At 62.0% G+C, this 228,298-nt stretch carries 208 protein-coding genes, 1 tRNA gene and 3 pseudogenes (2 of these 212 cut by a window edge); 103 read left to right on the forward strand and 109 right to left on the reverse strand.

What is annotated here, in order from left to right; genetic code table 11:
• The 8 genes and pseudogenes from HNE_RS10725 to HNE_RS10760 all read right to left on the reverse strand — a co-directional run.
• Nucleotides 1-512, reverse strand: the start of a protein-coding gene (locus HNE_RS10725) for a cobyric acid synthase (protein WP_011647164.1). It extends 976 nt beyond the left edge of the window; only the first 512 of its 1,488 coding nucleotides appear in the window; its start codon is at nt 510-512; its stop codon lies off the left edge, out of view.
• Nucleotides 513-609: 97 nt separating this feature from the next.
• Nucleotides 610-1,008 (reverse strand): DUF1636 family protein, encoded by a 399-nt coding sequence (locus tag HNE_RS10730; protein WP_011647165.1) that lies wholly within the window; start codon nt 1,006-1,008, stop codon nt 610-612.
• Nucleotides 1,009-1,246: 238 nt separating this feature from the next.
• The gene (locus tag HNE_RS10735; protein ID WP_011647167.1) at nt 1,247-1,429 is read right to left on the reverse strand and encodes a hypothetical protein; all 183 of its coding nucleotides are present in this window, start codon (nt 1,427-1,429) and stop codon (nt 1,247-1,249) included.
• Nucleotides 1,426-2,562: a PepSY-associated TM helix domain-containing protein gene (locus tag HNE_RS10740; protein ID WP_011647168.1), complete on the reverse strand. Its 1,137-nt coding sequence runs from the start codon at nt 2,560-2,562 to the stop codon at nt 1,426-1,428. Before HNE_RS10740 ends, HNE_RS10735 begins: the two co-directional genes overlap by 4 nt.
• An 11-nt stretch (nt 2,563-2,573) precedes the next feature.
• A complete protein-coding gene (locus HNE_RS10745; RefSeq protein ID WP_011647169.1) occupies nt 2,574-4,754 on the reverse strand; it encodes a TonB-dependent receptor in 2,181 nt (726 codons plus the stop codon).
• 553 nt (nt 4,755-5,307) lie between these two features.
• Nucleotides 5,308-6,012, reverse strand: a pseudogene (locus HNE_RS19155) (IS6 family transposase).
• A 160-nt stretch (nt 6,013-6,172) separates the two neighbouring features.
• Nucleotides 6,173-7,672 (reverse strand): CoA-acylating methylmalonate-semialdehyde dehydrogenase, encoded by a 1,500-nt coding sequence (locus tag HNE_RS10755; RefSeq protein WP_011647170.1) that lies wholly within the window; start codon nt 7,670-7,672, stop codon nt 6,173-6,175.
• A 54-nt stretch (nt 7,673-7,726) separates the two neighbouring features.
• Nucleotides 7,727-9,349, reverse strand: coding sequence for a solute:sodium symporter family transporter (locus HNE_RS10760; RefSeq protein ID WP_035592197.1), 1,623 nt, complete (start codon nt 9,347-9,349; stop codon nt 7,727-7,729).
• 162 nt (nt 9,350-9,511) lie between these two features.
• Between HNE_RS10760 and HNE_RS10765 the strand changes: the two genes are divergently transcribed.
• A complete protein-coding gene (locus HNE_RS10765) occupies nt 9,512-11,029 on the forward strand; it encodes a sulfatase family protein (RefSeq protein WP_011647172.1) in 1,518 nt (505 codons plus the stop codon).
• 83 nt (nt 11,030-11,112) lie between these two features.
• Here the strand turns inward: HNE_RS10765 and HNE_RS10770 are convergent, their stop codons facing one another.
• Nucleotides 11,113-12,630, reverse strand: a complete 1,518-nt coding sequence (locus tag HNE_RS10770) for an alpha/beta hydrolase domain-containing protein (protein WP_156950315.1) — start codon at nt 12,628-12,630, stop codon at nt 11,113-11,115.
• Between the two features lie 89 nt (nt 12,631-12,719).
• Nucleotides 12,720-14,996 (reverse strand): TonB-dependent receptor, encoded by a 2,277-nt coding sequence (locus tag HNE_RS10775; RefSeq protein ID WP_011647174.1) that lies wholly within the window; start codon nt 14,994-14,996, stop codon nt 12,720-12,722.
• 203 nt (nt 14,997-15,199) lie between these two features.
• On the opposite strand from HNE_RS10775, the gene HNE_RS10780 reads away from it, so the two are divergent.
• The 9 genes from HNE_RS10780 to HNE_RS10820 all read left to right on the forward strand — a co-directional run bounded on the left by HNE_RS10780 (nt 15,200) and on the right by HNE_RS10820 (nt 28,134).
• Nucleotides 15,200-16,030 carry a MurR/RpiR family transcriptional regulator gene (locus tag HNE_RS10780; protein ID WP_011647175.1) on the forward strand — a complete coding sequence of 277 codons (831 nt, stop codon included), beginning with the start codon at nt 15,200-15,202 and terminating at the stop codon, nt 16,028-16,030.
• Nucleotides 16,031-16,172: 142 nt separating this feature from the next.
• On the forward strand, nt 16,173-18,086 hold the full coding sequence (iolC, locus tag HNE_RS10785; protein ID WP_011647176.1) for a bifunctional 5-dehydro-2-deoxygluconokinase/5-dehydro-2-deoxyphosphogluconate aldolase: 1,914 nt from the start codon (nt 16,173-16,175) through the stop codon (nt 18,084-18,086).
• Between the two features lie 18 nt (nt 18,087-18,104).
• On the forward strand, nt 18,105-19,949 hold the full coding sequence (gene iolD, locus HNE_RS10790) for a 3D-(3,5/4)-trihydroxycyclohexane-1,2-dione acylhydrolase (decyclizing) (RefSeq protein WP_011647177.1): 1,845 nt from the start codon (nt 18,105-18,107) through the stop codon (nt 19,947-19,949).
• 12 nt (nt 19,950-19,961) lie between these two features.
• Complete coding sequence (iolE, locus tag HNE_RS10795) at nt 19,962-20,870, forward strand: myo-inosose-2 dehydratase (protein ID WP_011647178.1); 909 nt, start codon at nt 19,962-19,964, stop codon at nt 20,868-20,870.
• Entirely contained in the window at nt 20,863-21,663 is an 801-nt protein-coding gene (gene iolB / locus HNE_RS10800) for a 5-deoxy-glucuronate isomerase (protein ID WP_011647179.1), read from the forward strand. The genes iolE and iolB overlap by 8 nt, the downstream gene beginning before the upstream one ends.
• 67 nt (nt 21,664-21,730) lie before the next feature.
• On the forward strand, nt 21,731-22,855 hold the full coding sequence (locus HNE_RS10805; protein WP_011647180.1) for a Gfo/Idh/MocA family protein: 1,125 nt from the start codon (nt 21,731-21,733) through the stop codon (nt 22,853-22,855).
• Nucleotides 22,856-24,371: 1,516 nt separating this feature from the next.
• Nucleotides 24,372-26,039 carry an efflux transporter outer membrane subunit gene (locus HNE_RS10810; RefSeq protein ID WP_035592194.1) on the forward strand — a complete coding sequence of 556 codons (1,668 nt, stop codon included), beginning with the start codon at nt 24,372-24,374 and terminating at the stop codon, nt 26,037-26,039.
• Nucleotides 26,040-26,098: 59 nt separating this feature from the next.
• Nucleotides 26,099-26,782 carry a heavy metal response regulator transcription factor gene (locus HNE_RS10815; RefSeq protein ID WP_011647182.1) on the forward strand — a complete coding sequence of 228 codons (684 nt, stop codon included), beginning with the start codon at nt 26,099-26,101 and terminating at the stop codon, nt 26,780-26,782.
• On the forward strand, nt 26,779-28,134 hold the full coding sequence (locus HNE_RS10820) for a heavy metal sensor histidine kinase (protein ID WP_011647183.1): 1,356 nt from the start codon (nt 26,779-26,781) through the stop codon (nt 28,132-28,134). The genes HNE_RS10815 and HNE_RS10820 overlap by 4 nt, the downstream gene beginning before the upstream one ends.
• A 102-nt stretch (nt 28,135-28,236) precedes the next feature.
• Here the strand turns inward: HNE_RS10820 and HNE_RS10825 are convergent, their stop codons facing one another.
• The 3 genes from HNE_RS10825 to HNE_RS10835 form a co-directional block, all read right to left on the reverse strand.
• The gene (locus HNE_RS10825; protein WP_011647184.1) at nt 28,237-31,413 is read right to left on the reverse strand and encodes an efflux RND transporter permease subunit; all 3,177 of its coding nucleotides are present in this window, start codon (nt 31,411-31,413) and stop codon (nt 28,237-28,239) included.
• Nucleotides 31,414-31,466: 53 nt separating this feature from the next.
• Nucleotides 31,467-32,516 (reverse strand): efflux RND transporter periplasmic adaptor subunit, encoded by a 1,050-nt coding sequence (locus HNE_RS10830; RefSeq protein WP_041298922.1) that lies wholly within the window; start codon nt 32,514-32,516, stop codon nt 31,467-31,469.
• A gap of 248 nt (nt 32,517-32,764) precedes the next feature.
• A complete protein-coding gene (locus HNE_RS10835; RefSeq protein ID WP_011647186.1) occupies nt 32,765-33,679 on the reverse strand; it encodes an SDR family oxidoreductase in 915 nt (304 codons plus the stop codon).
• A 248-nt stretch (nt 33,680-33,927) separates the two neighbouring features.
• Here HNE_RS10835 and HNE_RS10840 point away from each other — a divergent pair, with 248 nt between their 5' ends.
• Nucleotides 33,928-34,368, forward strand: coding sequence for a MarR family winged helix-turn-helix transcriptional regulator (locus tag HNE_RS10840; protein WP_198022919.1), 441 nt, complete (start codon nt 33,928-33,930; stop codon nt 34,366-34,368).
• A complete protein-coding gene (locus tag HNE_RS10845) occupies nt 34,365-35,180 on the forward strand; it encodes an NAD-dependent epimerase/dehydratase family protein (protein ID WP_011647188.1) in 816 nt (271 codons plus the stop codon). The genes HNE_RS10840 and HNE_RS10845 overlap by 4 nt, the downstream gene beginning before the upstream one ends.
• A gap of 20 nt (nt 35,181-35,200) precedes the next feature.
• On the opposite strand, the gene HNE_RS10850 is transcribed toward HNE_RS10845, so the two are convergent.
• The 5 genes from HNE_RS10850 to HNE_RS10870 all read right to left on the reverse strand — a co-directional run bounded on the left by HNE_RS10850 (nt 35,201) and on the right by HNE_RS10870 (nt 39,208).
• Nucleotides 35,201-35,692, reverse strand: a complete 492-nt coding sequence (locus HNE_RS10850) for a DoxX family protein (RefSeq protein ID WP_049755113.1) — start codon at nt 35,690-35,692, stop codon at nt 35,201-35,203.
• A gap of 87 nt (nt 35,693-35,779) precedes the next feature.
• Nucleotides 35,780-36,874, reverse strand: a complete 1,095-nt coding sequence (locus tag HNE_RS10855) for an SDR family NAD(P)-dependent oxidoreductase (RefSeq protein WP_011647190.1) — start codon at nt 36,872-36,874, stop codon at nt 35,780-35,782.
• 100 nt (nt 36,875-36,974) lie between these two features.
• Nucleotides 36,975-37,667 carry a YkgJ family cysteine cluster protein gene (locus HNE_RS10860; protein ID WP_049755114.1) on the reverse strand — a complete coding sequence of 231 codons (693 nt, stop codon included), beginning with the start codon at nt 37,665-37,667 and terminating at the stop codon, nt 36,975-36,977.
• 6 nt (nt 37,668-37,673) lie between these two features.
• Nucleotides 37,674-38,147: a DUF2147 domain-containing protein gene (locus HNE_RS10865; RefSeq protein WP_011647192.1), complete on the reverse strand. Its 474-nt coding sequence runs from the start codon at nt 38,145-38,147 to the stop codon at nt 37,674-37,676.
• 137 nt (nt 38,148-38,284) lie between these two features.
• Complete coding sequence (locus tag HNE_RS10870) at nt 38,285-39,208, reverse strand: AraC family transcriptional regulator (protein ID WP_011647193.1); 924 nt, start codon at nt 39,206-39,208, stop codon at nt 38,285-38,287.
• Between the two features lie 609 nt (nt 39,209-39,817).
• On the opposite strand from HNE_RS10870, the gene HNE_RS10875 reads away from it, so the two are divergent.
• The 3 genes from HNE_RS10875 to HNE_RS10885 are packed head-to-tail and all read left to right on the forward strand — an operon-like array spanning nt 39,818 to nt 43,165.
• On the forward strand, nt 39,818-40,276 hold the full coding sequence (locus HNE_RS10875; RefSeq protein WP_011647194.1) for a (2Fe-2S)-binding protein: 459 nt from the start codon (nt 39,818-39,820) through the stop codon (nt 40,274-40,276).
• A gap of 13 nt (nt 40,277-40,289) precedes the next feature.
• Nucleotides 40,290-40,976: a hypothetical protein gene (locus tag HNE_RS10880; RefSeq protein ID WP_035592192.1), complete on the forward strand. Its 687-nt coding sequence runs from the start codon at nt 40,290-40,292 to the stop codon at nt 40,974-40,976.
• A gap of 59 nt (nt 40,977-41,035) precedes the next feature.
• Nucleotides 41,036-43,165, forward strand: a complete 2,130-nt coding sequence (locus HNE_RS10885; RefSeq protein WP_011647196.1) for a xanthine dehydrogenase family protein molybdopterin-binding subunit — start codon at nt 41,036-41,038, stop codon at nt 43,163-43,165.
• A 45-nt stretch (nt 43,166-43,210) separates the two neighbouring features.
• On the opposite strand, the gene HNE_RS10890 is transcribed toward HNE_RS10885, so the two are convergent.
• From HNE_RS10890 to HNE_RS10900, 3 genes are all read right to left on the reverse strand, one after another.
• Nucleotides 43,211-43,594, reverse strand: coding sequence for a hypothetical protein (locus HNE_RS10890; protein WP_049755115.1), 384 nt, complete (start codon nt 43,592-43,594; stop codon nt 43,211-43,213).
• Between the two features lie 308 nt (nt 43,595-43,902).
• Nucleotides 43,903-44,943 carry an aldo/keto reductase gene (locus tag HNE_RS10895; RefSeq protein WP_011647198.1) on the reverse strand — a complete coding sequence of 347 codons (1,041 nt, stop codon included), beginning with the start codon at nt 44,941-44,943 and terminating at the stop codon, nt 43,903-43,905.
• A 57-nt stretch (nt 44,944-45,000) separates the two neighbouring features.
• The gene (locus tag HNE_RS10900; RefSeq protein ID WP_011647199.1) at nt 45,001-45,825 is read right to left on the reverse strand and encodes an SDR family oxidoreductase; all 825 of its coding nucleotides are present in this window, start codon (nt 45,823-45,825) and stop codon (nt 45,001-45,003) included.
• Between the two features lie 345 nt (nt 45,826-46,170).
• Here HNE_RS10900 and HNE_RS10905 point away from each other — a divergent pair, with 345 nt between their 5' ends.
• Nucleotides 46,171-46,938 (forward strand): GntR family transcriptional regulator, encoded by a 768-nt coding sequence (locus tag HNE_RS10905; RefSeq protein ID WP_011647200.1) that lies wholly within the window; start codon nt 46,171-46,173, stop codon nt 46,936-46,938.
• Nucleotides 46,939-46,965: 27 nt separating this feature from the next.
• On the opposite strand, the gene HNE_RS10910 is transcribed toward HNE_RS10905, so the two are convergent.
• The 3 genes from HNE_RS10910 to HNE_RS10920 all read right to left on the reverse strand — a co-directional run bounded on the left by HNE_RS10910 (nt 46,966) and on the right by HNE_RS10920 (nt 50,929).
• Nucleotides 46,966-48,261, reverse strand: coding sequence for a cytochrome P450 (locus HNE_RS10910; protein ID WP_011647201.1), 1,296 nt, complete (start codon nt 48,259-48,261; stop codon nt 46,966-46,968).
• Between the two features lie 30 nt (nt 48,262-48,291).
• The gene (locus tag HNE_RS10915; RefSeq protein ID WP_011647202.1) at nt 48,292-49,971 is read right to left on the reverse strand and encodes an FAD-dependent oxidoreductase; all 1,680 of its coding nucleotides are present in this window, start codon (nt 49,969-49,971) and stop codon (nt 48,292-48,294) included.
• Between the two features lie 259 nt (nt 49,972-50,230).
• Nucleotides 50,231-50,929, reverse strand: a complete 699-nt coding sequence (locus HNE_RS10920) for a TetR/AcrR family transcriptional regulator (RefSeq protein WP_011647203.1) — start codon at nt 50,927-50,929, stop codon at nt 50,231-50,233.
• A gap of 231 nt (nt 50,930-51,160) precedes the next feature.
• Here HNE_RS10920 and HNE_RS10925 point away from each other — a divergent pair, with 231 nt between their 5' ends.
• The 3 genes from HNE_RS10925 to HNE_RS10935 all read left to right on the forward strand — a co-directional run bounded on the left by HNE_RS10925 (nt 51,161) and on the right by HNE_RS10935 (nt 56,363).
• On the forward strand, nt 51,161-53,497 hold the full coding sequence (locus HNE_RS10925; RefSeq protein ID WP_011647204.1) for a TonB-dependent receptor: 2,337 nt from the start codon (nt 51,161-51,163) through the stop codon (nt 53,495-53,497).
• 68 nt (nt 53,498-53,565) lie between these two features.
• Entirely contained in the window at nt 53,566-55,206 is a 1,641-nt protein-coding gene (locus HNE_RS10930) for an arylsulfatase (protein WP_049755116.1), read from the forward strand.
• 65 nt (nt 55,207-55,271) lie between these two features.
• Nucleotides 55,272-56,363, forward strand: a complete 1,092-nt coding sequence (locus tag HNE_RS10935; RefSeq protein WP_011647206.1) for an oxidoreductase family protein — start codon at nt 55,272-55,274, stop codon at nt 56,361-56,363.
• 50 nt (nt 56,364-56,413) lie between these two features.
• Here HNE_RS10935 and HNE_RS10940 read toward each other — a convergent pair whose 3' ends face one another.
• From HNE_RS10940 to HNE_RS10950, 3 genes are all read right to left on the reverse strand, one after another.
• On the reverse strand, nt 56,414-57,988 hold the full coding sequence (locus HNE_RS10940; protein WP_011647207.1) for an acetolactate synthase large subunit: 1,575 nt from the start codon (nt 57,986-57,988) through the stop codon (nt 56,414-56,416).
• 86 nt (nt 57,989-58,074) lie between these two features.
• Nucleotides 58,075-58,503 (reverse strand): nuclear transport factor 2 family protein, encoded by a 429-nt coding sequence (locus HNE_RS10945; RefSeq protein ID WP_011647208.1) that lies wholly within the window; start codon nt 58,501-58,503, stop codon nt 58,075-58,077.
• Between the two features lie 24 nt (nt 58,504-58,527).
• A complete protein-coding gene (locus tag HNE_RS10950) occupies nt 58,528-59,859 on the reverse strand; it encodes an MFS transporter (protein ID WP_011647209.1) in 1,332 nt (443 codons plus the stop codon).
• 271 nt (nt 59,860-60,130) lie between these two features.
• Between HNE_RS10950 and HNE_RS10955 the strand changes: the two genes are divergently transcribed.
• Nucleotides 60,131-61,069 (forward strand): LysR family transcriptional regulator, encoded by a 939-nt coding sequence (locus HNE_RS10955; RefSeq protein ID WP_011647210.1) that lies wholly within the window; start codon nt 60,131-60,133, stop codon nt 61,067-61,069.
• A 70-nt stretch (nt 61,070-61,139) separates the two neighbouring features.
• Here the strand turns inward: HNE_RS10955 and HNE_RS10960 are convergent, their stop codons facing one another.
• Both HNE_RS10960 and HNE_RS18040 read right to left on the reverse strand, forming a co-directional pair.
• On the reverse strand, nt 61,140-61,985 hold the full coding sequence (locus HNE_RS10960) for a fumarylacetoacetate hydrolase family protein (RefSeq protein WP_011647211.1): 846 nt from the start codon (nt 61,983-61,985) through the stop codon (nt 61,140-61,142).
• Nucleotides 61,986-62,049: 64 nt separating this feature from the next.
• Entirely contained in the window at nt 62,050-62,697 is a 648-nt protein-coding gene (locus tag HNE_RS18040) for a VOC family protein (protein WP_011647212.1), read from the reverse strand.
• Between the two features lie 364 nt (nt 62,698-63,061).
• Between HNE_RS18040 and HNE_RS10970 the strand changes: the two genes are divergently transcribed.
• Nucleotides 63,062-64,525, forward strand: coding sequence for an aldehyde dehydrogenase family protein (locus HNE_RS10970; RefSeq protein ID WP_011647213.1), 1,464 nt, complete (start codon nt 63,062-63,064; stop codon nt 64,523-64,525).
• Nucleotides 64,526-64,555: 30 nt separating this feature from the next.
• Complete coding sequence (locus HNE_RS10975; RefSeq protein WP_148205867.1) at nt 64,556-65,419, forward strand: class II aldolase/adducin family protein; 864 nt, start codon at nt 64,556-64,558, stop codon at nt 65,417-65,419.
• Nucleotides 65,420-65,434: 15 nt separating this feature from the next.
• Here HNE_RS10975 and HNE_RS10980 read toward each other — a convergent pair whose 3' ends face one another.
• Together HNE_RS10980 and HNE_RS10985 are read right to left on the reverse strand one after the other, a co-directional pair.
• Nucleotides 65,435-66,367, reverse strand: coding sequence for an SDR family oxidoreductase (locus tag HNE_RS10980; protein ID WP_011647215.1), 933 nt, complete (start codon nt 66,365-66,367; stop codon nt 65,435-65,437).
• Between the two features lie 217 nt (nt 66,368-66,584).
• Nucleotides 66,585-67,478 (reverse strand): AraC family transcriptional regulator, encoded by an 894-nt coding sequence (locus tag HNE_RS10985; protein WP_011647216.1) that lies wholly within the window; start codon nt 67,476-67,478, stop codon nt 66,585-66,587.
• A gap of 163 nt (nt 67,479-67,641) precedes the next feature.
• On the opposite strand from HNE_RS10985, the gene HNE_RS10990 reads away from it, so the two are divergent.
• Nucleotides 67,642-68,958 (forward strand): MFS transporter, encoded by a 1,317-nt coding sequence (locus tag HNE_RS10990; RefSeq protein WP_011647217.1) that lies wholly within the window; start codon nt 67,642-67,644, stop codon nt 68,956-68,958.
• Nucleotides 68,959-69,214: 256 nt separating this feature from the next.
• The gene (locus HNE_RS10995; protein ID WP_233351903.1) at nt 69,215-69,961 is read left to right on the forward strand and encodes a MipA/OmpV family protein; all 747 of its coding nucleotides are present in this window, start codon (nt 69,215-69,217) and stop codon (nt 69,959-69,961) included.
• 420 nt (nt 69,962-70,381) lie between these two features.
• On the opposite strand, the gene HNE_RS11005 is transcribed toward HNE_RS10995, so the two are convergent.
• Nucleotides 70,382-71,353 carry an aldo/keto reductase gene (locus HNE_RS11005; RefSeq protein ID WP_011647219.1) on the reverse strand — a complete coding sequence of 324 codons (972 nt, stop codon included), beginning with the start codon at nt 71,351-71,353 and terminating at the stop codon, nt 70,382-70,384.
• Between the two features lie 135 nt (nt 71,354-71,488).
• Between HNE_RS11005 and HNE_RS11010 the strand changes: the two genes are divergently transcribed.
• Nucleotides 71,489-72,370: an AraC family transcriptional regulator gene (locus HNE_RS11010; RefSeq protein ID WP_011647220.1), complete on the forward strand. Its 882-nt coding sequence runs from the start codon at nt 71,489-71,491 to the stop codon at nt 72,368-72,370.
• Nucleotides 72,371-72,521: 151 nt separating this feature from the next.
• On the opposite strand, the gene HNE_RS11015 is transcribed toward HNE_RS11010, so the two are convergent.
• Together HNE_RS11015 and HNE_RS11020 are read right to left on the reverse strand one after the other, a co-directional pair.
• The gene (locus tag HNE_RS11015) at nt 72,522-73,001 is read right to left on the reverse strand and encodes a hypothetical protein (protein WP_035592739.1); all 480 of its coding nucleotides are present in this window, start codon (nt 72,999-73,001) and stop codon (nt 72,522-72,524) included.
• Nucleotides 73,002-73,025: 24 nt separating this feature from the next.
• Nucleotides 73,026-73,919: an SDR family oxidoreductase gene (locus HNE_RS11020; RefSeq protein WP_011647222.1), complete on the reverse strand. Its 894-nt coding sequence runs from the start codon at nt 73,917-73,919 to the stop codon at nt 73,026-73,028.
• Between the two features lie 103 nt (nt 73,920-74,022).
• Between HNE_RS11020 and HNE_RS11025 the strand changes: the two genes are divergently transcribed.
• Complete coding sequence (locus HNE_RS11025; protein ID WP_011647223.1) at nt 74,023-74,832, forward strand: helix-turn-helix transcriptional regulator; 810 nt, start codon at nt 74,023-74,025, stop codon at nt 74,830-74,832.
• Between the two features lie 680 nt (nt 74,833-75,512).
• Here HNE_RS11025 and cobA read toward each other — a convergent pair.
• The 4 genes from cobA to HNE_RS11045 all read right to left on the reverse strand — a co-directional run bounded on the left by cobA (nt 75,513) and on the right by HNE_RS11045 (nt 79,423).
• On the reverse strand, nt 75,513-76,292 hold the full coding sequence (gene cobA, locus HNE_RS11030) for a uroporphyrinogen-III C-methyltransferase (protein ID WP_011647224.1): 780 nt from the start codon (nt 76,290-76,292) through the stop codon (nt 75,513-75,515).
• Nucleotides 76,289-77,500, reverse strand: a complete 1,212-nt coding sequence (locus HNE_RS11035; RefSeq protein ID WP_011647225.1) for an alginate export family protein — start codon at nt 77,498-77,500, stop codon at nt 76,289-76,291. The genes cobA and HNE_RS11035 overlap by 4 nt, the downstream gene beginning before the upstream one ends.
• A 202-nt stretch (nt 77,501-77,702) precedes the next feature.
• Nucleotides 77,703-78,845, reverse strand: coding sequence for an ABC transporter substrate-binding protein (locus HNE_RS11040; RefSeq protein ID WP_011647226.1), 1,143 nt, complete (start codon nt 78,843-78,845; stop codon nt 77,703-77,705).
• Nucleotides 78,842-79,423, reverse strand: a complete 582-nt coding sequence (locus tag HNE_RS11045; protein ID WP_035592741.1) for an ANTAR domain-containing response regulator — start codon at nt 79,421-79,423, stop codon at nt 78,842-78,844. Before HNE_RS11045 ends, HNE_RS11040 begins: the two co-directional genes overlap by 4 nt.
• Before the next feature lie 396 nt (nt 79,424-79,819).
• On the opposite strand from HNE_RS11045, the gene nirB reads away from it, so the two are divergent.
• The 4 genes from nirB to HNE_RS11065 are packed head-to-tail and all read left to right on the forward strand — an operon-like array spanning nt 79,820 to nt 85,222.
• Complete coding sequence (gene nirB, locus HNE_RS11050; RefSeq protein ID WP_011647228.1) at nt 79,820-82,291, forward strand: nitrite reductase large subunit NirB; 2,472 nt, start codon at nt 79,820-79,822, stop codon at nt 82,289-82,291.
• Nucleotides 82,288-82,635, forward strand: a complete 348-nt coding sequence (nirD, locus tag HNE_RS11055) for a nitrite reductase small subunit NirD (protein WP_011647229.1) — start codon at nt 82,288-82,290, stop codon at nt 82,633-82,635. The genes nirB and nirD overlap by 4 nt, the downstream gene beginning before the upstream one ends.
• 14 nt (nt 82,636-82,649) lie before the next feature.
• On the forward strand, nt 82,650-83,492 hold the full coding sequence (locus HNE_RS11060; protein WP_011647230.1) for a formate/nitrite transporter family protein: 843 nt from the start codon (nt 82,650-82,652) through the stop codon (nt 83,490-83,492).
• A gap of 5 nt (nt 83,493-83,497) precedes the next feature.
• The gene (locus HNE_RS11065) at nt 83,498-85,222 is read left to right on the forward strand and encodes a bifunctional protein-serine/threonine kinase/phosphatase (RefSeq protein WP_011647231.1); all 1,725 of its coding nucleotides are present in this window, start codon (nt 83,498-83,500) and stop codon (nt 85,220-85,222) included.
• Here HNE_RS11065 and HNE_RS19160 read toward each other — a convergent pair.
• Nucleotides 85,193-85,432 (reverse strand): DUF6538 domain-containing protein, encoded by a 240-nt coding sequence (locus HNE_RS19160; RefSeq protein WP_049755117.1) that lies wholly within the window; start codon nt 85,430-85,432, stop codon nt 85,193-85,195. The genes HNE_RS11065 and HNE_RS19160 overlap by 30 nt on opposite strands.
• Here HNE_RS19160 and HNE_RS18835 point away from each other — a divergent pair.
• On the forward strand, nt 85,331-85,609 hold the full coding sequence (locus HNE_RS18835) for a hypothetical protein (RefSeq protein WP_193334330.1): 279 nt from the start codon (nt 85,331-85,333) through the stop codon (nt 85,607-85,609). The genes HNE_RS19160 and HNE_RS18835 overlap by 102 nt on opposite strands.
• Here HNE_RS18835 and HNE_RS11075 read toward each other — a convergent pair.
• From HNE_RS11075 to HNE_RS11085, 3 genes are all read right to left on the reverse strand, one after another.
• Nucleotides 85,570-85,659: transfer RNA gene (locus HNE_RS11075), tRNA-Ser, on the reverse strand. The genes HNE_RS18835 and HNE_RS11075 overlap by 40 nt on opposite strands.
• A 153-nt stretch (nt 85,660-85,812) precedes the next feature.
• Nucleotides 85,813-86,508 carry a hypothetical protein gene (locus HNE_RS11080; RefSeq protein ID WP_011647233.1) on the reverse strand — a complete coding sequence of 232 codons (696 nt, stop codon included), beginning with the start codon at nt 86,506-86,508 and terminating at the stop codon, nt 85,813-85,815.
• Between the two features lie 80 nt (nt 86,509-86,588).
• Nucleotides 86,589-88,010, reverse strand: coding sequence for a GumC family protein (locus tag HNE_RS11085; RefSeq protein ID WP_011647234.1), 1,422 nt, complete (start codon nt 88,008-88,010; stop codon nt 86,589-86,591).
• A 182-nt stretch (nt 88,011-88,192) separates the two neighbouring features.
• Here HNE_RS11085 and HNE_RS11090 point away from each other — a divergent pair, with 182 nt between their 5' ends.
• Entirely contained in the window at nt 88,193-89,140 is a 948-nt protein-coding gene (locus HNE_RS11090; RefSeq protein ID WP_011647235.1) for an isopenicillin N synthase family dioxygenase, read from the forward strand.
• A gap of 89 nt (nt 89,141-89,229) precedes the next feature.
• Nucleotides 89,230-90,366 (forward strand): DegT/DnrJ/EryC1/StrS family aminotransferase, encoded by a 1,137-nt coding sequence (locus tag HNE_RS11095; RefSeq protein WP_011647236.1) that lies wholly within the window; start codon nt 89,230-89,232, stop codon nt 90,364-90,366.
• A gap of 82 nt (nt 90,367-90,448) precedes the next feature.
• Here HNE_RS11095 and HNE_RS11100 read toward each other — a convergent pair whose 3' ends face one another.
• The 4 genes from HNE_RS11100 to thiS all read right to left on the reverse strand — a co-directional run bounded on the left by HNE_RS11100 (nt 90,449) and on the right by thiS (nt 93,879).
• Nucleotides 90,449-91,990, reverse strand: a complete 1,542-nt coding sequence (locus tag HNE_RS11100) for a leucyl aminopeptidase (protein ID WP_011647237.1) — start codon at nt 91,988-91,990, stop codon at nt 90,449-90,451.
• 115 nt (nt 91,991-92,105) lie between these two features.
• Nucleotides 92,106-92,738, reverse strand: a complete 633-nt coding sequence (locus tag HNE_RS11105; protein WP_011647238.1) for an HAD hydrolase-like protein — start codon at nt 92,736-92,738, stop codon at nt 92,106-92,108.
• Nucleotides 92,739-92,744: 6 nt separating this feature from the next.
• A complete protein-coding gene (locus HNE_RS11110; protein WP_011647239.1) occupies nt 92,745-93,542 on the reverse strand; it encodes a thiazole synthase in 798 nt (265 codons plus the stop codon).
• Nucleotides 93,543-93,666: 124 nt separating this feature from the next.
• Nucleotides 93,667-93,879 (reverse strand): sulfur carrier protein ThiS, encoded by a 213-nt coding sequence (gene thiS, locus HNE_RS11115; protein ID WP_011647240.1) that lies wholly within the window; start codon nt 93,877-93,879, stop codon nt 93,667-93,669.
• 63 nt (nt 93,880-93,942) lie between these two features.
• Here thiS and aroQ point away from each other — a divergent pair, with 63 nt between their 5' ends.
• The 4 genes and pseudogenes from aroQ to aat form a co-directional block, all read left to right on the forward strand.
• Nucleotides 93,943-94,386, forward strand: coding sequence for a type II 3-dehydroquinate dehydratase (gene aroQ / locus HNE_RS11120; protein WP_011647241.1), 444 nt, complete (start codon nt 93,943-93,945; stop codon nt 94,384-94,386).
• A 2-nt stretch (nt 94,387-94,388) separates the two neighbouring features.
• A complete protein-coding gene (gene accB / locus HNE_RS11125) occupies nt 94,389-94,859 on the forward strand; it encodes an acetyl-CoA carboxylase biotin carboxyl carrier protein (RefSeq protein ID WP_011647242.1) in 471 nt (156 codons plus the stop codon).
• A 1-nt stretch (nt 94,860) separates the two neighbouring features.
• The gene (gene accC / locus HNE_RS11130) at nt 94,861-96,234 is read left to right on the forward strand and encodes an acetyl-CoA carboxylase biotin carboxylase subunit (RefSeq protein ID WP_011647243.1); all 1,374 of its coding nucleotides are present in this window, start codon (nt 94,861-94,863) and stop codon (nt 96,232-96,234) included.
• Between the two features lie 57 nt (nt 96,235-96,291).
• Nucleotides 96,292-96,933 (forward strand): annotated as a pseudogene (gene aat, locus HNE_RS18395) (leucyl/phenylalanyl-tRNA--protein transferase); the annotation flags it as partial.
• Here aat and HNE_RS18400 read toward each other — a convergent pair.
• From HNE_RS18400 to HNE_RS11150, 3 genes are read right to left on the reverse strand one after another with little or no spacing between them, the layout of a single operon-like run.
• Nucleotides 96,912-97,466, reverse strand: a complete 555-nt coding sequence (locus HNE_RS18400) for a DUF2155 domain-containing protein (protein WP_011647245.1) — start codon at nt 97,464-97,466, stop codon at nt 96,912-96,914. The pseudogene aat and the gene HNE_RS18400 sit on opposite strands and share 22 nt — an antisense overlap.
• A complete protein-coding gene (gene mlaD, locus HNE_RS11145) occupies nt 97,463-98,020 on the reverse strand; it encodes an outer membrane lipid asymmetry maintenance protein MlaD (protein ID WP_011647246.1) in 558 nt (185 codons plus the stop codon). The genes HNE_RS18400 and mlaD overlap by 4 nt, the downstream gene beginning before the upstream one ends.
• On the reverse strand, nt 98,013-98,405 hold the full coding sequence (locus HNE_RS11150; RefSeq protein WP_011647247.1) for an NADH:ubiquinone oxidoreductase subunit NDUFA12: 393 nt from the start codon (nt 98,403-98,405) through the stop codon (nt 98,013-98,015). The genes mlaD and HNE_RS11150 overlap by 8 nt, the downstream gene beginning before the upstream one ends.
• A 220-nt stretch (nt 98,406-98,625) precedes the next feature.
• Here HNE_RS11150 and HNE_RS18050 point away from each other — a divergent pair, with 220 nt between their 5' ends.
• A complete protein-coding gene (locus HNE_RS18050; protein WP_011647248.1) occupies nt 98,626-100,878 on the forward strand; it encodes a ribonucleoside reductase-like protein in 2,253 nt (750 codons plus the stop codon).
• Between the two features lie 177 nt (nt 100,879-101,055).
• Complete coding sequence (locus HNE_RS11160; protein ID WP_049755118.1) at nt 101,056-101,778, forward strand: pentapeptide repeat-containing protein; 723 nt, start codon at nt 101,056-101,058, stop codon at nt 101,776-101,778.
• Between the two features lie 77 nt (nt 101,779-101,855).
• Here HNE_RS11160 and aspS read toward each other — a convergent pair whose 3' ends face one another.
• Nucleotides 101,856-103,685, reverse strand: a complete 1,830-nt coding sequence (aspS, locus tag HNE_RS11165; protein ID WP_011647250.1) for an aspartate--tRNA ligase — start codon at nt 103,683-103,685, stop codon at nt 101,856-101,858.
• 98 nt (nt 103,686-103,783) lie between these two features.
• On the opposite strand from aspS, the gene rnd reads away from it, so the two are divergent.
• The gene (rnd, locus tag HNE_RS11170) at nt 103,784-104,950 is read left to right on the forward strand and encodes a ribonuclease D (RefSeq protein WP_011647251.1); all 1,167 of its coding nucleotides are present in this window, start codon (nt 103,784-103,786) and stop codon (nt 104,948-104,950) included.
• A 7-nt stretch (nt 104,951-104,957) separates the two neighbouring features.
• On the opposite strand, the gene HNE_RS11175 is transcribed toward rnd, so the two are convergent.
• From HNE_RS11175 to HNE_RS11190, 4 genes are read right to left on the reverse strand one after another with little or no spacing between them, the layout of a single operon-like run.
• A complete protein-coding gene (locus tag HNE_RS11175; protein ID WP_011647252.1) occupies nt 104,958-106,445 on the reverse strand; it encodes a Ppx/GppA family phosphatase in 1,488 nt (495 codons plus the stop codon).
• Nucleotides 106,442-108,619 (reverse strand): RNA degradosome polyphosphate kinase, encoded by a 2,178-nt coding sequence (locus HNE_RS11180; protein ID WP_011647253.1) that lies wholly within the window; start codon nt 108,617-108,619, stop codon nt 106,442-106,444. The genes HNE_RS11175 and HNE_RS11180 overlap by 4 nt, the downstream gene beginning before the upstream one ends.
• A 28-nt stretch (nt 108,620-108,647) precedes the next feature.
• Nucleotides 108,648-109,379: a hypothetical protein gene (locus HNE_RS11185; protein ID WP_011647254.1), complete on the reverse strand. Its 732-nt coding sequence runs from the start codon at nt 109,377-109,379 to the stop codon at nt 108,648-108,650.
• Nucleotides 109,376-110,395 (reverse strand): hypothetical protein, encoded by a 1,020-nt coding sequence (locus HNE_RS11190; RefSeq protein ID WP_011647255.1) that lies wholly within the window; start codon nt 110,393-110,395, stop codon nt 109,376-109,378. Before HNE_RS11190 ends, HNE_RS11185 begins: the two co-directional genes overlap by 4 nt.
• Before the next feature lie 146 nt (nt 110,396-110,541).
• Here HNE_RS11190 and purM point away from each other — a divergent pair, with 146 nt between their 5' ends.
• The 4 genes from purM (at nt 110,542) to HNE_RS11210 (ending at nt 113,601) form a co-directional block, all read left to right on the forward strand.
• A complete protein-coding gene (purM, locus tag HNE_RS11195; RefSeq protein WP_011647256.1) occupies nt 110,542-111,570 on the forward strand; it encodes a phosphoribosylformylglycinamidine cyclo-ligase in 1,029 nt (342 codons plus the stop codon).
• The gene (purN, locus tag HNE_RS11200) at nt 111,567-112,151 is read left to right on the forward strand and encodes a phosphoribosylglycinamide formyltransferase (RefSeq protein WP_011647257.1); all 585 of its coding nucleotides are present in this window, start codon (nt 111,567-111,569) and stop codon (nt 112,149-112,151) included. Before purM ends, purN begins: the two co-directional genes overlap by 4 nt.
• Nucleotides 112,152-112,258: 107 nt before the next feature.
• Nucleotides 112,259-112,573, forward strand: coding sequence for a GNAT family N-acetyltransferase (locus tag HNE_RS11205; protein ID WP_011647258.1), 315 nt, complete (start codon nt 112,259-112,261; stop codon nt 112,571-112,573).
• Nucleotides 112,570-113,601, forward strand: coding sequence for an NADP-dependent oxidoreductase (locus tag HNE_RS11210; protein ID WP_011647259.1), 1,032 nt, complete (start codon nt 112,570-112,572; stop codon nt 113,599-113,601). Before HNE_RS11205 ends, HNE_RS11210 begins: the two co-directional genes overlap by 4 nt.
• Nucleotides 113,602-113,607: 6 nt before the next feature.
• Here the strand turns inward: HNE_RS11210 and HNE_RS11215 are convergent, their stop codons facing one another.
• The 3 genes from HNE_RS11215 to ndk form a co-directional block, all read right to left on the reverse strand.
• Complete coding sequence (locus HNE_RS11215) at nt 113,608-114,033, reverse strand: phage holin family protein (RefSeq protein ID WP_011647260.1); 426 nt, start codon at nt 114,031-114,033, stop codon at nt 113,608-113,610.
• Nucleotides 114,033-114,380, reverse strand: coding sequence for a hypothetical protein (locus HNE_RS18055; RefSeq protein ID WP_011647261.1), 348 nt, complete (start codon nt 114,378-114,380; stop codon nt 114,033-114,035). The genes HNE_RS11215 and HNE_RS18055 overlap by 1 nt, the downstream gene beginning before the upstream one ends.
• 265 nt (nt 114,381-114,645) lie before the next feature.
• Nucleotides 114,646-115,068, reverse strand: a complete 423-nt coding sequence (ndk, locus tag HNE_RS11225; RefSeq protein WP_011647262.1) for a nucleoside-diphosphate kinase — start codon at nt 115,066-115,068, stop codon at nt 114,646-114,648.
• A gap of 151 nt (nt 115,069-115,219) precedes the next feature.
• Here ndk and HNE_RS11230 point away from each other — a divergent pair, with 151 nt between their 5' ends.
• Together HNE_RS11230 and HNE_RS11235 are read left to right on the forward strand one after the other, a co-directional pair.
• Nucleotides 115,220-115,555 carry a zinc ribbon domain-containing protein YjdM gene (locus HNE_RS11230; protein ID WP_011647263.1) on the forward strand — a complete coding sequence of 112 codons (336 nt, stop codon included), beginning with the start codon at nt 115,220-115,222 and terminating at the stop codon, nt 115,553-115,555.
• A gap of 319 nt (nt 115,556-115,874) precedes the next feature.
• A complete protein-coding gene (locus HNE_RS11235; RefSeq protein ID WP_011647264.1) occupies nt 115,875-116,327 on the forward strand; it encodes a GNAT family N-acetyltransferase in 453 nt (150 codons plus the stop codon).
• Between the two features lie 71 nt (nt 116,328-116,398).
• On the opposite strand, the gene HNE_RS11240 is transcribed toward HNE_RS11235, so the two are convergent.
• Together HNE_RS11240 and HNE_RS11245 are read right to left on the reverse strand one after the other, a co-directional pair.
• Nucleotides 116,399-116,869 (reverse strand): DNA polymerase III subunit chi, encoded by a 471-nt coding sequence (locus HNE_RS11240; protein WP_011647265.1) that lies wholly within the window; start codon nt 116,867-116,869, stop codon nt 116,399-116,401.
• A gap of 101 nt (nt 116,870-116,970) precedes the next feature.
• Nucleotides 116,971-118,443 (reverse strand): annotated as a pseudogene (locus HNE_RS11245) (leucyl aminopeptidase); the annotation flags it as partial.
• A gap of 115 nt (nt 118,444-118,558) precedes the next feature.
• Between HNE_RS11245 and HNE_RS11250 the strand changes: the two are divergent.
• From HNE_RS11250 to rpmG, 8 genes are all read left to right on the forward strand, one after another.
• Nucleotides 118,559-119,701 (forward strand): LptF/LptG family permease, encoded by a 1,143-nt coding sequence (locus HNE_RS11250; protein WP_011647267.1) that lies wholly within the window; start codon nt 118,559-118,561, stop codon nt 119,699-119,701.
• Nucleotides 119,701-120,822 carry an LPS export ABC transporter permease LptG gene (gene lptG / locus HNE_RS11255; RefSeq protein ID WP_011647268.1) on the forward strand — a complete coding sequence of 374 codons (1,122 nt, stop codon included), beginning with the start codon at nt 119,701-119,703 and terminating at the stop codon, nt 120,820-120,822. The genes HNE_RS11250 and lptG overlap by 1 nt, the downstream gene beginning before the upstream one ends.
• A 70-nt stretch (nt 120,823-120,892) precedes the next feature.
• Nucleotides 120,893-123,472, forward strand: coding sequence for a type I DNA topoisomerase (gene topA / locus HNE_RS11260; RefSeq protein ID WP_011647269.1), 2,580 nt, complete (start codon nt 120,893-120,895; stop codon nt 123,470-123,472).
• Between the two features lie 65 nt (nt 123,473-123,537).
• Nucleotides 123,538-123,876, forward strand: a complete 339-nt coding sequence (locus tag HNE_RS11265; protein WP_011647270.1) for a hypothetical protein — start codon at nt 123,538-123,540, stop codon at nt 123,874-123,876.
• Nucleotides 123,877-123,941: 65 nt separating this feature from the next.
• Entirely contained in the window at nt 123,942-124,301 is a 360-nt protein-coding gene (locus tag HNE_RS11270) for a hypothetical protein (protein ID WP_011647272.1), read from the forward strand.
• Between the two features lie 59 nt (nt 124,302-124,360).
• Nucleotides 124,361-126,655 carry a ribonuclease R gene (gene rnr, locus HNE_RS11275; protein WP_011647273.1) on the forward strand — a complete coding sequence of 765 codons (2,295 nt, stop codon included), beginning with the start codon at nt 124,361-124,363 and terminating at the stop codon, nt 126,653-126,655.
• 95 nt (nt 126,656-126,750) lie between these two features.
• Nucleotides 126,751-127,476, forward strand: coding sequence for an NUDIX hydrolase (locus HNE_RS11280; RefSeq protein ID WP_035592467.1), 726 nt, complete (start codon nt 126,751-126,753; stop codon nt 127,474-127,476).
• A gap of 156 nt (nt 127,477-127,632) precedes the next feature.
• A complete protein-coding gene (gene rpmG, locus HNE_RS11285) occupies nt 127,633-127,800 on the forward strand; it encodes a 50S ribosomal protein L33 (RefSeq protein ID WP_011647275.1) in 168 nt (55 codons plus the stop codon).
• Between the two features lie 63 nt (nt 127,801-127,863).
• Here rpmG and HNE_RS11290 read toward each other — a convergent pair whose 3' ends face one another.
• From HNE_RS11290 to HNE_RS11300, 3 genes are all read right to left on the reverse strand, one after another.
• The gene (locus tag HNE_RS11290; RefSeq protein WP_011647276.1) at nt 127,864-129,090 is read right to left on the reverse strand and encodes an MFS transporter; all 1,227 of its coding nucleotides are present in this window, start codon (nt 129,088-129,090) and stop codon (nt 127,864-127,866) included.
• Between the two features lie 61 nt (nt 129,091-129,151).
• A complete protein-coding gene (locus tag HNE_RS11295; protein WP_011647277.1) occupies nt 129,152-130,519 on the reverse strand; it encodes a PleD family two-component system response regulator in 1,368 nt (455 codons plus the stop codon).
• The gene (locus HNE_RS11300; RefSeq protein ID WP_035592468.1) at nt 130,516-130,908 is read right to left on the reverse strand and encodes a response regulator; all 393 of its coding nucleotides are present in this window, start codon (nt 130,906-130,908) and stop codon (nt 130,516-130,518) included. The genes HNE_RS11295 and HNE_RS11300 overlap by 4 nt, the downstream gene beginning before the upstream one ends.
• A 138-nt stretch (nt 130,909-131,046) precedes the next feature.
• On the opposite strand from HNE_RS11300, the gene HNE_RS11305 reads away from it, so the two are divergent.
• From HNE_RS11305 to HNE_RS11325, 5 genes are read left to right on the forward strand one after another with little or no spacing between them, the layout of a single operon-like run.
• Nucleotides 131,047-132,321, forward strand: a complete 1,275-nt coding sequence (locus HNE_RS11305; RefSeq protein WP_011647279.1) for a DNA polymerase IV — start codon at nt 131,047-131,049, stop codon at nt 132,319-132,321.
• 55 nt (nt 132,322-132,376) lie between these two features.
• A complete protein-coding gene (locus tag HNE_RS11310) occupies nt 132,377-132,838 on the forward strand; it encodes a RidA family protein (protein WP_011647280.1) in 462 nt (153 codons plus the stop codon).
• An 8-nt stretch (nt 132,839-132,846) separates the two neighbouring features.
• Nucleotides 132,847-133,581, forward strand: coding sequence for a glycerophosphodiester phosphodiesterase family protein (locus tag HNE_RS11315; RefSeq protein WP_011647281.1), 735 nt, complete (start codon nt 132,847-132,849; stop codon nt 133,579-133,581).
• An 11-nt stretch (nt 133,582-133,592) separates the two neighbouring features.
• Complete coding sequence (locus HNE_RS11320) at nt 133,593-134,753, forward strand: GNAT family N-acetyltransferase (protein WP_011647282.1); 1,161 nt, start codon at nt 133,593-133,595, stop codon at nt 134,751-134,753.
• Nucleotides 134,754-134,761: 8 nt separating this feature from the next.
• Nucleotides 134,762-135,196: an HIT family protein gene (locus tag HNE_RS11325; protein ID WP_011647283.1), complete on the forward strand. Its 435-nt coding sequence runs from the start codon at nt 134,762-134,764 to the stop codon at nt 135,194-135,196.
• A gap of 57 nt (nt 135,197-135,253) precedes the next feature.
• Here the strand turns inward: HNE_RS11325 and gatB are convergent, their stop codons facing one another.
• From gatB to gatA, 3 genes are all read right to left on the reverse strand, one after another.
• Nucleotides 135,254-136,762: an Asp-tRNA(Asn)/Glu-tRNA(Gln) amidotransferase subunit GatB gene (gene gatB, locus HNE_RS11330; RefSeq protein ID WP_011647284.1), complete on the reverse strand. Its 1,509-nt coding sequence runs from the start codon at nt 136,760-136,762 to the stop codon at nt 135,254-135,256.
• 92 nt (nt 136,763-136,854) lie between these two features.
• On the reverse strand, nt 136,855-137,343 hold the full coding sequence (locus tag HNE_RS11335) for a hypothetical protein (RefSeq protein ID WP_035592470.1): 489 nt from the start codon (nt 137,341-137,343) through the stop codon (nt 136,855-136,857).
• Between the two features lie 10 nt (nt 137,344-137,353).
• Complete coding sequence (gene gatA, locus HNE_RS11340) at nt 137,354-138,826, reverse strand: Asp-tRNA(Asn)/Glu-tRNA(Gln) amidotransferase subunit GatA (RefSeq protein ID WP_011647286.1); 1,473 nt, start codon at nt 138,824-138,826, stop codon at nt 137,354-137,356.
• Nucleotides 138,827-138,962: 136 nt separating this feature from the next.
• Between gatA and HNE_RS11345 the strand changes: the two genes are divergently transcribed.
• Genes HNE_RS11345 through HNE_RS11355 form a run of 3 tightly spaced genes read left to right on the forward strand, consistent with a single transcriptional unit; the run spans nt 138,963 to nt 141,023 of the window.
• A complete protein-coding gene (locus HNE_RS11345; protein ID WP_035592471.1) occupies nt 138,963-139,397 on the forward strand; it encodes a DUF6491 family protein in 435 nt (144 codons plus the stop codon).
• A gap of 54 nt (nt 139,398-139,451) precedes the next feature.
• Entirely contained in the window at nt 139,452-139,835 is a 384-nt protein-coding gene (locus tag HNE_RS11350; protein ID WP_011647288.1) for an SET domain-containing protein, read from the forward strand.
• A gap of 48 nt (nt 139,836-139,883) precedes the next feature.
• Nucleotides 139,884-141,023 carry a zinc-binding dehydrogenase gene (locus HNE_RS11355; protein WP_011647289.1) on the forward strand — a complete coding sequence of 380 codons (1,140 nt, stop codon included), beginning with the start codon at nt 139,884-139,886 and terminating at the stop codon, nt 141,021-141,023.
• Nucleotides 141,024-141,196: 173 nt separating this feature from the next.
• On the opposite strand, the gene HNE_RS19165 is transcribed toward HNE_RS11355, so the two are convergent.
• Entirely contained in the window at nt 141,197-141,325 is a 129-nt protein-coding gene (locus HNE_RS19165) for a hypothetical protein (protein WP_011647291.1), read from the reverse strand.
• Between the two features lie 116 nt (nt 141,326-141,441).
• A complete protein-coding gene (gene gatC, locus HNE_RS11360; protein ID WP_011647292.1) occupies nt 141,442-141,729 on the reverse strand; it encodes an Asp-tRNA(Asn)/Glu-tRNA(Gln) amidotransferase subunit GatC in 288 nt (95 codons plus the stop codon).
• A 75-nt stretch (nt 141,730-141,804) separates the two neighbouring features.
• Between gatC and ruvX the strand changes: the two genes are divergently transcribed.
• The 9 genes from ruvX (at nt 141,805) to HNE_RS11405 (ending at nt 151,454) form a co-directional block, all read left to right on the forward strand.
• A complete protein-coding gene (gene ruvX / locus HNE_RS11365; protein WP_011647293.1) occupies nt 141,805-142,260 on the forward strand; it encodes a Holliday junction resolvase RuvX in 456 nt (151 codons plus the stop codon).
• The gene (locus HNE_RS11370) at nt 142,257-143,183 is read left to right on the forward strand and encodes an AEC family transporter (RefSeq protein WP_011647294.1); all 927 of its coding nucleotides are present in this window, start codon (nt 142,257-142,259) and stop codon (nt 143,181-143,183) included. Before ruvX ends, HNE_RS11370 begins: the two co-directional genes overlap by 4 nt.
• Nucleotides 143,184-143,238: 55 nt before the next feature.
• Nucleotides 143,239-144,186, forward strand: a complete 948-nt coding sequence (locus HNE_RS11375; RefSeq protein ID WP_011647295.1) for an aspartate carbamoyltransferase catalytic subunit — start codon at nt 143,239-143,241, stop codon at nt 144,184-144,186.
• Nucleotides 144,183-145,463 (forward strand): dihydroorotase, encoded by a 1,281-nt coding sequence (locus HNE_RS11380; protein ID WP_011647296.1) that lies wholly within the window; start codon nt 144,183-144,185, stop codon nt 145,461-145,463. The genes HNE_RS11375 and HNE_RS11380 overlap by 4 nt, the downstream gene beginning before the upstream one ends.
• A gap of 3 nt (nt 145,464-145,466) precedes the next feature.
• Nucleotides 145,467-146,942 carry an MATE family efflux transporter gene (locus HNE_RS11385; protein WP_011647297.1) on the forward strand — a complete coding sequence of 492 codons (1,476 nt, stop codon included), beginning with the start codon at nt 145,467-145,469 and terminating at the stop codon, nt 146,940-146,942.
• Nucleotides 146,943-147,022: 80 nt separating this feature from the next.
• The gene (locus HNE_RS11390) at nt 147,023-147,424 is read left to right on the forward strand and encodes a ketosteroid isomerase-related protein (RefSeq protein ID WP_011647298.1); all 402 of its coding nucleotides are present in this window, start codon (nt 147,023-147,025) and stop codon (nt 147,422-147,424) included.
• Entirely contained in the window at nt 147,421-148,002 is a 582-nt protein-coding gene (locus HNE_RS11395; RefSeq protein WP_148205995.1) for a GNAT family N-acetyltransferase, read from the forward strand. Before HNE_RS11390 ends, HNE_RS11395 begins: the two co-directional genes overlap by 4 nt.
• Before the next feature lie 59 nt (nt 148,003-148,061).
• Nucleotides 148,062-149,726 (forward strand): M28 family metallopeptidase, encoded by a 1,665-nt coding sequence (locus tag HNE_RS11400; RefSeq protein ID WP_011647300.1) that lies wholly within the window; start codon nt 148,062-148,064, stop codon nt 149,724-149,726.
• 180 nt (nt 149,727-149,906) lie between these two features.
• On the forward strand, nt 149,907-151,454 hold the full coding sequence (locus HNE_RS11405) for an acyl-CoA synthetase (RefSeq protein WP_011647301.1): 1,548 nt from the start codon (nt 149,907-149,909) through the stop codon (nt 151,452-151,454).
• Between the two features lie 148 nt (nt 151,455-151,602).
• Here HNE_RS11405 and glpX read toward each other — a convergent pair whose 3' ends face one another.
• The 5 genes from glpX to HNE_RS11430 form a co-directional block, all read right to left on the reverse strand.
• Nucleotides 151,603-152,556, reverse strand: a complete 954-nt coding sequence (glpX, locus tag HNE_RS11410) for a class II fructose-bisphosphatase (protein WP_011647302.1) — start codon at nt 152,554-152,556, stop codon at nt 151,603-151,605.
• A gap of 52 nt (nt 152,557-152,608) precedes the next feature.
• On the reverse strand, nt 152,609-153,892 hold the full coding sequence (locus HNE_RS11415) for a homoserine dehydrogenase (protein ID WP_011647303.1): 1,284 nt from the start codon (nt 153,890-153,892) through the stop codon (nt 152,609-152,611).
• Nucleotides 153,893-154,051: 159 nt separating this feature from the next.
• Nucleotides 154,052-154,279: a hypothetical protein gene (locus HNE_RS11420; RefSeq protein WP_148205869.1), complete on the reverse strand. Its 228-nt coding sequence runs from the start codon at nt 154,277-154,279 to the stop codon at nt 154,052-154,054.
• 127 nt (nt 154,280-154,406) lie between these two features.
• Complete coding sequence (locus HNE_RS11425) at nt 154,407-155,621, reverse strand: LL-diaminopimelate aminotransferase (protein ID WP_011647304.1); 1,215 nt, start codon at nt 155,619-155,621, stop codon at nt 154,407-154,409.
• Nucleotides 155,622-155,628: 7 nt separating this feature from the next.
• Nucleotides 155,629-156,048 carry a hypothetical protein gene (locus HNE_RS11430; protein WP_011647305.1) on the reverse strand — a complete coding sequence of 140 codons (420 nt, stop codon included), beginning with the start codon at nt 156,046-156,048 and terminating at the stop codon, nt 155,629-155,631.
• Between the two features lie 70 nt (nt 156,049-156,118).
• Between HNE_RS11430 and HNE_RS11435 the strand changes: the two genes are divergently transcribed.
• Nucleotides 156,119-157,951, forward strand: a complete 1,833-nt coding sequence (locus tag HNE_RS11435) for a PHA/PHB synthase family protein (protein WP_011647306.1) — start codon at nt 156,119-156,121, stop codon at nt 157,949-157,951.
• Nucleotides 157,952-157,979: 28 nt separating this feature from the next.
• On the opposite strand, the gene argC is transcribed toward HNE_RS11435, so the two are convergent.
• The 3 genes from argC to rplM form a co-directional block, all read right to left on the reverse strand.
• Nucleotides 157,980-158,915 (reverse strand): N-acetyl-gamma-glutamyl-phosphate reductase, encoded by a 936-nt coding sequence (gene argC / locus HNE_RS11440; protein ID WP_011647307.1) that lies wholly within the window; start codon nt 158,913-158,915, stop codon nt 157,980-157,982.
• Nucleotides 158,916-159,000: 85 nt separating this feature from the next.
• Nucleotides 159,001-159,483 carry a 30S ribosomal protein S9 gene (gene rpsI / locus HNE_RS11445; protein WP_011647308.1) on the reverse strand — a complete coding sequence of 161 codons (483 nt, stop codon included), beginning with the start codon at nt 159,481-159,483 and terminating at the stop codon, nt 159,001-159,003.
• A gap of 7 nt (nt 159,484-159,490) precedes the next feature.
• Nucleotides 159,491-159,955, reverse strand: a complete 465-nt coding sequence (gene rplM, locus HNE_RS11450) for a 50S ribosomal protein L13 (protein ID WP_011647309.1) — start codon at nt 159,953-159,955, stop codon at nt 159,491-159,493.
• Between the two features lie 238 nt (nt 159,956-160,193).
• On the opposite strand from rplM, the gene HNE_RS11455 reads away from it, so the two are divergent.
• A complete protein-coding gene (locus HNE_RS11455) occupies nt 160,194-160,958 on the forward strand; it encodes a hypothetical protein (RefSeq protein ID WP_148205870.1) in 765 nt (254 codons plus the stop codon).
• Here HNE_RS11455 and HNE_RS11460 read toward each other — a convergent pair.
• Nucleotides 160,942-161,997, reverse strand: coding sequence for a COX15/CtaA family protein (locus HNE_RS11460; RefSeq protein ID WP_011647311.1), 1,056 nt, complete (start codon nt 161,995-161,997; stop codon nt 160,942-160,944). The two genes, HNE_RS11455 and HNE_RS11460, sit on opposite strands and share 17 nt — an antisense overlap.
• A 92-nt stretch (nt 161,998-162,089) precedes the next feature.
• On the opposite strand from HNE_RS11460, the gene HNE_RS11465 reads away from it, so the two are divergent.
• Nucleotides 162,090-162,302 carry a DUF2842 domain-containing protein gene (locus HNE_RS11465; RefSeq protein WP_035592475.1) on the forward strand — a complete coding sequence of 71 codons (213 nt, stop codon included), beginning with the start codon at nt 162,090-162,092 and terminating at the stop codon, nt 162,300-162,302.
• Nucleotides 162,303-162,312: 10 nt separating this feature from the next.
• Here HNE_RS11465 and HNE_RS11470 read toward each other — a convergent pair whose 3' ends face one another.
• Together HNE_RS11470 and HNE_RS11475 are read right to left on the reverse strand one after the other, a co-directional pair.
• Complete coding sequence (locus HNE_RS11470; RefSeq protein WP_035592477.1) at nt 162,313-162,600, reverse strand: YciI family protein; 288 nt, start codon at nt 162,598-162,600, stop codon at nt 162,313-162,315.
• Nucleotides 162,601-162,619: 19 nt separating this feature from the next.
• Nucleotides 162,620-163,207 (reverse strand): TetR/AcrR family transcriptional regulator, encoded by a 588-nt coding sequence (locus HNE_RS11475; protein WP_011647313.1) that lies wholly within the window; start codon nt 163,205-163,207, stop codon nt 162,620-162,622.
• A gap of 210 nt (nt 163,208-163,417) precedes the next feature.
• On the opposite strand from HNE_RS11475, the gene HNE_RS11480 reads away from it, so the two are divergent.
• On the forward strand, nt 163,418-164,671 hold the full coding sequence (locus HNE_RS11480) for an acetyl-CoA hydrolase/transferase family protein (RefSeq protein WP_011647314.1): 1,254 nt from the start codon (nt 163,418-163,420) through the stop codon (nt 164,669-164,671).
• Nucleotides 164,672-164,729: 58 nt separating this feature from the next.
• On the opposite strand, the gene HNE_RS11485 is transcribed toward HNE_RS11480, so the two are convergent.
• The 3 genes from HNE_RS11485 to HNE_RS11495 all read right to left on the reverse strand — a co-directional run bounded on the left by HNE_RS11485 (nt 164,730) and on the right by HNE_RS11495 (nt 167,575).
• Entirely contained in the window at nt 164,730-165,668 is a 939-nt protein-coding gene (locus HNE_RS11485) for an IS110-like element ISHne5 family transposase (protein ID WP_011647315.1), read from the reverse strand.
• 323 nt (nt 165,669-165,991) lie between these two features.
• Entirely contained in the window at nt 165,992-167,161 is a 1,170-nt protein-coding gene (locus tag HNE_RS11490; protein ID WP_011647316.1) for a CaiB/BaiF CoA transferase family protein, read from the reverse strand.
• Nucleotides 167,162-167,173: 12 nt separating this feature from the next.
• Entirely contained in the window at nt 167,174-167,575 is a 402-nt protein-coding gene (locus tag HNE_RS11495) for a PaaI family thioesterase (RefSeq protein ID WP_011647317.1), read from the reverse strand.
• A gap of 170 nt (nt 167,576-167,745) precedes the next feature.
• On the opposite strand from HNE_RS11495, the gene HNE_RS11500 reads away from it, so the two are divergent.
• The gene (locus HNE_RS11500; RefSeq protein ID WP_035592710.1) at nt 167,746-169,200 is read left to right on the forward strand and encodes an NAD-dependent succinate-semialdehyde dehydrogenase; all 1,455 of its coding nucleotides are present in this window, start codon (nt 167,746-167,748) and stop codon (nt 169,198-169,200) included.
• A gap of 9 nt (nt 169,201-169,209) precedes the next feature.
• Here the strand turns inward: HNE_RS11500 and HNE_RS11505 are convergent, their stop codons facing one another.
• From HNE_RS11505 to HNE_RS11520, 4 genes are all read right to left on the reverse strand, one after another.
• On the reverse strand, nt 169,210-169,965 hold the full coding sequence (locus HNE_RS11505) for an AraC family transcriptional regulator (protein ID WP_035592687.1): 756 nt from the start codon (nt 169,963-169,965) through the stop codon (nt 169,210-169,212).
• Nucleotides 169,966-170,171: 206 nt separating this feature from the next.
• Nucleotides 170,172-170,897, reverse strand: a complete 726-nt coding sequence (locus HNE_RS11510) for a hypothetical protein (RefSeq protein WP_011647320.1) — start codon at nt 170,895-170,897, stop codon at nt 170,172-170,174.
• Nucleotides 170,898-170,953: 56 nt separating this feature from the next.
• Complete coding sequence (locus tag HNE_RS11515; RefSeq protein WP_083759079.1) at nt 170,954-174,244, reverse strand: amidohydrolase family protein; 3,291 nt, start codon at nt 174,242-174,244, stop codon at nt 170,954-170,956.
• A gap of 23 nt (nt 174,245-174,267) precedes the next feature.
• Nucleotides 174,268-176,442, reverse strand: a complete 2,175-nt coding sequence (locus tag HNE_RS11520; protein ID WP_011647322.1) for a TonB-dependent siderophore receptor — start codon at nt 176,440-176,442, stop codon at nt 174,268-174,270.
• Nucleotides 176,443-176,685: 243 nt separating this feature from the next.
• On the opposite strand from HNE_RS11520, the gene HNE_RS11525 reads away from it, so the two are divergent.
• The 5 genes from HNE_RS11525 to HNE_RS11545 are packed head-to-tail and all read left to right on the forward strand — an operon-like array spanning nt 176,686 to nt 182,526.
• Nucleotides 176,686-177,885: a PepSY-associated TM helix domain-containing protein gene (locus tag HNE_RS11525; RefSeq protein ID WP_011647323.1), complete on the forward strand. Its 1,200-nt coding sequence runs from the start codon at nt 176,686-176,688 to the stop codon at nt 177,883-177,885.
• Nucleotides 177,886-177,944: 59 nt separating this feature from the next.
• Complete coding sequence (locus HNE_RS11530; RefSeq protein ID WP_011647324.1) at nt 177,945-178,904, forward strand: alpha/beta hydrolase; 960 nt, start codon at nt 177,945-177,947, stop codon at nt 178,902-178,904.
• A complete protein-coding gene (locus tag HNE_RS11535; RefSeq protein ID WP_011647325.1) occupies nt 178,901-179,473 on the forward strand; it encodes an FMN-binding negative transcriptional regulator in 573 nt (190 codons plus the stop codon). Before HNE_RS11530 ends, HNE_RS11535 begins: the two co-directional genes overlap by 4 nt.
• 21 nt (nt 179,474-179,494) lie before the next feature.
• Nucleotides 179,495-181,105 carry an L-glutamate gamma-semialdehyde dehydrogenase gene (gene pruA, locus HNE_RS11540; RefSeq protein ID WP_011647326.1) on the forward strand — a complete coding sequence of 537 codons (1,611 nt, stop codon included), beginning with the start codon at nt 179,495-179,497 and terminating at the stop codon, nt 181,103-181,105.
• Entirely contained in the window at nt 181,105-182,526 is a 1,422-nt protein-coding gene (locus tag HNE_RS11545) for an alanine/glycine:cation symporter family protein (RefSeq protein WP_011647327.1), read from the forward strand. The genes pruA and HNE_RS11545 overlap by 1 nt, the downstream gene beginning before the upstream one ends.
• A gap of 184 nt (nt 182,527-182,710) precedes the next feature.
• Here HNE_RS11545 and HNE_RS11550 read toward each other — a convergent pair whose 3' ends face one another.
• From HNE_RS11550 to HNE_RS11565, 4 genes are all read right to left on the reverse strand, one after another.
• Entirely contained in the window at nt 182,711-184,123 is a 1,413-nt protein-coding gene (locus HNE_RS11550) for an aldehyde dehydrogenase family protein (protein WP_011647328.1), read from the reverse strand.
• A gap of 190 nt (nt 184,124-184,313) precedes the next feature.
• A complete protein-coding gene (locus HNE_RS11555) occupies nt 184,314-184,634 on the reverse strand; it encodes a hypothetical protein (protein WP_148205871.1) in 321 nt (106 codons plus the stop codon).
• A 19-nt stretch (nt 184,635-184,653) separates the two neighbouring features.
• A complete protein-coding gene (locus HNE_RS11560) occupies nt 184,654-185,457 on the reverse strand; it encodes a metallophosphoesterase family protein (protein WP_011647329.1) in 804 nt (267 codons plus the stop codon).
• Nucleotides 185,454-186,299, reverse strand: a complete 846-nt coding sequence (locus tag HNE_RS11565) for a diacylglycerol/lipid kinase family protein (protein WP_011647330.1) — start codon at nt 186,297-186,299, stop codon at nt 185,454-185,456. Before HNE_RS11565 ends, HNE_RS11560 begins: the two co-directional genes overlap by 4 nt.
• Before the next feature lie 162 nt (nt 186,300-186,461).
• On the opposite strand from HNE_RS11565, the gene HNE_RS18405 reads away from it, so the two are divergent.
• Nucleotides 186,462-186,602, forward strand: a complete 141-nt coding sequence (locus tag HNE_RS18405) for an entericidin A/B family lipoprotein (RefSeq protein WP_407637689.1) — start codon at nt 186,462-186,464, stop codon at nt 186,600-186,602.
• A gap of 83 nt (nt 186,603-186,685) precedes the next feature.
• Here the strand turns inward: HNE_RS18405 and HNE_RS11570 are convergent, their stop codons facing one another.
• The 3 genes from HNE_RS11570 to HNE_RS11580 form a co-directional block, all read right to left on the reverse strand.
• Nucleotides 186,686-188,290 (reverse strand): sensor histidine kinase, encoded by a 1,605-nt coding sequence (locus tag HNE_RS11570; RefSeq protein ID WP_011647332.1) that lies wholly within the window; start codon nt 188,288-188,290, stop codon nt 186,686-186,688.
• Nucleotides 188,291-188,358: 68 nt separating this feature from the next.
• Complete coding sequence (locus HNE_RS11575) at nt 188,359-188,964, reverse strand: sigma-70 family RNA polymerase sigma factor (protein WP_011647333.1); 606 nt, start codon at nt 188,962-188,964, stop codon at nt 188,359-188,361.
• A complete protein-coding gene (locus tag HNE_RS11580; protein ID WP_011647335.1) occupies nt 188,961-189,170 on the reverse strand; it encodes a NepR family anti-sigma factor in 210 nt (69 codons plus the stop codon). Before HNE_RS11580 ends, HNE_RS11575 begins: the two co-directional genes overlap by 4 nt.
• Nucleotides 189,171-189,363: 193 nt before the next feature.
• Between HNE_RS11580 and HNE_RS11585 the strand changes: the two genes are divergently transcribed.
• The 6 genes from HNE_RS11585 to HNE_RS11610 all read left to right on the forward strand — a co-directional run bounded on the left by HNE_RS11585 (nt 189,364) and on the right by HNE_RS11610 (nt 193,548).
• The gene (locus HNE_RS11585) at nt 189,364-190,152 is read left to right on the forward strand and encodes a response regulator (protein WP_011647337.1); all 789 of its coding nucleotides are present in this window, start codon (nt 189,364-189,366) and stop codon (nt 190,150-190,152) included.
• A 66-nt stretch (nt 190,153-190,218) separates the two neighbouring features.
• Entirely contained in the window at nt 190,219-190,575 is a 357-nt protein-coding gene (locus HNE_RS18060; protein WP_011647338.1) for a DUF883 family protein, read from the forward strand.
• 14 nt (nt 190,576-190,589) lie between these two features.
• Nucleotides 190,590-191,012: a hypothetical protein gene (locus tag HNE_RS11595; protein WP_148205872.1), complete on the forward strand. Its 423-nt coding sequence runs from the start codon at nt 190,590-190,592 to the stop codon at nt 191,010-191,012.
• 25 nt (nt 191,013-191,037) lie between these two features.
• A complete protein-coding gene (locus tag HNE_RS11600) occupies nt 191,038-192,885 on the forward strand; it encodes an SLC13 family permease (protein WP_011647340.1) in 1,848 nt (615 codons plus the stop codon).
• Between the two features lie 97 nt (nt 192,886-192,982).
• Nucleotides 192,983-193,156 carry a DUF1328 domain-containing protein gene (locus tag HNE_RS18410; RefSeq protein WP_035592700.1) on the forward strand — a complete coding sequence of 58 codons (174 nt, stop codon included), beginning with the start codon at nt 192,983-192,985 and terminating at the stop codon, nt 193,154-193,156.
• A 197-nt stretch (nt 193,157-193,353) separates the two neighbouring features.
• Nucleotides 193,354-193,548, forward strand: coding sequence for a CsbD family protein (locus HNE_RS11610; protein ID WP_035592701.1), 195 nt, complete (start codon nt 193,354-193,356; stop codon nt 193,546-193,548).
• Between the two features lie 132 nt (nt 193,549-193,680).
• Here the strand turns inward: HNE_RS11610 and HNE_RS11615 are convergent, their stop codons facing one another.
• The 3 genes from HNE_RS11615 to HNE_RS11625 all read right to left on the reverse strand — a co-directional run bounded on the left by HNE_RS11615 (nt 193,681) and on the right by HNE_RS11625 (nt 196,229).
• A complete protein-coding gene (locus HNE_RS11615) occupies nt 193,681-194,715 on the reverse strand; it encodes a PAS domain-containing protein (RefSeq protein ID WP_035592702.1) in 1,035 nt (344 codons plus the stop codon).
• A gap of 427 nt (nt 194,716-195,142) precedes the next feature.
• Entirely contained in the window at nt 195,143-195,529 is a 387-nt protein-coding gene (gene rnk / locus HNE_RS11620) for a nucleoside diphosphate kinase regulator (RefSeq protein WP_011647344.1), read from the reverse strand.
• A 217-nt stretch (nt 195,530-195,746) separates the two neighbouring features.
• Nucleotides 195,747-196,229, reverse strand: a complete 483-nt coding sequence (locus HNE_RS11625) for a winged helix-turn-helix transcriptional regulator (protein WP_011647345.1) — start codon at nt 196,227-196,229, stop codon at nt 195,747-195,749.
• 68 nt (nt 196,230-196,297) lie between these two features.
• Between HNE_RS11625 and HNE_RS11630 the strand changes: the two genes are divergently transcribed.
• The 6 genes from HNE_RS11630 to HNE_RS11655 all read left to right on the forward strand — a co-directional run bounded on the left by HNE_RS11630 (nt 196,298) and on the right by HNE_RS11655 (nt 203,668).
• Nucleotides 196,298-197,056, forward strand: coding sequence for an SDR family NAD(P)-dependent oxidoreductase (locus HNE_RS11630; RefSeq protein ID WP_011647346.1), 759 nt, complete (start codon nt 196,298-196,300; stop codon nt 197,054-197,056).
• Complete coding sequence (locus HNE_RS11635) at nt 197,056-197,652, forward strand: 2-hydroxychromene-2-carboxylate isomerase (RefSeq protein ID WP_011647347.1); 597 nt, start codon at nt 197,056-197,058, stop codon at nt 197,650-197,652. The genes HNE_RS11630 and HNE_RS11635 overlap by 1 nt, the downstream gene beginning before the upstream one ends.
• Nucleotides 197,653-197,845: 193 nt before the next feature.
• Nucleotides 197,846-200,233 carry a TonB-dependent receptor gene (locus tag HNE_RS11640; protein ID WP_011647348.1) on the forward strand — a complete coding sequence of 796 codons (2,388 nt, stop codon included), beginning with the start codon at nt 197,846-197,848 and terminating at the stop codon, nt 200,231-200,233.
• A gap of 46 nt (nt 200,234-200,279) precedes the next feature.
• Nucleotides 200,280-201,224: a sulfite exporter TauE/SafE family protein gene (locus HNE_RS11645; RefSeq protein ID WP_011647349.1), complete on the forward strand. Its 945-nt coding sequence runs from the start codon at nt 200,280-200,282 to the stop codon at nt 201,222-201,224.
• Nucleotides 201,214-202,380: a pyridoxal phosphate-dependent aminotransferase gene (locus HNE_RS11650; protein ID WP_049755120.1), complete on the forward strand. Its 1,167-nt coding sequence runs from the start codon at nt 201,214-201,216 to the stop codon at nt 202,378-202,380. Before HNE_RS11645 ends, HNE_RS11650 begins: the two co-directional genes overlap by 11 nt.
• 178 nt (nt 202,381-202,558) lie before the next feature.
• Entirely contained in the window at nt 202,559-203,668 is a 1,110-nt protein-coding gene (locus HNE_RS11655; RefSeq protein WP_011647351.1) for a GGDEF domain-containing protein, read from the forward strand.
• Between the two features lie 24 nt (nt 203,669-203,692).
• On the opposite strand, the gene HNE_RS11660 is transcribed toward HNE_RS11655, so the two are convergent.
• On the reverse strand, nt 203,693-204,052 hold the full coding sequence (locus HNE_RS11660) for a PepSY domain-containing protein (RefSeq protein ID WP_035592705.1): 360 nt from the start codon (nt 204,050-204,052) through the stop codon (nt 203,693-203,695).
• Nucleotides 204,053-204,209: 157 nt separating this feature from the next.
• Here HNE_RS11660 and HNE_RS11665 point away from each other — a divergent pair, with 157 nt between their 5' ends.
• Genes HNE_RS11665 through HNE_RS11675 form a run of 3 tightly spaced genes read left to right on the forward strand, consistent with a single transcriptional unit; the run spans nt 204,210 to nt 206,538 of the window.
• A complete protein-coding gene (locus HNE_RS11665) occupies nt 204,210-204,557 on the forward strand; it encodes a PepSY domain-containing protein (protein WP_011647353.1) in 348 nt (115 codons plus the stop codon).
• A complete protein-coding gene (locus tag HNE_RS11670) occupies nt 204,557-205,219 on the forward strand; it encodes a response regulator transcription factor (protein WP_011647354.1) in 663 nt (220 codons plus the stop codon). The genes HNE_RS11665 and HNE_RS11670 overlap by 1 nt, the downstream gene beginning before the upstream one ends.
• Nucleotides 205,216-206,538 carry a sensor histidine kinase gene (locus HNE_RS11675; RefSeq protein ID WP_011647355.1) on the forward strand — a complete coding sequence of 441 codons (1,323 nt, stop codon included), beginning with the start codon at nt 205,216-205,218 and terminating at the stop codon, nt 206,536-206,538. The genes HNE_RS11670 and HNE_RS11675 overlap by 4 nt, the downstream gene beginning before the upstream one ends.
• On the opposite strand, the gene HNE_RS11680 is transcribed toward HNE_RS11675, so the two are convergent.
• Genes HNE_RS11680 through HNE_RS11710 form a run of 7 tightly spaced genes read right to left on the reverse strand, consistent with a single transcriptional unit; the run spans nt 206,516 to nt 211,543 of the window.
• Nucleotides 206,516-207,109 (reverse strand): hypothetical protein, encoded by a 594-nt coding sequence (locus tag HNE_RS11680; RefSeq protein WP_011647356.1) that lies wholly within the window; start codon nt 207,107-207,109, stop codon nt 206,516-206,518. The genes HNE_RS11675 and HNE_RS11680 overlap by 23 nt on opposite strands.
• On the reverse strand, nt 207,106-207,606 hold the full coding sequence (gene folK / locus HNE_RS11685; RefSeq protein WP_011647357.1) for a 2-amino-4-hydroxy-6-hydroxymethyldihydropteridine diphosphokinase: 501 nt from the start codon (nt 207,604-207,606) through the stop codon (nt 207,106-207,108). The genes HNE_RS11680 and folK overlap by 4 nt, the downstream gene beginning before the upstream one ends.
• On the reverse strand, nt 207,599-207,964 hold the full coding sequence (gene folB, locus HNE_RS11690; RefSeq protein WP_011647358.1) for a dihydroneopterin aldolase: 366 nt from the start codon (nt 207,962-207,964) through the stop codon (nt 207,599-207,601). The genes folK and folB overlap by 8 nt, the downstream gene beginning before the upstream one ends.
• Nucleotides 207,954-208,787: a dihydropteroate synthase gene (folP, locus tag HNE_RS11695; RefSeq protein WP_011647359.1), complete on the reverse strand. Its 834-nt coding sequence runs from the start codon at nt 208,785-208,787 to the stop codon at nt 207,954-207,956. The genes folB and folP overlap by 11 nt, the downstream gene beginning before the upstream one ends.
• Nucleotides 208,780-209,607 carry an aminotransferase class IV gene (locus HNE_RS11700; protein WP_011647360.1) on the reverse strand — a complete coding sequence of 276 codons (828 nt, stop codon included), beginning with the start codon at nt 209,605-209,607 and terminating at the stop codon, nt 208,780-208,782. Before HNE_RS11700 ends, folP begins: the two co-directional genes overlap by 8 nt.
• Complete coding sequence (locus HNE_RS11705; RefSeq protein ID WP_011647361.1) at nt 209,604-210,188, reverse strand: anthranilate synthase component II; 585 nt, start codon at nt 210,186-210,188, stop codon at nt 209,604-209,606. Before HNE_RS11705 ends, HNE_RS11700 begins: the two co-directional genes overlap by 4 nt.
• Nucleotides 210,185-211,543 carry an anthranilate synthase component I family protein gene (locus tag HNE_RS11710; protein ID WP_011647362.1) on the reverse strand — a complete coding sequence of 453 codons (1,359 nt, stop codon included), beginning with the start codon at nt 211,541-211,543 and terminating at the stop codon, nt 210,185-210,187. Before HNE_RS11710 ends, HNE_RS11705 begins: the two co-directional genes overlap by 4 nt.
• 154 nt (nt 211,544-211,697) lie before the next feature.
• On the opposite strand from HNE_RS11710, the gene HNE_RS11715 reads away from it, so the two are divergent.
• From HNE_RS11715 to HNE_RS11725, 3 genes are all read left to right on the forward strand, one after another.
• Nucleotides 211,698-212,039, forward strand: coding sequence for a hypothetical protein (locus HNE_RS11715; protein ID WP_011647363.1), 342 nt, complete (start codon nt 211,698-211,700; stop codon nt 212,037-212,039).
• Between the two features lie 113 nt (nt 212,040-212,152).
• On the forward strand, nt 212,153-213,424 hold the full coding sequence (locus HNE_RS11720; protein WP_083759132.1) for an efflux RND transporter periplasmic adaptor subunit: 1,272 nt from the start codon (nt 212,153-212,155) through the stop codon (nt 213,422-213,424).
• 12 nt (nt 213,425-213,436) lie between these two features.
• Nucleotides 213,437-216,517, forward strand: coding sequence for an efflux RND transporter permease subunit (locus tag HNE_RS11725; protein ID WP_011647366.1), 3,081 nt, complete (start codon nt 213,437-213,439; stop codon nt 216,515-216,517).
• On the opposite strand, the gene HNE_RS11730 is transcribed toward HNE_RS11725, so the two are convergent.
• The 6 genes from HNE_RS11730 to HNE_RS11760 form a co-directional block, all read right to left on the reverse strand.
• A complete protein-coding gene (locus HNE_RS11730; protein ID WP_011647367.1) occupies nt 216,514-217,266 on the reverse strand; it encodes a TIGR00730 family Rossman fold protein in 753 nt (250 codons plus the stop codon). The genes HNE_RS11725 and HNE_RS11730 overlap by 4 nt on opposite strands.
• Before the next feature lie 44 nt (nt 217,267-217,310).
• Nucleotides 217,311-217,706, reverse strand: coding sequence for a RidA family protein (locus HNE_RS11735; RefSeq protein WP_011647368.1), 396 nt, complete (start codon nt 217,704-217,706; stop codon nt 217,311-217,313).
• Nucleotides 217,707-217,864: 158 nt separating this feature from the next.
• The gene (gene mdoH, locus HNE_RS11740; RefSeq protein WP_011647369.1) at nt 217,865-220,033 is read right to left on the reverse strand and encodes a glucans biosynthesis glucosyltransferase MdoH; all 2,169 of its coding nucleotides are present in this window, start codon (nt 220,031-220,033) and stop codon (nt 217,865-217,867) included.
• Nucleotides 220,030-221,682: a glucan biosynthesis protein G gene (locus HNE_RS11745; protein ID WP_011647370.1), complete on the reverse strand. Its 1,653-nt coding sequence runs from the start codon at nt 221,680-221,682 to the stop codon at nt 220,030-220,032. The genes mdoH and HNE_RS11745 overlap by 4 nt, the downstream gene beginning before the upstream one ends.
• A 488-nt stretch (nt 221,683-222,170) precedes the next feature.
• Nucleotides 222,171-224,693 (reverse strand): protein translocase subunit SecD, encoded by a 2,523-nt coding sequence (gene secD / locus HNE_RS11755; protein ID WP_011647371.1) that lies wholly within the window; start codon nt 224,691-224,693, stop codon nt 222,171-222,173.
• Between the two features lie 299 nt (nt 224,694-224,992).
• Nucleotides 224,993-225,379 carry a hypothetical protein gene (locus tag HNE_RS11760; RefSeq protein ID WP_011647372.1) on the reverse strand — a complete coding sequence of 129 codons (387 nt, stop codon included), beginning with the start codon at nt 225,377-225,379 and terminating at the stop codon, nt 224,993-224,995.
• 266 nt (nt 225,380-225,645) lie between these two features.
• Here HNE_RS11760 and HNE_RS11765 point away from each other — a divergent pair, with 266 nt between their 5' ends.
• The 3 genes in view from HNE_RS11765 to HNE_RS11775 are tightly spaced (each overlapping or abutting the next) and all read left to right on the forward strand, a layout consistent with a single transcriptional unit that may run on beyond the window.
• The gene (locus HNE_RS11765) at nt 225,646-226,641 is read left to right on the forward strand and encodes a 3-oxoacyl-ACP synthase III family protein (protein WP_011647373.1); all 996 of its coding nucleotides are present in this window, start codon (nt 225,646-225,648) and stop codon (nt 226,639-226,641) included.
• Nucleotides 226,638-227,606, forward strand: coding sequence for an NAD-dependent epimerase/dehydratase family protein (locus HNE_RS11770; RefSeq protein WP_011647374.1), 969 nt, complete (start codon nt 226,638-226,640; stop codon nt 227,604-227,606). The genes HNE_RS11765 and HNE_RS11770 overlap by 4 nt, the downstream gene beginning before the upstream one ends.
• On the forward strand, nt 227,603-228,298 hold the 5' portion of the coding sequence (locus HNE_RS11775) for an MBL fold metallo-hydrolase (protein WP_011647375.1). Its footprint extends 81 nt past the window's final position; only the first 696 of its 777 coding nucleotides appear in the window; its start codon is at nt 227,603-227,605; the stop codon falls past the right edge of the window. Before HNE_RS11770 ends, HNE_RS11775 begins: the two co-directional genes overlap by 4 nt.

Genomic DNA, 228,298 nt, shown 5'->3' on the forward strand with positions numbered 1-228,298 from the left:
CCGCCGCGGTCAATGTCGCCGGCCAGAACCACAGGCACACCGGCCGCGCGGGCAAACCCCATATTGGCAATGTCGCGGTCGCGGAGATTGATTTCGGCCGGGCTGCCGGCACCTTCGACGATGACCAGATCAAACCGGGCAGTGAGGCGGGCGAAACTTTCAAGGACCGCGCCGCGCAGAGTGTCCCGGCGGGCCATATAGTCTGCCGCCTCAAGCGTCGCGGTCGGGCGGCCGTGAACGATGACCTGCGCCGTGCAGTCTGACTGGGGCTTGAGCAGGACGGGATTGAAATCCGTCTGCGGATCAAGGCCGCAGGCGCGGGCCTGGAGCGCCTGGGCGCGGCCGATCTCGCCACCATCCGCCGTTGCAGCAGCATTGTTGGACATGTTCTGCGGCTTGAACGGCGCAACGGAAAGCCCGCGCCGCGCAGCAAGGCGGCAGAACCCCGCGACGAGGAGCGATTTGCCGACATCGGAGCCCGTGCCCTGGATCATGATAGCGCGAGCGGTCATTTGAGGTGTTCCTTGGGGGATTGCGTGATGCAACTGCTAGCGCACGCGGCATCAATCCTAGCCGCCAAGCGGCGCAGGGCCGTCAATCGCGGCATGATCAGCCTACGACCTTTCCACTGGGCGGTGAGCGCGTGATGAAATGCCCCTTCACGCCTTCGGGCCAATTCTTGTAGGGCACGACGCCCTGCTCGCTGGCAAGGTAGTGCTGAAAATAGTCGAGGATGGCAGCGGCCGCTTCGGCAGTGGGTTTGAAATCGCCCAACACGTAGGAAATCTTGCCTTCGGCGCGCAGGTGGACCGCGCACCAGCGCTGACAGGCGAAAAGACACGGCATGTCTTCGATGGCGATGGACTCCGGGCGCCGCGCCGCTTCGGCGCGGATGGCTTCGGCGAGCAACGCTCCGCCGCTTTTGCCTTCTTCATTTTCCCGCCCGGTTTCCGTCAAGCGGCAGGTTGAGCAGACCACTATGGCGGCGTCAGAAGCAGGCTTGAGCATGGAGATGTCACTTTACAGGCCGAGGGATGAAGCTGGCGCGTGGCCAGATTGCGGGATCAAGGATAGCGGCGAAAAAATCAAGCACCCAGGCCCCTTTAACAAGACCGCGCTACCCGCATCCTGTTTTCAGATTTCCTATCCGAATATCAGCTTCTCTGCGAGGCGCGACGCTTTCTTCACTTCTTCCCGGCTGACAAAAATATTCTCAAGGCAGAGCATCGAAGGCCATATCGGCCCGTCACCTGCGACGCAGAACAAACCAGCCAGGAACAATCACGCTCACCGCCACGGCAATACCGGCGAATACATCCGGCAGACCATCGACCAGCAGGGCCCAGACAAGACCCGTGAAGCTGATGAGAAACAGCGCCAGAGGGATCAGGAAGACGCGGCGCAGCGGCAAGGTTCTGGTTTTTTTCACGCGGCAACCTCAGAGGTTTCCGTCTGGTTCGCGGCCGTGCGGGCGCTTTGGGAGCGGCGGGACAGCCAGAGATATATCCCGCTGGCGAGGATGACGATGGTGATCAGATCCAGCGCTGCCCAGACGAGTTTAAGCAGCAGGCCGCCATAGTCGCCAAAATGCAGAGGGCCAGAGAGAGACAACGCCTTCACATACCAGGGCATTTCACGCTTGCCGCCAAAACTGCCATCGGCCGCGCTGACAATAACGGGCGTGATCATATGCTCCGTCAGCGGCGTATCCCCATGCAGGAACACGGCATAGTGGTAATTCGTGGAAAAGCTGCTGCCGGGGAAAGCCACAAACTGCAATTGCATGCCGGGCGCCGCGTCCACCGCCTGTGCCACGGCAGAATCCAGCGACGTAAACGCCTCCGGCATAGGCTGGCCCTTATAAGGCTCGATCAGATCGGCGAGCTCGTGGTTTTTCCAGCCATCAATGATGGGGGTGGCAAGCGTGTTGACCACGCCGGTCACCCCAACGAGCAGAACCCATGCGAGTGTCGTGATGCCGAGAAGGTTATGATAGTCCAGCCATTTGAGGCGCTGTGACTGGCGACGCCGGACTGTGCCGAACTCCAGCTTCCGCATGAACGGCGCATACAGAACAACGCCGGACACCGTTGCGATAACGAACAACAGCCCCATGAACCCGAGAAACAACATGCCCGGCAATCCGAGGAACATATCCGTATGCAGCTGGAGAATGAACTCCATCACATTCTCGCCGACATCAGCTGGTGGCACGAGATTGCCGCTGGTCAGATCGTAGGATGCAAAAAACATCTGCGACCCCGGCGCGTCCGCTGTTGGCCCCGAGGTGACATTCACAACCGGCCGGTCGATGTCAAAGCTGAGGAAGATCGGCACTTCGCCGGGCCGGTTTTCAAGAGCGATGGACAGGATTTCATCCAGCGCCAGTGGCTCGGCGCCCGGATTGGCGGGGGCCCATTGCGAAGGGTTGAGGGCATCGTCGATCTCGTCATGGAAGATCAACGGCAGTCCCGTCACGCAGAGCATGAGCAGGAATACCGTACACAGCAGGCTGGTCCATTTGTGGACCCAGCTCCATGCGCGGATCGTCGATGCCTTCAATGCCGTCTCCTCTAGAAATCGACGGAGGCCGAAACCGTAAAGGTCCGCGGATTGCCAAGAATAAGATAATTGGCACCGGGGAAGCCGCCCGTAGAGGCCCAATACGCTTCATCCGAGACATTCTCAATCCGGGCCCGCAACATCACATCCTGCTGCGCAACCTGGAGCGCATAGCGGACGCCGAAATCAAGCCTGGCCCAGCTATCGAGATCTACCGTATTCGTCTCGTTTACATATTGCTCGCCGGTATAGGTAACACGGCCATCCACCGCTAAGCCCTCAATGCCGGGCACATCCCATTCGGCGTTGATGTTTGCCTGAACCTCCGGAACGCCGATCACGGTGTTGCCCTCGTTCACGCCGCCTTGTGTTTTGGAGAACTCCGCATCGATCAGCGTCAGGCCGCCGATCAAACGAACGGATTCGACCGGCTCTCCGAACACCGTCAGCTCGACCCCCTGATTTTCCTGCTCACCGGAAGCCTGGAAAACCTGATCCACAACAATGGCGTTCGGGCGGGTGAGCTGGAAAACGCTGGCGGTCATGCCGAAGCTTCCGGAATCATATTTGATACCCGCTTCCATCTGTTCGCCGGTAAACGGCTCGAGCACTTCACCCGCATTGAGGATCACCGTGCCGCCGCTGGTTGACGGCGCTATGGCGCCCGGCTGAAGGCTTTCGGCGTAGTTGCCAAACAGGGACATGCGGTCGCTGGCTTTCCAGACGAGCCCCACGGCCGGCGTTACCTTGCTATCCTCATAGCGTGAAAGTGCGGCGCCGGAATTATAGTCATAGGAAGCCGTCTCGATCTCCTGATGGCGCAGACCCAGTGTCGCCAGCAGGCGGCCATCGAGGAAAGACAGCGTGTCGGCGACGGCAATCGACCGGGTGCGCGCGGCTTCGGTTTTCAGGGGATCGCCCAGATCACCGCCGATGAAGAAGTCAGCCGCCGGTGGCGCCGCCGCCACGGGGTTGTAGAGGTCTGTGGCAAACGACGCTGAGAAGCTCGAGAAGGCGTAGGCATTTTTAGACTCAAGCTGGGTCGACGTGGCGGAGACGACCACCCGGTGGCCGATCGGGCCGGTCGGGAATTCGGCGCGCACGCCCGCATCGGCGGAGAATACTTCATCCTCACGCGTATTATCGAACCGGTAAGCGGTCATGCTGCCATCGGCAGCGGCATTGGGGTTTGCCAATACGTTGGCTTCTTCGCCCTGCCGGGCGCCGGCTGCTGCCCAAACGGTGACAGCATCTGTCACATCATATTCGCCGCGCACGACGCCGAAAAGCTGTTGCTCGTCCGTATACGTCCAGGGCTGGGCGAAGTTGGTGTCAGCGTCGGGCGCCTCGGGTACGCCAGCCAGCGGCGAGACCTGCGGACGCGGCGCATCGATCCGGTTGTCCTGATAGCCGACATCGGCCGTGAAGCGGAAGCGGTCGCCCGCATAGTCCGTTCCGAGCGACAGCGCCGTCAAGCTGCGGGACTGATCCGTCACGGACGTCTCCCCGTCGCGGAGCACCGCGTTGAAGCGCGCGCCCCAAGCCTCATCCGCGCCGAAACGCTGGCCCATATCCAGCGCGCCGAAGGCCTGGCCTTCGCTTTCATATCCAGCGGTGACGCGGCGGATGCCATCCTGCGGCGCGCGTTTGGGAACAAGGTTGATCGACCCACCCACACCGCTGCCACCGGGCGCCGCGCCATTGACGAAGGCGTTTGCCCCGCGAAACACCTCAACTCGCTCTAGCAATTCGGCCGCCACGAACTGGCGCGGCAGAATGCCGAATACGCCGTTTAAAGTGACGTCATCGGAATAGACCGGGAAACCGCGGATGACATAGACCTCCTGGAAATTGCCAAATCCTTTGGCCACACGAACAACAGGGTCGTTCTGCAAAACGTCGCCGACGCTTTCCGATTGCTGCGCGCTGACGAGGTCGGCTGTGTAGGCGGTGCCGGAAAAGGGCGCGTCCAGAAAATCCAGATTACCCAGAAGCCCTGCCCGTCCGCCGCGCGCAACCTGGCCGCCGGCATAAGCGTCCGGCAGCTCGACCTGAGACCCGTTGCCCGTCACAATCACTGTTTCCAGCACACGCTCCTGATCGGATGGCGGCGCTTCCTGCGCGAGTGCTGCGGCTGCGAGAGCGCAAAACGCGGTTTGAGTGACGAGTGTTTTCCAGATGACCGGCTTCATGTGTGAGGTTCCCAATTGGTAGAATCCCGTCTGTAATTGCAACTCATTTGCAATACAAGGGTGGGGGATGCTCACATTTTAATGCATGCGTCTGGATGATATTTTCACGTCCCGGGTAGGCTGGCGCGCAGCCGATGGAAGGGCACGCAGCTCAGATTTATTACCTGCCTGAACGTCTGACGGAGGTCACAAGTGGCGGAGAGGAAGTCCTTACCAGCCCCGCCCCAACCCGCATAATGCATTGTTTTTATTGGATTGTAAAAATCCACGTGCAGCAGTTTGTGCAGCAAAATGTGCAGCACTTTACAAAAGGTCGGCTTATGTTTCGGGATCAATCAGGTTTCCAAACAAATGCAGCATTGACGGTCATACGGCAGAGAAGTCCGGTGCTCTGTGACCCAGCCCCTTAATTTGGAGCTTCTGTCGCAACGGCGACCCACAATGCACAAGATCAAATTGCCGACGACAAATAATCGCCGCCCTGGCTGAACAGGAGCGAGTGTGCTGTCAGACGAATGCGAACCCGTCTCTGATAGTCGCGCGCGAGCGGGCCTCAGGCAGCGAGAAGCTCGCGCCATTCTAGAAGAGCGGCGTCGCATAGCAACTTGAACCTGGCTCTACTATCGATGTTTCTCTGATGATTGAAATGGTTGTGTACCGATGAATGGACTGAGGCGAACTTCTGAAGACTTCGCATTCGCCTGAAGCGCGACATTGCCCGCTCGCAGCGGCGAAAAGGTTGGTGCGGATTTTCAGCACGATTATTCAAATGGCGACTTGTTTCCTGGCGTTTCTCATTCCCTATCGTCTTCATCGCGGCGCGTTAAGAACGTAGCTTGTCGGTCACCACGACATGCGGATTGCCGTTTCGCTTCATCGCTTTTCTGAGGAATTTCAGCGCCGCAGACTTGTCCCGCTTTTTTGTGACGTACGCTTCCAGAACCTCCCCTTCGTGGTCGACAACGCGCCAAAGTTAGTGCGCCTCCCCGCGGATCTTCACGAAGACCTCGTCGAGGTGCCAGCGCCACTGCTTGACCCGGCGCATAGCCTCTGACCTCCGCTTACGGATCTTATCGGCGAAGTATGTGCCGAAGCGATCGACCCAAAGATGGACGCTTTCGGGGCAGACATCTATGCCCCGTTCGTGAAGCAGGTCCTCTACGTTTCGCGACGAAAGTGGAAATCGGACGTACATGAGCACGCCAAGCTGGGTAATCTCGGGCGAGGTCTTGAAGTAACGGAAGGGGTTCTGGCTCATTTTTCAAGGCTAACCGCCTCGACCGGCCGCCTCAAGTCCCGGTTCCGCTGACATCACCCCTTTCGAGATTAAAATCGTTGTGCGCTGAGGTACGATTAAACACGAACTTCTGAAGACTTGCATTCTCCGGAAGCGAGACAGCACACGCTCCCTTCGTCGCTCAATCAAGTGTCGGCATCGCAAACTGGCTACTCGCAGAGTTTAACTTTGGCCATCGCGTTGAAATGGTCTTGAGGCGGGTGAAAAATCGCACCCCCTCTTGGCCGTGCATGTGGTGATCCCCAAACAGGGACCGCTTCCATCCGCCAAAGGAATGATAAGCGACCGGCACGGGAATAGGCACATTTACGCCAACCATCCCGGCGTGCACATCCCGAGTGAACCGTCTGGCGGCCTCTCCGTTCGCCGTGAAGATTGCTGCGCCGTTTCCATACTCATGGCTGTTCAGGAGAGTGATCGCGGCATCCAAGGTCTGACAACGCATAAGGCTGAGAACGGGGCCGAAGATTTCTTCCCTATGGACACGCATCGACGCATCCACCTTGTCCAATAGCGTCGGACCAATGAAATACCCATCTCTGGTTTCCGCAAAGCCCCGTCCACGACCATCCACGATCACCTGGGCGCCTTCTTCTTCTCCAATCCCGACATAGGATGTGACCTTGTCCAGGTGCGGCTGTGAGATGAGTGGCCCCATTTCACTCTGCGGCGCATTGCCCGGCCCAATCTTCAGATTGGCAATACGGGCTCGCAACGCCGGAACCAGTCTTTCTGCCACTTCGTCACCAACGGCGACCGCAACAGAAATTGCCATGCACCGCTCTCCGGCAGATCCATATGCGGCCCCCATCAGCGCATCGGCAACGTCGTCAATGTCCGCATCCGGCATAATGACCATGTGGTTCTTTGCGCCGCCGAGCGCTTGCACCCGTTTGCCACCCGCCGTTCCGCGCGCGTAGATCGCCTCAGCGACAGGCGTCGACCCGACAAAGCTGATCGCCTCAACATCAGGATGATCCAGGAGCGCATCGACCGTCGGCTTGTCGCCATGAACAACGTTAAATACGCCAGCGGGTAAGCCCGCATCCCTCAGCAAGTCTGCCAGCAGCATCGTCGCGGAGGGTGTCTTCTCGCTCGGCTTGAGAACAAATGTATTTCCGCAAGCAATCGCCACGGGAAACATCCACATCGGCACCATTGCGGGAAAATTAAACGGCGTAATTCCGGCGCACACGCCTAAGGGGAAACGCAGGCCATAACAATCCACCCCCGTCCCGACACTGTCAGATGCCAGGCCTGTGAGTATGTGCGGGATGCCTGTAACGTATTCGACAACTTCAAGCCCACGCATGACCTCGCCCATAGCATCCTCATGGACTTTGCCGTGTTCTTCGGTGATGAGGCGCGCAAGGTCGGCCTGGTGCTTTTCGACGAGATCGCGGAACCGGAACATAATACGGGCACGCCGGATCGGCGTTGTCTCCGACCAGGCAGGGAAAGCCTTGCTGGCCGCCTCAACGGCAAGATCCACTTCGCTGCTGGTCGCAACCGGAACTTGCGCCACCTGGCGGCCAGTCGCCGGGTTCATGACAGCCAGGCAATTAGCGCGCTGGCCCGGCAGCTGTGCACCATTCACGAAATGCGAAATGTCTCGCAACATGATAATCCTCTTGAATAGCCCGAAATGGGGTTGTGACGACAGTTTCAGTCCAGCCTACTGGGCCATCAGAGCATAAAACCCTATCGTCAGCACAATGATTACACTACCCACTACCTTTGCGTGACGCCACGGAGTTATGTCGACATCGTGGGTATATTCGGCCTTGTAAATTTTCTGCGCTGGCGAAACGAGACCCACCACGAGCATGAATATTACGGACACTGAGAAAATGAGGGCCAACAAGTGAAGGAAGTGAATATCATACGGCGTTCGGAACAGGTCACGCAGGAATGCCTGGACCGGCCCCTCAAAAGCAAACACCAGCAGAAAGAACAGGACCGGGCCACCGATCAGCACCACCTTGGCAGCAAGAGCGGGAACCCGCCGCGTAAAGAACCCCAGCAGGATGACTGCCAACATGGGCCCGAAAAAGGTCGCATTTATCTTCTGCAGATAGTTATGAAGGCTGCCAGACGTGTCGATTAGCGGCGCGGCAATCATCGCCGCCAACGCCAGCACAACACTGCATACGCGCCCTGACAGAACGATACGCTCTCCGGAGGCCTCTTTGTTGAAGATAGATTTATAGATGCCCTCGCTGAACAGCGTCGCCGAACTATTGAGAACACTGTTAAACGTCGACAGGACAGCACCAACCATGACAGCAGCAAAGAACCCGACAAGCCAATCAGGCAGCACAGCCTTTACCAGCATGGGATAAGCCTGCAGATATTGATCCTTGGAGAGATCATCCTTGAATAAGTAGAATGCGATGATGCCGGGAAGGACAACTACTGCCGGACCGAGGAGCTTAAATCCCGCAGCGATTAGAACCCCTTTCTGTCCCTCCTTCAGATTTTTCGCGCCCAGCGCCCGCTGAACAATCGACTGGTTGGTGCACCAGAAGAAAATCTGGTTTACGATCATGCCTGTGAACAGAACGCTGAAGGGCAGGAAAGAGCCGGGCTCATCGCCTGTTACATCGAATTTTGGCTTTTCGGCAGTGTATACGGTTTCAAGCCCCGCCATCGGGTTGCCGTCCCCGATCATCCAGAGCGCCAGCGCGGGAATAAGCAACGCTGCGATCAGAAATCCGATACCGTTCACCGTGTCGGAGATGGCAACGGCCCTCAATCCTCCGAACACGGCATAAATTGATCCAAGCGCGCCAATTCCCCACACCAACATCCATTTGACCAAGTCTGGTGATAGACCCGTTTGTTCAGAAATGTCGAAGAGGCTGTCGATTCCGGTTGCACCAAAAAGGAGCACAACCGGCAAGATGGCGACGACATACGAGAAGAGGAAAATCAGGGTCGCTATGGTCCGGGTCTGCCCGTCATACCTCTCAGCGAGGAACTGAGGAATCGTGGCAAAGCCGCTCTTCAGGTATCGCGGCAGGAAAAAAAGTGCCATCACCACCATAGCAATTGCCGCTGTCGTTTCCCATGCCGTTACGGCAAAGGTGTGATTGAATGCATCGCCGTTAAGTCCGATGAGGTGTTCCGTCGAAAGGTTCGTCAGCATCAACGATCCCGCGATGATCCATGCTGTCAGCGATCTCCCGCCGAGGAAATAGGCGTCCGAGCTGTCCATTCTGTGCCTGCGTGTTGCCAGATACGAGATCAACGCAACAAGGGCGGTGAAGAACAGGAAGGTGGACACTGTCAGGAACATGGATTTATCGTGGCCTTGCTGTCGTTCGCGGCATAAGTTGCCGTATCTGTCCGCAACCCGATTGTTAGAACGTTTTTTTCATAATTTAAATAGTTGATTTTTCTGTTTCGTGTTTTTTATGTGACCGGCATAGTAGGTTGACAGACAGCGGAGGAATTCAAAATGCGGACTCTATTGCTTCAAACATTTGGAAAAGGTGCGTTACTCAGCCTAACATTCGTGTTGCCAGGCTGCGTTCAGCCCCCTCCTCCCGCTCCCGATTCCGTCGCCGAAAAAGAGGCCGCTGCCTCCGAGCAGCCCAACATCGTACTGATTTTTGTTGATGATATGGGCTATGCAGACATCGGCTCTTTCGGAAGCCCCATCGCCCGCACACCCAATCTCGACCGCCTGGCAATGGAGGGACAGAAGTGGACGAGCTTTTACGCGCCTGCGCCGGTATGCACTCCGAGCCGCGCCGGCCTGATGACGGGGCGGCTGGCCGTCAGATCCGGCATGGCTGGCTTGGTACAGGCCCGTCATGTGCTCTTCCCAACATCAACCGGCGGTCTCCCGCAGAGTGAAGTCACGATCGCCGAATTGCTCCAGCAGGAAGGTTATGTTTCGGCCGCATTCGGAAAATGGCATATGGGCCACCTTCCAGAATTTTTGCCTACCTCGCATGGCTTTCAATCCTATTTCGGCATCCCTTACAGTAACGATATGAATATGCCTGGCGGTGGCGAAACACCTTGGTCGATAGATCTCTTCTTTGAGCCACCTAATATTCAGAACTGGGACGTTCCCCTCATGCAGGATGAGGAAATCATCGAACGTCCCGCCGATCAGTTCACCCTCACCCAGCGTTACACGGAACGCGCAATCGAGTTCATGGAAACCAGCCACGCGGAAGGCCAACCCTTCTTCCTGTACCTAGCCCACAACATGCCGCACACGCCCCTGTTCACATCAGAGGGCTTCACCGGCGTCAGCGCAGGCGGCGCCTATGGGGATGTCATTGAAGAACTCGACTGGAGCGTTGGCGAAATAGTCGACGCTCTTAAGGACATGAAGATAGAGAAGAACACGCTCGTCATCTTCACCTCGGACAATGGCCCATGGCTGGCGATGAAAACCCATAGCGGATCAGCCGGCATGTTGCGCGATGGCAAAGGTACAACCTGGGAAGGCGGTATGCGTGTGCCCGCAATCTTCTGGTGGCCCGGACAGATTGCGCCGCGCACCGTTACCGATCTTGGGTCAGCGCTTGATCTTATGCCGACATTCGCGGCCATTTCTGGCGCCCGTCTCCCGGAAGACCGCGTGTATGACGGGTTCGATCTCAGCCCTGCCCTCTTTTCTGAGGGGAGCAGCCCGCGTGAAACACTCTACTATTACCGATTCACGGACGTTTTTGCCGTTCGCAAGGGCAAGTATAAGGCGCATTTCAGCACCTATGGCGCCTTCGGTGGCAGTGGCCGCACCGAACTGGAAACGCCTGAGCTTTATGACATTGAGGCAGACCCAAGCGAGCAGTTCAACATTGCCGCGCAACACCCGGAGATCGTCATGGAGCTGAAGGTTCTGGCTGAGAAACAAGCCGCAAGCGTCGAGCCTGTCGAAAACCAGTTGGAACGCTATCCTCCGGGCGAAAAGCGAGGCGAAGAAGGTACGCGCCCATGGACCGCGGATAGCGAGTAGTCGTCCTTCGCGAAACTGAAAAAAAAGCCCGCCCGGACTGATCAACTCCGGGCGGGCTTATATTTGATCTGAAAGCGGCGCGCCTAGTCTTCGGGCCAGAATGCGTTAGCCCGCTGCCTCAGCGTATCGGCTTGCACCGGCAGGAGTAGCCCTTGTTGGCTCAACGTTTCAACAGACCTGTTCCAGGCTGCGATAAAGTTCCCGCGGCTTCCATGGAGTTCAACCAACCGCGCCTTATCGAATAGCTCAGACCGGCCCAGCAGGTTGGGTTGGGGAAGTCCGGCTGTATGAACGCCGACCGCCACTTCAACTTCCGGAGGCCGGATTCCGCCCTTCACATTTCCCAGTTCATCCGTGACATAGGAAGGCCCCCGGCTCGTCATCTCGACCTCAATCGGTTCAAATTTAGCCGGGGCTTCGCCCGCGCGAATCCATTTGACCAAAGCGCGGATGCCCGCATCCTTCACATAGTCCCACTCAACAATGTTTCTCCCACTATCGTCCTGCGACGGAATACCGTCACGGGCCACGCTGAGCTCTTTCTGCTCTATCGTCGAGGGCGGCGTATGCGGCGCCCCGGCAACTTCCCACAATCTGAAACTGTCAGTGTCAGTCTGCCGCGCCGGATAGTGCATCACCGCTTCGGCCTGCGTATCTATGACAAGAACAGGGACATCTCCCCGGTCGGCGATCTGGCTCCAGCGCGCATTTTTTCCACCCCCAGAAAAATCGAAAAGCTCGGCGGACGAAAGCTCCTCAGGAGAGGCAAGACCGAAATGAGCGAGAAGCAGAAATCCGTCAAAGACCTGCGTATGCGGGTGCACCCCGTTGATGTAAGAGGCAAGCCGCCAGGCCGACTGCGAACCACCAACGGCGATCACGGTATCGGTCTTGAGCCCCCCCAGTGGGCCAGCCTGTTCGCTCGCCGAGCGTTCAAGCGCGCTCGATACGGCCTTGGTGTAAATATCATATGAGTAGGCGTCGCCGGGATGATCCAGCGATCCGTAACGGGCCGGATCCCATTGCTTCAGTGAAAACTGCTCTGTACCCGGTCTTCCGTAGATCCCCATCGCTTGCGCTGATACGCCCATCCACGCATAGCCGCCGAGAATTTCTTCGCCCGAAGGCCCGCCGTTCTCAAACCCAGCCGAAACATTCTGCCAGTGTGCGAGCAGGACGCCATTATAGTCCTTCGGATCGGCCGGGCGGAGCACAAAGATCCGCGTCGTAAAGGGCGCCGTATCAGCCACTTCGGTTTGCCAGCCCCCATCGAAACGCGCTTGCGCCCCCTCGACAAGCTTGAAGGAACGGGCATCCCCCGAAACCAGATATTCCTCCATAACGTAGCCAAGTGCGTCGAGGTCAAGAACCGGAGCGCGGTAGATCCACCCCTTGTCACCGCCAGTCATCGGCCCTGTCATGGCGATCTGTTCCACCGCCGGAGCTGGCGCAGGCATCTGCGTACAGGCGCTCACCCAGGACAGCGCGGCGATAACGGGGGCACAGGCCTTGAGGATTTGGCGCCGGCCGAATACGTTTTTCATGTCTCGTTCTCCGATAATCAGAATATTTTGCTCTGGGCAGGTACGCCACCCCTCCACTCACAGCCATCGAATGCAAAAAAAGGGTGCCGCCTTAGAGGCGGCACCCAGTCTCGCCGGACGCTGGGAGGAAACGCACCAGATCGGCCCTAGAAGTTGGCACCGAACCGGATACCGACGTAACGCTGATGATCGCGCGGCACATACTGGAAGGTGAAGCCGCCGAACAATCCGAGTTGCGAGATCGATGTCACATAGTGCTCGTCGAACACGTTGTTGACAAAGATTGAGGCATTGTAGCGCCCATTCTTGTCTTCAACGCCGATCGCCGCATTGACCATGGTCCGTGCTTCACCCGTGGCAATCGGGGACTGATCCAACGAAAACAGAATATCATCCTGCCAGTAACCGCTGGCCTGAATAAATCCGTCAAACGGCATCGCCGCCAGAGGTACCGTCTGGCGACCAAAGAAAGTCAGGCGCAAATCGGGCGAATAGGGCAGATCCTTACCTGCAAGGTCTTGGACACCATTGACGCAACCATCAGCCACCGTCTGGCCCGCATAGCACGGTCCGGAGGGGAATGTATCAATCGTGGCATCAATGTAAGCCAGACCCAGGCTGATATCGGTGAGATCGGTCGGCCGTGCCATCAACTCGGCCTCCACGCCCTGGGTCGAGACGTCACCAGCGTTGATCAGTACAGTGGCGATCTCACCCGGCAGCTGAGCCTGAGATTGGAAATTGTTGAACTGGGTATGGAAAGCAGCAAAGTTTGCGGCCCATCTCCCACCCGGAGAGGTAAGCTTCAGGCCAATTTCATAGGCGTCGGATTCTTCTGCATCAACTGGCTCTTCGCCTTGAATTGACGCAAAATCAATCGTCGTCGACTTACCCTTGTAACCGCGAGAATAGCTCGCATAGGCATTGGCATAGTCATTGAAAGAATGCCGTATACCGATGTTTCCGACGACTGCTGTGTCGCTAACGCCCCCCGTGAAATCAGCGAGAATTCCTTGCACACCTGTGAGCGGCAGATCGCCAGGAACAAGCACATTCGTCGGATCACGGAATGCCACCCAGTTGACCTCTTCTGTCAGAAGACGCGCGCCCCCAAACAGGGAGGTCTGATCATTGAAATAGTAGTTCGCGCTGGCAAACGCCGCATAGTAGTTGTTCTCGACGCTTCCATCGAACTGCCCGGACTGGGCGATCATGCCGCCAGGCGTCATAAGTTCCAAACGCCGCTCAAAGTGGCGCTCCAGATCGAGATGGTAGGCAAAGGCCCCGATAAGGAAATCGAAATTTCCAAGATCGGGCGATGCGAGGCGAACTTCCTGAGTGTATTGGTTCAGATTGATCGTGCCGCTGTTGAGGTCGAAAGTCAGGAGGCCACCTGGGAGCGGGTTTTCATTGGACAGGCCATCAACGTCCAGGTTGTTGGCAAAATCCCAAGACCGCCAAGCCGAAATCGAGGTCAGCGTGAAGTCGTTGTCGAAAGTATATTCCGCCTTGGCTGAAAGGCCCGCCTGCTCGGTCGTTGCATAGCTGTCGGCATTCGCGCGCAAGGCGGTATTTTCCTGCCCCGGCACCACGGGAGCCAATTGCGCCAAGTAGGCTGGATTGTTGGCCGTGCGCACCGTGACCACAGGTTCGGAGTCAGATTCCCGGTAGTCGCCGATGAGCGTCAGCGCCAGACGATCGGTAATGTCGAACTGCAATTTGCCCCGCAGACCCCAGCTATCGCTGCCGTTGGCGCGCTCACCCGTGGCAACGTTCCGGAGATGCCCGGCATAGTCGTTGGTAAAAGCGCTGACGCGAAAGCCGACCGTATCGGAAATGGGTCCCGACAGAGTCCCGCGCACAGCATAGGAGCTGTCTTCCTCTGCAAGTTCCACATCGAAGCCACCGGTCAGCGTTTCGGAGGGGCCTCTGGTCGTGACCGACACGACACCTGCCGAGGCATTCTTGCCAAACAATGTACTTTGCGGCCCACGCAGCACCTCAACGCGCTGTACATCTATCAGGTCCTGAAACCCTTGGCCCGACCGTGCCATCAAGACATCATCAATCACGATTGAGACTGAGGGTTCGACAGCTTGAGAAAAGACCGACGTGCCCAGGCCCCGGATGCTGACGGAGCTGTTTGATTCGTTGTTGCCTTTAAGAAGTGTCAGGCTTGGCGTGAGGTCCGAAAGAGCATCCATCGACCCCGTGCCGGTCGATTCCAGTAGGTCGCCAGAAACGACCGAAACAGCGACGGGAACTTCCTGAAGTGTCTGTTCGCGCCGGGTGGCTGTGACCGTCACAGTCTCCATTTTCTTCTCGGAGTCCGCCTGCGCAAAGGCCGCAGGCGCAATGCCCGTTACGCCAATCGCGCTGATAAGCGCGAGACAAGAAACACTTCTAGCGTGCAAAAATTTCATGATTTTCCTCCCATGGTGAAGCCTGTTTCCTGCAACACCTGCTGAAGACGTTCCTCTTTCGGGACACGGAGGAAGTCAAGCAATTTTTCGTTTTTTAGAAAAATGAAATTTTTCGTTCATTCAGATGTGTGATATATTCCGGCGAGACGCGTCTTCAAAAGAATATTCCAGAACTGGAAAATCCATGTTACCGAGCGTGCACCATGCCAGCTAGCAACGCAGATGAGCTCAGGCTCCAGATAAAAAGAGAATATGAGGGCTTTAGCAAACAGCTGAGGATCGTGGCCCAATATATACTCGACCACCCAAATGAAATTGGCCTGGAGACCGTTACGGTCGTCGCCGAGCGCATGGGTGTTCAGCCCTCCACGGTCGTGCGTCTCGCCAAAGTTTTGGGTTTCGATGGCGCCTCGCAACTTCAGAAACTGTTCAAGGACGAAGTCGTCAACAGCGCTGGCGCCCTCGGCTACAAAGAACGCATCCGCCGGTACAAGGCGCCGGCCAGCAACGCAAAATCCAACCACGTATCCAGCGTGCTGGACGAGGCGCTCGAATGCGGCATCCTCGGCCTGGAAGATCTGCGCCACTCGATGAACGCAAGTGAAATCGCAACTGCCGTCAAGCTCATTCAGACAGCCAGCACAATCTATGTTGCCGGTTTCCAGCGCTCCTTCCCCGTGGCTGCGTATCTCTCATACGCCCTGCAAAGACTGCGCAAGAACACGATCTTCATTGATGGTACGGGCGGCCTTTACGAGCATCAGATCAGCTTTGCCAATAAGGACGATCTGCTGATTGCGATCGGGTTCAATCCCTACTCGGATCAGATCGTGGCGACGCTGGACCAGGCCAAACGCAACAAACTCAAAATCGTGGGAATCAGCGACAGCCACGTCAGCCCCGTCGTGTCCGGCGCCCACGCACCCTTCATCGTTCACGACCCGGTGGTCCGCGGTTTCCGCACCCTCACATCATCGATGACTTTGGCGCAAGCGATCGTGCTTGCCTACGCCTTCAGCGACACAAAGGCCTGATCCAAGCTACCACTTACCGAGGGAAACGGCAAAATAGAGCCCGGCCGCCGACCGCTCCCCATTTTATTTGCGAGATCTGATTGAAATATATTTTGCACTTGAATAAGAATTAGAAAATTTTTGCAATAGGACTATTCAGTGCATGACTGACCTTCGCCGCACACTTGATGTGATTACAATCGGTCGCGCGGGCGTAGACCTCTATGGACAGCAGGTTGGTGGCAATCTGGAAGATGTTCACTCGTTCGCAAAATATCTCGGCGGATGCCCGGCCAACATCGCGGTGGGCGCCTCCCGGCTCGGGCTTCGCTCTGGAATTATCACGCGGGTCGGTAGCGATCATATGGGACGTTTCCTGCAAACCGAGTTCCAGCGAGAGGGTGTCAATACTGATGGCATTGTTACAGACAAGGAGCGGCTAACAGCGCTCGTGATTCTCGGAATTCAGGATGAAGACACTTTCCCGCTCATATTCTACCGGGAGAACTGCGCCGATATGGCTCTGTGTGAAGCCGACATCGACACCTCATTCATAGCGCAAAGCCGCAGCATCCTGATCACCGGAACTCATCTGTCGACGGAACAGACAAGGGCCACATCCCGCGCAGCCATTACAGCAGCAAAAGCAAGCAATTGCAGCATCATCCTGGATATCGACTACAGACCCGTCCTCTGGGGACTGACATCGCGGGAATTGGGTGAGGAACGCTTTGTTTCTGACGCCAAGGTCACAGCCACCCTTCAGGAATTCATCCCGGCGTGCGACCTTATCGTCGGCACCGAGGAAGAACTGCACATCCTGGGGGGGACGACTGATACCATCGCGGCGATGCACGCTATTCGCGCCCTCTCGGACGCAGTGATCGTTTGCAAACGCGGCGCGTTGGGCTGCAGCGTCTTCCCGGAAACGATCCCCCAAACTCTGGATCAGGGCATCTCTGGTCAGTCGTTCAAGGTTGAAGTGTTCAACGTTCTAGGCGCCGGCGACGCCTTCATGAGCGGCTTCCTGAGCGGCTGGCTCCACGATAAACCACTTGAGGAGTGTTGCCGCCTTGGCAACGCTTGCGGCGCGATCGTGGTCTCGCGCCACGGCTGCGCCCCGGCTATTCCGACCGCAGAAGAACTCGCCTGGTTTCTGGAGAATGGTTCACCGCATCTGGCTCTGCGCAAGGACGCGGCCCTGGAGCACATTCACTGGACCACAACCCGCAGCCCCCGCGAACGGGATCTGGCAGTCTTCGCCATTGATCACCGATCCCAGCTAGAAGCCATCTCGCGGGAAGCCGCCGCCCCGCTTGAAAAAATCTCCGAATTCAAATCTCTCGCGCTCAGCGCCCTCCAGATGATGGATGTTTCTGATGTGGATCTTGGCATCCTATTGGACGGTCGATACGGAAGCCGGGCCTTGGCTACGGCCAGCGGCCTGCCAATCTGGGTCGGCCGGGCGGTCGAACTGCCAGGCTCCCGGCCGCTTGACTTCGATAGCCAATCGACCGTCACGGGCGAGATGCTGGAATGGCCCCGGTCCCAAGTCGCTAAATGCCTGTGTTTTTATCATCCGGATGATCCTTCCGAGATCAAAAACATTCAGGAGCGCCGAATTCAGGAGGCCTTCAAGGCCAGCCGGGAAACACAACGAGAATTCCTGCTCGAAATTATTTGTTCGCAAAACGGCGCTCTGGCCGACACCACCGTCAGCTCCGCCATGCGTCGCATTTATGAGCTGGGTGTCTTTCCTGACTGGTGGAAACTCGAAGCCACCGCCAGCGCGCAAAGCTGGGTGGAGACATCTCGCGTGATCGACGAAATGGACCCGAGGTGCCGCGGAATCCTACTTCTGGGACTTGCCGCGCCCGCCGAAGACGTGGTGGCATGCTTCAAGGTTGCCGCCGCCTTCCCCCTTATTAAGGGATTTGCGGTTGGCAGAACAATATTCCAGGAGCCCGCGCGGCAATGGTTTAAGGGAGAAATCGACGATGGCGAAGCCGTTTTCGCCCTCCGCCGCAATTTCAGCCAGCTGATTGACGGTTGGCGTCAGTCCCGGCAGGCGCCCTGAGCGAGAGGACACTGACGGATGGAAACGCTTAACCTGACAATGTCCCAGGCCCTGGTGCGCTATCTGGCCGCCCAGTATATGGTGATTGACGGGGAAGAAGTTCCCTACTTCGCCGGCGTCTGGGCGATATTCGGGCATGGCAATGTCGCCGGTCTCGGTGAGGCGCTTTATACAGTGCGAGACGAACTTCCAACCTACCGCGCGCACAATGAGCAAGGCATGGCGCACGCCGCGATTGCCTATGCGAAAGCAAGCTTTCGCCGCCGCGCGATGGTCTGCACATCATCCATCGGCCCCGGCGCCACGAATTTCATCACGGCGGCCGCACTCGCGCATGTGAACCGGCTGCCGGTGCTCTTCCTGCCTGGCGATATATTTGCAAACCGGCGGCCAGACCCTGTCCTTCAACAGATCGAAGATTTCCAGGACGGCACGGTGAGCGCCAATGACTGCTTCCGGCCGGTCTCTCGCTATTTTGACAGGATCACGCGTCCCGAACAAATCCTGACGGCCCTTCCCCGTATGATGTCAGTCTTCACCGATCCGGCTAGCTGTGGTCCGGTATGCCTGTCTCTTTGCCAGGACGTGCAGGCCGAAGCGTATGACTACCCCGCCTCCTTCTTCTCCAGACGCGTCTGGTCCATACGGAAACCAAATCCCGATATGGCCGAGCTGGAGGCTCTTATCGACGCCCTGAAAGCCGCCAGGCGGCCCCTGTTTGTTGCAGGCGGCGGCGCGCTCTACAGTGGCGCCTCGCAAATCCTCAGTGAGCTGTCGGCCCGGCTCGGTATTCCAGTCGCCGAAACACAAGCGGGCCGTAGCACACTTCCCGCCTCCCATCCCCAAAACCTAGGCGCTATCGGAGTGACCGGAACAGCGCCCGCGAATGCAGCTGCCGCCGAAGCAGACCTTGTCCTCGGGATCGGAACGCGGCTGCAGGATTTCACCACAGGCTCCAGAACGCTGTTTTCCAGCCCCGGCCGCAAACTCTTCCAGTTGAATACCGCGCCTTATGACGCCTCGAAACATGGTGCTGCTCCAATTGTTTGCGACGCCGCCCGAGGCCTTACACTCTTGGCTGAAGCCCTCGAATCAACAAGCATTGCCGCAGACTGGATCACCCTAAATCAAGCGCGCAATCAAGATTGGCGCGCGGCGGTCCAATTGGCACTCACCGATATCAACCAACCAGTACCGAGCTATGCAGATGTGATCGGAGCCGTAGACAGGTCGTCAGACGATCAGAGCATAGTCGTTTGCGCCGCAGGCACATTGCCCGGAGAGCTCCACAAGCTCTGGCGAACCGACCGTATTGGCGGGTACCATATGGAGTATGGCTACTCCTGCATGGGTTATGAAATCGCTGGCGGCATGGGCGTAAAAATGGCCTGCCCTGACAGCGAAGTATACGTGATGGTGGGTGATGGCAGCTATCTCATGCTCAATTCCGAGATCGCCACTTCGGTCATGATGGGCCTTAAACTCATCATTGTACTTCTGGATTCTGAAGGTTTCTCCTGCATCAACCGGCTCCAGCGCTCGACGGGTAGCGCAGAGTTCAACAATCAGATGCGCGATACGGTTCACGACACGCTTCCGGTCATAGATTTTGCCGCCCACGCGGCGAGCCTTGGCGCAATTTCCGAACGGGTAACCAGCGTTGCCGAACTTGAAGCAGCGCTCGCCCGGGCGCGGTCAGCCCCGGCCACAACCCTCATTTCCATTGCGGTCAATCCCGACGCAACGACAGATATGGGAGGCCATTGGTGGGATGTCGCCGTCCCGGAAGTCTCGGGAAGCGCGGCTGTCCGTGAAGCCTTTGAAGCCTACCGCGCTGCCACACAAAAACAATTCGTAGACTGACAGGAGTAACTCATGCGTTTCGGAGCAAGCCCGATTGCCTGGTCAAATGACGACATGCCAGAACTCGGCGCAGACACCTCACTGGACACCTGCCTGACAGACATCCGGGAGACTGGCTATTCAGGCGCCGAACTCGGCCGGAAGTTTCCGCGCAACAGCCAAGCGCTTCTGCCGATCCTCAAACAACACCAGTTGTCCCTCGTCGGCGGCTGGTATTCCGGTCACCTGTTGACACGGTCTGCTGCTGAGGAAATCGAGGCCCTTCAGGACCACATGGCGCTTCTCAAGGCCTGCGGCTCGGAAGTGTTCATCTTTGCCGAGTGCAGCAATGCCATTCACGGCAGCATGGATCTGGGCCTATCCCAAAAGCCATACCTGAGCCCACCCCAGTGGCGGGAGTTCGGAACGCGCCTCACCGAAGTGGCCGATTACATTGCGGCGCAGGGCTTCCGGTTTGCCTATCACCATCACACAGGGACCGTGGTAGAAACCAGCACTGATCTGGAATGTTTCCTTGCTGAAACTGGCCCATCCGTAGGCCTCACACTCGACACCGGCCATGCGTTCGTTGGCGGCATTGATTGCCCGGATCTGATCCGGAAACATCCCGGCCGCATTGCCCACGTACACTGCAAGGATGTGCGCCTTGGCATCTTTGAAAACATCCGGCAGAACGACGCCAGCTTCCTGACGGGCGTGCTCGCTGGAATGTTTACCGTCCCCGGCGATGGTGACATCGACTACACGCCCATCTTCGGCGCATTGGCAGACATTCGCTACGACAACTGGATCATAATCGAGGCCGAGCAGGATCCCGCCAAGGCCGATCCCCGGACTTATGCGAGCATGGGCCTCGCCCATGTGAAAAACTGTATCGAGCGTAGTTATAACAAGGACAAAGTGGAGTCGGCTGATGCCTGATCTGCGCGTCAAAAGCGGGACACCAGCCAGCGATGGCTGCGTCCTATCTATCACCCCCGAATCGGCAGGTTGGGACCATGTGGGCTTCGCTGTTCACAGGCTCGAAGAAGGCAAGGGTTTTGAATCCGCCGCCTCATCCCGGGAAACCTGCCTGGTCATTCTGACCGGCACAGCACGCGTCTCCGTGGGAACCGAAGTCTTTGCGCACCTTGGGGAGCGCAAAACCGTCTTTGAGGGTCCGCCGGCGGCGGTCTACATTCCGGCAGGCGAACGCTATTCCGTCACCGCAGAAATGCCGCTTGAAGTCGCCGTCTGTTCGGCGCCCGGGGGCGGAAATCATCCCGCCCGCGTCATTGCACCTGGCAGCATTGAGAAGGAAATCCGCGGCAAGGCCGCTAACACCCGCTACGTGCAGGATATCCTGTCTGACCGTGATCCGGCCCACAGTCTCCTGGTCGTTGAGGTCATCACGCCGGGCGGCAACTGGTCGAGTTATCCGCCCCACAAGCATGACACCGACACACTCCCTGAAGAATCCGCGCTGGAAGAGACCTATTATCACCGGCTGAACCCGCCCCAGGGCTTTGCCGTACAGCGTGTGTATACTGACGACCGCAGTCTTGATGAGACCGTGTCGGTAGAAGATGGCGACTGCGTGATGGTTCCCGCCGGATACCACCCCGTCGGGGCGCCTTATGGCTACGATCTCTACTATCTCAACGTCATGGCGGGTGCGAAACGGAAATGGGTATTCCGCAACGATCCCGCACACGAATGGATCATCAAGAAATAGCGCGCCCGGGCCAGCGACCTGCCCGCCCTCCAAACTTCCCAGATCAATCGGCATTCAGGACCATAGCATGACGCGGACTTACAACATTGCGCTAATCGGCACGGGCTATATCGGAAAGACCCACGCTATCGCCTATCAGGGCGTCAATGTCGTTTTCCCCGAGACACCCCGGCTCGTGAGAAAGCTGGTCATAGACATCAATGAAGAAGCCGGACGCACCTTCGCCAACCAGTTCGGGTTTGAAGGCTTCTCTACCAACTGGCGGGACGCCATCACGCGCACCGATATCGACATCGTCGCGATTGCAACCCCGAACTATCTGCATGCGGAGATGGCAATTGCTGCCTTGGAGCACGGCAAGCATGTCTATTGCGAAAAGCCCCTGGCCGTCACGGTCGAAGACGCCGCCGCCATGGCTGCGGCCGCCGCCCTTTACCCTGGCCGGACGCTTGTCGGTTACAACTATCTCTGCAACCCGATTGTTCAACTCGCAAAGCAGCTCATATCCGAAGGCCGGATCGGCAAGCCCCTCTTCTTCCGCGGCGTGAATGACGAAGACTATATGGCCGATCCGCAGACGCCCCACAGCTGGCGCTGCGAACGCCACAAGGCTGGCCCAGGCACCCTGGGTGACCTCGCCACTCATCTTATCAGCATGTCCGAGTTCCTTATGGGCGAAATCACGGACGTTTCAGGTCATCTGTACACGGCACACACAACGCGTCCCTCTCCATCAGATGTCGAGGTGCAGCTACCTGTGGAGAATGACGACATCGTCTCGATGGTCGTATCCTACAAAAGCGGCGCGCGCGGCGAACTCTCCTCCAGCCGTATAGCATGGGGCCGCAAGAACCGCCTCGCCTTCGAAATTCATGGGGAGCGAGGTTCGATCCTTTTTGATCAGGAACGCCTTAACGAGCTTGAACTCTACTCATCGGGCGGCCCGGCCCATAGCAACGGTTTCCAGAAGATCCTGGCCGGCCCTGCGCATGAGCCCTACGGCGCGTTCATCAAATCGACAGGTCACCAGCTAGGCTTCAACGACCTCAAGATAATCGAAGTGCGCAACCTTCTTGTTGGCCTCGAAAGCGAAAGCCGATCCTATCCGGCATTCGAGGATGCCCTACGCGTCGAGCAGGTCATCAACAGCGTCCTCCGCTCAGCAGACGCCGGCCAATCAGTAAATATCTAACCTTTCGCCTGCGGTGCTTGAGACAGGAGCTGAGTGACACCATTCGGAGAATAGCGGCTGTCTGCGGCAGCAACACGAAGACGGCAGCCTCGCGCCAAACCCCGCCTGTTTGCGGGGTTTTGTGGTCCCCTAACGGAACTGTCTCAAAGTCTGAAAATGACTGGCTGCGGAAGGGAGTCCCCGCCACTTAATTTCCGCACAACGCTTTGTTTTTATTTATCATTATGGAGTCCTTGCGCTGCATTTTGTGCAGCAAAATGTGCAGCAATTTTTTTATCATATGTTTAGGGGCTAGGTCTGCCTGAAATCGTTTGTGTTCCAGACTCCATCAATCATGCCGCGCTTGTCTTCGGTCACGCATATCTCTGATTTACATTCCTAAGAACGAGGCCTGCCCAGGGTTGGGGGCCGCATCCCACCACAAGGACGTGGGGCCTAGGAAACATGGCATCGCCTTGTATGCGCGCACTGCTCCCAACCCAAATCCGAGACCCAATGCATTATCCGGAGGTATAGAGCAGCCCAACGTATGCATAATTTAATTCCTGAACCGCACTCCAAATGCCGCCGTTGCCAAGGCGCCCAGTAACAAAGAGATGCAGGCACGATGATCTTGGGCGTTGGCATAGCGCTTCACACCGAAGGCGGGATTGAAATCATTCGACCCACCCAGACGACGCTCATCCGGTAGTCCAAAAATAGCGAACAGGGCGTCATTGGCTACAGGCGAAGACCGCTCCCCATTGGTCCCGCATCCTCGGCCGGCGCCAATACTCCGCCACACACCGCTCGGCCTCAGATAAAGTGGATGTGCAGCAAAATGTGTAGCGAAGTGACATCAGCGCACGAAGCAAGCACAAGAATAGACAAAATACCCAATAATTTCAAGGTGTTATGTGAGAAATCTGGCGGAGAGGAAGAGCTTCTCCGCCCATATAAAAACCTCTTAATGCTCTGTTTTATTTCACTATTTTAGATTTTATGTGCAGCAGTTTGTGCAGCAAAATGTGCAGCAGTTTATAGATACTCGGTTTGTTGGGCGGACCTTACCAGTAATCGGTCGCATGAGCGGACTAGTTTTAATCGTGCCCCCTGCCCTGATCCTCGCAGAGATCTGATCCGCTGGCCGAAGAGCCTGACCGGCGATGAAATGCCGATCACTTTGATGAAGAATTCAGAACAAAGCCGCCCGTCAGGAACAAAAACTGTCGGGATTTTCGGCTCTATCGGCCCGGATAGGAGGACGGTCAAAAGCCGCGGGGTGAACCAGTCTGATGGAGCACCGCTCACGGGCAGGACAATCACGCCGTACATTACCCGCAGAGATCGGATTTCCGATTGTCCCCTCAGTATACCTCATCCGTCATGGCGCGTGATCAATGTTCGGTGGCCGAGTGTGCGATTATCGCGATCGCCAAGCTGTCGGATTTGTCAGTTTCGAGCCAGCCATGAGACAGCTTGGCGGGCTATGATCGATAGTGGCGATGGCAGTTTACGGTTTGATTGGCGACAAATGATGGCAGTTTCACCGGGCAGTACTCCACCTCCGGGCCTCTCTTCAATCTCCTCTTACCGGTTTCCAGCGCAAGACGCCCCCTCCACCACGGCGTCAAGCCCCGGCTCGCCCGGCGACATTGAACATGCGCTCCGCGGCCTATGGAAAGTCCCGGCACTCCCGCCGCCCCAGGGCTTTCAAACGGCGACAGCGCTTAATGATGCCGATAGCCTTCCTGTCCAGAAACATCACCGGCGCATCTGTTTAGGCGCCCTGATCTGCGCCGGGCTTCTATCGTCCTGCACAACCGTTGGCCCGGATTATACAGCACCTGATAGCGACAGATATGTCAGCACGGATTTTGCCAAAGCGGCGCCTTATGACGATGCCGCGCCCTTATCCGACTGGTGGACGGCGTTCGAAGACCCGGTGCTTGAAAGTCTGATCAAGCGGGGCTTCGAAGAGAACCGCACGCTCGCCGCCGCGACCGCGAACCTCCGCCTCGCACGCGCCGATCTCGGGCTGGCACAAAGGGCGCGTCTGCCGGATGACACATTGGAGGCCAGCTATCTGGAAACCCGGCAATCATCAGCCGCCTTCACGGGGATCGCTGACGACGCGCCCCCGGGTACCGAAACATTCGGCATACCGAGCCTCAGTGTCGCGGCCGGTTGGGAGGTCGATCTCTTCGGACGTGTGGACCGCCTCATCGAGGCGGCCGATGCGCGCGCTGGCGCCGCTGAGGCCGCATTGGCGGACATGCAAATTGTCATCGCCACCGATATCGCCGCAGCTTATCTTTCAGTACGCGGACTTCGGGACCAGCGGGATGTCGCCCGGCGCAATGTCGAGAACCTTCGTGAGACCTCTGACCTCGTCCGAGATCTGCGCGATGTCGGACGGGTGAGCGATCTCGAATTGGATCAGGCACACGCCGAACTGGCGCTGACCGAAGCTTTTCTGCCCGCGCTCAACGCCTCAATCACGGACGCGGAAAATCGACTCGCCGTCCTGATCGGCGCCACGCCCCAGGAGATCGGTGCCTATCTTGCCGACGACAGCCCGCTGGCTATGATCAAGGCGCCAATCGCAATCGGGGACCCTGCAGCGTTGCTGCGCCGACGCCCGGACATTGCTGAACGCGAGCGTCTTCTGGCAGCGGCGACGGCAGGCATCGGGCTCAACATCGCCGAAGCGTTCCCGCGGATCAGCCTGCTCGGAGAAGCTGGCGTGCGATCGGTGGGCATTGATGATCTCCTCTCGGAGCGTGCGCTCAATTTCGCAGCCGGTCCCCAGCTTGCCTGGTCCGTCACCGGACTGATCCGTGCGGGCGACCGCGTGCGCGCCGCGCGCGCCTCGGCCGACGCGGCTTTTGCGATGTATGAGCAGACGGTGCTGCAGGCTCTGGCCGAAACCGAAACGGCCCTGGAAAGACAGTCGCAGCTCCAGGCGCGGAGCACGCGCCTTGAGGAAGCCCACGCAGCGGCGACCTCAGCGGCGGCGCTCGCGACGTTCCGATTTGAAACCGGCACGGCGGATTTTTTGAATGTCCTCGACGCCGAGCGCGTTGAGCTCGATACGGCCAACCAGCTTGCGGCGGCGCGCAGCGAAGTCGCCCTCGCGCAGGTGGCCGTGTTTCGGGTGCTTCGCGCAGGCGCGCCATCACCGGTAGCGCCTTCAGACAGGTGAGGTATACTTGACCCCCAGCCTGCCCTCAGAAGCCTGCGAGGGCGCCGGACATCACGCCCATGAAGATTTTGATTGTTGAAGATGAGCCGAAAACGATTGCGTATCTGCAGCGCGGCCTCACTGAGCAGGGCTATGCCGTTGATACCGCCGCGAACGGTGAAGACGGGCTGCATCTTGCGCTGACCGGCGAATATGACGCCATCGTGATGGACGTCATGATGCCAGGACTTGACGGGGTCTTGGTGCTTCAATCGTTGCGCATATCGAAAGATACACCTGTTATCTTCCTGACCGCCAGAGACAAGGTCGATGACCGCCTGCGCGGACTGGGCGCGGGAGCTGACGACTATCTGGTGAAACCCTTCTCTTTTCTGGAGCTGGTTGCACGGATTCAGGCAATCACGCGCCGCGGCCGGACCCGGGAGACCACCCTAATCCAGGTTGCCGATCTGCATATCGATCTGGTGTCGCGACGCGCCATCCGCGGCGCCCGGAGGCTCAACCTGACGGCGCGCGAGTTCTCCCTGCTGGCAGCCCTCGCCCGCCGCCGCTCTCAGATCGTTTCCAAGACCGCTATTGCCGAACTCGTCTGGGATATCAATTTCGACACGAATACAAATGTGGTCGAAGTGGCCATCAAACGCCTGCGGAGCAAACTCGAAGAGCCAGGCGAAATCAGGCTCCTCCATACGGTGAGGGGTATGGGATATGTGCTGGAGCTACGCGAGGAAGGCGGGCTATGAAAGGACGCTCGATCGCGCTCCACCTTGCCGTGATGTTTGGTCTCTCGGTCGCCATCGTCTCTTCGGTCGCTGGCGTTGCGATCAATATCTTTCAAGCCGACGAATTGCGACGCCACAAGATGGAGGAACTTACAGGTCGGTACGCACTCGTGGAGCGGATCGCCGAGTCCCTGTCCCGCGATGACTGGGACATCATGATTGACAAGCTGCGGGCTTTCACGCCGGCCGATGACAGTTTGAGGTTTATTATCGAAAGCCCGGAGCCTGCGTTCGCGTATGGACTGGATTTTCTCGAGGCGGCGCAGTTCGACAGGCCCGAGGAAGGGTTCGGGACCGCCCGGACACAATCGCGGCCCTATGTGACTCTGTCGCGATACATCGAGCCGCTGGGTACGCGGCCACGTGTACGCCTGACCGTCGCGCTCGGCACGTCCGATATCGAGCAGGCGCAGGCCGTCCTCGCGATCGGCGTCGTCGTGATTTCAGCCCTGGCGATCCTTGCCGTCTCCCTGCTGGGCTGGCTGATCGCGCGCCGCGGTCTTGCGCCCGTGGGCGCGCTCTCTGCACATGCGCGGCTGCTCGGGGAAGGCGATCTCTCGCAGCGGCTGCCGGCCGAGCGCCTGCCGTCAGAACTGGAGGGCCTGGTTTTCTCTCTCAACCAGGCGCTGGGCCGGGTTCAGACGACGTATCAGAAACTTTCCGCCTTTAACGCCGATGTCGCTCATGAACTGCGCACACCGGTCAGCAATCTGATCGGTGAAACACAGGTTGCGCTGTCTCGCCAACGCTCCGCGAGCGATCTGGAGGCGGTTCTGCAATCCAATCTCGAAGAGCTGGAACGGCTGAAGTCGATCATCAACGACATGCTCTTTCTGGCGCGCGCCGATGAGGGAGACCTTGCCGGAAACCTGATCGATTGTTCGCTTGCGGAGGAAACACGCAAGAGTGCAGACTTTATGGAGCTCGCTTTCGAAGAGGCGGGCACGGTCCTGGAGATATGCGGCGACGCCCGCGCCCGGATCAACCAATCGCTCTATCGGCGTGCGATCACGAACCTGCTCGACAATGCAATCCGGCATGGGACGAATGGTCATGTGGGTGTATCCATCACGGAGCGGGGGGGTCAGATTGAAATCACGTCTGAAAATGACGCAGCGCCCCTTCCCCCCGACGTCCTGGACCGGCTGTTCGACCGGTTCTTTCGGGGCGATCCTGCCAGGACGGGCAGCGAGCACACCCATGGGCTGGGGCTCGCCATCGTCAAAGCAATTGCCAGGATGCATGGCGGCGAGGTGTTCGCCCGGCAGGCGGCCGGCCGGATCCGGATCGGATTGACCCTGCCGGTACGGTGAACACAAAGCCCCGACAAACGCGTTCGCCAGGCGCCCCATGGGCCCGACGGCCGGGGCCCTGCAAACCGCGCCGCGCGGTGTACCTTTGAACCCGGCAGCCCATTATCCTGCCGCCTCCTCTGGCGCCAGCTGTTTACCCCGCTTTGCGAGTTGCAGAACTGTAACGGTTAGAGACGGGAGAAACGTCAGCGTAACAACGATCATCCCGAGGATACCGAAGAGCACGATAGCGCCGACGCCGCGATAGAGTTCGCTGCCGGCGCCCGGAACCAGCACCAGCGGCAACAGACCGACAATGGTCGTCACGCTCGACATGAGCATCGGACGCAGACGCGACGCGACCGCCTCTGCCACGGCGCGGCGCGGATCGGCGCCGGCGATCTTCATATTCTCCATCGCGCGGTGAACAACCAGGATCGGATTGTTCACGACCGTGCCCATGAGGATCAGGAAGCCAAGCATGGAGATCATGTCGAACGACTGACTGATCGCTGGCAGGCCCAGCGCAGGAAGAAGGGCGCCCCCGGCATTGAGAAGCGTCAGCCCGACGATGCCGCCCGCGAAACCAAGCGGGATGGTCGCCATAACGAGCAAGGGATAGCCCCAATGGACGAAGATCGCGACGAGGAGGAGATAGACGATGAGGATCGCGACGGCGTAATTTTGCAGCAGCGCGCCCCGGGTTGCGTCCAGCTGATCAGCGGCCCCGGAAATATCGAGGGTCACCGAGGCGGGTATTTCGCCGGCGGCGCGCATCTGCGCGATGACGTCTTCCTCGACGATGGCGACCCCCCTTTCCAGCGGCACGGATCGCGGCGGAATGATGTTCAATGTCACGGTCCGGCTGCCGTTGACCCGGCGGATGGCGTTGGTGTCCACCCGCTCGGCGACCTCTGCGATCGAGGAAAGCGGAATGATCGAGCCTTCGGGTGTAAAAAGCTGTAGCTGCCCCAGCCCGTCGGGATCGGCCGATTGCCCGGCGTCACTGAAAACGAACATATCGATTTTGCGGTCGTCGCTATAAAACTCGTCCACAAAGGCACCGTCCGTGAGCGCCGCGACACTGAACCCGATCTCTTCGGCAGAGAAACCAATCTCGGCGGCGCGCGCCCAATCGGGACGTATTTCGATCATCGGCTGCGACAGGGACAGAGTTGCTGGATCGGACTGGATCATCGGATCTTCGAACACATCCCCGGCGCGGCGGAACACGGTGCTGGCGACCGCATAAATGGTTTCGAGGTCGGGCCCTGAGACATCGACATTGACGCTGCGGGTGCCGCCGTCATTGGAGGTGATAATGGATCCGCGGGTGGCGAAGGCGCTCATACCGGGATAATTTTCATAAATCTCCGTCACTTTCCGTGTGAGTGCATCGATGTGACCGGGCGCCTTGGTGGTCGCCATCATCCAGACACTCTGTGAGTGTGCGGTGATAATCAGGCGCCCGATCGCGGGGATCTCCGCCTCGCCGCGGGAATAAGCGTCCGGTGAGGCATCGAGATAAGGGGTCAGTTCCTGTTCGATTTCGAGGGCAATCTCCTCCATCCGGGAGAGATTGTAGCCGGCCGGCGCGCTCATGATCGCGAAGATCCGCGCTTCTTCCCCCTCTGGCAGATATTCCGCCGGCGGTGTCAGGGCAAAGAGGATCCAGGCGCTCAGGCCTGCCGAACCGAGCATACAGGCGAGCCGGCGCGCCGTTGTCGCCGTCAGGCTTTCAACAGCGCGCGTGATCCATCCGTACACACCCGCGCGGTCTTCTGACACGAATTGCCCGGCCGGGACCTGAGGGGTCTGGCGGGGCATCAACCGCGCGCCGAGGGTCGGCACCAGGGTCACAGAGACCAGCATGGAGGCGAGGATTGAGCCGGAGATGGCGAGCGCAACGTCTGAATAAAGCTGGCCCGCCTCCTGTTCGATAAAAAGGATGGGCAGGAAGACCAGGATCGTGGTCAGGGTCGAGGCCACCACGGCGGGCCACACATCCCGAACGCCTTCAATGGCGGCGCGAAAGCGGTCAAGGCCACGCCGCCGCGCCATATCGATGCTCTCCAGCACGACGATGCTGTTATCGAGCGTCATACCGATGGCAAAAGCGACGCCTGCCAGCGAGATGACATTGATTGTCCGGCCCGCAAGGAGGAGGCCGAGAAAGGCCGCGATGGTACAGATCGGAATCCCGATCACCCCGATCAAGGTCGCCCGGCCTGATCGGAGAAAAAGAAACATGACGAGCGTCGCGAGCGCCGCGCCAAGTCCGAGATTGGTCCAGACATTGCGGACGGACGCTTCGACATAGCCGGAATCGTCAGTGATCAGCGTCATCTGCAAGCCCGCCGGATCGAGGACATCGGCATTGATCGCCGCCATTTCTTCGCGCACCGCGCGGCTGACCGCGATCACATTGGCGCCCGACTCCCGGCGGAGTGACAACAGACGGGCCGGGCGTCCCTCATAGAGGAGAATTTCGCCGGGCTCATAATGGGCGAGCCGGACGGTCGCGACATCCGAGAGACGGACAATCGCCTCTTCGTCGCGCGAGAGAATGGTCGCCCCAATGTCGTCGACGTCCTCATACCGCCCGACGGTTCTCAGCAGATAGCTTCGCTTGCCGCTTTCGAGATCACCGCCGGAAACATCCCGGTTGCGAGCCGTGATTGCGTTGCGCACATCAGTCAGGCTCAAACGACGCTCGGCAAGGCGTCCGGCGTCGAGGAGGATCTGCACCTGCCGGGCCGGGCCACTGATTTCGGCCTGGGAGACACCGGCAACGCGTTCGAGCCGTCGGCGGACGTTCCGGTCCAGGAAATCGCCCATCATGTTCATATCGAGCGCGCGCGGATTGCCAGGCAGGGGGGCGAGCCGGAAATACATGAACGCCTGGTCCGAGAAGGACGTCGCATCAACCCGGGGCTGGTCGACATTCAGAGGATAGGAGGGAACCTGGCTGAGAGCATTGTTCACCCGGATCAGGGTTTCGGTCAGATCGACGTCATGGGGGAATTCGAGTTCGATCATGGCCTGCCCGGCCGACACCGACGATACGAGTCGCTCCATGCCCGGGATCGTGGAGAGAAACTCTTCCTGCTCGAGCACAATCTCGCGCTCAACATCCTGGGGCGTGGCGCCGGGCCAGGTCGTCAGCACCATGATCGTCCGGACTTCCATATCCGGGATCATCTGCACGGGTATCCGGACCGCTGCCGCGACGCCGATGATGCACAGGATCGACAGGATCACCGTCATCAGCGTTCCGCGTTTGACAATTGCCTCAAACATGTAGGGGGAATCCTTGCTCAGCTAGGATGACAGAGAACGGACGGCTGTATGCGTCAGGATGCGTTGCGGACAATTTCCACGGCCTGTCCCGGCTGAAGGCCCTCATTGCCCTCTGTGACGACAGAATCGCCGTCGCTCAGCCCGCGGCGGACTTCCACCCGGCCCGCAAAAGCGCGACCGGTTACGATATTGCGCTCCTGCGCGGTCAGGGCGCCCCCGGCACTGACCACGACCCAGGCGGTCGTGCGCCCGTCGGGATGACGGATCAGCGCATCGCGCGGAATGACAGGATGGCGATTGCCGGTGGGCAGATGCAGGGTCACTTTCGCCGACAGGCCCGGCATCAGGGCAGCATTTTCATTCGAGACGACGATCCGGGCAAGAAAAGTCCGAGACCCCGGACTGGCGACAGGCACGGCGCTGAGGAGTGTGCCCTCAAGGGCGCTGCCCGGTTGCGCGTCCAGACGGACGGTTGCGCGCGCGCCGCCGGCGAGGCGCGGATAGAATTCCTGCGGCGCGGCGACATCGATCCGCAGCTGGTCGAGATCCACCAGCTCGACCACCGGATCACCCGGCTCCACCCATGCCCCGGCTTCGGTAAAACGCTGAGCAACGACCCCGGCGAATGGCGCCCGGATCTCATGCATGTCAATCAGCAGCGCCTGTTCGCCGGCTTCGGCTCGCAGACGTTCCAGCACAGCCCGATCCGTCTGGACCTCGGTCTCCAGCGTGCCGCGTTCGTCCTCGGAAACCGCGCGCCGCTCGGCGAGCCGGCGCGCCATCTCCAGCCGCCGTTCGGCGTCTACAAGTTCGGCTTCTGCCTGTCGCATGGCGGCCTGAGCTTGCCGGGAGGCAAGGCGCGCGCGCCGCGCATCGAGCGTCGCCAGCACACCCCCTGATGGGATACGATCGCCTTCCTCGACTTGAAGCTGCGCGATCTTGCCGGCGATTTCGGACGAGATCGGCGATCGTCGCGCCGCAGTAACGGTGCCGGTGAGCGTCAGTTGCTCGACAATCTCCTCGGTTTCGACCGCAGCGACGCTGACCCGCGCAGCGCCGGACTGCGCATAAGCCGGCAGCGCGCTCAGTAGAAAGAGCAGCAAACCGCTGCAAACCGGGGTGAATAAAAGAGTCTTCAGGGTGATCGAATGCATCGGGGATCCTGCGCTTGGCCCGATTACCCTAACCAACAGGGTTGACGGTCGCCTGACGTCAAAATGACGATTCTGAAAGGATTGGGCGGGATCGAACCGGGCTGGCGCAAGGCAAGCCTGGTCTGGACACGTGTCTGAACACCGGGCACCCCCGCCTGCCCCGCCGGACATACAATTCCTGTACAGACTATATTACATTATAGGAATTTGGCGTCCGTCAACCCGACCGATACATTCCAGAGGCGGGCCGCGACGGCTTCGTCCAGTGCGTGTTTGGGCGGCCTTTCCTCCGCCGGATAGCCCCGTATTCCACCGGGTCCGCCGGGTCCGTAATAGGCACCGTCGCGCGCTTCGGGATCGGTCGCCGCGTACAGCGTCGGCAACGCCCCCTGCCATGCGGGCTGAAACAGGAATGGCAGGAAGCGCCGAATTCTGCCATTGAGGCTCGATGGCCCCGCGCCATTCACGATGAGATCTGTCCGGGTAACGCCCGGATGCGCGGCAAGACTGGCGACACCCCAACCTCCCGCCCGGCTGCGCCGGCTCAGTTCGAGGGCAAACATCAGACAGGCGAGCTTTGACTGGCTGTAGACCGTCATCGGATGGTAGGTGCGCGTCGCCTGCAGGTCATCGAAATTGATCGCGCCCTGTCGCGCGGCGACGCTGCTGACGGTTACGATCCGCGGCGCCGCGCCGCGCTTCAGGAGCGGCAACAGGTGCGCTGTCAGCGCAAAATGACCAAGAAAGTTGGTTCCAAGCTGCAGCTCGAACCCGTCACGGGTCGTGCGCCGCGCGGGCGGATTCATCACGGCCGCATTGTTGATCAGCAGGTCAAGGCTGGTCCGCTCCCATGCGATTTCTGCAGCAAAGGCGGAGACGGATGACAGGTTTGCCAGATCGACCAGGCCAAACCGTACCCGGGCGCTCGGAACGAGCTTCCGGATCGCGGTAACCGCCGCAGCGCCCTTTTCAGAATTGCGTCCTGCGATCACGACCTCAGCGCCGGCGCGCGCAAGAGCCAACGCATCCTCGAAACCAAGTCCGCCCGTGCCGGTAACAACCGCGGAGCGACCGGATTGCGATGGGATATTCTCAAGCGTCCATTTTTCCATGGGAGATCTCACCCTTTCAACCTTGATTCGAGCGCTCATTTTCTCAAATCACCCGCGCCGGAATTCGGCTTCAAAAATGACCGGCCGCGGACAAAGTGCCATACCGGAAATCACAGAAAACTTGCCAATTTCTGCATGCCAGCGGCCGGGCATTCTTCTTCTTGACAGATGTTAGGCTCCTAACTATTTTTTTGATAGGTTCCTAACAATAATCAGAATGGCCCGTGACACATTCAACTGACAAAATATTGCACCGCGACCTGATCGGTGCCTGGAACAAGCGCTGCTATTTCGCGGGGCGCGCGGCGATAGAGACCGCCCTGCGCCCTTATGACCTGGGCTCCGTCCAGTGGTATGTGCTGTTCCATCTCGTTCATTCCGGTCCGATGATGCAGCGGGATCTGGTCCGATTTCTTCAGGTCGAACGCGCCACCCTGAGCGGCATTATCGCATCGCTTTTGGCAAAGGGGCTTATCACTCAGGCCCAGGACAAGACCGATCAGCGCCAGAAGCGCCTGCGTCTGACGCGGGCTGGCAAAAAGCTCTGGACCACGCTGCCGGATCTTTCGTTTATCCGTACGCTTGCGTTCGACGGCATCGACGATGCGGACCTCGCGACCGCGGTCAGGGTGTTGCAAACCGCGACGGAACAGCTCGAAGCCTATTCGAAGAAAGGAACCATGAAATGACGGTATTGGTAACCGGCGCGACCGGGCTCGTGGGAGCCCGGCTTCTTCCCCGCCTTTCAGACGCCGGCGTTAACTGCCGCGCGCTCCTGCGCAGCGGGAGCAAGGCGCCAGCCGGCGCGGAGGCGGTCGAGGCCGACCTGCTCAATCCCGAATCCCTCCCCAAAGCGGTAGCGGGCGTATCGGCGATCATTCACCTCGCGGCGGTGTTTCGTACGGCAGACGAAGACCTGATCTGGAAAAGCAATCTTGAGGGCACACGCAACCTGATCGCCGCCGCCGAGGCGCATGCGCCGGATGCCCGCTTCATTCTCGCAAGCACGTCCAATGTCTACGATGCCGACACTGTCCGTCCGGGCTGCGAAGATGATGCCGCGGAGCCCCGGCAGGCCTATCCGGCAAGCAAACTCGCGGCTGAACAGGCATTGCAGGAAAGCGGGCTGACCTGGTCGATTCATCGTTTCGGTTTCGTCTACGGCGACCGGGATGGGCATCTTGAGGAATTGCCCAGATTGGTGGCCAACTTCAAAATGCACCCGGCGCAGCGCATGAGCCTCGTCCATCACCGCGACATTGCAACCGCGATGACGCTTGCCCTTACGGGCGCGATGGACGGTCTTATCGTCAACATCGCGGACGATGCCCCAACGACACTTTATGAACTGGTGGGTATCGCTGGCGGAACAATGGAGACGTCCTCAGACCCTCTCGACCAACCGTGGCGTCTACACGTGAACGCGTCACGCGCACGCAAACTCGGTTTCCGGCCGACCGTAAGATCCGTGCACCAGGCGGTTGAGGAAGACCTCTTGTAGGAAAGACGCCCGAGCCGAAATCACAATGCCTTTCCGATCCAGGAATCGACAGACCAACGGCCCCCGCCCTGGAAAGAGATCAGCAGAGCGATGAATCCGAGGATGACTGGGTACTCGATCCCGCGGTCGATCCACGGATACGTCGGTCCGATCGCGACACAAATGAACGCCATCTGCACGGCCAACATCGGCGCAAGCAGGCGCGTCGCCGCGCCTAACGCCACCGCGGCAGCGCCAAATGTCTCCAGCAGCGCCACGAAGAATGCCAGCTGCGGCGCAAACGGCAGGTGAAGCGCGGTTTCGATGAGGTGCGTCGTGCCCGCCATAGGATCGGCCATTGAGCCATGGGGTCTGTTCAAGATCTTCGGAATACCGTGGGTCAGGATCGTCAGACCGAAGGCAATCCGCAGCAGCGCATAGCTTATAGGTGTCGCCCGGTCATAAAGTGGCCCGAGCGAGGGAATCAACAAGGCGGGATCTGTCGACGGGCCCGATAGCTTGTGTTCTTTCAAAAGGGGGTATCCTTGCACGAAATGGTCTGTCGTCTGACTGGTAGATGACGCAAAGCGGGCGCCTGCGCCGGCACCTGCCCCTGGAAGTCAGCGCAAGGAAACAGTCCCTAACTGCTCGAGAGTTTCCCAAACGGTCGTGGCAAGTTGCGGATCGCGGGAATTGTCCGGAACCTGCGACACGCCCGGCAGTCCTCTGATCCCCATGAGGCCCTTAGGCCCGTAATAGGCCCCGCCCGCTGCTTGCGACGAAACAGCCGCGTAGAGCGCCGGAAGCGCGCCCTGGGCGGCATCCTGAAACATGAAGGGCATGTTCCGGCGGCGCCACCCTTCCGCGCTGTCGAGCCCCGGCCCATCCAGAATGAGACTTGTGCGCGCCACGCCCGGATGCGCTGCAATACTGACAACGCCCCAGCCATGGGCACGACTGCGGCGTTCGCATTCAAGGGCCGCGATAAGGTGCGCCTGCTTGGAGTCGTTGTAAGCGCTCGCATACTCATAGGCGTTTTCCTGCTGCAAATCGTCAAGGTCGAGCGCGCCGAAGGCACTGCGCCCGCTACACATCCAGACAATCCGGGGGGCGTTGCCGTTGCGGAGAAGCGGCAGCAATCCGGCGGTGAGGGCGAAAGGGCCGATCGCGTTGGTCGCGAAAACCCGCTCAAACCCGTCGATGCTCTCCTGACGCTCCAGTGTTCCCATCGTGCCGGCATTATTGACCAAAAGGTCGAGGCCGTTGCCCGATGCCTGCATCCGAGCCGTGAAGTCCTTGACGGATTTAAGGTCGGCGAGATCGAGCGTCTCGAACCGAACCCTTCCGGCGGGACTTTCGGCGCCGATCCTGCGGATCGCTTCTTCACCGCGCGTCTGATTGCGCGAAGCAATAATCACGTCGGCGCCCGCGCGCGCCAGACCGAGCGCGATATGGTAGCCCAGCCCGCTGCGATCTTCCTCCGGATACCCATTGGCACCGGTCACGAGCACACGGCGCCCGTTCTGAGGCGGGATGTCCTTATACGTCCAGTCGGGGATCTCCGATGATCCGGTCCAGAGCCGGGTCCCACCGATACCAACCGCAGCGATTGTTGTCCCGATGGCGGCCATTCCCAGGAGGGAGCGACGTGAGAGCCCTCCGCCACGGTGATCAGGCTCCGGCGGGGTTTGCCGGTAATCTTGGGGCGATGTCATGTCGGATCTCCTAATCAGGGTTCAGCAAGACTAGCGGGTCGGCCCCTCCAGGCTATGCCGGATGCTCGAAGTTTCCTGCCTGATCCTGCAGGGCCCCGCCTTATGCCTGCTCCGGGAGGGCCACCAGCAGCGCAGCCGCCAGGCCAGTCTGCGCAGACGGCTGGCCGCCAGCCCGCGCCGCCCGCTGGAGCGCGCCAGTCGCTTCCTGATATACGCGGAAATGCGACGCAGACTGAGGGATGGCTGTGACCGGCCCCTCCGGATCGAAGGCGAGCGACCGGCAGGCAGCGGCAGAGTGTGAGGTGAAGGCGCGGCACGCGGGGGGACGCGCATCGTAAACCGTGCACAGATTGTCGTCGCCTAGCAGCGGGCATCGGTGTTTCAGGCGCGAGGGATCCGTCAGGGCACCGGCGGCCGCCGCCGCGCGCTCCAGATCCAGCCTCAACCCCGCCAGCCCTTTTGCATCGAGGCGCCTGAGAACATGCGCGGCAACCGCCTCCGCGACACCCGGCGGCACCATCACATAGAGATGGCAGCACGCGCCACATCCTGCCGCGCACGCGCGAAGCGGCTGGTTCGGAAAATTCTCTGAAATTGCGGACGCGGCAGCGTCGGCAATCGTCATGGCGATGCGTGCCCGCTGGGCGGCCCCGGCGGCTTGCGCCAGCGCCGCCTGAAGCGCCTGCCTGAGATTTACAAAAACCTGTTCGTATCGCGTAGCAAGATCACGGGTCTGTTGCCCGATCAACGCGATCTCCTGCCGGATCTCCGGAATAACACCCGTGGGCATCATCGCGCCTCAGGGCGCGACCCGGTGAAGTGTTATCGTTCGCCCGAGCATGGGCTGCCCCCTATAGGCGCGAAGGTTCATAGTCTCAGCATCCAGCTCAACCCGCGCCGACGCGGTCCGGCCAGATGCGGCCTGATACAGGCTCCCGTCTTCCCAGCGTAGATCGTCCTCATTCCATGCAAGACCGGAAATAAAGACAATCCCTTCAAGTGACCGCGATTGCAGCGCAGGGTCGGGGTTGCGTGTGTCTTTCTTATAAGTCCTGCCATCCGCCTCGAGCAGCCGGGCGCCATACAGGATGCGCGCCGAATAGGTTTCGCCAGCGTCGAACATCTCAAACTTGAGTTGGCCATCCCCTGTTTCCCAGACGCCGATAATATCGTCGGCAGCGACATCCTGAGCCAGGGCCGAGCCCGTGATGGGAACGGACAGAGCCGCAAGGGTTGCGATCGCTGCGACGGTGAGGGACTTCAATAGGGTCATGATGCATCTTTCCTGACTTTCAGGCGGACGCTACGCGGCCTCTGCGCCCGGATGAATGCCGGATGCTGGAAGTTTTCTGCCCGATGCTGCGGACCGGCAGGACACCTTCACATGAACAGCCGTCCTGCGACCCCAAGCTAAGCCGTTTGGACCTTCCGGTCGGCATAGACCTTATACTGACGTTGCAGATTCAGAACGTCCTGCTTGGGCGCGACACCGAACATTCGGGAATATTCGCGGCTGAACTGAGACGGGCTTTCATAGCCCACCTGATAGGCGGCCTCCGCAACACTGGCCGCTTCGGTCACCATCACCCGCCGGGCCTCAAGCAATCTTAACTGCTTCTGATACTGAAGCGGCGTCATCGACGTCAGCGCTTTGAAGTGATGATGAAAGGAGGACGCACTCATGCGGGCCGTCTCGGCCAACTGCTCTACCCGGAGGGTCTGGGCGAAGTTGGCATGCAGTAAGTGGATCACGCGGGCCACCCGGTCGCTGTTGGTTTCGGGCAGCGCCAGATTCCGCAACTCGCCGCCATTCGGGCTTGTCAGCAGCCAGTAGCAGATCTCGCGCATGATCGCGGGATAAAGGATCGGGATAGCCTCCGGCGTCTGCAACAGCCGGATCAGGCGCTGCAGGCAGTCGGCGAGCGTCTGGTCCGCCGTCGCGACAAACAGGCAGGGGCCGGATCCGGACGCTGGCACGGGGAGCGTCTCGAGGTATCCCAACACGTCGCGCAGGATCGCCATGTCGAGGTCGAGGGTTATACCAATGTAAGGGACATCCGAACTGGCCTCGACGACGCGTCCACTCGCAGGCAGATCCAGTCCGACAGCGAGGCATTCCATGGCGCCGTACCTGAAGACATCGTCGCCGAACAGGATTTCCTTCGCGCCCTGCAGCGCGATGCACAGAGACGGGCGGTACACCTGCCGCATCGGCATACGGGCCTCGAACGAACGCACGATGTGGACGGACTCTATCTGCGTCGGAAACAGGCCCTCGCCCCCGCCCTGTGTCTCGATCCAGGCATTGACTGCAGCAAGTAGCGACGACGACACACGGGTCTCCGGCGGATTACGCGGCCAGTGCAAAACACGGCCTCCTATATCCACCTTATCGGCACCTGCAGTATCAGGCAAGTTTTTCGCAGTTTCGGGCATTTTGGTCATTGAGCGCTCCATCTAGCTTTCCTGGTGCCAACCAAGCGAGACGTGCCCTCTCTAAATGCCGGAACCTGCTCCGATATCAAGAGAGAAAAACTGAAAATTAAGCTTCCCGCGTATTCAGCGGGACGCAACACCGCCCGTGGCGGGTGCCTCGCGGGGCCTGCGGCCACGGGCGGATCCGAGTAATATGTGCACGGAGTTTACGCCGGTACCGACTGGCACCGGCGCGACGGACAGAGAAGAGCGCCGCACCCGGGGAATTCGTCACTTTTATCCGATAGGCTCCCGGCGCCTGCGTCCCGGCTCACCGGGCCCAGGATACTTGCGATCTAACTGACAGTTTCCAACGCAGATACCGCAAATCCGTGATGGATGCGCCTGCTCCGTCGCCGCCATGTTTGCCGCCCCGCAGGATCAGGCAGATTCTTTGGAGGATCGTGCCTTCGCGCCCGAACCGCTGATCAGTACACTGAGGCATAGATATTTTCCGGGACACCCTCCATGCCCTATTCCCTGTCGGTCAATGGCCAGGTCCATCTCGTCGAGGATGAGGCTCAGACGCCCCTTCTTTGGGTGCTGCGCGATACATTAAAGATGACCGGCACAAAATACGGCTGCGGCGTCGGCCAGTGTGGCGCATGTACAGTACATGTTGACGGACAGCCGACGCGGTCGTGTTCCCTGCCGCTGATCGCCGTGGCCGAGTCAGAGATTACCACGATCGAAGGCATGTCCGGGGCGGAAACCAGAGCGGTTCAGGATGCATGGGTCAGACATGACGTCCCCCAATGCGGCTTCTGCCAGTCAGGTCAAATCATGAGCGCGGTTGCACTGCTGCGTGCGAACCCGGCCCCGGACGATCGCGATATCGATACATCGATGAGCGGCAATATCTGCCGGTGCGGTACATATAATCGCATTCGCGCAGCCATCCGCGATGCGGCGCAGTCCCTGCCTTAGGTATTCGTTTGTTATGGCCTGGCTCTCGCTCCCTGCTTTTGGACGCCGCGTCCGGTCTCACTGGCGCGCCCTCCTGACGTGTATCGTCTTCGTCTCGATCGCCGTCTTCCTGATGCTGACGCGGCCCGATGCCTTACCCGAGTCAGAAGCTCTGGACGTTCCTGTCGCGACCTCAGACAACGCGCCCTTGCGCGCGGCGAATGAATTCGAGGCCATTCTGGATCCCTCAATACGCTCTGTCGCTCTTTTCGAAGAGGCGGGTCGCGTGATCCGGCATCCCCGATGCATGAACTGTCATCCGCGCACAGATCGCCCTACCCAGACCGATGCCATGCGGCCGCACCTGCCGTGGGTGGCCGCCGGTCAGGATGGCGGGGGCGGACCGACCCTGCGCTGCGCAAGCTGTCATAATGCCGATAACTTTGAGCCTTCCGGCGTGCCGGGGAATCCCGGCTGGCGGCTGGCTCCACTCAACATGGGGTGGCAGGGGCTGACGCTGGGTGAAATCTGTCGCCAAATCCAGGACCCCGAGCGCGGCGGCATGGCACGGGACGAACTCCTCCATCACATGAGGGAAGATAGCCTCGTGGGCTGGGCCTGGCACCCGGGTGGCGGCAGAACGCCGGCGCCGGGGTCCCAGGACGCGTTCGGTTCCCTTATCGAAGCCTGGATCGCCACAGGCGCTCTCTGTCCGGAATGATCCGGCCTGCCAACAAAGGACAGCTCGTGACCGATACTCCCGCTAAGAAACGGTTCCTTATGACGCGCCGCCGGATGATCCTGGGCGGCAGCCTCGTCGGAGGCGCTCTGATCGTCGGCTATGGCGTTACCCACCCGATGCAGATTGCCGGGGCCGTCCTGGGAGGGGACCCAAATCCCGAGGACAGTGCGTTCGGCCCGTTCATCCGGATGGCTCCCGATGGCTGGGTGACCGTCGTCAACAAACAACAGGAGATGGGTCAGGGTATTCATGCTGGCCTGGCCGCGATGGTGGCCGAAGAACTCGACGCGGACTGGGACCGTGTCCGCGTGATTGACGCGGACAGCAATTTCCGGGCGTACGGCGCACAGGGGACGGCAGGCTCCCGATCGGTGGCATCAAACTGGGACGCCATGCGGAATGCCGGCGCCGCCGCCCGCGCCATGTTCGTGAGCGCTGCAGCCCGGCTCTGGACTACGCCACAGAATTTCATCCAGGTCCGGGACGGGATTGTGTCCGACGCTCAATCCGGGCGCAGCGCGCCCTTTGCCGAGCTGCTCGCCGCCGCCGCAGCTGAGACGCCGCCCCGGACACCGATACTCAAACAACCCGACGCCTACCGGTTGATCGGGACAGACCGTGTCCGGCGTAAGGACTGTGGTCCGAAGACAACCGGCGCGCATATCTATACGCAGGATATTCAGCATCCGGATCTTCTTGTCGCGATGGTCGCGCACAGCCCCCGCTTCGGTGGAACACTGGCCCGTTTTGACGCCTCCGATGCCCTTCAGGTCAAGGGGGTCGTTGACGTCTTTGCAATTGAGACTGGCGTTGCCGTGCTGGCTGAGAATACGGTCTCAGCCCGCCGGGGGCGGGATGCGCTGAGAATCGAATGGGACGATGAGGAAGCGGAAACCCGCTCCACACCGGATCTTGTGCGTGAATATCACGAGATTGGATCCGGACGCACCAGCCTGCGCCCCGACATTCTGGAGGCGCGGGGCGACACGGCGGCGGAATTCGGGACGGATGCGATCGAGTTTATGATCGATTTCCCCTTTCTCGCCCATGCCCCTATGGAAACGATGGATTGCGTCGCCCGGGTCGACGGCGGATCCGTGACCATAACGTCCGGCTCACACCTTCCGATCGTCGATCAGGTTCAGGCGGCAAGGGCTGCGCTGACATTTCCGGCCAATGTCGACATTGAAGTCATACAGTCAGGCGGGTCATTCGGACGGCGGGGACTTATGTCCTCAGACTATGTTGTTGAATGCGTGCGCATTGCCAAGCGCGCAAAGGCCCGTCCCGTCAAACTCATATGGTCGCGCGAGGACGAGATGGCATCGGGCTATTATCGCCCGATGGTCCATCACCGGGCCTGGGTTGAGATCGCCCCGGACGGATATCCGGCGAAGTGGCGCCACCATGTTGTCTCCCAGGCGCTGGTCCCGGTGGGTGAAAATCATCAGTCCTTCGAGGGGATTGCGCACTCACCCTATTTTTCAACCGCGTCCGTCATCGACGGCAAGGTCTTCTCCCCCCGGTTTCCGGTTCCGGTGTCCTTCTGGCGTTCGGTCGGTCATTCCCACACCGGCATGGCGATGGAACATATCGTAGATCAGCTCGCGCAACGCGCCGGCCGGGATCCCGCCGACTATCGGCGTTATCTGTATCAGCAGGCAAACGCAGAACGGCATCTCGCGGTCCTGGACATGCTGATCCGCCAGGGCGACTGGGGCCAGCCGATCGACGCCGGATGGGCCAGAGGGATTGCCATCCACGAGGCGTTCGGAACCGTGGTTGGTCAGATCGTGGAAGTTCAGATCGCCGAAGGCCGGCCACGGGTGCGCCGCGTAGTTGCCGTCGTCGATTGCGGGATAGCCATTTCCCCCAATCAGATCGCCGCCCAGATGGAAGGCGGGATTGCATTTGGCCTGTCGGCTGCCCTCTATGGCGCGGTCACACTTAAGGACGGGTATGTTCAGGAGTTAAACTTCGATGCCTATCCGGTGGTTCGGATGAACGATATGCCGGCCGTCGAAACGCATATTATTCCGTCGACGAACCGTCCAACAGGCATGGGGGAACCCGGCGTTCCGCCGATCGCTCCCGCGGTTGCCAACGCCATTCTTGCACTGACAGGAAAACCGACACGGAGCCTGCCATTTCCGGCTCGCGACAGCTAAGCAGACGCCCGAGACGGCGATGATTGGGCGTCTGACAGGGGCGTTTCAGCGAACGCCGAAATGCTCCGCCAATACAAACCCGGGAAGAACCCGGCTGACCGCGCTCGGATCAACCGGGAGGACACTCGCATTCCAGGCTTGGTACTTGTCTTGAAGAAGGGTGAACAGGTCAGGCAGGCGAGCCTTCAGGTTAGCCCGCTCACGTGGATCTTCAACGATGTTAAAGAGGAAGGTGTTATCCAGGATTTTCAGGTATTTGTAGTCACCATGTCGGCAGGCTTCCTGATCAAGGTGCATGTGTCGCCAGAAAAGCGTCCGTTCTTTCGCCCCGCCGCCCAGAAGCTGATCTGTAAGGTCCATGCCGTCGGAAGGAAAGCGGGCATCGGGCGCGCCGCCAGCTACCGACAACAAGGTCGGATACCAGTCCATTGTTATCATGACCTGATCGCTGGTTGATCCGGCAGGCACCCTGTTGGGCCAGCGGACTATCGTGGGAACACGGAGCCCGCCCTCTAAAAGATCTGATTTCTGCTTCACAGCCGCGTTCGGCCGTGTGATGGCCTGCTCACCGCGCCGCAATGGCCTGGCAGCCAGGCGAGGCTGACAAAGAGGCTGGCCGCTCACACCGGGGTTAAAGCGTCGGGGAACGGGGGCACGTCACATAGCCCTTCAGGCTTCGTGCAGGCGTCAGGGCTCAGGAAAATTCGGTCAGACACCGTAACGCGATCAATCTGATCTTAGTCTGAAGTCGGCGCTGACGCCGGCCGGTGCGGAACTTTCCGTACACGTTGCATCCAGGCCGGATAGGCAGGCGGAAGCGCGCTGACCGCATTCAGCCGGGCGATCTCGTCCGGGCTGAGACTGACGTCCGTCGCGCCCAGAGAATCGTCCAGCTGCGACACCCGCTTGGCGCCAACGATAACACTCGTGACCTGCGGCTGATGCAGAAGCGCCGCAAGCGCGACCTTGGCCACCGATACGCCTTTCTCTTCCGCGATCTCGTCGAGCACATCAATCACATTCCAGGCCTGGCCCCGGTCGACCGGAGGAAAGTCGAAATGCGCCCGGCGGCTGCCTTCTTCGCCCTGCCGGTCACGCCCATATTTTCCGCCCAGCAATCCGCCCGCCAGCGGGCTCCAGACCAGAAGCCCCATCTTCTCAGCCTGCACAAAGGGGAGAATCTCCCGCTCAATATCCCGGCCAACCAGGGAGTAATAATTCTGCGTGGTTGCAAATCGCGAGAGCTTCAGGCGCTCACTATGGCCAAGCGCCCGCGCCATCTGCCAGGCAGACCAGTTGGAAACGCCAATATATCTGACGAGCCCCTGCTGCACGAGCGTATCGAGCGCTGCAAGGCTCTCCTCGACCGGCGTGACGGTGTCGATATTGTGGAGTTGGTAGAGATCAATGTGATCCAGCTGAAGCCGTTTCAGGCTGGCCTTGACGCTGTCGAGAATATGTCCCCGCGAATTGCCCGCATCATTGGGGCCTGCCCCCATAGGCCCGCAGACCTTGGTGGCAATTACCACATCCTCACGCCGGACGCCCAGATTCCTGAGCGACTGGCCCACCATCTCCTCTGAGGCCCCGGCCGAATAGATATCGGCCGTGTCGATGAAGTTGACGCCATGCTCCAGGGCGCGGGCAATCAGTTTCTGTGCGTCCTCCTGCTGGAGGTTGCCCATGTTTGCCCAATGCCCTTTGCCACCAAACGTCATGGTTCCCAAGCATATCTCGGAGACAAAGAGGCCGGTATTTCCAAGGGTTTTATATTTCATCGGTTTTCTCCTGTTACGGACACTCTGCAGAATTCCCGGCCTTTGCCAGACCCGGCCTTAAAGGAAGCCGCCATTGGCAAACACGACCTGGCCATTGATCCACTCCCCATCCCCCGAACACAGGGCGGCAATCGCATTGGCGATGTCTTCTGGCTCACCAATCCGTCCGTAAGGGGTCATCTGCGCGGCCTGCGCGCGCAGTGGCGGGGGCACATCGAGCAGGTCTGTATTGGTTGGCCCGGGGGCCAGGGCGTTGACCGAGATGCGGCGGCCAGAGAGTTCCTTCGACAGGCAGCCGGCATAAATCTGCTGGGCTGCCTTGGTGGCGGCATATCCGCCATGTGTCGCCCGCATTGCCTTGATCGAGGTTGACGCGAGCGTGACAATGCGCCCGCCATCCCGCGTGCGCCGCGCTGCCTCACGCAGAACATTGAAGCTGCCTTTGATGTTGGTAGCGATCATCCGGTCGAACGCTTCATCCGTGAACTGCGCAAATGGCGCCGTGTTCATGATGGCGGCATTGCTGATAACCACATCTACACCGCCAAACGCTTCCTCATTGGCATCGAACAGCGCCTTGACCGCTTCCGGGTCGGCGACATCGCCCTGGCGGAAAATCGCCCGCCCCCCCGCCGCTTCGATGTCGCGCACAACCTGCGCGGCCAGATCCCGGTTGGTGAGATAGTTGACCGTTACGGCAAAGCCATCCTGCGCCAGGCGCTTGGCCGTTGCGGCGCCAATGCCCCGGGAAGACCCTGTGACAAGCGCGGCGCGGCCATTGCCGGGACGGGGCGGCGCCGTCTGCGCGCCAGCAGCGCCCGCCAGCGCGGCCGGGGCCGCGGCGGCAAGGGCCAGAACTGAGCGGCGGGTTGTTTTTTCCATTGCGGAGGACTCCTTATGTTGCACGAAAAGCGGCCTGAAAGGCACATCCAAAAAAAAGTGATCTGATCCCTGATGAAAGGATGCAGAGAGAGCGCGCTCAAGCACTCGGAAGCCTGCTCAACCTGCTCTGACAGATGGGAAGATGCCCCGGCCAGCGCCCGGCCTCCATGCCCGAATTCGCAGAAAACTTGCCCATTCCCGCAGACCGGAAAGCCTGAGACAGCCGCCCGGTCTCTCCGGCTGGCCCCGGCCTTGCTTTGCATCCCCTGAAGAACCGGCTATTCCTCTAAAATGCCATCCGGCAGTGCTCGCAAAGTCGGCGCAAAACCAGTCTTGAGGCCTGAAATGTCAACCGTCGTTGAAAAAGTTACCCTTCATCTGCGGGACATGATCATGAGCGGTCAGTTCGAACCGGGTGAGCGGATTTCTGAAGTTGGCGTTGCCAGAACCCTGGATGTCTCCCGCACGCCCGTCCGCTGGGCTCTGAGCATCCTCGAAACCGAAGGCCTGGTGAGTGGCACCCCCAACAAAGGGTTTCGCCTGAGAACGTTCACCCCCGAAGAAGTCCTCTCCGCTTACGAGGTTCGCGGCGCGCTTGAGGGCCTTGCCTGCCGGCTTGCCGCGCAGAGAGGCCTGTCGGCTGAAGCAGCGGCCGAATTTGATGCCTGCCTGGCAGAAGGCGAAGCGTTGATCAGCAATACCAAACTCGACGAGCACACGGTCAAACGCTGGAGCGCCATGAACGGGCGCTTCCACACGGCGCTGCTCGATGCGGCGCACTGCCCGGCGATTGAACCGGCCTATGAGGCCGTGTCGCGCTACCCCGCAGCCGCCCCCGGCGCCATCATGTTCCTGACACGGAACCTGCGCGCCGGATTCAGCGCCATGAAGCGCGCACACGAACAGCATGTTGCGGTGGTCGACGCTCTCAAGGCGGGCCAGCCCATGCGCGCAGAATACCTGATCCGCGAGCATATCGACAGTTCCGGCGCGAATGTGAGAGTGGCCCTTCAACGCGAACAGGCCGAAGCCTCCGCCCAGGGCTCTGCCGGGCCCGCAACCCGGCGGACAAGGCGCAGCCGCGCGAAGGCAGCTGCCAGATCAAAGAACTGATGTCAGACACGCCCCGCTGCAGCCCCTTCACATAACCTCAAACCTGATCGGCAGCGTCTTGGGGCCGCTGACGAAATAGCTCTCGACAAACTTTATATCCCCATCCAGCGACACAGACTTCAGCGCGGGAATGAGCTTTTCGAAAAGCACACGCATTTCCAGCCGCGCAAGATGCTGACCGATGCACACATGCGCCCCATTGCCGAAGGCCAGCTGCCGGTTTGGTTTGCGGTCGATATCGAAGGTATACGGATCCGAGAAGACCTCTTCATCCCGGTTCCCCGAGGCGTAGCACAGCATCAGCCAATCCCCCTTTGCAATCCTGCGCCCGCGCAGCTCTGTGTCTTTCGTCGCAGACCGCATGAAGGTCTTGACCGGCGTTGCCCAGCGGATGGCTTCTTCCACAAAGCCCGGGATGCTTTCCGGCTGTGCCTGCAGACGCTGAAGCAGCCCCGCCTGCGTTGCCAGTGCCCACATCGCCATGGATGTTGCCGAAGAGGTCGTATCATGCCCGGCGGTTGCGACGATAATATAGTAGCTGGTCGCCTCCATCGGGCCAATCGGGCGGCCGTCAATCGTGGCATTGGCAATGATCGTAGCCAGATCATCCTTCGGGTCACGCCGCCGGTCTTCGCTGATCGCATTGAAGTAGACGGCAAAGTCCTGAACCACCGCCTGGATCATCGCGCCAAACTGCTCCGCAGACAAAGCGTCCAGCTGGCGGGCCGTATCAGGATCCTGACTGCCGAACAGTTCCTGCGTCAGGCGCAGCATGCGCGGGAAATCTTCCGGTGGCACACCCAGAATGTTCATCACAACATGAAGCGGATAGTTCAGCGCGACATCCCGCACAAAGTCGCAGCGGCCATTCTGTTTCAGAAACGACGCGACGGCCGCATCTGCGATCTGGCCAACTTCTTCCTCGCGCTTTCTGAGATTTGCAGGCATGAACCAGCCTTGCGTCAGTGTGCGGTACTTCATGTGATCCGGCGCGTCCATCTGAACGAGCGAGCGCACTAGATTCGGGGATCCGCCCGTGATCCGGGTTGTCCGCTCGATCGCGGCCTGATTCAAAAGGGTCGTTGCCCGGTCTGCGCTGTGAAACAGGCTATTGTTGCGACTTACCGTGAGAATGTCATCATGCTTTGTCAGCACCCAGAATGGATCATACCCCTCGGCCCGCGCAACGCCCAGCGGGTTGTTTGTCCGCGCCCAGCGATAGGCCTCATCAATCTGGTCAGTGGCATAAGCCTTGGGCGAAACCAGCCGCTGACTGACCCAGTCAGGAAGATCCGGGCCGCTTGCTTCGTGTGAGTGATCCATGACGATCCGTTCCTTTTTTTCTAACCGGGATTAAGTCGTAGTGGTTTTTGCCGTTTCCAGATGAACGGGGCGGTCCCCAGTGGCCCCCGATGCAACGCCCCGCACGCGGTCAATCAGCTTCCCAGGATTTTCAGGCGGCGCATCACTCCGCCAGGCGATGTGGCCGTCCGGACGTACCAGCACATAAGATGTTTCAAAAAGCCGTGCGGCCTCGTCATTGGTGATCGCCTGATAGGCCAGCGGCACCCCTGCTATTTCTGCCGCCTTAATCAGGGGCGCCACTGGTTCCGCAGAATGACCACTGAAATCGAGAAGCACAAAGCCCCGCCCGAACAGGTCCAGCGTCGACTGCCCCTCTGCCAGCCAGATATGCGGCGCGCGGCCGCCTACACACGCACGCTGCGCGAACTGAGCGACATCCTGTTCGGGACAGTCTGCTTCCTCGGCAGCCGTTATCGGAGATCCGCGATAGATCGCCCCCAGATGAATTCCGTATGAGCGCCATTCTCTCTGCATTGCGGCGCGCACCCATTGGCCGACCTTGGCACGGGCGATATTGCCCACCTCCCCCGGCTCCAGCAAACGCGGCTCAGACGGCGCGCTGCGCATCGCTGAGAGGTTTTCCGACCCCTGCTTCACATTGCGGGCGGCAACCGGCCGGCGTTCGGCTTCGTAACTGTCAAGCAAGGCAGGCCCACCCCAGCCATCAAGGACCGCCGCAATTTTCCAGGAAAGATCCACAGCTTCCGCTATGCCCGTGTTCATGCCGTAGCCGCCAGTGGGGGACATCTGATGCGCCGAGTCGCCCACCAGGAAGCAACGGCCAACCCTGAACCGATCCGCAACGCGCTCCCGCCGTGCCCAGGGAACCCAGGAAAGAAGTTCATACGCCACCTCGCCGCCAAGCCCCCTGCGGACGAATGCATGAATATCGTCGTCGCTCCAGGCTGGCCAGGTGTCACTGCCCAGCAACTGAAGCCGCCACACATCCCGTCCATCAATGTTGACAAAACTTCCCCACACGCCGTCGACGCCCACAAGGATGTAGCGATAGGCGCGCGAGCCTCCCGTCCGCGCGGTCAGCTCGGGGCTCCGTATAAAGATGTTCGTGCTACAGCTGAGAAGTCGGTCCATGACGGGCGATTGCCCAAGGGCGGCCGCGACAGAACTCCCTGCGCCGTCGCACGCCATCAGATATTGCGCCCTGACAAGAAGCGGCGTTCCGCCATCGGTTGGCTCGACCGTCGCCAGAACCTGGTGCCCTTCATCCTGAAATGCTGTCAGTTTGTGGTGATAATATAGGCGATTTCCCCGATAGGATTGGGCCGCTTCCTGCATAACCGGATCGAAAAAGTTCTGTGGGCAGAGTTCATGCTTCTGCGGGCTGAACGGCGGCACAGGCGCTTCCTGCAGGGTCGGGCCGATATCGCGGGCAAGCTCGGGGCCGAGGATGCCGGTCGTATAGGCGATGCTCAGTGGCAAATCGCGCGGAAAGCCTGCCTGCTCGACCTGTTTGACGATGCCCCAGCGGCGCGCAAACTCCATGGAGCGGATGCCGACATTATCCATCCGGGGATGGTTTCGCCGGGCTTCCGGTCCCTCCTGCTCAATCAGAACGCAGGGAACGCCGCGCCATCCGAGATCCACCGCGAGCGCCAGGCCGGCAGGCCCACCTCCCATGATCAGCACTGGCGTTTCGATTGTGTTCATGAGCCGGCCCCTCTTTTACGCGCATCTGCCTGAAAACTCGCGCAAAGAAGTCATAATGCATGCATTTGTCAACGCGATAGTCGCGGAAACCATGCTTTAAGAAGCAAAACCGACAGGCCAGATGCGCCCTTGAGCGCAACCAGCAGAAGCCCGCACCCGCAATCTCAAGCCGGCCCTGCCCGCGCCGGCAGCGAAGTGGCACCCCATCCGAAAAGCTCGAATCAGATTGCCGGCATGGCGGAGCGGCAAACGGCCTGGCCTATTGGTCCAGCTCCCGGTCAATCGCCGCGTTGCGCACCCCCAGCCCTCTCAATTGAAACCGGACAATGTCGCGGACCAGCGCGTCCTCGGATGGCCCCATATCCATGGCAGGCTCATCCGGAAGCGCCTGCGCCCCGACCGCGAAGAAGAGGAGGCGATAGAGCTTTGCGCCCACGTCCCCCGCGCCTTCACCCGATGGCTCAAGGTCGCCAACCTCCGCGGCAACCCGCAGACAGTCCGTGATATATCCATTCAGCCGCGCGCCCAGGTCAGACAACACCATCCGCGCAAACCGGCCATCTTCGGCCATGCTGCGAAGGAGCATACGGCGCATGGTATCGCTGTTTTCCTTGCGTTCCCCGGACTGGTTTCTGACAAAGGAGTCGGCCAGATCCGTCGTCACCGCAACCAGCGCGGACGTTGAGGGCGGCTGACTTCCCACAGATCGCAGGGAATCGGCCACAGCGCTTTGCCGGCACGCCTCCAGCGCGGCAAACCAAAGCTCGTCCTTGCTTGGAAAATGCCGGAACATGAGCGCTTCGGATATGCCACACGCTCGCGCCAGATCCCTGGATCCGGTCGCGTGGAACCCCCGCTCGGCGAAAATCTTAGCTGCCGCGACCGCGATGGAATGCCGCCGTTCCGCCTGACTCAGCCGGATACGGGGCGCCCGGGAGGCTGGCTCTTTCTGACTCATGGGATCACTCTATAACCCGCTCTCACCCAATGTCAGCCCATACTTCCATGGCCTGATAAGGCCCCGGCCTGAGCCACCAACCCTCTTCAAACCCACGCATACAGACTGAGTAAGCAAATGCTAAACTTAGGTCTTGCATACCGTCACCTCTATTTGTAAGCAATTACTCAACAACAAAAGCGGTCACCAACGAGTGTCAGCACCAGCAAAAACCCAGGGAGGGATCAAACAATGTCTGATATCAATAAACGCATTGCGTCCGGCGCCGGAAAATTCATCCGGACGACATGGCTTGGACATGCGTCTGCGCTTGCCCTGCTTGGCGGTATGGCTCTTCCCGCAATCGCACAGGAAACCACCCCTCCCCCGGCCGCCCAGGAAGCGGATACCCAGGAACCGGCTACGGATGAACTTGCGGTCATGTCTCAGGTCACCGTCACCGCTCAGAGGCGCGCGCAGTCGCTTGGCGATGTTCCGATTTCGGTGAATGTCGTTTCCGGCGATACGCTGGCCGTTCAGCGGATCAGCAACCTGCAGGATCTCTCGGCCTTTGTGCCAAACCTTACCGTCCCCGAGCGGCCCGGCTCCACCGGCGCCTCGCTGCGCGGGCTTGGCACGGGCGGGCGCAACGCCCTCTTCGACCAGGCCGTCATCGTGCAGGTTGACGGCATCACCAGCGCCCGCTCCGCCCAGTTCACGGTGCCTTATTTTGATGTCGAACGCGTGGAAGTTCTGCGCGGCGCGCAAGGCGTTCTGTTCGGCAAGAACGCCACGGCCGGCGCGATCAATATCGTGACGGCAAATCCTACAGATACTTTCACCGGCAGCGTGACAGCCGGTTATGAATTCGAAAATCAGGGATATGTCATGGAGGGCTTTGTCGCGGGCCCCCTGACAGAAACCCTCGGCGGGCGCCTTGCGGTCAAGTATGAGCGCGCGGGCGGCTTCATCGAAGACAGGAACCTCGGCGAGGATGCAGGCGAGATTGATACCATCGCCGCGCGCGGAACGCTGCAATGGCGCCCGAACGACCGGCTGAATGCCCGGTTCAAGATTGATGTCGGCGAAGTCGATGAACGCGGGAACAATATCGAGATCGCCGCCTGCACGTCCAACCTGGCGCGCATCCTCTCCATCTCCCCGACAGAAGACTGCATCATGAACCGCACCTCCGCGCGGTCCTTCATGGATGAAGACAATACCCGCTCGGCCGCCTTCATTGCAAACATTGACTATGAGATCGGGGATCATACGTTCTCATCGGTTTCCGGCTATTCTCAATATGAACAGAGCACGGCGCGCGATCTGGACGTAACGCCTGTCGAGGCACTCAATCGCTATGTCGACGAGAGCTATGATCAATACTATCAGGAGTTCAGGCTGATCTCTCCTGCAGACGGCCGCCTGACCTATATTCTCGGCGTAACGGGCCAGTTTCAGAATATTGAACTGTCGGATGTTACCGATCTGAATGTCCTCGGCCTTCCCTTTGGCAATTTGTCACCGGCACCTTTCAGTGCCGCCAGCAACCGCCGGTCCATTCAGTTTGCTGATCAGTCCACCGCTTCCTATTCCGCCTTTGCGCACGTCACCTTTAACGTCACCGATTCTTTCAGGATCCTTGGCGGCGCACGGTATACGGATGAAACAAAGGAAATCGACTATGTCGTGACACGGGCCTTGTGGGGCACAAATACCCCGGTCGTCACGCCGCTTGATATCGATCTGACGGGCCAGGAACGCAGCGAGTCAAACTTCGATCCCCAGATTGGCGTTCAGTATGATCTGACAGATCGGTTGATGAGCTACTTCACGGCCTCGATCGTGCACAAAGGCGGCGGGTTCAATATCGATGAAACCGACGGCCGGGCTATTGCCGACACCTTTACGTATCAGCCGGAAGAAGCCGAATCCTATGAAGCGGGGCTCAAATGGTCCGGCCGCGGCAGATATCTCAATCTCGCTGTCTTCCGGACAGATTTCTCGGATCTTCAGGTCGCCAGCAATGATGGCACACGCACCGTGGTCCGCAACGCGGCAGTCGCCCGTTCAGAAGGGGTCGAAGTCGATGGCTTCTGGCAACTTGGCGACTACATCACGCTGGCTGGCGGTCTCGCCTATACCGATGCGACCTTCCTGGAATACCCGGGCGGCTCCTGTACGGCCGCGGCCGCCGCCGCAATTGCGCCCACCCCCTGCGTGGCCGATCTCAGTGGCAACCGGCTGACCTTTGCCCCGGAATGGTCGGGAAATCTTGTGGCCGATGCACGGTTCCCGGTCCGGGACGGCCTGGAGGCAACCCTGGGCGCGACCCTCAGCTACAGAAGCGACCAGTTCGCCCAGGAAAATAATGATCCGACCCTCGCAATTGATGAGAACACGACCGTGGATCTGCGCGCCGGGCTGACTACGGAGGATGATCGCAAAAGCATTCGTCTGGTCGCCCGGAACCTGTTCGACGAGACTGTTCCATCCTTCCTGTTCCCCTTCCCCCGGGCGCCCGGTTCGACCGTGGCGATCTCTCCGCGGGGCCGGTCGGTCCTTCTTGAACTTTCTTCAAAGTTCTAGAAACGTCAGAGGCGATAGTGACAAGGACAACAACCATGCGGTGCTTTCTTGCGACACTGTTGACGTGCATGTCGGTTGGCTTGACAGCCGGCTGCGCGTCCAGCGATCCTCCCAGCCAGCCAGAGCGCCCCAATTTCCTTGTCATTGTCGCCGATGACATGGGGTGGTCCGATCTCGGCGCCTTTGGCGGCGAGATCGACACCCCCAATCTGGATCAACTCGCCATGGGCGGGATCCGTCTGACGGATTTTCACACCTCGCCCACCTGCTCGCCGACCCGCGCCATGCTGCTGACGGGCGCGGACCACCACCGCGTCGGCCTCGGCACAATGCCAGACCTGATCACCCCGGCGCAAAGGGGCCAGCCAGGATATGAAGGCTATCTCACTTCTGGCCTCCCCACCGTTGCTGAAACTCTGTCTGCTGAAGGCTATTTCACCGCGATCACCGGAAAATGGCATCTCGGCAATGAGGCAAGCCAGTTGCCCGTCTCCCGGGGCTTTGATCGGTCATATGTCCTGTTGAATGGTTCACACAACCAATTCGGCGCAGACCAGAACGAACACTGGAAAGCGCTGGGAGAGCAGGCAGACTACAGGGAAGGCCTCGAAGAGGTCCAGTATCCCCTGGGCATTTACTCTTCCGATTTTTTTGCTGGCAAGCTCATCAGCTATCTTGAAGAATCCTCCCAAAACCGTCCCTTCTTCGCATATATTGCCTACACTCAGCCCCACTGGCCCCTTCAGGCGCCTGCAGACACGATTGCCAAATACAAAGGCCGCTATGATGCCGGACCTGAAGCTCTGCGGGCGGAACGTCTGGCGCGCCAAAAGGCACTGGGGCTGGTGGCCGAGGATGTTGAGCCGCACCCCTTCTTTGGCGTGAAGCCATGGGAAAGTCTGTCTGCAGAGCAGCGCGCCATGGATGCCCGCCGCATGGAAATTTACGCGGCGATGATTGACGAGATGGATCAGAGCGTCGGCCGCATTCTCACGGCCTTGCGTGAAAGCGGCGAACTGGACAACACAGTGATTGTATTTCTTTCCGATAACGGACCGCACGCCCGGCCGGAAGAGGCCCCCCGCCCCAACGAACCGGGCGCAACCAGCAATCCCGACCTGATTGCAGCCCTGAATATCGACAACAGTCTGGCGTCTCTGGGCTCTGCGCAATCCTACACCGGATATGGCCCGGGCTGGGCGCAGGCAGGCTCTGCCCCCTCGCGCCTCTTCAAGGGTGTCACGACCCAGGGCGGCATTCGCACCACTGCGTTTGTGAACGGCCCGGGCATTCCGGGCGGCCAGATCAGTGACGCGCTGCTGCATGTAATGGACATCACACCCACGCTGCTGGACCTTGCCAGCATACACACGCCGGACAACCCTGCTATCGAGGGACGCAGCTGGGCGGAGCTGCTCTCAGGGGCGGCGGATCATGTCCGCGCGCCGGAAGAAACGCTCGGCTGGGAACTCTTCTACGGCCGCGCGGTGCGCCAGGGAGACTGGAAGGCTGTCTATCTGGCAGCCCGCATGATTGGGGCGACAGAAAGCCGGTGGGAACTCTTCAATCTCGAAGTCGATCCAGGTGAAACGCAGGATCTTTCCGCCACAGAACCTGAACGGCTCAAGACCCTCCTGACAGAATGGGACCGCTATGCCGCCCGCAACGGGGTGGTGGTGCCGCCCCCTGCGCCCGACGGCGCAGACTGAAGATCCAGATCCGTGCGGTTCCCTGTTGACCCGCTCCCCGTGTAGAAATGACCAAGGAGTCACTCTTGGACCGGCCCGGCCTCGATACGAATCCACTGGAACTTGGGCCTGACTGGTTCAACACATTGTTTGCAGAGATCGGCATTGATGCCGAGGTTAAGTCTCTGACCTCAAAGTCGATCGGCACGGGCCAGATTGGCGAGAATGTGCGGTTCGTTTTCGAGTATGCCAAAGCTGGTCCGGACGCGCCCAAGACACTGGTCGGCAAGTTCCCGTCGGGCAACGAAACCAGCCTGATGGCTGCCAAGATGCTGAACCACTACAAGCGCGAAGTGTATTTCTACCGTACCTTCCCGAAGGTCGCCGGGCGCATCACGCCAGACGCGCTGTATACGGATTATGATGAGGCCACCAATCGTTTCGCCCTGATCATGGAAGACATGTCGCCCTCCGAGCAGGGGGACCAGCTGAAGGGGTGCGGCCTTGTGGAGGCGAAACTGGCGCTCTCCGCCGCCGCCGTGTTGCACGCTTCCCATTGGGAAGATCCGACGCTCGACGATTATGACTGGCTGCAGGGCTCCTCCAAGGCGCCGCCGCCAGGCCTCGGGCCGGAACAGGTCGCCGGGCTTTGGGGCGCCTTCAAGGAACGCTACGCTGCGCAGCTCAACGCAGACCAGATCGAAGTGGGCGACGCTTATGCCGCCAGCCTGCCCAAATGGGGCGACAGCTATACCGGCCCGCATGCGCTGACCCATTCCGACTTCCGGCTGGACAACATGCTGTTCGGCCCGCCCGGCGCGGCCAAACCGCTGGCGGTGGTTGACTGGCAGACCGTGGGCAGGGGCGCGCCGGCCAATGATGTGGCCTATTTCATCGGCGCGGGCCTCACGCGCGAAGACCGGCCCAGGCATGAGCAGGCGCTGCTGCGCTATTATCACGACTGCCTGAAAGCCGAGGGCATCACCAGCTACAGCTTTGAAGATCTCTACCAGCATTATCGCTGGTTCTCGTTCTACGGCATCTCGGTTGCCTTTGCAGCGGCGATGCTCGTGAAGCAGACCGAGCGGGGCGACGAGATGTTCCTTACGATGTTGCGCCGTCACACCGCCCAGGTGCGCGACAACAACGCGATGGAACTGTTGAACCAGGTTCGATAGCTCGCGCGCAGGGCACCATCACCTGAGGGGGCTGGGCGCTGGCGACTGCCTCACATCCGCACCTCAACCAGATACGGTCCCTGCGAGGCGAACCCCCGCCGGAGTTCCCGCGCGAATTCTTCCAGATCACGCGCGATCCCGCACTCCACGCCGCACCCTTTTGCAAGGGATTGCCAATCGAGCGCTGGATCCCCGATCGTCAGCATCGCCTCGGCGCGGGCGCCGGGTACGCCCGACCCCATATTGAAAAACTCACCCCGCAAAATCTGATAGGCGCGATTGGCAAAGATCACGATCGTCACGTCGAGCCCTTCACGCGCCATGCTCCAAAGCGCTTGCGGCGTGTACATCGCGCTCCCATCGCCTGACAGGGCCAGCACCTTGCGGCCAGGCGCAGCGATAGCGGCGCCGACAGCTGCCGGAAGCGCAAACCCGATGGCCGCGCCCATGCTGGAGATCCAGTCATGCGGCGCCGTCGTCCGGGTCTTTGCGTAAAAGCTCCGCCCGGCGGTCACCGCCTCATCAATGACGATACACTGCTCCGGCAGGAGCGCCGCAATCACCTCTCCCAGGCCGTCATGGCTGATCGGGCCGGTGGGCACTGCCGGGCGCGCCAGCGGCGCGACGCCTTCGCCCGCGGCCGACCGCACACCAAGCGCCCGGGCAACAGCTTCTAAAGCCGCCTCGATGTCTTCTTCCGGACTCGCCAGTTCACAGACATTACAGTCAGCCGGCAGCAATTTCACCGGCTTTCCGGGATAGGCAAAAAAAGCGATCGGATCGCGCGCGCCGGCAAGAACCACATCGCGCGTCCCGGCAAGAGCCTTCAGGGCGGCCTCGACCGGCTGCGTATACGGAACAAGAGAAAACGGCGCGCGCCCGGCGCCCCGTTCCATGCAGGCATTATGCGTCTCCGCCATCAGGCGGCAGCCGGTCGCGGCCGCAATCGCACCGGCCCAGGACAGCGCTTTGCCTCTGACCGCCCCGTCCCCCAGCAGCAGAATGGCATTGCTGCCACCGCGACGCAGCGCCTCGGCCGCAGCATCCACAAATTCGGCGCGAACCGCGCGGCGCGGCGCCACGGAGCGCACCGGCGCAGCCTCACCCGCCGCGCACCACGAAATATCCGCAGGCAGGATAAGCGTCGCAATCTTGCCCGGTGACTGACGCGCCAGCGCGACGGCCTCTGCAGCATCCCCCGCAAGGCTATCTGCCGAACACGTCGTGCGCACCCAGTTGGACATCGGGCGGGCCACCGCCTCCACATCCCCGGCAAGCGGCGAGGCCAGCGGCGCATGATAGGTGGCATGGTCGCCGACAATATTGACGATGCCCGAGCGGGCTTTTTTGGCATTGTGAAGGTTGGCCAGCCCGTTGGCGAGCCCCGGCGCCAGGTGCAGCAGGGTTGCTGCCGGCTTGCCGGAAACCCGGTAATACCCGTCCGCCGCGCCCGTCACGATCCCCTCAAACAGTCCCAGAACGCACCGCATGCCGCTGATCCGGTCGAGCGCACCGACAAAGTGCATCTCTGAGGTTCCGGGATTGGCAAAACAGACATCCACCCCGCCCTCAATAAGCGTATGGACAAGACGCTCGGCGCCGCTTTCAGGTTTATCCGTATTCATACTCTCTCCGAATATTTCTGCATCATTGTGCCGGGGCCGGCCCGGGCCCGCTTCAGGCCGGGGCGCGGACGGATCCGTCCGGGGCATCACGCCTCCGGACGGCGGAAGATGCTTTGGCCCTTATGCACCGCGATGAACCAGGTGCCGTTGATCCGCCGATAGACCTGGTGGAATTCTCCGACAGCCAGAGGCGGAGCGATCGGCAGAATGTCCTGTCCGGGATACTGATCTTTAAAAGCATCGAACAGGATATACTCGGCAACGCCTTCCGCCTCATTCGGGCCAGTCAGCTTGACAACGGGCGGGGCCAGAACATGGCGCGTGACGCGATTTGGATCGCGCCGCGAAAGCCCTTTCCGGATCGTTTCCCGCCCCTTTAGAGCAGCGCCGCCATGGCCATGAAGAATGCCGTCTTCAGAAAATAGAGCGATCACGTCCTCAATATTGTGCCGGTCAATGTGATGGGTCCATAGGGACGCCAGGCGCGCGCAGGCAAGTTCATCCTGTTGGCTCATAAGTGTATCTCCGAAAACTTGGCGTCAGACAGGCTGGCTGGATGTTGCGGCGATTGCCGGGTCTGGCTGCACCACGCTGCGCAACCGCCAGAGTGCAAAGACATAACAGGTCAGCGACACGGCAATCGCGCTCCATGCAACGATCGTCAGCGCTTCGCCGATGTTGCGCTCAGAGGTGCTGCTGGCCGCAAGGCTTGACACCAGGATCGGCCCCAGCCCCATGCCCAGAACATTGTTGAACATCAGATACAGCGCCGACATGCGGCCCAGAAAGGGCGTCGGCGTGACCGCCTGCATGATGATCGGCGTGAAGGCCGCCGTTGCAATGCTGCCGCATGTCCCGATGGCGATGCCGGCAAGCACTAGGCGGGTGTCACCTCCGCCGACAACAAGCGCCAACAAGGGCAGCACAGTGAGGTTTAGAAGGATCGCCGTTAAAATAGCGCCGCGAACCCGGGACTTCGCCCCCAGAAGCCGCACCAGGGGCGTGACGGCAAGCATGCCAACCAGAGCGCCCGCAATCGCAAACAGGCCAAAGAAAAGACCTGCAGACGTATCGGCAACGCCGTGCTCGCGTGTCAGCATCGTCGGCCCCCAGGCACTCATGCCAAGCGCCACCGTAAAGCTCGCCCCCGTGCCTATGAATATGGGAAGATAAAGCGTGATGCGCGACCCGAAGTGCGAGAAGAATTCCGCCAGGGACGCGGTTGGCCCGCCAGGCTCGCCATCTTCCTGAATCTGCCGCGGCGGTTCTTTCACCAGCCAGGCAAACAAGCCAGCCAGTATGGGACCAGGGATCGCCACAATGACAAACATAATCCGCCACGGCTCAACGCCCACTTCAGGAGAGATCATCTCGGCAAGTTTCAGCGCCCCCGCCCCGACAATGAATGAGCCCGCGCCCATCATCACGCCGGTGAGCGTATAAACCGTCGTCGGCAACGTTCTGCGTTCTTTGGTGAACAGTTCACTGATCAATGACATCGCGGCCGGCATCAACACGGCCTCGCCCACCGCCACCCCGGACCGGCATGCAACCAGCATCGGATAGGAGGCTGCAAAGGCCGAGCAGAAAGTCGCGCCACTCCAGAGCAACACGCCCCCCAGCAGAACCTGCCTGCGGCGCCCGGAATCCACCAGCTGGGCAGCGGGAAAACCGGCGAGCACGTACACAACAACGAAGCCGAGCCCGAACAGCAGGCTGATTTGCGTATCACTGACCCCCAGGCTGGTGCGAACCGGGTCCACAACCAGCGCCAGAACCATGCGGTCGAGAAACGACAAGGCGAAGAGGCAGCAGAGCAATGCAACCGCACGCCATGCATGCGCCTCCTTGTGTGCGTCTATTCCTGCCATATGCCACTCCCTGATCAGTATATTTTGACGTGCGCGGGACGCTCCACACGCAGCGGATTTCTGTTCGCTTCTATCCGGCCCGGGCGCCGAGACCGTGGGTTCCCGCAAAAGAGAGACCGCACCCGCCCAGGCGCATTGCATGCATTTTGTGGTTGGTGTACCCACCCCCTAAGCGCTCTGCGTGCTTCAGGCGCCGTCGCCGGTTTTGCGCGTGCCGGCTTATGCGGCAGAGAGAAGGTGTGGCGCAGATGCCGAACCAGGGAGAACGGGAATGAAACTGCGCCAGCTGGCGGCCTTCATCCGTGTATGCCAGATCGGAAGCATCACCCGCGCAGCGGCAGAGCTGAACATTGCCCAGCCCGCACTGGGTTTGCAGATCCGCAATCTGGAATCTGATTTCGGCGCCGAGCTGATTGCCCGCGGGCCAAGGGGCGTACGCCCCACCCCGGCAGGAGAACTCGTTCTGGCCTGGGCGCAGGATGTTCTGCAAAGCCGCGACAGCATTCTTCACAAGGTGCGCGAGCTCGCGGCCAGCGCGCCACCCAGTCTGAAACTCGGTCTGACGCCGAGCGTGGCAGGTCTGATCTCTGACAGCCTTGTGGACTGGGCCAATACAGAGGGGCGCTCGGTCAGCCTGTCCCTGATCAAAGCGTTCAGCAACAACATCTCTCAGCTTGTCGAGATGCAGCAACTGGACCTTGGCCTGACCTGCAGCGCACGCCCCCGCGAAGCGCTCGATAGCCAGCCGATCCTGCTCGAGCGGCTGTACTTTATGGGCGCGTCCGACGGGACTACAGGGCCCATCTCCCTTGAGGACGCGCTTGACCGGCCCATCGCCCTTCCGAAAGGACGTGACTCGGTGCGCCGCGCCGTCGATGAAGGCGTGCTCCGTCAAGGGCTGGTTCTGAAAAACACGATGGAGATCAACTCGCTGGAAACCGCCAAAGATCTCGCGGTTGCCGGGATTGCCGGATGCATCCTTCCGCTGGGAAGCGCGCCGGATGCGGCCAGCCTGGGCCTCAGGCTGCGCCCGATTATTTCCCCCGCCCTGACCCGGACGATCTATCTCGTCCGCCGGTACGACCATATTCCCACCGATGCGGAACAAAGGCTGATTAACACCATGACAGCCACCCTGCTCGGCCTGATCGGCGAAGCCGGGATTAGCCCGTATGAACGCCCGACGGAGACGGTCTCTGAAAAGGGATGATTCTCCCGGCACGGCGGACAGGCGTGTCCTCCGCCCCCGTATCATGTGTCGGGGAGCCCGGAGCCTCACGTCAGTGCTCGCTGCCAACCGGGTTCGACAGAACCCCTATCTGTGAAACGTCCACCTCAATCACATCGCCCGCCTTCATCCAGAGGGGCGGTTTGCGGCGCGCGCCAACGCCGCCTGGCGTCCCTGTGGCAATCACATCTCCCGGCGCCAGGGGCGTCCATTGCGACACATAAGCAATCGCGGTCGGAATGTCGTACAACATCAGATCAGCCGTTGTGGACTGAACCGTCTCGCCATTCAGGCGGGTTTCCAGTTTCATCACGCTCGGATCAGGAATCTCATCCGCCGTGACGATCCACGGGCCAAGCGCGCCAGAGCGCCAGAAATTCTTGCCTGCCGACACCGAGTGCTTCTGATAATCGCGCACGCTGCCATCGAGCATGATCGTATATCCGAACACATGATCTAAGGCAGTTTCACGCGAAATGTGCCGTCCACCCTTGCCAATGACGACGCAGATCTCGCCTTCATAATCAAACTGTTCGGATACCTTCGGCCGAAGCACAGCCTCTCCGTGGGGCACGAGCGAATCGGCAACCTTTGTAAACAGCGCGGGGTTAGGCGGCAGATCATTATGGGTTTCGTCCACATGATTCTTATAATTCAGCCCGAGGCAAACGAGCTTTGACAGGGGCTCTGACGGCATCAACAGCCCGACCTGATCAAGCGGCAGCGTCTCACCCGCGCTATCTGCAATCTCCCCCAGCTGGCTGAGCGACAAACGCGGTGCATCGAACGGCGCCGCCAGCGCGGCCTCTTCATACCAGCGCCCCACCACATGCACGCGATCGCCCCGGATAATGGCGGACGCCACGCGCCCGCCCCTCTGGATCTTTGCTACCTTCATATCACTATACTCCGCTTACGGATTTTATATCAGAGAGGTCTGCGCACGGGCAGACATCGCGCGCTCAGATGGAGAGCAATTCCCGCCGGGGCACTCCGGCGTGAAAGCGTCTGAGAAACTCATCGCGGTCCAGATCGATGCCGGAGGGATTGCGCTGAAACGCTTCCGAGCGCGTAAAGGCGATCATTTCTGCGGGGGTATCGAAATTATCCAGACAGAACTCAACGATATTCTCGTCAGGATCCCGAAAGTAGAAACTTGTGATCGGCCCATGATTGGCAGACCGGTGAGGATGGATGTCCGCATCCCGCAACGCTTCAATCCGCTTCACCAGTTCTGTCAGATCGGCATGCTTGAACTGCATGTGATTGAGACCGGGATCAGTCGTTGGGGCATGCGTCAGATGCGTCAGCTCAAAGATGGCGAAGGTCAGAGTGTGCGTCGCGGGCAGCTTCATACGCATAAAGACGGCCCGCACATCCTTGGCGTGAACCTGCTTGCCACCGTCCCCGTGATGATTGTCCACGGCAACATTCGGGTCAGGCTTATTCTCAAATGCCCAATCGGCACCGAGAACAGCGGCGTACCAGAGCTTCATCCGGTCAAACTGACTGGTCTGCAGAACCACCTCTGAAACCCATGTCGGCGCGATGACCTGCGTCTTCGCTTTCAACGTGTTGAGCAGAGCGGTTTCTTTTGCGTCAGGTCCCATGTCTCTCGTCTCCTTTGTTCATCCGCTGCACGAGAGCACCGCGCCAGCGTATTTGCGCGCCTGCCTCATGTGCTATCCGGGCGGGCGCTGACTGTTTCCCGTAAGAGGCCAGCCTGTCTGACGTCCCGAGACAATCCGCGATACAGCGGCAGGCAGCCGGGCGGCCAGAGCCGTTTTGCGATGGCCGTCAGACAGGAACAATCTGGGCTTCCAAGATCGTTCCTGTCTTGCCGCAAACATCAATTAGCTTTGGTCGGTGGCCCTGGCGCCGGTCTATCAAGCCGGACAGAAATCGCGCTGCATGCACGCCGCCTCCTTGAGCACGGCCGGTGCGTTTGCCGCCTTAGCCCTGGAGTTTAAAAAAATGTCCGATACTTCGCCCAATTTCCCACAAGGCCGCGGCCTTTACTATGGCGGCGCCTGGCATGAGCCCAAGCAGAGCGGTAGCGTCGAGGTTCGCAGCCCGGCGACGGATGAACTTCTTTGTACGATCAACGTCGGCAGCGCCGCCGACGTCCGCCCGGCCGTAGAGGCGGCCCATAAGGGCTATCTCGAATGGCGGGATGTCCGCCCTATGGAGCGGGCACGCCTGATGAAGGAGATGGGCGTCCGCATTCGTTCAAACGCGCGCGAGCTGGCGCTCATCGAGTCCATGGACGGGGGCAACCCGATTTCAGAAATGATGGGCGATGTCCTCGGTACGGCTGCCATGCTCGACTATTTCGCCGGCCTCGTCACCGAAATGAAGGGATCTTCCGTTCCCTACGGCCCCGAAGCCGTCAGCTTTTCCGTCCGCGAACCTTACGGGGTTGTCGCACGGATTGCGCCCTACAATCACCCCCTCGGCTTCTCCGTCGCCAAGGCCGCCGCGCCGCTGGCGGCTGGCAATGCCGTGGTTGTCAAACCGCCCGAACAGGCGCCGCTGTCTGCGCTTCGCGCGGCAGAACTCTTTGACGGATTACTGCCCGCTGGCGTGTTCAACGTTCTGTCCGGCGACCGCGATCTTGGCGCCGCCCTGGTATCTGATCCGGGGATCTCCATTGTGGCGCTCGTGGGCAGCGTTCCTACGGGCAAAGCGGTCATGCGGGCTGCCGCCGACAGTCTCAAGCGTGTGATGTTCGAGCTGGGTGGCAAAAATGCCCTGATCGCATTTCCGGACTCTGACCCGGAAAAGATTGCCCGGGCCATGGTCGCGGGCATGAACTATACTTGGTGCGGACAATCCTGCGGTTCCGTCAGCCGCGCCTTCGTTCACGAGGACATCTATGACGAGGTCCTCGCGCGGATGCCGCAATACCTTGAAAAGCACAAACCCGGACTCCCCAGCGACCCTAAGACCACCATGGGCGCCCTGGTCGACCGCCAGGCGCTTGACCGGGTCACCCGCTATATTGCGTCTGCGCATGAAGACGGCGCACGGCTGATCCATGGCGGCGTGCCGCCAGAAGATCCTGCCTTGGCAAAAGGGTGTTTCATGCCCCCTACCGTCTTTGCGGATGTTACCATGGGCATGAAGATTGCCCGCGAGGAAATCTTCGGGCCTGTGCAGGCCGTCATCAAATGGAGTGATGAAGCCGAGATGCTCCGTCAGGTGAACCAGGTCGAATATGGCCTCACCTGCGCGGTCTGGACCCGCGATGTGGCCCGCGCGCACCGGATCATTTCGCGCGTCGAAGCCGGCTTCTGCTGGATCAATGATGTAGCGCGCCACGCGCTTGGCTCCCCCTTTGGGGGCTACAAACAATCCGGAATCGGACGGGAAGAATGCCTCGAGGAGCTTCTGTCCTTCACGCAGGAAAAGAATGTCTGGATCAATCTGAACAACTAGCCGGACGCTGTCTGGCGGAGCCCTTCAGCCATGCCGATGACCCGTCGCACCTTCACCCTGACCGCCGCCCTGAGCCCTCTGGCAGGCTGCGCCGCCTCGCCAGTGTCCCAAACAGTCCTCCGCGCAAATCCGGAAACAGACATGCCCCCCAACTCCTCTGCCCCCCCGCCGCGCCAACCTGCTGCCCTCTGGGCGTATGATCAGCTTTTGGATGAACTGGTTGCAGCCAATCGCATTCTGCTTCATCACCAGATTGTGGACTCGTTTGGTCATGTCAGCGCGCGCCATCCGGACCGTCCCGATCGCTTCCTGATGTCGGGACGCAAGGCCCCCAGCCTCGTCGAACGCGCAGACATCCGCGAGTTTGGCCTCGATGGGGAACTCGCGGTTCCGGACGGCACCCCCAGCTTCCTGGAACGCTACATTCACAGCGCCATTTATACGGCACGCCCGGATGTCCAGAGCGTCGTACACAGTCATTCTCCGGGCATAATTGCCTTCGGCGTCGTGCCGGAGACGCCGCTCCGCCCGATCTGCCACACCTGCGGCTTTCTGGGTGGCGGCGCGCCGGTCTTCGAAATCCGGGATGAGCTTGGCCCAGCCTCCAATCTTATGATTACAAATCAGACTCTGGGCCTGGCGCTGGCAAAAAAATTGGGAAGTGCCAGCTATGTCCTCATGCGCGGACATGGGTCCACTGCGGTCGGCCGCAATCTTCCCGAATCTGTCTACAATGCGATCTATGCAGAAACCAATGCACGCATACAGACGACCGCCATGACGATGGGGCCAGTCACCTTTCTCTCCCCGGAAGAGGCCGCCGCCACCTCGGGCGGTGGCCCTATTGTCGTTGAACGCACCTGGAACCACTGGAAATCAGAGATTGCGTCCTGAATCACGGCCTGCGTTTCAACGCAATGTCACACCTGTGAGGTTTTCGGATACCTCCCAAAGCCTTGCAGAAAGGGCTGCGTCCAGGGCCTGCGGGGGAATTTGCGCCGCCGCTGGGAACCCCCGTGTTTCGCTCAGGCCATGAGGCCCGTAATAGGCGCCCGACTTTGCCTCCGGCCAGGTTGCCGCAAACAGGGTCGGCAGAGCGCCCTGATCTGCCGGCTGAAACAGGAACCAGAGCAGGCTGCGGGCAAGACTGGCAGGGCTTCCCCGCCCAGGCGCATTGTGCAGCAGTTCGGTGCGGGAAACACCGGGGTGCGCCGCAATGCTGGCAACGCCCCATCCGCCCAACTGGCTGCGCCGGTGCAGCTCCAGCGCAAACATCAGGCAGGCGAGCTTCGACTGCGCATAAGCGCTTCCCGGCCGGTAACTTTGCTCCGCCTGAAGATCTTCGAGATTGATCAAGCCGTTCCGGGCAGCAATGCTGGATACAGAGATAACGCGGGCATTCGCGCCCTTGCGTAGCAGCGGTAGGAGGTGTCCGGTGAGCGCAAAATGACCCAGATAATTCGTGCCCAGCTGAAGCTCGAACCCGTCTTCCGTTTCCTGCCGCGCGGGCGGATTCATCACGGCAGCATTGTTGATCAGCAGATCAAGGCGATCCATCTGTCCGCGGAGCCGGGCGGCGAAGTCTGCCACGGAGGCAAGGCAGGCAAGGTCAAGACGTTCATAGCGTATGTCGGACGCAGGCGCTGCCTGACGGATTGCGGCGACGGCGTCCGCTCCCTTATGAGCATTGCGGCCTGCAAGCACAACACTGGCTCCGGACCGTGCGAGCGCAACGGCGCCTTCGAACCCCAGCCCCCCTGTTCCGGTGATGACGGCGAAGCGACCCCGCTGATCGGGAATGTAAGCTGCCGTCCAGTGCTCCGGAAGCGTGCTGTTCCTCATGTTCCAAACTGCCTTTTCCAGATATCTGCAAGCGGATGATCACTTGCCGGGCATAGCGCGAGACTCCGCGCCTGTCATACCTGCAGACTACCCGCTGCGCAGCTTATCTCCATGCCGGAACGCGCAGAAAATCTGCCCAATCCTACAAATAAACGCACTGCGCGCACCTGTGAGGGCACGAACCAGGCAGATTTTTGATTCCGATAGGGAGCGCCGCCTACTCTGCCGCAACCCGCAGGCTGAGTACGTCGCGCTTGGGCGTGACGCCGAACATCCTGATGTATTCCCGGCTGAACTGGGACGCACTCTCATACCCCACCTTGTAGGCCGCCTCCGTCACGCTGACAGCGTCTGCCAGCATGAGCCGTCGCGCCTCCAGAAGCCGCAGATGCTTTTGATACTGGAGCGGCGTCATCGAGGTCATCGATTTGAAATGTTGGTGGAAGGAGGATGGACTCATTCGTGCCGCTTCCGCCAGCTGCTCCACCCGCAGCGTCTGAGAAAAATTGTTCCGTATCAAATAAACCGCATTGGCGATCCGCTGAACATGCGTCTCGGGCAGTGCGAGTTTGCGGATTTCGCCGCCATACGGGCTGCTGAGCAGCCAGTAGCAGATCTCGCGCATAATCGAGGGATAGAGCAGTGGAACAGCTTTCGGTGTATGCGCCAGCTTGACCAGGCGCAGAGCACAGTCTGCAAGCATCTCATCCACCTGCCCCACAAACACACACGGCCCGGGGCCGGTATCGGCCAGTGGCGCCACGTCGATATGCTCCAGTACGTCCTTGATTGTAGCCACATCGAAATCAATCATGAGACCGATGAAAGGCTCTGTGGGCGTGGCCTGCGCGATCCGCCCGCTTGCGGGTACCTCCACACAGACAAGCAGATACTCCATTGCGCCATAGGTCAGCGTGTCTTCCCCGAAATACATCTGCTTGGCGCCCTGCAGCACCATGCAAAGCGATGGCCGGTATAGCCTGTGATCGGGCATCATGTCCTGAAAGGTCCGGACCATATGGACCCCCTTCATCGGGGTTTCAAAGCGCCCCTGCCCGCCTCCGTTCGCTTCTACATAGGCGGTGACAGCCGAGAGGAGCGGTGCAGACAACGCGACCTCCTGATCATGGAGGGTGTGACTTCTCCTGCGGGAACCTCCGAAGCCATTGGGGTCTGCAGGAACAGGCAAGTTTGTTGAGGTTTCAGGCATTCTATTCATTGTGCGGTTCCTCTAGCTGTTCAGGTGCCAACCAAAGCTGAGGGCGACATCAGAGATGACAGAAACTGCTGCCCCGTCAACCCGGCACGCCCCTCATCTGCCACGGGAGCTCGCTTTTGATGCGGATGACTATGCCAGCGGGTGGCGTATTGCCGCCATACTGATCGCGCTCTTTCTGATAAATGTCTTTGCACAGATCGACCGTATACTTCCGTTCATACTTGCCGAGGCGATCAAGACAGATCTTGACCTCAGCGACACCCAGATCGGACTGCTCACCGGGCTTGCCTTTGCCGTCTGCTACACCCTGCTGTCGCTGCCGCTGGCCCGCCTCTCCGACCGGGGGTCGCCCCGGTTCGTGCTCATCGGCTGCACCCTGGTCTGGAGCGCCATGACGGCGCTTGGCGGCCTGGCGGCCGGGTTCGTGTTCCTTGCGCTGACACGGTTTGGCGTCGCCGTCGGCGAGGCGGGCGCCGTCCCGTCGGCACACGCCCTGATCGCCCGAAAGATTCGCCCCGGTCTGCGCGGTCTGGCGATCGGTATATTTTCGATGGGCATACCCCTTGGCACCATGGCCGGCTTCGCCATTGGCGGCGCCATGGCCGATACGATGGGCTGGCGCGCGGCCCTGATGGGCGCGGGCCTGTTCGGCGCTTTGATCGCCCTGCTGGCACTGTTCGTCCTCGGACCAACGCCGCCGCTGAAGCAAGCCGCCGCCCACTCCGAGCCCTTTCTGAAGGCCAGTCTCAACCTCCTCGCTGCCCCCGCATTTCGCTGGCTGTTCATCGCCGCCATCTTTGCCGGCTTTGCGGCCGCCCCCTTCTATGCCTTCACAGCACCTTTCCTGATCCGCACCCACGGCCTGACCGCCAGCGAAGCTGGCCTGGCATTCGGCTCCCTTCAGGGGTTGATGGGCATCCTGGGGACGCTGGCGGGCGGGCGTTGGTTTGACCATGCCGTCCGCTCCGGGACCGGCCGGGTGCTCGGCCCGCCAGGGGTCCTGTTTCTCATCGCCAGCGTGCCCATGGCCGCAGCCCTGTTCGCGCCGGTCAGCTGGCTGTCCATCGCGCTTATGGTTCCCGGAATGCTGGCCTTTGCCTTCCTGCTTCCCTGGTCCTTCGGCGCGGCCCATCTTGTCGCGGGCCGCGGGAAGGAAGCCATGGCCTCCAGTCTGGCGATGATCGGCTCGGGCCTGCTGGGTCCGGCCCTCGGTCCCCTGATTGTTGGCCTGATAAGTGACACAGCAACAGCCGCAGAGGTATCGAACGGCCTTGGTATCGGCATGCTGATTATACCGCTGGCCTGCATCCTGACGGGATGTTCAATCCTCGTGGCCAACCGACAGATCGCGGCAACAATCATGAAAAACTGAATCCTCCATACCCGGACAGAGCGCCGCTCAGACCGGCGCGCAAGACCCGGATCCGGAAGCGTCCCCACCTGCTACTTCCGATGATCCGGCAAGGGGCCTTTGCCGGTCCTCCCCCCCCCTGCCTACCGGCAATCCCCGGGGCTCCCTGAAGAGGATGGTTCAAGCCGACCGCTTCAGGGAGCCTTCCTCCCCTCAAGCACAGGAAATTTCCATGCGTATACTGCTGACTATCTTAGTAGGGTGCGAGCTCGCGCTGATGTCACCCGCCGCCCAGGCTCAGGAGCGCCCCTCAGAGGCGCCGCAAGGCGTCGTGGCCATCGGCCCTGGTACGGTTCCGGAATATGATGGCTCCGGCGAGCTCCGGCTCATCCCGTTCGCTGTGGCAAATGTCGAATGGCGCGGCACCCAGTTCCAGTTCCAGGGTTTGCGCGCGCGGGCCGATCTGGCATCGGACACGCGCTTTTCCTTCGGCCCTGTCATCGGCGGACGGCTGTCCCGGGACGGCGCCGATGGTCAGATCGCGCTGCTGCCCGAATTAGATACGGCGGTTGAGGCCGGCGCTTTTGCCGGTTACCGTTTCGGCGGCGACCGGTCCGGTCAGGGCGCCTTGCGGACCGAAATAACGCTCATGCATGACGTTTCGGATGTTCATGACGGACTTCTCGCCACGGCCAGCGCCAGTTATGCCGCCATAAACAATCCGGTGTTCCAGCTATCCTTTGACATGCAGACAAGCTGGGCGGATGAAAACTATCTTCAGACCTACTTTGGTGTGGATGGCGCCGCGTCCGCAATGAGCGGACTTTCTGAATTCTCCGCCAGCTCCGGCATAAAGGATGTCGGCATTGGCATGACCGCAGGTTACTGGCTGGATGACCAGATCGGTCTGATTGTCCGTGCCGGTACAAACTATCTCGTCGGCGATGCCGCTGACAGCCCCATCACCGAAGAAGGCGATCGCTGGCAACCGATGATCGGCACTGCCATCGCGTACCGTTTCTAAACGCGGTTGAAAGAAATATGAGCGCCCCCTTAGCGCCGAGCAAACTGCGCTGAGGGGGATGGTCGGAATGGGCAGAATTTTACCTGGCCCGGGCGTCATATTCCTTTGGAGGATCAATCAAGTCACTGACCAGCGCCATGGGCTCACTGCCGCAATGAACTGGCAGGAATTGGCGTTGAGGAAAGGAACCGCTTCACGCCGGAGAAGGGACCCGCAGCTGCTTCGGAAAGCCAGTGGAATGAACCGCTTCAGATCGATCTTGACAGGGCTGTTGACGCTTCTGCCGGCGTCAGGGGAGATGCAGACTTCATTCACGTCGGTGAGGTCGGAGTGGCGCCAGAAAGCGTGACGGTTGCGCCGCGACGAGCTGAACACAAGATCCGTCTACACTGTAGCTCTTGGGGAAGTCTGGGGTGGCGGTCAGAGCCAGTCCGGAACCATATCGCCGGCATAGCGCGCGCCGAACGCGCCCTCCGGAAGGATGTTCCGGATACCGGCAAGATCATCAGTCGACAGCGTCACCTCTGCCGAAGCGAGGTTTTCCTCAAGCCGGTCGATCCGGCGGGTGCCCGGGATCGGAACGATGTCCTCGCCCTGGGCGAGCAGCCAGGCGAGCGCCAGTTGAGACACCGTGATGCCCTTGTCCTTAGCCAGCTCACCGAGCTGGCGGACCGCGTCAAGGTTCTTCTCGAAATTACCCGGCTGCCAGCGGGGGTCGAAGCGGCGCATATCGGTGTCTTCATACTCCGCAGACGGTTTGACGGCGCTTGTAAGAAAACCCCGGCCCAGCGGCGAATAAGCGACAAAGCCGATGCCCAGTTCCCGTAGGGTGGGCAGAACCGTTTCAACATTGCGTTCGAATACGGAATATTCGGTCTGCAGGACGGTGACGGGCTGCACGGCATGGGCCTTGCGGATCGTCTGCGGCCCGGCTTCGCTGAGGCCAAAATACTTTACCTTGCCCTCGGCGATCAGATCCCGGATGGTCCCGGCAACGTCTTCGATCGGGACATCGGGATCGACGCGGTGCTGATAGAGGATGTCGATATGGTCGACGCCGAGATGGCGCAGGCTGTTCTCCGTTACTTTGCGGATGTGGCCGGGCTGGCTGTTGGTGCCATAGACGCCGTCTTCATAGGTGAAGCCGAATTTTGTGGCCAGCACGACCTCATCGCGAAAGCCCTTCACCGCCTGGCCGATGAACTTTTCGTTCTCGCCCCAGCCATACATTTCTGCCGTGTCGAAGAAATTTACGCCCTGATCATAGGCGCGCCGGATGAGGTCGAGACCGGCTTGCGGGTCGGCCGCGCCATAATGGGCATGAAAGCCCATCGCACCATAGCCAATGGCTGAAACATCAGGTCCATTCCTGCCGAGTTTGCGGGTATGCATCGGGACGTCCTTTCTGGAATTGAGAACGTCCATGTAAGCCCGACGGCGCAGCCGATGGATGCCCGATGGTCCCGGATGATTGCCTGATCCTGCCGGATGCTTGATCTTTGTTTGCTTTCGGTGTGTCGTATCGCGATGACAGATTTGGATGCGATCAGATCCGTAGCCCTGCGCCATGCAGGACGCGGCAGCCCGGCGATGCCCCGCCTTCACCTCTTCCGCATCGATACGCCGACCGACGCGGCTGGCCTGATCTACGATCCGGTCGTCTGTCTTGTGCTTCAGGGCACCAAACGCACCTTTATTGGCGATGGCGCCCTCCAATACGGGCCGGGCGAGTGCATGGTCGTCGCCGCCGAAGTCACCGCCATGGGACAGGTCTGTGAGGCGTCCACAGACGAACCCTATCTTGCCTTGAACCTCCTGCTGGATGCCGCCGTCATCTCGGCGGTTCTTCTCGAGATGGATCGCCTGCCTGAAGCCCGGATCCGATCGGGCTATGGCGTCTCGAAGGCGGATCCCCGGCTGCTCGAAGCCTGGCGGCGATTTGCCGAATTGCTTGATCGTCCCGATGAGGTTCGCGTGATGGCGGCACATCTGGAGCACGAACTGATGTTCCGGCTCCTCATGGGGCAGCAGGGTGGCCTGCTGCGTCAGATCGCGGGCGCAGACTCCCGGCTTTCCCATATCCGGCGCGCCATGGCCTGGGTACGCCAGCACTATGCCGAAAATTTGAGCATCGGGGCCATGGCCACCGTGGCAGGCATGAGTTCCTCCGTATTCCACCGGCGTTTCAAGGCGGTGACGGGCGTGAGCCCGCTTCAGTACCAGAAGCACATCCGGTTGCATGAGGCGCGCCGCCGCCTCGTGACCGAACGCGCCGAGGCCGCGACTGTCGGGTATGCCGTGGGCTATGAAAGCGCGTCGCAGTTCTCGCGCGAGTACAAACGCTTGTTTGGCGCCCCGCCACGGCGCGACGCAGACGCCTTGCAGCCCGCGAGTAAAGACGGCCCCTGAAGTTTCAGGGACCGCCCGGTCTCACATGACAACCGCTCGCGGGTATCTGGTGGCGGTGTATCCGGGCGGGAATGCGCCCTGCCTGGCCGCCGGACGCGGTTGACCCGCGCCCCCTGCGCTTCGACCCGCTTCCATCGGCGGCGCAGCGCTGCTACTCACCGGCAGGCAACCCCGTTTCGATCGGTCCATCGAAGGCAACATACGCAATACAGCGGTCCGTCAGACAATTGGCGGCATGCAGGAGATGGGCCGGCTGATAGACATAGGCGCCCGGCTCAAGCCGCGTGGCCGTCGCTTCACGCCCGTCCTCGTCCCAGTGTTTGAGGCCCCCCTCGATGAGCCAGAGCCGGTAATCATGCGTGTGGAAATGAAGATTGCCGCTGCCGGTATAGTCCCGTCCATATCGAAAGAGGGTCAGGGACGGACCACTTTTCGGATCGCCGTCCAGAACGACCAGGTTCGGCCCCTCCGGCCGGTCGGGATAGAGCGGCTGAAAATCCCTGTTTATCGCCTCGGTCACCGGGACCACAGCCATCGGCGCCCTGGCGCCGGACGCGTCACCTGTCGCCTGCGCCTGTGCCAGGGTCGGTGACGCGCTCAGCATCAGGAGGATCATGGGGATTGACGACATACGGTATCTCATGGGGAGCACTCCTTAGCGGGTCTGGGGATCGAAATAGCGGGCGCCCGTCATATCCTGGATGAGCCCGGCCTGATGGGATGCCCAGCCCGTCATTTTCCGCGTCCAATCGCTCGATGTGGGATTGTCGATCGCGGCAAACATTGCAAGCCAGCCAAAATGCGTTTCCGCCTGCTCGACCGGCAGGCTCCGGACCGGCAGGCCCAGTCCCTCTCCGATCGCCTCAGCGATATCGCGAAACGGAATGTCGGTCTCGGCGACCGCGTGATAGCGCGCCCCCGGCCGCGGCTGCTCAACCGCGTCACAGAACAGGCTGGCCGCGTCGTCGCGGTGAACCGCTGGCCAGCGATTGGTGCCGTCACCGATATAGGCCGAGGCGCCATGTTGCCTGGCCAGAGCGATCAGCGCAGGAACAAATGCCGCGTCCCCCGCCCCATGCACGCTGGGCGGCAGACGGACAACGGCGGTGCGCACGCCCTCATCGGCAAAGCTCAGAAAAGCCTCTGATGCGCTGCGCGGAACCTGCTCTGACGCAGGCTTATGCTCCGTCATCAAACCATTCGTCTCTGTGACAACAGTGGCAGACGTCGCAATCAGTGCTTTGTCCGTTCCGGCCAGGGCGCGGGCCAGAACGTCAAGCAACCGGCGATCGGCTTCACAATTCTCCAGGTAGCGGGAAAAATCATGGTTGAAGGCTGTATGAATAACAGCATCAACCTCGCTGAGGACCGGGATCAGACTTTCGGGCGCGTCAACGTCGCCGCGATGGATGCCGATCCCCGACTGAAGAAGCGCCCTGGCGGCCCGCTCGCTGCGCGCGAGCCCGATCACCTGATGGCCGCGCCGCTCCAGCTCTGCCACAACCGCCGACCCGACAAAGCCGGTAGCTCCGGTTACAAATACTCTCATAAGATCTGCCTCGTCTTGCGAATGGCGTTTCCATCGGGCAAAACTTTAACCGGTTAAAGACGAGACTTTATACAGGTATAATTGCTATCTGGATCGACGCATGATGGACACGGCCAAAGACTTCAGCACCTTCCTGAAAGATCGCCGGCAGCGGCTCGATCCCGCCGCGCTGGGGTTCACGGGCCGGCGGCGCACGCCGGGCCTGCGCCGCGAGGAGGTTGCCGCCCGGGCGAATATCAGCACGACCTGGTATACCTGGCTGGAACAGGGCCGCGGCGGCGCCCCCTCGGCCCGCGTCCTCGAAAGCCTCGCGAGCGCGCTGATGTTGACGGAGGCAGAGCGGGACTATCTCTTCCTGATCGGAATCGGCCGGCCGGCGCGCGCAGGCACCGCAGCCCCGGAGGGGGTCGCCCCGCGCCTGCAGCGCGTGCTCGATGCCCTCCCCCTCATCCCCGCCCTCGTTGCCACCTCGAGCTGGGATGTCATCGGCTGGAACCAGGCCGCGCGACGAGTGCTGACAGACTATGACCTTCTGCCGCCCGGGGAGCGGAATATCCTGAGACTGATGTTTCTCGATAGTCAGACACAGGCCGCCCAGTCCGACTGGGCGCTGACAGCGCGGTATCTGGTGGCCACCTTCCGGGCAGAAACCGCGCGGGCGGGACATAATCCGCGGGCTGCCGATCTCCTGGCAGAACTTTCCGCCAACAGCGAGGCCTTTGTTCGTCTATGGAAGGAAAACGATGTCCTGCGGCCCGGCGAAGGCACAAAAACGATCCTCAAGCCAAAGGTGGGCGAAGTTTGCCTGGAATTCTCTTCCTTTGCCGTTGATGGCCGCCCCGACCTGAAGCTCATGATCTATAATCCTGCCAGCGACGCGGACAGGGAGAAGATCGAGCAGCTGTGCAGCTAGGCTCTGAGACACCTGCATAAGGCGCTCCCGTAACGCGGTGTCATCCCGCTGCCGCAGCGATCTCTCGCGCATCTGGAGAAAACCCCACCACGCAGCTTTCGATACCGGGATACAAAATCGTTCTGTCTCAACATGAAAGGTATTGCGACAAGCAGTGCCGAACCCGAAAGCGCTCCTTGAGAGCGCCTTAAGTTCAATCTGTTCAAGGCTATGGGAAGTTTTCACTTCGTCAGCAGTAACGCGGGTGACGCGCGCAAAAGTCAATTAAAAAACCTTACTATTCCGCGCATTATAACGCTCCAACGCGAGGCCTGTAATGCAAACTGCAGGGCACATTCTCCTTTGTGTCTGAGTTCGACGCTACCCTTCAGCGCCACAAGGAATTCTAATATGATTGGCTGCTTACGTCACGTTGGATCCATGCGCCGGGGCTTTCTTGTCGCCCCCCCTGACATCGGCTCCGAGAAACGCGCCTCCTGCCGGAGCATCTCTCCGCCTGCGCAAGCGCAAAGTCAGACAGGGGCCCCGATTATCAGCCGTCTGTGCAGGGCGGGTCTGCCATCCCCTGCCGCTGATACCGGGCTTGGCAACTCCGCGGTCCAGGACCGGGCCAACGGTCTGTGACCGGCCCCCTGTCTGTCTGATCGGGGCCTCATCCGGGCAGGACGCGATCAATTAGCTTAGAGCAAACCAGGCAGGCTGACCCGTCGCTCACCCTCTCGGAAATGCGGTGCGCAGGGTGAGCTAACGGCCCTGCGGCACACGTCGCCGACCAGGATGACGACGGGCCCTTCAAACGCGTCGGCCGCGAGCCGGGCAGCCAGCGTTGCAAGGGTCGCCGCCAGCATCCTTGCGGCCGGTCGCTCCACATCGCAGACAGCGATGGCCGGTGTGTCCGCCCGACGGCCCGCCGCAATCAACGCGGCCGCGATGGCCGCAAAATCATGTGCGGCCATATAGAGGCATACCGTCGTGGCAGGATCCGCGGCGCTCTCCCAGTCGGTTTCCGGTCCCTCTGCCCGGTGCCCCGTTGCGAACAGGACCCGCCGGGCCGTGCCCCGTTCGGTAAGAGAGATTCGAAACTGCGCAGCGGCCGCCGATGCGCTGGTTATTCCGGGAACGACGGCAACCTCGATTCCCATAGCCTCAAGCGCGGCCCGCTCCTCGGCCGCCCGTCCAAAGATGGAAGGATCGCCGCCCTTCAGCCGGACCACATTGAACCCCTGCTGCGCATATCGAACCAGAGTCCGGTTGATGAAATCCTGTCCGGCCGAAGGCTTGTGCCCGCGCTTGCCAACCTCAATGATCCGGGCGCCGGGAGGAATGAGCGATCTGACCTCATCGCTCACCAGCGCATCGATCAGGACGACCTCGGCCGCCTCGATCGCCCGCACGGCGCGAAGCGTCAGGAGATCGGCCGCGCCTGGGCCAGCCCCAACCAGGGTGATACGGACGGTCATTGCCAGGCCTTCCAGGTAAACCCCAGCCAGAAACGCGTCCTGTCTGACAGCCCCCCTGCGCCGTTATAGCGGGCGAGTTTTACCACACCGGATAAATCCCCGCTCAGAGCAAACGTCGTTGTCAGGTCCAGCTCGGTGCCCAGATCCGCGCCCGTCCGCTCTGCAGAAAAGTCATGCCACGTCAGCGAAACAGCGGGTTTCAGGATTGGGCCAAGTGCCAGGGCGCTGGTATAGCTCGCCCCTACATAAATATCATCGAGCCCGTCTCGCGGCGTCGTCAGGAAGACATCTGCAAAGCCGTTGAAGGCATGCCCGGTCGCGAGCGGCGTCTGGAAGGCGCCGCCGTCGCCGGCCCCCAGGCGCTCCCATCCCAGGCGTCCGGCAACCGGCCCGTCTGACAGGGTCAGTTCGGCTGCGGCATAACGGGCCTCATAGCTTACCGGATTGCCGCCATAGTCCGTCTGCCGCGCCAGACTGGCCGCATAGGCGAGCTTCCTGCCCGATTGGGCGATGACGCCGGTCATCCGGGCGCCATAGGTCGCGTTCGATACCGGGGCCCCGCCGTCCTCAAAATCCATCAGATACGCAAATCCCGTGAGCTCCAGGGACGGGCCGGGAGACACGCGCAGGTTTGCCATATGCGTGTTGCTGTCCCAATCAAGGTCGTCCCCGAAGATCCGGTTGACGCGGTCCACATAGGCGTAGCTCGCCTGAACCGGGCCGGCGGCATAGTCGAGCCGAAGGGCATCAAAGGTCTGTTCGTCCTGGCGCCACGCCGCGCCGCCGACGAATCTCTGGTCATCCAGATTGATCCGCTGCCGGCCGAGCGTGGCGCTGAACGCCTCTGCGGGCTTCCAGACAAGCTGCGCCAGGTTCACTTCCGTGACCTCAGGATCGGCGATGACCGCATAGGGTTCAGCGGGCGGAACCGCATCATTATAATTGCCGTACAGGGATCTCACATCCTCGAATTCCAAAGTTGCAGACAGATCCTTCCAGGCTCGGGTTTCAAATCCGAGCCGCGTGCGCACGGTCAGGGCCTCGGCCGGCCGGACACCGTCCTGATCTGCTGCTTCCCAGCGGGGCCTGAACTCCAGCCAGGCGCGGAAAGGGTCGGCTGCGGCCTGCGCTGAGGCTTCTGAAAACGCCAGGCATCCTAAAAATCCGCTGCTCAGCAGCCCTGCAAAAACTCCGGAAAATCGCAACATCGTCTCCTGTGCCAAACGCAAAAAAGTCCGCGCAGCCTTTCGGCTGCGCGGACGTCTCTGCCCGCTGATTACCTTAAATTTTCCCGGCACAACGCTGCGCCTTCACCCCGAACAGCCTTTATGGCGGCATTGAAGTCGACAGCCTCTGTCCACGGAGGATGCTTTTCAGGCGCGCCGGCGAAAATTTGCGCGCTTTAACGGCTCAAAGATCAAAAAGCGGGCGATCGGGGCCCATTTCGATGGGTTGATCCGCGTCGCCGAATGTCCAGCCCGCAGGATGACAGGCCTCCGGTTTCTCGTCGGTGCCCGGCAGACTGCGCCCGCTCCCTGCAAGCGCCGCGCGGTAAAGATCCGGCCGGAAGGCCTGCTCTGCGCCCATTGCGCTGACAGACACGCCGCTCGCCACCAGTTCCTCTGCGATCAGCCGCGCCTGGCTGAGCCAGGGGAATCCAGCCGCGTAACGATCAAAGACCATGAAATCCGCGTGCGTCTCTGCCGCGCCGCCCGGATACCGGACGATCTGCCCTTCAAGACCGCGACGGACAACCTCCTCCGGCACAGGCACAAAGCCCTTCTGACTGAGGACCCCGGCGGCGGCGGCGCGATTGCCGGGCTGATCCAGCCAGACAGACGCACCTGAGACCGCGCGCACGAGGGCGCCGGTGGCGTCGGCCTCCAGAATGGGAGGCCCCACCGCCAGCACCTTTTCGATCCCCGCAGGTCGCAGATCCAGGGAGCTCGCCACCATCGCGCCATAGCCGCGCGCCACCGAGTAGGACCCCCAGGGCTCCCCGACACAGTATCCGTCGACGAGGTCGCGCTCCAGAAAGCCGTCCACCTCAGGTGGGGGTACAATCAGGATGCGGATGAGGTCCGGATCGATCCCGCCCGCAGAAAAAAACCGCTTCAACTCGATATACTGCCGCGATTCCGGAAACACAGCCGCAAAGGTCAGGGGCCGCCGCCCCGCCGCCGCATCTGCAGACACCACCGTATGAAGGGACCGGGCCGCTTCCAGGGCGGTGCGCGGGGGATGGCCCAGCGCGTCACACATACGCCCGTAGAGGGCCAGGGACACAATGATCGAATTTCCGTTCAGGCTGAGGGCCATCGGGGCCACAAGTCCCCCGGGACCGCCGTCCAGCCAGCGCGCAACCACCGCCGGCGCCAGCATATGCCCCCCGTCCAGCATCCCGAGCTGGATGAGTTCCCGCGCCGTGGACCAGGCATTCTGACGGACGAGCCGGACGTCCAGTCCCTGAGCCTCGAAGAGGCCAAGCGCCTGCGCCATGACCAGCGGGGCGCAATCGTTCAGCGGCACGTAGCCGAGGCGTAGCGGGATCATTCTTCCCCTCCCAGCAATTGCTCCGAAGCGAGGATCTCGCGGGCGACCGCCGCAATCGTGATGCACCGGTCCATGGCAGATTTGCGTAGAAGCGCGAAGGCCGCCGGCTCATCAATCCCGCGCCGCTTCATCAGCAGGCCTTTGGCACGGTCCATCGCTTTGCGGTCTTCCAGCTGCGCGCGCGCGCGGGCAATATCCTCGCGCGCGTCCTGCATCACGCGGAAGCGGGCCTTGGCAAGGTCGAGCACCGAGCGCACCCGCGATGCCGAAAGCCCGTCCACAACATAGGCGGCCACGCCTGCGCGCAGGGCCTCTTCTGTCTCTTCCGGCGCGCTGCGGTCGACGAACATGACAATGGGCTTCGGGTTGGTCTGCGTGACCCGTTTGAGATCTTCGAGAGTGTCGCGCGCCGGGGTGTCACAGGCAATAATCACCAGATCGGGCGAATGGCGCGCAATCTGATCCAGCATGGTCAGCGTGCCGGACGCGAAATGCACAACCATATCGGAGACATCGCGTAATCCTTCCAGCACGAGGGCGCGGCGCTGTTCATTATGATCAACCAGAAGGACGCGCACAAATACCGGACACCTGAACAAAGGGACTTCAGGGGCCGACGCTGACGCGCGATCCGGAGTCGCTGCTACCGGCCCGCGCGCAATGAAGCCGCTCGACCCGGTTCCTGCCCGAAAGCCGGGCAGCGCGTCTGGCCGGCGCACAATTTCGCGGCAGCGCGCCCACATTCACGCCCCAGGGCGGTTTTACGCTGGTGTCTGCAAACACCGCAGGCTTCCCTGAGCCTCGGATCGCGTTGATGTGATCTGAATGCCAGCACCCCTATCTGGTGCGTGCAGCGATGAGGCTGCGTTTTCGGCTCCCTTCCAACGGGGAGAGCCGGAGCGCGGTCTGTGGCCGGGTTCCGGGAAAAGAACCCGGCGAAGGCAAGATGCTTCGCCGTTTAAAGCGGAGTATCCATGCCTGAAGTCCCTTATCCCTTACCAAAGCGACATCGCCTGGTCATCGTCGGCAATGGCATGGCGCCCGGCCGCATGCTCGAACATCTGTTCGAGCACGGAGGGAAAGACTTCGACGTCAAGATCTTCAATGCCGAACCGCGCGTCAATTATGACCGCATCATGCTTTCCCCCGTATTGTCCGGCGAGAAGACATTCGACGACATCGTGATCCATGGCGATGGCTGGTACATCGAGCACGGGATCACTCTCTATAAGGGCCACCGCGTCGTAGCAATTGACCGGCAGTTAAAAACCGTGACGTCCGATCAGGGTGAGGTCGCCCGCTACGATACGCTCGTCCTGGCGACGGGCTCCGACCCCCTGATCCTGCCGGTTCCGGGCGCCAGCCTCAGCGGCGTCCTCTCCTACCGCGACCTGGATGACGTCACCGCGATGATGCTGGCCGCGCAGCCCGGTCACAAGGCCGTGGTCATCGGCGGCGGCCTGCTCGGGCTGGAAGCGGCGGCCGGGCTTCAGGCTCGCGGCATGGAGGTGACGGTCGTTCACCTGATGCCGACCCTGATGGAGCGTCAGCTTGATGCGTCCGCCGGCTACCTCCTGCAGAAGGAACTGGAGGCGCGCGGCATCCGGGTCCTCTGCGGCGCAAAAACCCGGGCCGTGCTCGGGGAAACCCGCGCCGAAGGCCTTGAACTTGAAGACGGAACAACACTCGACGCCTCCCTGGTCGTCATGGCCGTCGGCATCCGGCCGAATGCGGCGCTGGCGCGGGGCGCCGGGCTGAACGTGGGCCGCGGCATCCGCGTTGATGCGCAGATGGGCACCTCTGACCCCGATATTCTCGCCCTCGGGGAATGCGCCGAAGTGGACGGGCGGGTCTATGGCCTCGTCGCGCCGCTCTACGAGATGGCAAAAGCCGCCGCGGCGCGGCTGGCCGGAGATGAAACGATTACATTCCGGCATGCCGACACCGCCACCAAACTGAAAGTGACAGGGATCAATCTCTATTCGCTCGGCGACTTTGCCTCCGAAAGCGATCGCGAAGACATCGTGCTGCGCGACGCGGCCCGCGGCATCTACAAGCGTGTCGTGCTCAGGGAGAACCGCGTCATCGGCGCGGTTCTTTATGGCGACACGCGGGATGGTCCCTGGCTGAGCGACCTCAAGAAGCGGGACGTCGACATCGGGGACATAAGGGAAACCCTGATCTTCGGGCAAAACGCGCAAGGGGCTGCCCTCGATCCCCTGGCGACGGTCGCTGCCCTGCCCGACGACGCGGAAATCTGCGGGTGTAACGGGGTCTGCAAGGGAAAGATCGTCACGACGATCCGGACAAAGAACCTCACCACCCTCGACGCGGTCCGGGCCCATACCAAGGCATCCGCCTCGTGCGGCAGCTGCACCGGGCTCGTCGAAAATCTGATGTCGCTGGTCCTGGGCGACGGCTACCAGGCCGGCGCGGCCAAAACGATGTGCCCCTGCACGCCCCTGGGTCACGGAGAGGTTCGCCGGCTGATCAAGGTCAAAACCCTGACATCGATTCCGGCGGTGATGCAGGAACTTGGCTGGTCGACCCCGGACGGCTGCGCCAAGTGCCGGCCCGCCCTCAACTATTATCTTCTGTGCGACTGGCCCGATACGTATACGGACGATCCTCAGTCCCGGTTCATCAATGAGCGGGCGCATGCAAATATCCAGAAGGACGGGACATTCTCCGTCGTGCCCCGCGCCTGGGGCGGGGTGACGTCGTCGAAGGAATTACGGGCCATTGCGGACGTTGTCGACAGGTTCGAGATACCGATGGTCAAATATACCGGCGGCCAGCGGATTGACCTGCTGGGCGTGAAAAAAGAAGACTTGCCGGCTGTCTGGGCGGATCTGAATGCCGCCGGCATGGTGTCGGGGCATGCCTATGCCAAGGGACTGCGCACGGTGAAGACCTGCGTCGGGTCAGAATGGTGCCGCTTCGGCACGCAGGATTCGACCGGGCTTGGCATTCGTCTGGAGAAATTCCTCTGGGGGTCATGGACCCCCGCCAAGGTGAAACTCGCCGTCTCCGGCTGCCCCCGTAACTGCGCGGAAGCCACGTGCAAGGACATTGGCGTCATTTGTGTGGACAGCGGCTATGAGATCCACTTCGCCGGCGCCGCGGGCCTCGAAATCAGGGGCACGGAAAAACTCGGCCTGGTCCGCACCGAAGACGAAGCGGTCGAAGTGATCGCCGCCCTGCTCCAGATGTACCGCGAACAGGGTTTCTATCTCGAACGGATCTACAAATGGGCGGCCCGGATCGGCACGCCGGTCATTTCTGAGCAGATCCTCGCAGATCCAGAACGGCGCCGCGACTATTTCGAGCGATTTATCGTGTCCCAGAAAAAGGCGCAGATCGATCCCTGGGCGGAGCGGGTCGCCGGACTCGAAAGACAGGAATTTGTATCCCTGACGCCCCAACTGCCAGGAGGGGTGTCATGAGCCACGCGCCGCTCACCGACCTCGCCGCCCTGGAGGACATCCCCCGGCCAGGTGCCCTCAGGATTATGGCTGGCGGGATCAGGATCGCCGTTTTCCGGACCGGATCTGACACCGTGTACGGACTGGAGGACCGCTGCCCGCACAAAGGCGGTCCCCTGTCGGACGGGATGGTTCACGGGGCCTGCGTCACCTGCCCGCTGCACAACTGGACCATTTCCCTGGAAACCGGCCGGGCGCAGGGCGCCGACGCCGGCCGTGTACGCACCTTCCGGACAGAGATCCGGGACGGCCGCGTCCTGATTGACCTGACCGAACTTGTCCCACCCCTGAACGCAACCCGCTGAGGAGCATTCCACACATGGCCTATCTGGCACCCACTGATTTCGTCACCAAGATGATCGACGCCGGCGAAGCGAAGATCTTCATGTCGACCCGCGACACCCTGGTGCGGGCCTATATGGCCGGCGCGATCCTCGCCCTGGCCGCGGCGTTCGCCATTACCGTGACCGTTCAGACCGGCAATCCGCTGGCCGGGGCGATCCTGTTCCCGGTAGGGTTCTGCCTGCTCTATCTTCTGGGATTTGATCTTCTGACCGGTGTCTTCACCCTCTGCCCGCTCGCCCTGATCGACAAGCGGCCGGGCGTAACGCTGGGCGGGGTCCTGCGTAACTGGACGCTGGTTTTCTTTGGCAATTTTGCCGGCGCGCTGACGGTGGCGGTCATGATGGCGATCATTTTTACAACCGGGTTTACCGAGGCCCCCAATGTCGTGGGGGAAAAAATCGGCACCATCGGCGAGGGCCGGACCGTCGGATATGCCGCCCATGGCTGGGCGGGGATGCTCACCCTCTTCGTGCGGGCGGTGCTGTGCAACTGGATGGTCTCGACCGGGGTTGTCGGCGCGATGCTGTCCACGTCCGTGTCGGGCAAGGTGATTGCGATGTGGATGCCGATCATGCTGTTCTTCTATATGGGCTTTGAGCATTCGATCGTGAACATGTATCTGTTTCCGTCGGGCCTGATGCTCGGTGGCGATTTCTCCTTCATGGACTATCTTCTGTGGAATGAGCTTCCGACGGTTCTGGGCAATCTCGTGGGCGGTCTCGCCTTTGTCGGTCTCACGCTCTACTCCACGCATATCCGTCCCGGCGCGGCGCGCAATACGCCCGCGCGCGGCATCGTCACCTCGCCCGCGGAGTAAGGCCCCTGCGCCCGGCTCCCCTCAGGCTCTCGGTCGGACAATGGTCCGACCGGGGGCAAAAAGAGACAAACCAGGATTTTCACGGCGCCCTCATTCCGCAGGGCGCCGTACTGGCGCTGAAGGGCGCGAGTTTTGCCGTGGCGGACGGGGTGAGTTCCAGCCGGTTCGGCGGCGAGGCCGCGGAAATTGCGGTGAAGAGTTTCCTGACCGATTATTACTGCACGTCGGACGCCTGGTCGGTCAAAACCTCTGCCCGGCGCGTGCTGGAGGCCACCAATTCCTGGCTGTTTGGCCAGACCCGCGCGCGCACACGCGGCGAGGGCGCGGACGGGGGCTATGTCACCACATTCAGCGCGCTCGTGATCAAGGGCCGGGTGGCCCATCTCCTGCATGTCGGCGACGGGGTCATCGGCCGCCTCCGCCAGGGCGCGTTCGAGCCGCTGACCGAGCCCCACCGGGTCGTCCTGTCCCCGGCAGAAACCTATCTGGGCCGCGCCCTGGGCGCGGGCGCCGATGTCGAGATTGACTACAGGTCCGTCGCCCTCTCCGAAGGCGACCTGTTCGTGCTGGCCACGGATGGGGCCGCCGATCATATCCCGTGGCGCGAGCTCAGTGCGCATCTCAACGCGCAAGCCGGTGATCTCGATCTGGCCGCCGCGCGCCTGGTCGCGGCGGCAAAGGCGAATGGCTCCGATGATAATCTCACGGTACAGATCATCCGGATAGACGCGCTTCCCGAGAGCGACGCCTCTGACATGATCCGGGCCGCGCAGGACTTTCCGCCGCCCCCGCCGCTGGACGCCCTGTCCGAGATCGACGGGCTGCGGATTCTCCGGAAACTGCATGCCAACGCCCGCAGCCATGTCTACCTGGTCCTCGACCCGGCCACACATCGCCGCCTGGTCCTGAAAGCCCCGGCGGCAGAGCTCTGCGCCGACCCGGTGCTCCTGCGCCGGTTCATGATGGAGGAATGGGTGGCGCGCCGGGTGTCCAGTCCGCACATTGTGCCGGCGGCCGATCTCGGCCGGGCGCGCAGCTACCTCTACGTGCTCCTGGAATTCGTCGACGGACAGAGCCTCCGGCAGCTCATGAATGACCAGCCCGAGTTGCCTCTGGAAACAGTCAGGACCCTTCTCGAGCAGATCGTGGCCGGCGTCCGCGCGCTGCATCGGAAGGAAATAGCCCATGGCGATCTGCGGCCGGAGAATATCCTGATCGACGGGACGGGCGGGGTCCAGCTGATTGATTTCGGGTCGGCCCATGTGGCGGGCATCGCGGACTCTGCCATTGCCCTGCCGCCCGCAGCGCTGGGCGCCCTTCAGTATGCCGCGCCCGAACTCCTCCTGGGCGAGCCGCCAGGCCGCGCCAGTGACCAGTTCGCGATTGGCGTGATCGCCTATGAGCTCCTGACCGGGCGCCTCCCGTATGGCGCAGCGGGAGGCAAGGTGCGCTCTGACAAAAACCGCCGGGCGCTGACCTACCAGCCCGCCACCCGCGCCGGCCAGCCCCTTCCGGCCTGGATCAACGGCGCGCTCCGCACGGCGACAGACCCGCTCGCCCGCCGGCGCTATGAAGCGCTGTCGGAATTCCTGGCCGACCTGCGCGCCCCGAACCCGAGATTTCTCCGGGAGAGACACGCGCCCCTGATCGAGCGAAACCCGCTGAGGTTCTGGCAGGGGCTGTGCGCCCTGCTGGCCGCGCTATCCCTCTTCCTGGCTATACGCGGCTGAAGCTGCCCTCCCCTGGCGCCCGCGCCCCTTTGGCCACCCACGCTCCAAAAAGCCCAGCTGAGCCCAGGCTAGGTCCGCCTTGCTTCGTGCGATACTTTCAGAATCCGTATGAAGGCTGATCCAGATGATGTCCCGGGGCTCGATCCCGCGATAGCGCCGCGGCACCCGCCGGCGCATCTGGTACTTACCGCCCCGCTTGAAAACAGACATCGCCGCTCCGCCAGTGTGCAGCAAATTGTGCAGCAAAATGTGCAGCAGTTCAAGTTCGACGGCGTGCAGCCCGGAGCGATCCAGCGCAAATATTTGCGTTTTTTCAGGGCGTTAAGAGCAGAAAACAGGAGGAAGTCTGGCGGAGAGGAAGGGATTCGAACCCTCGATACGCGTTAACGTATACGCCCTTAGCAGGGGCGCGCCTTCAGCCACTCGGCCACCTCTCCAGCGCTCGGAATTCCCTATAGACAGGGGGGAAATGGGGCAAGTCTCAATTGCGGTCAATTTATGCTGCGGGTTGTGAAATCACGCCAAATTTCAGGGTCAGCGGCGGCAGTTGCGGGAGAATCAGACGCTGCTGGCTTTGTTCAGGGGTCGATTCAGGCCCCATTCCGGCTCTTGCCGCGCGGCGGCGGGCCAGATCTGAAGCGGTTCATGACGACGCCGATGACACGCCCGCCGGATGTTTCCACTGCTGTCCGCAAGTCGTCGACCTCATCAGCGCCTGTGCCATCTGCCTGCACAATCAGCACGACGCCGTCTGCCAGCGGCGCGAATGTCAGCCCCGCAGCGGAGCGTGACAGAGCCGGCGCGTCCACTATCGCCCAGTCCGCGCTGCGGCGCAGAACATCCCACCAGGCCGGCGCAGCCTGCATCCGCAGCCGCTGACCGGGCTGAAGCCGCTCATTACGGAATCGCGTCACCAGCAAACGGAGCCCGTCGATCTGGTGGGCCGTCAGCAGTTTGGACATCGCCGGCGTATTTTCCGATCCGTGAACGGTATAAATCTGTTCCGTTCCCAAGGAAGCGTCCAGCGGATGCCCCGGCCGTCCAACGCCTTTCAGAACACCTTTCGAAAAGGCCGCATAGAGAGGGTTTTCCCGAAGGTCGAGATCGACCAGCCAGCTCATCCGGGCGGCGCGCGCCGACGCCATGAGCGCAAAGGACGCGGCAACGCTGCTGACCCCTTCGCCTTCCCTGGCCGAGATGAACATCAGGACGCGCCCTCCCGAACGCGGGGTTACCCGCGTTGCGGCCTGCCAGAGGCCGGAAAGATCCTGGCGCAGATCGAACATGCTTGGCCTTTGTGCTTCCTGCCTGAAGCGCTAGCATGGGAGGGTTAACGCGTCTTTAGAAAAGGCCGCTGCCCTGGCCGTCAATGCTCGCGAATAACCGCCAGAACGGGCAATCCCGTCGTGCGTTCCAGCGCGCCCGGCGTCGCAAATCCGTGCCGGCTGAGCGCATGGGCGAGCCCTGCAACAAAGGCCGCAAAGGCGGCCAGCAGAAAGGCCACCAGCGCCGCAGGCACGCGCCAGCTTTCACCGCGGCGCGGAACCTGCGCGTCCTCCAGAAGCCGCACATCGCCAGCCCCTTCGCGCGCCAGTTCACTGCGGGCGCGGGCCTGCGCTGCGCGGGCGCCAAAGCCGCGCGCAGCCTCTGCCGCCACGTCACGCCGCCGCTGCAACTCTGCAAGGCCGGGCGCGAGTTCCCGCAATCTCTGGTCCCGCGCTTCAATACTGGCAATCTGCGCATGCAAATCCGCCTGCTGACGGCTCGCCGCCTGCACCTCGGCCTCCAGCCGCGCTATGGCCGCCTGTACCTCCTGATACAGAGGGTCAGGTCCACGGCGCACCGTTGCGGCAGTTTGATCCTGCGAGGCGAGCAGGCCTTCAATCCGCGCGATGCGATTATCGAGATCGCGCAGCGCAAGCGAATTGGGCGCGAGGCGTGCGCGCAGCTCTGCCCGCTGAACATAGAGTTCCTGCAGGCGCTGACGCGACGTGTCTTCCTCATACAGCGTCTGATCAGGGCTCAGCGTGGTCAGTTTCTGACGATAGCTGGCAAGTTCCGCCTCCCGCTGCGCCTTACGCGCCGTCGCGGCCATCAGCTCCAGATTGGCGGCTTCGTAGAGGCGCTGATTGGCGCCGGCGCCGGTTTCCAGTCCGCTTAGGCCATTTTGAGAGAGATAGGTCTGGATCGCTGCTTCTGCGTCGCCCACTTCCCGTTCAAAGCGTTCCCGCTGGGCGCCAAAACTCAAGGCAGGCTCCTCACCCAGCACAGCCGGGCGGTAATCGAGATAGGCGCGTGTCAGGGCGTTGAGCAGTTCCGCCGCAATGGCGGGCTCTGAATGGCTCAGTCTCAGGCTCACTGCGCCGCCACCCGGCGCGATCCAGGTTTCGAGGCTCGCGCCGACCAGCTCGGCGCCAATACGTTCGCAATCCTTCACGCTGCACTGCGCGGCAAGCGCCGGATAGGCCCGCGCGAGGGTCACCTTGCCCAGCGCGGCGCGCGCCACCACGGGGCTGCGCACCAGTTCGATCTCGGACTGCGCAAGGTTTTCTGCGCTGCCTCCGGCCCGCTCCGCCGCTGGCGAAACCAACAGCCGGGCGGTTGCGGTATATTTTACGGGCAGCATCAACGCCGCAAACAGTCCCAGCGCAAACAGCGGCAGAAACACCAGCAGCATCAGCCATTTCGCCCGCCACAGATGCACCAGCACATCTGCCACACCCAAGCGCGGACGCAGGCGCACAGGCGCCGCCCTGGCTACAGGCTGGCCGGCATCGGCTGGGGACATAGGCTCGCGCCGCTCCTTGCGGGTACTCAACCTGTCATGAATGGCACGGCGCGTTTTATATTTCCTTAAGCATCAGGGGACTGGCCCCGCGTGCCGCCTTGCCCATATAGACCATCAGCTTCCTGCTTTCCGCGTCAGGCCGCCCCCTATCGGGCCCCTGCCACTTCTGGCAAAATATCCTCATGACCCAATATTTCGAACCGATCCCCTACCCGCTCTGGCACACCGACAAGGCAGGCTTTGCCGAAAAGCTCGGAAAGTCCTTCCGGGAAACCGGCTTTGCCGTCATCACCGGCCATCCGATCCAGCAGCCCGTGATCGATGACAACCTTGCGGCCACCAAGGCGTTCTTCGCCCTGCCTGAAGCGGCCAAGGAAACCTACCATGACGCGCCCGGCGGCCGTCAGCGGGGGTACACGCCCTTCGGAACAGAAAACGCCAAGGGTCAGGCGCAGGCAGACCTCAAGGAATTCTGGCACACCGGGCGCGACCTGCCGCCAGGTTCCCCCTACCGCGCCACAATGAAAGACACGCCCAGCGTCTCTGAAGTGGCCGATTTCGACCGCGCCACCCATACCCTCTACACGGCGCTGGATGATTTCGGCGCTGACCTGCTCAAAGGTGTGGCGCTGCATCTGAACCTTCCCGAGGACTGGTTTGCCGACAAGGTGAACTTCGGCAACTCGATCCTGCGCCTTCTGCATTATCCGCCGCAGATGAACCCGCCACCGGAAGGCTCGGTCCGCGCCGGCGCGCATGAAGACATCAACGTCATCACCCTGCTGCTGGGCGCAGAGGAAGCCGGTCTCGAAGTGAAACACCGCTCGGGCAAATGGCTGGCGGTGAACCCGCCGCCGGGCGCCCTGGTCATAAATTGCGGCGACATGCTCCAGCGTTATACCGGCGGCGTGCTGCCTTCGACGACGCACCGCGTCGTCAATCCCGCGCCGGAACGCGCCCGCTTCCCGCGCTATTCGACGCCCTTCTTCCTTCACTTCAATCAGGATTTCATGATTGAAGCCCTGCCCGGCTGCCTCGCCGAAGGCGGCAAGGCCCAGCCACCGATCACAGCGCAGGACTTCCTGATGGAGCGCCTGCGCGAGATCGGGCTGGTCAAAGAGCGCAGTTAACCCTGCTCTACCTCTCGTTACCGGCCATGCCCGCTGGCACGGAAGTTGACTGTCTCCAGATGGCCTGAGCCAATCTGGGAGCCACGATCATGCCAGCCATGGGAATTTGTGAGTGGATCGCCGCCGGCCGCGCCATCGCTGAGGGTCAGCTGACGCGGTATGCCGAAAAGGCACACTTTACGGATGAGTTTGAACAGTCCCTGCGCGAGATGACCGGCGCAAAGCACGCCCTGGCGGTCACCTCCGGCACTGGCGCGCTGATCGCCGCGCTCGCCGCAGCCGGCATCGGACCGGGCGACGAAGTACTCGTCCCCGCCTACACTTGGATGGCCACAGCGACTGCGCCCGTGATGGTCGGCGCTGTGCCGATCCTCGTGGACATCAACGAGACCCTGACGATCGACCCCGAAGACATCGAGCGGAAGATCACCCCCTACACCCGCGCCATCATCCCCGTGCACATGGGCAACGCCCCCTGCGACATGGACGCGATCATGGCGATCGCCAAGAAGCACGGCCTGATCGTCATCGAAGACGCCTGCCAGTCGGTCGGCGTAACCTATAAAGGCCGCGCCCTCGGCTCCATTGGCCATCTGGGCGCCCTCAGCTTCAACAAGATGAAAAACCTCAACATCGGCGAAGGCGGCGCGGTCCTCACCAGCGACGACCAGTATTTCGCCCGCGCCCGCTCTTACCATGATCTGGGCGCCATGATCCGCGGCCATGAAGACCGCTACAACGAACCCGCCTTCATCGGCGTCAACATGAAGGTCAACGAGATCCAGAGCGCCATGGCGCAGGTGCAGCTTCGCAAGGTGCTCCCGATGCTGGAGCGTCAACGCAGGCGCCGCGCCTCCCTGGCACCGATCCTCGCGCGCAGCTCGCAGTTCCAGGTCACGCCCCACAACGACGCGGAAAGCGCCATCAGCCTCACCGTGCTCGCGCCCACCAGGGAAGCCGCCATTGCCCTAGAAGACCGCAAAGGCATCTGGAACCGGCTGCGCGACAACTCCAAGCACATCTACACCAACTGGGAACCGATCTTCGCCAAGCGTACCTTCCATCCCAAGATGAACCCCTGGGCCTGGGCGAAGCGCGAAATCACCTATACGCCCGACATGTGCGCCCGCACGCTCGATATTCTCGAGCGCACCTGCGTCGTGAACCTCGGCCTCAAATATCCTACTTGCGTGATGCGCCGCGTCGCCAAGGGGCTCGCTGTCTGAGCGCGCGCTCCAAAGGTTTGCTATACAAAAAGCCCGGCCGCACAGAATGAGGCCGGGCTTCGTTATTTAATCTCTATACGAATTATTTGGATTCGTAAGTACGTGCGACTTCATCAAACAGCCGCACCCCATATCCAACAGCGCCTTTGGGATCGACAGCATTGCCGGCATTCTGCCAGGCAACCCCGGCAATATCGAGATGCACGAACGGCGTCTCTTCCTTGGCCCATTCCATCACAAAGGCTGCGCCAACCGATGCGCCCGGCGCGCCTTCACCACCATTTTTCAGGTCTGCCACATCGCTATTGAGCGCCTTGCGCGAATTGGGGTGAACCGGCATCCGCCAAAGCGCTTCACCCGAGCTCTCCGCCGCGGCCAGGAAAGTTCCGGCCAGCTTGTCATCCTTCGTAAACAGGCCAGCATAATCTGGCCCGAGCGCGCCGACCACGGCGCCGGTCAGCGTCGCGATCGTTACCGCCATCTTGGGCTTGTACTGCTCCTGCGCCCACCACAGGCCATCTGCCAGCACAAGCCGCCCTTCGGCATCCGTGCTCATGATCTCGATCGTCTTGCCACTCATGGATGTCAGCACATCGCCGGGACGGATCGCATTTCCGTCCGGCATGTTTTCGGCCAGGGCCAGGACGGCAACCGCATTCAGCTTTGCCTCGCGCTTTGCAAGCGTCAGGACGGCGCCCGCCGAGGCTGCCGCGCCGGACATATCCATCCGCATACGCCACATATTCGCGCTCGGCTTGATAGAGATGCCGCCCGTGTCGAATGTGATCCCTTTGCCGACAAAGGCCAGCGGCGCGTCGCCCGCTGCGCCACCCTTGTATTCAACCGCCACCAGGCGCGGCGGGCGGGCTGAGCCCTGCCCGGTGCCATACAGCGCGCCCATGCCGAGCGCCTCGATCTGCGTCTCGTCCAGCACGGTCACCGATACATTCGGTACACCGTCAAACTTTGCGACAACCTGATCTGCAAACCAGGCAGGTGTTTTGATGTTGGACGGCGTGGAGATCAGGTCGCGCGCAAAATAAACGCCTTCCGCGACCGCGCGGGCGTTGCTTTCCCAGGCGCGCCGCGCCGCGCCTGCATCGGGCGCGAGGAAGGTCAGTGTCACGGTTGGCTCGGTTGCCGCTGCAGGCTCGCTGCGCCATTTTCCAAAATCATACGCGCCCAGCATCGCGCCTTGCGCCGCAATGGCTGCGTCATGGGTTACATCTGCTGCATCCGGCACAACCACGGTCACATTGGCTTTCCAGGCAGACGTGCCCTTGCCGACCGTGGCGCCGTAGGTCTGCATATCTGTTGCGCTTTTCAGGCCCGCGCCCGTGCCCACCAGCAGGACGCCGCTATAGGGGCCAACGCCATAAAGCGTCAGGGTCTGACCCGCTTCGCCCTTGAAACTTGCCATGGTGATCGCCTCGGCAATCGCCCCTTTGGCGGCGCGGTCAGCATCTCTCGACAGCCCCTCAAGCGCGCCGTCCTTGCCCACGGGCAGCACGACCGCGCCCTTGTTGGGACGCTCTGCCTTGGCAAATTCAATGGCGGGAAGATCCGCGGCGGCGGGCAGTGCCAGCGCCAGTACGGATACAGCTGCGGTGAACCATGTTTTCATGGGAGCCCCTTCTTTGTTTCAATATTACATTTGCCTCGGAAAAATCTGCCCGGATGTCCAGCCTTTTCGAGGCAAGATCTCTGCAGATTCCGGTCACAAAGGATTGAAACCGGACTCAGCCGACGAGGAAAGCCTTGAGCGCGGGGCCATCATCGAAAGCATGATCCGGCCTGGCGGCTTTGAGCGCATCAATCGGCGCAAACCCCCAACTGACCGCCACGCAGCAGATGCCCACTTCGCGCGCCGCATCAATGTCGCGGATCTCATCGCCCACTGCCAGCGTCCGCGCGGGGTCGGCCTTCAGCCGTTTCATCACATCACGAAAATGCTTCGCCTTGCCGAACATGCCTGCGCCACAGCTCCAGGCAGAAATCCGTGAACTGATCTCTGGCCCCAGCGCCCGGCGCACGACCGCCTCGGCGTTCGATGAAACAACCGCCACCGGAATGCCCTTCGCCATCACAGCGTCCAGCAGGTCCAACGTGCCCTCAAACAGTGGAAACGCTTCGGCCGCGCGGGCCCGCTTCCGGGCATAGACCGCAATCATCGGCAGCTTCCAACCCGGAATGCCCAACGACGACATCACCTCCCGCGGCGGATGCCCCCGCATTGCCTCCTGTTCCTCATGGCTGGGAAGCCGAAACCGGAACTTCTGAGACAACTCCGGCAAAAGCGCACGAAAGAAGCTCACGCTGTCCGCCAACGTGCCATCAAAGTCGAAGATGATGAGGTCAGGTTTGGTCTGCATACGGGATTATATAAGCCCCGCGAGAGGTGAACTCGGGTCAGCATAACGCTTCTTCGGCATCCGCCCGGCCAGATACGCCTCGCGCCCCGCAATCACGGCATGCTTCATCGCGCGGGCCATCCGCACCGGGTCTTTCGCCTGCGCGATGGCCGTGTTCATCAACACGCCGTCACATCCAAGCTCCATGGCAATCGCTGCGTCCGATGCCGTCCCCACGCCCGCGTCCACAATCACCGGCACACGCGCGGCCTCAATGATCAGCCGGATGTTCACCGGGTTCATGATCCCGAGGCCGGACCCGATCAGCGACCCGAGCGGCATGATCGCCACGCAGCCCGCCTCTTCGAGCAGGCGCGCATAAACCGGATCATCCGAACAATAGACCATCACCTCGAAGCCATCCTTGATGAGGGCTTCGGCCGCCTTCAGCGTCTCGGGCATGTTCGGATAAAGCGTCTTCTGGTCGGCCAGCACTTCCAGCTTCACCAGGTTCCAGCCGCCCGCCTCGCGCGCCAGGCGCAAGGTGCGCACGGCCTCATCGGCCGTATAGCAACCGGCAGTGTTGGGCAGGAAGGTGAACTCCTCAGGCGTCACATGATCGGTCAGACGCGGCTCATTCGGATTCGAAAGATTCACCCGGCGCAAGGCCACGGTCACGATCTCGGCCCCGGCGGCGCGCGCCGCATCGGCGTTCTGCTCATAGGAGGCATATTTGCCGGTGCCCACGATCAGGCGCGAGGCATAGGTCTTTCCGGCGATGACCAGCGGATCATCAACGGGGCTCTGGGAGGCGGTGTCGGGCACGGGAGGTGTCTCCTGACTGAAACTTGAAAAACGGCCGCAAGGCCTGCGTGGTTGGAGTTTTCTTGGAGGATTTCGGCCCCTCGTTGGAGGAATCGTTGGAGTTTTTTTGGAGTTTTTTCGCCCCTTATCCCCCACCCACGAATTGCACGATTTCCAGCCGGTCCCCCTCGGTCAGCACCGTCATGGCATGCTCGGACTTCGGCACGATCTCGAGATTGCGCTCAACCGCGACGCTGCGCGGGTCACGCCCTGTCTCGCCGGCAATCCGGTGGATAAGCTGCGCAATCGTCGTGCCGGGGGCGATCTCGAGCGCCGCTCCGTTCAGTGTGATCTGCATCACCAAAATTCCCTGACTGTTGCCCTCTTGCCACGCTGGCCGTTACAGCGCAAACGAAGGCGCATGTCGAAACCGGTATATGTCCTCGGCGGGCCGAACCTCAACCTTTTGGGTACGCGCGAGCCGGAAATCTACGGGCGGGATACGCTCGAGGATATCCACGCCCGACTCAGGGCGCTCGCTGGCGACGTGGCAATTGTCGCGCGCCAGACGAATTCTGAAGGTGAGCTCGTGTCCTGGGTGCAGGAGGCTGCCCGAGACGGGCGGGCTCTGATCCTCAACGCAGCCGCCTACACACACACGTCGATTGCGCTGCATGACGCCTTGAAAACATTGAAAATTCCACTAATCGAAGTTCACCTGTCGAACCCCGCTGCGCGCGAAGCTTTCCGGCATGTGAATTACGTTGCGCCTGTTGCAGTTGGTACAATTGCCGGGCTAGGTGCCTATGGTTATGAACTCGCGCTGAGCGCGGCCCTGAGGCTATCGGGAGAGGCTAGGAGCTAAATATGAGTACTGCCAAGAACAAGCTGGACACGGGCCTGATCCGCGAACTGGCGGCCATCCTGCGGGAAGCCGACCTGGGTGAGCTGGAGGTCGAACATGAAGGCCTCCGCGTCCGGGTTTCAAAACCGCTGGCCCCAACCATTATGCAGGCAGCTGCTGCCGCGCCTGCGCCCGCTGCGGCCCCGGCTGTCGCAGCCATCGCCGCGCCTGCTGCGGCCCCCGCAGCTGCGGCTGCATCAGACAACGCCGTAAAATCTCCAATGGTGGGAACGGTTTACCTTTCCCCCGACCCGAGCTCAAAGGCTTACATCACCCTGGGTGACAAGGTGAAGAAGGGCGACACGCTCATGCTCATCGAAGCCATGAAGACGTTCAATCCCGTCGAAGCCGACCGCGCAGGCACTGTGAAGGCGATCTATGTCGATAACGCTCAGCCGGTCGAATACGGCGAAGCGCTGGTCCTGATCGAGTAACATGACGGCCCCACGTCCCATCCAGAAGGTCCTGATCGCCAATCGTGGTGAAATCGCTCTGCGAATCCACCGCGCCTGCAAGGAAATGGGCCTCTCCACCGTCGTCGTTCACTCCGAGGCGGACCGTGATGCCATGGCGGTGCGCCTGGCTGACGAAAGCGTCTGCATCGGCCCGGCGCCCTCTTCAGAGAGCTATCTGAAGAAGTCGCGCATCCTGGCCGCTGCCGAAATCACCGGCGCCGACGCGATCCATCCCGGCTACGGCTTCCTCTCGGAAAACGCCCAGTTCGCCGAAATGGTCGAAGCCCACGGCATCGCTTTTATCGGCCCCACGGCCGAGCATATCCGCGTCATGGGCGACAAGATCGCCGCCAAACAGGCCATGATCGAAGCTGGCGTGCCCTGCGTTCCCGGCTCTGATGGCGCGGTCGAATCAATCGCCGACGCCAAGAAGGCTGCCAAAAAGATCGGGTTCCCGATCCTTGTTAAGGCCTCCGCAGGCGGCGGCGGACGCGGCATGAAACTCGCGATGACCGAGGCAGACCTCGAAAACGCGATAAAAACGGCAAAGACCGAGTCCAAGGCCGCATTTGGCGATGACGCCGTCTATCTGGAAAAATATCTTCAGGGTCCGCGCCATATCGAGATCCAGGTGATCGCCGACACGCACGGAAACGTCGCCCACCTCTGGGAACGGGACTGTTCCCTGCAGCGCCGCAACCAGAAAGTCTTCGAAGAGGCGCCCTCGCCCGCGCTCAACCAGGTGCAGCGCGAGGAAATCGGCGGCATCGTCGCCCGCGCCATGCAGAAATTGGGGTATCGCGGCGCCGGAACGATCGAGTTCCTCTATGAAGACGGCCGCTTCTATTTCATCGAAATGAACACCCGTCTTCAGGTCGAACACCCGGTCACCGAGATGATCACGGGGATCGACCTTGTGCGCGAACAGATCCGCATTGCCGATGGCAAGGCGCTCTCCTTCCGCCAGGAAGATGTGATGCTGGTCGGCCACGCCATCGAATGCCGCATCAATGCCGAGCATCCGGAAACCTTCGTGCCATCGCCGGGTCTCATCACCGAGTTCCATGCGCCGGGCGGCCCGGATGTGCGCCTCGATAGCGCCGCCTATGCCGGATACCGCATCCCGCCGCATTACGACTCGCTGATCGGCAAGCTGATCGTCCACGGGCGCACCCGCCGCGAATGCCTGATGCGCCTGAAGCGCGCCCTACAGGAAATGGTGGTGGGCGGCGTCCACACGACGCTCGATCTGCATCGCCGCCTTGTGGAAAACGATGACGTTCAGGCCGGGGATTACAACATCCACTGGCTCGAAAAGTTCCTGGCCGAGAACAAGCTGCCGGCGGGCGAATAGCCCGCCCGGCATCCCGCCACATTTACAGCCTGCGCGGCGCAACCCATATCTTTGGTCATGTCAGCCCGCTTCGGACCAGAAGACCTGCTCGCCTGCTATCGCCGGGGCGTATTTCCGATGGCCGATTCGCGGGACGATCCCCGGCTGTTCCTCGTTGATCCGGACTTCAGGGGCATTCTTCCCCTTGACGCATTCCACATCCCCAAACGCCTGAAGCGCCGCGTCTGCCAGGACCCGTATCGCGTTAGCTTCGATACCGCCTTCACCCGCGTCGTCGAAGCCTGCGGCGAGCCGCACGACAACCGGCCAAACACCTGGATCAACTCCCCCATCGTGAACCTCTACAGCGCATTGCACCGGCAAGGCTTCGCCCACTCGGTAGAGTGCTGGGACGGGGATCAATTGGTAGGCGGGCTCTATGGCGTGTCCCTGGGCGGCGCCTTTTTCGGCGAGAGCATGTTCTCCCGTGCGACGGACGCGTCAAAGATCGCCCTCGTCCACCTTGCCGCCCGTCTGATCGACCGGGGCTATGTGCTGCTGGACGCGCAATTCCACAATCCGCATCTCACCCAGTTCGGCCTGATCGAAATCAGCCGTGACGCTTTCAAAGCGCGCCTGAAAGCCGCCCTCAAAGTGGGAGCAGATTTTCATGGCGGCTCTGACGGGCCAGCGCCCGATCAATCTATAGGGATGTCTTCGTCCGGCGGTGTTTCGGACTCGGTCACGCCTGCGGGCATGTCCTCATACAGCGGCTCTTCGCTTTCCGGAATGATCGCGCGCTCAGGCAGCTTCACCGGATCGGGCGCCGTGCAGCGAATAACCCAGATGTCGTAGACGGGATGCTCCAGCGCATTCAGGCCGGGCGAGGACGCATACATCCAGCCCGAAAACAGGATCGGGCTATCGGCTTCAGACGGCGGCACATCCTTGGCCGCGACAGCAGCTTCCATCGTCTCGACAGCCACAGGCTGGGTCGAGGCAATCCGCAAAAAGGCAGCACTTTCAGGTACTTCCTCAGGCGGCGCCTGATAGCAGGCTTTCAGATCAACTCGCAGCGACCCGTATACGACCGGCTCGCCGACCTTCACGACAATATCTGTCGAACGCCCGGTAATCTTGTCCAGCGCGCGCAGCGTCGCTTCATTCTTCTGGGCCATCGTGCTGGCCGAAGCCGGCAACGCAGCCAGAACCGAAAGACTGGCCAAGGCAAGGAAGCGCGCAGCGGTCTTCATTCAACGGTTTCCTCGGCAGGCACTTCTTCTTCGGGTTCATCGGTCAGGCCGTAATCATCGTCCATGGCCGGAGAAGCGCTGCTGCTGCTGTCCCCGCCACCGCCGCTGCCCGACGCGAAGGAGGCAAACAGGGTCAGCAGATCAACGCTGCCGCGCGTGTACATGATTTCGCCAGTGCCATCCTGCGCAATGGTGTCAAAACCCGCGCCAGGTTCCAGCGCGATGTAGGCGCCGCCGAGCAGGCCATCTGTGGAAATCCGGGCATCGGTATCGTCCGGCAGCGCCCATTTCGAATCGAGTGCCAGCTTGAGAACCGCCTCAAACGTCTCCGGATCGCCGTCGATAGACTTCACAACGCCGGCCTTTACGCCCGCAATGCGCACGTCTGAGCCGCGCGAAATACCCGACACGCTGTTGAAGCGGGCGGTCACCTCATACTGATTGGCACTGACGCTTGCGGCATCGCCGCCGCGTGCCAGAGCGAACCAGAGGAAGAAGCCGGCAACGCCGATAACAATCGCGCCGATCAAGGTCTCAAAGATAGATTCACGCATCCGGGTTCCAAGCCTCGTAATCAGAGTCTGAGCGTTGGCGCTGCCCTTTGCTGGACATCGCGCCTTTGGGCTTCACGGCATACGGCGTGCCGGTCATGTTCGGTGTGTGATCGGTTTCCCAATCCCGGCGCTCAAGCGGCATCTTGGTCGGCGGCGCGTCCAGCGTGTGGTGCAGCCAGCCATGCCAGTCCGCAGGCACTTTGGAGGGCTCAGCCAGGCCATGATACATCACATACCGGCGGCGGCGGCCTTCCAGAGACGGTTTGCGCTCTTCGAAATAGCGGTTGCCATACTCGTCGGTGCCAACAAAGCCCGAGCGGCGTTTGATGTCGAAGGCGGCGCCGATCGTGTTTCCGCTCCACCAAGTGAATATCTGCTTCAGCATCTCAGGCTTTCCTGACTGGGTTTGATGGCCGCAATATGGCGATGCCAATATGGCGATCATGGGCGATTAATCCATCCATGACGGGCAGGCAATGCGCCCTGCGCGCGCGGGCCCTGCTGTTGCGGGCGTTCGGCTGCTGTGTGTGCCTCAAAAGCGGTTGCCGCGAGGGGGGCAAGCAGGCACCCTGACCGGGAGTGATTCGGCAGGAGGCACGGGACAGATGGCAGCAAAATCGCATGCGGAAATCCTGGAAGCAGCAGAAGCGGACGGGCTCGTCTCCCGCGAAGTGCGGATGCGGGACATTTCCCGGTCAGCCGGCCGCGCCCTTCAGCCGCTGACACCCGCCGCCCTGGAACAGGTTCGCGCGGCCTGGTCTGCCGCAAATCTGCTCGGTGTATCCCAGCTTGCGACCGCCGAAATGCTCGAGCGCCTCGGCGAAGCGCCCCGCAATGCCGAACTGGCCGAAGCCATCGCCGCTGGTCTGCCACAGGATGTGCTGGAAGAGGCGCTCCGCCAGCCTGGCGGCATCCAGAAAACCGCCGCCGCCCTGCGCGCCGCTGCCGTCAGCACACCTTCACCTCGCCCCGGCATGTTCGAGACGGGCCATCTCGATGGCGTCCTCAGCGACGCGCTCGATGCGCTGCTCGACGAAGGCGCGGAAATCCACCTTGCTCGCGCGCCGCTGCCTGATGCCGCCACCCGTTGCCGCGTGATCGATGTCGCCACCGCTATTGGACCGGGGGGCCTTGAGGCCGACTATCTCATTTCTTCCGCCGACGCGGCGGGTCGCGCTCTGTCCGATGGTGTGCTGGTCATCGCCGGCCTCGGCGCCGCTGTCATGTCCCTCGGGCTCGATTATGCCTCCGAGACGGGCATTGGCGCCGGTGCTGCCCTGACCGCCCTGGTCCGGTCCGCTGCGACCGGCGCGGCCTTCCCGGCAGCCCACGCGCGCATTCTTGGCCTGGAAGCGGTGAAGGCCGGCGGGCGCCGCGCCTGCCAGGTCGCCATCCTGCCCCTCATGGATCTCGCCAATATTCTGCCGGACTGCGAAAGCGAAGGCGCCGCGCCGGTGCGCACCGTGCTCGCCTACGGGGAAGACGCCCCCTCACTTGGCCGCGCAGCCCGCCTCGGCCTCGCGCGCCGGGCACCCGAACAGCTGCCAGTCTTGCTGGGCCGTCTCGCCAGCGCCGGAGAACAGGACCTCGACGCCGCCCTTGGCCGCACAAAGCTGCGCGACCGGGGTTTCAGCGATGATGCCATCGAGCGAGTCACCCGCGCTATCGGCGACGGCCTGCCGCTCAGCGCGGCGTTCTCCCGCTGGGTTCTGGGCGACGAGATCATCAGCAATGATCTGCGTCTGTCGCCGGAGCGGTTTGATTCTGATGGCCGCGCTCTGCTGTCTGCGGTGGGCTTCTCCAAGAAAGACATCGCGGCGGCGGAAGAAGCCATCGATGGCGCCGTCGAGGACATTGCCGGCAAAGGCCTGGCGGCCGCTGGCCTGTCGCTGAGCATTTCGATGGACGCGGAATTGCGGTTCACATCTGCGGCCGCTCGCGCGCTCAATGGCATGGCAATGCTGCGCGTGCCCGCCCAGGAAGGCCTCAACATGGCGGAGGCGGCGATGGCTGCAGGTCTGTCCGTGCTGCTGACCGGCCACCGGACGCCCCCGTCTGAAGACGTGCGGGATCGTATGGAGCAAATCCTCTCGCTGGCGGATGAAATCGCCGAAGAGGCCGACGCCCTGCCCGATCTGCCCGTGCTCACCGACGCGCTGCCGCCCGTCCGCCGCACACGCCTGCCCGATCGCCGCAAAGGCTACATCCAGAAAGCCACGGTTGGCGGCCACAAGGTCTACCTGCACACCGGCGAATTCGACGATGGCAGCCTGGGTGAAATCTTCATCGACATGCACAAGGAAGGCGCCGCCTTCCGCAGCCTGATGAACAACTTTGCCATCTCGGTATCCCTCGGCCTGCAGTATGGCGTACCGCTGGAAGAGTATGCCGATGCCTTCGTCTTCACCCGGTTTGAACCAGCCGGCGAAGTGACCGGGAATGACCGGATCACGAAAGCCACGTCGATCCTCGACTATATCTTCCGCGAACTGGCACTGTCCTATCTGGGCCGGGACGATCTTGCCGAAGCCGATGTCACCCATGACGGCCTTGGCCGGGGCGCGGGCGACGCCACCCGCGGCGCCCAAACCGCCCCGTTCACCACCGAAGCTGCCCAGATCATCTCTCGAGGCTTCTCCCGCGGCCAACTGCCGGACAACATCGTTATTCTGAACAAGCGTCGCGCAGAAAAGGCATCTGAAGAGGCAGAAGACGGCGAGGAAGAGACCATAGATCTCACACCCGCCTATCTGGCCCAGCCTTGCCCCGCCTGTGGCAGCTTTACCCTCTTTGAGGCTTCGCCGGACGGCCATCAGGCCTGCGATACCTGCGGCGAAGAAAGCAGAGCCACTCAATAACCCCAAAGGCGAGCGCGCTGGCCGATTCTGCCCCTCTCAAGGGGAGAATTAACTATGCCGCAGCGTCACACTGTATTGCACGGCGGCAACAGTTACCGGCCTTTTACACTTCTTACTGTTTGTTCAGTTTAGAGTTTTTAGAATTGCCATTATCCAAGTCATATGTTCGCGCCACAAATGCGTCTTATCTCACTGGCCGGTCTCATGGCGGCTGCGTTTGCCAACACGGCACTGGCACAAAGCCAGCCCGTCGCTTGGTCTCCCAGCTATGTCGGTGCCTGTGCTGACTGCGACCTCTCCGGCCGCAACCTCTCCGGATGGACCCTGAACGGCGCAAATTATGCCGGCGCGCGGTTCGATTACGCCTTCATGCGCGGCGTGCGGGCGACCGCCGTCAACATGCAGAGCGCCAATGTTACCGGCGCTGACCTCCGCGGGGCAGACCTGACGAGCGCGCGTTTTGCGGACGCCACATTCAACAATGCCCGCATGCAGGACGTGCTCGCCTCCGGCGCCGATTTCAGCCGTGCGCGGCTGCAGGGCGCAAACCTCGAAAAAGCGCGTCTGATTGGCGTGAATTTCGAAGGGGCCTCTCTCCTGTTTGCGCGCCTCGAAACCGCTGACCTGTCGGGGGCAAACTGCACCGGCACAATTCTGGACCGCGCCAATCTGCGTGGCACCATCTTCGACGGCGCAAACCTGTCGGAAGCCAGCTTCAACGGCGCAGACCTTTCCGGCGCCTCCTTCCGCGATGCGCGGCTGCCTGGCGCAGACCTCTCAGGTGTCACTGGCTCCGAATCGGCAGATTTCGCCGGAGCTTGCGGTTCGCTGTCGACGCGCCTTCCGGCGGATGTGACCCTGCCGCTTTGCGATGCACCGGATTTCATCGGCAAAGACTGAGCGGCCGCTGAATTCTCCACAAAACAAAACCGCCGGGCTGATCACCCGCCGGTTCGTTTTTGGTGTGCGGGCAAGCCTCAGGGCTGCGGCTTGACCACGGGCGCAAGGCGGATGTTCAGCTCTTTCAGCTGGCGTTCATCCACCGGGCTCGGCGCGCCCATCAACAGATCACGCGCCTGCTGGTTCATCGGGAAGAGGATCACGTCGCGCAGCGAGTCGGTTTCGGCCAACAGCATGACGATCCGGTCAACGCCTGGAGCGATGCCGCCATGCGGCGGGGCGCCATAGCGGAATGCGTTGAGCATGCCACCAAACTTCGCCTCAACCACTTCCGGGCCGTAGCCAGCAAGTTCGAAGGCTTTCAGCATCACTTCCGGGCGGTGGTTCCGGATGGCGCCGGAGGAAAGCTCCACGCCGTTACAGACGATGTCGTACTGGAAGGCCTTGAGATCCAGCTGTTTCTCAACCGTATCGGCAGCCAGAAGCGCTTCCATGCCGCCCTGGGGCATCGAGAACGGGTTGTGGCTGAAGTCGACCTTCTTGTTGTCTTCGTCCCACTCATACATCGGGAAATCGACAATCCAGCAGAAGCGGAAGACGCCCGGCTCGATGATGCCGAGTTCCTCGCCCACGCGAATACGCGCCTGGCCTTGCAGCCTGACTGCGGCGGTCTTGTCACCAGCGGAGAAGAAGAGGGCGTCGCCCGCCTTCACGCCGGCTTTTTCGGCCAGAGCGGCCAGAGCGGCCGGCTCGAAGAATTTCGCAATGGGGCCGGTGGCCGTCAGCGCGCCGTTCTCTTCCACAAAGCGCATATAGCCGAGGCCGGGCGCCTGCATTTCCTTCTTCGCCCACGCGTCCATCTTGTCGAAGAACGAGCGCGGCTGGTCGCCGGAGTTCGGCGCGGGAATGGCGCGCACGATGCCGCCGCCGCCGACAATCTTCTTGAACACGGCGAGCGTCACGTCGTCCCGCATCATGATGTCGGAGACATCCGAGCAGAGGATCGGGTTGCGCAGGTCAGGCTTGTCGACGCCGTATTTCAGCATCGCTTCGGCGTAAGGGATGTGCACGAACGGGCCTTCGGCGACCTTGCGGCCCTTGCCTTCCCAGTCTGCAAACTCCTCGAACACACCGCGCATGACGGGCTCGATCGAATTGAACACGTCTTCCTGCGTGACGAAGCTCATCTCGATATCGAGCTGGTAGAATTCACCAGGCGAGCGGTCGGCGCGGGCGTCTTCATCGCGGAAGCAGGGCGCGATCTGGAAATAGCGGTCAAAGCCCGACACCATCAGCAGCTGTTTGAACTGCTGGGGCGCCTGCGGCAGGGCGTAGAACTCGCCGGGGTGCAGGCGGCTGGGCACGAGAAAGTCGCGCGCGCCTTCCGGGCTGGAGGCGGTCAGGATCGGCGTCTGGTACTCGGTGAAGCCTTCAGCCACCATGCGGCGGCGCAGGCTCGCGATGACCTGGCTGCGCAGAACCATGTTCTTGTGCAGCTGCTCGCGGCGCAGGTCCAGATAGCGATGCTTGAGGCGGATTTCCTCAGGATAGGAGTGATCGCCGAACACCGGCATCGGCAGCTCGGCCGCCTCGGACTGGACGGAAACCGCCCCGCCGACGACTTCGATCTCGCCTGTGCCGAGATTCGCATTCACGAGCTCGGCGTCGCGGGCAACAACCTTGCCCTCGACCGTTATGACGCTTTCGGCGCGCAGGCGCTCAACCGTGGCAAAGCCTGGCGAGCCCGGATTGAACACGATCTGGGTGAGGCCATAATGGTCGCGCAGGTCGATGAACATCACCCCGCCATGATCGCGGCGTCGGTGCAGCCAGCCTGAAATCTTTACGGTTTCTCCCACATGGGATTTGCGCAGCTCGCCGCAGGTATGGGTGCGATAGGCATGCATCGGGCGAATTCTCCGGAAAATCGCTTGAGTCAGAAAGAAGCGGCGTAGGGCACAGACCCCCTCGCCTTTGTCAAGTTGGTGCGATAAGCGCTCAGGGGATGACTGACAACACCCTGACCCCCATCACAGAGCAGTCCGCGCTCGAAGATCTGTGCGGCGCGCTCTCCGAATCCGACTTTGTCTGCGTGGACACCGAGTTCCACCGGGAGACGACCTATTGGCCTGAGCTGTGCCTGATCCAGGCGTCTGCGCCGGGCGTGGAGGGTCTGATAGACCCCAGGGCCGAGGATCTCGACATTCGTCCTTTCCTCGATCTGATCGCCTCTGACCGGCAGCTGAAAGTGTTTCACGCCGCCCGGCAGGACATCGAGATTTTCAATCGCCTGATCGGCCATCCGCCGGGTCCGATCTTTGATACCCAGGTCGCGGCCATGGCGCTCGGCTTTGGCGATTCGATATCCTACGACAATCTGATCCAGCGCGTTCTGCGCAAGCATATCGACAAATCCAGCCAGTTTACCGACTGGATGCGCCGCCCGCTCAGCCAGAAACAGCTCGTCTATGCCCTCGGCGATGTCACCCATCTGCGCGATGCCTATCTGAAAATGCGCGATGAGCTGGAAAAAGCCGGCCGCATGAACTGGGTGCGCGAGGAGATGGCCGAGCTTGAAGATCCGGCCACTTACGACACCGACCCCATGAATGCCTGGCAGCGCCTGAAGCTGCGCATGCCCAAGAAAGACTATGCCGCCATCGTGGTCGCCGTCGCCGCCTGGCGCGAGCGCACGGCGCAGGAGCTGGACAAGCCGCGCCGGCGCATCCTCAAGGATGATGCCATCCAGGAAATCGCCGCCCAGAAGCCGCGCAGCGAGGAAGACTTCAACCAGCTGCGCGCGGTGCCCAACGGCTTCATCCGCTCCAAGCACGGGCAAGGCCTGGTCGACGCCATCAAGGAAGCGCTGGCCAATCCGGACGCCTTTGCCCCGGAGCTGACGCGTCCCGTGCAGAATGCCCAGATCCCGGCCGGGGCGCCAGAGCTGCTCAAGGTGCTCCTGAAGCACGTCTCGGACGAAAACAATGTCGTCCCGCGCCTGATCGCCAATTCCAGTGACATCGACCGGATTGCGCGCGGGGAGACCAGCGAAGACATCGCGGCGATGACCGGCTGGCGCTACGACATGTTCGGACAGAAAGCGATTGCGCTGCTCTCCGGCAAGCTGGCCGTGTCCTTCAATGGCGGACAGGTGCGCCTGTTCGACGTTTAGGCCGCGCCTAGCGCACCAGCGTCGCCGATTTCAGCCTCAGCATGCTTGCCGCCTGGGAGAGGCGGCGTTCCACCGTTTCCGAAATCAGATTGGCATCCTTCCGGCTGACCTTGAGCGTCAGGGTATCGCCTTCCAGATGCAGCGATGCGCGCTGCAGGATCGGCCCGGAGCGCCCGGAAAAGACGGCGCCAAGGCGCATGAGCAGACCGATCTGCTTTGCCCGTTCAGCCTGCTGCTCAGTGGTCAGCATGATATGCTCGTTCGGGCGCTTGAAATCCTTCTCATACCGGCAGCCGATCGCATGGGCGATCATCGCCCGTTCCGGATGTGTCACGCCCAGATAGGGCGCGCGCAAGGCTTGGTCATAGGCCATCTCCGCCCGGTGATCGGGATGGAACCGCCCGGCGCTGTCCGCCATCATGCAGGCGGCCATCTCGATACGGATGTCTGCTGCCGGTGATCCGAAAAGATCGTTTTGAGGCACCAGTGCCGGAGAAATGAATTCGTGCAGTCCTCGCCCGAAGGCAATCTGGTTATGGTCGAGGCGGGCATATGCGATGATCCCATCCGTCAGCGGATCATCCAGGGGCATATCCAGCAGATCATGCAATACGCCTTCGCGCACGCCTGCCGCAGAGATCGTCACCCCCTCCAGTGCCCCAAGAGCAAGGATTTCCTCGAGCAGAACAGCCGCCATCGGGAAATATTTCGCCCGGCGCTTGTCTATCGTTTCGATCTGCTGCCGCGCGGCAGGGTTGGTGAGCGAATCGACACACAGCTTGGCCGCGCGCGCCACCTGCCCTTCATTGATATGAAACCCCTGCAATACGTGAAGCGGATACTTGTCCATCTCCATAACCAGCCTGCCAAATGCGCGCCAAGCGCCGCCTACGGCGTAGAAACGCCCCTTGGCACCCTTCAACACGCCACTGGCCTTCAAGCCATCGCGGATACGTTTGCGCAGCTCCTTGGGGTCGGTCACTACGTCCCCAAGCGCCAAGGGGCCAAGCATGAGGCTTTCACCGGCGTCCGGCCCCTTCTCCAGGCCAATCCGCTTTAACTCCAGGCTTGATCCGCCCAGGTCGCCGATCAGGCCGACCGGATTGTGAATACTCAGATCAACTCCGCGCGCAGAAAGGCGCGCCTCATCCTCACCGCTGAGAAGGCGAACCGGCCGGCCGAGAATCTTGCCCGCCTGTTTGAGAAACGCATCCCCATCGCTCGCCGTGCGCACCGCCGCAGTGGCGACCGCCTGATAGGTCTCAACATTCAGGGCACGGAGAATAGCACGGTAGCGGCTAAGCGCTTTCAGCGCCGCCTCGACGCCCTTGGGGGAAAGCTGCCCCGTCTTGGGAACGCCTTCGCCAAGGCCCGCCATCACCTTTTCATTGAACGTCTGCAGGATCGACGCGCCCATTACCTCGCAGATAACCAGACGCACCGAGTTGGACCCGATATCGATGATGCCTGCGAGCCTGGATTTCGGGAAACTCATTTCGGATGGGTCTCACGATAGGACAGGCGTGGCGGTAGACTGACCTCCAGCGCGCTGCCACGACCGGAAAGGCTGGGATTGTCCATAAAATATCCGTGTGCTGTGAAGGCTGTTTCCGGCGGCGATACATTGAAACGCTCATACTCGCCATCCGAATGCATCAACCAGGATTGGCGCTCATCATTGAGATTTGCAACCATGATCTGGTTGAGCACCTGCCGATGAACGGTCGGATTGGTAAGCGGCACGAGGACCTCCACCCGGCGCATCAGATTACGCGGCATCCAGTCCGCCGAGGAGAGAAACACCTTGGCATTGGGTGAGGGCAATGCCTCGCCATTGGCAAAGCAGAGGATGCGGGAATGCTCCAGAAACCGCCCGACAATACTCTTTACCGTGATGTTCTCCGAGAACCCCGGAATGCCCGGCCTCAGGCAGCATATACCCCGCACAACAAGAACGGTTGGCACCCCCGCCTGGCTCGCCTTGTAGAGCGCATCGATCACATCCGGGTCGACCAGGCTGTTCATCTTTGCCCAGACCCCGCTCGGCTTGCCCTTGCGGGCGGCCTGGGCTTCGGCCTCGATCATTTCGATAAGCTGTTTTTTCATCGTCACCGGCGACATTCCGATGATCTCGAAAGGGGGCGCGACCTCCGGTGGCTCGCGATAGGCCGTCACATAGTTGAACAGGCGGTTGGCATCCCGCCCCAGAGCCTGATCAGCCGTAAACAGGGAAAGATCGGTATAAATCCGGGCATTTGTCGGGTGATAGTTCCCCGTCCCATAGTGCGTATACGTGCGAAGATCATTGCCTTCCCGGCGCACGACCAGAGACACTTTCGCATGGGTTTTATATTCGATGAACCCATAAACGACCTGCACGCCTGCGCGCTCAAGATCCCGCGCGAGACGCAGGTTTGCCTCTTCATCAAAGCGCGCCTTGATCTCGACCAGCGCCGTTACGGTCTTGCCCGCTTCGGCCGCCTCGATCAGCGCGCCAACGATGGGCGAGTTCACGGTCGTGCGATAGAGCGTCTGCTTGATCGCCACGACCTGCGGATCAGCGGCCGCCTGGCGCACGAACTCCACCACCACATCGAAACTCTCGAACGGGTGATGCACCAGAATGTCCTTGGCACGCACGGCGGCAAAAATGTCCCCGCCCATCTCGCGGATGCGTTCGGGGTAGCGCGGCTCATAGGCAGGAAACAGCAGCTCCGGCCGATCCTCCACAATCAGTTCGGACAGGCGCGCCATGCCGAGAATTCCGTCATAAAGCACGATGTCGGAAGGTTCCGCCCCGATCTCGCGCATAATGAACCCGCGCAACTTCTCCGGCGCGCTTGATTGCATCCGTAGACGCACAATTCGCCCGCGGCGCCGTTGCTTCAGCAGCACTTCGAACTCACGGATCAGATCTTCGGATTCTTCCTCGATCTCTATATCGCTGTCCCGCACGATGCGGAACAGGCACCGGCCTTCTTCTTCAAACCCAGGGAACAGCGTGCCCAGGAACATGCCGATCACGTCTTCCAGCGCAATGAAGCGCACGCCCGGCTTGCTACCCGTCTGCAAGCGGATGAACCGCCGCACGAAGGTCGGCATCGGCACAATGCCCACCTGCCCCTCGCCGCCCGTCTCTGAGGCAAGATCAAAGGCAATCGTGAAACCAAGATTGGGAATGAACGGGAAAGGATGGGCAGGGTCTACCGCCAACGGCGTCAGGATCGGGAAGATGTTGGTGTTGAAATACGTTTCCAGTTCAGCGCGCTCCTTGCGCGTCAGCTCATCAGGTTCGAGAACATGAATGTTCTCGCGCGTCATTTCCGCCTTCAGCTTGCGCCATTGCTCCTGCTGAGCGGCAATCAGCTTCAGCGAGGCCGCCTCAATCTCGGCCACCTGCTGAGCCGGTGTCAGCCCGTCCAGGCTCTGCTTGGTCACGCCCGCGCGCACCTGCTCGCGAATACCGGCATAGCGGACCATGTCGAATTCATCGAGATTGCTCGCCGAAATCGACAGGAAGCGCAGCCGCTCCAATAGCGGATGGGCAGGGTTATCTGCTTCATCCAGCACACGCTGGTTGAACTGCAGCCAGGAAAGCTCCCGGTTCAGAAATCGCTGCGGCGATGACATGAGTTGTCTGAGTGCACGCTGCTGTTGCCCGTCCGGCATCGGTTTCCCCTGCTCCGGCGCCCGGCTTTCAGCCTGCGCCTTCGTCTTCTTCGCGATCTTCATCCAAACCCTCAAGCACCAGGCGCGCCAATGCCAGCCCCGGTGCCTTTCCGGCTATGCTCACTTCCCCGCTGAGCCTGTCCATAAGGGTCTCAATCGCCTCATACGACAGGTCAATGCGCGGCACGAGGTAATTGATCGTCTCCGGCGACAGTTTCATGAAACGCTGAGCCGCTGCGGCCCGAAGCCGCGCCCGCACATGCGCCTCGTCCGGTTGGCTGATTTCGGCCACAGGCATCGAATTGAGGCGCGAGCGCAGGTCCGCAATGCCCGTCCGCCAGCCCGCAGGCCCGGTATGGGCCACCAGCAACACCCGCCCGCCCTTGGCGGCGATCATATTGTAGAAAAGCAGCAGCGGTTCATCGCGCCGGGCGGCAATCATGTCCACATCGTCAAGCGCCACATATCCGCCCGCCAGCCCGTCCAGCGCGCCGAGCTTCAGCGCGCCAAACTCTGCCGCGGTCATGTACTGCCCGCCAAATCGCCCGGCCCAGGCCCGCGCCAGATAGGTCAATCCGCACCGCGCCGGACCGGTCACGCACAGCGCATGCGTCGCCCAGGCTTCCGGCCGGCTCGCCAGCCCTACTGCCGCTTCATTCGGCCCACCTGAAATCAGCCCGTCCCAATGCGCCACTGGCACAGGGAAGGAAAGTAATGGCTGAGCCGGACCGTCCTGCGATCCGTTTTTATCAGATGTCACTGGATACCAGTCGTTGTGACGGCCGAGCGAAGGGTCAGCGTGCCCTCTTCCTGGCTCAGGGTCACCCCGCGCTGAACCAGATCACTGCGCAGGCGGTTTTCGTCACCGGCATAGGCAAACGCCACCAGTGCGCCTTCACGCGCCACCGCCTTGGTGCGGAAATCCGATACCAGTGGCGAGCGGGCGAGCGCGCCGCGCAGCGTGTTCCATTCGGCCAGCGACGTATAGCGCACCGACGCATCAACATTGGTGCGGCTGCCATCGCGCACGATCGAGGCCTGTTTCCAGGTTTCTCCGAGCAGGCTGGTCACAGCCTTGGCTGCATCCTCGAGTGTCGCAGCGGGCGGCGTCGCGCCAAGGGGCTCATTTCCCGCCGCCGTAACGGACGACACCACCACCCGCCAGGCGCCTTCGCGGCCCTGCAACTCTGCGACCAGCGCGCGGCGCGCATTCAGCGGCACAGCCTCTGCCGAGATTTCCGGCCAGGCGCTGTAGGCGGTGTAGAAATTGCCCGTAGCGGTGACGTAAGGCGCCAGCGCGCCATTGTTGCGCTCACCGAAAGCCTGCCGCCAGGGATCAGCCGCCGACGCGGTCGCCGTCACGGGAACCATCAGCGCCAGCGGGGCCTGACTGTCGAGATACGGCACGCCCAGGCCATCGAGATGCGCCCGCACCATCTGCGGGTTCAGCACAACAGCCAGCTTGCCGCGATACCGGCCGGCGCCTGCCGTTTCTTCCTGCACGTCCACGGCAGCGGTCAGGCGCGAGGCCAGCGCGCCATCGACAGGAACCCCGCCAGCGGCGCTGCGGTCAGAAGACAGGGTAATCTTGTTGATCAACGCGCGCGCCGCCGCGACACGGGCCGCGCCCATCGCCGCTTCGCGCGCCTGAATGACGGTGGCAGCCTGCTCATCCACCTCAATATCGCGGATTGTGTAGACATCGCGTGTGTCAGCCAAAGCCAGGGGCGCAGCACCGAAAATCAGGAACGCAGCGGCAACTATCCATCGAATCATCGGGGTCGAACTCCTTGTCGATCACTCTTCTATCAACCCTGCCCCAATACGGGAACCGGCTGCTTCACTTCTGATCCTTCACTGGAACTTGGGCCATCCTCATGCTAACGCGCCGATTCAGGTAAACTGAGGGGCTAGAATCCAAGATGAACACGCCGTCCAAGACGCCTCTCTCTTATCGTGACGCTGGTGTCGATATTGAGGCAGGCGAGCGCCTCGTTGATGCCATCTCCCCCATGGCCAAGGCCACCGCACGCGCCGGCGTGATGGGCGGGCTGGGCGGATTTGGCGCCCTGTTTGATCTCAAGGCCGCAGGCTTCAACGATCCGATCCTCGTCTCGGGCACAGATGGCGTCGGCACCAAGCTGATGCTCGCCTTCGAGACCGGCATCCACAACACCGTCGGCATCGATCTGGTCGCCATGTGCGCCAATGACGTGCTGGCCCAAGGCGCAGAGCCGCTGTTTTTCCTCGATTATTTTGCTACCGGCAAGCTCGAAGGCGGCATCGCAGAAGCCGTCATCGCGGGCATCGCCGAAGGTTGCCGCCGGTCGGGCTGCGCCCTTGTGGGCGGCGAAACCGCCGAAATGCCCGGCATGTATCCCCCCGGCCATTACGATCTGGCTGGTTTCGTCGTCGGCGCTGTCGACCGGGAAAAAGTGCTCCCCCGCATGGGCGACATGACGCCCGGCGACACGCTGATCGGCATCGCCTCTTCGGGGCCCCACTCAAATGGCTATTCCCTGATCCGCCGCATCGTGGAGCGCGAAGGCCTCTTCTATGGCGGTCCCTCGCCCTTCTCCAATTCCGAGACGCTGGGTGAAGCGTTGCTGACGCCGACGCGCCTTTATGCACCGCTCGTCATGCCGCTGATCCGCTCGGGCCGCATCAAGGGCCTTGCCCATATCACCGGCGGCGGCATCACCGAGAACACCCCCCGCATGTGCCCGGACACCCTCGTGCCCCGCATCGACCGCGCCGCCTGGACCCCGCCCCCGGTGTTCCACTGGTTGCAGGAAGCCGGACAGGTGGACCTGGAAGAAATGCACCGCACCTTCAATATGGGCATCGGCCTTGTTCTCGCCGTCGCGCCCGAAGAGGCAGACGCCGTGATCGCAGACCTGAAAGCGGCGGGCGAAGACGCGCGCGTTCTCGGTGAGCTTGCCAGCGCATGACGCGCCTCAATCTGGCGATCCTGATTTCAGGCCGCGGCTCCAATATGGAGGCCCTGCTGAGCGCCGCCGAAGACCCGGCCTATCCGGCAAAGCCCGTTCTGGTCGCCTCCAACCGTCCCGATGCCAAGGGCCTTGAAACCGCCGCCGCTGCGGGCATCCCCACGCTCTCCATCGACCACAAGCTCTATGGCAAGGACCGCGAAGCCTTCGAGCGCGCGCTGGACGAGGCCTTGACTAAAGCTGGCACGGAGATCATCGCGCTGGCCGGTTTCATGCGCGTGCTCACCCCTTGGTTCGTAATGCGCTGGGAAGGCCGGATGATCAACATCCACCCATCGCTCCTGCCGAAATACAAAGGCCTCGACACGCATCAGCGCGCCATCGATGCAGGCGACGCGGAAGCAGGCTGCACGGTTCACTGGGTCAGCGCCGGGGTCGATGAAGGCGAGATCATCGCGCAGGCCTCCGTGCCCATCCTGCCGGGCGACACCGCAGACACCCTCGCCGCCCGCACCCTGCCGGAAGAACACACACTCTACCCGCGCGCCCTCGCGCTGGCCTGCCAGCAAATCCGGCGCTAGCGCAAAGCCCCTTGCCCCGATGTGGACATGGGGGTGCCCAGCAGCTATCCCCGAAGCCATACCCAGTGCGGGTTCACCGCACGGATTTACGGCACAGGGAGAGGCAATTGAGCGACATCGTCATCACCCGCGAGGACGGCGAGCATAAAGGCCGCTACGCCGCGCGCATCGACGGTATCGACGCCGTCGGCGAAATCGAATTCACCTATCCCCGCCCCGGCATCATCAGCGCCAATCACACGCGCGTTCCAGAGGCCATGGGCGGGCGCGGCGTTGCCGGCGCCCTCCTCAACTTCATGCTCGAAGACGCGCGCATGACGGGCTTCAAGATCGTTCCGGTCTGCCCCTATGTGCGCGGCCAGTACGCCAAACACCCCGAATGGTCTGACCTGTTCACAACGAAGCCGGGCGAAGACCCGTGAGCGGCGCGGAGACCCTGCAGCAGATCGTGCTTGCCCAATATTGCGACGGGGTCCCGAAGCCTTCAGACTTCCGGCTGGAAACCGCGCCCCTTCCAGAGCCCAAGGACGGCCAGTTCCGCGTGGCGCATGTCTGGTGCTCAGTTGATCCTGGCACCCGCTCACGCCTCTCAGGCGGCGACAGCTACGCCGCTGCGCTTCCACTCGGCAAACCCATCGACGGCTTCAGCGTGGGCGTCGTTGATGCCTCCAGCAATCCTGACTGGCCGGTCGGCACGAAGGTGTTCTGTGCGGGCGGCTGGAAGACGCATTCGATCCAGTCCGGCAAGGGCTTCATCGGCAAGGTGATGGACGTTCCGGGCGTGCCGCTCTCTGCCTGGATCGGCGTACTCGGCGTGCCGGGGCTGACGGCGTGGTTTGGCATGAAGGACGTGGCGCGCTTCAAGGAAGGCGACGCCGTGCTTGTTACCTCCGCCGCTGGTCCTGTAGGCGCCACAGCAGGACAGCTCGCCAAGGGCTGGGGCGCGTCAAAGGTTGTGGGCGTGGCAGGCAGCGACGAGAAGTGCCGCTGGCTGGTCTCCGAAGCGGGCTTTGACGCAGCCATCAACTACAAGACGGCGAGCGATCTTTCCGGCGCGATAGCAGCCGAGTTTCCCAAGGGCGTCGATGTGCTGTTCGACAATGTGGGGAATGCGATGGTCGATACCGTGCTGCCACTGATGGCGCTGAACGGGCGGATATGCATTTCGGGTCAGGTGGCCGATTACAACCTGAAGCCCGAGGAAACACCCGGCATTGTCCACACCAAACCCTTCATCACCCACCGGGTGAACATGCAGGGGCTGGTGGTGTTTGATTTTGCGCGTGGTTTCCCGGAAGCCCTTGGTTCGATGGCGAAAATGATCGCCTCAGGCGCCCTCAAAATTCAGGAGGATCGCTTCGAGGGCATCGCGGAAATACCTGAAGCCTTCTGTGGACTTTTCCGGGGGGAAAATTCGGGCCGCCGGGTGGTCAAGGTCGGCGCAGAATAGCGAGGTTTAGTCCTCGTCGTCCTCGTCATCATCCTTGTTCAGGAAGCTGGAGAGGATGAGACCGGCAATCGCGGTGATGGCGACAATCTGTTTGCCACTGCCTTCGGCGCCTGTCAGGGCGGATAGCATGTTGCTTTGCGGGTCCTGACGGGCAGCTGCGGCGGCCTCTTCGGCACGCTCTTCAGCGGCTGATCTGACCGACATAAGCACGAGGACAGCCCCGCCCATAAGCGCAAAGCCAAGGGCGATAAACGCCGCCGCTTCCCACGGCCTCATCCGCTCCATAAGGAACAGCGCAAGGGCCAGAACTGCAGCAATATATGCCGTCAGCAGAAGAACGGCGATCACGGCGACAGCGCCGAGACCCTTGATGCCGCGGCTCACCTGAGCTTCGACCTTGTTCTGCAAAAGCGAGGACAGGGCGGAGAACATCAGCGGCGGATCAGCAGCGAAGCGATGAAGCCGGCGCCAAAGGCGATCAGCAGGGTTTGCAGGGGATTGGACTGGGTCTGTACCCCCAGCGACTTTTCCAAAGTGGCGGCCTGTTTGTGGATCTGTTTCAGCGCGCGGCGGGCGTCCTTGAGGATTTCCTCACTTATGTCTTCTGCTGTTGTTGCAGCAGATTTCACGGTTTCTTCTGCAACCTGCTCAACTTCATCGGCGGCCTTGTCAGCGAGGGCGGCCATGATCTCGTCGACCTCCGAGCGGAGCGCGGCGAGCCGGGCTTCAAGGTCGGCAGTTCCTTGTTTATTGGCGGTTTTTGCGGGCGCTTTGGACATGGGACGGGTTACCTGAAACTCAATTTCGAGAGGGAAGACCTATCAGATGTGGGTTGTATTTGCGTGAAGGTTAATTGGTAAATTCCACGTCCACCTTAAGCAATTGGGCGTCAAATGGCGGACATCCACGAGACAGCCCGGGACACTCCCGGGACAAATCGGGACACTTTGGGACAGATCAGGACACTTCCGGACACAAAAAAGCCGGAGGCGGGCGTCCCTGCCTCCGGCTCTGATCTGGTGCCCGAGGGCAGCCAAATTTGGGTTAGTTGGTGAGGTCAGCCTCGGAGAAGAACTGCGCGATTTCCAGCGCAGCGTTCTCAGCCGAGTCCGAGCCATGAACCGAGTTTTCGCCGATCGACTTGGCGAACAGTTTGCGGATGGTGCCGTCTGCGGCGTCGGCCGGGTTGGTGGCGCCCATCACTTCGCGGTACTTCGTGATGGCGTCTTCAGCTTCGAGAACCTGAACGACGACAGGGCCGGAGATCATGAAATCGACCAGTTCGCCGAAGAAGGGGCGCGCGGAGTGGACCGAGTAGAAACGCTCGGCCTGGGCGCGGGTCATCTGGATGCGGCGCTGGCCGACGATGCGCAGACCAGCTTTCTCGATCACGGCATTGATTGCGCCGGTGAGGTTACGCTCGGTGGCGTCGGGCTTGATGATGGAAAAGGTGCGCTGCACGGCCATGAGGGGCTTCCTGTAGTCTTCTGTTGTTTCGGTGGATTTGCGCGGCCTATAGCGGCGCGGCGCCGCCGGGGCAAGCGCCGATAGGCGCCCTTGCGCACAGGGAATGCAGGGCGTAGGGCGGCCGTTATCCACAAGCGGAGACCCGTAGCCCATGAGCGACCTTCCCCCCTGCCCCAAATGCGGCTCCCCCCTGACCTATGAAGACGGCGCCCTGCTGGTCTGCCCCGAATGCGCCCATGAATGGGCGCCGGGCGAAGCGGCGGCGGACGGGCCCAAGGTGGTCAAGGACTCAGTCGGCAACCCGCTCGCCGATGGCGACACGGTGACCGTGATCAAGGACCTGAAGGTGAAGGGCTCATCGCTGGTCGTGAAGCGCGGCACGAAGGTCAAGAACATCCGCCTCGTGGACGGGGATCATGACATCGATTGCAGGATTGATGGCGTCGGCGCGATGGGGCTTAAGTCGGAGTTTGTGAAGAAGGTTTGACCAGCTTCCCAACCTACCCCTTCCATCGTCACACTCGATGGCCAAAGGCCATCTGAGTGCCCAGCGTCTGGCCTGACCGATTGCGCCAGCAGAAATATTCCGAGATGGGCTCTCAGACGGGCTGCGCCCGTCTAGGGCGACGAACACGGAGGGGTTTGGGATGTGAGGCAGGTTGCCTGCGCGTGCGGAGAGCTGTAGCAAGCAGGTGACATCTGAAGACGGAGATTTATGCACAGACGCTCAGTTTGAACCGCGAGTTGCGGAACTTCAACGCGCCCATCGGGCGTGATCTCTGTGTTATTTTCTCTTCGGAGACATCATGAAAAATCAAATACTGACCGTCCGCCCCTATAACGCGGCAACCGACCTTCCGACATTGCTCGACATCTGGTTTGAGGCGTCCCTGCGTGCCCATCCCTTTTTAGGTGAGCACCGTTTGCGTGAGGAACGCATCCTGATGGAAACTGAATACCTGCCAAAATCGGAAAACTGGGTTGCCTGCGACCAGGGAGAGCCGATTGGATTCATTGGCCTTCTGGATACATTCGTGGGCGGACTGTTCATTGCTCCGGCCCATCAGGGAAAAGGCGCTGGCCGCCTCTTAACAGCGCATGCGCTGGAACTGAAAGGCAGACTCGAACTGGAGGTCTACACCGACAACCAGCAAGCATATGCTTTCTATGAAAAGCTGGGCTTTCGGGAAGTCTCGAGGCGTCGGACTGATGACCACGGCCTCCCCTTCGAAAACGCCCGCATGCGACTGACAGGCTGAGCCTGCCCTGCTCCACCCTCAGACGGGCTGCGCCCGTCGAGGGTAACGCACACGGAGGGTTTTGAGGATCGTTAAACCCCCGCCTCTTTCCAGCCGCCACGTTCCGTCTGCTGAAAATAGCGGGTGGTGAGGCCGGCATCTTTTGCGGCCTTGAACTGGGCGCGCGCCTTGTTGCGGGTGCCGGTGTCGGCGTCTTCGAACATCACCATGCAGCGCTTGAAGGCCACGTCCACCGGCGCCTCCACGCCGTCCATCAGCATCAGGGCATCGGCGCTGTTGGCGTTGGTGAGCTTTGCCGACAGCAGCACTGGCTGGCGGGCGACATCCAGACCCGGCGCATCGGCCTGGCCATGCGGCAGGAAGGAGGCGTCGTCGAAGGTCCAGAGCACGGCGTCGAGCTTTGCCAGACGCTCCGCACGCGGAGACACGGCGAGCACGCGCCAGCCGACTTCGAGGCATTTCTGCAGGAGCGGCGCGGCGGCCTCCTCCAGCGCGCTGCGCGAGAGATGGTAGAACCACCATTCGGGGGCTGCTGGCTGCATGCTCAACCCTCTCTCCGCTAACCCCCGCGAAGGCGGGGGTCTGTTATGGTCAATCGAGGCCCCCGCCTTAAGCGGGGGCGCTCGGAAACAGGCGGGGCCGATCAGGCCTCGTAGTTATCCACGATCCAGCGGCTGAGCAGGCGCGGGCCGTAGCCCGAGGCCCAGCTTGGGTCGGTGGGGGATTTCTCGCCTTCGACCCAGGCAACGCCAGCGATGTCGAGGTGGGCCCAGCGGACGCCGTCCTTGATGAAGCGCTTGAGGAACTGCGCTGCGGTGATCGAGCCGGCGGCCCGCCCGCCGATGTTGCGCATGTCAGCGAACTTCGACTTGATGAGCGAGTCGTATTCCGAGCCCATCGGCAGGCGCCAGACGCGCTCGCCTTCGGCGAGGCCGGCCTTGGTCAGCTCGTCTGCCAGGTCGTCCGAGTTGGTGAAGAGGCCCGCATGGTGGTGGCCGAGCGAGATGACGATGGCGCCGGTCAGCGTGGCAAGGTCCACGATGGCTTTCGGCTTGAAATGCTCCTGCGCGTACCAGAGCACGTCACACAGGACGAGGCGGCCTTCGGCGTCGGTGTTCTGCACTTCGATGGTCTGGCCCGAAGCGGAGCGGAGGATGTCGCCGGGGCGGATGGCGTTACCATCAGGCATGTTTTCCACAAGGCCGATGAGGCCGACGACATTCACCTTGGCTTTCGCCTGGGCGAGCGCGCGCATCGTGCCGGTGACGGCGGCGGCACCGCCCATGTCGCCGCGCATCTCTTCCATGCCGGGGCCGGGCTTCAGCGAGACGCCGCCGGTATCAAAGCAGACGCCCTTGCCGACGAGAATGACAGGATCTTCGCCCGCCTTGCCGCCGTTCCATTTCATGATGCCGAGCTGGCTTTCCTTGACCGAGCCCTGGCCGACGCCGAGGAGCGCGCCCATGCCGAGCTTGGCCATCTGCTTCTCGCCGAGCACTTCGACTTCGACGCCGAGGGCGGAGAGTTCCTTGATCTTTTCGGCAAAGCTCTCCGGGTGCAGGTCATTCGGCGGCATGTTCACAAGGTCGCGCGCCAGATAGGTGCCGTCGGTGGCGGCATCGAGCATCACATAGGCGGCCTTTGCCGCCTTGGGATCGTCGCAGACGACCGTGAGGGTCGAGAGGCTCGGCTTCTGGTCGGCTTTCAGCTTGGTGAAATAGGTGTCGAAGCGGTAGGCGGCGAGTTTGGCGCCGGCCGCAACACGAGCAGCCTCTTCAGCCGAATGGGCGGCGATGGAGGCAGACTTGAAGCCCGAGGAGGCAAATGCCTTCACGAAATGGGCGCCGATGTTTTCCATGGCGCGGGCATCGCGTTTCTTGGGCTTGCCGCCGCCGACCACGACAGCGCGGCGCGCGTCCGAACCCTTGGGCAGCACAACCGACGCTTGCTGGCCGACTTTGCCATCAAAGCGTCCGCCTTCCAGCGATTCGGAAATCAGGCCGCCGGACGCCTTGTCGAGCGCTTCTGCGCTACCGGGCAGGCCTGCCCCCTCATCGGCGATGAAGGCGGCGATGTCGGCCTTGGCGGCGTCTGCGAATGTAATCTTCATGTGTGGAAACTCCGTTTGAAGCGGAAACTAAGCATCGACGCGCCAAGCGCAACTCGTTAGCTAGAGAATTGCTGCCAATTCCGGTTCTGTTTCTGGACGCTAGAGTGACCGCACCCCACCCATGACCAAGATCCAGCTGCATCTATTAAGGCAGGTTCTGCAGGCCGTGCTGATCATTGTCGGCAGCCTGGTAATGGTTGCGCTGCTGGCGCAGGGCCTGTCGCGCACCGATGTGATCCTGGAAAACCGGCAATCGGCGATCACCTATTTCTATATCGTCATGCTGGGCTCGCCGCAGGTGATTGCCCTGCTGCTGCCGCTGGCGCTGTTCGTGGCAGGGGTCTGGTCGCTTAACCGTATCCACAAGGATTCGGAGATCGTGGTGGCGCAGGCTGCGGGCATGACACGCTGGCAGGTGGCTTCACCCGTGCTGCGCCTGGCGATGGTGTGCCTTGTGGTACATCTGGGAGTGAACCTCTGGGTTCAGCCGATGTCGCAGCGGGCGATGCGGGAAGCCGTTGCCGAGGCGCGAGCAGATCTTGCCGCCGCCCTGTTCCGGGCCGGCCAGTTCACCTCCAATGGCGAACGCCTCACATTTTACGCGCGCGATCAGGTCGGCGGGGAACTGCGCGGGGTGCTGATCTCCGACATGACGGACCCCGAATTCCCCATGGACATTCTGGCGCGCTCGGCGGCGCTGGTGTCGGTGGATGGCCAGCCCACGCTGCTGCTGCGCGACGCGCTGAGCCAGCAGCTGGACGAAAACCAGCAGCTCTCGGTGCTGGAGTTCGATCAGTACATGTTCGATCTGTCGGACTTCATGAAGGAGGATTCAGAGCTGGTTCTGAAAGCCTCTGACAAATTCCTGCATGAGCTCATCTTTCTCGACCGAAAGAACTACTTTGAAAACAAGGAAGCCGACAGTTTCCTGGCCGAGGCAAATGCGCGGCTGACCTCGCCGATGCTGAACATCGTGATGGCGCTGCTGGCGATCTTTGCGGTGCTTGGGGGGGATTTCAGCCGGCAGGGCTATGCCAAGCGGATCGGTCTGGCGACCGGGGGGGCGATCTTCGTTCTGGTGTTGCATCTGGCCTTGCAGTCAGCCGCCGCCGATGACCCCGCCCTCAACATTGCCTTGTGGGTGGTGCCCATTCTGGCCGGGATCATCCTGGGATGGATCTATTTCGGCCGGGGCGCCCGGATTGGCCGCAAACAATGGGTGGCGGCGCCGCCACCGGGCTACATTCCGGGAGCACGCAGCTGATGCCGGCCTTCTCGCGCATTCAGCGTTACATCCTGCGGGAATGCCTCTCCGGCCTGGTGCTGGTGCTGGGCATCCTATTGCTGGCGATCCTGATGATCGATGTGGTGGAGCAGATGCGCACTATCGGCGGCGATGTGGAAATCACGCTGCTGGACGCGCTGCGCCTGTCGCTGATGAAGCTGCCGATGATTATCGAACAGACGCTGCCCTTTGCCCTTCTGGCGGCCACGATGATGGCGTTCACCCGGCTCAACCGGCGCTCGGAGCTGTCGATCATCCGTGCCAGCGGGCTGTCAGCCTGGCGGTTTCTGACCCCGGTGATCGTTCTGGGTGTGGCGCTCGGTATATTCTCTTCCCTGGCGCTCAACCCGCTTGCCGCGCGGCTGAGCCAGTCGTTTGAGGCGGAACGCGCGCGGTTGCTGGATGTGGGCCGGGAGGTAGTTCAGGTGGCTGAAACGGGCGTCTGGCTGCGCCAGGGCGACGATTCCAGCCAGTATGTGATCCACGCGCGGCGGGTGGAGGATGGGGGCCGGACCCTGCTAGACGTCAAGATCATCGAGGAACAGCGCCTCTATAATGGCCGCCAGCCAACCAATGATTTTGCCTTTGTACGCCGGATCGATGCGGAAAAGGCCGTGTTGAACGAAGGCTTCTGGCAGCTGGAGAACCTGGTCGAGAACCTGCCCAACCAGGCCCCTGAACGGCGCGCGACGCTGGCCATTCCGACCTCGCTGGACGCAGTACGGCTGCTCGATGAGTACGCCTCGCCCAATACGGTCGGTTTCTGGGAATTACCCCGGTTCATTTTTGAAACACGGGCGGCTGGCCTCGACACTTCGCGCTATACGATGCGGCTTTTCACCCTAACGGCGACGCCTGTGCTTTTTACCGCGATGGCGCTGATCGGGGCCCTGGCCTGCCTCCGGCTGCAACGCCTGGGGGGCACTTCAAGACTGCTCGCAACCGGGGTGCTGGCGGCCATTGGGCTTTATTTCTTCACGCAATTTTCCTCCAGCCTGGGGTCAACCGGCGCGGCCCCGGCGGTCGTGGCGGCATGGTCACCGCCCCTGTTTGTGCTGTTCGTCAGCCTGGCCTTTATCGCCTACCGGGAAGATGGCTGAACCGTAGCGGCCTTGACAGCCCCTGCCGCTACAGACCATCTCTGCCGCCCTTGAAGAGGTGGACCCCTGCATGAAACTTGTCGTCGTAGAGTCTCCGGCAAAGGCCAAAACGATCAACAAGTACCTGGGGAAGGACTATAAGGTCCTCGCCTCCTACGGTCACATCCGCGATCTGCCCTCGAAAAATGGCTCGGTTGACCCGGAAAACGACTTCGAAATGGTCTGGGAGGCCGATTCCAAGTCTGCCAAGCGCATCTCCGACATCGCCAACGCCCTGAAGGACGCCGACACGCTGATCCTGGCGACTGACCCTGATCGCGAGGGCGAGGCCATCTCCTGGCACCTGGTCGAGGCGCTGAGAAAGCGCCGGGCGCTCAAGAAAGATGTCGCCATCGAGCGCGTCGTGTTCAACGCCATCACCAAGAGCGCCGTGACCCAGGCAATGGAGCATCCGCGCGCCATCGACGCCGAACTGGTCGACGCCTATCTGGCGCGCCGGGCGCTGGACTATCTGGTCGGCTTCAACCTCTCCCCGGTCCTCTGGCGCAAGCTGCCGGGCTCGCGCTCGGCGGGCCGCGTTCAGTCTGTGGCGCTGCGGATCGTGTGCGACCGCGAAAACGAGATCGAGAGCTTCCGGGCGCAGGAATACTGGAACATCGTGGCAGAGCTGCGCGCGCCCGACGGCACCGCCTTTGAAGCCCGCCTGCACAGCCTCGACGGCGAAACGCTGAAGAAGTTCACCCTCGGCAATCAGGGCGACGCAAACCGCGCGCTGGAGATCGTCAAGGTCGGCGGCTATTCGGTCGTCAGCGTTGAGGCCAAGCCCGTCAAGCGCAATCCGCCTCCGCCGTTCATCACTTCGACACTGCAACAGGAAGCCAGCCGCAAGCTCGGATTCAACGCCAAGCGCACGATGCAGGCCGCTCAGAAGCTCTACGAAGAAGGCCGCATCACCTATATGCGTACCGACGGCGTGAACATGGCCGAGGAAGCCTATGTCGCCGCCCGCACGATGATCCAGTCCAACTATGGCGCGCGGTATCTGCCGGAAAATACGCGGCGCTATTCCTCCAAGGCGAAGAATGCGCAGGAGGCCCACGAGGCCATCCGCCCGACCGACTTCAATCTGCGCCCGGAAGATTACCACGGCGACGGCGACCTGAAGAAACTCTACACGCTCGTCTGGCGCCGGGCTGTCGCCTCGCAGATGGAAACGGCGCTGTTCGAGCGCACAACCATCGACCTTGCCTCCAAGGACAAGCGCGCGGGCCTGCGCGCCACCGGCCAGGTGCTGGTGTTTGATGGCTTCATCAAGCTCTACACCGAAGGTCATGACGCCGGGGATGATGATGACGACGCCGAAGGCCGCCTGCCGAAGATGGCCGAAGGTCAGCATGCTGACCTCCTGAAGGCGGACGCCAACCAGTCCTTCACCCAGCCGCCCCCGCGCTATACCGAAGCCTCGCTCGTCAAGCGCCTTGAAGAACTCGGAATTGGCCGCCCGTCCACCTATGCCTCCACCATGTCGACGCTGGAAGATCGCGGCTATGTCCGCATCGAGGGCAAGGCGCTGGTGCCGGAAGACAAAGGCCGGCTTGTCACCGCCTTCCTCGAAAACTTCTTCAGCCGCTATGTGGAATATGACTTCACGGCCGGCCTGGAAGAAAAGCTCGACGTCATCTCCGATGGCAAGCTCGACTGGAAAGCCTTCCTGCGCGAATTCTGGCAGCAGTTTGCCGCTGACATTGACGGCACGAAAGACCTGCGCGTTTCTGCCGTGCTCGACGCGCTGAACGAGGCGCTGGGCGCCTATGTGTTCCCGCGCCAGGACGCCGAAGGCAACCCCATCGAAAACCCGCGCCAGTGCCCGCTCTGCAAAGAGGGCGAGCTGTCGATGAAGCTCGGCAAGTTCGGCGCCTTCGTTGGCTGCTCGCGCCATCCCGAGTGCAAATACACCCGCCAGTTTTCCTCCGAGGGCGGAGATGCCGCGATCAATCCCGATGGCAACGAGATCGGCATCCACCCCGATACCGGCGCCATGATCCTGCTGAAATCAGGCCGGTTTGGCCCCTATGTGGAAATGGCCAATGGCGAAAAGCCAAAGCGCGCCAGCCTCGCCAAGGCAGACAATGCTGCCGAGCTGACCCTTGAACGCGCCGTGGAGCTGCTCAGCCTGCCGCGCGAAGTTGGTCCGCACCCGGAAGATGGCGAAATGATCCTCGCCAATTTCGGCCGCTTCGGGCCGTATGTTCAGCATGGCAAAACCTACGCCAACCTGAAAGACCCGCGCGACGTGTTCACCATCGGCGTCAACCACGCCGTCTCGCTGATCGAAGACAAGAAAGCCCGCGGCTCAGCCCGCGGGGGCGCCGCAGCGCTCAAAGCCCTCGGCGATCACCCGGACGGCGGCGCCATCGAGGTGTTCGAAGGCCGCTACGGGCCTTACGTGAAATGGGGCAAGGTCAACGCCACCCTGCCCAAGGAGATCACGCCCGACGTGGTGACGCTGGAACAGGCCATCGAACTCGTAAACGCTAAAGGCGGCAGCGCGAAGAAAAAGGCCCCGGCCAAGAAAGCAGCCGCGAAAAAGCCGGCGGCAAAGAAAGCTGCGCCGAAGAAAAAAGCGCCGGCGAAGAAGGCTGAGGAATAGCCATTCACCCTCCTTTCAGCTTCCCTCTGCCCGTATGCGGAGGAAGCTGACCGGAGGCCTATGCCATGCTCTTGCCTGCCCTGTTTTCGTCGATTGCCCTGATCGGGACGCCAGTTGCCGCGGCAAGCCCGTATGAAATGGAACTCTATGTCAGCGGGTATGATCGCGAGACGGTCTTTCTTGCGGCGCCCGGATTGGCGGATGCGGGCCCCCTGCCGGTATTCCGGATATGCTATGACAGCGCCGCAACCTCGCCCGCGCCGCAAATATTGAGCGTACATGTCGGCGAACGCCGGCAAATGCTCACGCGGGGAAAATGCAGCTTCTTTGCAGGCGACGACATCGAACTGGCCGTCTGGAAAGCGGACGGATCGATCCGCGCCAGCGTTACTCTGCTGCGCTGAGATTGACACCGCCAGAGCCTCAAGCAACTTCCTGAAATACAGAATCGCGGGACCGCAGAACCATCATGATCCGGAATGCCTTCCTGATAGCGCTCGCCGCCGCGCTGGCCGCCCCGGCCTTCGCCCAGGTGCCTCCGCCCATCCGCGTCACCGCGAAGGGCAAGGAAGTCGTGCCCGTTTTGGTCAGCCAGCCTTTGCCGGAGGGCGCGCAGGTGCTCTCCACGCCGGTGTTGCAGGTGTGCCATGGCGGCGGGAACGCGGTGAACGCCGTGCTTCTTTCCGGCGATCCGGACTTTGACGAGGCCGAGACTATCGAGACTGTGGTGGTGCCCGGCCAATGCGTGTTCATCTCGGCGCGGCTGGTGCGCCTGACGACCAACTCCGAGGGCGGCAGCACCGCCATCCTGGTGCAACTGGTACGCTAGAACCGGGTTTCGCATAAAAGGCCGCGCAATTGGGCGCGAATTCGCCTATATCCGGCTCCATGAGTTTTCCAGATAGACAGACTGTCCTTGATTTTCTGAAAGAAAATCCGGACGCGACCAGTAAAGCCGACATCGCCAGGGGCCTTAAAGTGAAGGGCCAGGAGCGCGCCGTGCTGCGCGATGTGCTCAAACAGCTTGAGGAAGAAGGCAAGCTGGAGCGCACCGGCAAGCGCAGCTTTGCGCAGGCCGACCGCCCGCCCCCTTCGGGCCTCGTTGAATTTACCCGCCTCACCAAAGAGGGCGATCTTGTCGGCCAGTGCGTCGGCGATAGCGGCCTTTTCGGGCCGGAGCTGATCTATGGCGGCCCCTCGGGCAAGAGCCGGGGCCGCGCGCCGGGCAAGGGCGACCGGGCGGTCTGCAAGATCGTCGGCCGCGAGGATGGCGAATGGCGCGCCTATGTCATCACGCTGCTGGAGAAGCGCCTCAGCGACCGCATCGTCGGCCTCTATGAACACGCCCCGCGCGGTGGCCGGGTCATCCCCGCCAGCCGCAAGGAGCGGCGCGAGCTGCTGATCCAGGAGGGCGACCGCAAGGGCGCCAAGGATGGCGATCTCGTCGTGGCAGAGCCAAAGCCGCAGGGCCGCCGCCAGCTTGGCCCGCCGCTGGGCGTGGTCAAAGAGGTGATCGGCCATATCACCGATGCCCGCTCGGCCAGCCTCATCGCGATCTATGCGCATGACATTCCGGTGGACTTTCCAGAAGCCGCGCTTGTCGAAGCACGCGAGAAGGAACCGGCGGACGCTCCGCGTACCGATCTTCGCAATACGCCGCTGATCACCATCGACCCGCATGACGCGCGCGACCATGACGATGCCGTCTGGGCCGAGCAGACCGAAGATGGCGGCTGGAAGGTGATCGTGGCGATTGCCGATGTGGCCGCCTATGTCACCGAAGGTTCCGCCCTCGACAAGGAAGCGGAGAAGCGGGGCAACTCGACCTACTTCCCCGACCGGGTCGTCCCCATGCTGCCGTTTGAGCTGTCGGCGGACGCTTGTTCCCTGCGCGAGAATGAAGACCGGCCGTGCATGGCGGTGGAGATGATCTTCTCTGCTGACGGCCACAAGAAGCGCCACCGCTTCCTGCGCGCCACGATGCGCTCGGCGGCAAAGCTCTCCTATGAGGAGGCGCAGGCCGCCATTGACGGCAAGCCCGGCGGCAAGGCCGAGGAGCTTCTGGAAACGGTGCTGAAGCCGCTCTGGGGCGCCTATGCGGCCGTCTCCAAGGCGCGCGACATCCGCAGCCCGCTCGATCTCGACATGCCTGAGCGCCGGATCATGTTCACCCCCGAGGGTGAGCTGGACGGCATCGTGACGAAAGTCCGCCTCGACGCGCACCGCCTGATCGAAGAGTTCATGATCCAGGCCAATGTCGCGGCCGCTGAAACGCTGGAGCAGAAGAACAGCCCCGTCATGTACCGCGTGCATGATACCCCGTCGGACGCGAAAGTGGCGGCGTTTGCGGAGTTCCTGCAGACGCTCGACATGAAATGGAATATTGGCGAACGTCCGCAGACGCACAAGTTCAACAAGCTGCTCGCAGAGATACGCGGCGGGGATTATGAAGGCATGATCTCCCAGATGGTGCTGCGCACGCAGGCGCAGGCGATCTATTCGGAAGAAAACCTCGGCCACTTCGGCCTCAACCTCGCCAAATATGCCCACTTCACCTCGCCCATCCGCCGCTACGCAGACCTGATCGTCCACCGCGCGTTGATCCGGGCGCATGATTTCGGCCCCGATGGCCTTTCCGAGCGCGGCGCCGCGCGGCTTGAGGAAGTTGCCGAACATATCTCGATGACAGAGCGCCGCTCGATGGCCGCTGAACGCGACGCGACCGACCGCTATCTGGCGATCTTCCTGTCAGACCGGGTCGGCGCCGAGTTTGATGGCCGCATCACGGGCGTCACGCCGGCCGGCCTCTTTGTGGCGCTGGCAGGCTCAGGCGCCGATGGCTTCGTGCCGATCTCGTCCATCTCGGAAGATTACTGGATACATGACGAGGCGGCGGTCGCCGTCTATGCGCGCGGCTCGGGGAAAACTTTCTCCATCGGCCAGATTGTGCGTGTACGTTTGCGCGAAGTCACCCCGCTTCAGGGCGGGCTGCTGCTGGAGATGCTGTCAGAGCCTCTGCCGGCACCACCAGGCCGCCAGGCTGCGCGCCAGGCGATCACCCGCGAGCGCGGCGGCCCACGCAGCCGTAGCGGCGGAGGCGGCGGTGGTGGCCCACCCCGCAGAGGCAAACCGAAATTCGACAAACGCACCCTGCCCAAGAAGGGCAAGCCGAAGCGGCGGTGAGCTTGCGCCGCGGCTCGGCCATGCTGCGCCGCAACGCGCAGACCTCTCCCAACGTCACGGTTTCAGAGGCCGGGATTCGCCTATAGGATTGCCATATGTCCGGCATGCTCAAATCCGCTTTCGACAAAGAAGAAGACGGCGACGTCATCATCAAGGGGAAGCCAAGCCTGCGTCCGAAGGATGCGGCAACGCTGATCCTCGTGCGGCGCGACCAGACCCAGCCGCGCGTGCTGATGGGCAAGCGGGCCGGTGGCAGCGCTTTCATGCCCGACAAATACGTGTTCCCCGGCGGGCGCGTCGACCCGCATGACGGCAAGGCGGTTGCCTGGCAGGAACTGCGCGCAGAGGTCGAGGCAAAGCTGCGGCTGCAGTCACGCCGCCTGCCCCGCTCGATGGCGCTGACAGCGATTCGCGAACTGTTCGAGGAAACCGGCCTCATCATGGGCCGCTCGGCCGAGATGCCGGACACCTGCCCGGTTGGCTGGGACGATTTCCACAGGATGGACATCGCGCCTGATCTTGCCCCGCTGACCTTCATCGGCCGCGCCGTGACCCCGCCTTACCGCCCCCGGCGCTTTGACGCGCGCTTCTTCATGGCCGAGGCCGAAGAAGCGCTGATCGACGAGCGCCCCCCGGTAGACGGGGCGGAGCTCTCGGACCTGCAATGGGTGACGCTGGCGGACGCCATGAAGCTCGACCTGCCCTCGGTCACCCGGTTCATGCTGGGCGAGATCGGCGAGCGCCTGGCCAAGCCGGATGAGGATCACCGGCCGCCTTACCTGCGCTGGACCCGCAGCGGGCACCAGACCGACCGGCTGTGACCGGGCGCTGCCCGGTTTTGTCCGGATCTGTCCCGATTTGTCCCAAACTGGCTGAATGTGTCCGGCGCCTGACCGTCTCAGACCGCTTGACTTAGGCCCGAAGCCTCGTCAATAAGCGCGTTTTCCAGATTCACCCCTGATCAGAAGGGCCGCGACATGGCCAAACCCGCAACCATCAAAATCCGCCTGAATTCCACGGCTGATACCGGCTTTTTCTATGTGACGAAGAAGAACCCGCGCACGATGACCGAGAAAATGGTCCAGCGGAAGTATGATCCCGTCGCGAAGAAGCACGTCGAGTTCAAAGAAGGCAAGATCAAGTAAGGTCTTGTTCCTTTTGGAACTTTTCAAAGAACCCGCGCTTTCCGGCGCGGGTTTTTTCTTGGCCTAATGCTCTGGCCGCCCCTCATGCAGCCGCCGCGCATCCCGCAGCTTCGGGAACAGGAAGGCCGACAGCCCCGCCACGCCCACTGCCGCGATTCCCCCCGCCACCACGGTAAACACCGGCCCCAGCGCCGCCGCCATGAACCCGGCCCGCGTCTCCCCCAACTCATTGGAGGCGCCCACGAAGATCGAGTTCACCGCATTCACCCGCCCCCGCACCGTATCCGGCGTCCAGATCTGCACCAGAATCTCGCGGACATAGACCGACACCATGTCGAACCCGCCCACAAACATCAGGGCGAGGATGGAGAGCCAGGCAAGCGTTGAGGCGCCGAACACAGCGGTTGCCAAGCCGAAGAAGGCCACGGAGACGAGCAAGATCCACCCCGCATAATCCCGGATCGGGAACGCGGTAATGATGGCGATGGCAATGATGGCGCCAACGCCCGGCGCCGCGCGCAGCAGGCCGAGGCCCATTTCGCCCACATCGAGAATGTCGCGCGCATAGACCGGCATCAGGGCGATCGCTCCGCCCAGCAGCACGGCGAACAGGTCCAGCGTGATCGCGCCCAGGACGATCTTCTCCTTCCAGATATAGCTGAAGCCCCCAAGGAGGCTGGAAAGGGTCGTAGGGGCCTTGTCGACCTTCTGGACGGGCTTGGGGATCGTCAGGATGAGCGTGGCGCCCACGGCAAAGAGCGTCGTGGCGGTGCCATAGGCGGCCATGGGCGAGAGGCCGTAAAGCAGCCCCCCGGCGACCGGCCCGGCAATGGTGGCCAGCTGCCAGGACGAGGAAATCCACCCCACCGCATTGGGAAACACTTCCTTGGGCACGAGGTTGACCGCAAGGCTGGTCGAGGCCGGCCCATAGAAGGCGCGCGCCACACCAAACATCGTGAGCACGCTTAGCACCAGGACGGGCGCAAACTGGTCCGTTGTGGCGAGGAAGAGGATCGTGCCGGCGCAGGCCATCATCAGCAGCATGGCACATGCCATCACAAGGCGGCGGCCGAGCCGGTCTGCGGCATTGCCGGTGACCACGACGAGGCAGAGCGCCGGCAGGAACTGGACGAGGCCGATCCAGCCGAGCAGCGCCGGATCGCGCGTAGCGTCATAGATCTGCCAGCCAACCGCGACCGAGAGCACCTGAACCGAAAAAGAGGTGAAGAAGCGCGAGATGAAATAGCGGGTATAGGACGAATACCGGAACGCTTCGAAACGGTCAGACATGAACGCGCAGGCTCCAGTATGGCTGGTCAGCCGCTGTGGGCCGCTAGCGCGCCCAAGTCAATCAGGCGGCGATGCTCTCGACGCGGTTCCGGCCGCCGGTCTTGGCCTGGTAGAGCGCGGTGTCGGCGCGGTGCATCAGATCGTCGGTCGTGTCGCCGGCGCCCTGCAGCGTGGAGACGCCCGCGCTGACAGTGATGCGCAGGTTCTGAGACCCGCCGAGCACGGGGAATTCCTCTGCCGCAACCGCCTTGCGGATACGCTCTGCGGCAGCGCAGGCAAGGTCGCCCGGCGTGTTGGGCATCAGCACCACAAACTCTTCCCCGCCCGTGCGGCAGACAACATCTGTGGGCCGGACATTCGCCCGCAGGCGCTTGCCGATTTCCCGCAGCACATCATCGCCTGCCTGATGGCCATGGGTATCGTTGACGGCTTTGAAATGGTCGATGTCGGTCATCATCAGCGACAAGGGCTGATTGCCACGCGCAGCGCGCTGCATGAACTGTTCAAGCTGGCCGTTCATGTAGCGCCGGTTGTGCAGGCCGGTCAGCTGGTCGATCACCGAAAGCTCGAGGCCCCGGTCCACGCGCTGACGCAGGATGTCGATATACCGTGTGCGGCGTGTCTGGGTGCGGATGCGCGCGGCCAGTTCCTGCCGGTCGATCGGGATGGTGATCATGTCACTAGCGCCGATTTCCAGCCCCCGCAGGGCCTTGGCCTTGTCATGGGGATCGCAGATCAGGATTACCGAAATGGACCGGGTGACCGGGTTCATCTTGAAATGCGCGATCAGTTTCAACGGATCAAAGCTGCGGGCAAAGAGCGAGAGGATCAGCACGTCGACACGCTCGGTCGCAAGCTCGCCCATATCGCCGGCTTCCATCAGGGTCGTGGCCTTGTGGCCCTGCGCGCGCAGGGTGTTGGCCAGGCGCCCGGAGGAGCGGGCATCGTCGTCCACGATGAAGATGCGCGAGGGCCGGTCGACCTCGTCGCGGTTGAGTTCCTCCATCGCGCCGGAGCGGATGCCGCTGGCCTCGCGCTGGCGCAGTTCGGACGCAACCGTGTTGTAACGCATCAGGGCGGTGATGCGGGAATTGAGCAGGAAGTCGTCCACGGGCTTGGTGAGGAAGTCTTCGGCGCCGGCGGCGAGGCCTTTGACACGGTCTTCCATCTCGCTGAGGGCGGTGACCATGACGACGGGAATGTAGGAGGTCGTTGGATCGGCCTTCAGCCGTTGGCAGACCTCATACCCGTCCATGCCGGGCATCATCACATCGAGCAGGATGATCTCGGGGTTCTCACGCTGCGCCACTTCCAGCGCCTGTGGACCATTCTCCGCCATCAGGACGGTATGATACTGGGCTTCCAGCTTGGCCTGAAGCAGGCGGCGGTTCGCCTCGATGTCGTCCACGACGAGGATGCGGGCAGTCATGCCGCCGGTTCCTTGGGCATCAGCGCTTCAACGGCGCGGATGAAGGAGGCAATCTGGATCGGCTTGGAGAGATAGCCCTCGCAACCGGCTTCACGCACGCGCTGCTCATCGGCGCGCATGGCAAAGGCGGTGACGGCGAGGACGGGAATATGGGCGACTTTCTTGTCGTCCTTCAGCCAGCGGGTGATGTCGAGGCCCGACACTTCCGGCAGCTGGATGTCCATGATGATGAGGTCGGGAAGCTCCTTGCGAGCAATTTCCACGGCTTTGGCCCCATCACGGCACTGAAAGGTCGTGAAGCCGTATGCGCCCAACAGGTCGCAAAAGAGGCGCATGTTGAGTTCATTGTCCTCAACAACAAGCACCTTTCCGGATCGCTTCTTGACCATCAAAATCCGATTAGTTGACGATTCGCGCGGGCGTGGATGCGCCAGCTTCAGCTATACTGCAAATTATTAACGCGCCTTTACGCCTGCCGCAGGGCGTGTTTGCGGCGACGGCGGGAACATGGCAGGAACACGTCTGTCATGTCGAGTCTTTGCCGCGATTGCCAGTACAGGTCCGAGGCGGAACTCACCGCCTGCCCCGCCTGTGGCAGCCGCAGGATCGTCTCTCACGCCGCCCTTTTCAGCCTGACAATCGCGCATGTGGACTGTGACGCCTTCTACGCTTCTGTAGAAAAGCGAGATAATCCAACGCTTAAGGACAAGCCCCTGATCGTGGGCGGAGGCCAGCGGGGCGTGGTGACGACCTGCTGCTACATTGCCCGGCTTTATGGCGTGCGCTCGGCCATGCCCATGTTCAAGGCACTGAAAGCCTGCCCGGACGCGGTTGTGGTGCCGCCAGACTTCCGGAAATACCGGGAAGCGGCCAAAGCGATTCGCGCCGAAATGGACCATCTCACGCCCCTCGTGCAGCAGGTTTCCATCGATGAGGCCTATCTGGACCTGTCCGGAACGGACCGCCTCCACGGCGCCCCGCCGGCTGCCAGCCTCGCCCGGCTGGCCAAAAACGTGGAACGGGAAGTGGGCGTGACGGTCTCCGTCGGCCTCTCCTCCAACAAATTCCTCGCCAAGACGGCCAGCGAACTCGACAAGCCGCGCGGCTTTGCCATCATCGCGCCGGAGGAGGCCGAAGCCTTCCTGGCACCCCATCCGGTCGGCTTCCTGCACGGGGTTGGCCCGAAATTCGCCGAGTCGCTTAACAAGGACGGCTTCTACACCATTGAGGACATCCAGAAGGCGGACCTTAAAAGCCTGATCCGGCGCTATGGCGAAACCGGCGACTGGCTCAAACGCTGCGCCCATGGCCGAGACAACCGGAAAGTGAACCCGCATGAAGACCGCAAATCGGTCTCCAGCGAGACGACCTTCTTCGAGGACACTGCCGACATCGGCATTCTGGAGGATCACCTCTGGCGCCTCAGCGTGAAAACCGCTGACCGGGCCAAGGCCGAAGGCGTCTCAGGCCGCGTGGTGACGCTGAAACTGAAAACCTCAGACTTCCACCCGCTGACCCGCCGCCTGTCCCTCACCGAGCCGACACAGCTGGCCCAGGTGGTGTTCCGGGCGTCCCGGCCCCTGCTGCTGAAGGAAGCCACCGGCCGCGTGAAATACCGGCTGATCGGCGTTGGCCTGTCAGACCTGTCGGACTTCCGCGCTGATGGCACCGATCTCATCGACCCCAAAGTCGCCAAACGCGCCGCCGCCGAACGCGCCTCCGACCAGGCCCGCGCCAAGTTCGGCACCGGCGCTGTCGTGACCGGACGAGCTGCAAAATACATCCGGAAACCTGAGGGCTGACTCTGCCTTTGCGGCAGGTTAGGACGGGCGCGAAGACTTTACAGGAGCTGCCCCCATGTCCACGCCCGAAGCCCGCCTTGAAGCCCTTGGCATCGTTCTGCCGACCCCGATGAAACCGGTTGCCACCTACGTGCCCTTCGTCATCACCGGCAACATGCTGTTCGTTTCCGGCCAGGTCTCGGCGACGGCGGAAGGCCGCATCCTTGGCCGCCTGGGCGAGAATATGGAGCTTTCCGCCGGCCAGCAGGCCGCGCGCGTCTGCGGTATCAACCTCATCTCGCAGGCCAAGGCCGCTGTGGGCGAGCTTTCCCGCATCAAGCGCGTCGTCAAGCTGGGCGGGTTCGTCAACTCTGCGCCGAGCTTCATCGACATTCCGCAGGTGGTGAATGGCTGCTCGGACCTGATGGTCGAGGTGTTCGGGCCGGAAGTGGGCGCGCATGCCCGCTCGGCCGTGGCCTGCCCGACCCTGCCGCTCGGTGTGGCCGTTGAAGTCGACGCGATCTTCGAGATCGCCTGAGGCACAAAATGGCCCGCCCCTTTGCCCTGAAGGACTTTGCCTACGCCCATCGCGGGCTGTGGACGAAAGACGGTCTGCCGGAGAATTCCCTCGGCAGCTTCAGCGCAGCGGCGGACGCCGGCCTCGGCATCGAGCTGGACCTGCGCCCCTCGGCCGATGGCGAGGTGATGGTGTTCCATGACCCGTTATTGCAGCGCATGACCGGCGCTGAGGGACAGTTCGAGAACTTTCCGGCCAGCACGCTCAAAACCCACCGCCTGAATGGCGGGGACGAGCCGGTGCCCTCGTTTGACGATCTCCTCTCCTTCTGGCCTCAGGATCTGCCGGTGCTGGCGGAGATGAAGATCGATGGCAGCACTGATCCGATGGCCTTCGCGCAGACAGTCGGCGCGCGGCTGATGGACTGGCCGGGCCTCGCCGCCGCAATGAGTTTTTCCGACATTGCCGTGCGCGCGCTGCCCGACGGGCTGATGCGGGGGCAGCTGATCGGACCGAGCAACCAGTTCGGGGACGCCTATTTTGACAGCTTTGCCCGGCGCGCCATGGCCGATGGCATCGATTACCTCGCCGTCCACTATACCGACGCGGCGCGCGCTGCGGCCGCCACGGCGGACCGCGGCATGCCTGTCGTCGTCTGGACGGTGCGCACGGAGGCCGATCTGGCCGCCCTGAAACCCTACGGCGCCGCGATAATCTTCGAACACTTCAGCCCGGCGCTGGCGCTGGACGCCATCGCGCCCTAGATTTGAGGGCCATGGACGCTGCCCTCCCCCAGATAACTTCCGTCTCCTCCCTCGCCGGCATTGATCCGGCCGAGTGGAATGCTGTCGCCAACCCGCCCGGCCTGCCTTACGATCCGTTCGTGAGCTGGGAGTTCCTTGAGGCTATGGAAAGCTCCGGCGCGGCCACCCCGCGCACCGGCTGGCGCGGCGGACATATCCTCGTGCGCGATGGCAATGACCGCCTGCGCGGCGCCATGCCGATGTGGTTCAAATATCATTCGCGCGGCGAATTCGTGTTCGACCAGTCCTGGGCCGAAGCCTGGCAGCGGGCAGGCGGGGAGTATTACCCCAAGCTGCTCTGCGCCGTCCCGTTCACCCCGGTCACCGGCCGCCGCCGCCTCGTTGCGCCGGGGCCAGACGCGGAGCTTTACCGCGCCGCCCTGCTCGACGGGGCGCTTCAGCTGGCCGAGCAGACGGGCGTATCGTCCCTCCACATCAACTTCATCGAGGACGAAGAAGCTCCGCTGTTTGAGAAAGCCGGCTTCCTTTCCCGCACCGATCAGCAGTTTCACTGGCGAAATGACGGGTACGGATCATTTGACGATTTCCTCGCCAGTCTCTCCTCGGAGAAACGCAAGAACCTGCGCAAGGAGCGCGCCAAGGCGCAGGCGGGCCTCACCTTCCGCCATGTGCAGGGTGAGGAGATCGCCGAAGACCATCTCGACATCTTCTTCGAGTTCTACATGGACACGGGCAACCGCAAATGGGGCTCGCCCTATCTGACGCGCAAATCTTTCTCCATCCTCCGGGAACGGATGGCCAAGGACATTCTCTTCATCTTTGCCTGTGAGGGGGATGAGATCATCGCCGGGGCCATGAACCTTGTCGGCTCCGAGACGCTCTACGGCCGCTATTGGGGCACGCTCGACGCGCGCCCGATGCTGCATTTCGAGACCTGCTATTACCAGGCCATCGATTACGCCATCAAGCATGGCCTCAAGACCGTTGAAGCCGGCGCGCAGGGCGGCCACAAGCTCGCGCGCGGCTACGCGCCTGTTCTCACCCATTCGGCCCACTGGATTGCGCATCCGGGGTTTCGCGACGCTGTCTCCGATTACCTTGAGCGCGAGCGCGCAGCGGTTGACGAAGACATGAACTATTTGCGAGATCGAACTCCGTTCAGGAAAGAATAGTAGATCACATGACCCTTCACGCAGCCTACGACCCAGACAACATCTTTGCGAAAATCCTGCGCGGCGACATGCCGAGCCTGAAAGTGTTCGAGGATGATGTTGCCCTCGCCTTCATGGACGTGTTCCCGCAGAGCGAAGGCCATACGCTGGTGATCCCCAAAGGCATCCAGGCGCGCAACTTCCTCGACATTCCACCCGATTATCTGGGCAGCTACATGCTGCGCGTGCAGCGGATCGCCAAGGCAGTGGAGTGGGGCCTGAAGCCTGACGGGCTGCGTGTCATGCAGTTCAACGGCGCCTCTGCGGGGCAGACGGTCTTCCACCTGCATTTCCATGTCATTCCGGCCTGGGACGGCAAGGAACTTGGCCGCCACGGAACCGGCACGATGGCCAAGCCCGAGGAGCTGGAGCCGATTGCAGCAAAGATACGGGCAGCGGTTTGAGGCTGTCTTAAGCCCCCTCGCCCCTCCGGGGAGAGGGGGCTTAAGGGGGGAGACGGGTCAAATGCCCAGCTTAGCCTTCAGAATATCGTTCACAGCCTTCGGATTGGCCTTGCCGCCCGAAGCTTTCATCACCTGACCGACAAACCAGCCAAGCGTCTGCGGCTTGTCTTTCACCTTGGCGACCTGATCGGGATTGGCCGCGATGATTTCATCGACGACCTTCTCGATCGCGCCGGTATCGGTGACCTGTTTCAGCCCGTGCTTCTCCACGATGGCAGCCGCCTCGCCCTCGCCCGCAATCATCCGGGCAAAGACATCCTTGGCGATCTTGCCGCTGATCGTGTCGTTCGAGATCAGCTCGATCAGCCCACCGAGCGCTTCGGCCGAAACCGGGCTCTCTGAAAGCTCTAGGCCTTCCTTGTTGAGATAGCCGAACAGCTCCTGCGTCACCCAGTTGGCGGTGAGCTTCGCGTCGCGGCCCTTGGCAGCTTCCTCAAAGAAGGCCGCCTTGTCGGCGTCAGAGGTCAGCACGCCTGCGTCATAGCGGGAGAGACCGTAATCCTTTTCGAACCGCGCGCGCTTCTGGTCTGGCAGCTCGGGCAGCGAGGCACGGATCTCTTCGATCCAGGCCTGCTCGACTTCCAAAGGCAGAAGATCCGGGTCCGGAAAATAGCGGTAGTCATGCGCGTCTTCCTTCGAGCGCATGGAGCGGGTCTCGCCCTTCACCGGATCGAACAGCCGGGTCTCCTGATCCACCTTGCCACCGCCCTCGATGATCTCGATCTGGCGGTGGGCCTCATATTCGATGGCCTGCTGGATGAAGCGGTAGGAGTTCATGTTCTTGAGCTCGCAGCGCGTGCCCAGATGTTTGAAATCGCCGGTCTCGCGGAACTTCTCATACTGGCCCGGCTTGCACACCGAAACGTTCACGTCGGCGCGCAGGTTGCCCTTCTCCATGTCGCCGTCACAGGTACCCAGCGCGATCACGATGGCGCGCAGCTTCTTGACATACGCAGCCGCTTCCGCCGGCGAACGGATGTCGGGCTTGGAGACGATCTCCATCAGCGCCACGCCCGAGCGGTTGAGGTCCACATAGGTCGAGTTGGGGTCCATGTCGTGGATCGACTTGCCCGCGTCCTGTTCCAGGTGCAGGCGCTCGATACGGCAAGGGAAGGCATAATCCTCCTTGCCCGGCACCTCGACATCCACCTCAATCTCGCCCTCGCCCACGATAGGGTGGGCAAACTGGCTGATCTGATAGCCCTGCGGCAGGTCAGGATAGAAATAGTTCTTCCGGTCGAAACGGCTGTAGGTATTGATCTGCGCCTTCAGGCCAAGCCCGGTGCGGATCGCCTGCTCCACGCAGAATTTGTTGATGACCGGCAGCATGCCCGGCATCGCGGCGTCCACGAGCGAGACGTTGCAGTTGGGGTCTGCGCCAAAGGTGGTGGACGCGCCGGAGAACAGCTTGGCGTTGGAGGCCACCTGCGCATGGATTTCGAGCCCCATGACGACTTCCCAGTCGCCGGTTTCGCCTTTGATGCGGAAGGGGGTGCGCTCGGTCATCGCTTCTCTCAGGATTATAAGGTTTGTGGCGCCCTTCTAAGGGCAGCCGGGCAGGCTTGTCGAGACGGCGAACTGGCGCGCCGCCGGGCGGATCAGATCTTGCCGTCCTCGCGGGCGCGGCGCACACGCTCTGCCCTGGCTGCCATCTTCTCCTTCACCGACGCCGAAGACGCAACGCGGACCGGTTTTTCAGCCTCAGGGGCCGCTGCGACAGGCTCCGGCTCCGGGGCATCGGCCGCGTCGGCTTCCAGCTTGCCGTCAGCGATCAGCTTGCGCCGGCGCGCGGCAATCCGGGCCTCCCGGTCGAGCTGAGCGCGGCTCTTGCCGCCCAGAAGGCTGCCAAACAGGCTTTTCCGGGGCGCCGCCTGCCCGCGTGCCTGCAGATCAGACGCGTCTTCCTGGCGCCGCCGGAGCACCGTGGAAATGCGCCAGGCGACATACGCGGCCACCAGAACGCAGACCAGCAGCATCATGCGCATTTCCGGCGCAAACAGGCTGTAGCCATTCTGCGCGAGAATACCGGCCATCATCACGAGGCCGATGCCGAGCGTCGCCGCAAAGATTACAAAATAACGGACCATAGCCCGGAGATTACCACCAGCGATCCGGCTTGGCCACAAAGCTGGCTGCATCTTCCAGCACGCCGCCCACCCGGAAGCACGCGCTCTCGTCCAGCGCCTTGCCGATGACTTGCAGGCCAAGCGGCAGGCCGCTCGCCGAAAGGCCGGCCGGAACGGAGATGCCCGGAAGGCCGGCAAGGTTTGCCGTCACCGTGAAAACGTCCATAAGGTACATCTCAAGCGGGTCGCCAGACTTCTCGCCAAATGCGAAGGCCGTTGACGGACAGGCCGGCGTCAGGATCGCGTCGCACTGCTCGAATGCGCCCACAAAATCCTGGAAGATCTTAGCACGCACCTTCTGTGCCCGGAGGTAATAGGCATCATAATAGCCCGAGGAGAGCACATAGGTGCCGATCATCAGGCGGCGCTGCACTTCCTTGCCGAACCCGCTGGCGCGGGAGGCTTCATAGGTCTGCGTCAGGTTGTTGCCTTCCACCCGCGCGCCATAGCGCATGCCGTCATAGCGGGCGAGGTTGGACGAGGCTTCGGCCGGGGCCACGATGTAATACGCCGGAAGGGCATATTTAGTGTGCGGCAGGGAAATCTCGACAATCTCGGCGCCGGCGGCTTTCAGCCAGGCAATGCCCTGCTGCCACAGCGCCTCAATCTCTTCGGAGAGACCCTCGATGCGGTATTCCTTCGGAATGCCGATCTTCATGCCTTTGACGCCCTTGCGCACATCGCTGCGCCAGTCCGGCGTCTCAACCTTCAGCGAGGTGGAATCCTTGGGATCATGGCTGCACATGATTTCCAGCAACAGCGCGCTGTCTTCTACCGTTTTTGCAATCGGCCCGGCCTGATCCAGCGAGGAGGCAAACGCCACCATGCCATACCGGCTGGCGCGGCCATAAGTTGGCTTGATGCCGACCGTACCGGTGAACGAGGCAGGCTGGCGGATGGAGCCGCCGGTGTCGGACGCCGTCGCCGCAAGGCAGAGATTGCCAGATACGGCAGCCGCAGAGCCGCCCGAAGACCCGCCCGGTGTCAGCCCCGCATTGTCGCCCTTACGGCGCCAGGGGTTGATCGGCGGACCAAACCGCGAAGTCTCGTTGGACGAGCCCATGGCGAACTCGTCCATGTTGAGCTTGCCCAGCATGACGGCGCCTTCGTCCCAGAGGTTCTGGGTGACGGTCGATTCGTAGGTGGGGGTGAACTCGCCCAGGATATTGGAACAGGCCGTCGTGCGCACGCCCTTGGTGCAGTAGAGATCCTTGATCCCCAGCGGCGCGCCTTCCAGCCGTCCGCCCTCGCCCTTGGCGATGCGGGCGTCCGAAGCCCTGGCCATTTCCATGGCCTTTTCCGGCGTCTCGACGACATACGCGTTCAGCACGCGCGACTTCTCCATCGCCTGCAGAAAGGCCCCTGTAATCTCGGCAGAGGAAAACTGCTTTGATTTCAGCCCATCCAGAGCGGCGGCGAGGGTCAGATCGGTCAGGTCGGTCATCGGGGAAATCCCATGGAAAAGAACCCACGCCTGCTAGGCGCCAATGCCTGAAAGTTCAAGTGTCCGTGAGGCCGCTTGCTGCGGTTGCGGGGCGGGTGCACAGTCGGCCAGCACTCTTTCCCTGCTGGAGACCCCCATGCTGAAACCTGCCTTCTGCGTCCTGTCCGCTGCATTGCTGGCAGCCTGCGCGTCAGCGCCCGGCGAAGCCCGGCCACGAGGCGTTGCCGCCTATGCCGACGATGCGCGCCTCGGCGAAAAGGTCAGCAATGTCTGCTTTGCCTCCAGCATCGACGGGTTCAGCCTGAATGAGCGCGATACGGTCGTGCTGCGGGAGGGCCGCAAGGAATACCTCGTCGAGGTGTTCGGCAATTGCCTCGATCTGGAAAGCGCGATGACCATCGGCATCGATTCTGCCACCAGCTGCCTCTCGAAAGGCGACGCGCTGATCGTCAGCACATCGCTAACCGGCAGCGATATTGGCCTCGGGCCGCAACGCTGCATGATCCAGGATATTTACGCTTGGAACCCTGACGCGGAAGCGGCAGCCGAGCCGGATACCCCCGCCGAATAATTTTCCCGGCCGCCCCGATGGCGCCCGCTTCGGGGCGTGCTATGGAAACGCCCCATGGTCACATCATCAGGGGGCACGCGCGTCGAGGTCAAAACCTCGCCCCTTCACGGACGCGGACTGTTTGCTTCAACCGACATTCCGGCCGGCGCGCTGCTTGGCGTCTATCCGCTGCTGATCCTGTCGCATGAAGACATTGAGCAGCTCAAACCCACCCGGCTCTACCACTATGTTTTCTATGTCGATGAGCGCGAAGACGGCGCCGTCCGCGCCGCCGTCGCCTTCGGCAAGATCTCGATGTGCAATCACAGCCCCGACGCAAATGCAGACTTCTACGTTGACGCCGAAGCAGAAACCGTCACCCTGACCTCGCGTGTCGCCCTGAAAACGGGCGATGAAATTCTTATTGATTACGAAGATTTTGCTGACGAGGCGCTCTGAGCTTCGCGGCAGGCCAAATGGCCAATCAAAAAAACTGGAGGAAAACATATGAGCCAGACCGTTCCCGCTACCGGCCTGCAACTGCGCAGCCTTGTCACCAAAGACGGCAAGCTGGAGCTTTCGCTCGCCGAAGTCGCCGTGCCTGAGCCCGGCCCCGATGATGTGGTCATCCAGATCGAGGCGACCCCGATCAACCCGTCCGACCTCGGCCTCCTCGTCGGCGGCGCTGACATGCGCACCGCCAAGGCATCCGGCACCAAGGACCGCCCCGTCATCACCGCGGATGTGCCCCCGCCCTCCCTGCGCGCCATGGCCGCGCGCCTCGACCTCTCCATGCCGGTCGGCAATGAAGGCGCCGGTGTCGTCGTGAAGGCAGGCTCATCGCCAGCCGCCCAAGCACTGCTCGGCAAGCGCGTCACCGGCCTTGGCGGCGAGATGTACGCCCAGTACCGGATGCTGAACGTCGCCCAGGTGATGGAACTTCCCGCCGGCGCCAGCTCGCGCGATGGCGCCTCCTGCTTCGTGAACCCGCTGACCGCGCTCTCCTTCGTGGAGACGATGCGTCTGGAGGGCCGCAAGGGCATCGTCCACACGGCGGCGGCCTCAAACCTCGGCCAGATGCTGGTGAAGATCTGCCAGAAGGACAATGTTCCGCTGGTCAATGTCGTCCGCAAGAAAGAACAGGCCGATCTCCTGAAAGGTCTCGGCGCGAAATACATCGTCGATTCGACGTCGCCAAATTTCATGGAAGAGCTGATCGTGGCTCTCGCTGAAACCGACACCACGCTTGGCTTTGATGCCATCGGCGGCGGCCCGCTCGCCGGCCAGCTGCTGATCGCCATGGAAGCGGCTGCCGCGCGCAAGATGAAAGAATTCAGCCGCTACGGCTCGGGCCAGGAAACGCAGGTCTACATCTACGGCCGGCTCGACATGTCGCCGACCACCGTGCCGGCCGGCGTGGGTTTTGCGTGGAATATGTCAGGCTACCTGCTGACGCCGTTCCTTCAGAAAGCGGGCGCCGAAATCCGCGCCAAGATGCGCCAGCGCGTGATGGACGAACTGACCACCACGTTTGCCAGCCATTACACAGCCGAAATCTCGCTCGCTGAAGCGCTCAATCTCGATACGCTCCACGCCTACAACGCCAAGGCGACGGGCACGAAGTATCTGATCAATCCGGCGAAGTAAGGGGAAGGCTAACCAGCCCTCTCAGCTTTCGTCATCCCGGCTTCGCCGCAGGCGAAGACCGGGACCCCAGCCTGCGACGCTTCTGGGCCCCGGACATTGCCGTCGGCAATTCCGGGGTGACGGGCGCAGGACATTCATTCAAATTCAGGGCGGTAAAGACCGCCTCGAAACGCCTAGCGTTTAAGGTGTTCCATACCTTTCAGGTCGCCTGGCTTGGCGACGGCGGCGCCGAGCTTGGGCTTAACTTTTTCCGCCTTCGGTTTGCGGACTTCCTTTTTGGACTTCATTTGACCTTTGGCCATCGGTTCAGACTTTCAGTGAACGAGGCTGGAATCGCCCCATCTGCTGAATGTGGTCCATAACTGCGTGGAATGTAAGGCGGGCGCCCGGTCTTAATTAAGCGCCTCAACGGGCTGTCTTACTCAACAGCCTTGGGCACGACAAAAAAGCCATGCTCGCTGCGCGGGGCGTTCGCCAGCACCTGGTCCTGGATGTTGCCATCCGTGACCACGTCGTCCCGCATCGGCAGTTTCGTCTCGACCACCGACGTCATCGGCTCGACGCCCTCGACATCCACTTCATTCAGCTGGTCGATCCAGCCGAGAATGCCGTTCAACTCACCGGCAAGCTCGTCCAGGCGCTCTTCCGGCACGGCAATGCGTGACAGGCGGGCAACTTTACGGACATCGTCGCGGGTAACGCTCATTGGCAGGCTCCTGATGGTCTTTGCCCCATACGCCATAGGCAGAGGCCCATCAAGGCTGTAAGGGACGCAGCGAACATGGCTGTGGTGGATCTCTTCGACCTGCCCCGCGAGGGCGTGCTTCTGGGCATAGATCCCGGAACCGCCACGATTGGCGTCGCCGCCACCGACCGCATCCGCATGATGGCCTCGCCGGTCGAGACGATCCTCAAGAAAAAGCTCGCCCCGTCGCTTGAGCGCCTGTTGCACATCTACGACGAACGCGCCGCCGTTGGGCTCATCGTCGGCCTGCCGCTGAATGTCGATGGCAGCATGGGCCCCCGCGCCCAGTCTGTCCGCACACTGGTCTCCAGCCTCCTGAAAGTGCGCGATCTGCCCGTCACCTTCCAGGACGAGCGCTATTCCTCCGCCGAAGCGGGCGACATCATGCGCGCGGCCGGCGCCACCCGCCGGAACCGCGAAGCCCGAATCGACGCTTCCGCCGCCGCCGTCATCCTGCAGGACGCCCTCTCCCGGCTGGAGCGGCGCCCGTGAACGCCTTCCTGATCGCGCTGCTGCCGGTCATCCTGATCGTCGCGCTCGGGCAACTCCTCTCCACCCGCCGCTGGATTGCGCCGGAAGCCTTCCGCTCCATCGACCGGCTCTCCTTCCTCGTCCTCCTCCCCGCGCTGATCGTGCGCGCGCTGGCGAACGCCGAGTTTGACACCGCACCGTGGCAGATGGTCATCACCCTCATTGCCGCCCAATGCCTGATGGGCGTCGTGGCGCTCGCCGCCTATGGCTGGCCCGGCATCGAGCGGCCCGCCATCGGCACAATCATCCAGTCGAATGTCCGCTGGAACACCATCATCGCGCTCTCCCTCGGTGCCGCGCTCTTTGGCGATGAAGGCGTCGCCCTCGTCGGCCTTGCCGCCGCCGTGATGATCCCGGCCGCCAACGTCCTCTCCGTCTACGCCCTCACCGCCCATGCCGAGCGCCCGCCCGGCGTCAAACCGCGACCATTTCTGGCCATGACGCGCAACCCGCTGGTCATCGCCTGTATCATCGGCATCACGCTCGCCGCCCTCCACATCGATATCCCGGTCGCGCTGGATGAAACCCTGCGCATCCTCGCCAGCGCCGCCATCGCGACAGGCCTCCTCAGCGCCGGGGCGGGCGTAGACCTCAAAGCGCTGGGCCGCGCGGGGGTGCGCACCTTCGTCTGGTCGCTGATCCGCCTCATCGGCATGCCCGCCATCGTGCTCGCCATCGGGCTGATGATCGGCCTTACCGGCCTGCCGCTCGCCATCGCCCTGCTTTGCGCGGCCACCTCGACGGCCCCCAACTCCTACGTCCTCGCCCGCGAACTCGGCGGCGACACGACGCTGGCGGCCAACCTCATCGCGGTGCAGACACTGCTGGCCGCCATCACGCTGCCGCTAACCTGGGCGCTGATCCTGTGGCTGGGGGCAGCCTGAAGGCTTGCCCTGCCCCAGAATCCCGCTTACACCGCCGCAAATCTGAGGTATTCCGATGGCGCCGCCTAGGCCAGACTACACCTTCACGCACGAGCATCTGCTCGGAATCGAAGGCCTTCATCCCCTCGATATTGGTCATATTCTCGATCTGGCAGACAGCTATGCCGAGAAGACCCGCGCCGGTGTCCGCCCCGATCCGGTGCTGACCGGCAAGACGGTGGTAAACCTCTTCTTCGAGACTTCCACACGCACGATGTCGAGCTTCGAGATCGCTGCCCGGCGCCTCGGCGCGCACGTAATCTCGATGCCCATCGCCAATTCCTCGGTGAAGAAGGGCGAAACCCTCATCGACACGGCGATGACCCTCAACGCCATGAAGCCGGACGCGCTCGTCATCCGCCACTCCGCCTCGGGCGGCGCAAAGCTCCTCTCTCGCAAGGTCGACTGCGCCGTGATCAATGCCGGCGACGGCACCCATGAACACCCCACCCAGGCGCTGCTGGACCTGCTCACCATCCGCCGCGTCAAAAACCGCATCGAGGGCCTCAAAGTCGTCATCTGCGGCGACATCGCCCATAGCCGCGTCGCGCGCTCAACCACCATGGCGCTGCATCTGATGGGCGCGCGCGTACATCTCTGCGGCCCCAAGACGCTGATCCCTCCGGGTACGGAGACATGGGGCGCCGAAAGCGCAGGCACGGATTTCGACAAGGTGCTGAAAGGCGCAGACGTCGTCATGATGCTCCGCCTGCAGCTGGAACGCATGAACGGCTCCTTCCTGCCCAGCCGCCGCGAATATTTCCGCTATTTCGGCCTCACCGCTGAGCGCCTCGCCCTCGCCAAGCCAAACGCCACCGTGATGCACCCCGGCCCGATGAACCGCGGCGTCGAAATCGAAAGCACCATCGCGGACGGGCCGAGCTCGGTCATCACCCAGCAGGTCGAAATGGGCGTCGCCGTGCGCGAAGCCGTCCTCCACCTTCTCGCCGGAGGAAAATCATGAGCCTGCAGATAATCAATGCACGCCTGCTTGATCCGGCTACGGAGCTTGACGCGCCCGGCGCGATCCTCATCGAAGACGGCAAGATCAGCGACATTCGCACAGGCGAAGGCGCGACCTTCAGCGATGCCGCAACCACCATCGACGCAGCCGGCCTCTGCCTTGCGCCCGGCCTGATCGACCTGCGCGTCAAGACCGGCGAGCCCGGCGACGAGCAGAAGGAAACCCTGCAGACGGCCTCCCGCGCCGCGCTTTCCGGCGGCATCACCAGCTTTGTCGTGATGCCCGACACGCGCCCCGTCATCGACGATATGGCGCTGGTCCAGTTTATCGCCGAGCGGGCCCGCGAAACCTCCAAAGCCCGCATCTATCCGGCCGGCGCGCTCACTGTCGGCCTCGCCGGTCTCGCCATGGCCGAGATTGGCCTGATGGCAGATGCTGGCGCGATCCTGTTCACAAATGGCGATTGCCCCGTCGCCGACGCACAGGTGATGAAGCGCGCGATGGCCTATGCCGCCAGCCGCGGCGCCACCGTCATGTCCCGCCCCGATGAGCGCGCGCTGACGGGCAGCGGCGTCATGAATGCCGGCGCCTTTGCCGCCCGCGCGGGCCTCTCGGGCATTCCGCCAGAAGCCGAATGGATCGGCGCAATGCGCGACGTGACGCTCGCAGAGCAGACCGGCTGCCGCCTGATCCTCGATCAGGTCTCCACCGCGCGCACATTGGAAATCGCCACAGCCGCCCGCAAGCGCGGCGCCAAGGTATTCACCACGGCGGCCGCCCATTCCCTCTTCTTCAACGAGCGCGATGTCGGCGACTACCTCACCTATTGCAAGGTGAACCCACCCTTCCGCGACGAGGCAACCCGTCAGGGCCTCATCCAGGCCTTGAAAGATGGCGAGATCGACGCCGTCGTCTCCGCTCACGATCCTCAGCCCCCGGAAGAAAAGCGTCTTCCCTTTGGCGAAGCCGCCTTCGGCGCGGCGGGACTTGAGACGGTGCTCTCAGCCCTCCTGAACCTCCACCATGACGGCCCGCTGACTTTGCTGGAAGCCCTCGCCCCGGTCACCATTGGCCCGGCCAGCATCCTCGGCCTGCCACAGGGCCGCCTCGCCAAGGATGCGCCGGCAGACATCATCCTCTTCAACGCCGGCAAGCCCTGGCTCTGCGAGCGCGAAGACCTCCTCTCCCGCTCCAAGAACTCCCCCTTCGACGGCCGCCGCCTGCAAGGCCGCGTCATGCGGACGTTCGTGGGCGGGGAAAGCGTCTTCAAGCGGTAGGGCATGCAAAAGAAGAATGACCTCACCACAGGCGCCATCGGCCCGGCGCTGATCGCCTTTACGCTGCCCACGCTCGCCGCCTCGATCCTGCAATCGGCCAACGGTTCGATCGACACAATCTGGGTCGGCCGCCTGCTGGGCGAAACGGCTGTTGCCGCCACCACGAACGGAAATCTCGTCGTCTTCCTGCTCACGGCCTTCGTCTTCGGTTTCGGCATGGCGTCCACCATCCTCATCGGCCAGTCGATGGGCCGCGATGATGTCGTCGCTGCCCGCCGCGTCGTCGGCACGGTCGTGGGCTCGTTTTTGCCTGTCTCGACCCTTCTGGGAATTGCCGGCTGGTTTCTTTCACCTGCCCTGCTTGCCGTGCTGGATACCCCCGCAGAGGTCGTCCCGCTGGCGCTCGATTTCCTTCAGATCGTCTTCCTCGCCCTGCCCGCCATCCTCATCATGACCATGCTGATGATGGCCCTGCGCGGGGCGGGGGACGCGATGACGCCGCTGATCTTCATGGCCGTCGCCGTGGTGCTCTGCGCGGTGCTGAACCCTTTCTTCATCCTCGGCATCGGCCCCTTCCCGCGCCTTGGCATCGGCGGCTCGGCCCTCGCGCTGACGCTTGCCAACTATATCAGCCTCATCGCCATGCTGATCTACATCTACCGGCGCGACCTGCCGCTGCGCCTGCGCGGGGCAGAGCTTCGCTGGCTGATGCCGGACCTCCCCATCCTGCGCCTGATGGTCGTCAAAGGCTTCCCGATGGGCCTGCAGATGATCGTCATCTCCGGCTCGCTGCTCGCCATGATGTCGCTCGTCAACCGGCAGGGCGTCGACACCACCGCCGCCTTCGGGGCCACCCAGCAGCTTTGGACCTATGTGCAGATGCCCGCCATGGCCATCGGCGCCGCCGTCAGCGCCATGGCCGCCCAGAATATCGGCGCCGGGCGCTGGGACCGCGTGGACGAGATCACCCGCCTCGGGATCATCTATAACCTCCTGCTCACCGGCGCGCTGATCGCGCTGCTCCTCATGGCAGACCGCGCCGCAATGATGGTCTTCCTCGGCAGCGAGAGCAACGCCGTCGCCATCGGCCAGCACATCACCCGGCTCGCCTCCTGGGGCTTCCTGCCGTTTGCCGTCACGATGGTTCTCTTCGCCACCGTACGCGCGAACGGCCAGGTGTTCTGGCCGCTGATCATCCTCTTCATCTCCATGTTCCCCGTGCGCCTCGGCTTTGCTTACGGGCTGCAGGGCATGCTCGGCGCCGACGCGATCTGGTGGAGTTTCCCGGCAGGCATGATCGTCACTATGCTGCTTGCTATCGTGCTTTACCGCTATGGCGGCTGGCGCAACGAGCGCGAGATGCGCGTGCCAGATGGCGACACCGCAGAGGCCTCCGCCCTCGCCGCCAGCGTGCCGGCCGAAACCACCTCGTCGATCACATCAGCCACCCATTCACGCCGCCGCCGGGACGAGCCCTAAGCCCCCGCAGCAGGCCATATTGTTCGCGCGCCCATTTGCGCGGATAAAGGCGTTCGTGCCCGCCAATCAGGACCCGCCGAATGCCAACGACGCCAGACCTCATCGCCCGCTACTACGCCGCCTTCAACGCCAAGGACTGGGCCGCCATGGCCGCGTGCGTCTCTGAAACCATCAACCATTTCGTCAATGAGGGCGACAAGCGCGGCGGCCGCGCCGCCTTTGCAGACTTCATCGCCCATATGGACGATTGCTATGACGAGACCCTCACAGACATCGTCGTGATGGCCTCCCCCGATGGCACGCGCGCCTCCGCCGAATTCATCGTCAACGGCGTCTACAAGAAAACCGATGCCGGCCTGCCGCCAGCCACCGGCCAGACCTACCGCCTGCCCGCCGGCGCCTTCTTCGATGTAAAGGACGGCGAAATCACCCGCGTCACCACCTATTACAACCTGAAAGAATGGATACGTCAGGTCTCATGATCGTCCGCCCCCTGACAGGAGAGGATTTGGAAAGCGCCCTGCCCGCGCTCGCCCGCCTGCGCATCGAAGTGTTTGCCGCCTTTCCTTACCTCTATTCGGGTACGGAGGAATATGAACAGACATATCTGCGCAGTTTCGCCAACGCCCGCGATGCTTTCATCGTCGCCGCAGAGGATAATAGCGAAATCGTCGGTTGCGCCACCGGCTCCGCCATCGATGATCAACACGGCGAATTTGCCGCCCCACTGAGTGAGGCAGGCTTTGACCTCGCCTCCACCTTCTATTTCGGCGAGTCCGTTTTGAAGCCCGGCTATCGCGGCCGCGGCCTCGGCCACACCTTCTTCGACGCCCGCGAAGCCCATGCCCGCGAACGCGGCTACGCCCGCACCTGCTTCTGCGCCGTGGATCGCCCGGCAGACCATCCAGACCGCCCCGCCGGCTACAGCCCGCTCGACAGCTTCTGGAAAAAGCGCGGCTACCGCAAACTTCCCGGCCTCACCACCCACTTCGCCTGGCCCACTGAGCCCGGCGGCCCAAATCTCACCCATCCCATGAACTACTGGATGCGCGAATTCTGAGTAGACAAGCGCAACAAAATGCCCTTCGGATGCGGGCATTGCAGAAGGAAAGACCTATAATGCGACAGTTTTCTGGCAAAGCGCTTCTTGCGTCTGCTATCATTCTTGGCGCCTGCGGAGCCCCGCAACCCGCCGCCCCACCGGCTCCGCCCGCGCCCACAGAGCTTCCCGCCGCCAGCCCCGACGCCATCCGCGCCGACATGGACTTCCTCGCCTCCGACGATCTGGAAGGCCGCGAAGCAGGTACGCCCGGCTTTGATCTGGCGGCTGATTATGTCGCCGCCGAATTCGCCGAAATCGGCCTCGCCCCCGGCGGCGACGCGGGCACCTATTTCCAGACCATCTCCTTCCTGCGCTCGGTTCGCGCGCCCGAAGGCCGGCTGATGGAAGTCACCAACACCGAAACCGGCGCCGCTGTTCCGTTCACGGAAAATGTGGACTACGCGATGGGCAACTCTCTCTCCGCTCCGAATGTTGATGTCACCGGCGAGGCCGTCTTCGTCGGCTTCGGTATCGTCGCGCCGGATCTCGGCCGCGATGATTTCGAAGGCCTTGATCTGAGCGGCAAAGTCGCCGTCATGCTTGCGGGCACGCCCAAAGGCATCCAGACCGAGGAGCGCGCCTATTACGGCACCCGCAAATACGCCAACGCGTCAGACCGCGGCGCCATCGCCGTCGTCAGCCTGGAAACCCCCACCTCGCGCGGCGTCTATCCCTTCGAACGCCTGATCCGCGAAGGCCGTCTCGACGGCGCAAGCCTCACCTGGCTCGGCCCGGACGGCGCCCCCTTCAGCCGCGCGCCCAATGTACAGAGCGGCGCCAGCGTCCCGATGGAAAGCGCCGCCAAACTCTTTGAAGGCACAGAGGGTAACTGGACGGACATCGTCGCCGCCGCCGAAGCCGAAGGCGGCAACGTCAAAGGCTTCGCCCTGCCGTACACCATCCACCTCACCCAGGCCTCCACCCACGATCAGGTTCAGTCCGCCAACGTCATCGGCATGATCGAGGGCACAGACCCCGTCCTCAAGAACGAAGTCATCGTCCTGACGGCCCACCTCGATCATATCGGCATTACAAAGAGCATCGAAGGCGACCAGATCAACAATGGCGCGCTCGACAATGCCAGCGGCATCGCCACCCTGCTGGAAGCTGCCCGCATGCTGAAGGCCGGCCCGCCGATGAAGCGCTCGGTCATGTTCATTGCCCTGACGGCCGAAGAAAAAGGCCTCCTCGGCGCGCAATACTTCGCCGAGAACCCGACCGTTCCGAAGGAAAACCTCGTCGCCAACGTCAATCTCGACATGCCGATCCTGACCTATCCCTTCACAGATCTCGTCGTGTTCGGCGGCTCGCGCTCGACCATCATCGAGGAAGTGGAAAAGGCCGCCGCCGAGATGGACATCACCCTCAGCCCGGACCCGGTGCCCGATCAGGGCCTGTTCACCCGCTCGGACCATTTCCGCTTCGTTGAAGCCGGCATCCCCTCGGTCTACCTGATCCCCGGCTGGGAAAATGGCGGCGCCGAGGAATTTGCCCGTCATATGACCAGCAACTACCACCGCCCGTCGGACGACATGACCAATTCCATCGACTTTGACGCCGCCGCCCGCTTTGCCGCCATCAAGGCCCGCATCGCGCTCGCCCTGGCGAACGCCGATGAACGCCCGCTCTGGCGGAAGGATGACTTCTTCGCCCGCCAGTTCGATGGCCCGATGGAGCCCTGAAAATGCGCCCGCCCGGCCTCCAGATCAGGAGGCTGGGCGGCCTACTCCCCGGAAATCTCAGCGAAACACGGCCCCTCTCGTTAGGTCAGTCGTGGACAGGCCCTTAAGGCTCGTTAAAGTCCGCCGCGAGACGGCAGCCAGCGCCTTGCGCGAGGCTTCACACCCGGAGGATAAGACGCCATGCACCCCAGTCACCACGCGCGGACCAGCCCTGACAGACCCGCCATCATCATGGCCGGCTCGGGCGAAACGATCAGCTTCCGCCAGCTCGACGAGCGCTCCAACCAGATCGCCCACGCCCTGCGCGCCGCGGGCTGCCAGCCGGGCGACACCATCGCCATCTTTGCGGAAAATTCCCCGCGCTATTTCGAAATCTGCTGGGGCGCCCAGCGCGCCGGCCTTTACTATGTGTGCATTTCCTCGCGCCTCACCGCGCCGGAAGTGAAATACATCATCGAGGATTCCGGCTCGAAACTGCTCATCACCGGTGCCAACAAAGGCGCGGTTGCCAAAGAAGCCGCCGCCGCCGCAGGCACGAAAGACCTCTGGTCAATTGACGGCGAAGTCGAAGGTTTCAAGCCGCTTGAGGCCCTCGCCGCCCCCTTCCCAACAACGCCCATCGCAGACGAGATGGCCGGCACGGACATGCTCTACTCCTCGGGCACAACGGGCCGCCCGAAAGGCATCCGCCCGCCGCTGGAACGGGGCCTCCCGATCGACGCCGACAACATCCTCGTCCAGATCGCCCGCGCCATGTCCGGCGCCAGCCCGGAGTCGGTCTACCTCTCCCCGGCCCCGCTTTACCACGCCGCGCCCCTGCGCTGGTGCATGACGTTCACCCGCATCGGGTCCACCGTCATCGTGATGGAAAAGTTCGATCCCGAAGAATTCCTGAAAGCAGTCGAGAAATACAAGGTCACCCACACGCAGGTCGTGCCGACCATGTTCGTGAAAATGCTGAAACTGCCCGAAGATGTCCGCATGAAATACGACGTCTCCAGCATGACCTTCGCCATCCACGCCGCCGCGCCCTGCCCGGTGCCGGTCAAGGAACAGATGATCGCCTGGTGGGGCCCGGTCATCGACGAATACTATGCCGGCTCTGAAGGCAACGGCATGACCTATGTGAAAAGCCCCGACTGGCTGACCCACAAGGGCACCGTCGGCCGCCCGATCCACGGCCAGGTCCACATCTGCGATGAAGAAGGCAACGAGCTGCCCATCGGCGAAGAAGGCCAGGTCTATTTCTCCGGCACCGTTCCGCCGAACTATCACAACGACCCGGAAAAGAACAAAGCCGCCCTCAACCCGATCCACCCCGACTGGTCGTCCCTCGGCGATGTCGGCAAGCTGGACGCCGACGGCTTCCTCTATCTGACGGACCGCAAGTCCTTCATGATCATCTCCGGCGGCGTGAACATCTACCCGCAGGAAACCGAAAACGTTCTCATCACCCACCCCAAAGTGGCTGATGTCGCCGTTATCGGCGTGCCCGATGAAGATTTCGGCGAAGCGGTGAAAGCCGTTGTCCAGCCCATGCCCGGCATCGCGCATTCCGAAGAACTCGCCGCCGAGCTGATGGCCTTCTGCCAGGCAAACCTCTCCAAACTCAAATGCCCCAAAAGCATCGACTTTGACCCTGAGCTGCCCCGCCACGCCACGGGCAAACTCTACAAACGCCTCATCCGCGACCGCTACTGGGGCAACAAGAACAGCCGCATCGTCTGATCGCGGGCCGGCAAGTCTGAAACGCGGCGCGGGATGGCAAGGGGCTGTCCCGCGCCGTTTCCGTTCCGGGTGCCCGCGCACCCCCAAACGAAAAACACCGGCGAAGCCCTGCCCCGCCGGTGTTTTCTTTATAGCTGCAAGCCCCGTATCAGATGCGGCGCGAAGACCGCACATTGCGCACCAGGCCGTTGGTGGAGGTCATCACCAGCGTGTGCGTATGGATACGGCCATCCTTCTGGACCACGCCGTCCAGCAGCGTTCCCTTGGTCACGCCGGTTGCGCAGAACACGGTCTCGCCCGAGGCCAGCTCGTTGAGGCTGTAGGTCTTGCCGAAATCGGTGATCCCGGTACGGCTCGCGCGCTTCTTCTCGTCGTCATTGCGGAACACGAGACGGCCGAGCATCTGCCCGCCCACGCATTTCAGCGCGGCGGCTGCCAGCACGCCTTCCGGCGCGCCGCCCTGGCCGACATACATGTCGATGCCCGTCAGCGGATCGGTGGTAGCGATCACGCCGGCCACATCGCCATCGGTGATCAGCACAACCCGCGCGCCCGCAGAGCGCAGCGAGTCGATGATGCCCTGGTGGCGCGGGCGATCGAGCACGCACACGGTCATCTCTTCCACCTTGCGCTTGCGGTGCTTGGCCAGCGCCTTGATGTTGTCGGCGGGGCTCGCCTCCAGGCTGATGATGCCTTCGGGATAGCCGGGGCCAATGGCAATTTTGTCCATATAGGTGTCGGGCGCATGCAGCAGGCCGCCGCGCGGGGCAATCGCCAGCACAGCGCAGGCGTCCGGCATGGCTTTCGCCGTCAGGGTCGTGCCTTCCAGCGGGTCCAGCGCGATGTCGATTTCCGGGCCGTTGCCGGTGCCGACTTCCTCACCGATGTAGAGCATCGGCGCTTCGTCACGCTCGCCCTCGCCGATGACAACCCGGCCCTTGAAGTCCACCGCATTGAAGGCCGTCCGCATGGCATCCACAGCGGCAGCGTCGGCTTTCTTCTCGTCGCCGTGTCCCACAAGGCGGGACGCCGCAATCGCAGCCAATTCCGCAACATTAACCATTGCATCTGCAAGGCTGGAAGTCAGAACGCTGTTATCCATAGGTTTTTCTCCGAAACGGGTCATTATTCTTATAGCAGGACGGCCCTAGCAATTAGCTTGCCGTCTCAATTCTGATCAGTCTGGGCGCGTCAACGGTTACGCCAAGCGCCTCGATGCGGGCAATGGCTGAAAGGATCTGCCGGCGCGGGCAGCGATGGGTCACCACCGCGACCGGGCTGGCGCCCGTTTCATCAGCCGAATCCTGCAGCAGCTTGTCGACCGACACGCCCTCTTCGGCCAGCGCTTCGGTCAGCGCGGCCAGCGTGCCCGGCTTGTCTGTCAGGCGCACGCGCAGGAAGAAGGGCGAAATCTCATCCTCGCCGCCTTTGATGAAAGGCTGGGCCACATGGTGGTCAGCCCGCCCAAAGGCGTTGCGAATGGCCGGGCGGAAGAGCTTCGCCACATCGCCCATCACGGCGCTCGCGGTCGGGCCAGAGCCTGCGCCGGGGCCCGTCAACACAACAGCGCCCAGCGGATCGCCCTCAACCCGCACAGAGTTCAGCGACCCGTCAATCCGCGCCAGCGCATGGCCCGCCGTCAGCGCCATCGGCTCCACCCGGCAGACAACGCCTTCCGCCTTGAGAACGCCTTCAGCGATCAGTTTGATCCGGAAGCCCAACCGGTCTGCCAGGCGCAGGTCCAGAAGGCCGATGTCTTCGATGCCGCGCACCGAAACCTTCGAGAAATCAAGGTCAGCCGAGAAGGCAATCGCCGAGAGGATCGCCGCCTTATGGGCCGCGTCCATGCCTGAAACGTCCAGTGTCGGATCGGCCTCGGCATAGCCGCGCTTCTGGGCTTCCTCCAGAACGTCCTCATAGGAGCGCCCGGTGTCCAGCATGGTGGAGGTGATGAAATTGCAGGTGCCGTTCAGAATGCCCGAAACGCGGGTCACTTCGGTGCCCGCCAGGCTGTCGCGCAGCACGCGCACCACCGGAATGCCCCCGGCCACGGCCGCTTCAAACAGCAGGTCCACCTGCTTCTCGGCCGCCAGCGCGGCCAGCATGTTGCCATGCTTGGCGATCAGCGCCTTGTTGGCGGTCACCACATGCTTGCCCGCGCGCAAGGCCGATTCCACGGCAAACTTGGCCGGGCCGTCAGATCCGCCGACGAGTTCGACAAACACGTCCACATTCGGGTCTTCGGCCAGCGTCGCGGCGTCGTCAAACCAGGTATAGCCATCGGTGCTGACCGGCCGGTTGCGGCTCTGCGAGCGCGCGCTCACGCCCGCAATCTCCACACGCCCCGGCAGCCGCAGGCGATCCTGACGCTGCACCAGTTCAATCAGCCCGCAGCCCACATGGCCCAGGCCGGCAATTCCAATTCTCAAAGGCCCCACAAGGCGCCCCTTTTCATCTCTTACGGTTCGGGCTGCTGCCTAGCCTTTTTGGCGCAACCTTGGAAGGGGCAAGCCTCCCGCAGGGTGCATTAAGCAAAGCGCAAGGCGCCGCCCCACCCCACCAAACCGGCGCATTGCGGCCACTGGCCCTAATGCACCCTACTTTTTCTTGATACCGGCTTTGAAATCCGCCTTGCCCAAATCGCGGCCCTTCTTGAGGTCAGGCTCGCGTTTCGGCGGGGCGGCATCTTTCCCGCCCTTGCCCGTCCCATCGCCTTGCGGATTAGGCAGCTGGGAATACCCGCACTTCCAGCAGATCGACACCAGCGGGGCCAGCGGCGCCTTGCAGATATAGCAACTCCCATCCCCCAACCTCTCCTTCGACATCGCGCGCTCCCCTGACCGGCCAATCGCCACTCTCTGACCATAAAGGCGCAAAGCGAGGACGTTTCGGGTCAGGGAATTGGGAAATGTAGGGTGCATTAAGGCCAACGGTCGCAATGCACCCTACGGATTACTCCGCAGCCGCAACCGCCGGCTTGATCTCCTTCACGCCGCGCGCAGCCAGAAACTTCCGGATGTTACGGCCCGCCTGACGGATGCGCTGCTCATTTTCCACGAGCGCGATGCGGACGTAATCATCCCCATGCTCGCCAAAGCCAGCGCCCGGCGCGACGGCCACATGCGCCTCGTTGATCAGCTGCAGGGCAAACTCCAGGCTGCCCAGATGGCGCAGCTGTTCGGGGATCGGCGCCCAGGCAAACATCGAGGCCTTCGGGCTCGGCACCGGCCATCCAGCGCGGGTGAAGCTGTCCACCAGCACGTCGCGGCGGCCTTTATAGATCGCGCGCGTCTCCGCCACGCATTCCTGCGGCCCGTCGAGCGCGGCCACAGCGGCCACCTGGATCGGCGTATACGCGCCATAATCGAGATAGGATTTCACCCGCGCCAGCGCCCCGACGAGCTTCTCATTGCCCGCCACAAAGCCCATCCGCCATCCGGCCATGGAATAGGTCTTCGACATCGTGGTGAACTCCACCGCAATGTCCTTCGCCCCGTCCACCTGCAGGATCGAGGGCGTGGGCTCCTCGAAATAGATCTCGTTATAGGCAAGGTCCGACAGCACCCAGAGGTCGTGCTTCTTGGCGAACTTCACGGCCTCTTTGTAGAAATCGAGATCGCACACAGCCGCCGTCGGGTTCGACGGGAAGCACAGCACCATCGCGGTCGGCGGCGGCACGGAATACTTCACCGCCCGGCCGAGGCTGGAGAGATACTGCTCGGGCGTATGCGCGGGCACGCCGCGGATCGAGGCCCCGGCAATGATGAAGCCGAAATGGTGCAGCGGATAGGACGGGTCCGGCGCCAGGATCACATCACCCGGCGCAGAGATGGCCTGCGCGAGATTGGCAAACCCCTCCTTGGAGCCGAGCGTGACAATCACCTCCCGGTCCCTATCCAGCACCACATCAAAGCGGCGCTTGTAATAATCGGTCAGCGCCCGGCGCAGGCCGGGAATGCCGCGCGAGGCGGAATAGCCGTTCACGTCCGGCTTGCGGGCCGTCTCGACCAGCTTGTCGACGATATGCTTGGGCGTCGGCAGGTCAGGATTGCCCATGCCGAGGTCGATAATGTCAGCGCCTTTGGCGCGCAGCGCCGCTTTTGTGCGGTTCACCTGTTCAAACACGTAAGGCGGAAGGCGCCGGATCTTGTGAAAGTCGGTGTTCATTTGGGTCTCATTCGTCCTGGGTAACGCGGGGTACATTGAACTGGCTGCGGATGGCAGCGATTTCGGCTTGGGTAAGGAAATCGGATTCCGGCGGCATTTCGTCGAAACTCCCAATGATGCTTGCGGCGATGGCGCGGATTTCCTCAGCTCCGCCCACCGCCACTTCCGCTCGGGGGTCGGCAAAGGCGTCCGACAGCACATCGCCCCGGTCCAGCTGCGCTTGCAGGCTCGCTCCAGGCTTGTTGTTCGGGTCAACCTCCGGCAACGCCGCCAGCACAGGATACCCTTCGTCCCGCATCCCGGCACGCCGTTCCCCATACCATTCGGGCGCCTCGTTAATGGCCTGGCGCACCTTCGAATAGGTAGATGAACATCCCGCAATTAACAGCAGCGGCACAATCAGGAGGGGAATCGCCGTGTTTTTCATGGTTAAGCTCATTAAATGACAAACATTCCGAAGGATAGATTAGCCCAAACAAGGGGCGAAACTACGACACATGGGCGGTAACAAGATACCAGCATCTGAGACACCCTCCATCGCTTCCCTGCTGATGGCGCAGGACCCGGCACGTCTGCAAGTGCTGATGACCACACTGGCGCTGGCAAATACCGAATCCCAGGCCCTCCTCACCGAAGTGCTGACCGGCTCTGGCCCCCTCGGCACCGTCTCGCAGGGCGACCCGATGGGCGCCGCCGACGCTTTCAGCAAGGTCGGCATGAGCCTGGCGCAGAACCCGATGGCGCTGATGCAGGCCAATATGGACCTGATGAAGGGCTGGATGGGCCTCTGGCAGGAGATGGTCACCGAAAGCATCACTGCCGAGCCCAAGCCCGAAAAAGACAAACGCTTCTCCGATCCCGAATGGCAGACCAATCCCGGCTTCAAATTCATCCGCAAGGCGTATGACCTGAACGCCCGCTGGATGATGAGCCTCGCCGACCGCGCGCCCGGCCTGGATGAACCGATCCATCTGCGCGCAAAATTCTTCATGCAGCTGCTGACCGACAGCCTCGCCCCGACGAACTATCTCGGCACCAATCCGCAGGCCCTCAAGGCCTTCATCGAAAGCGGCGGCGAAAGCGTGCTGGCGGGCATCCGCATGGCGCGCGAAGACGTGCGCAAGGGCGGTGGCAAGCTCCACATCACCCAGACCGACGAGACCCCGTTCAAGCTCGGCGAGAATGTCGCCACCGCGCCGGGTCAGGTTGTTTTCCGCAACGACCTGATCGAGCTGATCCAGTACGCCCCGTCGCAAGCGACCGTCTATTCCAAGCCCCTGCTGATCTTCCCGCCCTGGATCAACAAGTTCTACATCCTGGACCTGCAGGAAAAGAACTCGATGATCCGCTGGCTGGTCGTCCGTGGGCTGACGGTGTTCGTCGTCTCCTGGCGCTCGGCCGATGGCGTCACGAAAGACTACACCTGGGACGATTACGCCAAAAAAGGCATCTATGCCGCCGTCGAGGCCGCCCTGCAGGCGTCCGGCGCCAAGAGCCTCAACGCCGTGGGCTATTGCATCGGCGGCACACTGCTCACCTCCACGCTCGGCCATATGGCCGCCACCGGTTACAACAAGATCGACTCGGCAACCTTCTTCGCCTCACAGGCCGACTTTGAACTCGCCGGAGACCTGAAAGTCTTCACCGATGGTCCGGGCCGGGATTATGTCTACGGCATCATCGAAAACCATGGCGGCATCATGCCCGGCAAGGACATGTACGAGACCTTCAACTGGCTCCGCCCGATTGATCTGGTCTGGCGCTATGTCATCGACCAGTACATGCTGGGCAAGGAACCCCGCCCGTTCGACCTGCTCTACTGGAACGCCGACCAGACCAACATCCCCGGCCCCGTCCACAAGCGTTACCTCTCCGAATGCTACGCTGAAAACCGCCTTGCTCGCGGCGAATACACCGTGCTCGGAGAAAAGATCGACATGGCCAACATCCAGATCCCGGTGATGTTGCAGGCCTCAAAGGACGATCACATCGTCCCGTTTGAAAGTGTCTACCGCTCGGCCAAGCGCTTTGGCGGCGACACCACCTTCATTCTCTCCGGGTCCGGACATATCGCCGGCGTCGTAAACCACCCCGACGCGAAGAAATACCAGCACTGGACCAATCCCGGCGTCGCGGAAAGCTCGGCCAATAACTGGCTGGGCGCCGCCACCGAAACCCCCGGCAGCTGGTGGCCCACCTGGTGGGCCTGGCTGAAGCCGAAATCCGGCCGCAAAGTCAAAGCCGTCGAGCCCAAGGACATGGGCCTGGGCGCCGCGCCCGGCACCTATGTCAAAGTGCGCCTGGAAGACATCAAGCTACCACCGCAGTAGCCCCACCTCTCCGTGGGAGGTGAAGGTCTTAAACCTTGAGCCCCGCGCCCTCATCCAGCCCCAGCGCAATATTCAGATTCTGCACCGCCGCCCCTGAAGCGCCCTTGCCCAGATTGTCCAACCGCGCCACGAGCCGCGCCTGCTCATCCGTGCCGAACACATAAATCTCCAGCCGGTTGGTATCATTGCAGCCTTCCGCGTCGAGCGACTTGATCGCGTCCGCTTCCGCAAGCGGAATAACCTTCACAAATGCCTCGCCCGCATAGGCCGCTGTCAGCGCCTTATGAATGTCCTTGCGCTTCGGCTTGCCGGGCACCGCCCAGAGCGGCAACGGCACTTCCACGATCATGCCCTGCGCATACCGCCCCACGGCGGGCGTAAACATCGGCACATGAGAGAGGCCGGAGAACTTCTTCATTTCCGGCGGGTGCTTGTGCTGCTGGCCCAGCGCATAGATGCGGAAATTGTCCTGCGTCTCGCGGTCCTCGAATTCGGCAATCATCGGCTTCCCGCCGCCCGAATAGCCCGACACGGCATTGACCGTCACCGGCCAGTCTGCCGGCAACAAACCCGTCTTCACCAGCGGACGCACGAGGGCAACAAATCCTGTGGGATAGCAGCCCGGATTGGAGATCCGCTTGGCCGCCGAGATGATCGCGCGCTGTCCGCGGTCCATTTCTGCAAAGCCATAAACCCAGCCCGACGACACCCGGTGCGCGGTCGAGGCATCAATCACCACCGTGTTCGGATTGCTCACCAGGCTCACCGCAAGGCGCGCCGCGTCATCCGGCAGGCAGAGGATCACAACATCCGCCTTGTTGATCAGGCGTGCCCGCTCATCGACATCCTTGCGCTTGTCGGCATGGATCGAGATCAGCTCCAGATCGGTGCGGACTTTGAGCCGCTCGGCAATCTGAAGGCCGGTCGTCCCGGCCTCGCCATCAATGAAAACCTTGGGCAACATCACGCCCCTCCGCGAAAATAAGGGCAAAAACAAACGGGCGCTCCGTTTCCGAAGCGCCCGCCAGACATTGGATATGCTGCTGCGATTAGCGCTTGGAGAACTGGAAGCTGCGGCGTGCTTTCGCTTTGCCGTACTTCTTGCGCTCAACAACGCGCGGGTCGCGGGTCATGAAGCCGAACGGCTTCAGAACGGCGCGCAGGCCCGGCTCATAAGCGACGAGCGCGCGGGAGATGCCGTGGCGAACTGCGCCGGCCTGACCCATGAGGCCCGAACCCTTGACCGTTGCGATCACGTCAAACTCGGTTGCGCGGCCAGCTTCGATCAGCGGCTGTGCAATCACCATGCGCAGAACAGGACGCGCGAAATACGTTTCCTGGTCACGGCCATTGATGATGATCTTGCCGGAACCCGGCTTGATCCAGACGCGTGCGACGGCTTCCTTGCGGCGGCCGGTGCCATAAGCGCGGCCTTGTGCGTCGATCTTGGGCTCAACGGATTTGACCGGTTGAGCAGACGGCGCGCCTGTCAGGGTGCCAAGGTCTTGCAGCGAGTTCGAGGTGTCGGTCATATTTTTATCAGGCCGTTTTCGAGTTTTTGCGGTTCATCGCCTTGAAGTCGACGACTTCGGGCGCTTGTGCAGTGTGCGGATGCTCGGTGCCGGCGTAAACGCGCAGCTTGCCGAACTGCTTGCGAGACAGCGTGCTTTCGCGCGGCATCATGCGCTTCACAGCCATTTCGATGGCGCGCTCAGGGAAGCGGCCGGAAAGGATCTTGCCAGCGGTCGTGGACTTGATACCGCCCGGATAACCGGTGTGGCGGTAATAGACCTTGTCTTCCAGCTTGTTGCCAGTGAACACGGCCTTCTCGGCATTGATAACAACGATGTGATCGCCGGTATCGACATGCGGAGTAAAGTCAGGGCGGTGCTTGCCGCGAAGACGTTTGGCGACGTAAGAAGCAAGGCGTCCGACAACGACGCCTGTCGCGTCGATCACGACCCAATTGTTCTCTACCCCGACGGGTGCGTTATACGTTTTCATCGCTCTGCTCAGAGCCTCTACTTTCGGAGTTCCAGGAATGCAAATTAAGGGCTGGCGTTTAAGCGCCGCGTTTCCCTTTGTCAACGCAGCCGCCGGGCTCAGCCTGCTTTTTGCGGCAACAGCCTGCGGAAGGCAAGAGTCCCCCACCCCATCCCCCAGCGAAAGCACTGAAATATCAGGGGAAATTGAGCTTCCGGCCGTCTGGTCGACCCGCCCTTTGCAGGGAAAAGTCCGCGATGTGGCCCTTTCCTCGGGCTCAGGGGCCATTCTGGCGGTCGCTTATGACGCTGGCGGCCTCGAATTTTTCGACATGGAAGGCGATCGTCTGGGCGAACCGACCCGATTCCATCTCAGGGATCTGGCCGATGGCCGCGCCGCCAACATCCAGGGAACCCAGCTCACCCTCTTCCCCGGCGTGACCGATGCGGGCGTCCTCAAGGCCTATGTCTTCGGCACCGGCCTCGTCGCCCCGGCCCAGATCGACCTGCCCATCCCCGAGGAGCGCATGGTCGAAGGCCTGTGCACGGGAGACGCGGGCACACAGGGCCTCATGCGCCTGGCGTACTGGACCATCTCCGACAACCGCACCCTGCGCACCGGCGTCGTCAGCCAGGCCGGTGAAGACCTCGTCTGGACCCAGGAGGCTGACACCGAAGCCGGCTTCCCGATCACGTCCTGCGTCTTTGCCTATGACACGCTGGTCGCCTCCCCGCGCTCAGCAGCATCTGCCTCGCTGACCCGCGGCGACACCTCCGCCCTCTTGTCCATTGAGGCAGGCGGCCCGCTGCAGATTTCCACGGATCTCGGCATGACCACCAGCAATGTCACGGTCCGCGACGGCATCACCATCACCGCGCCCGACGCGCCAACCGCTGTCACCGCCCACGGCACACTCCCCGCCGGCGGCTATCCGGGCGGCGTTGTCGTCATCGCCGGCGAAACCAGCGAAGGCACCCATCAGGTTGTCTTTGTAGACCCCAGCGCCATCACGCTGGAGGATTGATCTCCGCCACCGTCTTCGGGCCGCCTGCACGCCACACTGTGTAGACGGCCCAAAGCGTGGTCACCACGCCCAGCCCCTGATGCACCAGCGCCAGCCCCATCGGGGCAGCATTGACCAGCGTGAGGATGCCCCACACCGCCTGCGCGGAAACCAGCACCGCCAGAAACGCAAACTCCCGGTGCACATCCGTCTTCCGGAACGCCCACGCCGCCGCCAGGCTCCCCGCCCAAAGCCCATAGGCCAGCAGGCGGTGATTGAACTGCGTCGCCTCGCGCCCCTCAAAGAAGCTGCGAACGCCCAGCTCGGCATGTATATAATGAGCGGGAAACACCTCCCCCGCCATCAGCGGCCAGTCGGTATAAGTCCGCCCCGCGTCCAGCCCCGCCACCAGCGCGCCCGCCGCCATCTGCACGAAGATCAGCCCCATCAGCGCCATCGCCGCCCGCTGCGCCGCCCTCGGCGCCCCGGCCCGCTGCTGCCGTCCAAGGTCCAGCCAAAGCCACGCGATCACCGCCAGAATAAGCAGCGCCAGCGTAAAGTGCGTCATCAGCCGGTAGGGCGCCACCGACACCCGCTCAGTCTCGCCAATGCCGCTCGACACCATCCACCAGCCAATCGCGCCCTGAAGCCCGCCCAGCGCAATCAGCCCCACCAGCTTCCAGCCGAGCCCCTGCCCCAGCCAGCGCCGCCAGGCGAAAAACGCAAAACCCGCCACCGCCACAAGGCCAATCAGCCGCCCGATCTGCCGGTGGCCCCACTCCCACCAGTAAATGAACTGGAACTCGGAGAGCGCCATGCCCGCATTGGTCAGCTGATACTGGGTGGTCGCGCGATACTTCTCGAACTCCACCAGCCACGCCGCTTCACTCATCGGCGGCAGCGCGCCGCTGACAGGGCGCCACTCTGTTATGGAAAGCCCGGAATCGGTCAGGCGCGTCGCGCCGCCGACCAGAATGATGGCATAGACCATCAGGGCCATAAGGATCAGCCAGCGGCGTATCCAGCCTGCGGCAACGGGGGAAATTGCGCTTGGTGTCATGAAGCCTAGATCACTTGACGGGCGCCGCGATCAAGGGTCGCTGTGGTCGCAGCCCGCCCGGACACGACGGCACAAGACAGAGAGACACGCCCATGCGCAACCCGCGAAAGCCCATCGCCATGCTGCTGATGCTCGCCTGGCTGGTCATCTATGTCGTTGCCATCGGCTCGCTCAGCGGCCGCATCGGCGCCCTCTCCGGCTGGCTCCAGATGCCCCTCTATATCCTCGCAGGCACCCTCTGGATTCTCCCCCTGAAACCCCTCTTCGCCTGGATGAACGCGGTCGAGCCGCCCGAGGAAGACTGAGCCGCAATTGCTACGCCGTGAGAAAGGCCAGCCGGTCGTCTACCCGGCCCGGTTTGATTTCGCTGATCTCGGCGCTGACAATGCCTTCGCCCACGAACGGGTCTGCCGCCACCCGCGCCTCAAGAGCCTCGCGCGTCGTATTGTGTGCCAGAACCGCCCCGCCGATGCCCGGCGCAAGACTGCCCGTCATGAGGAAAACGCCATCGGCGAACCCCTCACTGATCCAGGCATTGTGGGCCTCCATGAATTGCGGCGCCGCCGCCTTGTTGGCCGCAAATCTGAGCTGAACAAAGAACATCTGCGTCTCCTCCTGAAATTCACCGCGCCGTCCCGGAAAGACGCGCCGCCTGCGCCTCCACCCAGGTGCACATCCCATCCACTTCGCGCCGCACGAAAGCCTCATCACGGAAGGCATTGGCAAGCGTCGCCGTGCCCTGCGACCAGACAAGCACATGCAGCGCCAGCGCCTCCGCCTCATCCCCTGCGCCCAGCGTGCGGAATGCCTCCGCCAACCATTCCCGGAACAGCGCGAAGACCTCCGCGGCGCGCCCCTTGGCGGCATGCTCCAGCTTCGCCAGTTCCTGACACAGCGTCCCCACCGGACAGCCATAGGCCATGATCTTCGTTTGATTTACGATCAGAATACGGATGAAGCATTTGATCCGCACCACCGGGCTGGCGCTTTCGAGCGCCCAATCGGTCAACATCGCCCGCGTTGCCTCCAGACGCAGGCCGATGACCGCATCGAGGATCTCGTCCTTGGTCCGGAAGTGATAGTAAAAGTTCCCGCGCGACAAACTCACCGTTCCGGCAATGTCAGCAAACGATGTGTGGTCAAACCCCTGCCGGTAGAACAGATCATCGGCCGCAGCGACAATCATGTCCCGAGTATCTCGCGCGCCCAATGCATGCCTCCTGCCCGAAGTTTCTTTTTGGCCCGGATGCCAAGTATGTAATCCGCAGTAGGACAAATGACCTAATCTTGCAATAGGTCGTTTGTCCTAATATGGGGAAAACTCTCTTCAGGCCTCGTCTCGAAGGCTTCCCCCTTCTAAACCCGCGCCTGCGCCGCTAACAGAAAAGCCCGCCCCCGCTTCAGCCGCGAAAGACGCCCCTTGCCCTATCCCAGCCTCGCCGAAGCCTTCGAGCAGTTCCGCCACCGTCTGCCGGCGCAGGCCCGCCTCTTCATCGGCGGCGCCAGTGGCGAGCCGCTCGGCCTCGCCCGTCTCTTCAAGGCAGAACCGGACCTCAGCAGCGGCCTCACCTTCCTCGGCGCCTGGATCGCGGGCATCAACATCACGGACTGGGCCGGCTTCCATAACAATGCCTACGCCGAAACCATCTTCCTGCCCCCTGCCCAGCGCCCTTCCTATGATGCCGGCCGCACGCGCTTCCTGCCCCTGTCCTACAGCCAGGCCTGGCAGTGGATGGCCACCACGCCGCTCCACGGCGCCGTCGTCCTCGTCTCCCCGCCGGACGGGGACGGCAACGTCTCCCTCGGCGTCAGCCCGGATTATTCCCCCCTGATCTTCCAGCGCAGCGATGTGCCCGTCCTCGGCATCATCTGCCCCCACATGCCCGCGCCCCCGAATGCGCCAAAAATCCCGCTATCGAAATTTGCTCAGCTGGCGGAGGATGATCACCCCCTCCTCGTGCTCCCCGGTGGCCCGCTCCCGCCCGCCTTCGGAACTATCGCCAGCCATATCGCAAACCTGATTGACGCCGGCGACGCGCTGCAGTTCGGTGTCGGCAATGTGCAGCAGGCCATCCTCACCGCCCTCAAGGGCCGGCGCGGCCTGCGCATCTATTCGGGCATGGTGTCAGATCCCATCCTCGGCATGATGGACGACGACCCCACCCTGCGCGTCGATACCGGCGTCGCCGTCGGCACGCCCGCCCTCTATGCCCGCATGGCAACGGCGCAGAACGTCCACTTCCACCCCGTCTCGAAAACCCATTTCGCCAGCGCGCTCGCCGCCGTCCCGCGCCTGCGCGCTATCAATTCGGTCATCGAGATCGACCTTTTCGGCCAGGCCAACGCCGAATTCATCGGCGGGCGCCAGGTCGCCGGGCAAGGCGGCCTCAACGACTTCCTGCGCGGCGCCGCCCTCTCCGAAGGCGGCCTCGCCATCACCGCCCTGATGGCCACCGCCAAAGGCGGCGAAATCAGCCGCATCGTCCCGCGCCTCCCGCCCAACGCCGTCACCGTCATGCGCACAGACATGGATGTCGTCATCACAGAATTCGGCACCGCGCGCCTCCGAGGCAAAAGCATGGAAGCCCGCGCCGAAGCGCTGATTGCAATTGCCGACCCACGCCATCGGCCGATGCTGGCGGAAGAGTGGGAAGCGATGCGTAGGCGGATTTAAAGGCCAGATCGCAGCACCAACCAAACCATACAACGCTCATCCTGAGTATCCGTGTTGGTCAATTGGGTTTTGGTGTCCATTTCCGATTTTCTCGGATGAGTGTGTTTGCGAGGATGATAAGCTTTCGCATGATGGCGGTGAGGGCAAGTTTTGGCGGCTTTCCCCGGCCGGTAAGATGCCTGTAGGTATGATTGAGGTCGGGGTTGAACCGGGCGGCGGCGAGGGCTGGCATATAGAGTGAACGCCGGACATGGGCGCGGCCGCCCTGCACGAACGCCTTGCCGGTCCACTTGCCTGACTGGCGGGTTCGCGGCGCGGTTCCCGAGAGGGCGCTGGCGGCTGGGTTACCGAGGTCGCCCAGCTCCGGCATGCCGGTCAGGAGGGCAAAGGCAGAGCGTTCGGCGATACCGGGGATCGAGATGAGGATGTCCCGCTTGCGGGCAAGCTCGGGGTCAGCCTCGATGAGCGCCTGCATGGCCTGCTCGATCTGTGTGATCTGGCGGTCAATGGCTGCCAGCCTCTGGCGCAACTGGCGTTTCAAAAGCGGCAGGGTGAGCGTTCCGGCGCGGTTCTTCGCCGCCGTCCTGTCCTTGACGAGGGCCGCTCGCATCATGTGCAACTCTTTGAGATCACTCGCTGTTTTTGACGGCGCGGCGCGCGCGGCTGGCTCCAGAACAGCCCCCATCCGGGCCAGCATGGCGGCGTCGATCCGGTCAGTCTTGGCGCTCTGGCCAATTGCCTCTGCAAACCTCCGGGCCCGGGCCGGATTGACCTTGCACAGAGCAAGGCCTGCCTCGCCCATCGCGCGCTCAAAGGCTCGGTGGTAGGCTCCGCTTGCCTCAAAGACGAGGCGGGCGACCGGCCGGCCCGCGACCCAGCCGAGGACCGTGCGATAGCCGGCGGCATCGTTTGTGAACTGACGGTGCAACCCGTCAGGATGAAGGTGGACATCAAGAGTGTCTTTTGAAACATCCACGCCGATGGTAATCAGTGTCATCTTTCCTGCCTCTGCTTGTCATGCGGGCCTCAAAGCCCCTGTATCCGTTCAGGCCGATGGGAAAGACGAGGGCGACCTCACTCAGGAACGGCGCCCAGGCGCCTGCGAAGTCACGGTCCCACCCTCGCCGCTGACGGGAGCGGTAACTCCCGTCAGCGGTTCCAGTCTGACCAGATCAGACGCAAATGCCATAAGACAAGCGAAGTCGAAGGATGCGCCAAACAGCACAGCGCTAGCCCCGGCTCGTCCTTCGACGCTCCTCCTGAGCCAGACGAAGGACGCTCAGGATGAGCCGTTCGATAGCACAGCGCATCCAGATCAGATCAAATAACCCCCCGCGCTTTCAGCGCCGCTGCTTCTTCCGCGCTCATCCCCGTCTCCCGCGCAATCTCCTCCGAATGCTCGCCATAGGCCGCCAGCTTCGGATTAGGTTGCGGCGGCTCCTTCGCAAAGCGGATCGGCGGGCCAACATGCCGGTTGCCGTCGCCATCGGCGAACACCATCCCGCGCTCTGCCGTGAACGGATCATCAAACGCGGCTTTCAGATCACGCACCACCGCCCAGCAGCAATCCACCGGCTGAAGAAATGCCTCCCAATAGGCCAGCGTCTCGCTCGCAAACGTCTCGCGGAAATAGACCTTCAGTGGCTCCTGCTCATCCCCCGGCGGTATCTTCGCATAGGGCAGCAGATCAACGCGCCCCAAAGCGGTCAGCAGATTCTCCGCAAACTTCACTTCCGATCCGCCGATCACGACAAATCCGTCATCGGAGGTTCTGTAGATCGAGTTCATCGCCGCGCCGCCAAAGCTGCGCATCTGTTTCGGCTTCGGCGCCTCGCCCTTGCCAAACACCGGCCCCAGCACATTCGGCGTCCAGGCAATCGCCGCGTCATACATCGACATGTCGATATAATCGCCCTCGCCCGTCTGCGTGCGCCGGTAAAGCGCCATCAGGATCGCAGACAGCGCCATCAGCGAGGCCGACGCATCGGCAAACGGCACGGGCGGGGGCGCCGGCTGCCCATCGCTGAGGCCCCGCCCCAGATCCATCAGCCCCGTCATCGCCTGCACCACGAGGTCATGCGCGGGCTTCTGCACATGCTGCCCGGTCTGCCCGAAGGCGGAAATCGAGCAGTAAACGATCTTGGGGTTGCGCGCCGAAACTGCCTCATAGCCAACGCCCAGCCGCTTCACCACGCCCGGCCGGAACGCCTCGACAAACACATCCGCCTGCTCGGCCAGCTTCAGCAGCAGCTCGACACCGGCTGGGTCTTTCAGGTTCAGTTTCAGGCTCCGCTTGCCCCGCGCCACATTGCGGAACCACACCGTATTGCCGTCCGGCGTCGTCTCGCCGATCTCCCGCACCGGCTCGCCCAGCCCATTGGCCGGCTCCACCATGATCACGTCCGCGCCATGGTCGGCCATCATCATCGTCATATGCGGCCCCGGCAAAAACGCCGAGAGATCGAGAACTTTGAGACCGTCGAGTTTCATGCGCGTTCCTTCTTAAAGGTTCATCTGAGACTGGGTGGTCAACGCGACCAGCTTGCCCGCCTCCGTTTCGATGCGCGTCTGCCAGACCTGAAGCCTGCGGCCAACACTTACAGGTGCGGCAGTTGCTCTCAGAACCGTCCCCACCGGCGCGCCTGAGATCAGGTTCGTCTTGCTCTCGGTCGTCGTCGTCATTTTGGACTCAGCCGGCAGGCTCAGAAACGCCCCGATCGCCCCCACGCAATCGGCCAGCGTCATCAGGAACCCGCCATGCGCAATCCCGCCCGCCGTGCAGTGCTCGGGCCCCACGGTCACCTGTCCGATAACCGCCTCCTTGTCCGCACGTGTCAGCGTCAGCCCGATGGCTTTCGCAAAGGGCATCGAAGCTTCCATCGCCTTCAGGGCTGCGTCGCTCATAGGTGTCTCCTGCGTGTCCGAAAGTGTCCTGGTTTGTCCCGAACTGTCCCAAAGTGTCCCGGAACTGTCCTGATCTGTCCAGCCAGTGACGCGCCTCGTCATGCAGCTGCACGGGAACTATAACCCTGCAAAACTGTTGGATAAGTCCCTGCCGGAGATGCCCCATGCCCTTGAAACTCAAAGATTCCTCGCTCCTCAAAAGTGAGGCCTTCATCGGCGGCGCCTGGCGCGCGGCCACATCTGGCGAAACTTTCGAAGTTACAAACCCCGCCACCGGCGAAACTCTGATTTCCGTCCCCAAAATGGGCGCCGACGAAACCCGCGAAGCTATCGACGCCGCCGCCAAAGCCTTCCCCGAATGGGCAGCCCTCCTCGCCGAAAAACGCTCCGCCATCCTGCGCCAGTGGTTTGATCTTCTTATGGAAAATCAGGCCGACCTCGCCGCCCTCATGACCGCCGAGCAAGGCAAATCCCTCACCGAATCCAAAGGCGAAATCGCCTACGCCGCCTCCTTCATCGAATGGTTCAGCCAGGAAGCCCGCCGCACTTATGGCGACATCATCCCCAGCCACACCCCCACCGCCCGCATCCTCGTCACCCACGAACCTGTCGGCGTTACAGCCGCCATCACGCCCTGGAACTTCCCCGCCGCCATGATCGCCCGCAAGGCCGCTGCAGCCCTCTCAGTGGGCTGCACGATGGTCGTAAAGCCCGCCTCCGCCACGCCGCTGACCGCCCTCGCCATGGCCGTCCTGGCCGAGCGGGCCGGCATCCCTGCTGGCGTCCTCTCGGTCATCACCGGCTCTGCCGGAGACATCGGCGGCGAGCTCACCAGCAATCCCAAAGTCCGCAAGGTCAGCTTCACCGGCTCCACAGAGACCGGCAAAAAGCTGATGCAGCAAAGCGCTTCCACCCTGAAACGCCTCAGCCTGGAACTGGGCGGCAACGCGCCCTTCCTCGTCTTCGATGACGCCGACCTCGACGCCGCCGTGGAAGGCGCCATCGCCTCCAAATTCCGCAACTCCGGCCAAACCTGCGTCTGCGCCAACCGCTTTCTGGTTCAGGACAGCATCTACGATGCCTTCGCCGAAAAACTCCAGAAAGCCGTGTCAAAACTGAAGGTTGGCAACGGCATGGACGAGGGCGTCGACCAGGGCCCCCTCATCAACGACGACGCCGTGGAAACCGTCAAAGCTCACATCGAAGACGCCGTCACCAAAGGCGCCCGCATCGCGCTGGGCGGCAAGCCCCACGCCCTCGGCGGCACCTTCTTCGAGCCGACGATCCTCCTGGACGTCCCCAAAACAGCCCGCCTCGCCAGAGAAGAAACCTTCGGCCCTGTCGCCGCCCTCTTCCGCTTCACCGATGAAGCCGAAGCCATCGCCATGGCCAACGACACCGAGTTCGGCCTCGCCGCCTACGCCTATACGAAAGACCTCGCCCGCGCCTTCCGCGTCTCCGCCGCGCTCGACTACGGCATCGTCGGCATGAATGAGGGGCTGATCTCCACTGCCATCGCCCCCTTTGGAGGCCGCAAGGAAAGCGGCTTCGGCCGCGAAGGCTCAAAGTATGGCGTCAGCGATTATCTCGACATCAAATACACGCTGATGGGCGGCCTCGGCTGAGGCCCGGCCTCAGAAAGAATACCGGCTCGGCGAAACCCCAAACGCGCGCTGAAACATCGCGCAGAACGCGCTGGCGCTGTCATAGCCCACATCCATAGCCACGCTGGTGACGCTCGATCCGGTGGAAAGCAGCGACAAAGCCTCCAGCAGCCGCACCTGCTGACGCCACAGCGCCACGCCCATGCCGGTCTCCCGCTTGAACGCCCGCGTAAAGCTGCGCCGGCTCATGCCCGCAATATCGGCCCACTGGTCAATGTCGCGCTGGTCAGACGGATGTTCGATAATCTCCCGGCACACCCGCACCAACCGCGGGTCGGTCGGCATCGGCGCGGCATAAGGCACCTTGGGCGAGGCTAGCAGCTCGCTCACCAGCAAGCTGACAATCTGTCCCTCGCGCCCCTGAAGGTCATAATCATGCTCAAACTGCGTGACCTCAAGGATCAGCGCCCGGAGCAGCTGTCCCACCTCGACGATATGACAGTCCGGATCATCCCGCTCATATCTCGGATCAATGTAGAGCGTGCGCAGCGATACCGGCCCCCGGCAGGAAACTTCATGCTGAACCTGGCTGGGAATCCACACTGCGCGCTGCGGCGGTATCACAAAGCTCGTCTTGTCGGTCACCACCGACATCACGCCGGAACACGCATAAAGCAGCTGGATGCGCTCATGCGAATGCGCCGTATCCACAAAGCCGGACGGGTATTCATCCGCCAGGGCGACCACGGGGCGGCGGCTCAAATCGAGTTGGTGAGTGCTTTTCATCCTGTCCTCTCGGGACTTGTGTAACACCCGCAAATGATGCCACCGTCCGCCCATGTGACAAGATCATGACTGATCGAGTGGCCCAAATCAGCAAAAATATGACCTGTTAGAATGCCGTGGGCCAAAATTGGGGCGCCCACTGCCCAATGCCTGATCGAAAAATCCATCCGCTGGCGATTCCCGCCACCAGCGGATGGCGTTGGCCGTTAATGGCTGAGGGAGAGGCTGATCCCGGCCGAAATCCCGGAACTGCGGAAGGCCGTCACCTCGCCCCCATTGATCCGGCGCGCAAAAGCGTCTTCGTCTGAAACGTCAGCCCGCGCAAAGAACCCGAACTCGGCAAACTCCGCCGCAGGCCGCGAGGCTCCAATCTCGACGCCGCCATAGGAGCGATGGGCAGAGCCATCACCGGGATGAACGAAGCCGGCCCGGCCAAGCGCGTAAACGGTCCAGAGGCCCGCCTCCCATTCCGGCCCGGCGGCGATCTCCAGCCCCCAGTCTTCAAGATCGGCGTCATAGAAACCGACGAGCGTGGGCGCATAGGGCGCGTCCAGCGTCACCGCGCCGGCGAGCTCCAGGCTCGATTCAGCCTCCTCTCCCGGAAAGGTCAGCCAGTTGGCGGAAACATCTGCGCTATAGCCTGTCCCGGCCCAAGCAACGCCAAGCGTAAAATCGGCTTCATCATCGAAGGCTTCCTGCTCATCGCCTACAGGCAACAGGCGATAGAATGCTCCGTAGACGGTTGCTTCTTTGACATCGACCTCAATGCCCACCCCGAATTCCAACACCTCGCGGCCGATCTGTTCGCCACGGTCATGCAGCGCCGAGACAGCGGCAACATCCATGAACAGATGTGGTTCATGCGCTTCCGCAATAAGCGGCGGTAGGGAAGTCAGGGTAATCACAGACAATAGTGTGCGTGTAAGGGTCACTTGCGTTCCTCCTGGAGACAATTTTTCTACAATTTTCTGGGGCGGTGGCGGCCGCCTCAGTGGTTCACTGTCGCTTGCGCTTCAGTGAGTGTCCCTGGCTGATAGAGCCGCCCGTTTTTCATCACATACCGGATGTCGAGCGTGTTCTTTATATCCGCCAGCGGATTGGTATTGAGGATTACAAGATCCGCAAATTTTCCTGTTTCGAGACTGCCCAAAGCATGGTCTCGCGAAATCGTTTGTGCGCTGCCCATCGTGGCGGCCCACAAGGCTTCGCCGGGCGTCCAGCCGCTCTCGACATACGCCTGCAATTCCCATTGCGTGCCCAGGCCCGGAATGTCGCCATGCGCGCCAAGCCCCACCACGCCGCCCGCTTGGTGCACGCTCAGCGCGCCTGCGCCCACAACGCCATAGGTATAATCGCACAGCGGCGCGGCAGGCACATTCTGAAACCGCATCTCGCGGAACCATTCAGGCACGAAATCGGCATATTTCTGATTGTTGAAGGCGTCATCGCGCGCCATGAAAACCCGGTCCGCCGGCAGGCCGCCATGCGTGATCATCAGCGTCAGCGTGCCGCTTGTGCCGCTCCTGGCGGACAGATCGACAAAATCCTTATGCGGACCTATCGGCGGCGTCGCATGCTCAACGCCCGAAAAGCCGTCGAGAATTCCGGTCAGGGAAAATCTGTAGGACAGCGCGCCTTCCGTGGTCGCCGACAATCCCAGCTCATTGGCCGCTTCGGCCACCCACTGGCGCACCCGGCGATTGCCGGTGCGATACTGTTTCAGGTTCGAGAGGCGGTAATAATCACTGTAACGCCGCAGAACGGAGACAACTTCGCCCTTGGACCGGAAATCATTGAAATCGAAAATCGCCGGGCCGGTTGTGTAAAGCCGGGGCCCCACAACATCGCCCGCCTCGATCAAATCCTGATAGGTCAGCATGTCGATCGACAGGGATGACGGATCAAACAGCGTCGTGATGCCAAAGGCCAGATTTGTCTTCAGGCCCCAGACATCAAAATCAAGCACATCGCGGCGAATATCGGCCACATGATAGTGCGCATCAATCAGTCCAGGAATAATATAGGCGCCCGAAACATCAACGACTGAAACACCGCTCCCCGCCAAAATTTCACCAGAAGGCGCAATTCTCGCGATGCGGCCATTCTCGATCAGAATATCAGAGTTCGCGAGCACAGCCTCCGGCGACGCGCGGTCAGTCATCGCAATGACGTTCGCCCCGGTCAGAAGCACCCGGCCTAATGGTTCATCGCGCTGCGCCGTAACCTCAATATCCGTGCGGCGCGACGCTGTCTCCGCGCTACCCCGTTCAAACACCACCTCGTCCAGCCGCACACGCTTCAGCGCTGCGCCCAGCGCCCAGTAAATCTCCTGCCCGTCCTCGCTCCAGCCGAAATAGTCCGCGCCGATGTCCGTCAGCTGAACATGCGCGCCGCTGGGGTTGGAAAGATCAAACGTCTCCCCTGCCGAGCCGAGACGATAAAGATGCAGCTGATGGGCAATCTGCGCCAGCGCCCACTGCCCGTCCGGCGAAACGCGCAGATCATCCGCCGCCGCAGGCCCTTCAGAAAAATACCAGCCAGGGCCAACAGCCTGCGTCACCACCCGGCGCGCGCCATCGGCCAGCGAAACCGCTTCGACGCCCTTGCCGGTATTGATCAATACCTCGCCCGGATCAGCCGCAAAATGTGGCGTCCCGCCCATCCGCCCCGCCGCCAACACGCGCGACGGCGCGCCATCCAGCGGCATCACCACCAGCTCAGCCTCGCGCCACTGGCCATATTCCATATACGTCCGCCGCCGCGTCTCCGCCGGCGAGCGCACCACCACAATCGCGCTGCCATCGGGCGTAAACACAGGATGGGTATAAAAGGCCGTTTCTGCACTGATCTTGCGGGCCGGTCCGTCCGCCTGCGGCGCAATCCAGACGTCCCCGCCTGCCGCCTTCGTCCAGCTTACAAAGGCCAGCGCGGCACCATCGGCAGACCAGGACGGATGATACCCCGTCTCGCCTTCGCCGCGCACCAGACGCGGCGCGCCGCCCTCCAGCGCCTGCACATACAGCCGCCCCAGCGCCGTAAAGACCAGCGCCGCACCGTCTGGCGACAGCTCAGGCGACTGGATCAGCCGCGCCCGCACGGCCCCGCCTTCGATACGCGCGGGGTGCCGCCCCAGCGGCCCGAGATCCTGCGACACATCTGCCGTAAACGGAACAGGTTCAGCTGCCCCGCCGTCCAGCGCAATCCGGTCAATCCGCCCCTGCCGGTTCACATACAGCGCCTTGCCATCAGCGGAAAAATCATAGCGCGCAATCGCGTCATGCGTCAGCGATGCAAGCACCGCGTCCGGGTCAACCTCGCCAAGCGTGCGAACCGCGCCGCTTTCAAGGTGCATCACCTTCAACAGCGTGACGCCCTCCCGGCGCTCCCCGAACACCAGCGACTGCCCATCCGGCGAGACGGCCGGCCGAAAGCGTGGCACCACGCTCTCTCCAGCCGCGCCAGCGGGCAGCACCGCCGCCTCTTCGCCCGTTACCGGATCAATCCGCACGATGCCCCAGGCCGCCAGCGCGTTGAATGCCGGGTCACCCTCCTTCAACGAGGCCAGATAGATCGCGCCACCATCTGCCGAATACCGCGCGCCGAGCGAACTGGTACTGACCGCGCTGCCATCCCCACCCTGCGTCGCGCGCAGCACTTCGCCCATATCGCCCGCCACCGGCCGGAACCGCCACAGCTCATAGGCATTCCGGTCAGCCCAATAGCGGGTCACCAGAATGCTCTTCCCGTCCGGTGCCCATTCAGGCGACACGAAAACAGGATTGTCGTCATACAGACTGATCTGGCGAGGATTTCCGCCATCGGCGTCCATCAGCCAGAGATTCTCCGCGCCAGACCGGTCACTGACAAACAGGACCGCCTTGCCATCGGGCGACCAGACCGGCTGGCTGTCCATCGCCATGCCGGATGTCAACCGCGCAGCTTTTCCGCCGCTCACAGGCAGCGTGTAGATATCGCCCAGCATGTCAAACACCAGAACGTCGCCCGCAGGCGAAACATCCAGCGACAACAGCGAGCCTTCATCGGTTTCAAAGGAAATATTGCGCGCCGCCTGCATTGGCAGCGTCTGGCCGGGCTTGCCCAGAGGCATGTCCCGTTTGCCGGTAATTCCCGCCGTATAGGCGACAGCTACCTCAGGTATGGTATCTGCCTCCTGCGCAGGCGTCGCGCAGGAGGACAGACCAAGGACGAGCGCCGCGGCCATCAGGCGTACACGGAACGAAGCGGCGTTCCGGTCTCCCTCAGGCTTCAAGCAAACCATGCGGCACCCATCCAGATTGCAGATCAGAACTTGCGCGTCACCGAAGCAATGACCTGGCGGCCGGCGCCATAGGTGCAGTTCGAAGTGCTGGCACAGCGCGCCACATACTCATCGTCCAGAAGGTTCGAGCTGTTGATGGCAAAGCGCCATTTTTCAGTGTCGTACCGGATGCTGGCATCGAACAGGAACAACTCATCGCTGTTATAAACTACCGGGTTGAACGCGCTTGGCAGGCTGCCTGCGCTTTCGCTGCTGTAACGCACGCCCACATTGTAGCCGAGCCCACGGAAGCTTCCGCCCTGAACGGTATAATCGACCAGGAAAGAGAACTTGTGTTCCGGCGTGACCGGCAGCGGCTGACCAATTTCGAGCGGCGTGTTGCTGTCTTTGATCTCGCTGTCCGTGAAACTATAAGATCCGTTCAAGGACAGAGCATCATCGATGCGCGCAACGAACTCGAATTCAGCGCCCGATACTTCGACTTCACCGAGCTGAATGCCAAACACGGGCGTAGAAAGGCTTGAAGAGGTCGCGACCACGTCCTCCTGCAGGATATTGAAAACAGCTGCAGAGGCGAAGATATCGAAACCGTCTCTGAGATTGCTCCCATCATACTTCACACCCGCTTCTACTTGTGTGCCGATCGTCGGGTCGAAAGCATCCCCATTTATATCTGCCCCCAGCACAGGCTCAAACGATGTCGCGTAGCTGATATAGGGAGACACGCCGCTATCAAGAAGATAGTTTGCGCCGATCCGGTAGGTGAATTTCTCCTGATCTGAACTCGTTGACGGAGCGGGCGAACCAAATGGCGTGAACGCTTGTAGATACTCACTTTCGACCTTGTCGAAGCGACCACTCGCCAGCAGGAGAAGCTTGCCGAACTTTATCTGGTCTTGGGCATAAATGCCGAGCTGCGTCGCTTCCTGCTCATTGAAGCGGGTCGTTATACCGGGGCTGATATTCGGCACCTGATTGTATACCGGATCAAAGAGATCAATCGAGCTGGCGCCCGTGAAGCCATAGCCGGCATTGTTGTCGACATTGCGGTAATCAAGCCCAACCAGGAAGCGATGCGTGATGCTTCCTGACGTCAAATCGCCCGACAAACGTGTATCAATCGCAAGGTTGGAGACATCCTCCTGGTAGGGAGAGTTTCCGCGCGTGACGGTGCGATTGTCCGCAAGAAGCCCGGTTCCGTAGATGACGTCCCGGTACTCGGCATAATCGGTATATTTCAGGTTCGCATCAAACTGCAAAGCCTCGCTGAAGCTATGCGTGAATTCAAAGCCAACGCCGTACTGATCACGCTCATAGAAGTTGAAGTCTGGCTCACCCAGGTTCACCGAAGGATCAACCTTCCCAAGCGGGTTGGGCAGAAGCGTTCCGAAGATTGGAAGGAAGCCGTTGGTGTCGCCATCAACCTGATCGTCCTGATAATAGCCAAGCAGATCGAGTTCGGTTTGAGGGCCAAGTTTGATGTTGAGAGCTGGCGCAACAAGATAGCGCTGCGCTTCAACGAAATCCCGCTCCGCTTCCCGGTCGCGCGCCAGAACCGTCAGGCGCCCGCTGATCGTATCGGTCAGCGCCGTCGTTCCGGTCGCGGCGATTTGTTTGTAATCGTCCGTGCCATACTGAAGCGTAACTTCGCCGCTGGTCTCGGCCTCGGCGCGTCGGCTCGTCTGGTTGTAGATGCCTCCGGGAGGCGCGCTCCCATACAGAACCGAGGCTGGGCCTTTCAGAATGTCGAGCGTTTCGAACGCATAGAGATCAACACCCGTAGACCGGATAGACGTGGAAACAGGTGTGGCCAGACCGTCAACAAACTGACGCGGCGTGAAGCCACGAATTGAAATAAAATCGAAACGCAGATCCGGGCCATAGTTTTCACCTGACACACCGGCAACGTAACGAACGGCCTGCTGCGCATCGATGAAGTTCAGAAGGTCGATCTGGTCCCGCGTGATCACGGAGATGGATTGCGGTGTTTCCACAAGGGGGATACCCGATTTCGTTGCCGTCAGAGAACTTGTCGGAACATATTCAGGCGCAATGACAATCACGGCCTCCTGAACACTGTCCGCGTCCTCTTCCTGGGCCAGCGCCACTGGCGCCAATACCGAGAGACCGGCCGCCGCGCTGAGAAGCGTCGCCTTGAAGAAGTTTCCTGTTGCCGATTGGCGTTGTGTTTGCACCATGACTTGCACCCCTGCTGCGTCTTGGTTCGCCCAATGCGAACTGATGGAGTTGATAACATTTCACAGAAAGTAAGTATTTCGGCTTCGGGTCTGGAACTGTCCCTATTTGGCCAATCTGTGCCGGCCAGTGTTCCGCGCTGGCCTGGCGGACCCGATCGAGGTATTTTTAGACCCGGCGCGTTATGGCTGTTCCGCCCCCTCCCCCCTATCGTTCCGATTGAATAATAGCGGGAGGGGCCTCTCATGGCGAGCGCGGCAACCAAGAATACATGGCTGATACTGCACCGTTGGTTCGGCATCATAACGGCGCTGTTCCTGTTCATCGCCGCCATCACCGGCAGCGTACTGACAGCCCGTTCCACGATCGACCGCTGGGCGAACGGGGACCTTTACACTTATACCGGCGAAGCGGCCGACCGCCTCACGCCTCTGGAAGCCGTCGCCCTCTATGAAGCGGCCAACCCCGCGATACAGGTCACAGGATTTCCTCTGACTGCGGATGAAGAAGAAAACATCATCATTACGGTCACGCCCAAACCCGGCGCAGCGCCGCTTGACTATGAAGAGGTCTTCCTCAGCCCTGCCACCGGCGAATCCGTCGGCGCGCGCAGCATGGCCCCCGGCCTGTCGAACCGCCAGATTATCCCGCTCATTCTTGAGCTTCACTACAATCTTCTGGTGGGGGACGCGGGCCGCATCTTCATGGGCTTCATCGCGCTGGGCTGGCTGATCAGCTCCGGCGTCGGCCTTTACCTCACCTTCCCGCGCAAAGGCCCCTTCTTCAAGAACTGGCGCCCGGCCTGGACTTACAGCCTGAAACGCCCCTTCGCGCGCCAGATGCTGGACCTTCACCGCGCCAGCGCCCTCTGGCTCTTTCCCTTCCTGTTCATCCTGGCCTTCACCTCGGTCACGCTGAACTTCTTCGATGAATTCTGGGATCCCTTTTCCACTACGGTCGCCCCGCTGGAAAAGTCGCTGTTCCATCTCGACGCCCCCTATCCCGAAGGCGCCGTGCCCCAGCTCACCTATGCCGAGGCCCTCACGCTCGCTGAGAACCAGGCTGCCGCTGAGGGCCAGGCCTGGAAACCGGCCACGATGCTCTATTACCCGAACTGGAATATCTACGGCACGACATTCAGCGACACCGGCGACCTGAACTATAAATATCTCGGGCCCATCTACCACTATTTCGACGCAAACACCGGCGAATGGGTTCACGAAGTCAATCCCTATGCGGACAGTGCAGGTCTCGTCATGATCCGCGCGGTCTACCCGCTCCACTCCGGTGAAATTGGCGGCTGGCTTACGGTGTTCTTCGTCTTCATCCTCGGCCTGGCAACGGCAGAACAATGCTTCACCGGCATCTGGCTGTGGCTGAAAAAGCGCGGGCCGCGCATCGCCGCGAAGAAGAAGGCCGCCAGCGCCGCCCCGGCCGAAGCCTGAACCTTTCCCTCACGGGCCGGCACGCCCATAAGAACAACACAAACAGAAGAGCCTTATCCATGAGCGTTTCGCCCTTGTCCTGCGCGGATGAACTTGATCCCGGCGTGCGCCGCTTTATCGAGCGCACCGGCGCGGATTATACGGCCCTCTCCACCGTCGCGCCGCCCACTACGCTTGCGCGCCGGCGCGAGATTGCCGAACAGGTGCGCCAGCCCTGGTCGCGTGGCGGCCCGGATATGGCCCAGACCCATATGGTCGCCATCGGCCCGCAGGGCGTGCGCGCCCGCGTCCACATCCCCGCCAGCGGCCCCGGCACCGGCACGCTGCTTTACCTCCACGGTGGCGGCTGGACCCTCTTCAGCATCGACACGCATGACCGCCTGATGCGCGAATATGCGGAGCGTATCGGGTGCGCCGTCGTCGGCCTCGACTATTCCCTCTCCCCCGAACACCGCTTCCCCCGCGCGCTTGAAGATGTCGATGCCTGCATCGAATGGCTCCGCCGCGAGGGCGCCGCGCTTGGCCTGGCGGTAGACCGCCTCGCCATCGGCGGGGATTCTGCGGGCGGAAACCTCTCCCTGTCCGCCGCGCTGCGCCTGCGGGATCGCGGCGAGCCGCTCCCCGCCGCCCTCCTCCTCAACTACGCCGCCCTCGACACCGAGCCGCGCCCCTCCTACCGGCGCTATGACGGCGACCCCTACATGCTGAATGTCGACGAGATGCGCGACTTCTGGGTCAACTATCTCGGCAAACCGTCTACGGACGATCCCTATGCCCGCCCGCTGCTGGCAGACCTGACCGGCCTGCCGCCCGTCCATCTCTGCATCGCCCAATGCGACATCCTCGCCGACCAGAACACCGAACTCGCCGCCCGCCTCGAAGCGGTCGGCAACGACGTCTCCACCCGCATCTATGAAGGCGCCACCCACTCCTTCCTCGAAGCCGTCAGCATTTCCGACTGCGCAGACCGGGCCATTCAGGACGCCTCAGACTGGCTCGCCCGCCACCTCACCCCATGAGCGCCCGCTTCACCACCGTTCCGGACACAGACATCCTCCGCTTCACAGCGGAAAACCCGCTCGCCTGGGTCGTGCCCGCCGCTGATCCGGGCGATGCCATCCTCATGCCGCTCCTGATGGAAACCAGTCCGGACGGCGCCCCCGCCACCCTCATCGGCCACCTGCCACGCTCGGGCCCGCTCGTCCCCTGCCTCCGGGAAAACCCGCGCGCCACCTGCCTCTTCCTCGGCCCCCACGCCTATGTCCCCCCCGGCTGGATCTCCAAACCCGGCTGGGCGCCCACCTGGAATTTCGTCTCCCTCAAGGTCTCCGGCGTCATCACGCTCGACGACGCCCTCACCGAGCCCGCCATCCGCGCCCTCGTCTCCCACATGGAGGCAGACTGGAGCGTTGAGCAGGTCGGCCCCCGCTTTGAAGCCCTCCTCAAAGGCGTCATCGGCTTCCGTATGCAGATCGAATCCCTCCAGCCCCGCTTCAAGACCGGCCAGGACGAGTCCGATACCTCCCGCGCCGAAATCCACGCCCATCTCGAAGGCCATCCGCTCCAATCCTGGATGCGCCAGCCATAATTCCTTCCGAAGGAGCCCCCTATGACCCTTCCCCCGAACCAGCCCGTCCGCAGCTTCGCCCCCGGCTCGCCCGAGCGCGCGAGCCTCATTGCCGAGCTTGCCCGCCAGCGCGCCAACCCGCGCCGCGTCCTCCCGGTCATCAACGGCAAGAAGGTCGACACCGGTACGTCCACGGACATGCGCGAGCCCCACGCCCACGCCAATTCCCTGGGCACCTACGCCTCCGCCGGCGCCCCCGAAGCGCAGGCCGCCATCACCGCCGCCATTGACGCCCGCCATGACTGGTCGCGCATGGACACCGCCGCCCGCCGTGCCGTCTTCCTGCGCGCCGCGGAGCTCCTCGCCGGCCCGTTCAACGACCGCCTGCTCGCCGCCACCATGCTCGCCCAGAGCAAGACCGCCTTCCAGTCCGAGATCGATGCCTCCTGCGAGCTGATCGACTTCCTCCGCTTCAACGTCGCCTTCGCCGAGCAGATCGAGGCGATGCAGCCCCTCTCCTCGCCTGCCGAGCGCAACCGCCTCGAACATCGCCCACTCGATGGCTTTGTCTTCGCCGCCGCCCCGTTCAACTTTACCGCCATCGCGGGCAACCTCGCCATCGCCCCGGCGCTGATGGGCAACACGGTGGTGTGGAAACCGTCCGAACGCGCCGTATATTCGGCCGCCTTCCTGATGGACCTGTTTGAGGCGGCAGGCCTCCCCCCCGGCGTCATCAACATGCTCCCAGCCGAGACCCCTGCCGCTATCGGCGACACGGTCTTCTCAAGCCCTCATCTCGCCGGCGTCCACTTCACCGGCTCCACCGCCGCCTTCGACCGCATCTGGCAAACTGTCGGCAGCAACGTCTCCCGCTACCGCTCCTATCCCCGCCTCGTCGGCGAAACGGGCGGCAAGGATTTCGTCTTCGCCCACGTCTCGGCTGATGTCGACGCCCTCGTCACGGCGCTGGTGCGCGGCGCGTTCGACTATCAGGGCCAGAAATGCTCCGCCGCCAGCCGGGCCTATATCCCTTTAAGCCTCTGGAAACCGGTCACCGAACGCCTTGCCGAGATCGTCAGCTCCCTGACAATGGGCAACGTATCAGACCTAACCAACTTCATGGGCGCCGTCATCGACCAGCGCGCCTACACCCAGATTTCCGCCTTCCTCGACCACGCCGCCAGCGCGCCGGGCCACCGCAAGATCGCCGGCGCCGCGCCATCGGATGAAACCGGCTGGTTCATCCCGCCCACCGTCATCGCCTGCACAGATCCCAAATCCCGCATCATGACCGAGGAAATCTTCGGGCCCGTCCTCGGCCTCTACGCCTATCCCGATGGCAAGCTCGCCGAAACACTCGCCCTCGTCGATCAGTCCACGCCCTATGCCCTCACAGGCGCCATCTTCGCGCAGGACCAGGCCGTCATAAACCAGCTCTCCCTCGCGCTCAGGGACTCCGCCGGAAACTTCTACATCAACGACAAACCCACCGGCGCCGTCGTCGGCCGCCAGCCCTTCGGCGGCGGGCGCCGCAGCGGTACAAATGACAAGGCCGGCAGCCCGTTCAACCTCCTGCGCTGGTCCTCCCCGCGCACGGTGAAGGAAACTTTCGTGCCGCCCGTCTCCCACCTCTATCCCCATATGGCAGGCTGATGGACGCTCTGAGAAACGCCCTGACCGCTTTCGGTGACTGGCTCATCGGCATGGTTTTCACCGCCGTCCCCATCTTCGGGGTTGAGGTAAACCTGATCGTCCTCTGGCTCTTCGCCGGCATGGTGTTCTTCACGCTGCGTCTTGGCTTCCTCAATCTGCGAGGCTTCGGCACCGCCGTCTCCATCCTCCGGGGACGGAATTATGACCCCACCGCGCCCGGCGAAATGACACCCTTCCAGGCTCTTTCCACCGCGCTCTCGGGCACAGTCGGCCTCGGTAACATCGCCGGCGTCGCCATCGCCATCGCCATGGGCGGCCCCGGCGCCGCCTTCTGGATGGTCGTCGTCGGCTTCTTCGCCATGACGCTGAAATTCGCCGAAGTCGTCCTCGCCGTCCGCTATCGCACGATAGACGCAGACGGCCGCGTCTCCGGTGGCCCGATGTATTATCTCTCCCGCGGCCTCGCCGAGAAAGGCCTTCCGCGCTTGGGTAAAGTCCTCGGTACGCTCTACGCCGTCTTCGCCCTCGTCGCCTTCATCCAGATCGTCCAGGTCAACCAGTCCTATTCCCAGGTCAGCACCGTTCTGGGCCTTGAGCAGAACACCGGCGCGGCGCTGGGCTATGGCATCCTCATCGCCGGCCTCGCCGCCCTCGTCCTCCTCGGCGGCGCCGCCTCCCTCGCCCGCATCACGTCAAAGCTCACGCCCCTGATGTGCGGCCTCTATCTTACCGGCGCGATCATTGTCCTCGGCGTCAACGTCACCGCCATTCCCGGCGCGCTGGCCACCATCGCCGTCCAGGCCTTCACGCCAGACGCCGCCGTCGGCGGCCTCGTCGGCGCCTTCGTGGCGGGCATGCGCCGCGCCGTCTTCTCCAATGAAGCGGGCATCGGCGCCGCCTCCATCGCCCACGCCGCCGCCAAAACGCGCTATCCGGCGTCCGAAGGCTTCGTCGCCCTGCTCGAGCCCTTTATCGACACCGTCATCGTCTGCTCGGCCACCGCCCTCGTCATCGTCACCACCGGCGTCTGGAATGATGGCCACACCGACATCGCCATGACGTCAGCCGCCTTCGGCACGGTCTCCTCCTGGTTCCCCGGAATCCTGGCCGTCGCCGTCTGCCTCTTCGCCTTCTCCACCATCCTGGCGGTCGGCTATTACGGCCTCCAGATCTGCGCCTACCTCTTCGGCCCCCACCCCCTCATCCGGCGCATCTACCTTACCCTCTTCTGCCTCCTCCTGCCGCTCGGCACGATTATGGATGTCACCACCGTCCTCAACATCATCGACAGCCTCTTCTTCCTGCTATCGGTCCCAAACCTGATCGGCCTCTACATCCTCTCCGGCGTCGTCGCCGCAGAGCTACGCACCTTCCGCGAAGCAGAGCGCCAAAGAGTGTCCGCAGAGCGCCGCGCCGGGTAATTTCTGTCCGGCTTTGTCCAGATTTGTCCAACTCTGCCCCCCCTGCCGTTGGCGTTTTGTTGAAGCGTGGTTGGAGTTTTCCGCCAAACACGTCAACGGCGAGTGCAGACCGATAGCCACCCCACCCCCAAACAAAAACCCCTCCGTCACCGGAGGGGTTTTCAAAATCCAGGGCAGCTGAAAATCAGGTCCGGCGCATGAATACCGTCTGTGCCTGGCAGAATTCCAGCAGACCATCCTGCCCGCCTTCCACCCCAACACCGGACTGTTTATGTCCGCCAAAGGCGGCATGCGGGGAAAGGTGCTGGCTCTCATTGATCCACACGGTCCCGGCCTGAAGCTGCACGGCAAGCGCCTGCGCCCGGTCAAGGTCCTTGGTCCAGATCGACGCGCCCAGCCCATAAATGCTCGCATTTGCCCGGCCAACCACTTCATCGATGTTGTCAAACGACATCAGCGGCAACACCGGCCCGAACTGCTCCTCCTGAACAATCCGCGCATCTTCCGGCGGATTGTCGAGGATCGTCACCGGCACGAAATAGCCCGGAACATTGGAGGAATTGCCGCCGATCAGGAATTTGTAGCCCTTGTCCTTGGCGTCCTGGATAAGTTCCAGAACACGCTCATACTGGGCTTTGTTCTGGATCGGCCCGATCTGCGTGCCCTGCTCGGCGCCGTCGCCAACCTTCACGCTGGCGGCGTAGTCTACGATCGCTGCTTTCAATGGTTCGTATACATCCTTGTGGATATACATCCGCTTGGTCGCGATACAGATCTGGCCCGCATTGCGGAACGCCGCCCAGAACAGCTGCTCGGCTACCGCCTTCACATCCACATCCGGCATCACGATTGCCGCGTCATTGCCGCCCAGTTCCAGCGTCACCTTCTTGAGGTCCTTCGCCGCGCTCGCCATCACCTTCTTGCCGGTCTCGGTCGATCCGGTGAAGCTCACCTTGTCGATGTCCTTGTGCGCCGTCAGCCAGGGGCCGAGCCGGTCGGCGCCCGAAATCACGTTGAGGACACCCGGCGGCAGGATGTCCCGGATCAGCTCGGCAATCTTCAGCGTCGTCAGCGGCGTTGTCGGCGCGGGTTTCACCACCAGCGTATTGCCCGCCAGAAGCGCCGGCGCGACTTTGAACATCATCAGGATGATCGGGAAGTTCCACGGCACAATCGCCGCGACAACACCAATCGGCCCGTAGCGGGTGACGGCCAGACGCTCCGGGGAATCTTCAGACACATGTTCGGGAATATCGAGCTTGGCCGTCTCCACCAGCCAATGCGCGCCGCCCAGAACATCGCCCATCGCGTCGGGATGCGGCTTGCCCTGCTCCCGTGTCAGCAACCGGGCAAGTTCTTCGCCATTCTGCGCGATTACACCGGCAATCGCCTGAAGGGCCTGGCGCCGTTTTTCGATCGGCGTGGCCTTCCAGCCGGGCAGCGCCGCGCGGGCCGCCGCAACCGCTTCATCCAGCTGCGCTTCGGTGCAATTGGGCGCCTGCGCAAACACTTCGCCGGTGGCGGGGTTTTCCACGCCAAAGGTCTCGGCGCCGGAAACCGCCTTGCCATTGATGGTCATCGTATAGGTCTGAGACATCTGTTTCGCTTCCTCGTGACTGCTGTTCTTTGCGCCACGCTAAGCCAGAAGCCTGCGAAACCGAATATAGATTCGACCAGATTATCCCTGGGGAATGCGGCAATGGCGCGGGGAGAGAGCTCCCCGCGCCCGGCACTGCCACAAAGCTGACCGCTTACGGTCAACTCCCCTTAACGTAGCGTGCCAAGGCTCACATGGGATCTTCGGCAGTTGGCTCGGGATCTTCCAGCATCTCGCCGGCAGCATCTCCGCGCGGTTCATCCTGACCGAACCTGTCGTCCTCCATCACCTCGGGGATTTCACCCGGCTGAGATCCGACAGGCGGAACCGCTTCTGATTCAGGCATGGTCGTGTCTGGAAGCATCTCATCCTGATCGTCGGTATCAGTCGATTCCGTTGTGCGATCAAAAGCCGGGTCAACCGGCGCGATGGGCTCAGGGTCGTTTCCACAGGCGGCCAAGGCCATTCCCGCGACGACGGCGACGCTCATTCCAAGTACTGATTTACGCATTCTTCCGCTCCTTCCGCGACTATGGTGTGACAACGCGCGGTGTACTGATCGGTTCCAGAGTCTCCAGATCCCAAACACCGTGCGTGCCTTCATGGAAGCGTCCGTCACGAAAACTCTGAACATTGAGCGCAGCAATACCATCCCGGACAGACAGAATATTGAATGCCGGCGGCTGCGCCCTGAGCCGTGTGGACAATGTGCCGGCCGTGATCGCGATGTATCCGCCATCACTTTCACGGATAACTTCCGCATGCGGCGTATGCACATGGCCGGTCATGAGGATTTGCACGGCGCTGTCGGCAATCCGCCGGCTGGCTTCCTGGCCCCGCTTGGTTTCGGTTTGCAGGCCCGCCAGTGTCGGCGACACAAAGGGGTGGTGGCAGGCGATGATATGCAGGCGATGATCGCCGGAATGCCCAATGGCGCTGTCGAGGTCGTCGAGATTGACCCGCCCCTCTGCCCAGTTCATCCGCGTCTGCCAGCCGCGTGCCGTATTCAACCCGCGGATCGACGCGCCATCTATATCCAGCGGCCCGGCATGGGCCGCGAAATAGTTATCGTACCTGCCAAAAGCGTCTGAAGCGCGCGCGGCAAGATTGAGAAGCGGTGTATCGTGATTGCCCGGCACGCAAATGAGCGGCGCTTTGAACTGCGCAAGCCATAATTGTGCTGCCTCAAATTCCTCGCGCTTGCCACGCTGGGTGAGATCGCCGGAAACGACAATCGCATCCACATCAAGTTCCTGTACGAGTTCGCTGGCAGCCTGCAGGGCGTCTTTATCTTCGCGGCCAAAGTGGAGGTCCGCAAAGTGCGCGATCTTCATGCCTCACCTCCAGCCACCAGCACGCATGCCGCCTTCTGAATGTAGGAAATGCTGAGGCTGGGGCCTGGCTCGCAGGGTTCGCCATCAATCGTTGCCGGAATGGGTTTGCCCTCTGCATGGTGCATGCGAATGGCGCTGACGCCATCGGCATGAAAGTGCGCGCCTTCGCGCCATCCACGCACCAGCGCGTCCATGGCGGAGGCCGCAAGGTCCAGCCGGCTGTCGGGCGCAATCACGGCAATCTCCAGCCCGCCCTCTTCGGCCGGGATCACCGCCGCCGCCGTTGCCGGGAAATCGCGTTGTTTGTCGGGCTGGTCCACTTCAATCTGGATATTGGTTTCAATATCCAGCGCGTCACGATCCGTCAGGATACTGACCGCTTCCATTATCATGCCCTCCCGAACCGCCTCGCGCGACGCGCCAATATGCGTCAATTGGCCGAAAAGCGCGGCCACATAGAACCTCTGCCCATCCACCTCGCCGGCGGAAATCCAGCTTGGCTGGGGATTGGCCAGCACCGAGTGAACGACCTTTTTCCAGTCAAGTTCGCCATCATGCAGACGCTTGGGCAACAGGTTCATCGTTCCACCTGGTAGCACGAGAACCGGCACTTTTCCATTTGCTGACTGAAGAACTGCGCAAATCGTGCCGTCCCCACCCCAGACAGCAATCGCCTCAACGCTGGCGGCGGCAAGATCAGACACCTGCTGATCGAGATCCGCCTCAAGGTCAGACGGCACAACGGGCTCATGCCCTTCCTCGCCGAGAAGCAGCACCAGCTGATCGCGACCATCTTCCGGAACCGAGCCGGACTTCTCGTTAACAATAATACCGATTTTCATGTGTCAGTGTCTCCCGGCTTCAGAACGTTTCGATTGCGGGAAAGTTCCGGCGGCGCACCAGCACGAAAATTTTCCGTTAGGTATGGGAACCCGCTCCTCGGCAGCGCGTTTTAGTCTCGTCTGCAGCTGACGAACCACAAGGATTGCAAAATGAAAAAGACAATGACTATCCCGCTTCTCGCACTGGGCGCTGTTTTCCTGGTAGCTTGCAACACGGTCGAAGGTGTTGGTGAAGATGTCCAGGCTGGCGGTGAGGCCATCGAAGACACTGCCCAAGCCACCGAAGACGAACTTACGGACTAATCAACAGTCCAATATCCAGACATAAAGGCGCGCCTCCCGAGGCGCGCCTTTTTCTTTGTCTACGTATCTGAAGGACCGTCGGATCAGTCCGGAACCGGGATGGAGAACAACAGTTCAATGGCAATCCGGCCATCTTCCTGGGCATTGACCGAAACGGTTCCACCAATCTGACGGGCAAAGGCTGAGAGAAACAGGCTGGTATCCCGGTCCATCTCAACGGAGCCTTCCTCACCGCCGCCACAGGTGAGCGCCAGTCGGCAATCGCCATGCTCCCGGTCGAAATGCAACGTAACATCTGCGACCTCGTCCTCATCCGCTTCCGGGCAAAGCAGGCTTACAGATTCCAGCACGAACATTCCCACGGGAACGGCAAGATCTGCAGGCAGCGGGCCGGGCGTAACATCCGGAATGATTTGCCGGCCGCCTTCACCCCAACCTTTCTGTTCATCCACCTGGTTGCAGATGGCATTGAACAGGTCGAGCGCTTCAACCGTATCAAGGTCTCCCTCGTTCAGAAGGGTATGATGCACCGCCGCCATCATCGCCACACGATGAGCGGCCACCTTGAGAGCGCTTTGGGTTTCAGGCAGTGCCTCGCCCCGACCTTGCAGCTTCAGCATGCTGAGCATCACCTGCAGGTTATTTTTTACGCGGTGGTGCACTTCACGGAACGCCGCCTTCATCTGGACGAGCGCCAGTTGCAGGTCTGACTCATGTTTTGAAACACGGCTGGTCAGGTCGTCAAAGGCTTCGGCGACCTGCTGTACCTCCAGAGGCGCGCGCGACAGCTCTGGCGCAAGCAGCGCATATCGGGCCGAGCTGCGCATATCCAAGATCCGCAGGCGTATCCGCTCCAGCCAACGCAGTACCATGGCGTCGGCAATCCAGCTGGCCGCCAGAAGCGCCGCGAGATAGGCCAGGATCGGCACCAGAAAGGCGAGAATGACCTCCACGCGCTGGGGCGGCGCGGGTGATCCCACCATCAGCCACAGCCCATTTTCCGAAAGAGGCAGCAGCACCACATCCAGAGGTGGGCCCTGGTCGGGCCGGAGCCGGTAGGTTCTTTTGTTCAGCGCCGCCCCATCACTGATCCATTCCATGGGAATGCCAGCAACGATGTTGGAGCCGATGACCTGCCCGCCCGGCACTACCAGCGACACCGTCACCCCACTGGACTGGGACATGCCCGACATACGGGCGACAATATCCTCCAGCGACAAGGTGAGCGCGATAGATCCGCTATAGTTGCCGAGCGCGTCAGACTGCCGGCGCAGCAGGTAGATCGCCGGGTCTCCCAGCGCCATGCCGCGTTGACCGCTATCCTCGAACGACTCCACGCCCTTGCGCATCCGGTCGTTCCATTCGAGCTGGGGCATCGGCATCCCGACCAGGCCTTCCCCCACCTCATTACAGGTCACCAGGCCGTCCGCATCAAAGCGGATGGTATTGCGCAGCGGCAGTTCAAGCACCGCCAGACGGTCACCGATTTCGTTACAGGTCAGCTCCCGGTCGTCGATCGTGATCATGCGCAGCGCCATGCGGGCGCGCACCAGCATGGCATCGGTCTGGCGCAGGCGATCCTGCGCACTCTGATGAAGTTCATGGAACCGGAGCTGCCGGGAAAACTGCTGTTCGCTCCAGGCGTGTATGGCGCCCATTATCAGCAGCGGGCTAAGGACGACCGCCATGGCAGAAATTACCTGAAGCCTGAGGCTCAGGCGCCTGCGCTTGGCGCGTCCTTCCCCGCTGACTACCGTCATCCGTTATGGCGGCTGAGGACGTCAACCTGGCCCATGATGTCGTTGAACGCTGCTTCGCCTGACGTGACATTCGAGCCGCTTGCCCCGGAAGGCACACCATGTTCGCTGTTAAGCAGTTCAGCCAGCGCCTTGCGCGCCCGGCTGACACGGCTTTTGATGGTTCCGACAGCGCAGCCGACAATTTCAGCCGCTTCTTCATACGCCATGCCGCCAGCGCCGATCAGGATGATCGCTTCGCGCTGATCCTGGGGAAGATGCTCCAGCGCATTGCGCAGCGCTACAAGTTCAAGCCCCTTGTCGGGGTCATCGGAGGCGACAAGCGTCGATTCTGCAACGCCCGGCTCAAGACCGGTGGACCGCCAGCTGCGCCGCTTTTCCGAATAGAACGAGTTGCGAAGGATGGTGAACGTCCATGCCTTGAAGCTCGTATTCTCTGTATAGCTGTCGCGCGCATTCCACGCTTTGAGCAGCGCGTCCTGCACCAGGTCATCGGCTTGGGTAGGGTTGCCGCAAAGGCTGCGGGCGAACGCGCGCAGATGAGGGGTTACCTCCATAAGAGCGGCTTTGAAGTCAGACAGGGAAAGTGCCTGAGTTGCGGTCATGCTTCACCGTCGGGGCGCGATTTGACGCCTGCCTTCGCTTTGGCTTCCGCCTGTTCAAGCAGCTTGAAAAAGTCGTCAGGAACAGACTCCCCAACGACGCCGTCATACATCTGGCGCAGACGCTCACCGATGGCGCGGTTACCAAGGCTACGCTGACTGCGGCGTGCCTCAGGGTCTTTTCCATTCTGATTTCCGGACTCATTCATAGCGTTGCCTTAAATTCCGTTCACTTGCCGACCAGATACCCGCCAGGCGGCGAAATGGCCATATTCGTGCCATAAACGCCGCTAACTTTGATAGGTTCCACGCCAAACTGCACATTGCGAAATATTTCCGCAGCGTATGAAACCAATTTGTGTCCCGTGCGTTGTAACGCTCAGATAGCAAAGAGGTTCCAATATGAGTTTGATCGCCCAATACGGCCCGCATCTCCCCTTCCTGCGCCGCTATGCCCGTGCTTTGACGGGCTCTCAGGAGAGCGGCGATGCCTATATCCGGGCGTGCCTTGAGGCGTTGAGCGAAGACCCTGCCCTCATGGTAGAGGCGTCATCAACCCGTGTCACCCTGTACCGCTTCTTTCATGCGATCTGGTCAACGACCGGGGCAAAACTGGAAACGGCCGGTAAATTTTCCGGTGCTTCGCCCGAAGAACGCCTGCGCAAGCTCGCGCCGATCCAGCGTCAGGCATTTCTGCTGACGACGCTGGAAGGCTTCAGCCGTCCGGAAGCCTGCGAAATTCTGGAGCAAACCCCTGCGGAGCTGGAAAAGCTGATCGAGGCCGCGCACAAGGAAATCGAGCAACAACTTTCCACCTCGGTCCTCATCATTGAAGACGAGCCGATCATTGCGGCTGACCTGGCCAACCTCGTTGAGGATCTGGGCCACACCTTCGCCGGCAACGCAGCCACGCGCAAACATGCCGTTGAGCTTGCCCGCCGGGTGAAGCCTGGCCTTATCCTGTGCGATGTTCAGCTTGCGGACAATTCTTCGGGCATTGATGCCGTGCAGGACATTCTGGCCGACTTTGACCTGCCAGTGATCTTCATCACGGCGTTTCCAGAGCGCCTTCTCACGGGCGAGCGACCAGAGCCTACCTACCTGATTACCAAACCGTTTCAGGATGATACAGTCAAAGCGGCGATCAGCCAGGCTCTCTTCTTTCACGCTCAGGCAGAGCCCCAGACCTGAGGAATTATTGGAACCATTCGCTTTCTCTTTCGTTGATCCTGCAAGGACATTGAAAAGGAGAAAGCGATGGCTACCCCCCAAACTTCCACTCGAAAGTCGCGCGGCCGCATCAACGGCCACGACAAGAAATCCGCAGCTGCGGCTGCTGCCAAAAATGATCTGCATGCGGCGCAAGAAGCCGCTGAAACTTTTGTTTCTGCAGTGACTTCGTCGGCAAATCACTTCTCGGAGCATATTGGCCGCGCCGTCGGTGAGAAAGTCACCAAGGCTCAGCATGGCGCCGAAACGGTTGCCGACAAGGTCTCAAACCGGGCGTCTGATGCCCGTGACCAGCTTGAAGACACCATCCGCAATCGGCCCCTGATGTCGGTGGGTGTTGCCGCTGGTGCCGGTGTTCTGCTGGCCCTTCTGTCCCGCCGCTAAGTATGCTGGGCAGTTTGAAACTTCGCATTATCCTGATGGCCGGCGGGTCCGTAATAGGGCTCGCTGGCGCAGGCGCACTAAGTTGGGCTGCTGTTGTCGCCCTTGCGCCATGGCTGGGGCTTGCCGAATCCGGCGCCCTTGTTGGCGGCGTTTTGATTGCAGCTGGCGGTCTGGCAATCTGGAATGCTACGCGCCCCGCTGTGCCTCTGGAAGACGAGTTCGCGGGCGTAACTGCCGCGGCGACCAATACGATGACCTACATCCGGGATGACACCCTGGACGCTCTGACCGGTATGTCGCTGAACGTGGTGGGCAATATGGTTTCCAAACGCCCCCTTCTTACTCTGGTGGGCGTCGGCGTAGCTGCTTACGCTGTGACACGGGCGCCAAATACCAGTGCCGGCATTGTCGATCGCATGCTATCCCGTCTGATCTGAATTTCCACAGATCGGGCAGGCGCGAATGACTCTGGAACAAGCAGGCATTTTTGCCATCCTAGCGATCACGGCGCTCCTTTTCATCTGGGGCCGCTGGCGCCATGATCTTGTAGCCCTTGGCGCGCTGATCGCCTGCGTTGTCGCCGGATTGGTTGACCCTGCCGCTGCCTTTTCCGGCTTCGGAAATCCGGCGGTCATAACCGTTGCTTCCGTTCTGATCCTCAGCTTCTCGCTTCAGACAACGGGCGTTGTCGACACACTCTCGGCGAAGGTCTTGCCTTCCAGTTCCGGCAACACGGTGTCCATCATTGCCCTGTCTGCGCTGGCGGCCGGGCTTTCCGCTTTCATGAACAATGTCGGCGCCCTTGCCTTGCTGATGCCGGTGGCGATCAAAACCGCCAGCCGTCTCGGCATATCGCCAGGGCGTGTTCTTATGCCCGTTTCCTTCGCCTCGATCCTTGGCGGAATGACGACGCTTACCGGCACACCGCCAAACCTGATTGTCGCCGGCTTCAGCGGCCAGGGCGACAGCAGCAGTTTCACGATGTTTGATTTCGCGCCGGTCGGGCTCGCGGTTACAGCTGCCGGCCTCATCCTGATCGCACTCGCCTGGAAACTCGTGCCCGCAAGGGAGCGGACCACCCTCGCGAGCTTCGAAACGGCGCCCTACATCATCGAAGCCCGCGTCAAGCAGGACTCTTCCATCATCGGCCAGTCCCTGCGCGACATAGAATACCAGCTGGATACGACCGACGCCCAGATCGTCAGCCTGCTGCGGAATGATCGCCGTATCTCGGCGCCCAACCCCTACCGGGAAGTTCGCGCAGATGATGTTCTGGTGATTGAAGCCGATCCGGACGCCATTGGCGACGCCCTCTCCAAACTTGGTCTTGTCCTCGACACCGTTGCCAAGGCCGAGGAAAAGGCGGCGGAGGAAAAAGAACAGGCGAGAGACAACCCGGATGCACCCGGAAAAGAAGAGAAGGCAACACAGGCGGAAAGCCGGCTCCAGTCGGGCGACGTGGTTCTCATGGAACTCGCCGTTCGCCCCAATGCCCTTCTTCTGGGGCTCTCCATCAAGCTGATCGACCTGCGCCGTGAATTTGGCGTGAACCTGATTGCGCTTTCCAGGGACGGCAAGGATTCGATGGCGCGCCTGAATTCCACGCCGATCCGTTCCGGAGATGTGCTGCTCGTTCAGGGCACCTCCGATGCCATTCTCGAATTTGCCAACCGGTATGGCTGCGTCCCGCTGGCCGAACGGGCACTCAAGATCCCGAACTCTCGCAAAGCCGTGCTGGCCGCCGTCATCATGATACTTGCCATCTGCGGTGCCGCCTTCGGCCTCCTGCCCGCCGCCATCACGTTCGCCGCAGGTGTTCTGGCGGTCGCGCTGTTCAAGGTCGTACCGTTGCGCAAGCTGTATGAGCCGATTGACTGGCCGGTGGTCGTTCTGTTGGGCGCGCTTATTCCGGTGGCCGGGGCGATGTCCACGACCGGCGCTGCAGATCTCATCGCCCAGGGCCTCATCACCGCCTCGGGCGGCAGCAACCCGGTCTACACAATGATCATTCTTCTGGTCGTTACGATGACGCTGTCAGACTTCATGAACAATGCTGCTACGGCCGCCGTGATGTGCCCGATTGCGCTGGGCGCCGCGTCGCAGCTTGGTGTCAATCCGGATACGTATCTTATGGCGGTCGCCATCGGCGCATCCTGCGCATTCCTTACGCCCATAGGTCATCAGAACAATGCGCTCATCCTGGGGCCTGGCGGTTTCCGCTTCGGCGACTACTGGCGCCTTGGCCTGCCCATGGAAGTGGTTGTGATTGTAGCCGCAACGCCAATGTTGCTGTGGGTATGGCCGCTCTGAATACTGCCTGACCCCGGTTTTTCTCGGAACCTTGAAAGGCCAGGCGCGTTTCCTTTTCATAGACCGACTGAATGGTCATTACACAAAGGAGACACCCATGCTTGGTTGGGCACTGACATTCTTTATCCTCGCGATCATCGCCGCCCTTCTTGGCTTCGGCGGTATTGCCGGCGCCGCGGCGAGTATCGCCAAAATTCTTTTCTTCGTCTTCCTCGCGCTTCTCGTGATCACCTTTGTCGCGCGCGCGCTCCGGGGCCGGAGCATCACCTGACACGGCCGTTGCCTGTCACCCTCTTCCTTCAAGGGCGCCCCAGGGCGCCCTTTTCTTTTAGATGACGGCTCGTCCATCGCCCGCGCAGTCGATCAGAACAAACATTTCGATAAGTTCAGGGAACTGAACCCCGTTCTCAGCCGTTACTAGGGCATGTGTCACGAAGGCGCATTTCGAAACCCGGAAGGAATACCGCCATGACCAACAAGAACACCGTGAAAGGCGTCGGCAATCAGATTGCCGGCAACGCGAAAGAAGCCGCCGGCAAAGCGACTGACAACAAGAAGCTGGAAGCTGAGGGCCGCATTCAGGAACTCAAGGGCGACGCTCAGCGCGCTGCCGGCAAGGTCGAAGACAAGGTCAAAAAAGTAGCGGATGATAACCGCAAGTAATCCTGAGCCGAATTTATTCAGGATACGGAAAGAACAGCAGGCGCCACGTCAGCGTCCCCCCACCCCAACGTAAGGCGCCTGTCCGCCACCCAGCCCTGCTGGGTGGCGGTTTCCATTCTGGCAGCAGAAAATTCAGTCTGAAGATGCGTCGGCTTGCTGATGCACCAGCGAGAAATCGACTCTCAATCCATCCTGGTTCATGACACGCGACACCTGCCCACCGGCCGATGTCACGATCCGCTGAATAACCGCAAGCCCGGTATTGGTGGATGACGATGTTTCGGTCTGACCTTCCGATGCATCCTCGAGAGGCTCGATCCAGGACAGATGCAACCATTCGTCCTCAATGCGCCCCTGGCAGTAAATGGCCCCGCCATTGCGCAGCGCCCCATACTTCAGAGAGTTCGTGGTCAATTCACCAATCACCACCGCAATGACCCGCATCTGCGCTTCATCCACAAGGCAATCGGGCAGCCCCGACACATCGATTGTTTCTTCACTGACACCTGCTGCATCAACGAGGTCGGAAACCAGCGCCCGCAGAGGAAAATCGCTAGCCGCGTCCACCAGCTTGCCCTGCGCCACGGCGAGGGAAGAGAAGCGTTTGACGAGATCTTCTGCAAAGGGCTGATGCTCGGGCGTCTGCCGCGCGCTGATCTTGGCAATCGCGCTGGCCACCGCAAAAGCGTTCTTCAGCCTGTGGCGCATCTCCAGAGCGATGGTGTCGTACATCTTGCGATTGGTAACGGCGTCCGTCACATCCTTTGAGACAACGAGCACTCCGGTCACTTCGCCAGCGCCGTTCCGGATTGGAACCATACGCACATCCCACCATTTGGGCCGCCCGCGCGCGGTGGGGCAAAAACCCCGAAAATCTGTGGAGTCCCCGCTTGCGCCTTTGCCGGTCGCGTCCTGCACCATGGAATGGGATTCTTCAGGCCAGAGATCCCACCAGTGCCGGCCGATGACATCCGTATCCGCGCTCAGCTGCCGCGCGGAAAGGCCCATCGGGTTCATGTACCGGATACGTCCAGTGAGATCGAGCACCTTGATGCAATCACGGCTGCTTTGAAGCAGCGCGGCTAGAACAGGGTCGGAAAGGCTGGCTGAAAGTTCGTCAATCGGGATCGTTGGCGAACCGCCATTGAGTGCCGGGCTGCGATGCATTGCATCAAACTCCTCGTTCGATCCCACGGCTGAATTTGTATTACGCATTCCCCCCACACCAGAAAGAAGCGGAAATACGCGCGTTGCGCAAGTCCTGGTTGTTGTTTCAGGTGCGATTGGATCAATATGGTTAACAGCCAGCATACCATGGGGCGCGCTGGCTGACACATTGTTTTCAGGAGGAGAACTCCCCCGGAAAACACCAAAAATGCTCTCTATGCGGATTTTTATGATGCGGCCCCTGAGACGCCCGAATTCAACCAATGATGAACTTCGTGGATCTCCAGGACAGTTCAGGAGACATAAAGGCACCGCTTTTCATACGCGGGCCGCAGCAATCCGGATTTCGGAAAAGTAATATTATTTTCCCTGCCGCTCCGCTGCCTCCCGAACCCCGGATACGGCCCGCCTTTGATCCGAAACGCCCTCAATTGCGCGATACTTCCAGCACTTCCATGGAGTGCCCCCTGCCATCCCGGCCGGCCCACTGCATCGCATCGCCTACCTGCAGCCCAATCAGCATGGCGCCCACCTGGGTCAGAATGGAGATCCGCTTGTCTGCGATATTTGCCTCGTAGGGGTAGACAAGCGTGAAGTCTTCATAGCGCGCCCCGTCATATACAAAATTGACCCTGTCATGCATCCGCACGACATCCACGGGCACGTCCTCAACGGCCGTCACCCTGGCGCGCGAAAGCTCCTCGATCAGCATGTCAGCAGCCGGCTCCCTGCCCTGCACAGCATGGGCAAGGTCTGAAAGGCGCTCCAGTTCAGCATCGGTGACATAAATGGGCGGACGGGTGATTTGGGACATGATGGCTCCAGATAAACGAATGCGCCGCAGCCTTTTGTGGCGCGGACCAGAAAAAGAATGATTGTGGATTGTGTTTTGTCCCCCTGACGGCGCCTGAATTTCAGGTACGATCAGGGGTTAGCAGCGTGCAGCAGCACGCGCAGCGGAAAGAAAAATAAGGGCTTTTGGGTGCCTCATACCCGCCAAGATGGCGTCGCGGGCGGTTTAGTCAACCCACTCAGTCAGTCAGCCGCTCCGCCCAATCGCCCTTGCGAGCGCCTGGGCCGGCGTGGGGCGACACTTCTCTCGGGTCCAGCGCCTCCCCGCATTCCGAGCAGGTCAGCACGCTCCGGAAATCATGCCCGCAAGCCTGGTGCCGGTGAAGCACGGGCGGGCCTTTCTTGCCGGCATAATATGCGTCGCCCCAGTGTACGAGGCTTATAATGACCGGATAAAGCGCAAGACCTTTCTCAGTGAGCCGGTATTCGTGCCGCAAGGGGGTTTGGCTGTAAGCCACCTTCTCCAGCACGCCATGATCGACCAGATGCTTCAGCCGCTCGGTCAGCACCCGCCGCGCAATGCCCAGCCGTTCCTGAAAGTCATCAAACCGGCGCACGCGAAGAAACGCTTCGCGCAGCACAAGCAACGTCCACCGGTCGCCCACCACCGCCATCGCCCGGGCCAGCGAGCAATTTTCCCGATCAAGTTCCTGCCACTTCATGCATCGCTTTTTATCATTGACTTGGTCTTATTTCAAGACTTACTCATCGGAAAAAGAGGGAGGCAAAAATGCCAGACCAGAAACGACCGGACAGAAACGCCACCTGCGCCATCATCGGCGCGGGCGATTTCATCGGCTCCGCCATCGCCCACAAATTCGCGACCGAAGGCTACACCGTATTTGCAGGCCGCCGCACGGCAGAGAAGCTCGAGAAACTGAAAAGCGAGATTGAAGCGGCCGGTGGCAAATGCGTCGCGCGCGGCCTGGATGCGCGCAGGGAAGAAGATGTCACCGCCTTCCTGCAAGAGGCAGACGCTCATGCACCGCTGGAAGTCGTCATCTCCAATCCCGGCGCCAACGTAAACTTCCCCCTGCTCGACACCAGCGAGCGGGTCTTCTTCAAGGTGTGGGAAATGGCCTGCAAGGCGGGCTTCCTGACTGGCCGGGAGGCGGCCCGTTTGATGCTGGCGCGTGGCAAGGGCTCAATCTTCTTCACCGGGGCAACTGCCAGCCTGCGCGGCGGATCAGGCTACGCCGCCTTTGCCAGCGCCAAGGGCGGCCTGCGGCTGCTGGCTCAAGCCATGGCGCGCGAGCTTGGCCCCCAGAACATCCATGTCGCTCACCTCATCATCGATGCAGGGGTCGATACAGATTTCGTCCGGGACCGGATCAAGTCTGCTCGCGGCGAAGAAGCGGTTGCCGCTCTGGCGCCGGACACCCTCATGGAGCCGGCCTCCATCGCCGACGCCTACTGGTATCTCCATCAGCAGAACCGCGATGCCTGGACATTCGAGATGGACCTGCGCCCCTATAAGGAAACCTGGTAATGAAAACCGTAGAATTCCAGTTCGATTTCGGCAGCCCGAATGCCTATCTCGCCCACCGCATCATCCCGCAGATCGAAGCGCGCACCGGCGCCACCTTCGTCTACACGCCCGTGCTTCTCGGCGGCCTCTTCAAGCTAACCAACAATCAGTCACCGATGATGGCGTTCGCCGGCATTCCCAACAAGGTGGCCTATGAAAATCTCGAGATGCGCCGCTTCATCACGCGTCACAACATTCCCTTCCAGATGAACCCGCATTTCCCCGTCAACACGTTGCTGCTGATGCGGATGGCCACGGCCGCGGCAATGGATGGCGGCCTCCCGGAATATTTGGAAGCGGCCTACCGTCTGATGTGGGAAACTCCAAAGAAGATGGACGATCCCCAGATCGTGGCGACCGAACTCACAGCCGCAGGCATTGACGCTGAGCGCCTGATGAAGCGCGCTCAGGAAGATGAGGTGAAACAGCGTCTTATGGCAACCACCGAGGCAGCCGCCAAACGCGGCGCCTTCGGCAGCCCAACCTTCTTCGTCGGCGATGACATCTATTTCGGAAAAAACACGCTCCGTGAAATCGAAGACCGCCTCGCAGGCTGAGTCGCTCACGAATCCGTGATCACCAAACGGGCAGGCCGAGGGCTTGCCCGTTTTTGTTGCGGGCGCGCACAAAGAAACCGCATCAAACTCCCGATCTGGAATAATCTCTACAGATTGGCGTCAAAATAATTGCACCGCTCCTTCTGAGGCGCACTTTGGCCCTGCCAGTCAAAGAGCCGCCAAGGAGCGCAGCATGCATCAAACTAACCGCAGCTATCTGAAATCCGGAATCAGCAGCCTTGTCCTGATAAGCTTTGCGAGCATGCTGCCCGCTATTGCGCAGACGGCAGACGCTCCCGCTACGGATGAAGATGCCGTGATGGAAGCGGTGGTCGTCGAAGGCCGGCGTATTTCACAGACAGACCTCGCGATCGGTCTGGGTGAGGCCACCAATACGGTGGCCGTGACACGCGAAGAACTTCTCTCCGCGCCGGGCGGTATTTCCGGTCTCAAGATGCTGGAAACCCTGCCCGGCTTCAACGTCCAGACCGACGGCGCGCTCGGCCTCTACGAGTTTGGCAACTCGGTCACGGTTCGCGCTTTTAACCTTCAGCAGATCGGCTTCGTGCTCGATGGTGTGCCAATGGGCCGCTCGGACGCTTTCGGTGGCAGCCCGATTTTCCGCTATGTCGATAACGAAAACCTCGGCTCCGTCGTTGCCTCCCCCGGCGCTGGCGACGTCTCCCTGCCCAGTTACGCTTCGCTTGGCCCGATTGTGTCTTACAACACCATCCTGCCCAGCGAAGAGATGGGCGGCATGGCCGCGATTACGATCGGCGATGACAATCTCCAGCGCACCTTCCTCAAGCTCGAAACCGGCCGCATTGGCGGCTTCTCCGCCTATTTCAGCCGCTCCAAGACCGACAGCGACCTGTGGCGCGGCGCAGGCACCATCGACCGGGAACACCTGGAAGGCAAACTGCGCTACGACTTCCAGAACGACGCCTATCTCCAGGCTGGATACGTCAGCAACAACTTCTTCGACTACGACTCCCCGTCGATGTCCCGCACGCTATACAACACGGCCGGGCGTGATTATGGCTATGAGGGGTCAGTTTCAGACAGCTGCATCGCCCCCGTTGGCAATGTCTATGACTTCAACGGTGACGGCGTCATTGACGACAGTGACTTCGAACCCGTCTTCACGAGTTCAACCTGCCTGAGCTATTATGAAGACCGCATCAACATCCGCGATGACGTACTCTACTCCCTGAAAGGCGGTCTGCCGATCACGGAGAATCTGAGCGTCGAAGCCACAGCCTATTATGAAGACAAGGATGGCTACGGCGTCTCTCCTGATGGCTACGACTTCAGCCGGGGCGTATTTCTCCGCCAGGAAGCCCTGGGCCTTCCCGTCGTTCATCCGCGCGGGGTCCAGTACGGCCTCTCGGGCGTCGGCGGTATCCGCAAAGGCATCACCGGCGGCCTGACCTGGGATGTCGCCAATCACACCCTGCAAATCGGCGGGTGGATCGAGGACGAAGAATACAACCGCACCCAGCTGCGCCTGAACAAGACAGGCGGCTCTGCGGATGGCGACATCATCGCGGATGAAGTTGTCTATTTCCGCCGCGCCTACCAGTCGATCCGCGAAACCACGCAGATCTATGTCAAAGACACCGTCCGCCTGCTGGACGACAGGCTCGCTGTCGAGCTTGGCCTGAAGATGCTCAGCATCGACTACTCGCTCGATGGCTTTCGCGACTTTGCAGACTATGAAGCGTTCGGGCCTCAATTCATCGAGGCCGACTATGAGAGCGACCCGCTGCCGATGATCGGTGCGGTGTACGATCTGACCGGAACAGACCAGATCTTCGCTTCCTATTCTCAGAACTACGCACTTCCCCGCGGCGCAGACGACATCTTCTCAACGGCGACCCCCTTCGATGCCCCGGCGCCCGATGCTGAAGAATCCCAGAACTATGAAGTCGGTATCCGGACAAACCGGCCAACCTTCAACGGCGCCGTGTCAGTCTTTTACACCCAGTTCGACAACCGCCTTGTCACCGGGAACGTAACCGACCCCGCCACGCTTCAGCCTGAACCCTTCTATATCAATGCCGGCGGCACCACGGCTTACGGTTTTGAACTCTCCGGCGTCTGGCAGCCTGAATTCTTCAACAACCAGCTCTACGCAGACGCCAACCTTACCTACAACCACGCCGAACTCGACGATGGCTTCGGTCTCAACACCGACGGCAGCCAGACCAATCCTGGCGGCAGCCTTCTCGCCGACAGCCCGGAATGGCTGTTCACGGGCGGCGTCACCTGGGAGCCGACCGAATGGCTCGTGGCCAACGTCTCGACCAAATACACCGGCGAACGGTATGCCGACTTTGCCGAAGGCGCCTATCAGACCGACAACGTCATGGAGAGCTATTTCCTCTGGAGTGGCTATGTAGATCTTGGCGGCCCGAATAATTTCGGCCTGCCGGAAAATGTCAGCCTGCGGTTCAACGTCGACAACATCTTCGACGAAGACACCCTCGCCTTCACCTTCACGACAACCGGCACAGGCGCCGCCGCCTATCGCCCGCTGAACCCGCGCACTGCGCAGGTGACACTCACCGCGAGGTTCTGATCATGCCGTTGAAGCACCTATGCCTACCCAAGGGGATCACCGTCTCATGATCCTTACCCCTGACACACTTCTCTTCATTGCCGCCATGCTTGCCGCCGGCGCCCTTGCCGGCTTCGTGGCTGGCCTGTTCGGAATCGGCGGCGGCTTCGTCGTCGTGCCCGCGCTCGCTTCGGTTCTCACTTTGCTGAGCGCCGGAGGCGATGCGATCGCCAGCGACAAAATCATGCACGTCGCCATCGGCACATCTCTCGCCACTATTATCTTCACCTCGCTCCGCTCGGTGCAGGCCCACGCAAAGCGCGGCGCAGTCGACTTTGAAATATTGAAAAGCTGGACGCCCTGGGTGGTGACGGGGGTCGTGCTTGGCCTCTTTGTTGCGCAGTATCTTGACGGTCACGCCCTGAAGCTCACCTTCGGTGTCGGCGTGTTCATCATGGCCTGGCATTTCCTGTTTCCGGTTCTCACGCACCGGGGTCCAGTCGCCAACGAGATGCCCAAAGGCTTCATGCGCGGCGGCCTCGGCAGCGTCCTGGGTGGTTATTGCACCCTGCTCGGTATTGGCGGGGGCACGCCCGCCGTCCTGATCATGACCCTCAGTGGGCAGCCGATGCACCGCGCTGTTGCCACAGCCGCCGGCTTTGGCACGATCATCGCCGTGCCCGGCACAATCGGCAGCATCATTGCCGGGCTTGGCCAAAGCGGCCTGCCCTTCGGGTCGCTTGGCTATGTCAACATCATCGCCGCAGTCGCCATCACGTCCATGAGCATGATCACCGCCCCTTGGGGCGTTGCCGCCGCCCACAGCCTCAATGCGGTGCATCTGCGCCGCGCGCTTGGGCTCTACCTGCTCGTCACGTCCAGCATCATGCTGGTCTCGGCCCTCTCGCCGCCCTCACGCACTGCGCCGCTTCTGGCCGATCCCGTGCCCGCGGTAACCACCATCAATGCCGACATTTCACTTTCCAATCAGGAGGAAGATCATGGGATATAGATTGACACGCCGCGGGCTGTTTTCAGCCGGCGCTGGCGTTGCCGCAGTTGGCCTCGCCGGCTGTACAACGACAACATCGGCTACCGCTGCAGCCGCCGAGGCGACCGGCGCATTTCCGGCCGAAGCATCCGGCCCTGCGCTGTTCGGACCGGAAGCCGGGCTGGCTCTGCTCTCGCGCAACGAAAACCCTTATGGCCCGGCGCCATCAGCCCTCAAGATGATCAGCAAAGCGGCTGAAAAGGGCGCCTATTACACTAACCAGGAAGCCATCGTTACGCTCAACAAGCTCATTGCTGACCGTCACGGGGTCTCACCCGAACAGATCGTCATCACCACCGGCTCGGGCGAAGCGCTCAGCGCGCTGGCCCTGATCTATGGCCCCAAAGGACCCATCGTCGCGCCGCGCCTCTTCTGGGATACCACCGCGCTCTATGCAGCCAAGCTGGGCATGGCAGAAATCATCCGTGTTCCACTGACCGAAGACATGGATATGGACCTGGCCGCCATCGACGCGGCCATCACGCCGGAAACCGGCATGGTACAGCTTTGCAATCCGAACAATCCCACCGGCATCGCCATGCCCGGCTCCGTCATCCGGGCTGCCGTCTCGAAGATGGCCGCGAAAACTACCGTGGTTGTGGATGAAGCCTATATCGAACTTGTTGATGATGAAGCCTCGATGACCTGCGTGCCCCTTATCAAAGAAGGCAAGGATGTCATCGTCACGCGCACTTTCTCGAAAATCTACGGTATGGCGGGCATCCGCGTCGGCTACACGATCTCGTCGGCAGAAACCGCCGAGAAGATCCGCTACACGCAGATGTCCTGGACGCCGTGCACCTCCATCGCCGCCGCCATCGGCTGTTATGATGACACCGCCTTCCTTGACTATTCCAAGTCAAAGATCGTCGAAGCCCGCGAGATGATCACCACGACACTGGACGCGCTCGATCTCAAATACCTGAAATCACAGACCAACTTCGTTTACTTCCAGAGCGGCATGCCCGCTAACGATCTGGCCAAAGCCATGGCTGCGGAGAAAATCTCAATCCGTGGACAGTACATGGATTACGTGCCGTGGAGCCGCGTTTCGACCGGCAAGATCCAAGATGTCGAGCGTTTCTGCAAAGCGTTGCCCCGGCTTGTAAACGCATGACAGACGGCCACTCCGGAAACGCCTTAATAGTCTGCCTGCAGAACTTAAAGAATACGCATCCGGAAAAGTGAGGTTTATGCCCGGATCGGTGAAATTTTATCGATCCGGGACAGTCCGGCTTCAGCACTCGTTATGCATAACAGCATGGTAACCAAGATGTCTGGGGGGACGTTTTTCCATGCTCACCTATCCGCCGCCGCGCTTTGAACAGCAAAAATCGGAAGTGCTTCAACGCTACCGGATTCTGAAAAGCGAAACGGTGCACGACGCAAGCCATATCGCGCGCACAGCGGCGCTGGCTCTGGGAACCCCCATCGTCATCGCCGCCCTGAACGAACGCTACCGCGCATGGTATCGCGCGGCTCATGGCGTCACAGACAATGACTTTCACAATCTCCAGGAATTCTGCGCTTACGCAAACCTGTCCGACGATGCCTTCGCTGTAGCCGACGCTCGTCTGGAGCCCTATTTTGCCCGCGAGCCGGCAGTCATGGGCGCCCCGAATGTCGTGTTCTTTGCCGGCGCGCCCCTCAGCGATCCCGATGGCAAGCGCTTCGGCACGCTCTGCCTGATAGGCAACCAGCCCCGCTCGCCGGCGCCCGGACAGATTGAACTCCTGAAAAGCATGGCGCATATCGTCAGCCAGGACATCTGCGTCCACAGCGCCGGGCGCTACGCGGTCCAGGGCCTGATCAATGCCGAGGAAGAACGCTGCGCGCTTTACGATCTCGCCGTCACCGATCCTCTGACCAAAGCGCTCAACCACCGCGCCTTCTTCCGCTTTGCCGAGCGGGAAGTTCAGCGCGCCCAGCGCCACCACCACCCTGTCAGTGTGCTGATGTTTGACATCGACCATTTCAAGAAGGTGAATGATATTCACGGTCATGCGGCCGGCGATGAAGTCATAATCCGGCTCTCGCGTCTCGTCACCGAATGCGTGCGCGAGGCAGACCTGCTTGGCCGGCTGGGCGGCGAAGAGTTTGGTCTGATCCTGCCTGAAACCAGTCTCGAGGCGGCTGTGACGCTGGCTAACCGGCTGCGCGAAGCCGTGAAGGATCTCCGCTTCAAAAGCAGCGAAGGCACATTCGGCGTTACCATCAGCCTCGGCGTCAGCCAGCCCGGTGACACCGAGACCGACATTGTCCCCGCCCTCGATCGGGCGGACAAGGCCCTCTACCGTGCCAAGCGCTTCGGCAGAGACCGGGCGGAGCTCATGCCGCCGGCCATTGCCGAAAGCGCCTGCATCATTCAGCTGCCGCTAGCCCATCGGGCGAGCGACGCCGCCTGACAGCAGTGCGAGTTCGGCGCCGGATCAGCCGTCATCACCAGGCCGGCAGTCATCATCCCGCTTGCGGCGCAGCTCCTTGCCCGAAACGGCATTGAACTTCAGTTCCATGCAATGCCCGGTCGCGGTCAGGCCCGTCACCTCAATCCGGCGGTCATCCAGTTCATAGTCCATCACCTCGAAGCCCTGCTCTGCCAGGCGCCGGGTTACCTCATCAAAGCTGGCGTGTTCGCTAATCGCATACTTGGCCGGGGTCGCAATGGGACCGGGTTCAGCCCCGGCGCCTTTCAGCGCCTCGCCCTGGGCCGAGCTTGTCCCGGCCCCCAGGCTGCCCGCTGCAAACATGCCCACAACAATCGCGCCAATCACATAAGGGGTGGTCTTCATGGTTTCGTCCTTTCGCAAACTGATGGCCGGTCTCTGGCGGCCTCGATTGCGATTTGACCCATCGTGGCTGACAGCTTCCTGCCCCGTCCTGTCAGGTTCCTGTCAGCACATGTCTACGATATGACCGCCTTGACTGCTGAAAGGAGCGTTGTGTCCCATGTTGTCCGGATTTATCCCGAAATGGCTGCTCGCTGGTTGCCTGCTGCTGGCGGCGGTGGCCCCAGCCTTTGCCGACTGGGACGAGGACGGCGATGACGACGACGGGGATCGCGGTGACGAGGAAATCGTCTGGGATGCCCGTAAACGCGGGGAAATCCTGCCCCTGGAGATCATCCTGGGCTCTGTCCTGCAACAGTATCCCGGCGAACTTCTCAAGCTGGAACTGGACGAAGACGACGGCTATCTGATCTATGAGATCGAAGTGCTGACTCGCCGGGGAACTGTGCTGGAAATGGACGTTGATGCCCGTACTGGCCGCATCCTCGACATCGAAGAGGATGACTGATGCGCGTACTCCTCGTTGAAGACGAAGTCCTGATTGCAGACGATATTTCGGCCGCCCTGAAAGATTCCGGCTTTATGGTAGACCTCGCCCGCGACGGCGAAGACGCCTGGTTCAAGGGCGATACCGAACCCTATGACGCGATCATTCTGGACCTCGGCCTGCCCCGGATGGACGGCCTCTCGGTCCTCAAACGCTGGCGCGCTGCGGGCATGATCACGCCCATCCTCATCCTCTCTGCCCGCGGCAGCTGGATGGAGCGGGTCGATGGCATCGAGGCCGGCGCCGATGACTACCTGCCTAAACCCTTTGAAATGGCGGAGCTAATCGTTCGCCTACGCGCCCTCATCCGCCGCGCCGCCGGCATGGCTCAGCCCGTGCTTCAGGCCGGCGACCTGATGGTCGATACCCGCCGCATGACCATCGCCTATGCCGGCCAGCCCGTGCGCGTCACGCCCCTGGAATTTCGCCTGGTGGACTATCTTGTCCACAACATGAACCGCACGGTTTCGGCCGGTGAACTCTCCGAACACCTTCACGGCGTTGAAGACACCGGCGACACCAACGCCATCGAGGCCATTGTCTCACGCCTGCGCCGCAAGCTTGGCCCGGGCGTGATCAGCACCCGGCGCGGTTTCGGCTACGTCATCGAAGCGGGCGCGTGAGGCCCCTGCGATCCATCCGGCTTCGCCTGCTAGCAGGCGGCGCGCTGGCCATTGCGGCCGCCCTGCTGGTTTCATGGTTCACGCTTGTGCTGCTGTTCGACAGTCACATCCGGCGCAACACCGAGGACGATCTGATCCGCCACGGCCGCGCCATCGTCAGCGCCATCACCTTCACGCCCGGTGGCTTCGCCACCGACACTTACGAGCCAACAGACCTGCGCTTCGACCGGCCCGCCAGCGGTCTCTACTGGCAGGTATCGCGCAACGGTGATGTGCACCGCTCCCGTTCGCTCTGGGATAATGCGCTGGACCTGCCCGCTGGCGTAGACGGCGCCAAATGGCACCGCGACACCGCCGCCGGCCCCTTCGGCCAGGATCTTGTCCGCGTAGCGCGCACCATCCGGCAAACCCAAACCTCGGCGCCTGTGATGCTGATTATTGCGGAAGACCGGGCGAGCCTGATCAATGCGCGGGAGGAATTTGCCCGCGAACTGGCGATCTTCCTGACCCTGCTCTGGGCAACACTGAGCCTGGCCGCCTGGTTGCAGGTGACGATCGGCCTCCTGCCCCTGCGCGCCGTGCAATCTTCCATCAGCGAGCTTAAATCCTCGCCTGTCTCGCGCCTCGATCCGGCCCGGTTTGCCACCGAAGTGACCCCGCTGGTCGACCAGATCAACGAACTGGCGGACGCCCGGGAAGCCGATGTGCACGCCGCGCGCGACCGCGCCGCCAATCTCGCCCACGGCCTGAAGACGCCGCTCTCTGCCCTGCGCGCCATTGCCCGGCGGGTGCGCGATGGCGGACAGGCCGACATGGCCGAAGGGCTGGAACACTCCATCCGCGCCGCCTCTGACGCGGTGGATCGTGAACTCGCCCGCGCCCGCACGGCGGCGAGCCTGGACCGGGGCCCCACAGAGCCCGGCCCGCTGATCGAGCGGCTGGTGACGGTCCTCTCCCGCACCGAGCGGGGCGCAAGGGTGGACTTCGAGATCGACTGCCCGGCTGGCGAGACGCTGCCTGTCTCCGCCGATCAGCTCATGGAAATGGCCGGGCCGCTGATGGAGAACGCCGCGCGATACGCCGCCGCCCGTGTCCGCATTACCGCGCGCGCCCGCGCGTTGCGGATTGAGGATGATGGCCCCGGCCTCGACACCGCTGATCGGGATCAGGTCATCCTGCGCGGTCAGCGCGCCGACGAACGCCCCGGCGGCCACGGGCTCGGCCTCTCCATCGCGCATGATCTGGCAGAGGCCACCGATGGCCATCTGGAGCTGGGCACATCGGAACTGGGCGGGCTCAAGGCAAGCCTGATCTGGTAACCAACCGTCTTCCGGCGACCAGCGCCGCAAATAGTAGGCAGGCAACGCCAACGGCCGCTGGAAACAGCGCCGTGGTCCAGGAATAATGCTCCAGCGCCAGAAGAACCATCGCGTTGCGAAATGCGCCAAGCAGGAAGAATGCTACATTTTCTTCATACGGATGAGTATAAGCCTTCCGGATGGATGGTCCGAAGCCGAGCAGATCAACACCTGTGAGTATGATAACTGCCGGGAGCGCCGTTTCGGTAAAATACCAGAATGGCAGCGCGCTCAGCGCCAGCAGAAGAAACGCCCAGTCAACCCGTGTGACGTGCATCCCGGCTGACCTTCTATAGGCCAGCCAGGCGACAAGCAGGGTAATAAGGCCAGACACCGCGATGGGCCAGGCCCCCACCCCCGCGCCATCCGAAAGCTGCGCCATAGCGACAACAAAGGTGCTGGCGCCCCAGATCATCCACGAGAAGGCGTGTGGACGCGTCTGCCCCCTCAGAATGGAGCGAATATAGGGAAAGAAGGCGATGAATGTGAGCAGCAATGCACCGAGGCCGAACAGCTCTTTGGCCCCGATCATTCTTCAATGCCCCTCAGTGGCCCGATCCGGACCATACCTGTCTCCAGCCCCACGAGCGCAGAGTTTTCCTGGATGGTCGCGCCGCCGATCACCTTGCCCGGCGCAATTTCTGCCAGAGGCGCCAGCACGAAGCTGCGCAGCAGCATGCGCGGATGGGGAAGGATCAGCCGCTCATCGGCCATTTCCACATCATCATAGTACAGAACATCCATATCCAGCGTGCGCGGGCCCCAACGCAGGCTGCGTTCCCGGCCGTGATCCCGCTCGATTGCGAGGCAGGCATCGAGCACCTCAATGGGCGTCAGCGATGTTTCAATCAGCACGCAGGCGTTGAGAAAATGCGGCTGTCCCTCAATGCCCCAGGGCGGCGTTTCCCAGAGCGAGGAAATGGCCGTTACCCGAACACCGCCCCATGCCTCCAGCGCGCGGACAGCGCCGGAAAGATGCGCTTCACGATCTCCAAGATTGGAGCCGAGACCGAGCGCCGCTTCAGCCATGGCGGTCGCGCTCAATGGCAATGCCGACATGGTTGACGATGTGGCGGATGGGGGCGCGCGGCTTGCGGATTTCCACCCGAACCTTCTGGATCGGCGGGAAGCTGGCAAAGATCGCCGAGGCAATCCGCTCTGCCAGTGTTTCGATCAGGTTGAACACTTCGTTCTCGGACACGCTGACGACGAGATCACAGATTTCGCCATAGCAGACCGTATCTTCCATCACATCGCGGGGCGGCACGTCCGTATGCATGTCGCAGGTGATGTCGACCTCGAAGATCTGGCCGAGCGCCTTCTCTGCTTCTTTCAGGCCGTGATAGCCGTGAATGCGGAGATTGCGGATGATGATCTCAGTTTTCATGCCCTGCCCCTTCGATCGCCTGATACAGGCGCAGCAAATCGGTGTGCTCAGCTACATCATGCACCCGCAGGACGCGAGCGCCCCGCTGCAGCGCCATCAGATGGGCAGTGAGCGTGCCAGCAAGGCGATCATCTACGGCCCGGCCCGTGACATGGCCGATAAAGCTCTTGCGGGAAAGCCCCACCAGGACAGGGCAGCCATACCGCGCCAGCGTATCGAGCTGCGCGATCACTTCAAGGTTCTGCCGGGGCGTCTTGGCGAAGCCGACACCGGGGTCGAGCCAGATGCGGTCTTTAGCAATGGCAACGCGCGCTGCTGTTTCAAAAGAGCGGTCGAAAAAGGCGTGCATATCGGCGACGGCATCGATTGCTTCGTCGGCTGTGCCGCGATGATAGGTGATGACGACCGCCGCGCCCGTTTCGGCCACAGCCGCGGGCATCTCCGGGTCGCCGGTCATGCCGGTCACGTCATTGATGATGACGGCCCCGGCCTCGATCGCTGCGCGGGCGACGGAGGCTTTGACTGTGTCGATGGAGATCGGCGCGTCCATTCGCGAGGCCAGATGCCGGATGATGGGGAGGACACGGACAAGCTCCTCCGCCGCCGACACCTGCGCCGCGCCGGGGCGCGTGGACTCCCCGCCAATGTCGATGATGCCTGCGCCCTCGGCCAGCATCCGCAGGGCCTGCGCCTCTGCTGCCTCCAGTGTGGTATGCCGTCCGCCATCGGAGAAGCTGTCGGGCGTCACATTGAGAATGCCCATGATGACAGGTTCGTTGCGCACACGGGCGAGTGTCCTGTCGCGCCGCTCAGTATCAATCATCGAAACCTCCCTCCAGAAGGGTTTTGCCGAGGCCGATCAGGGCGGCGGGCAATTCCGTTTCGAATGCCTGCCCGGCAAACTCGCTGACAGGCTGAAAGATGCGCAGGCTGTTGGTCAGGAAAATGCTGTCGGCCTCGGACAGACGCTCTGGCGTCAGGCTTTCCTGCGCGGTCTCAAGGCCTGCCTCCCGCGCAGCGCCGATCAGCCAGCCGCGCACAACGCCCGGCAACACGCCTTCTGACAGCGGCGGGGTGACCAGCAGGTTTCCAAACAGGGCAAAAACATTCGCCGCCGAGGCGCAGGCGACCCGGCCTTCGGGCGAAAGCAACAGGGCCTCGTCATATCCCATCGCCATCGCCTCGCGCAGCGCCATGATATTGTCCGTATAGGACAGGGTCTTGTGGCGCGCCGAGGGAGAGGTGGGATTGCGCCGGATATTGCTGATCCGCAGCCGGACGGGCGGCATGGGAAAAGCAACGTCCATCGGAGAAAAGCGCGCCAGCAGGGTTGCCGCCCCGGTTGCCGCGCCCGCCAGACCGCGCCCGCCGGGGCCACGCGTGACGGTGAGACGCAAGGCGCCATTTGCATTCTGCGGAACGGCTTCCTGCGCCAGAGCGTCAAGCTCTGACAGGTTGGCGCCGACCCCGAGGGCCGCAGCGTCGGACGCCAGACGCATCAAATGCGCGCGCTTCTGGATGATCCGTCCACCCACAACGCGCGAGGTATCGAACACACCATCGGCCAGCAGCAGGCCGCGATCGGTGAGATCAAAAAGCTCTGTGTTTTCAGGGGCCGCGCCGGGTTGGCTGAACCGGATCATGTCTGCCTCCAGGCGCGGGCGATGTTGAGGAAGTTCTGAAGCAGGGCCGGGCCATGCTGGGTGAGGATGGATTCTGGATGAAACTGGATGCCGTAGATGGGCTTCTCCGGGTGCGATAACGCCATCACTTCACCTGAGGGAGAGACCGCGTCAATGACCAGCGGCCCCGGCGCATCTGGCGCAGCGGCGATGAGAGAGTGATAGAGACCGACCTCAAAGGCGCCGGGCAGCCCCGCAAACAGCCGTTGGCCGGTATGTGTGATGCGCGCTGCGCGGCCATGGGCGGGCGACCGGGCATGCGTCACCGGCCAGCCATGGGCCGCCGCAATCGCCTGATGGCCCAGGCAGACGCCGAGGATCGGCAGGCGCGCACCCAAGGCGTTAATTGCCTGGATGGAAATGCCAGCCTCCGCCGGGGTGCAGGGTCCCGGCGAAATCACCAGCGCTTCGGGCGCCAGCGCCTCAATCTCTGTGACCGCGATCTGATCACTGTCTACCACATTCATCTCACAGCCCAGCTCGCTGAAATAGCGGGCAAGATTGAATACGAAACTGTCCCGGTTGTTCAGCATCAGGATCATGACGTGGCCACCCCACCGCGTGTATCGCCCATGATGCGTTCGGCTTTCAGGCTGATTTCGTCATACTCCGCCTCCGGATCAGACAGAAGCGTGATGCCTGCGCCGGCCCATAGCCGTGTCACCTCCGGCAACGCTTCCACGGTTCGGATCAGGATGGAAAAATCCATCGCGCCGTCATGGCCGATCCACCCGATTGAGCCGCAGAAAACGCCCCGCGCGGCAGGCTCCAGCGCGTCGATGATCTCCATCGCGCGCAGCTTGGGCGCGCCGGTGATCGACCCGCCGGGGAAGACGGCTTCCAGCAGGCTTACCCCGTCTTCTCCAGGCGCCAGTTGCCCCTCCACCGTCGAGACGAGGTGGTGCAGATTGGCGAAGGTCTCCAGCCGGCAGAGCGAGGAGACAGACACGGACGGCGATGTGCAGACCCGCGAAATGTCATTTCGCAGGAGGTCGACGATCATCACATTCTCCGCCCGGTCCTTATCCGAGGCGAGCAGCGCCGCGCGGGCAGCGGCGTCTTTGGTCTCGTCTTCCTCGCGCCGGATCGTGCCTTTGATGGGCTCGGCCTTCACGCATCCTTCCCCGTCAGCGCTGATCAGGCGTTCGGGGGAAAAACTGGCGATGGTGCGGCCCTCAAATACGCCGAAGGCTGAAAACGGCGCGGGGGAACGGGCCCGGCCGGAAAGATATTGCGCGAAGGCGGCGTCCCGGTTGAGCGGCGGAGCGGTCCAGAGGGCCGCCACGTTTGCCTGATAGATGTCGCCGTCGCGGATATAGTCGCGGATGCGGAAGACGGAGACTTTGTAGGCGGTGGCAGAGTTTTCCGCGGTCCAGGCGAGCTTTTCGGGCGGCGGTGCAGGCGGGGCGGTCTCCGCCAGTTTTGCTTTCAGGCGGCTGATTTTCTCCTTTGCGAGGGTTTCATCCGCCGCAGTATCGCCGGTCTTCAGCCCCGCAGAATAGATCGTGGCAATTTGGGCGGCGTGATTGAAGGCGATCACCGTGTCGTAGAAGCCAAACTCCAGCGCCGGCGTGTCAACCGGCGTGTGACGGGACTTGAAACGGCCCATGAAGGCGGGCGCAAAATCGTAGGAAAGGTAGCCTGCAACGCCCCCCTGAAAGGGCGCACCGGGTATAAGGCGCTCCGCCCTGAACCGCGCGCGCCACGCGCGCAGATCGCGGGCCGCCCCGGCGGATGCCTCAAGGCGCAGACGTTCCACCGGCCAGAGGCAGATATAGGAGTATCTGGAGCCGGGATGGCCCGGCGCGGCGCTATCGAGCCAGAGGAAGCCGTCCTCCCCCCGCAAAGCCAGTGCAGCGGCAACAGGATCGAAGGAGGGCAGCGCTTCTGCGAGCATGGGCTTTCTCTAGCCCGCAAGCGGTATTGCGGAAAGGCGCAAGCACGGCTTCGGAGCGTGCCAGAGCGCTGCAAACACGGGACATTTCGCCCCGGTCGGCCGCTGAGCAGGCAATTCCGGGTGATTTTGCAAACCGTTTGCAGTAAGCAGGGGCATGCGCCCGGCTCGTCTCATCCTTTGGCTTCGCAGCCTTGTTGCCGCCTTTCTGGTGGCCTCGCTGGTGGCGACGCCTGCCCTGGCGGCGTCTGAGCGGCCCGACGCGCATGCTGAAATCTCCCGTATTCACAATGAGATAGCATCGGCTGACACGCATCAGCACGACGACGACCATTGCGAAGAGGCCCATGGCTGCGGGAGTTGCCATTTCCACTGGATGGGCAGCAAAACCGAGCCATATCTGACGGCGGAACGCGTGGCCCCGGCCGAGGCTGTGCTGACGGCAGAACCGCTGATTTACCTGGCCAAGGCAGGCCCTTACAGGCCCCCTCGCGGCTGATCCATTGAACCTTCGCGGCCTGTTGGCCGGTTCTGGATCAATCCGAGGAAAAAACGTTGTCTTTCAAGATCGAATGCGCCTGTCGGGCGCGGGCTCTGCTTTTGCGGGGCAGTATGTTTAATAAAATCAATAGGTTGATAGGCGCTGCGTCGCTGGCGTTCGTGCTGGTTGCCTGCGGGGCGGCAGACCCGGACACGGCCGGTCAGGCCGCGCCAGATCATGCCCATGAGGCGGACAAAGCCGGACAGATCGGGACAGACGCGGACGCCGATCACGGGGACGAGGACGACCATGACCACGGCCATGAAAAGGCCGAGGGCGACCATGTGGAGCTGTCTGCCGAGGCGGCCCGTGACGCCGGAATCGTGATCGCGGCGGCCGAGCTTGCCGCGCTGCCTTCAACCCTGAAACTGCCCGCTGAAATCCGCTTTGATGCAGACCGGATCGCCAATGTGACGGCGAGCCTTGAGGGCATTGTCGCCCGCGTGGAGGCGCGCGAGGGCGCCGTTGTACGCAAGGGCGCGACACTGGCAGTGCTGCGCAGCCGGGAGCTGGCGGGCCTGAAGGCGGACTATCTGACGGCCGCCTCCACCGAAATGCTCGCCCGCGACACGCTGATGCGGGAGGAGCGGCTATGGGAGCACCGGGTGACGCCGGAAGCCGACCTGCAAGCCGCCCGCGCGGGTGTGGCTGCCGCAGAGGCCGCGCGCAAGGCCGCGGAGAACAAGCTGCATGCCGTCGGCGTCAGCGACGGCGCGCTGGAGAAGATGGTGGAGGCGCCCGATGGAGGCCTCGCCAGCGCATCTATCCTTGCCCCGATTGGCGGCACTATCGTGCGCCGCAACCTCTCCCTGGGCGACATGGTGACCACGGAAGTGACCGCGCCGCTGTTCGTCATCGCGGACGCCAGCGTGCTGTGGGCCGATATTGCCGTCTACAAGAATGACTATGGCCGCCTGCGCGAGGGTATGGCTGTGACGCTGCGCCTGGAGACGGGCGACATCGCCGCCGAAGGCACCATCGGTCTCATCTTGCCACTGATCGAGGAAACCTCCCGCACGGCGACGGCACGGGTGATCCTCGACAATAAGGACGGGCGGCTGCGCCCCGGCCAGTTCGTGACGGCGGAGATCGCGGCGGGGACAAGCGCGGCGGTGCTGCGCGTGCCTGAAGGGTCCATCGTGGAGGTGGAGGGGACACCGTCGGTGTTCGTGCCAACCGAGGACGGCTTTGAATCGCGCGCCGTTGAAACCGGCGGCAAGGCCGGAGGCTATGCCGAAATCCGATCCGGCCTTGAGACCGGCGACCGCTACGTATCCGAGGGCGCCTTCACGCTGAAAGCTCAGCTGGAAAAAGACGCGTTCGGCGACGGCCACGCGCATTAGGAGGCGGCACACATGACATCCCTGATGCACCACATTGCGGGCGGACGCCTGCTGGCCGCCATCGCTGTTCTTGCGCTGACGCTGGGGGGCCTGTTTGCCTTCCGCGCCCTGCCCGTGGACGCCTTTCCCGATCCCTCGCCTTCCCTCGTTCAGGTGTTCACCGAGACGGGCGGGCTCTCACCCGAAGAGGTGGAGCGGTATGTGACCTTCCCGATCGAGACGGCGATGTCTGGCCTGCCGAAGATGCAGTCCATGCGCTCGACATCGAATTTCGGGCTCTCCGTCGTGAACCTCTATTTCGAGGATGGCACGGACATGTACTTCGCCCGGCAGGTCGTCGGCGAGCGGCTGGCAGAAGCCTCCGAAGCGATCCCCGAGGGCTTTGGCACGCCGAAGATGGGGCCGATCTCCACCGGCCTCGGCATCATCCTCTATTTCCGGCTGGAAGACGAAACCGGCACGCGCAGCCTGACCGAGATGCGCGAGATTGCCGATTGGATGATCAAGTACCCACTCCAGTCCGTAGACGGAATTACCGAGGTTCTGACGCTTGGCGGCTATGAGAAGGAATATCAGGTTCGCCTGAACCCCGACCTTCTGATTGCCCATGACATCAGCCTCAGCGATGTGATGGCCGCGCTGGAAGCGGGCAACCGCACCGAGGGCGCGCAATACATCGAAAGCGGCGCGCAGCAGTTTACCGTGCGCGGGGCAGGACTGGCGCGCACGCTGGAAGATCTGGCAGAGACGCCGGTGACGACGCAGGACGGGCGCGCCGTGCGCGTGGGCGATCTGGGCGAGGTCGCGCTTGGCGGCGGCGTGCGCCAGGGCCTGGCGACCGCCAATGGCCAGGGCGAAGTGGTCGCCGGGCTGGTCCTGAAACTCTATGGCTCCAACACCTCAGACGTGATCGCGCGCGCCCAGCAGCGTTTTGACGAAATCAACGAGACGCTGCCCGAGGGCGTGACGGCGATTCCCTATTACGATCAGGGGACGCTGGTGGAGAAAGCTGCGGCGACAGTGACCACGGCGCTGTGGCAAGGCGCGCTGCTGGTGGCGGCATTGATCTTCCTGTTTCTGGGCGGATGGCGGCCGAGCCTTGTTGTGGTGATGTCGATCCCCTTCTCCGTAGGGTTTGCATTTATTGCGATGCAGGTCCTGGGCATCGGGGCAAACCTCATGTCGCTTGGCGGGGTGGCAATTGCCATCGGCATGATGGTCGATGGGGCCATCGTGATTGCAGAGAATGTTGACCGGGGCTTCCGCGAACGCGCAGAAGGCGAGACCGCGCAGGCGATCGTGGCGCGGGCGACCGCAGAAGTGATCGCGCCGCTGATTGCCGCCGTGGCGGTGGTGATCATCGTGTTCCTGCCGCTGTTTGCGTTGCAGGGCGTGGAGGGAAAAACCTTCCGGCCGCTTGCTGCTGCGGCAGCGCTGGCGATGTTCGGCTCGCTAATCTATGCCGCGCTTGTGGCGCCAGCCCTGGCGTTTGGCCTGATGCGGCCAAGCAAGCGCGTCGCGAGCACCGGGCCTGACCGGGCGGGCCGGATCGTCCAGCCGGTGGCGGCCTTCTTCATCCGCAGGCGGATTGCGGCTGTGGCTCTGGCGGTGGGCCTTCTGGCAGCAGGAGGCGCGGCGATGACGCAGCTTGGGTCCGAATTTCAGCCCGCGCTGGAAGAAGGCGACATCGTCATGCGCATCACCATGGCGCCGTCGATCTCGCTGACTGAGGCGGCGGCAACGATCACTCGGATCGAGAAGCGGCTGCTCGATGCATTTCCAGAGGTGGAGTCAGTTGTCAGCCGCATCGGGCGCGGCGAGGTGGGCGCCCATGCCGACCCGGTGAACTCGTCGGAGAGCTTCGTGGCCCTCAAACCCCGAAGCGCATGGCGCAAGGGGTTTTCACCGGATGACTTGCGCGCCGCCATCTCCGACAATCTGGGCGCCTATCCCGGCGTGCAGGTGAGTGTGGGTCAGCCGATTGCCATGTCTGTCGATGAACTCGTCACCGGTACGCGGGCGCAGCTGGCGGTGAAGATATTCGGTCCCGATACGGATGTTCTGCTTGAGACCTCGCAGAAACTGCAAACGATCCTCCAGGACGTGCGCGGGGCCAGCGATGTTCAGGCCGATCAGATCACCGGCGCGCCGCAGCTGGTGGTCTCGCCCGACCGTGTGGCGCTGGGCCGGTATGGGCTGAGCGTGAATGACGCGCTGGAAGCGATGCGGACGGGCGTGGGCGGGGCGCAGGCGGGGGCCGTGTTTGAAGGCGTGCGGCAGTTTCCCGTGATGGTGCGCTATACCGAGGAGAGCCGCAGCGACGCAGCCGCCATCGGGCGCATCGTGCTGCGCGCAGACAGCGGGGCGCGCGTGCCGCTGGAATCGGTTTCCAGCATCCGCGAGGTGACCGGGCCCCGGCAGATCACCCGCGAGAATGGCGAGCGGTTCATCACAGTGCAGCTGAATGTGCGCGACCGGGACATCGGGTCCTATGTGGGCGAGGCACAGGCCGCGACGGGGGCGGCCCTCACCCTTCCGCCGGGCTACCGGATGGAATGGGGCGGGCAGTTCGAGTTGCAGCAGCAGGCCAATGCGCGATTTGCCCTCGTCATTCCGGTGGCGCTCGGCATCGTGATGATCGTCCTTCTGCTGACATTCGGGCGGTTGGCGTCTGCGGCGCTGATCCTCATCAATATTCCGCTGGCCCTGACAGGCGGGGCATTGGCGCTGTGGATTGCGGGGCTTCCTGTGTCTGTGCCCGCAACGGTCGGCTTCATTGCATTGTTTGGCATCGCGCTGGGCAACGGGATGGTGCTGGTGAGCTTCATGGACGCGTTTGCGCGCAAGGGCCGCCCGGCCGACGCGCTGGCCATCGAGGCGGCGGGCCTGCGCGCGCGGCCCGTATTGATGACGGCGCTGACCACCGCGCTTGGCCTCGCGCCGCTGCTGTTTGCCAGCGGCGTTGGCGCTGAGGTGCAGCGGCCGTTGGCAACCGTTGTGATGGGCGGGCTCGTTACCTCAACGCTGCTTACCCTGCTGGTGTTGCCCGCGTTGCACCGCTGGTTTGCGCCCAAAGCGGAGGCGCCGGCCTAGGGCTTTGGTGGCACTTCCAGACCGAGACGGAGGAGGCTTTCCCAAGCCTCCTCCGGATCATCGGCGAACTCGAACAGTTTGAGATCGTCGGGGCTTATCACGCCGGCGTCAGCGAGCGCTTCGAAGTTGATGATCCGTGTCCAGAAGTCCCGGTCGTAAAGTACGACGGGCATGTGGTGGCCCTTGCCGGTCTGGCTGAGGGTGAGGAGTTCGAACAGCTCGTCCATCGTACCGAAGCCGCCGGGGAAGATGACGAGGGCGCGGGCGCGCATGGCGAGATGCATCTTGCGCATGGCGAAATAGTGGAACTGGAAGCTGAGCTGCGAGGTGATGTAGGGGTTGGGCGCCTGCTCATGGGGGAGTTGGATGTTGAAGCCGATGGTGACGGCACCGGCGTCGCGCGCGCCGCGATTGGCCGCTTCCATGATGCCGGGGCCGCCGCCTGTGGCGATGACATTGTCCCGCCACTGACCATCTTCACAAAGGGCGCCCCCACGCTCTGACGCGATGCGGCCGAAGGTGCGCGCGGCGGCGTAGGTGCGGGCCTGCCAGGGGTTGCCATCCTCGCGGATGCGGGCGCTGCCGAAGGCGACGAGGGTGGTGCGCACGCGCTCGCGGCGGAGAAATTCCTCGGCCTTGGCGTATTCCATCATGAAGCGGGCGCCGCGCATGGAGTCGCCCAGGATGAACTCCTGGTCGAGCGCGGCCAGCTTGTAGACCGGATGTTCGGGTTGATCGTCTGCGGCCATGGGAGCCTCCCTTCTGCCTTAGAGGGAGCCCCTCTCAGGTCATTCTACTTTGCAGGAGAGCGGGCAATGACTTTGATCTCGAAGTCAAAACCCGAAAGCCAGGTGACACCGACAGCCGTCCAGTTGGGATAGGGCGGCTGAGGGAAGACGCGGCTCTTAACCTCCATGACGGTTCCGAACTGGGCCTCGGGGTCGGTGTGAAACGTGGTGACATCGACGATGTCGCTCAGGCTACAGCCTGCCGCTTCCAGCACGCTCAGAAGATTGTCGAACGCCAATTGCACCTGTTTGGCGAAATCGGGTTCGGGTGAACCATCCGGCCGGCTTCCAACCTGACCCGAGACGAAAAGCAGGTCACCCGACCGGATCGCCGCAGAGTACCTGTGCTGCTCGTAAAGAGCATGGCGGTCGGCTGGAAAGATGGGTTCGTTTTTGATCATGTCGCGATCCTATCAGAAGCTCGCCCCGCGGGCGCTTGGAGATGAGGAGCACATATAAGAAGGGTTCCGCTAAATGCGATCAGATGCCTTGCCTTAAATGGCTGGCGATCGTGGGCCAATGACCGCCGCACAATTTAAGACAGCGGCGGCGCCCCTTATCAGGCGGAGCGGTCGTGGGCAGTCCCTGCGGGCATCAGGTGGCCGCCGCTCTGCACGCTGGGGCTGAGCGGGCGGCTGGAGGATGCAAACACAGAGCTGACGGATGCCAGATCGCGACAGGAGTTGAGCAGCGCGATCTTCTCGCCCTTGCTGAGCGAGGCGACGTATTCGGCAGCCGACTCGGCAGTCTCGGTGCGGGCGCGGGCGAGCGCGAGGGGCGTGTGCACCTCGTTCCGGGCGAGCGACCAGTGGGTATCCACGAGCGCGCAGCGGCGCTGCTGTTTCACTTGGTCAAGCAGGAGCGAGTAAAGATCGCCGGGGCGCAGATCGGCGAAGACGTGCTGAGCTTCCTGCGCAGCGGCGAAGGAGGCGGGCAATACAACTTCAGCCGGGGAAACCAGCGCGCCGGCCTTGCGGAACCCCTGGCCGGCGGAGCGTTTGGCGGTCCAGTAGGACAGCGGCACCGAGAGGATCAGGCCGATCGTCGCCGGGGCGAGCCAGGCGGCGTAGACCGGTGAGATAATCATGGCGGCGACGGAGAGGACCACGCCGAGTGTCATGGCCGGGGCGCTGTGGCGCAGCGTGGCCATCAAGGAATAGCCATCCTCGGTGCGCTTCTGCGGCGACCAGCCGGAGTCCCGGCCCGTCAGCACGGAGATGACGGCGCTGGTCTGGGTGACCATCATGATGGGCGCGATCAGGACCGAGAGCAGCGTTTCGGTGACAACGCCCAGCGTGGTGCGGAAGAGGCCAACCTGACGGCGCCAGAGCGGGCTGATGAGGCCATAGATGAGGCCGTAAATCTTCGGCGCGAAGAGGATCACCATCGTGACGATGAAGAGGTTGAGCGCGCGCACGGAGTCGATGACCGGCCATGTCGGGAACAGCGAGAAGCCATCGCCGAAATAGGACGGGCGCATGAAGCTGTTCTGCAATGACAGGGCCATACCGACGGTGATGAACACCAGCCAGAGCGGCGAAGAGAGGTAGGAGAAAATGCCGGTGATCAGGTGGAAACGGCTGGTCCAGGCAAGGCCACGCGTCTTCAGCAGCACCAGCATGTGCTGCATGTTGCCCTGACACCAGCGGCGGTCGCGGATGACCAGATCGATGATGGTGGGGGGGCCCTGCTCGAACGAGCCGCTGAGCGCGGGCTTGATTTCAACGTTCCAGCCAGCCCGGCGCAGCAGCGCGGCTTCGACAAAGTCGTGGCTGAGGATATGTCCGCCAAACGGCGCGCGGCCCGGCAGTTCGGGCAGACCGGCAGCCGATGCCATCGCCCGCACACGGATGATGGCGTTGTGGCCCCAGAAATTGCCTTCCTTCTGTGCCCACCAGGCAATGCCATGGCCGAGCACCGGCCCGTAAAGGGCGGCGGCAAATTGCTGGATACGGGCAAAGAGACTCTCGGCCCCGACGAGTTGCGGAATGGTCTGGATGAGGCCGGTGCGGGGGGCTTCTTCCATCTGGCGCACAAGCTCGAGCAGCGTGTCGCGCTCCATGTAGGAGTCCGCATCATAGACGATCATGTAATCGTAGCGCCCGCCCCAGCGGGTAACGAAGTCGCGGATGTTGCCCGCCTTGCGGTGATGGTTGATCGTGCGGCGGCGATACCAGACGCGCACATCCGAGGGCGATTGCTGGCGGATACGCTCGAAGGCGGCTTCCTCGGCGAGCGCCACATCAGGATCGGTCGTGTCGCTGAGGATGAAGCAGTCAAACCGGCCTGGCGCGCCCGACATCATCTGCGCCGTGGCCAGAACGGTGCCAAAGATGTGTTCGACGCTTTCGTTATAAATCGGGAAGGCAATCACGGTGCGCGTGTTGCGAAGGTCCGGCCCGGCGTCCCCGCGCGGCTTCTTCATCAGAGACCCAAGTGCGGAGAAGAAGCCCATCGTCGCGTTGACGAAGGCATAGCAGACCCAGACGATGTTGATCGCGAAGATCGCCAGCAGCGCCCATTCGAGCAGCGTCAGCCCGGAGACCGAGAGCACTTCGTGCATCTCGTATGTGGCCCAGGCGGTCAGCGCCAGCGACGAGACGAGGATGAAAAGCTTGCGCCACATGCCGGAGGTCGGCCGGCGGGCGGATACGGCAACGGAACGGCCAAGCGTCTGGCTCGGCATATCGATCGGAAACTCAGTGGGACGTGCACGCAGCAAGGTCATTCCTTCCGCCAACGGTAGAGCCAGGTTTCAGTGATAGGCTTTCCCCCTTTGGTGAGCAGGGCACGAAGCTCGGCCACCTCGATATTCTGGGCTTCGAGTTCGAAGCTGAGCCGGACATTTCCGGTCTCTGGATTGGTCTTGATGATGGGATTGAGAACCTTGCCGGCCGATGTCGTGATTTCGGCTTCAACGCCTTCCAGAAGGGCCGCAGGGATCTGCTCATAGTCGATCACGAACAGCTGCTGTGTCGCGGCGGGTTTCACCCCGGCAAAGGTGTTCTTCACCGTCGCCACATCCGGCACGGATGAAGTCAGCAGGCTCCATTTCATGTCATAGGAAACGGTATACGCCGTGCCGGGCTGCCAGGGTGTTTTCGGCTTCCAGTAAGCGACGATATTGTCGTTATATTCGTTGCCGGTGGGGATTTCGACCAGCGTCAGCTCGCCCTCTCCCCAACCCGCTTTGGGCTGTACCCAGACGGTCGGGCGATGGTGATAGCCCGCTTCGATGTCTGAATAATCCTCAAACGCGCGCTTGCGCTGAACCAGGCCAAAGCCGAGCGGCGGGCGGTCTGCCAGCACCGAGACCTGCAACGCCTTGGGATTGAACAGCGGGCGCCAGACCCACTCGCCATTATACATCTGGATCGAGAGACCCTCAGAATCGTGGACCGCCGGGCGGAAGTCATTCTGGAATTTGCGGATGTCGTGGGGCGAGAAGAAATACATCGAGGTGAGCGGCGAAATGCCGACCGTGGCCAGTTCCTTGCGGGGGAACAGCGCGGCCGTGATCTGCATTTTGGTTTCAACGCCCGGCGTTACCGAAAGCTCGTAAGCGCCCGTGATGCTCTCGCCATCGAGCAGGGCGTAAATGCGGATCGTATCGGTGCCCGGCGCCGGTTTCTGCAACCAGAACTCCCGGAAGTAAGGGAACTGTTCGCCTTCGGGCGACGCGGTGCCGATGGAGATGCCGCGCGCCGAGGCGCCGTAGAGATTGCCCGCGCCCAGCGCGCGGAAGAAGCTCGCCCCGCGGAAGCTGATCAGCTCATCCCACTTGCCGGCAATGTTGAGCGGCGTGACGACGCGAAAGCCGGCAAAGCCGAGCAGCTGCTTGGCTTCATCGGAGAGCGGCAGATCGAAGAAATTGAAGTCCTCGGGCGAATAGGGCCGGGAAACTTCCTTGCCCTCTTCCACGAAGTTCAGGCGAATGGCGTAGTTGAAGAGATAGCCGCGCGGGTCCGGCAGGATGCGGAACTTGTCGGAGGTGTCTTTCCAGAGCGCCGCGTCCTGGTGAAGCTGGATACGGCGGTAGGCATCATAATTGAGCGCGCCGGCCTCTTTGGGAATACCCGGCGGGGTCTGGAACGGACGGCTGGCAAGGATCTCTGCCTTGCGGCGCACGTCTTCAAAGTCGAACTCTGCCGTGACCGGCGGCGCGGGCGCCGCAGACGGATCTTCCTCGGACGCGGCGAGCGCTGCGGCCGCTTCGGGGCTCAGCGTTTCGACAACCGCTTCGGGCGCTGCGGCCAGCTTTGGCTCAGCCGCCTTGGCAGCATTGAGCGCAGGATCACCCTCGACAGTGGCTTTGACCGGCGCTTCGGGGGCCGGATCAGCAGACGGCGAACAGCTCGATATCAGAAGCCCGGCCATGAGACAGCCGCAAACGATCCTGAAAGAGACGCCTGAAAAGTGCCTCAAGCCTTGTTACTCCCTGTACCATCACCCCTTCCGGCAATCCGGAAGCCGTTTCTTGCAGTGCAGCAAGCCCTGACCTGCCTAACGAACGTGTGCGCATTTGGTTGCCCATCAAAATGGGTCACCGCGTTCAGCGGCGACACCGTCAAGGCAGATTGGAAGGACAATTGAGGCACGGTGTCAGATGGGAGGGCAAACAGGGTCCGTTTTTCATGAGATTGAGGCAAACCAAAGGCGGATTTGTGGCTCACGCACCCTGTCTCTGTTGCAGGACTGTCATGATCGGAATGACCGCAGCCCCGCCTAAAAACCAGTCACTCGCGCGGCAGGTGAAACGCGGGCCGAAACCTCGCGCAAAACGCCGATAGGGGCGGACGCACCTGCGAAAGAAAAAGGGGAGCGCCGCCAGGACAGGCGGGCGGGCGGCGCTCCCCGCCGAAGGGTCAGCTGACGGGGGCGTCAGGCTGAACCGCTCCGGCATGCTGGTGGCGCTGGGCAAGATTTCCCAGCAGCAGAAGGATCGGCGCGGCGATGAAGATCGAGGACATGGTGGCGATCAGCACGCCAAACACCATCGGCAAGGCGAAATTCTCGACCGCATTGCCGCCCCAGATGGCCATCGGCACGATGGCCAGCAGCGTCGTCATCGAGGTGAAGATGCACCGGGTCAGCACCTGGTTGATGCTGGTGTCGATGACCGTTCGCAGATCGTAGCGCTTGGCCAGGCGGATATTCTCCCGCATCCGGTCATAGACGACTACCTTGTCGTTCACCGAATAGCCGATGAAGGTCAGCAGCGCGGCGATGGCGGTGAGGTTGAAGTCCAGCCCGAAGAGAACGAAGAAGCCGAGCATCTTCGTCGTATCCAGCGCCAGGGTGACGATTGCCCCGATGGCGAAGTTCCACTCGAACCGCCACCAGATATAGAACAGCATCGCCAGGCTCGCGAGGCCGACGGCGATCATGCCGTTGCGGGCAAGCTCGCCGGACACTTTCGGCCCGACCACTTCGGTCCGCTCCACCGAGATACCCGGATCGATCTCGCTCAGCGTCTGGCGCACGGTATTGACCGCCGCCGTCTGGGCCGCCTCGCCGCCATCCTGTCGCTGGATGCGGATCAGCACGTCATCCTTGCCGCCGATCTGCTGGAGGGCGACTTCACCCAGTCCCAGCTCGCCAAGTTCAGCGCGCAGCTGGGAGAGGTTGGCTTCTCCCGGCGTGGTGATTTCCACCTGAATGCCGCCGGTAAAGTCGATGCCGTAATTGAGGCCCGGATTGATGAAGAGGCCGATGGAGGCAATCGAGAGCAGGATGGAGGTGGCGATGCCGAAATAGCGCGCCTTCATGAACGAGATTTTCGATCCGTCGGGCACCAGGCGGAACAGCGGCTCGATGTCGATGCGCTTGATGCGGCGGTGGCGCACCCAGGCTGTCATCAGGACACGGACCACCGTGACCGCTGTAAACAGCGACACACCCGTGCCCACGATCATGGTGACGGCAAAGCCCTTCACCGGGCCGGAGCCGAACATGAACAGCAGCGCCGTGGCGATCAGCGTGGTGATGTTGGCGTCGAGGATGGTTGAATAGGCAATGTTGAACCCCCGGTCGAGCGCGGCGAGGGCGCTGACGCCTTTCTTGCTTTCCTCGCGGATGCGCTCGTTGATCAGGATATTGGCGTCCACCGCGATGCCGATGCCCAGAATGATGCCGGCAATGCCCGGCAGGGTCAGCGTGGCGCCCATGAAGGTCAGGATACCAAGGGTGAGGGCCACGTTGAGGAACAGCGCGAAACTCGCGATCAGGCCCCAGCCCCGGTAAAGCAGGGTCATGAACGCGACGACCAGCGCAAAGCCGATCAGGCCGGTGTAGAGGCCCATGCTGATCACATCGGCGCCAAGGTCTGGCCCCACCGTGCGCTCCTCGATCACGGTCAGCGGCGCTGGCAGGGCGCCTGCCCGCAGGAGGGCGGAGAGCATCGCGGTTTCTTCAATCGTGAAGTCGCCGGTGATCTGGCCGGAGCCGCCAAGGATCGGCCCCTGGATGACCGGGGCGGTCAGCACCTTTCCGTCCAGAACAATGGCAAAGGGTTTGCCAACATTGTTCTTGGTGATCTCGGCAAACTGTTTTGTGCCGGCCGCGTCGAAGCGGAAGGTGACGATGGGCTCGTTGGTCTGGGAATCAAAGCCCGAGCGGGCATCGGACAACCGGTCGCCGCTCAGGGCAACGCGGTCATAGATGGGCATCTCCGCGCCGGTTTTGGTGTCCGGCAGGAGGGTGACGCCATCGGGCACTTCGCCGCCATAGGTTTCCGGCGCGACCATGTGGAAAGACATCTGCGCGGTGGAGCCGAGCAGTTCACGCAGGCGGGTGGGGTCTTGCAGACCGGGCAGCTGGACGAGGATACGGTCGGCGCCGACGCGCTGGATGGTCGGCTCGGCAACACCCACCTGATCGACCCGCTGGCGCACGATTTCGACGCTCTGGCCGATGGCCTGGTTGATGCGGTCTGCGGTGCCCGCCTCGGAGAGGGACAGGGTGATCGTATCGCCCTTCGGCTGGATGAGGATGTCAGGCACCGAACCGGTAAACCCGGCCTGTTGAACCTGCGTCACCTGTTCGCGCAGCCTTGAGAGGATACGGCTGCGCCCATCGGGATCGGTGATCCGTGCCACCACCGTGTCGCCCGTCACCTCCACCTTGCCGCGCACGGTTTCGGTGCTCATCAGGGTGCGGGTTTCGGCGGCGAGGGATTTCAGCCGGTCAGCCAGCAAGGCCGGGCCGTCTACCTCCAGGACAAGATGCGAGCCGCCGCGCAGGTCGAGACCCAGCGTGATCTGCTTCTTGGGCAGCCAGTCGGGCATGGCCGCAATCTGCTGCGGCGACAGCACGTTTGGCAGGGCCGCCAGCAGCCCGATCAGGATGATAAGAATATAGGTTACCAGTACCGTTCTGGTGGTACGCATGCGGAAATTCCTTGAGGATGCCTGAAACCGGAGGCCATCGCGTATGGCGGCCGGTGATCGCGCGCACAGGGCCGGAATCCGGCCGGGCGCAGTCTGGCTGTCAGTTCATCCGATAAGGGGCCGGGGCGAAGGCCTCACGCACGGCAGAGACATGGAGGGATGCAATGTCTCTTACAGGGGTATGTTGTGCGTGGAAGAAAGGTCTCCGCCCCGGCCAGGGATCTGCCACGGGGGAACGGCAGATCACACCTGATCGGGATGAACGGCAGGCTGCGCATCGCGCGCAGCGGGTCCGTGCATCAAGCGGAGAGCGGCGGCGCGCGAGGCGCCGAAAAACGTGTTGAAAGACTGGGCGTTGCGTCCGCGCCGAACGGCGGGTCCGGCAGCGATTTCTGGGCCGCAGGCGGGAACGAATATCCCGGCAATGCCGCAAACACCGTAGACGGCACATCATCGCCATCAGACGGCACCATCTGGAGGCGCGCGCGTTGGTCGCGGTCAGCCTTGGGCAGCACGGCATCAGAAACCTGCGCCGCGCCCTGGCTCGCCTCAGCGACCGAGAAAACCGGCTGCGTGGCGTGATTGCCCGAAGAAATCGCCGCCGCCACAAGCATCACGAACCCGAGCGCTGCAATCAGCAGGCTTCTCGGATGCAGCGTTCCTGTGGGGGCCAGTCTGCGGGTCATTGCGCTTATTTAGACATTGTCCTGCCACTGCGCCATAGGAAAACGTCAGCCTCAAGAACAGCGAATCCCTCTTTCACCCGGTCCGGCCCTCCCATGACAGGTTTTCCCACCCGACCCGCGCCTCATGGCCTCGCGCAGCCCGGCCTGCGCCCGAAACCTGACAGTTCCTCACAATGCAGAAAGCTGAAATCTTCCCGCTTGACGGCCTTTGCATTTGTGAGTAAACACTCACTTATTGAAGCAACGGGAAAGCAACGAGGCCCGGAATGTTGAACGCAGCTCTCCTTGGTACAGGCGCCCGCGCAGGTGGCAGAGCCTTGCCCTCCGCCGAGATCGACGCGCGCCTCGGCAAACCGTCCGGCTGGCTGGAAAGCGCCAGCGGCGTCATCACCCGCCCGGTGATCGCCGAGGGCGAAACGCAGGAAAGCCTCGCCGTGGACGCCGCCCGCCTGGCGCTGGCAGATGCCGGACTTGAGGCGGCTGACATCGATCTCCTCCTCTTCGCCTCCGCGGTGGGCCGCCAGCCGATCCCCTCCACCGCGACGCTGATCAAGCGCGAGCTGGGCCTCAGCCACTGCGCCGCGCCTGCCTTTGACATCAACGCAACCTGCCTCAGCGCCGTTGCCGCCATGGAAGTCGCCGCGCTTTACATCGCCGCCGGGCGCGCGCGCCATGTGCTGATCGTCGCCAGCGAGATCGCCACCCGCGCCCTGCCCTGGGCGGATGACCCAGCCACCGCCGCGCTGTTCGGCGATGGCGCCGCCGCCCTCATCCTCGGCCCGGCGCAAGCCACCGGCCTGCACCTGCGCGATATCTCCCTCGAAACCTGGGCGGAGGGTTACGATTTCTGCGCCCTGCCCGCGGGCGGCACCCGCTATGATCTGCATACCAACCGCGACGCCTTCGAGGCCAACGCCTTCTTCCGCATGGACGGCCACGCCCTGTTCAAGCTGACCCGCACCAAACTGCCCGCCTTCATTGATCGCCTGCTCGCCCGTGCGGGCTGGCGCCAGGAGGAGGTTGACCTCGTCATCCCCCATCAGGCGAGCCCTCTGGCGCTGGAACACATGATCCGCAAATGCGGCTTTGCCCGCGACCGCGTTGTCTCCACCGTTCAGAAAACCGGCAACCTCGTCGCCGCCTCCATCCCCATGACGCTCGACACCGCCCGCCGCGAGGGCCGCATCACGCGCGGAAGCAAGGTGCTGCTGATCGGCACCTCGGCCGGCGTCTCCATTGGCGGGGCAACCCTCGAAGCATGAGCGGCACAGTCATCACCGGCGCCACGGGCTTTCTCGGCGGCGCAATTGCCCACCGCCTGCTGGCTGAAGGCGAACGCGTCATCGCGCTCGGCCGCGACCGCGCAAAGCTCGCCGCGCTGGCCGAGGCCGGCGCGGAGACGCACGCGCTTGATCTGTCCTCTGACGACGCCCTCCCCGCGCTTGATGCCACCGGCTTCATCCACTGCGCCGCGCTGTCCTCGCCTTGGGGCACGCGCGCCGCGTTCGAGCGCGCCAACATTACCGGCACGCGCCGCGCGCTGCTTCTGGCGCTGGAAGCGGGCGTCCGCCGCTTCGTGCATATCTCTTCGCCCAGCATCTATTTCCGCTTCGCCGATCAGGACGCCGTGCGCGAAGACATACCCCTGCCGCCCCCGGTCAACGCCTATGCCGCCACCAAGGCCGCCAGTGAAAGCCTCGTCCTCGCCGTGCCGGATCTCTCCCCAATCATCCTGCGCCCGCGCGGCCTGTATGGCCCCGGCGACACCGCCCTGCTGCCCCGCCTGCTGCGCGCTGCGGCCACCCGGCCCCTGCCCCTGATGCGCGGCGGCGTCGCGGCAACGGACCTCACCTACATTGACGACGTGGCAGACGCGGCGATCACCGCCCTGCGCGCCCGCGCGGCGCCGTCGCAAATCTACAACGTTTCCGGGGGCGAAGCGCTCTCCATCAGGATGGTTGCCGAGCGCGCAGGCGCCATGGTGGGCCTCACCGTCCGCTGGCGGAAGATGCCCTGGCCGGTGGTGAAGACCGCTGCCCAGGCCGCCGAGTCCTTCTGCGCCGCCCTGCCCGGCCGCCCCGAGCCGCCCGTCACCGCCTACAGCGGCGGCCTCTTCGCCTTCCGCCAGACGCTCAGCCTCGACCGGATCGGGCGCGAGCTTGGATGGCGCCCCAGAGTTTGCTTTGAGGCGGGACTCGCGAGAACCTTCGCGCAGAGGGCCCCATGATCCACCCGGAATTTCCCAACAGCGCGTTCGTTTCAGCGCCCGAAAGGCTGGTCCTGAAGGGCGGGCGCTGGCAGGGCGTGCGCATTCCGGTTCGCTATGGCCGGTTCGATCATCGCCTTTTCGGCCGCTGCCTCATCGACACGGGCTATTCGCCCCGCGTCACACGCGGCCAGCGCAGCCTGCCGCTGTGGCTCTATTCGAAAATCCTCAACCCGAAACTTACAGCAGAAGCCCTGCCCGCCGCAGAGCCACGTGTGAACGCGATCCTCCTCTCCCATCTGCATGCGGACCATGTAAGCGCCCTGAAGGATTACCCCGAGGCGCGCCTCTATGCCGATGGCGCCGCCATCGACCATTTCCTCGATCAGGGCTGGCTCGGGCGCACGCACAAGGGGTGCTTCAAAGAACTCCTGCCAGACGATCTGCGCGAGCGCGTGATCCGGTTTGAAACCCTCCCGAGGGCTGAGGCGCCCCATGGGCTTGGCCCGGCGGCCGACATCTTCGGCGACGCCAGCGTGCTTGCCGTGCCTCTGCCTGGCCATATGCGCGGCCATACCGGCTTTCTGTTCAATGGCCCAGTCGCGCCGCTGCTTTACGCCGCCGATGCCGACTGGCTCGCCCGCGCCATTCTGGAGGACCGCTCGCCCGGATACCCCGCGCGCCTGATCCTGGACAACCCCGCCGCCGCCGCG

This window comes from Hyphomonas neptunium ATCC 15444, assembly GCF_000013025.1.
GTDB lineage: Bacteria > Pseudomonadota > Alphaproteobacteria > Caulobacterales > Hyphomonadaceae > Hyphomonas > Hyphomonas neptunia.

What these genes read in the sequence shown, in the direction of transcription:
- HNE_RS10730 (WP_011647165.1), bottom strand. Translation starts at nt 1,008, where the DNA reads ATGCTCAAGCCTGCTTCTGACGCCGCCATAGTGGTCTGCTCAACCTGC.
- HNE_RS10745 (WP_011647169.1), bottom strand. Translation starts at nt 4,754, where the DNA reads ATGAAGCCGGTCATCTGGAAAACACTCGTCACTCAAACCGCGTTTTGC.
- HNE_RS10755 (WP_011647170.1), bottom strand. Translation starts at nt 7,672, where the DNA reads ATGTTGCGAGACATTTCGCATTTCGTGAATGGTGCACAGCTGCCGGGC.
- HNE_RS10760 (WP_035592197.1), bottom strand. Translation starts at nt 9,349, where the DNA reads ATGTTCCTGACAGTGTCCACCTTCCTGTTCTTCACCGCCCTTGTTGCG.
- HNE_RS10765 (WP_011647172.1), top strand. Translation starts at nt 9,512, where the DNA reads ATGCGGACTCTATTGCTTCAAACATTTGGAAAAGGTGCGTTACTCAGC.
- HNE_RS10775 (WP_011647174.1), bottom strand. Translation starts at nt 14,996, where the DNA reads ATGAAATTTTTGCACGCTAGAAGTGTTTCTTGTCTCGCGCTTATCAGC.
- HNE_RS10780 (WP_011647175.1), top strand. Translation starts at nt 15,200, where the DNA reads ATGCCAGCTAGCAACGCAGATGAGCTCAGGCTCCAGATAAAAAGAGAA.
- iolC (WP_011647176.1), top strand. Translation starts at nt 16,173, where the DNA reads ATGACTGACCTTCGCCGCACACTTGATGTGATTACAATCGGTCGCGCG.
- iolD (WP_011647177.1), top strand. Translation starts at nt 18,105, where the DNA reads ATGGAAACGCTTAACCTGACAATGTCCCAGGCCCTGGTGCGCTATCTG.
- iolE (WP_011647178.1), top strand. Translation starts at nt 19,962, where the DNA reads ATGCGTTTCGGAGCAAGCCCGATTGCCTGGTCAAATGACGACATGCCA.
- iolB (WP_011647179.1), top strand. Translation starts at nt 20,863, where the DNA reads ATGCCTGATCTGCGCGTCAAAAGCGGGACACCAGCCAGCGATGGCTGC.
- HNE_RS10805 (WP_011647180.1), top strand. Translation starts at nt 21,731, where the DNA reads ATGACGCGGACTTACAACATTGCGCTAATCGGCACGGGCTATATCGGA.
- HNE_RS10810 (WP_035592194.1), top strand. Translation starts at nt 24,372, where the DNA reads ATGGCAGTTTCACCGGGCAGTACTCCACCTCCGGGCCTCTCTTCAATC.
- HNE_RS10815 (WP_011647182.1), top strand. Translation starts at nt 26,099, where the DNA reads ATGAAGATTTTGATTGTTGAAGATGAGCCGAAAACGATTGCGTATCTG.
- HNE_RS10820 (WP_011647183.1), top strand. Translation starts at nt 26,779, where the DNA reads ATGAAAGGACGCTCGATCGCGCTCCACCTTGCCGTGATGTTTGGTCTC.
- HNE_RS10825 (WP_011647184.1), bottom strand. Translation starts at nt 31,413, where the DNA reads ATGTTTGAGGCAATTGTCAAACGCGGAACGCTGATGACGGTGATCCTG.
- HNE_RS10835 (WP_011647186.1), bottom strand. Translation starts at nt 33,679, where the DNA reads ATGGAAAAATGGACGCTTGAGAATATCCCATCGCAATCCGGTCGCTCC.
- HNE_RS10845 (WP_011647188.1), top strand. Translation starts at nt 34,365, where the DNA reads ATGACGGTATTGGTAACCGGCGCGACCGGGCTCGTGGGAGCCCGGCTT.
- HNE_RS10855 (WP_011647190.1), bottom strand. Translation starts at nt 36,874, where the DNA reads ATGACATCGCCCCAAGATTACCGGCAAACCCCGCCGGAGCCTGATCAC.
- HNE_RS10860 (WP_049755114.1), bottom strand. Translation starts at nt 37,667, where the DNA reads ATGATGCCCACGGGTGTTATTCCGGAGATCCGGCAGGAGATCGCGTTG.
- HNE_RS10865 (WP_011647192.1), bottom strand. Translation starts at nt 38,147, where the DNA reads ATGACCCTATTGAAGTCCCTCACCGTCGCAGCGATCGCAACCCTTGCG.
- HNE_RS10875 (WP_011647194.1), top strand. Translation starts at nt 39,818, where the DNA reads ATGCCCTATTCCCTGTCGGTCAATGGCCAGGTCCATCTCGTCGAGGAT.
- HNE_RS10880 (WP_035592192.1), top strand. Translation starts at nt 40,290, where the DNA reads ATGGCCTGGCTCTCGCTCCCTGCTTTTGGACGCCGCGTCCGGTCTCAC.
- HNE_RS10885 (WP_011647196.1), top strand. Translation starts at nt 41,036, where the DNA reads ATGACGCGCCGCCGGATGATCCTGGGCGGCAGCCTCGTCGGAGGCGCT.
- HNE_RS10890 (WP_049755115.1), bottom strand. Translation starts at nt 43,594, where the DNA reads ATGGACTGGTATCCGACCTTGTTGTCGGTAGCTGGCGGCGCGCCCGAT.
- HNE_RS10895 (WP_011647198.1), bottom strand. Translation starts at nt 44,943, where the DNA reads ATGAAATATAAAACCCTTGGAAATACCGGCCTCTTTGTCTCCGAGATA.
- HNE_RS10900 (WP_011647199.1), bottom strand. Translation starts at nt 45,825, where the DNA reads ATGGAAAAAACAACCCGCCGCTCAGTTCTGGCCCTTGCCGCCGCGGCC.
- HNE_RS10905 (WP_011647200.1), top strand. Translation starts at nt 46,171, where the DNA reads ATGTCAACCGTCGTTGAAAAAGTTACCCTTCATCTGCGGGACATGATC.
- HNE_RS10910 (WP_011647201.1), bottom strand. Translation starts at nt 48,261, where the DNA reads ATGGATCACTCACACGAAGCAAGCGGCCCGGATCTTCCTGACTGGGTC.
- HNE_RS10915 (WP_011647202.1), bottom strand. Translation starts at nt 49,971, where the DNA reads ATGAACACAATCGAAACGCCAGTGCTGATCATGGGAGGTGGGCCTGCC.
- HNE_RS10920 (WP_011647203.1), bottom strand. Translation starts at nt 50,929, where the DNA reads ATGAGTCAGAAAGAGCCAGCCTCCCGGGCGCCCCGTATCCGGCTGAGT.
- HNE_RS10925 (WP_011647204.1), top strand. Translation starts at nt 51,161, where the DNA reads ATGTCTGATATCAATAAACGCATTGCGTCCGGCGCCGGAAAATTCATC.
- HNE_RS10930 (WP_049755116.1), top strand. Translation starts at nt 53,566, where the DNA reads ATGTCGGTTGGCTTGACAGCCGGCTGCGCGTCCAGCGATCCTCCCAGC.
- HNE_RS10940 (WP_011647207.1), bottom strand. Translation starts at nt 57,988, where the DNA reads ATGAATACGGATAAACCTGAAAGCGGCGCCGAGCGTCTTGTCCATACG.
- HNE_RS10945 (WP_011647208.1), bottom strand. Translation starts at nt 58,503, where the DNA reads ATGAGCCAACAGGATGAACTTGCCTGCGCGCGCCTGGCGTCCCTATGG.
- HNE_RS10950 (WP_011647209.1), bottom strand. Translation starts at nt 59,859, where the DNA reads ATGGCAGGAATAGACGCACACAAGGAGGCGCATGCATGGCGTGCGGTT.
- HNE_RS10955 (WP_011647210.1), top strand. Translation starts at nt 60,131, where the DNA reads ATGAAACTGCGCCAGCTGGCGGCCTTCATCCGTGTATGCCAGATCGGA.
- HNE_RS10960 (WP_011647211.1), bottom strand. Translation starts at nt 61,985, where the DNA reads ATGAAGGTAGCAAAGATCCAGAGGGGCGGGCGCGTGGCGTCCGCCATT.
- HNE_RS18040 (WP_011647212.1), bottom strand. Translation starts at nt 62,697, where the DNA reads ATGGGACCTGACGCAAAAGAAACCGCTCTGCTCAACACGTTGAAAGCG.
- HNE_RS10970 (WP_011647213.1), top strand. Translation starts at nt 63,062, where the DNA reads ATGTCCGATACTTCGCCCAATTTCCCACAAGGCCGCGGCCTTTACTAT.
- HNE_RS10975 (WP_148205867.1), top strand. Translation starts at nt 64,556, where the DNA reads ATGCCGATGACCCGTCGCACCTTCACCCTGACCGCCGCCCTGAGCCCT.
- HNE_RS10980 (WP_011647215.1), bottom strand. Translation starts at nt 66,367, where the DNA reads ATGAGGAACAGCACGCTTCCGGAGCACTGGACGGCAGCTTACATTCCC.
- HNE_RS10990 (WP_011647217.1), top strand. Translation starts at nt 67,642, where the DNA reads ATGACAGAAACTGCTGCCCCGTCAACCCGGCACGCCCCTCATCTGCCA.
- HNE_RS10995 (WP_233351903.1), top strand. Translation starts at nt 69,215, where the DNA reads ATGTCACCCGCCGCCCAGGCTCAGGAGCGCCCCTCAGAGGCGCCGCAA.
- HNE_RS11005 (WP_011647219.1), bottom strand. Translation starts at nt 71,353, where the DNA reads ATGCATACCCGCAAACTCGGCAGGAATGGACCTGATGTTTCAGCCATT.
- HNE_RS11010 (WP_011647220.1), top strand. Translation starts at nt 71,489, where the DNA reads ATGACAGATTTGGATGCGATCAGATCCGTAGCCCTGCGCCATGCAGGA.
- HNE_RS11015 (WP_035592739.1), bottom strand. Translation starts at nt 73,001, where the DNA reads ATGTCGTCAATCCCCATGATCCTCCTGATGCTGAGCGCGTCACCGACC.
- HNE_RS11020 (WP_011647222.1), bottom strand. Translation starts at nt 73,919, where the DNA reads ATGAGAGTATTTGTAACCGGAGCTACCGGCTTTGTCGGGTCGGCGGTT.
- HNE_RS11025 (WP_011647223.1), top strand. Translation starts at nt 74,023, where the DNA reads ATGGACACGGCCAAAGACTTCAGCACCTTCCTGAAAGATCGCCGGCAG.
- cobA (WP_011647224.1), bottom strand. Translation starts at nt 76,292, where the DNA reads ATGACCGTCCGTATCACCCTGGTTGGGGCTGGCCCAGGCGCGGCCGAT.
- HNE_RS11035 (WP_011647225.1), bottom strand. Translation starts at nt 77,500, where the DNA reads ATGTTGCGATTTTCCGGAGTTTTTGCAGGGCTGCTGAGCAGCGGATTT.
- HNE_RS11040 (WP_011647226.1), bottom strand. Translation starts at nt 78,845, where the DNA reads ATGATCCCGCTACGCCTCGGCTACGTGCCGCTGAACGATTGCGCCCCG.
- nirB (WP_011647228.1), top strand. Translation starts at nt 79,820, where the DNA reads ATGCCTGAAGTCCCTTATCCCTTACCAAAGCGACATCGCCTGGTCATC.
- nirD (WP_011647229.1), top strand. Translation starts at nt 82,288, where the DNA reads ATGAGCCACGCGCCGCTCACCGACCTCGCCGCCCTGGAGGACATCCCC.
- HNE_RS11060 (WP_011647230.1), top strand. Translation starts at nt 82,650, where the DNA reads ATGGCCTATCTGGCACCCACTGATTTCGTCACCAAGATGATCGACGCC.
- HNE_RS18835 (WP_193334330.1), top strand. Translation starts at nt 85,331, where the DNA reads ATGAAGGCTGATCCAGATGATGTCCCGGGGCTCGATCCCGCGATAGCG.
- HNE_RS19160 (WP_049755117.1), bottom strand. Translation starts at nt 85,432, where the DNA reads ATGTCTGTTTTCAAGCGGGGCGGTAAGTACCAGATGCGCCGGCGGGTG.
- HNE_RS11080 (WP_011647233.1), bottom strand. Translation starts at nt 86,508, where the DNA reads ATGTTCGATCTGCGCCAGGATCTTTCCGGCCTCTGGCAGGCCGCAACG.
- HNE_RS11085 (WP_011647234.1), bottom strand. Translation starts at nt 88,010, where the DNA reads ATGTCCCCAGCCGATGCCGGCCAGCCTGTAGCCAGGGCGGCGCCTGTG.
- HNE_RS11090 (WP_011647235.1), top strand. Translation starts at nt 88,193, where the DNA reads ATGACCCAATATTTCGAACCGATCCCCTACCCGCTCTGGCACACCGAC.
- HNE_RS11095 (WP_011647236.1), top strand. Translation starts at nt 89,230, where the DNA reads ATGCCAGCCATGGGAATTTGTGAGTGGATCGCCGCCGGCCGCGCCATC.
- HNE_RS11100 (WP_011647237.1), bottom strand. Translation starts at nt 91,990, where the DNA reads ATGAAAACATGGTTCACCGCAGCTGTATCCGTACTGGCGCTGGCACTG.
- HNE_RS11105 (WP_011647238.1), bottom strand. Translation starts at nt 92,738, where the DNA reads ATGCAGACCAAACCTGACCTCATCATCTTCGACTTTGATGGCACGTTG.
- thiS (WP_011647240.1), bottom strand. Translation starts at nt 93,879, where the DNA reads ATGCAGATCACACTGAACGGAGCGGCGCTCGAGATCGCCCCCGGCACG.
- aroQ (WP_011647241.1), top strand. Translation starts at nt 93,943, where the DNA reads ATGTCGAAACCGGTATATGTCCTCGGCGGGCCGAACCTCAACCTTTTG.
- accB (WP_011647242.1), top strand. Translation starts at nt 94,389, where the DNA reads ATGAGTACTGCCAAGAACAAGCTGGACACGGGCCTGATCCGCGAACTG.
- accC (WP_011647243.1), top strand. Translation starts at nt 94,861, where the DNA reads ATGACGGCCCCACGTCCCATCCAGAAGGTCCTGATCGCCAATCGTGGT.
- HNE_RS18400 (WP_011647245.1), bottom strand. Translation starts at nt 97,466, where the DNA reads ATGAAGACCGCTGCGCGCTTCCTTGCCTTGGCCAGTCTTTCGGTTCTG.
- mlaD (WP_011647246.1), bottom strand. Translation starts at nt 98,020, where the DNA reads ATGCGTGAATCTATCTTTGAGACCTTGATCGGCGCGATTGTTATCGGC.
- HNE_RS11150 (WP_011647247.1), bottom strand. Translation starts at nt 98,405, where the DNA reads ATGCTGAAGCAGATATTCACTTGGTGGAGCGGAAACACGATCGGCGCC.
- HNE_RS18050 (WP_011647248.1), top strand. Translation starts at nt 98,626, where the DNA reads ATGGCAGCAAAATCGCATGCGGAAATCCTGGAAGCAGCAGAAGCGGAC.
- HNE_RS11160 (WP_049755118.1), top strand. Translation starts at nt 101,056, where the DNA reads ATGCGTCTTATCTCACTGGCCGGTCTCATGGCGGCTGCGTTTGCCAAC.
- aspS (WP_011647250.1), bottom strand. Translation starts at nt 103,685, where the DNA reads ATGCATGCCTATCGCACCCATACCTGCGGCGAGCTGCGCAAATCCCAT.
- rnd (WP_011647251.1), top strand. Translation starts at nt 103,784, where the DNA reads ATGACTGACAACACCCTGACCCCCATCACAGAGCAGTCCGCGCTCGAA.
- HNE_RS11175 (WP_011647252.1), bottom strand. Translation starts at nt 106,445, where the DNA reads ATGAGTTTCCCGAAATCCAGGCTCGCAGGCATCATCGATATCGGGTCC.
- HNE_RS11180 (WP_011647253.1), bottom strand. Translation starts at nt 108,619, where the DNA reads ATGCCGGACGGGCAACAGCAGCGTGCACTCAGACAACTCATGTCATCG.
- HNE_RS11190 (WP_011647255.1), bottom strand. Translation starts at nt 110,395, where the DNA reads ATGATTCGATGGATAGTTGCCGCTGCGTTCCTGATTTTCGGTGCTGCG.
- purM (WP_011647256.1), top strand. Translation starts at nt 110,542, where the DNA reads ATGAACACGCCGTCCAAGACGCCTCTCTCTTATCGTGACGCTGGTGTC.
- purN (WP_011647257.1), top strand. Translation starts at nt 111,567, where the DNA reads ATGACGCGCCTCAATCTGGCGATCCTGATTTCAGGCCGCGGCTCCAAT.
- HNE_RS11215 (WP_011647260.1), bottom strand. Translation starts at nt 114,033, where the DNA reads ATGTTCTCCGCCCTGTCCTCGCTTTTGCAGAACAAGGTCGAAGCTCAG.
- HNE_RS18055 (WP_011647261.1), bottom strand. Translation starts at nt 114,380, where the DNA reads ATGTCCAAAGCGCCCGCAAAAACCGCCAATAAACAAGGAACTGCCGAC.
- ndk (WP_011647262.1), bottom strand. Translation starts at nt 115,068, where the DNA reads ATGGCCGTGCAGCGCACCTTTTCCATCATCAAGCCCGACGCCACCGAG.
- HNE_RS11230 (WP_011647263.1), top strand. Translation starts at nt 115,220, where the DNA reads ATGAGCGACCTTCCCCCCTGCCCCAAATGCGGCTCCCCCCTGACCTAT.
- HNE_RS11235 (WP_011647264.1), top strand. Translation starts at nt 115,875, where the DNA reads ATGAAAAATCAAATACTGACCGTCCGCCCCTATAACGCGGCAACCGAC.
- HNE_RS11240 (WP_011647265.1), bottom strand. Translation starts at nt 116,869, where the DNA reads ATGCAGCCAGCAGCCCCCGAATGGTGGTTCTACCATCTCTCGCGCAGC.
- HNE_RS11250 (WP_011647267.1), top strand. Translation starts at nt 118,559, where the DNA reads ATGACCAAGATCCAGCTGCATCTATTAAGGCAGGTTCTGCAGGCCGTG.
- lptG (WP_011647268.1), top strand. Translation starts at nt 119,701, where the DNA reads ATGCCGGCCTTCTCGCGCATTCAGCGTTACATCCTGCGGGAATGCCTC.
- topA (WP_011647269.1), top strand. Translation starts at nt 120,893, where the DNA reads ATGAAACTTGTCGTCGTAGAGTCTCCGGCAAAGGCCAAAACGATCAAC.
- HNE_RS11265 (WP_011647270.1), top strand. Translation starts at nt 123,538, where the DNA reads ATGCTCTTGCCTGCCCTGTTTTCGTCGATTGCCCTGATCGGGACGCCA.
- HNE_RS11270 (WP_011647272.1), top strand. Translation starts at nt 123,942, where the DNA reads ATGATCCGGAATGCCTTCCTGATAGCGCTCGCCGCCGCGCTGGCCGCC.
- rnr (WP_011647273.1), top strand. Translation starts at nt 124,361, where the DNA reads ATGAGTTTTCCAGATAGACAGACTGTCCTTGATTTTCTGAAAGAAAAT.
- HNE_RS11280 (WP_035592467.1), top strand. Translation starts at nt 126,751, where the DNA reads ATGTCCGGCATGCTCAAATCCGCTTTCGACAAAGAAGAAGACGGCGAC.
- rpmG (WP_011647275.1), top strand. Translation starts at nt 127,633, where the DNA reads ATGGCCAAACCCGCAACCATCAAAATCCGCCTGAATTCCACGGCTGAT.
- HNE_RS11290 (WP_011647276.1), bottom strand. Translation starts at nt 129,090, where the DNA reads ATGTCTGACCGTTTCGAAGCGTTCCGGTATTCGTCCTATACCCGCTAT.
- HNE_RS11295 (WP_011647277.1), bottom strand. Translation starts at nt 130,519, where the DNA reads ATGACTGCCCGCATCCTCGTCGTGGACGACATCGAGGCGAACCGCCGC.
- HNE_RS11300 (WP_035592468.1), bottom strand. Translation starts at nt 130,908, where the DNA reads ATGGTCAAGAAGCGATCCGGAAAGGTGCTTGTTGTTGAGGACAATGAA.
- HNE_RS11305 (WP_011647279.1), top strand. Translation starts at nt 131,047, where the DNA reads ATGTCGAGTCTTTGCCGCGATTGCCAGTACAGGTCCGAGGCGGAACTC.
- HNE_RS11310 (WP_011647280.1), top strand. Translation starts at nt 132,377, where the DNA reads ATGTCCACGCCCGAAGCCCGCCTTGAAGCCCTTGGCATCGTTCTGCCG.
- HNE_RS11315 (WP_011647281.1), top strand. Translation starts at nt 132,847, where the DNA reads ATGGCCCGCCCCTTTGCCCTGAAGGACTTTGCCTACGCCCATCGCGGG.
- HNE_RS11320 (WP_011647282.1), top strand. Translation starts at nt 133,593, where the DNA reads ATGGACGCTGCCCTCCCCCAGATAACTTCCGTCTCCTCCCTCGCCGGC.
- HNE_RS11325 (WP_011647283.1), top strand. Translation starts at nt 134,762, where the DNA reads ATGACCCTTCACGCAGCCTACGACCCAGACAACATCTTTGCGAAAATC.
- gatB (WP_011647284.1), bottom strand. Translation starts at nt 136,762, where the DNA reads ATGACCGAGCGCACCCCCTTCCGCATCAAAGGCGAAACCGGCGACTGG.
- HNE_RS11335 (WP_035592470.1), bottom strand. Translation starts at nt 137,343, where the DNA reads ATGGTCCGTTATTTTGTAATCTTTGCGGCGACGCTCGGCATCGGCCTC.
- gatA (WP_011647286.1), bottom strand. Translation starts at nt 138,826, where the DNA reads ATGACCGACCTGACCGATCTGACCCTCGCCGCCGCTCTGGATGGGCTG.
- HNE_RS11345 (WP_035592471.1), top strand. Translation starts at nt 138,963, where the DNA reads ATGCTGAAACCTGCCTTCTGCGTCCTGTCCGCTGCATTGCTGGCAGCC.
- HNE_RS11350 (WP_011647288.1), top strand. Translation starts at nt 139,452, where the DNA reads ATGGTCACATCATCAGGGGGCACGCGCGTCGAGGTCAAAACCTCGCCC.
- HNE_RS11355 (WP_011647289.1), top strand. Translation starts at nt 139,884, where the DNA reads ATGAGCCAGACCGTTCCCGCTACCGGCCTGCAACTGCGCAGCCTTGTC.
- HNE_RS19165 (WP_011647291.1), bottom strand. Translation starts at nt 141,325, where the DNA reads ATGGCCAAAGGTCAAATGAAGTCCAAAAAGGAAGTCCGCAAACCGAAG.
- gatC (WP_011647292.1), bottom strand. Translation starts at nt 141,729, where the DNA reads ATGAGCGTTACCCGCGACGATGTCCGTAAAGTTGCCCGCCTGTCACGC.
- ruvX (WP_011647293.1), top strand. Translation starts at nt 141,805, where the DNA reads ATGGCTGTGGTGGATCTCTTCGACCTGCCCCGCGAGGGCGTGCTTCTG.
- HNE_RS11375 (WP_011647295.1), top strand. Translation starts at nt 143,239, where the DNA reads ATGGCGCCGCCTAGGCCAGACTACACCTTCACGCACGAGCATCTGCTC.
- HNE_RS11380 (WP_011647296.1), top strand. Translation starts at nt 144,183, where the DNA reads ATGAGCCTGCAGATAATCAATGCACGCCTGCTTGATCCGGCTACGGAG.
- HNE_RS11385 (WP_011647297.1), top strand. Translation starts at nt 145,467, where the DNA reads ATGCAAAAGAAGAATGACCTCACCACAGGCGCCATCGGCCCGGCGCTG.
- HNE_RS11390 (WP_011647298.1), top strand. Translation starts at nt 147,023, where the DNA reads ATGCCAACGACGCCAGACCTCATCGCCCGCTACTACGCCGCCTTCAAC.
- HNE_RS11395 (WP_148205995.1), top strand. Translation starts at nt 147,421, where the DNA reads ATGATCGTCCGCCCCCTGACAGGAGAGGATTTGGAAAGCGCCCTGCCC.
- HNE_RS11400 (WP_011647300.1), top strand. Translation starts at nt 148,062, where the DNA reads ATGCGACAGTTTTCTGGCAAAGCGCTTCTTGCGTCTGCTATCATTCTT.
- HNE_RS11405 (WP_011647301.1), top strand. Translation starts at nt 149,907, where the DNA reads ATGCACCCCAGTCACCACGCGCGGACCAGCCCTGACAGACCCGCCATC.
- glpX (WP_011647302.1), bottom strand. Translation starts at nt 152,556, where the DNA reads ATGGATAACAGCGTTCTGACTTCCAGCCTTGCAGATGCAATGGTTAAT.
- HNE_RS11420 (WP_148205869.1), bottom strand. Translation starts at nt 154,279, where the DNA reads ATGTCGAAGGAGAGGTTGGGGGATGGGAGTTGCTATATCTGCAAGGCG.
- HNE_RS11425 (WP_011647304.1), bottom strand. Translation starts at nt 155,621, where the DNA reads ATGAACACCGACTTTCACAAGATCCGGCGCCTTCCGCCTTACGTGTTT.
- HNE_RS11430 (WP_011647305.1), bottom strand. Translation starts at nt 156,048, where the DNA reads ATGAAAAACACGGCGATTCCCCTCCTGATTGTGCCGCTGCTGTTAATT.
- HNE_RS11435 (WP_011647306.1), top strand. Translation starts at nt 156,119, where the DNA reads ATGGGCGGTAACAAGATACCAGCATCTGAGACACCCTCCATCGCTTCC.
- argC (WP_011647307.1), bottom strand. Translation starts at nt 158,915, where the DNA reads ATGTTGCCCAAGGTTTTCATTGATGGCGAGGCCGGGACGACCGGCCTT.
- rpsI (WP_011647308.1), bottom strand. Translation starts at nt 159,483, where the DNA reads ATGACCGACACCTCGAACTCGCTGCAAGACCTTGGCACCCTGACAGGC.
- rplM (WP_011647309.1), bottom strand. Translation starts at nt 159,955, where the DNA reads ATGAAAACGTATAACGCACCCGTCGGGGTAGAGAACAATTGGGTCGTG.
- HNE_RS11460 (WP_011647311.1), bottom strand. Translation starts at nt 161,997, where the DNA reads ATGACACCAAGCGCAATTTCCCCCGTTGCCGCAGGCTGGATACGCCGC.
- HNE_RS11465 (WP_035592475.1), top strand. Translation starts at nt 162,090, where the DNA reads ATGCGCAACCCGCGAAAGCCCATCGCCATGCTGCTGATGCTCGCCTGG.
- HNE_RS11470 (WP_035592477.1), bottom strand. Translation starts at nt 162,600, where the DNA reads ATGTTCTTTGTTCAGCTCAGATTTGCGGCCAACAAGGCGGCGGCGCCG.
- HNE_RS11485 (WP_011647315.1), bottom strand. Translation starts at nt 165,668, where the DNA reads ATGACACTGATTACCATCGGCGTGGATGTTTCAAAAGACACTCTTGAT.
- HNE_RS11490 (WP_011647316.1), bottom strand. Translation starts at nt 167,161, where the DNA reads ATGAAACTCGACGGTCTCAAAGTTCTCGATCTCTCGGCGTTTTTGCCG.
- HNE_RS11495 (WP_011647317.1), bottom strand. Translation starts at nt 167,575, where the DNA reads ATGAGCGACGCAGCCCTGAAGGCGATGGAAGCTTCGATGCCCTTTGCG.
- HNE_RS11505 (WP_035592687.1), bottom strand. Translation starts at nt 169,965, where the DNA reads ATGAAAAGCACTCACCAACTCGATTTGAGCCGCCGCCCCGTGGTCGCC.
- HNE_RS11515 (WP_083759079.1), bottom strand. Translation starts at nt 174,244, where the DNA reads ATGGTTTGCTTGAAGCCTGAGGGAGACCGGAACGCCGCTTCGTTCCGT.
- HNE_RS11520 (WP_011647322.1), bottom strand. Translation starts at nt 176,442, where the DNA reads ATGGTGCAAACACAACGCCAATCGGCAACAGGAAACTTCTTCAAGGCG.
- HNE_RS11525 (WP_011647323.1), top strand. Translation starts at nt 176,686, where the DNA reads ATGGCGAGCGCGGCAACCAAGAATACATGGCTGATACTGCACCGTTGG.
- HNE_RS11530 (WP_011647324.1), top strand. Translation starts at nt 177,945, where the DNA reads ATGAGCGTTTCGCCCTTGTCCTGCGCGGATGAACTTGATCCCGGCGTG.
- HNE_RS11535 (WP_011647325.1), top strand. Translation starts at nt 178,901, where the DNA reads ATGAGCGCCCGCTTCACCACCGTTCCGGACACAGACATCCTCCGCTTC.
- pruA (WP_011647326.1), top strand. Translation starts at nt 179,495, where the DNA reads ATGACCCTTCCCCCGAACCAGCCCGTCCGCAGCTTCGCCCCCGGCTCG.
- HNE_RS11545 (WP_011647327.1), top strand. Translation starts at nt 181,105, where the DNA reads ATGGACGCTCTGAGAAACGCCCTGACCGCTTTCGGTGACTGGCTCATC.
- HNE_RS11550 (WP_011647328.1), bottom strand. Translation starts at nt 184,123, where the DNA reads ATGTCTCAGACCTATACGATGACCATCAATGGCAAGGCGGTTTCCGGC.
- HNE_RS11555 (WP_148205871.1), bottom strand. Translation starts at nt 184,634, where the DNA reads ATGCGTAAATCAGTACTTGGAATGAGCGTCGCCGTCGTCGCGGGAATG.
- HNE_RS11560 (WP_011647329.1), bottom strand. Translation starts at nt 185,457, where the DNA reads ATGAAGATCGCGCACTTTGCGGACCTCCACTTTGGCCGCGAAGATAAA.
- HNE_RS11565 (WP_011647330.1), bottom strand. Translation starts at nt 186,299, where the DNA reads ATGAAAATCGGTATTATTGTTAACGAGAAGTCCGGCTCGGTTCCGGAA.
- HNE_RS18405 (WP_407637689.1), top strand. Translation starts at nt 186,462, where the DNA reads ATGACTATCCCGCTTCTCGCACTGGGCGCTGTTTTCCTGGTAGCTTGC.
- HNE_RS11570 (WP_011647332.1), bottom strand. Translation starts at nt 188,290, where the DNA reads ATGGCGGTCGTCCTTAGCCCGCTGCTGATAATGGGCGCCATACACGCC.
- HNE_RS11575 (WP_011647333.1), bottom strand. Translation starts at nt 188,964, where the DNA reads ATGACCGCAACTCAGGCACTTTCCCTGTCTGACTTCAAAGCCGCTCTT.
- HNE_RS11580 (WP_011647335.1), bottom strand. Translation starts at nt 189,170, where the DNA reads ATGAATGAGTCCGGAAATCAGAATGGAAAAGACCCTGAGGCACGCCGC.
- HNE_RS11585 (WP_011647337.1), top strand. Translation starts at nt 189,364, where the DNA reads ATGAGTTTGATCGCCCAATACGGCCCGCATCTCCCCTTCCTGCGCCGC.
- HNE_RS18060 (WP_011647338.1), top strand. Translation starts at nt 190,219, where the DNA reads ATGGCTACCCCCCAAACTTCCACTCGAAAGTCGCGCGGCCGCATCAAC.
- HNE_RS11600 (WP_011647340.1), top strand. Translation starts at nt 191,038, where the DNA reads ATGACTCTGGAACAAGCAGGCATTTTTGCCATCCTAGCGATCACGGCG.
- HNE_RS18410 (WP_035592700.1), top strand. Translation starts at nt 192,983, where the DNA reads ATGCTTGGTTGGGCACTGACATTCTTTATCCTCGCGATCATCGCCGCC.
- HNE_RS11610 (WP_035592701.1), top strand. Translation starts at nt 193,354, where the DNA reads ATGACCAACAAGAACACCGTGAAAGGCGTCGGCAATCAGATTGCCGGC.
- HNE_RS11615 (WP_035592702.1), bottom strand. Translation starts at nt 194,715, where the DNA reads ATGCATCGCAGCCCGGCACTCAATGGCGGTTCGCCAACGATCCCGATT.
- rnk (WP_011647344.1), bottom strand. Translation starts at nt 195,529, where the DNA reads ATGTCCCAAATCACCCGTCCGCCCATTTATGTCACCGATGCTGAACTG.
- HNE_RS11625 (WP_011647345.1), bottom strand. Translation starts at nt 196,229, where the DNA reads ATGAAGTGGCAGGAACTTGATCGGGAAAATTGCTCGCTGGCCCGGGCG.
- HNE_RS11630 (WP_011647346.1), top strand. Translation starts at nt 196,298, where the DNA reads ATGCCAGACCAGAAACGACCGGACAGAAACGCCACCTGCGCCATCATC.
- HNE_RS11635 (WP_011647347.1), top strand. Translation starts at nt 197,056, where the DNA reads ATGAAAACCGTAGAATTCCAGTTCGATTTCGGCAGCCCGAATGCCTAT.
- HNE_RS11640 (WP_011647348.1), top strand. Translation starts at nt 197,846, where the DNA reads ATGCATCAAACTAACCGCAGCTATCTGAAATCCGGAATCAGCAGCCTT.
- HNE_RS11645 (WP_011647349.1), top strand. Translation starts at nt 200,280, where the DNA reads ATGATCCTTACCCCTGACACACTTCTCTTCATTGCCGCCATGCTTGCC.
- HNE_RS11650 (WP_049755120.1), top strand. Translation starts at nt 201,214, where the DNA reads ATGGGATATAGATTGACACGCCGCGGGCTGTTTTCAGCCGGCGCTGGC.
- HNE_RS11655 (WP_011647351.1), top strand. Translation starts at nt 202,559, where the DNA reads ATGCTCACCTATCCGCCGCCGCGCTTTGAACAGCAAAAATCGGAAGTG.
- HNE_RS11660 (WP_035592705.1), bottom strand. Translation starts at nt 204,052, where the DNA reads ATGAAGACCACCCCTTATGTGATTGGCGCGATTGTTGTGGGCATGTTT.
- HNE_RS11665 (WP_011647353.1), top strand. Translation starts at nt 204,210, where the DNA reads ATGTTGTCCGGATTTATCCCGAAATGGCTGCTCGCTGGTTGCCTGCTG.
- HNE_RS11670 (WP_011647354.1), top strand. Translation starts at nt 204,557, where the DNA reads ATGCGCGTACTCCTCGTTGAAGACGAAGTCCTGATTGCAGACGATATT.
- HNE_RS11680 (WP_011647356.1), bottom strand. Translation starts at nt 207,109, where the DNA reads ATGATCGGGGCCAAAGAGCTGTTCGGCCTCGGTGCATTGCTGCTCACA.
- folK (WP_011647357.1), bottom strand. Translation starts at nt 207,606, where the DNA reads ATGGCTGAAGCGGCGCTCGGTCTCGGCTCCAATCTTGGAGATCGTGAA.
- folB (WP_011647358.1), bottom strand. Translation starts at nt 207,964, where the DNA reads ATGAAAACTGAGATCATCATCCGCAATCTCCGCATTCACGGCTATCAC.
- folP (WP_011647359.1), bottom strand. Translation starts at nt 208,787, where the DNA reads ATGATTGATACTGAGCGGCGCGACAGGACACTCGCCCGTGTGCGCAAC.
- HNE_RS11700 (WP_011647360.1), bottom strand. Translation starts at nt 209,607, where the DNA reads ATGATCCGGTTCAGCCAACCCGGCGCGGCCCCTGAAAACACAGAGCTT.
- HNE_RS11705 (WP_011647361.1), bottom strand. Translation starts at nt 210,188, where the DNA reads ATGATCCTGATGCTGAACAACCGGGACAGTTTCGTATTCAATCTTGCC.
- HNE_RS11710 (WP_011647362.1), bottom strand. Translation starts at nt 211,543, where the DNA reads ATGCTCGCAGAAGCGCTGCCCTCCTTCGATCCTGTTGCCGCTGCACTG.
- HNE_RS11715 (WP_011647363.1), top strand. Translation starts at nt 211,698, where the DNA reads ATGCGCCCGGCTCGTCTCATCCTTTGGCTTCGCAGCCTTGTTGCCGCC.
- HNE_RS11720 (WP_083759132.1), top strand. Translation starts at nt 212,153, where the DNA reads ATGTTTAATAAAATCAATAGGTTGATAGGCGCTGCGTCGCTGGCGTTC.
- HNE_RS11725 (WP_011647366.1), top strand. Translation starts at nt 213,437, where the DNA reads ATGACATCCCTGATGCACCACATTGCGGGCGGACGCCTGCTGGCCGCC.
- HNE_RS11730 (WP_011647367.1), bottom strand. Translation starts at nt 217,266, where the DNA reads ATGGCCGCAGACGATCAACCCGAACATCCGGTCTACAAGCTGGCCGCG.
- HNE_RS11735 (WP_011647368.1), bottom strand. Translation starts at nt 217,706, where the DNA reads ATGATCAAAAACGAACCCATCTTTCCAGCCGACCGCCATGCTCTTTAC.
- mdoH (WP_011647369.1), bottom strand. Translation starts at nt 220,033, where the DNA reads ATGACCTTGCTGCGTGCACGTCCCACTGAGTTTCCGATCGATATGCCG.
- HNE_RS11745 (WP_011647370.1), bottom strand. Translation starts at nt 221,682, where the DNA reads ATGGCCGGGCTTCTGATATCGAGCTGTTCGCCGTCTGCTGATCCGGCC.
- secD (WP_011647371.1), bottom strand. Translation starts at nt 224,693, where the DNA reads ATGCGTACCACCAGAACGGTACTGGTAACCTATATTCTTATCATCCTG.
- HNE_RS11760 (WP_011647372.1), bottom strand. Translation starts at nt 225,379, where the DNA reads ATGACCCGCAGACTGGCCCCCACAGGAACGCTGCATCCGAGAAGCCTG.
- HNE_RS11765 (WP_011647373.1), top strand. Translation starts at nt 225,646, where the DNA reads ATGTTGAACGCAGCTCTCCTTGGTACAGGCGCCCGCGCAGGTGGCAGA.
- HNE_RS11770 (WP_011647374.1), top strand. Translation starts at nt 226,638, where the DNA reads ATGAGCGGCACAGTCATCACCGGCGCCACGGGCTTTCTCGGCGGCGCA.